Annotated in this window: 221 protein-coding genes, 2 tRNA genes and 14 pseudogenes (2 of these 237 only partly in view); 139 read left to right on the forward strand and 98 right to left on the reverse strand. The window is 39.8% G+C overall.

Annotated features, from left to right (window positions below; translation table 11 throughout):
- From N8A86_RS13040 to tsaB, 3 genes are all read left to right on the forward strand, one after another.
- A protein-coding gene (locus N8A86_RS13040; RefSeq protein WP_273565790.1) for an efflux RND transporter periplasmic adaptor subunit crosses the window boundary here: on the forward strand, window positions 1-784 show its 3' portion. The gene continues 368 nt to the left of window position 1, outside the view; only the last 784 of its 1,152 coding nucleotides appear in the window; its start codon lies beyond the left edge, outside the window; it ends in the stop codon at window positions 782-784.
- A gap of 30 nt (window positions 785-814) precedes the next feature.
- Window positions 815-2,164 (forward strand): TolC family protein, encoded by a 1,350-nt coding sequence (locus N8A86_RS13045; RefSeq protein ID WP_273565791.1) that lies wholly within the window; start codon window positions 815-817, stop codon window positions 2,162-2,164.
- A gap of 96 nt (window positions 2,165-2,260) precedes the next feature.
- Window positions 2,261-2,935 carry a tRNA (adenosine(37)-N6)-threonylcarbamoyltransferase complex dimerization subunit type 1 TsaB gene (gene tsaB, locus N8A86_RS13050; RefSeq protein WP_273565792.1) on the forward strand — a complete coding sequence of 225 codons (675 nt, stop codon included), beginning with the start codon at window positions 2,261-2,263 and terminating at the stop codon, window positions 2,933-2,935.
- Here tsaB and N8A86_RS13055 read toward each other — a convergent pair.
- The 7 genes and pseudogenes from N8A86_RS13055 to N8A86_RS13080 form a co-directional block, all read right to left on the reverse strand.
- Window positions 2,932-3,660 (reverse strand): hypothetical protein, encoded by a 729-nt coding sequence (locus N8A86_RS13055; RefSeq protein WP_273565793.1) that lies wholly within the window; start codon window positions 3,658-3,660, stop codon window positions 2,932-2,934. The two genes, tsaB and N8A86_RS13055, sit on opposite strands and share 4 nt — an antisense overlap.
- Before the next feature lie 298 nt (window positions 3,661-3,958).
- Window positions 3,959-4,657 (reverse strand): hypothetical protein, encoded by a 699-nt coding sequence (locus N8A86_RS13060; protein ID WP_273565794.1) that lies wholly within the window; start codon window positions 4,655-4,657, stop codon window positions 3,959-3,961.
- A 102-nt stretch (window positions 4,658-4,759) separates the two neighbouring features.
- Window positions 4,760-5,589, reverse strand: a pseudogene (locus N8A86_RS13065) (mechanosensitive ion channel family protein).
- Between the two features lie 93 nt (window positions 5,590-5,682).
- Entirely contained in the window at window positions 5,683-6,516 is an 834-nt protein-coding gene (locus N8A86_RS21610) for a thioredoxin domain-containing protein (protein ID WP_337251604.1), read from the reverse strand.
- Window positions 6,480-7,718, reverse strand: coding sequence for a thioredoxin domain-containing protein (locus tag N8A86_RS21615; RefSeq protein ID WP_337251605.1), 1,239 nt, complete (start codon window positions 7,716-7,718; stop codon window positions 6,480-6,482). Before N8A86_RS21615 ends, N8A86_RS21610 begins: the two co-directional genes overlap by 37 nt.
- A 162-nt stretch (window positions 7,719-7,880) precedes the next feature.
- On the reverse strand, window positions 7,881-8,081 hold the full coding sequence (locus N8A86_RS13075; protein WP_273565795.1) for a dodecin family protein: 201 nt from the start codon (window positions 8,079-8,081) through the stop codon (window positions 7,881-7,883).
- A 164-nt stretch (window positions 8,082-8,245) separates the two neighbouring features.
- On the reverse strand, window positions 8,246-9,148 hold the full coding sequence (locus tag N8A86_RS13080) for a NifU family protein (RefSeq protein WP_273565796.1): 903 nt from the start codon (window positions 9,146-9,148) through the stop codon (window positions 8,246-8,248).
- Window positions 9,149-9,266: 118 nt separating this feature from the next.
- Here N8A86_RS13080 and N8A86_RS13085 point away from each other — a divergent pair.
- Window positions 9,267-10,282 (forward strand): annotated as a pseudogene (locus tag N8A86_RS13085) (PorP/SprF family type IX secretion system membrane protein).
- Window positions 10,283-10,367: 85 nt separating this feature from the next.
- Here the strand turns inward: N8A86_RS13085 and N8A86_RS13090 are convergent.
- Both N8A86_RS13090 and N8A86_RS13095 read right to left on the reverse strand, forming a co-directional pair.
- Window positions 10,368-11,552, reverse strand: a complete 1,185-nt coding sequence (locus N8A86_RS13090) for a vWA domain-containing protein (RefSeq protein WP_273565797.1) — start codon at window positions 11,550-11,552, stop codon at window positions 10,368-10,370.
- An 18-nt stretch (window positions 11,553-11,570) separates the two neighbouring features.
- Window positions 11,571-12,419, reverse strand: a complete 849-nt coding sequence (locus N8A86_RS13095) for a DUF4349 domain-containing protein (RefSeq protein WP_273565798.1) — start codon at window positions 12,417-12,419, stop codon at window positions 11,571-11,573.
- Between the two features lie 206 nt (window positions 12,420-12,625).
- On the opposite strand from N8A86_RS13095, the gene N8A86_RS13100 reads away from it, so the two are divergent.
- The 9 genes from N8A86_RS13100 (at window position 12,626) to N8A86_RS13140 (ending at window position 24,091) form a co-directional block, all read left to right on the forward strand.
- The gene (locus N8A86_RS13100; RefSeq protein ID WP_273565799.1) at window positions 12,626-13,105 is read left to right on the forward strand and encodes a hypothetical protein; all 480 of its coding nucleotides are present in this window, start codon (window positions 12,626-12,628) and stop codon (window positions 13,103-13,105) included.
- 8 nt (window positions 13,106-13,113) lie between these two features.
- Window positions 13,114-14,829, forward strand: a complete 1,716-nt coding sequence (locus N8A86_RS13105; RefSeq protein WP_273565800.1) for a tetratricopeptide repeat-containing sensor histidine kinase — start codon at window positions 13,114-13,116, stop codon at window positions 14,827-14,829.
- Between the two features lie 104 nt (window positions 14,830-14,933).
- Window positions 14,934-15,662: a LytR/AlgR family response regulator transcription factor gene (locus N8A86_RS13110; RefSeq protein WP_273565801.1), complete on the forward strand. Its 729-nt coding sequence runs from the start codon at window positions 14,934-14,936 to the stop codon at window positions 15,660-15,662.
- A 67-nt stretch (window positions 15,663-15,729) separates the two neighbouring features.
- Window positions 15,730-16,239, forward strand: coding sequence for a gamma carbonic anhydrase family protein (locus tag N8A86_RS13115; RefSeq protein WP_273565802.1), 510 nt, complete (start codon window positions 15,730-15,732; stop codon window positions 16,237-16,239).
- 141 nt (window positions 16,240-16,380) lie between these two features.
- Window positions 16,381-17,265, forward strand: a complete 885-nt coding sequence (gene fabD / locus N8A86_RS13120) for an ACP S-malonyltransferase (RefSeq protein WP_273565803.1) — start codon at window positions 16,381-16,383, stop codon at window positions 17,263-17,265.
- Between the two features lie 157 nt (window positions 17,266-17,422).
- Window positions 17,423-18,466 (forward strand): Calx-beta domain-containing protein, encoded by a 1,044-nt coding sequence (locus tag N8A86_RS13125; protein WP_273565804.1) that lies wholly within the window; start codon window positions 17,423-17,425, stop codon window positions 18,464-18,466.
- Window positions 18,447-21,146: a T9SS type B sorting domain-containing protein gene (locus N8A86_RS13130; protein WP_273565805.1), complete on the forward strand. Its 2,700-nt coding sequence runs from the start codon at window positions 18,447-18,449 to the stop codon at window positions 21,144-21,146. Before N8A86_RS13125 ends, N8A86_RS13130 begins: the two co-directional genes overlap by 20 nt.
- Before the next feature lie 7 nt (window positions 21,147-21,153).
- Window positions 21,154-22,134, forward strand: coding sequence for a PorP/SprF family type IX secretion system membrane protein (locus tag N8A86_RS13135; protein ID WP_273565806.1), 981 nt, complete (start codon window positions 21,154-21,156; stop codon window positions 22,132-22,134).
- Between the two features lie 10 nt (window positions 22,135-22,144).
- A complete protein-coding gene (locus N8A86_RS13140) occupies window positions 22,145-24,091 on the forward strand; it encodes an OmpA family protein (protein WP_273565807.1) in 1,947 nt (648 codons plus the stop codon).
- Between the two features lie 10 nt (window positions 24,092-24,101).
- On the opposite strand, the gene N8A86_RS13145 is transcribed toward N8A86_RS13140, so the two are convergent.
- From N8A86_RS13145 to N8A86_RS13170, 6 genes are all read right to left on the reverse strand, one after another.
- Window positions 24,102-24,293 (reverse strand): hypothetical protein, encoded by a 192-nt coding sequence (locus tag N8A86_RS13145; RefSeq protein WP_273565808.1) that lies wholly within the window; start codon window positions 24,291-24,293, stop codon window positions 24,102-24,104.
- 193 nt (window positions 24,294-24,486) lie between these two features.
- Entirely contained in the window at window positions 24,487-25,182 is a 696-nt protein-coding gene (locus N8A86_RS13150) for a hypothetical protein (protein ID WP_273565809.1), read from the reverse strand.
- Window positions 25,143-25,553, reverse strand: a complete 411-nt coding sequence (locus N8A86_RS13155) for a hypothetical protein (protein WP_273565810.1) — start codon at window positions 25,551-25,553, stop codon at window positions 25,143-25,145. Before N8A86_RS13155 ends, N8A86_RS13150 begins: the two co-directional genes overlap by 40 nt.
- On the reverse strand, window positions 25,495-25,767 hold the full coding sequence (locus N8A86_RS13160) for a hypothetical protein (RefSeq protein ID WP_273565811.1): 273 nt from the start codon (window positions 25,765-25,767) through the stop codon (window positions 25,495-25,497). Before N8A86_RS13160 ends, N8A86_RS13155 begins: the two co-directional genes overlap by 59 nt.
- Before the next feature lie 193 nt (window positions 25,768-25,960).
- The gene (locus tag N8A86_RS13165; protein WP_273565812.1) at window positions 25,961-27,214 is read right to left on the reverse strand and encodes an NRAMP family divalent metal transporter; all 1,254 of its coding nucleotides are present in this window, start codon (window positions 27,212-27,214) and stop codon (window positions 25,961-25,963) included.
- 102 nt (window positions 27,215-27,316) lie between these two features.
- Window positions 27,317-27,835: a SanA/YdcF family protein gene (locus N8A86_RS13170; RefSeq protein ID WP_337251606.1), complete on the reverse strand. Its 519-nt coding sequence runs from the start codon at window positions 27,833-27,835 to the stop codon at window positions 27,317-27,319.
- 402 nt (window positions 27,836-28,237) lie between these two features.
- On the opposite strand from N8A86_RS13170, the gene N8A86_RS13175 reads away from it, so the two are divergent.
- Window positions 28,238-30,046: a glycoside hydrolase family 2 protein gene (locus tag N8A86_RS13175; RefSeq protein ID WP_273565813.1), complete on the forward strand. Its 1,809-nt coding sequence runs from the start codon at window positions 28,238-28,240 to the stop codon at window positions 30,044-30,046.
- A gap of 436 nt (window positions 30,047-30,482) precedes the next feature.
- Here N8A86_RS13175 and N8A86_RS13180 read toward each other — a convergent pair whose 3' ends face one another.
- From N8A86_RS13180 to N8A86_RS13200, 5 genes are all read right to left on the reverse strand, one after another.
- A complete protein-coding gene (locus N8A86_RS13180) occupies window positions 30,483-30,704 on the reverse strand; it encodes a YgaP family membrane protein (RefSeq protein ID WP_273565814.1) in 222 nt (73 codons plus the stop codon).
- A gap of 167 nt (window positions 30,705-30,871) precedes the next feature.
- A complete protein-coding gene (locus N8A86_RS13185; RefSeq protein WP_273565815.1) occupies window positions 30,872-31,486 on the reverse strand; it encodes a Crp/Fnr family transcriptional regulator in 615 nt (204 codons plus the stop codon).
- Window positions 31,487-31,666: 180 nt separating this feature from the next.
- Window positions 31,667-32,149: a hypothetical protein gene (locus N8A86_RS13190; protein ID WP_273565816.1), complete on the reverse strand. Its 483-nt coding sequence runs from the start codon at window positions 32,147-32,149 to the stop codon at window positions 31,667-31,669.
- Between the two features lie 65 nt (window positions 32,150-32,214).
- Window positions 32,215-33,141: a hypothetical protein gene (locus tag N8A86_RS13195; protein ID WP_273565817.1), complete on the reverse strand. Its 927-nt coding sequence runs from the start codon at window positions 33,139-33,141 to the stop codon at window positions 32,215-32,217.
- A 25-nt stretch (window positions 33,142-33,166) separates the two neighbouring features.
- A complete protein-coding gene (locus N8A86_RS13200; protein WP_273565818.1) occupies window positions 33,167-34,603 on the reverse strand; it encodes a hypothetical protein in 1,437 nt (478 codons plus the stop codon).
- A gap of 116 nt (window positions 34,604-34,719) precedes the next feature.
- Between N8A86_RS13200 and N8A86_RS13205 the strand changes: the two genes are divergently transcribed.
- From N8A86_RS13205 to N8A86_RS13215, 3 genes are read left to right on the forward strand one after another with little or no spacing between them, the layout of a single operon-like run.
- A complete protein-coding gene (locus tag N8A86_RS13205; RefSeq protein WP_273565819.1) occupies window positions 34,720-35,244 on the forward strand; it encodes an RNA polymerase sigma factor in 525 nt (174 codons plus the stop codon).
- A 47-nt stretch (window positions 35,245-35,291) separates the two neighbouring features.
- Entirely contained in the window at window positions 35,292-36,203 is a 912-nt protein-coding gene (locus tag N8A86_RS13210) for a FecR family protein (protein ID WP_273565820.1), read from the forward strand.
- Window positions 36,204-36,236: 33 nt separating this feature from the next.
- Window positions 36,237-38,954, forward strand: coding sequence for a TonB-dependent receptor (locus N8A86_RS13215; protein ID WP_273565821.1), 2,718 nt, complete (start codon window positions 36,237-36,239; stop codon window positions 38,952-38,954).
- Window positions 38,955-39,489: 535 nt separating this feature from the next.
- Here N8A86_RS13215 and N8A86_RS13220 read toward each other — a convergent pair.
- Complete coding sequence (locus N8A86_RS13220; protein WP_273565822.1) at window positions 39,490-40,620, reverse strand: LytTR family transcriptional regulator DNA-binding domain-containing protein; 1,131 nt, start codon at window positions 40,618-40,620, stop codon at window positions 39,490-39,492.
- Between the two features lie 131 nt (window positions 40,621-40,751).
- Here N8A86_RS13220 and N8A86_RS13225 point away from each other — a divergent pair, with 131 nt between their 5' ends.
- The 9 genes from N8A86_RS13225 (at window position 40,752) to N8A86_RS13265 (ending at window position 48,566) form a co-directional block, all read left to right on the forward strand.
- On the forward strand, window positions 40,752-42,362 hold the full coding sequence (locus N8A86_RS13225) for a hypothetical protein (RefSeq protein WP_273565823.1): 1,611 nt from the start codon (window positions 40,752-40,754) through the stop codon (window positions 42,360-42,362).
- A 47-nt stretch (window positions 42,363-42,409) separates the two neighbouring features.
- Window positions 42,410-42,757, forward strand: a complete 348-nt coding sequence (locus N8A86_RS13230; RefSeq protein ID WP_273565824.1) for a c-type cytochrome — start codon at window positions 42,410-42,412, stop codon at window positions 42,755-42,757.
- An 11-nt stretch (window positions 42,758-42,768) separates the two neighbouring features.
- Window positions 42,769-43,191 carry an OB-fold protein gene (locus N8A86_RS13235; protein WP_273565825.1) on the forward strand — a complete coding sequence of 141 codons (423 nt, stop codon included), beginning with the start codon at window positions 42,769-42,771 and terminating at the stop codon, window positions 43,189-43,191.
- A 147-nt stretch (window positions 43,192-43,338) separates the two neighbouring features.
- The gene (locus N8A86_RS13240; RefSeq protein WP_273565826.1) at window positions 43,339-43,704 is read left to right on the forward strand and encodes a YceI family protein; all 366 of its coding nucleotides are present in this window, start codon (window positions 43,339-43,341) and stop codon (window positions 43,702-43,704) included.
- 36 nt (window positions 43,705-43,740) lie between these two features.
- A complete protein-coding gene (locus N8A86_RS13245; RefSeq protein ID WP_273565827.1) occupies window positions 43,741-44,622 on the forward strand; it encodes a DUF5777 family beta-barrel protein in 882 nt (293 codons plus the stop codon).
- Between the two features lie 588 nt (window positions 44,623-45,210).
- A complete protein-coding gene (locus N8A86_RS13250) occupies window positions 45,211-46,446 on the forward strand; it encodes a site-specific integrase (RefSeq protein ID WP_273565828.1) in 1,236 nt (411 codons plus the stop codon).
- A 188-nt stretch (window positions 46,447-46,634) separates the two neighbouring features.
- The gene (locus N8A86_RS13255; RefSeq protein ID WP_273565829.1) at window positions 46,635-47,432 is read left to right on the forward strand and encodes a hypothetical protein; all 798 of its coding nucleotides are present in this window, start codon (window positions 46,635-46,637) and stop codon (window positions 47,430-47,432) included.
- Between the two features lie 303 nt (window positions 47,433-47,735).
- Window positions 47,736-48,113 carry a hypothetical protein gene (locus N8A86_RS13260; RefSeq protein ID WP_273565830.1) on the forward strand — a complete coding sequence of 126 codons (378 nt, stop codon included), beginning with the start codon at window positions 47,736-47,738 and terminating at the stop codon, window positions 48,111-48,113.
- 153 nt (window positions 48,114-48,266) lie between these two features.
- On the forward strand, window positions 48,267-48,566 hold the full coding sequence (locus N8A86_RS13265) for a helix-turn-helix domain-containing protein (RefSeq protein WP_273565831.1): 300 nt from the start codon (window positions 48,267-48,269) through the stop codon (window positions 48,564-48,566).
- Window positions 48,567-49,124: 558 nt separating this feature from the next.
- Here N8A86_RS13265 and N8A86_RS13270 read toward each other — a convergent pair.
- The 12 genes from N8A86_RS13270 to N8A86_RS13325 all read right to left on the reverse strand — a co-directional run bounded on the left by N8A86_RS13270 (window position 49,125) and on the right by N8A86_RS13325 (window position 60,642).
- The gene (locus N8A86_RS13270) at window positions 49,125-49,559 is read right to left on the reverse strand and encodes a hypothetical protein (RefSeq protein ID WP_273565832.1); all 435 of its coding nucleotides are present in this window, start codon (window positions 49,557-49,559) and stop codon (window positions 49,125-49,127) included.
- A gap of 12 nt (window positions 49,560-49,571) precedes the next feature.
- On the reverse strand, window positions 49,572-50,696 hold the full coding sequence (locus N8A86_RS13275) for a hypothetical protein (RefSeq protein ID WP_273565833.1): 1,125 nt from the start codon (window positions 50,694-50,696) through the stop codon (window positions 49,572-49,574).
- A gap of 29 nt (window positions 50,697-50,725) precedes the next feature.
- Entirely contained in the window at window positions 50,726-52,162 is a 1,437-nt protein-coding gene (locus tag N8A86_RS13280; RefSeq protein ID WP_273565834.1) for an ankyrin repeat domain-containing protein, read from the reverse strand.
- Between the two features lie 149 nt (window positions 52,163-52,311).
- The gene (locus N8A86_RS13285) at window positions 52,312-53,385 is read right to left on the reverse strand and encodes a DUF2911 domain-containing protein (protein WP_273565835.1); all 1,074 of its coding nucleotides are present in this window, start codon (window positions 53,383-53,385) and stop codon (window positions 52,312-52,314) included.
- A gap of 2 nt (window positions 53,386-53,387) precedes the next feature.
- A complete protein-coding gene (locus N8A86_RS13290; RefSeq protein ID WP_273565836.1) occupies window positions 53,388-55,616 on the reverse strand; it encodes a carbohydrate binding family 9 domain-containing protein in 2,229 nt (742 codons plus the stop codon).
- Window positions 55,617-55,641: 25 nt separating this feature from the next.
- Complete coding sequence (locus N8A86_RS13295) at window positions 55,642-56,535, reverse strand: alpha/beta fold hydrolase (protein WP_273565837.1); 894 nt, start codon at window positions 56,533-56,535, stop codon at window positions 55,642-55,644.
- A gap of 53 nt (window positions 56,536-56,588) precedes the next feature.
- On the reverse strand, window positions 56,589-57,104 hold the full coding sequence (locus tag N8A86_RS13300; RefSeq protein ID WP_273565838.1) for an ankyrin repeat domain-containing protein: 516 nt from the start codon (window positions 57,102-57,104) through the stop codon (window positions 56,589-56,591).
- Window positions 57,105-57,115: 11 nt separating this feature from the next.
- Window positions 57,116-57,796: a hypothetical protein gene (locus N8A86_RS13305; RefSeq protein WP_273565839.1), complete on the reverse strand. Its 681-nt coding sequence runs from the start codon at window positions 57,794-57,796 to the stop codon at window positions 57,116-57,118.
- Between the two features lie 61 nt (window positions 57,797-57,857).
- The gene (locus N8A86_RS13310) at window positions 57,858-59,150 is read right to left on the reverse strand and encodes a TolB family protein (RefSeq protein ID WP_273565840.1); all 1,293 of its coding nucleotides are present in this window, start codon (window positions 59,148-59,150) and stop codon (window positions 57,858-57,860) included.
- Window positions 59,151-59,220: 70 nt separating this feature from the next.
- Window positions 59,221-59,631: a DoxX family protein gene (locus N8A86_RS13315; protein WP_273565841.1), complete on the reverse strand. Its 411-nt coding sequence runs from the start codon at window positions 59,629-59,631 to the stop codon at window positions 59,221-59,223.
- Window positions 59,624-60,289 (reverse strand): SMP-30/gluconolactonase/LRE family protein, encoded by a 666-nt coding sequence (locus N8A86_RS13320; protein WP_273565842.1) that lies wholly within the window; start codon window positions 60,287-60,289, stop codon window positions 59,624-59,626. The genes N8A86_RS13315 and N8A86_RS13320 overlap by 8 nt, the downstream gene beginning before the upstream one ends.
- Window positions 60,286-60,642 (reverse strand): hypothetical protein, encoded by a 357-nt coding sequence (locus tag N8A86_RS13325; RefSeq protein ID WP_273565843.1) that lies wholly within the window; start codon window positions 60,640-60,642, stop codon window positions 60,286-60,288. The genes N8A86_RS13320 and N8A86_RS13325 overlap by 4 nt, the downstream gene beginning before the upstream one ends.
- 509 nt (window positions 60,643-61,151) lie before the next feature.
- On the opposite strand from N8A86_RS13325, the gene N8A86_RS13330 reads away from it, so the two are divergent.
- Entirely contained in the window at window positions 61,152-61,892 is a 741-nt protein-coding gene (locus N8A86_RS13330) for a sensor histidine kinase (protein ID WP_273565844.1), read from the forward strand.
- On the forward strand, window positions 61,882-62,589 hold the full coding sequence (locus tag N8A86_RS13335) for a LytR/AlgR family response regulator transcription factor (protein ID WP_273565845.1): 708 nt from the start codon (window positions 61,882-61,884) through the stop codon (window positions 62,587-62,589). The genes N8A86_RS13330 and N8A86_RS13335 overlap by 11 nt, the downstream gene beginning before the upstream one ends.
- Before the next feature lie 293 nt (window positions 62,590-62,882).
- Here N8A86_RS13335 and N8A86_RS13340 read toward each other — a convergent pair whose 3' ends face one another.
- Window positions 62,883-63,596, reverse strand: coding sequence for a LytR/AlgR family response regulator transcription factor (locus tag N8A86_RS13340; protein ID WP_273565846.1), 714 nt, complete (start codon window positions 63,594-63,596; stop codon window positions 62,883-62,885).
- Window positions 63,597-63,708: 112 nt separating this feature from the next.
- Window positions 63,709-64,647 (reverse strand): sensor histidine kinase, encoded by a 939-nt coding sequence (locus N8A86_RS13345; protein WP_273565847.1) that lies wholly within the window; start codon window positions 64,645-64,647, stop codon window positions 63,709-63,711.
- A 226-nt stretch (window positions 64,648-64,873) separates the two neighbouring features.
- Between N8A86_RS13345 and N8A86_RS13350 the strand changes: the two genes are divergently transcribed.
- Window positions 64,874-65,554, forward strand: coding sequence for a hypothetical protein (locus N8A86_RS13350; protein WP_273565848.1), 681 nt, complete (start codon window positions 64,874-64,876; stop codon window positions 65,552-65,554).
- Window positions 65,555-66,117: 563 nt separating this feature from the next.
- On the opposite strand, the gene N8A86_RS13355 is transcribed toward N8A86_RS13350, so the two are convergent.
- Together N8A86_RS13355 and N8A86_RS13360 are read right to left on the reverse strand one after the other, a co-directional pair.
- Window positions 66,118-67,275 carry a helix-turn-helix domain-containing protein gene (locus tag N8A86_RS13355; RefSeq protein WP_273565849.1) on the reverse strand — a complete coding sequence of 386 codons (1,158 nt, stop codon included), beginning with the start codon at window positions 67,273-67,275 and terminating at the stop codon, window positions 66,118-66,120.
- A 121-nt stretch (window positions 67,276-67,396) separates the two neighbouring features.
- Window positions 67,397-68,383, reverse strand: coding sequence for an alpha/beta hydrolase (locus tag N8A86_RS13360; RefSeq protein ID WP_273565850.1), 987 nt, complete (start codon window positions 68,381-68,383; stop codon window positions 67,397-67,399).
- A gap of 144 nt (window positions 68,384-68,527) precedes the next feature.
- Here N8A86_RS13360 and N8A86_RS13365 point away from each other — a divergent pair, with 144 nt between their 5' ends.
- The 10 genes and pseudogenes from N8A86_RS13365 to N8A86_RS13410 all read left to right on the forward strand — a co-directional run bounded on the left by N8A86_RS13365 (window position 68,528) and on the right by N8A86_RS13410 (window position 75,165).
- A complete protein-coding gene (locus N8A86_RS13365) occupies window positions 68,528-68,953 on the forward strand; it encodes an amidohydrolase family protein (protein ID WP_273565851.1) in 426 nt (141 codons plus the stop codon).
- Window positions 68,954-69,050: 97 nt separating this feature from the next.
- On the forward strand, window positions 69,051-69,311 hold the full coding sequence (locus tag N8A86_RS13370) for a hypothetical protein (RefSeq protein WP_273565852.1): 261 nt from the start codon (window positions 69,051-69,053) through the stop codon (window positions 69,309-69,311).
- Between the two features lie 191 nt (window positions 69,312-69,502).
- Window positions 69,503-69,844: pseudogene (locus N8A86_RS13375) on the forward strand (SRPBCC family protein); the annotation flags it as partial.
- 913 nt (window positions 69,845-70,757) lie between these two features.
- Entirely contained in the window at window positions 70,758-71,939 is a 1,182-nt protein-coding gene (locus N8A86_RS13380) for a PQQ-binding-like beta-propeller repeat protein (protein ID WP_273565853.1), read from the forward strand.
- A gap of 117 nt (window positions 71,940-72,056) precedes the next feature.
- Window positions 72,057-73,211, forward strand: coding sequence for an alpha/beta hydrolase family protein (locus tag N8A86_RS13385; RefSeq protein ID WP_273565854.1), 1,155 nt, complete (start codon window positions 72,057-72,059; stop codon window positions 73,209-73,211).
- A gap of 99 nt (window positions 73,212-73,310) precedes the next feature.
- Complete coding sequence (locus N8A86_RS13390) at window positions 73,311-73,475, forward strand: alpha/beta fold hydrolase (RefSeq protein WP_273565855.1); 165 nt, start codon at window positions 73,311-73,313, stop codon at window positions 73,473-73,475.
- A 52-nt stretch (window positions 73,476-73,527) separates the two neighbouring features.
- Window positions 73,528-73,755, forward strand: a complete 228-nt coding sequence (locus N8A86_RS13395; protein WP_273565856.1) for a hypothetical protein — start codon at window positions 73,528-73,530, stop codon at window positions 73,753-73,755.
- Window positions 73,716-74,135, forward strand: a complete 420-nt coding sequence (locus tag N8A86_RS13400) for a hypothetical protein (protein ID WP_273565857.1) — start codon at window positions 73,716-73,718, stop codon at window positions 74,133-74,135. Before N8A86_RS13395 ends, N8A86_RS13400 begins: the two co-directional genes overlap by 40 nt.
- A 198-nt stretch (window positions 74,136-74,333) precedes the next feature.
- Window positions 74,334-74,711 carry an IS3 family transposase gene (locus N8A86_RS13405; RefSeq protein WP_273565858.1) on the forward strand — a complete coding sequence of 126 codons (378 nt, stop codon included), beginning with the start codon at window positions 74,334-74,336 and terminating at the stop codon, window positions 74,709-74,711.
- Between the two features lie 58 nt (window positions 74,712-74,769).
- The gene (locus N8A86_RS13410; RefSeq protein WP_273565859.1) at window positions 74,770-75,165 is read left to right on the forward strand and encodes an integrase core domain-containing protein; all 396 of its coding nucleotides are present in this window, start codon (window positions 74,770-74,772) and stop codon (window positions 75,163-75,165) included.
- 1,285 nt (window positions 75,166-76,450) lie between these two features.
- Here the strand turns inward: N8A86_RS13410 and N8A86_RS13415 are convergent.
- Together N8A86_RS13415 and N8A86_RS13420 are read right to left on the reverse strand one after the other, a co-directional pair.
- Window positions 76,451-77,332: a CPBP family intramembrane glutamic endopeptidase gene (locus tag N8A86_RS13415; protein ID WP_273565860.1), complete on the reverse strand. Its 882-nt coding sequence runs from the start codon at window positions 77,330-77,332 to the stop codon at window positions 76,451-76,453.
- A 55-nt stretch (window positions 77,333-77,387) separates the two neighbouring features.
- A complete protein-coding gene (locus N8A86_RS13420) occupies window positions 77,388-77,765 on the reverse strand; it encodes a hypothetical protein (RefSeq protein ID WP_273565861.1) in 378 nt (125 codons plus the stop codon).
- Window positions 77,766-78,384: 619 nt separating this feature from the next.
- Here N8A86_RS13420 and N8A86_RS13425 point away from each other — a divergent pair.
- The 3 genes from N8A86_RS13425 (at window position 78,385) to N8A86_RS13435 (ending at window position 81,785) form a co-directional block, all read left to right on the forward strand.
- Entirely contained in the window at window positions 78,385-79,257 is an 873-nt protein-coding gene (locus N8A86_RS13425) for an alpha/beta fold hydrolase (protein ID WP_273565862.1), read from the forward strand.
- 552 nt (window positions 79,258-79,809) lie between these two features.
- Window positions 79,810-80,148 (forward strand): BfmA/BtgA family mobilization protein, encoded by a 339-nt coding sequence (locus N8A86_RS13430; protein ID WP_273565863.1) that lies wholly within the window; start codon window positions 79,810-79,812, stop codon window positions 80,146-80,148.
- Entirely contained in the window at window positions 80,148-81,785 is a 1,638-nt protein-coding gene (locus tag N8A86_RS13435; RefSeq protein WP_273565864.1) for a DUF5712 family protein, read from the forward strand. The genes N8A86_RS13430 and N8A86_RS13435 overlap by 1 nt, the downstream gene beginning before the upstream one ends.
- 48 nt (window positions 81,786-81,833) lie before the next feature.
- Here the strand turns inward: N8A86_RS13435 and N8A86_RS13440 are convergent, their stop codons facing one another.
- On the reverse strand, window positions 81,834-83,315 hold the full coding sequence (locus N8A86_RS13440; protein WP_273565865.1) for a Fic family protein: 1,482 nt from the start codon (window positions 83,313-83,315) through the stop codon (window positions 81,834-81,836).
- 526 nt (window positions 83,316-83,841) lie between these two features.
- Here N8A86_RS13440 and N8A86_RS13445 point away from each other — a divergent pair.
- Window positions 83,842-84,285: a JAB domain-containing protein gene (locus N8A86_RS13445; protein WP_273565866.1), complete on the forward strand. Its 444-nt coding sequence runs from the start codon at window positions 83,842-83,844 to the stop codon at window positions 84,283-84,285.
- A gap of 562 nt (window positions 84,286-84,847) precedes the next feature.
- Here the strand turns inward: N8A86_RS13445 and N8A86_RS13450 are convergent.
- The 8 genes from N8A86_RS13450 to N8A86_RS13485 all read right to left on the reverse strand — a co-directional run bounded on the left by N8A86_RS13450 (window position 84,848) and on the right by N8A86_RS13485 (window position 90,624).
- The gene (locus tag N8A86_RS13450; RefSeq protein ID WP_273565867.1) at window positions 84,848-85,963 is read right to left on the reverse strand and encodes a hypothetical protein; all 1,116 of its coding nucleotides are present in this window, start codon (window positions 85,961-85,963) and stop codon (window positions 84,848-84,850) included.
- On the reverse strand, window positions 85,951-86,580 hold the full coding sequence (locus tag N8A86_RS13455; protein ID WP_273565868.1) for an AAA family ATPase: 630 nt from the start codon (window positions 86,578-86,580) through the stop codon (window positions 85,951-85,953). The genes N8A86_RS13450 and N8A86_RS13455 overlap by 13 nt, the downstream gene beginning before the upstream one ends.
- Window positions 86,570-87,082 carry an ABC-three component system middle component 5 gene (locus N8A86_RS13460; RefSeq protein ID WP_273565869.1) on the reverse strand — a complete coding sequence of 171 codons (513 nt, stop codon included), beginning with the start codon at window positions 87,080-87,082 and terminating at the stop codon, window positions 86,570-86,572. The genes N8A86_RS13455 and N8A86_RS13460 overlap by 11 nt, the downstream gene beginning before the upstream one ends.
- A complete protein-coding gene (locus tag N8A86_RS13465) occupies window positions 87,079-87,654 on the reverse strand; it encodes an ABC-three component system protein (RefSeq protein WP_273565870.1) in 576 nt (191 codons plus the stop codon). Before N8A86_RS13465 ends, N8A86_RS13460 begins: the two co-directional genes overlap by 4 nt.
- Complete coding sequence (locus N8A86_RS13470; protein WP_273565871.1) at window positions 87,655-87,825, reverse strand: hypothetical protein; 171 nt, start codon at window positions 87,823-87,825, stop codon at window positions 87,655-87,657.
- A 396-nt stretch (window positions 87,826-88,221) separates the two neighbouring features.
- The gene (locus tag N8A86_RS13475) at window positions 88,222-89,337 is read right to left on the reverse strand and encodes a restriction endonuclease (RefSeq protein ID WP_273565872.1); all 1,116 of its coding nucleotides are present in this window, start codon (window positions 89,335-89,337) and stop codon (window positions 88,222-88,224) included.
- Window positions 89,338-89,518: 181 nt separating this feature from the next.
- Window positions 89,519-90,220 (reverse strand): hypothetical protein, encoded by a 702-nt coding sequence (locus tag N8A86_RS13480; protein WP_273565873.1) that lies wholly within the window; start codon window positions 90,218-90,220, stop codon window positions 89,519-89,521.
- Window positions 90,220-90,624 carry a RusA family crossover junction endodeoxyribonuclease gene (locus N8A86_RS13485; protein WP_273565874.1) on the reverse strand — a complete coding sequence of 135 codons (405 nt, stop codon included), beginning with the start codon at window positions 90,622-90,624 and terminating at the stop codon, window positions 90,220-90,222. The genes N8A86_RS13480 and N8A86_RS13485 overlap by 1 nt, the downstream gene beginning before the upstream one ends.
- A gap of 430 nt (window positions 90,625-91,054) precedes the next feature.
- Between N8A86_RS13485 and N8A86_RS13490 the strand changes: the two genes are divergently transcribed.
- Together N8A86_RS13490 and N8A86_RS13495 are read left to right on the forward strand one after the other, a co-directional pair.
- Window positions 91,055-91,330, forward strand: a complete 276-nt coding sequence (locus tag N8A86_RS13490) for a helix-turn-helix domain-containing protein (RefSeq protein WP_273565875.1) — start codon at window positions 91,055-91,057, stop codon at window positions 91,328-91,330.
- Between the two features lie 2 nt (window positions 91,331-91,332).
- On the forward strand, window positions 91,333-92,562 hold the full coding sequence (locus tag N8A86_RS13495; protein ID WP_273565876.1) for a type II toxin-antitoxin system HipA family toxin: 1,230 nt from the start codon (window positions 91,333-91,335) through the stop codon (window positions 92,560-92,562).
- 344 nt (window positions 92,563-92,906) lie between these two features.
- Here the strand turns inward: N8A86_RS13495 and N8A86_RS13500 are convergent.
- The 3 genes from N8A86_RS13500 to mutS all read right to left on the reverse strand — a co-directional run bounded on the left by N8A86_RS13500 (window position 92,907) and on the right by mutS (window position 95,828).
- Window positions 92,907-92,990: transfer RNA gene (locus N8A86_RS13500), tRNA-Leu, on the reverse strand.
- A gap of 75 nt (window positions 92,991-93,065) precedes the next feature.
- Window positions 93,066-93,138, reverse strand: a tRNA-Gly gene (locus N8A86_RS13505).
- A gap of 107 nt (window positions 93,139-93,245) precedes the next feature.
- Window positions 93,246-95,828, reverse strand: a complete 2,583-nt coding sequence (gene mutS / locus N8A86_RS13510) for a DNA mismatch repair protein MutS (RefSeq protein WP_273569068.1) — start codon at window positions 95,826-95,828, stop codon at window positions 93,246-93,248.
- Window positions 95,829-96,021: 193 nt separating this feature from the next.
- On the opposite strand from mutS, the gene N8A86_RS13515 reads away from it, so the two are divergent.
- Window positions 96,022-96,552, forward strand: a complete 531-nt coding sequence (locus N8A86_RS13515; RefSeq protein WP_273565877.1) for an RNA methyltransferase — start codon at window positions 96,022-96,024, stop codon at window positions 96,550-96,552.
- A 301-nt stretch (window positions 96,553-96,853) separates the two neighbouring features.
- Here N8A86_RS13515 and folK read toward each other — a convergent pair whose 3' ends face one another.
- Window positions 96,854-98,002 carry a 2-amino-4-hydroxy-6-hydroxymethyldihydropteridine diphosphokinase gene (folK, locus tag N8A86_RS13520; RefSeq protein WP_273569069.1) on the reverse strand — a complete coding sequence of 383 codons (1,149 nt, stop codon included), beginning with the start codon at window positions 98,000-98,002 and terminating at the stop codon, window positions 96,854-96,856.
- Window positions 98,003-98,293: 291 nt separating this feature from the next.
- On the opposite strand from folK, the gene N8A86_RS21620 reads away from it, so the two are divergent.
- The 4 genes and pseudogenes from N8A86_RS21620 (at window position 98,294) to N8A86_RS13535 (ending at window position 103,733) form a co-directional block, all read left to right on the forward strand.
- A complete protein-coding gene (locus N8A86_RS21620; protein ID WP_337251607.1) occupies window positions 98,294-99,415 on the forward strand; it encodes a S49 family peptidase in 1,122 nt (373 codons plus the stop codon).
- Window positions 99,373-100,053, forward strand: a complete 681-nt coding sequence (locus N8A86_RS21625) for a S49 family peptidase (RefSeq protein WP_337251608.1) — start codon at window positions 99,373-99,375, stop codon at window positions 100,051-100,053. The genes N8A86_RS21620 and N8A86_RS21625 overlap by 43 nt, the downstream gene beginning before the upstream one ends.
- A gap of 3 nt (window positions 100,054-100,056) precedes the next feature.
- Window positions 100,057-100,766, forward strand: a pseudogene (locus N8A86_RS13530) (queuosine precursor transporter).
- A gap of 237 nt (window positions 100,767-101,003) precedes the next feature.
- On the forward strand, window positions 101,004-103,733 hold the full coding sequence (locus N8A86_RS13535) for an AsmA-like C-terminal region-containing protein (RefSeq protein ID WP_273565878.1): 2,730 nt from the start codon (window positions 101,004-101,006) through the stop codon (window positions 103,731-103,733).
- A gap of 427 nt (window positions 103,734-104,160) precedes the next feature.
- Here N8A86_RS13535 and N8A86_RS13540 read toward each other — a convergent pair whose 3' ends face one another.
- The 8 genes and pseudogenes from N8A86_RS13540 to N8A86_RS13575 form a co-directional block, all read right to left on the reverse strand.
- Window positions 104,161-104,589: a hypothetical protein gene (locus tag N8A86_RS13540; RefSeq protein ID WP_273565879.1), complete on the reverse strand. Its 429-nt coding sequence runs from the start codon at window positions 104,587-104,589 to the stop codon at window positions 104,161-104,163.
- Between the two features lie 5 nt (window positions 104,590-104,594).
- Window positions 104,595-105,158 (reverse strand): DinB family protein, encoded by a 564-nt coding sequence (locus N8A86_RS13545; protein WP_273565880.1) that lies wholly within the window; start codon window positions 105,156-105,158, stop codon window positions 104,595-104,597.
- 65 nt (window positions 105,159-105,223) lie between these two features.
- On the reverse strand, window positions 105,224-105,709 hold the full coding sequence (locus tag N8A86_RS13550; RefSeq protein WP_273565881.1) for a hypothetical protein: 486 nt from the start codon (window positions 105,707-105,709) through the stop codon (window positions 105,224-105,226).
- Between the two features lie 89 nt (window positions 105,710-105,798).
- A complete protein-coding gene (locus tag N8A86_RS13555) occupies window positions 105,799-106,410 on the reverse strand; it encodes a MarR family transcriptional regulator (protein WP_273565882.1) in 612 nt (203 codons plus the stop codon).
- Window positions 106,411-106,448: 38 nt separating this feature from the next.
- Window positions 106,449-106,721: a DUF2024 family protein gene (locus tag N8A86_RS13560; RefSeq protein ID WP_273565883.1), complete on the reverse strand. Its 273-nt coding sequence runs from the start codon at window positions 106,719-106,721 to the stop codon at window positions 106,449-106,451.
- The gene (locus tag N8A86_RS13565) at window positions 106,722-107,438 is read right to left on the reverse strand and encodes a hypothetical protein (RefSeq protein ID WP_273565884.1); all 717 of its coding nucleotides are present in this window, start codon (window positions 107,436-107,438) and stop codon (window positions 106,722-106,724) included.
- A 66-nt stretch (window positions 107,439-107,504) separates the two neighbouring features.
- A complete protein-coding gene (locus tag N8A86_RS13570) occupies window positions 107,505-107,738 on the reverse strand; it encodes a thioredoxin family protein (RefSeq protein ID WP_273565885.1) in 234 nt (77 codons plus the stop codon).
- Window positions 107,739-107,907: 169 nt separating this feature from the next.
- A pseudogene (locus N8A86_RS13575) lies at window positions 107,908-108,701 on the reverse strand (DUF2797 domain-containing protein).
- 68 nt (window positions 108,702-108,769) lie between these two features.
- Here N8A86_RS13575 and N8A86_RS13580 point away from each other — a divergent pair.
- From N8A86_RS13580 to N8A86_RS13600, 5 genes are all read left to right on the forward strand, one after another.
- A complete protein-coding gene (locus N8A86_RS13580; protein ID WP_273565886.1) occupies window positions 108,770-110,284 on the forward strand; it encodes a GH3 auxin-responsive promoter family protein in 1,515 nt (504 codons plus the stop codon).
- A 34-nt stretch (window positions 110,285-110,318) separates the two neighbouring features.
- Entirely contained in the window at window positions 110,319-111,437 is a 1,119-nt protein-coding gene (locus N8A86_RS13585) for a helix-turn-helix domain-containing protein (RefSeq protein ID WP_273565887.1), read from the forward strand.
- A gap of 100 nt (window positions 111,438-111,537) precedes the next feature.
- A complete protein-coding gene (locus N8A86_RS13590; protein WP_273565888.1) occupies window positions 111,538-112,095 on the forward strand; it encodes a hypothetical protein in 558 nt (185 codons plus the stop codon).
- 80 nt (window positions 112,096-112,175) lie between these two features.
- The gene (locus N8A86_RS13595; protein WP_273565889.1) at window positions 112,176-112,874 is read left to right on the forward strand and encodes a hypothetical protein; all 699 of its coding nucleotides are present in this window, start codon (window positions 112,176-112,178) and stop codon (window positions 112,872-112,874) included.
- Between the two features lie 156 nt (window positions 112,875-113,030).
- Window positions 113,031-113,585: a hypothetical protein gene (locus N8A86_RS13600; protein WP_273565890.1), complete on the forward strand. Its 555-nt coding sequence runs from the start codon at window positions 113,031-113,033 to the stop codon at window positions 113,583-113,585.
- 35 nt (window positions 113,586-113,620) lie between these two features.
- On the opposite strand, the gene clpX is transcribed toward N8A86_RS13600, so the two are convergent.
- From clpX to N8A86_RS13630, 6 genes and pseudogenes are all read right to left on the reverse strand, one after another.
- Window positions 113,621-114,856, reverse strand: coding sequence for an ATP-dependent Clp protease ATP-binding subunit ClpX (gene clpX, locus N8A86_RS13605; protein WP_273565891.1), 1,236 nt, complete (start codon window positions 114,854-114,856; stop codon window positions 113,621-113,623).
- Window positions 114,857-114,952: 96 nt separating this feature from the next.
- Window positions 114,953-115,632 (reverse strand): annotated as a pseudogene (gene clpP, locus N8A86_RS13610) (ATP-dependent Clp endopeptidase proteolytic subunit ClpP).
- An 85-nt stretch (window positions 115,633-115,717) separates the two neighbouring features.
- Window positions 115,718-117,040, reverse strand: a complete 1,323-nt coding sequence (gene tig / locus N8A86_RS13615) for a trigger factor (RefSeq protein ID WP_273565892.1) — start codon at window positions 117,038-117,040, stop codon at window positions 115,718-115,720.
- Between the two features lie 100 nt (window positions 117,041-117,140).
- Window positions 117,141-117,485 carry a phage holin family protein gene (locus N8A86_RS13620; protein ID WP_273565893.1) on the reverse strand — a complete coding sequence of 115 codons (345 nt, stop codon included), beginning with the start codon at window positions 117,483-117,485 and terminating at the stop codon, window positions 117,141-117,143.
- Window positions 117,486-117,560: 75 nt separating this feature from the next.
- Window positions 117,561-118,334 carry an alpha/beta fold hydrolase gene (locus N8A86_RS13625; RefSeq protein WP_273565894.1) on the reverse strand — a complete coding sequence of 258 codons (774 nt, stop codon included), beginning with the start codon at window positions 118,332-118,334 and terminating at the stop codon, window positions 117,561-117,563.
- Window positions 118,331-119,046, reverse strand: a pseudogene (locus N8A86_RS13630) (pyridoxine 5'-phosphate synthase). Before N8A86_RS13630 ends, N8A86_RS13625 begins: the two are co-directional and overlap by 4 nt.
- A gap of 101 nt (window positions 119,047-119,147) precedes the next feature.
- On the opposite strand from N8A86_RS13630, the gene N8A86_RS13635 reads away from it, so the two are divergent.
- The 7 genes from N8A86_RS13635 (at window position 119,148) to N8A86_RS13665 (ending at window position 126,426) form a co-directional block, all read left to right on the forward strand.
- Window positions 119,148-119,804 (forward strand): CBS domain-containing protein, encoded by a 657-nt coding sequence (locus N8A86_RS13635; protein ID WP_273565895.1) that lies wholly within the window; start codon window positions 119,148-119,150, stop codon window positions 119,802-119,804.
- Window positions 119,805-119,808: 4 nt separating this feature from the next.
- On the forward strand, window positions 119,809-120,690 hold the full coding sequence (locus N8A86_RS13640) for an NAD kinase (RefSeq protein ID WP_273565896.1): 882 nt from the start codon (window positions 119,809-119,811) through the stop codon (window positions 120,688-120,690).
- Window positions 120,691-120,807: 117 nt separating this feature from the next.
- The gene (porG, locus tag N8A86_RS13645) at window positions 120,808-121,503 is read left to right on the forward strand and encodes a type IX secretion system protein PorG (protein ID WP_273565897.1); all 696 of its coding nucleotides are present in this window, start codon (window positions 120,808-120,810) and stop codon (window positions 121,501-121,503) included.
- Between the two features lie 8 nt (window positions 121,504-121,511).
- Window positions 121,512-122,252, forward strand: a complete 741-nt coding sequence (gene uppS / locus N8A86_RS13650; protein ID WP_273565898.1) for an undecaprenyl pyrophosphate synthase — start codon at window positions 121,512-121,514, stop codon at window positions 122,250-122,252.
- A 4-nt stretch (window positions 122,253-122,256) separates the two neighbouring features.
- Window positions 122,257-124,869, forward strand: coding sequence for an outer membrane protein assembly factor BamA (gene bamA / locus N8A86_RS13655; protein WP_273565899.1), 2,613 nt, complete (start codon window positions 122,257-122,259; stop codon window positions 124,867-124,869).
- 89 nt (window positions 124,870-124,958) lie between these two features.
- Complete coding sequence (locus N8A86_RS13660) at window positions 124,959-125,786, forward strand: OmpH/Skp family outer membrane protein (protein ID WP_273565900.1); 828 nt, start codon at window positions 124,959-124,961, stop codon at window positions 125,784-125,786.
- Between the two features lie 130 nt (window positions 125,787-125,916).
- Window positions 125,917-126,426 carry an OmpH/Skp family outer membrane protein gene (locus tag N8A86_RS13665; protein WP_273565901.1) on the forward strand — a complete coding sequence of 170 codons (510 nt, stop codon included), beginning with the start codon at window positions 125,917-125,919 and terminating at the stop codon, window positions 126,424-126,426.
- Between the two features lie 52 nt (window positions 126,427-126,478).
- On the opposite strand, the gene N8A86_RS13670 is transcribed toward N8A86_RS13665, so the two are convergent.
- The 4 genes and pseudogenes from N8A86_RS13670 to gcvP form a co-directional block, all read right to left on the reverse strand.
- Window positions 126,479-127,330, reverse strand: coding sequence for a glycosyltransferase family 2 protein (locus tag N8A86_RS13670; protein WP_273565902.1), 852 nt, complete (start codon window positions 127,328-127,330; stop codon window positions 126,479-126,481).
- Window positions 127,331-127,343: 13 nt separating this feature from the next.
- Window positions 127,344-127,877, reverse strand: a complete 534-nt coding sequence (locus N8A86_RS13675; RefSeq protein ID WP_273565903.1) for a class I SAM-dependent methyltransferase — start codon at window positions 127,875-127,877, stop codon at window positions 127,344-127,346.
- Window positions 127,878-127,977: 100 nt separating this feature from the next.
- Window positions 127,978-129,035 (reverse strand): annotated as a pseudogene (locus N8A86_RS13680) (3-oxoacyl-ACP synthase III family protein).
- 173 nt (window positions 129,036-129,208) lie between these two features.
- Window positions 129,209-132,061, reverse strand: coding sequence for an aminomethyl-transferring glycine dehydrogenase (gene gcvP, locus N8A86_RS13685; protein WP_273565904.1), 2,853 nt, complete (start codon window positions 132,059-132,061; stop codon window positions 129,209-129,211).
- A 138-nt stretch (window positions 132,062-132,199) separates the two neighbouring features.
- Between gcvP and N8A86_RS13690 the strand changes: the two genes are divergently transcribed.
- Window positions 132,200-132,841, forward strand: coding sequence for a UbiA prenyltransferase family protein (locus N8A86_RS13690; protein ID WP_273565905.1), 642 nt, complete (start codon window positions 132,200-132,202; stop codon window positions 132,839-132,841).
- A gap of 172 nt (window positions 132,842-133,013) precedes the next feature.
- Here the strand turns inward: N8A86_RS13690 and N8A86_RS13695 are convergent, their stop codons facing one another.
- Window positions 133,014-133,250: a hypothetical protein gene (locus N8A86_RS13695; protein WP_337251610.1), complete on the reverse strand. Its 237-nt coding sequence runs from the start codon at window positions 133,248-133,250 to the stop codon at window positions 133,014-133,016.
- Complete coding sequence (locus N8A86_RS13700) at window positions 133,247-133,807, reverse strand: sigma-70 family RNA polymerase sigma factor (protein ID WP_273569071.1); 561 nt, start codon at window positions 133,805-133,807, stop codon at window positions 133,247-133,249. Before N8A86_RS13700 ends, N8A86_RS13695 begins: the two co-directional genes overlap by 4 nt.
- Window positions 133,808-133,923: 116 nt before the next feature.
- Here N8A86_RS13700 and N8A86_RS13705 point away from each other — a divergent pair, with 116 nt between their 5' ends.
- Together N8A86_RS13705 and N8A86_RS13710 are read left to right on the forward strand one after the other, a co-directional pair.
- Window positions 133,924-134,286 (forward strand): rhodanese-like domain-containing protein, encoded by a 363-nt coding sequence (locus N8A86_RS13705; RefSeq protein ID WP_273565906.1) that lies wholly within the window; start codon window positions 133,924-133,926, stop codon window positions 134,284-134,286.
- Between the two features lie 37 nt (window positions 134,287-134,323).
- Entirely contained in the window at window positions 134,324-134,734 is a 411-nt protein-coding gene (locus N8A86_RS13710; protein ID WP_273565907.1) for a PH domain-containing protein, read from the forward strand.
- 65 nt (window positions 134,735-134,799) lie between these two features.
- On the opposite strand, the gene N8A86_RS13715 is transcribed toward N8A86_RS13710, so the two are convergent.
- From N8A86_RS13715 to N8A86_RS13745, 7 genes are all read right to left on the reverse strand, one after another.
- The gene (locus tag N8A86_RS13715) at window positions 134,800-135,321 is read right to left on the reverse strand and encodes a 5' nucleotidase, NT5C type (RefSeq protein WP_273565908.1); all 522 of its coding nucleotides are present in this window, start codon (window positions 135,319-135,321) and stop codon (window positions 134,800-134,802) included.
- A gap of 113 nt (window positions 135,322-135,434) precedes the next feature.
- Window positions 135,435-136,325 carry a class I SAM-dependent methyltransferase gene (locus N8A86_RS13720; RefSeq protein ID WP_273565909.1) on the reverse strand — a complete coding sequence of 297 codons (891 nt, stop codon included), beginning with the start codon at window positions 136,323-136,325 and terminating at the stop codon, window positions 135,435-135,437.
- A 10-nt stretch (window positions 136,326-136,335) separates the two neighbouring features.
- On the reverse strand, window positions 136,336-136,776 hold the full coding sequence (locus N8A86_RS13725; protein WP_273565910.1) for a hypothetical protein: 441 nt from the start codon (window positions 136,774-136,776) through the stop codon (window positions 136,336-136,338).
- Between the two features lie 53 nt (window positions 136,777-136,829).
- Window positions 136,830-137,333 carry a GbsR/MarR family transcriptional regulator gene (locus N8A86_RS13730; protein ID WP_273565911.1) on the reverse strand — a complete coding sequence of 168 codons (504 nt, stop codon included), beginning with the start codon at window positions 137,331-137,333 and terminating at the stop codon, window positions 136,830-136,832.
- A gap of 122 nt (window positions 137,334-137,455) precedes the next feature.
- The gene (locus tag N8A86_RS13735; protein WP_273565912.1) at window positions 137,456-139,480 is read right to left on the reverse strand and encodes a M3 family metallopeptidase; all 2,025 of its coding nucleotides are present in this window, start codon (window positions 139,478-139,480) and stop codon (window positions 137,456-137,458) included.
- 92 nt (window positions 139,481-139,572) lie between these two features.
- Entirely contained in the window at window positions 139,573-140,061 is a 489-nt protein-coding gene (gene purE / locus N8A86_RS13740) for a 5-(carboxyamino)imidazole ribonucleotide mutase (protein WP_273565913.1), read from the reverse strand.
- A gap of 1 nt (window position 140,062) precedes the next feature.
- Window positions 140,063-141,217, reverse strand: a complete 1,155-nt coding sequence (locus N8A86_RS13745) for a 5-(carboxyamino)imidazole ribonucleotide synthase (protein WP_273565914.1) — start codon at window positions 141,215-141,217, stop codon at window positions 140,063-140,065.
- 131 nt (window positions 141,218-141,348) lie between these two features.
- Here N8A86_RS13745 and N8A86_RS13750 point away from each other — a divergent pair, with 131 nt between their 5' ends.
- The 3 genes from N8A86_RS13750 to N8A86_RS13760 all read left to right on the forward strand — a co-directional run bounded on the left by N8A86_RS13750 (window position 141,349) and on the right by N8A86_RS13760 (window position 144,489).
- Complete coding sequence (locus N8A86_RS13750) at window positions 141,349-142,455, forward strand: adenylate kinase (protein WP_273565915.1); 1,107 nt, start codon at window positions 141,349-141,351, stop codon at window positions 142,453-142,455.
- Window positions 142,456-142,892: 437 nt separating this feature from the next.
- Window positions 142,893-143,894 (forward strand): GTPase ObgE, encoded by a 1,002-nt coding sequence (gene obgE, locus N8A86_RS13755; protein WP_273565916.1) that lies wholly within the window; start codon window positions 142,893-142,895, stop codon window positions 143,892-143,894.
- Window positions 143,895-143,961: 67 nt separating this feature from the next.
- On the forward strand, window positions 143,962-144,489 hold the full coding sequence (locus N8A86_RS13760) for a DUF4136 domain-containing protein (RefSeq protein ID WP_273565917.1): 528 nt from the start codon (window positions 143,962-143,964) through the stop codon (window positions 144,487-144,489).
- An 11-nt stretch (window positions 144,490-144,500) separates the two neighbouring features.
- On the opposite strand, the gene N8A86_RS21630 is transcribed toward N8A86_RS13760, so the two are convergent.
- From N8A86_RS21630 to N8A86_RS13770, 3 genes are all read right to left on the reverse strand, one after another.
- Window positions 144,501-144,920 carry an alpha-2-macroglobulin family protein gene (locus N8A86_RS21630; protein WP_337251611.1) on the reverse strand — a complete coding sequence of 140 codons (420 nt, stop codon included), beginning with the start codon at window positions 144,918-144,920 and terminating at the stop codon, window positions 144,501-144,503.
- Window positions 144,921-144,922: 2 nt separating this feature from the next.
- A complete protein-coding gene (locus N8A86_RS13765) occupies window positions 144,923-150,628 on the reverse strand; it encodes an alpha-2-macroglobulin family protein (protein ID WP_337251612.1) in 5,706 nt (1,901 codons plus the stop codon).
- Between the two features lie 390 nt (window positions 150,629-151,018).
- A complete protein-coding gene (locus N8A86_RS13770) occupies window positions 151,019-151,804 on the reverse strand; it encodes an SDR family oxidoreductase (protein ID WP_273565918.1) in 786 nt (261 codons plus the stop codon).
- 93 nt (window positions 151,805-151,897) lie between these two features.
- Here N8A86_RS13770 and N8A86_RS13775 point away from each other — a divergent pair, with 93 nt between their 5' ends.
- Both N8A86_RS13775 and N8A86_RS13780 read left to right on the forward strand, forming a co-directional pair.
- Window positions 151,898-153,256 (forward strand): UDP-N-acetylmuramate--L-alanine ligase, encoded by a 1,359-nt coding sequence (locus N8A86_RS13775; RefSeq protein ID WP_273565919.1) that lies wholly within the window; start codon window positions 151,898-151,900, stop codon window positions 153,254-153,256.
- 87 nt (window positions 153,257-153,343) lie between these two features.
- Complete coding sequence (locus N8A86_RS13780; RefSeq protein WP_273565920.1) at window positions 153,344-153,568, forward strand: hypothetical protein; 225 nt, start codon at window positions 153,344-153,346, stop codon at window positions 153,566-153,568.
- Here N8A86_RS13780 and N8A86_RS13785 read toward each other — a convergent pair.
- The gene (locus tag N8A86_RS13785) at window positions 153,550-154,188 is read right to left on the reverse strand and encodes an FMN-binding negative transcriptional regulator (protein ID WP_273565921.1); all 639 of its coding nucleotides are present in this window, start codon (window positions 154,186-154,188) and stop codon (window positions 153,550-153,552) included. The two genes, N8A86_RS13780 and N8A86_RS13785, sit on opposite strands and share 19 nt — an antisense overlap.
- 69 nt (window positions 154,189-154,257) lie before the next feature.
- Between N8A86_RS13785 and radC the strand changes: the two are divergent.
- The 6 genes and pseudogenes from radC to N8A86_RS13815 all read left to right on the forward strand — a co-directional run bounded on the left by radC (window position 154,258) and on the right by N8A86_RS13815 (window position 159,974).
- Window positions 154,258-154,955: pseudogene (radC, locus tag N8A86_RS13790) on the forward strand (RadC family protein).
- A gap of 48 nt (window positions 154,956-155,003) precedes the next feature.
- Window positions 155,004-156,298: pseudogene (locus N8A86_RS13795) on the forward strand (polysaccharide deacetylase family protein).
- Window positions 156,291-156,980: a YjjG family noncanonical pyrimidine nucleotidase gene (locus N8A86_RS13800; protein ID WP_273565922.1), complete on the forward strand. Its 690-nt coding sequence runs from the start codon at window positions 156,291-156,293 to the stop codon at window positions 156,978-156,980. Before N8A86_RS13795 ends, N8A86_RS13800 begins: the two are co-directional and overlap by 8 nt.
- 63 nt (window positions 156,981-157,043) lie before the next feature.
- Window positions 157,044-157,592, forward strand: a complete 549-nt coding sequence (locus N8A86_RS13805; RefSeq protein ID WP_273565923.1) for a hypothetical protein — start codon at window positions 157,044-157,046, stop codon at window positions 157,590-157,592.
- 20 nt (window positions 157,593-157,612) lie between these two features.
- Complete coding sequence (locus N8A86_RS13810) at window positions 157,613-159,019, forward strand: DUF5723 family protein (RefSeq protein WP_273565924.1); 1,407 nt, start codon at window positions 157,613-157,615, stop codon at window positions 159,017-159,019.
- A gap of 94 nt (window positions 159,020-159,113) precedes the next feature.
- Entirely contained in the window at window positions 159,114-159,974 is an 861-nt protein-coding gene (locus tag N8A86_RS13815; RefSeq protein ID WP_273565925.1) for a hypothetical protein, read from the forward strand.
- A 53-nt stretch (window positions 159,975-160,027) separates the two neighbouring features.
- Here N8A86_RS13815 and N8A86_RS13820 read toward each other — a convergent pair.
- A pseudogene (locus tag N8A86_RS13820) lies at window positions 160,028-161,301 on the reverse strand (replication-associated recombination protein A).
- Window positions 161,302-161,430: 129 nt separating this feature from the next.
- Between N8A86_RS13820 and N8A86_RS13825 the strand changes: the two are divergent.
- Window positions 161,431-162,162, forward strand: a complete 732-nt coding sequence (locus tag N8A86_RS13825) for a rhomboid family intramembrane serine protease (protein ID WP_273565926.1) — start codon at window positions 161,431-161,433, stop codon at window positions 162,160-162,162.
- A gap of 57 nt (window positions 162,163-162,219) precedes the next feature.
- Here the strand turns inward: N8A86_RS13825 and rlmB are convergent, their stop codons facing one another.
- The 6 genes from rlmB to N8A86_RS13855 all read right to left on the reverse strand — a co-directional run bounded on the left by rlmB (window position 162,220) and on the right by N8A86_RS13855 (window position 173,283).
- Window positions 162,220-162,963, reverse strand: a complete 744-nt coding sequence (gene rlmB / locus N8A86_RS13830) for a 23S rRNA (guanosine(2251)-2'-O)-methyltransferase RlmB (RefSeq protein ID WP_273565927.1) — start codon at window positions 162,961-162,963, stop codon at window positions 162,220-162,222.
- Window positions 162,964-163,032: 69 nt separating this feature from the next.
- Window positions 163,033-163,773 (reverse strand): hypothetical protein, encoded by a 741-nt coding sequence (locus N8A86_RS13835; RefSeq protein WP_273565928.1) that lies wholly within the window; start codon window positions 163,771-163,773, stop codon window positions 163,033-163,035.
- A gap of 65 nt (window positions 163,774-163,838) precedes the next feature.
- Window positions 163,839-167,213, reverse strand: a complete 3,375-nt coding sequence (locus N8A86_RS13840) for a VCBS repeat-containing protein (RefSeq protein WP_273565929.1) — start codon at window positions 167,211-167,213, stop codon at window positions 163,839-163,841.
- 157 nt (window positions 167,214-167,370) lie between these two features.
- Window positions 167,371-168,318 (reverse strand): hypothetical protein, encoded by a 948-nt coding sequence (locus N8A86_RS13845; protein WP_273565930.1) that lies wholly within the window; start codon window positions 168,316-168,318, stop codon window positions 167,371-167,373.
- 21 nt (window positions 168,319-168,339) lie between these two features.
- Window positions 168,340-170,028 (reverse strand): SusD/RagB family nutrient-binding outer membrane lipoprotein, encoded by a 1,689-nt coding sequence (locus N8A86_RS13850; RefSeq protein ID WP_273565931.1) that lies wholly within the window; start codon window positions 170,026-170,028, stop codon window positions 168,340-168,342.
- Window positions 170,029-170,058: 30 nt separating this feature from the next.
- Window positions 170,059-173,283, reverse strand: a complete 3,225-nt coding sequence (locus N8A86_RS13855) for a SusC/RagA family TonB-linked outer membrane protein (protein WP_273565932.1) — start codon at window positions 173,281-173,283, stop codon at window positions 170,059-170,061.
- 829 nt (window positions 173,284-174,112) lie between these two features.
- On the opposite strand from N8A86_RS13855, the gene N8A86_RS13860 reads away from it, so the two are divergent.
- The 44 genes and pseudogenes from N8A86_RS13860 to N8A86_RS14075 all read left to right on the forward strand — a co-directional run bounded on the left by N8A86_RS13860 (window position 174,113) and on the right by N8A86_RS14075 (window position 204,242).
- Window positions 174,113-174,892 (forward strand): hypothetical protein, encoded by a 780-nt coding sequence (locus N8A86_RS13860; RefSeq protein ID WP_273565933.1) that lies wholly within the window; start codon window positions 174,113-174,115, stop codon window positions 174,890-174,892.
- A gap of 82 nt (window positions 174,893-174,974) precedes the next feature.
- The gene (locus tag N8A86_RS13865; protein WP_273565934.1) at window positions 174,975-175,748 is read left to right on the forward strand and encodes a hypothetical protein; all 774 of its coding nucleotides are present in this window, start codon (window positions 174,975-174,977) and stop codon (window positions 175,746-175,748) included.
- A gap of 95 nt (window positions 175,749-175,843) precedes the next feature.
- Complete coding sequence (locus N8A86_RS13870) at window positions 175,844-176,617, forward strand: hypothetical protein (protein ID WP_273565935.1); 774 nt, start codon at window positions 175,844-175,846, stop codon at window positions 176,615-176,617.
- A gap of 26 nt (window positions 176,618-176,643) precedes the next feature.
- Window positions 176,644-176,901: a hypothetical protein gene (locus tag N8A86_RS13875; protein ID WP_273565936.1), complete on the forward strand. Its 258-nt coding sequence runs from the start codon at window positions 176,644-176,646 to the stop codon at window positions 176,899-176,901.
- 135 nt (window positions 176,902-177,036) lie between these two features.
- Window positions 177,037-177,465: a hypothetical protein gene (locus tag N8A86_RS13880; RefSeq protein ID WP_273565937.1), complete on the forward strand. Its 429-nt coding sequence runs from the start codon at window positions 177,037-177,039 to the stop codon at window positions 177,463-177,465.
- A gap of 315 nt (window positions 177,466-177,780) precedes the next feature.
- Window positions 177,781-178,155 carry a 30S ribosomal protein S12 gene (gene rpsL / locus N8A86_RS13885; RefSeq protein WP_031445118.1) on the forward strand — a complete coding sequence of 125 codons (375 nt, stop codon included), beginning with the start codon at window positions 177,781-177,783 and terminating at the stop codon, window positions 178,153-178,155.
- A 110-nt stretch (window positions 178,156-178,265) separates the two neighbouring features.
- Window positions 178,266-178,742 carry a 30S ribosomal protein S7 gene (gene rpsG / locus N8A86_RS13890; protein WP_273565938.1) on the forward strand — a complete coding sequence of 159 codons (477 nt, stop codon included), beginning with the start codon at window positions 178,266-178,268 and terminating at the stop codon, window positions 178,740-178,742.
- 3 nt (window positions 178,743-178,745) lie between these two features.
- A complete protein-coding gene (fusA, locus tag N8A86_RS13895) occupies window positions 178,746-180,881 on the forward strand; it encodes an elongation factor G (protein WP_273565939.1) in 2,136 nt (711 codons plus the stop codon).
- A gap of 11 nt (window positions 180,882-180,892) precedes the next feature.
- Complete coding sequence (rpsJ, locus tag N8A86_RS13900; protein WP_007094989.1) at window positions 180,893-181,198, forward strand: 30S ribosomal protein S10; 306 nt, start codon at window positions 180,893-180,895, stop codon at window positions 181,196-181,198.
- 221 nt (window positions 181,199-181,419) lie between these two features.
- Window positions 181,420-182,042, forward strand: a pseudogene (gene rplC, locus N8A86_RS13905) (50S ribosomal protein L3).
- Complete coding sequence (gene rplD, locus N8A86_RS13910) at window positions 182,042-182,671, forward strand: 50S ribosomal protein L4 (RefSeq protein WP_273565940.1); 630 nt, start codon at window positions 182,042-182,044, stop codon at window positions 182,669-182,671. Before rplC ends, rplD begins: the two are co-directional and overlap by 1 nt.
- A gap of 7 nt (window positions 182,672-182,678) precedes the next feature.
- Entirely contained in the window at window positions 182,679-182,969 is a 291-nt protein-coding gene (rplW, locus tag N8A86_RS13915; protein WP_273565941.1) for a 50S ribosomal protein L23, read from the forward strand.
- Window positions 182,970-182,978: 9 nt separating this feature from the next.
- Window positions 182,979-183,803: a 50S ribosomal protein L2 gene (gene rplB, locus N8A86_RS13920; RefSeq protein WP_273565942.1), complete on the forward strand. Its 825-nt coding sequence runs from the start codon at window positions 182,979-182,981 to the stop codon at window positions 183,801-183,803.
- Window positions 183,804-183,816: 13 nt separating this feature from the next.
- Window positions 183,817-184,095, forward strand: a complete 279-nt coding sequence (gene rpsS / locus N8A86_RS13925) for a 30S ribosomal protein S19 (RefSeq protein ID WP_138656055.1) — start codon at window positions 183,817-183,819, stop codon at window positions 184,093-184,095.
- 3 nt (window positions 184,096-184,098) lie between these two features.
- On the forward strand, window positions 184,099-184,506 hold the full coding sequence (rplV, locus tag N8A86_RS13930) for a 50S ribosomal protein L22 (RefSeq protein WP_273565943.1): 408 nt from the start codon (window positions 184,099-184,101) through the stop codon (window positions 184,504-184,506).
- A gap of 1 nt (window position 184,507) precedes the next feature.
- Window positions 184,508-185,233, forward strand: a complete 726-nt coding sequence (gene rpsC / locus N8A86_RS13935; RefSeq protein WP_273565944.1) for a 30S ribosomal protein S3 — start codon at window positions 184,508-184,510, stop codon at window positions 185,231-185,233.
- A 20-nt stretch (window positions 185,234-185,253) separates the two neighbouring features.
- The gene (gene rplP, locus N8A86_RS13940; protein ID WP_273565945.1) at window positions 185,254-185,679 is read left to right on the forward strand and encodes a 50S ribosomal protein L16; all 426 of its coding nucleotides are present in this window, start codon (window positions 185,254-185,256) and stop codon (window positions 185,677-185,679) included.
- 12 nt (window positions 185,680-185,691) lie between these two features.
- On the forward strand, window positions 185,692-185,883 hold the full coding sequence (rpmC, locus tag N8A86_RS13945; protein WP_273565946.1) for a 50S ribosomal protein L29: 192 nt from the start codon (window positions 185,692-185,694) through the stop codon (window positions 185,881-185,883).
- 13 nt (window positions 185,884-185,896) lie between these two features.
- Complete coding sequence (gene rpsQ, locus N8A86_RS13950) at window positions 185,897-186,157, forward strand: 30S ribosomal protein S17 (RefSeq protein ID WP_273565947.1); 261 nt, start codon at window positions 185,897-185,899, stop codon at window positions 186,155-186,157.
- A 2-nt stretch (window positions 186,158-186,159) separates the two neighbouring features.
- The gene (rplN, locus tag N8A86_RS13955; protein ID WP_013993867.1) at window positions 186,160-186,528 is read left to right on the forward strand and encodes a 50S ribosomal protein L14; all 369 of its coding nucleotides are present in this window, start codon (window positions 186,160-186,162) and stop codon (window positions 186,526-186,528) included.
- Between the two features lie 13 nt (window positions 186,529-186,541).
- Window positions 186,542-186,856, forward strand: a complete 315-nt coding sequence (rplX, locus tag N8A86_RS13960; protein WP_273565948.1) for a 50S ribosomal protein L24 — start codon at window positions 186,542-186,544, stop codon at window positions 186,854-186,856.
- A gap of 2 nt (window positions 186,857-186,858) precedes the next feature.
- Window positions 186,859-187,410 carry a 50S ribosomal protein L5 gene (rplE, locus tag N8A86_RS13965; protein ID WP_273565949.1) on the forward strand — a complete coding sequence of 184 codons (552 nt, stop codon included), beginning with the start codon at window positions 186,859-186,861 and terminating at the stop codon, window positions 187,408-187,410.
- Between the two features lies 1 nt (window position 187,411).
- Window positions 187,412-187,680, forward strand: a pseudogene (rpsN, locus tag N8A86_RS13970) (30S ribosomal protein S14).
- Window positions 187,681-187,740: 60 nt separating this feature from the next.
- The gene (rpsH, locus tag N8A86_RS13975; RefSeq protein ID WP_273565950.1) at window positions 187,741-188,139 is read left to right on the forward strand and encodes a 30S ribosomal protein S8; all 399 of its coding nucleotides are present in this window, start codon (window positions 187,741-187,743) and stop codon (window positions 188,137-188,139) included.
- 19 nt (window positions 188,140-188,158) lie between these two features.
- Complete coding sequence (gene rplF / locus N8A86_RS13980) at window positions 188,159-188,701, forward strand: 50S ribosomal protein L6 (RefSeq protein WP_273565951.1); 543 nt, start codon at window positions 188,159-188,161, stop codon at window positions 188,699-188,701.
- Between the two features lie 20 nt (window positions 188,702-188,721).
- Window positions 188,722-189,078 carry a 50S ribosomal protein L18 gene (rplR, locus tag N8A86_RS13985; protein WP_273565952.1) on the forward strand — a complete coding sequence of 119 codons (357 nt, stop codon included), beginning with the start codon at window positions 188,722-188,724 and terminating at the stop codon, window positions 189,076-189,078.
- A gap of 9 nt (window positions 189,079-189,087) precedes the next feature.
- Window positions 189,088-189,612, forward strand: a complete 525-nt coding sequence (rpsE, locus tag N8A86_RS13990; RefSeq protein ID WP_273565953.1) for a 30S ribosomal protein S5 — start codon at window positions 189,088-189,090, stop codon at window positions 189,610-189,612.
- A gap of 105 nt (window positions 189,613-189,717) precedes the next feature.
- Window positions 189,718-189,897 (forward strand): 50S ribosomal protein L30, encoded by a 180-nt coding sequence (gene rpmD, locus N8A86_RS13995; protein ID WP_273565954.1) that lies wholly within the window; start codon window positions 189,718-189,720, stop codon window positions 189,895-189,897.
- A gap of 17 nt (window positions 189,898-189,914) precedes the next feature.
- Complete coding sequence (gene rplO, locus N8A86_RS14000) at window positions 189,915-190,367, forward strand: 50S ribosomal protein L15 (RefSeq protein WP_273565955.1); 453 nt, start codon at window positions 189,915-189,917, stop codon at window positions 190,365-190,367.
- A 9-nt stretch (window positions 190,368-190,376) separates the two neighbouring features.
- A complete protein-coding gene (gene secY, locus N8A86_RS14005; protein ID WP_273565956.1) occupies window positions 190,377-191,723 on the forward strand; it encodes a preprotein translocase subunit SecY in 1,347 nt (448 codons plus the stop codon).
- A gap of 3 nt (window positions 191,724-191,726) precedes the next feature.
- Window positions 191,727-191,942, forward strand: coding sequence for a translation initiation factor IF-1 (gene infA / locus N8A86_RS14010; protein WP_013305172.1), 216 nt, complete (start codon window positions 191,727-191,729; stop codon window positions 191,940-191,942).
- A 9-nt stretch (window positions 191,943-191,951) separates the two neighbouring features.
- The gene (gene ykgO, locus N8A86_RS14015) at window positions 191,952-192,068 is read left to right on the forward strand and encodes a type B 50S ribosomal protein L36 (RefSeq protein WP_073370549.1); all 117 of its coding nucleotides are present in this window, start codon (window positions 191,952-191,954) and stop codon (window positions 192,066-192,068) included.
- A gap of 2 nt (window positions 192,069-192,070) precedes the next feature.
- Window positions 192,071-192,445, forward strand: a complete 375-nt coding sequence (gene rpsM, locus N8A86_RS14020) for a 30S ribosomal protein S13 (protein ID WP_273565957.1) — start codon at window positions 192,071-192,073, stop codon at window positions 192,443-192,445.
- Between the two features lie 13 nt (window positions 192,446-192,458).
- A complete protein-coding gene (gene rpsK / locus N8A86_RS14025; RefSeq protein ID WP_273565958.1) occupies window positions 192,459-192,851 on the forward strand; it encodes a 30S ribosomal protein S11 in 393 nt (130 codons plus the stop codon).
- Between the two features lie 89 nt (window positions 192,852-192,940).
- Window positions 192,941-193,547 (forward strand): annotated as a pseudogene (gene rpsD / locus N8A86_RS14030) (30S ribosomal protein S4).
- Window positions 193,548-193,565: 18 nt separating this feature from the next.
- Entirely contained in the window at window positions 193,566-194,558 is a 993-nt protein-coding gene (locus tag N8A86_RS14035) for a DNA-directed RNA polymerase subunit alpha (RefSeq protein WP_273565959.1), read from the forward strand.
- A 62-nt stretch (window positions 194,559-194,620) separates the two neighbouring features.
- A complete protein-coding gene (rplQ, locus tag N8A86_RS14040) occupies window positions 194,621-195,154 on the forward strand; it encodes a 50S ribosomal protein L17 (RefSeq protein WP_273565960.1) in 534 nt (177 codons plus the stop codon).
- 90 nt (window positions 195,155-195,244) lie between these two features.
- Window positions 195,245-196,360: a glutamine-hydrolyzing carbamoyl-phosphate synthase small subunit gene (gene carA / locus N8A86_RS14045; RefSeq protein WP_273565961.1), complete on the forward strand. Its 1,116-nt coding sequence runs from the start codon at window positions 195,245-195,247 to the stop codon at window positions 196,358-196,360.
- Between the two features lie 125 nt (window positions 196,361-196,485).
- The gene (gene eno, locus N8A86_RS14050) at window positions 196,486-197,778 is read left to right on the forward strand and encodes a phosphopyruvate hydratase (RefSeq protein WP_273565962.1); all 1,293 of its coding nucleotides are present in this window, start codon (window positions 196,486-196,488) and stop codon (window positions 197,776-197,778) included.
- A 128-nt stretch (window positions 197,779-197,906) separates the two neighbouring features.
- A complete protein-coding gene (locus N8A86_RS14055; protein ID WP_273565963.1) occupies window positions 197,907-199,472 on the forward strand; it encodes a glycogen synthase in 1,566 nt (521 codons plus the stop codon).
- Window positions 199,473-199,756: 284 nt separating this feature from the next.
- Window positions 199,757-201,043 (forward strand): citrate synthase, encoded by a 1,287-nt coding sequence (locus tag N8A86_RS14060; RefSeq protein ID WP_273565964.1) that lies wholly within the window; start codon window positions 199,757-199,759, stop codon window positions 201,041-201,043.
- An 84-nt stretch (window positions 201,044-201,127) separates the two neighbouring features.
- Entirely contained in the window at window positions 201,128-202,042 is a 915-nt protein-coding gene (locus N8A86_RS14065; RefSeq protein WP_273565965.1) for a dimethylarginine dimethylaminohydrolase family protein, read from the forward strand.
- Window positions 202,043-202,139: 97 nt separating this feature from the next.
- The gene (gene ctlX / locus N8A86_RS14070; protein ID WP_273565966.1) at window positions 202,140-203,072 is read left to right on the forward strand and encodes a citrulline utilization hydrolase CtlX; all 933 of its coding nucleotides are present in this window, start codon (window positions 202,140-202,142) and stop codon (window positions 203,070-203,072) included.
- A gap of 51 nt (window positions 203,073-203,123) precedes the next feature.
- Window positions 203,124-204,242: a hypothetical protein gene (locus tag N8A86_RS14075; protein WP_273565967.1), complete on the forward strand. Its 1,119-nt coding sequence runs from the start codon at window positions 203,124-203,126 to the stop codon at window positions 204,240-204,242.
- A gap of 29 nt (window positions 204,243-204,271) precedes the next feature.
- Here N8A86_RS14075 and N8A86_RS14080 read toward each other — a convergent pair whose 3' ends face one another.
- Together N8A86_RS14080 and N8A86_RS14085 are read right to left on the reverse strand one after the other, a co-directional pair.
- A complete protein-coding gene (locus N8A86_RS14080; protein WP_273565968.1) occupies window positions 204,272-205,696 on the reverse strand; it encodes an SDR family oxidoreductase in 1,425 nt (474 codons plus the stop codon).
- Window positions 205,693-206,118 (reverse strand): hypothetical protein, encoded by a 426-nt coding sequence (locus N8A86_RS14085; RefSeq protein ID WP_273565969.1) that lies wholly within the window; start codon window positions 206,116-206,118, stop codon window positions 205,693-205,695. Before N8A86_RS14085 ends, N8A86_RS14080 begins: the two co-directional genes overlap by 4 nt.
- 115 nt (window positions 206,119-206,233) lie before the next feature.
- Here N8A86_RS14085 and argS point away from each other — a divergent pair, with 115 nt between their 5' ends.
- Genes argS through N8A86_RS14100 form a run of 3 tightly spaced genes read left to right on the forward strand, consistent with a single transcriptional unit; the run spans window position 206,234 to window position 208,920 of the window.
- A complete protein-coding gene (gene argS / locus N8A86_RS14090) occupies window positions 206,234-208,045 on the forward strand; it encodes an arginine--tRNA ligase (RefSeq protein ID WP_273565970.1) in 1,812 nt (603 codons plus the stop codon).
- Between the two features lie 45 nt (window positions 208,046-208,090).
- On the forward strand, window positions 208,091-208,753 hold the full coding sequence (locus tag N8A86_RS14095) for a zinc-dependent peptidase (protein WP_273565971.1): 663 nt from the start codon (window positions 208,091-208,093) through the stop codon (window positions 208,751-208,753).
- Entirely contained in the window at window positions 208,720-208,920 is a 201-nt protein-coding gene (locus N8A86_RS14100; RefSeq protein WP_273565972.1) for a zinc-dependent peptidase, read from the forward strand. The genes N8A86_RS14095 and N8A86_RS14100 overlap by 34 nt, the downstream gene beginning before the upstream one ends.
- Window positions 208,921-209,092: 172 nt before the next feature.
- Here the strand turns inward: N8A86_RS14100 and N8A86_RS14105 are convergent, their stop codons facing one another.
- A complete protein-coding gene (locus N8A86_RS14105) occupies window positions 209,093-209,830 on the reverse strand; it encodes a bacteriorhodopsin-like (protein WP_273565973.1) in 738 nt (245 codons plus the stop codon).
- Between the two features lie 89 nt (window positions 209,831-209,919).
- On the opposite strand from N8A86_RS14105, the gene N8A86_RS14110 reads away from it, so the two are divergent.
- On the forward strand, window positions 209,920-210,837 hold the full coding sequence (locus N8A86_RS14110) for a Brp/Blh family beta-carotene 15,15'-dioxygenase (RefSeq protein WP_273565974.1): 918 nt from the start codon (window positions 209,920-209,922) through the stop codon (window positions 210,835-210,837).
- Window positions 210,838-210,937: 100 nt separating this feature from the next.
- On the opposite strand, the gene N8A86_RS14115 is transcribed toward N8A86_RS14110, so the two are convergent.
- The 4 genes from N8A86_RS14115 to N8A86_RS14130 all read right to left on the reverse strand — a co-directional run bounded on the left by N8A86_RS14115 (window position 210,938) and on the right by N8A86_RS14130 (window position 214,987).
- Complete coding sequence (locus N8A86_RS14115; RefSeq protein ID WP_273565975.1) at window positions 210,938-212,200, reverse strand: TonB-dependent receptor; 1,263 nt, start codon at window positions 212,198-212,200, stop codon at window positions 210,938-210,940.
- Window positions 212,201-212,271: 71 nt separating this feature from the next.
- Window positions 212,272-213,141: a TonB-dependent receptor plug domain-containing protein gene (locus tag N8A86_RS14120; RefSeq protein ID WP_273565976.1), complete on the reverse strand. Its 870-nt coding sequence runs from the start codon at window positions 213,139-213,141 to the stop codon at window positions 212,272-212,274.
- A gap of 300 nt (window positions 213,142-213,441) precedes the next feature.
- The gene (locus tag N8A86_RS14125) at window positions 213,442-214,353 is read right to left on the reverse strand and encodes a FecR family protein (protein WP_273565977.1); all 912 of its coding nucleotides are present in this window, start codon (window positions 214,351-214,353) and stop codon (window positions 213,442-213,444) included.
- Window positions 214,354-214,474: 121 nt separating this feature from the next.
- Window positions 214,475-214,987, reverse strand: coding sequence for an RNA polymerase sigma factor (locus N8A86_RS14130; protein WP_273565978.1), 513 nt, complete (start codon window positions 214,985-214,987; stop codon window positions 214,475-214,477).
- Window positions 214,988-215,094: 107 nt separating this feature from the next.
- Here N8A86_RS14130 and N8A86_RS14135 point away from each other — a divergent pair, with 107 nt between their 5' ends.
- From N8A86_RS14135 to N8A86_RS14155, 5 genes are all read left to right on the forward strand, one after another.
- Window positions 215,095-216,858, forward strand: coding sequence for a hypothetical protein (locus tag N8A86_RS14135; protein ID WP_273565979.1), 1,764 nt, complete (start codon window positions 215,095-215,097; stop codon window positions 216,856-216,858).
- A gap of 52 nt (window positions 216,859-216,910) precedes the next feature.
- Window positions 216,911-217,384, forward strand: a complete 474-nt coding sequence (locus N8A86_RS14140; protein ID WP_273565980.1) for a hypothetical protein — start codon at window positions 216,911-216,913, stop codon at window positions 217,382-217,384.
- A 298-nt stretch (window positions 217,385-217,682) separates the two neighbouring features.
- Window positions 217,683-219,020, forward strand: a complete 1,338-nt coding sequence (ffh, locus tag N8A86_RS14145) for a signal recognition particle protein (RefSeq protein WP_273565981.1) — start codon at window positions 217,683-217,685, stop codon at window positions 219,018-219,020.
- Between the two features lie 25 nt (window positions 219,021-219,045).
- Window positions 219,046-219,930, forward strand: coding sequence for a bifunctional 5,10-methylenetetrahydrofolate dehydrogenase/5,10-methenyltetrahydrofolate cyclohydrolase (locus tag N8A86_RS14150; protein ID WP_273565982.1), 885 nt, complete (start codon window positions 219,046-219,048; stop codon window positions 219,928-219,930).
- A gap of 162 nt (window positions 219,931-220,092) precedes the next feature.
- Complete coding sequence (locus tag N8A86_RS14155) at window positions 220,093-222,141, forward strand: M13 family metallopeptidase (protein ID WP_273565983.1); 2,049 nt, start codon at window positions 220,093-220,095, stop codon at window positions 222,139-222,141.
- Window positions 222,142-222,187: 46 nt separating this feature from the next.
- Here the strand turns inward: N8A86_RS14155 and N8A86_RS14160 are convergent, their stop codons facing one another.
- Window positions 222,188-222,337, reverse strand: a complete 150-nt coding sequence (locus N8A86_RS14160) for a hypothetical protein (protein ID WP_273565984.1) — start codon at window positions 222,335-222,337, stop codon at window positions 222,188-222,190.
- A gap of 270 nt (window positions 222,338-222,607) precedes the next feature.
- Here N8A86_RS14160 and N8A86_RS14165 point away from each other — a divergent pair, with 270 nt between their 5' ends.
- The 9 genes from N8A86_RS14165 to N8A86_RS14205 all read left to right on the forward strand — a co-directional run.
- On the forward strand, window positions 222,608-223,072 hold the full coding sequence (locus N8A86_RS14165) for a hypothetical protein (RefSeq protein ID WP_273565985.1): 465 nt from the start codon (window positions 222,608-222,610) through the stop codon (window positions 223,070-223,072).
- Window positions 222,997-224,340, forward strand: a complete 1,344-nt coding sequence (locus tag N8A86_RS14170; RefSeq protein ID WP_273565986.1) for an alpha/beta hydrolase-fold protein — start codon at window positions 222,997-222,999, stop codon at window positions 224,338-224,340. The genes N8A86_RS14165 and N8A86_RS14170 overlap by 76 nt, the downstream gene beginning before the upstream one ends.
- Window positions 224,341-224,359: 19 nt before the next feature.
- On the forward strand, window positions 224,360-224,731 hold the full coding sequence (locus N8A86_RS14175) for a VOC family protein (protein ID WP_273565987.1): 372 nt from the start codon (window positions 224,360-224,362) through the stop codon (window positions 224,729-224,731).
- 55 nt (window positions 224,732-224,786) lie between these two features.
- A complete protein-coding gene (locus N8A86_RS14180) occupies window positions 224,787-225,407 on the forward strand; it encodes a DUF2306 domain-containing protein (RefSeq protein ID WP_273565988.1) in 621 nt (206 codons plus the stop codon).
- Between the two features lie 22 nt (window positions 225,408-225,429).
- Complete coding sequence (locus N8A86_RS14185) at window positions 225,430-225,888, forward strand: family 43 glycosylhydrolase (protein ID WP_273565989.1); 459 nt, start codon at window positions 225,430-225,432, stop codon at window positions 225,886-225,888.
- Window positions 225,878-226,477, forward strand: a complete 600-nt coding sequence (locus N8A86_RS14190; protein WP_273565990.1) for a family 43 glycosylhydrolase — start codon at window positions 225,878-225,880, stop codon at window positions 226,475-226,477. Before N8A86_RS14185 ends, N8A86_RS14190 begins: the two co-directional genes overlap by 11 nt.
- Window positions 226,478-226,620: 143 nt before the next feature.
- Window positions 226,621-228,210: a DUF885 domain-containing protein gene (locus N8A86_RS14195; protein ID WP_273565991.1), complete on the forward strand. Its 1,590-nt coding sequence runs from the start codon at window positions 226,621-226,623 to the stop codon at window positions 228,208-228,210.
- Between the two features lie 101 nt (window positions 228,211-228,311).
- Window positions 228,312-229,169, forward strand: a complete 858-nt coding sequence (locus N8A86_RS14200; RefSeq protein WP_273565992.1) for an alpha/beta hydrolase — start codon at window positions 228,312-228,314, stop codon at window positions 229,167-229,169.
- Window positions 229,170-229,186: 17 nt separating this feature from the next.
- Window positions 229,187-230,686 carry the 5' portion of a HEAT repeat domain-containing protein gene (locus N8A86_RS14205; RefSeq protein WP_273565993.1) on the forward strand. It continues 1,911 nt past the right edge of the window, so only the first 1,500 of its 3,411 coding nucleotides appear in the window; its start codon is at window positions 229,187-229,189; its stop codon lies off the right edge, out of view.

The raw sequence follows: 230,686 nt of genomic DNA on the forward strand, positions 1-230,686 counted from the left end.
AAACAAGACCCTGTTTGACAAGGGTGTAATTTCGAGCCAAGATTTCAATACGCTGCAATTGACTTTTAACCAAGCGGAACAAGAGTTGAAAAATGCCAGGGCAGATTATCAGATTATCCGAAGGGGCTCTGCTGGCGGGTCGGCAACGGCCAATACGAACATCCGGGCGACGGTTGATGGTACCATCCTTGAAATACCGGTAGAAGAAGGTGATCAAGTTATTGAAACCAATAATTTCAACGAGGGCACCTCAATTGCTACTATTGCCGATATGGGCAAGATGATTTTTGAAGGAAAGGTAGATGAGGGCGAAGTTGCAAAACTTAAAGTAGGAACTCCGCTTAAAATAAGTTTAGGTGCTGTCGAAGGACAGGAGCTGAATGCAAAACTAAGATTTATCGCACCCAAGGGAGTCGAAGAAACAGGGGCCGTTCAGTTTAAGATCGAAGGTGATGTTGAGGTAAACGACAGCATTTTTGTTCGTGCCGGATATAGTGCGAATGCCTCAATCGTTCTAGAAAAAAAGGATAGTATCATGGTCATACCGGAAGCGCTTTTGCAATTTGATAAAGAGACCGATAAGCCCTATGTTGAGGTAGCCGTGGGTTCTGAAGAGGAACAGAAATTCGAAAGAAAGGACATCGAAATAGGAATTTCCGACGGGGTCAATGTTGAAGTAGTTTCTGGACTAACAGAGGAAGATCGGGTAAAGCAATGGAACAGGACCGAGCCAGTAAAGAAAGGTGAAGAAGAGGAAGATTCAGAAGAAAATAGCGAAGAATAGTAACATCAATCAAAATCAAAAAATCAAGACATGAAATTTAACCTAACGGCACTTCTGCTGGTATTTTCAATAGGAATATTGGTCGCCCAACAAAAAAAGTGGACGCTTGAAGAATGTATCGTATATGCCGAAGAAAACAACATAAGCATTGCGCAATTTGAGCTGGATCTAGAGAATGTAATGATCGATCGTTCCGATGCGCTGGGTAATTTTTTACCCAACGCAAATGCGCAACTGAGTACTTCGGGTAATACGGGACTTTCTTTTGACCCTACCAATAATCAACCGGTTACCACTACCATCTTTACCGCTTCTGGGAGCATAACGTCATCGTTAACGCTCTTTGATGGCCTTAGGAATATCAACCAACTGCATCGGGCCAAAATGAATGCTTTGGCAAACCAATACCGTTTGGATGACCTAAGGGATGATATTCGATTGAATGTGGCCATTGCCTATTTGCAGATCGTTTCCAACAAAGAAGCCCTGATAACATTTCAGGCACAATATGCAGTGACCGATCAAGATTTGAAACGCACGGCCGAATTGGTCGAATCGGGTGTTTTGCCACAAGGTGACCTTCTGGAAATCGAAGCGACCGCCGCCAATTTGGAACAACAAATCGTAAATACGGAAAATTTGGTATTGATATCGCGTATCAACTTGGCTCAGCTTTTACAGATTACGGATTATGAGAACTTCGATGTTGCCGATGTAGATGTGGAGATACCACCATCTGAAGTTTTGAATTATACTCCGAAAGAGATTTTTGCCAAAGCACTTACCTTTAGAAATGATATCAAATTTTCAGAAGGCAACTTGGATCTCGCCGAACAAGACCTAAAGATTACCAAAGGGTCATTATATCCTACTTTGGGTGCTTTTTTCAACTATAATACCAGATACTCTGATCAAGAGCGTTTTGACAACATTACAGGTATGCTTTTTAGGGATAGCTTCAAAGATCAACTGTGGCTGAATGATGGTATTTCATATGGAGCGCAGTTGAACATACCTATTTTCAATGGTTTTTCGGTAAAGAACAATATCAAACGTTCGCAAATAAACGTCGAAAAGGCAAGGTTGCAATTAGAACAAGACAAGCTTGCGCTTGAGACCGATGTCAATCAAGCTTACGTCGATGTCAAGAGTTTTGCAAAAGCGTACCAGGCTGCGCAAAAAACTCTGGAAGCAAGACGCCTCGCCTATGAATACTCTAAAGAGCGTTATGACGTAGGTTTAATGAACGCGTTCGATTTTAGTCAAGCCCAGTCTAGAGTAGATAACGCCGAGGCGGATGTTGTCCGCACCAAATATGATTATATTTTTAGATTGAAAGTATTGGAATTCTATTTCGGACTTCCTATTGAACTAAAATAAACCTTTCAAACATATTGAATAGACCTGTCCGGTTTTCAAAACCAGACAGGTCTTTGTATTTGTAGGTTTATAGCTTCGATGTATCTTTGCTCCCTTATGGCACTAATCTTGAACTTAGAAACGGCTACTACCAATTGCTCGGTGAGCTTGGCAAAAGACGGCGAACTTCTTGCCATAAAAGAACATGATACGCCTAACCACTCACATTCCGAGCAATTGCATGTTTTAATTGCTGAAGTTTTACAAATGGCTTCGGTAAACATGAATGAGATAGATGCCATTGCGGTAAGCAAAGGGCCAGGGTCGTATACCGGTCTGCGTATCGGGGTATCGGCCGCCAAAGGATTGTGTTTTGCGTTGGATATTCCTTTGATTTCCATTCCTACTTTAGAAAGTATGGCCAATCAGGGCAATATGTTGAACTATGATTTCATTGTTTCTGTATTGGATGCCCGCAGAATGGAGGTCTATTCCGCGATATTTGATGACGGCATCGAAGTTCGTGAAACACGGGCCGAAATTATCGACGAGAACTCATTTCACGATTATATTGTGAAAGGCTCCGTGTTACTTGCAGGAAGCGGCGCGGAAAAATGTAAACCTTTTTTGAAACATGAGAATATCAGTTTTGATAGCGATATTATGCCCTCTGCCCGAGAAATGTGCAAGCTATCATTTAGGAAATATCTTCAAAAAGACTTTGAGAATACCGCCTATTTTGAGCCCTATTACCTAAAGGATTTTTTGGTACATAAAAAGAAGACATCTTAGGGTTTATCCTCAAAGGAAGGGTCCTCTTGTTCTACGGACTTTAGGGTATCATAATATTTTAGAACCTGTATCACTTCTTCTTGAGAGCGCATATCCAGTTTGTTCTGCTTCGCATATTTACGAAGCTCTGAGTACTTGTCCCAAAGAACGGCAAAAACCTCTTTTCTGCTTAAATTCAGAAGTGCTTTTGCCGGTCTATTTTTTTGTTTGAGATAATATTCCATTCTAGACTCGAACTTTGGGGGCTTGGGAAGATCGTAACCATGTTGCGGTCTACGGGGAGGTATAAGTATCTTGGTGCTTCTTAGATATAAAACCGTGTTGCCTTGATTCAACGGAGTCATATAACCGGATTTGAGATTTCCATGATTCAGATACGCTACAAACTCATAGCGAATACCTCCGATTTCCGCCGTAACATCCGGACTTTTCCGTAAATAGAATGTATCGCCGTTCTGGTTTAGTTGTATGGCATCGTAATAGCCATTATAGCGCATTGACGCTTCTTGACTCGACCGGTTAGCCAATTTCCATCTTCCGGGTTTGAATTCCTTATCTAAGTAAGGACTGCCTTCTACCACAAAATCTCGTTGGTCATCAATTGTCCGAGAAACTTTCAAGGTAAATTCATCTCCATTTTCCAAAACCTCGAATCGTTCAGAAACCTCTTGAGCGGTAATGCGTAGGACCGAGAAAATACCAAAAATGAAAATTAAGATTTTCATTAAACTTTACTTTATTGAATGATTGGCGTTTAATTTCGTCAAAACCTGAGCTACTTCTAATTGTGGTTAAAAAGTCCTAACCCTCTTTTCATACTGCAATAATTTCTGCTTTTAATTCTTTTGCTTGAATATCGCCTTGCGAAATAGGTAGGGCTATGAACCCCGTCAAATCGATATTTCAGCGCTTCACTAAGTTGGGATTTACGATTTAAGGGCACGGCTAACGAATTGAATCGAAAACCCAACAAATGCTTTCTTGTGCTCGGTCAACGATTTACCCTTTATTTTATCGGTATACTTATTTTCCAACTGTAGTACCCATCTCAGAGTTATGAATCGAACCCGAAGTTTTCTTGATGGTATTATAGTACGCAAGAAGTTTTGTAACATCTTCCATACTTTTAAAATCTAAGTCATGTTCCAAAATATATTTTTTTAATACGGGTTTTTGATCCGACAATTTTTTGAGAATACTGCTCTTGCTCAATCTGACCTCAGTAGCTGGAGTATCTCCACTTTTGATATAATACGTTGAAATATCCTTAAATGTTGCGGGTTGATAATCATCATACCCGTTTTCAGGATTTTCGGCTTGAATAAATTGTTTCTTAGGTCTGTAGTACAAAACCGTCTCACCCTCGTTTAACGGACTCAGGTATCCTAATTTGGATTTGCCCTTTTCATTAAACTCGACAACCTCATAGCGTACACCATCTATTATGGCCGTGATGTTTTTTCCCCGTAACAATTTGCGAGGTTTGCCATTTTCCAAGAACTCGACCACTTCATGATAGGCATCATAACGCATTAAAATTTCACCTGTGGTTTTACCGTTCATTATGGCCTCTCCTTTTTGATACATCTCATTGACATATTGTGTGCCACTTATGGGTACTTCCCTATAAACAGTGCCAACTTGCGCAGCAGTGCGCGGACCTTCATATTGTGAAAAACTGAAATGCGATACAAAAAAGAGTAAAAAGGCTAAATTTCTCATAATCAGACGTTGTTTCTTTAAATATAGCAAAAATCGTTCCGAAAATAGACTATTTATGATAGTAATTTATCCTCGCTGGTTATCACCATTATGTTAAAATTATTATTCGTTCTGACCTGGTGAATGAACCACCCTCTGCGGAAATGGGATTTCAATGCCCGCTTCGTCGAATCGATATTTCAATTCCTCTAGAACATAAAAATGGGCTGCCCAGAAATCTTCGTTTTTTGCCCAGAATCTTAAGGTGAGGTTTACCGAGCTATCGGCCAGTTCTCCTACATACACTTCAGGAACAGGCTCGGTAAGTATGGTCTCCCTATCCGCACAGATCTCTATAAGAATATCTTTGGCCTTTTTGATGTTAGAGCCATAGCCGATGCCCACATCGATTTTATCACGTCTGATATTTTCCGCATTGTAATTAATGATATTGTTGTTGCTCAATTGGCCGTTGGGAAGAATGGCGACTTGATTGCCGAAGGTGTTCAACTTCGTTGTGAAAATCGTTATCTCCTTAACGGTACCGTCGACACCTTGTGCCGATATCCAATCACCTACTTTAAAGGGTTTGAACAGTAGAATAAGTACTCCACCTGCAAAGTTGGCCAAAGACCCTTGAAGTGCGAGTCCGATGGCAAGTCCGGCGGCACCTACAATCGCCACAAGGGAAGACGATTTGACCCCAAGTTGTGTTACTACCAATACAAATAGTAGAGCCTTTAGAGCAACCTTAATGAAACTTTGCAAAAAGGTCTCTAAGGTGGGGTCGTAATCTTTCTTTTCAAAAATTTGCGCACCAAGCGGTTTATCAGTCGCATGAGCCAAATGCCGATAATAAGAATGACAAGGGCCATGAGCAAGTTCGGCAAGGCATTCCAGATCCAATCGATGGCATTGTCCACATGTTCTTGGTAATTCGTTAATTCTTTCATTTTTCTGAGTAGTTTTAATTTAGAAATGGGTAACCTAAAAAATCGGAAGTGTGAAATCAAGTAATAACATTTAAACTATTGTTAATTCTAAAATCAAAACGGCAATTGGGTCAATGCTTTATCCGCCTGGGTCAATGGGAGTTTACAAGAACCATGCTCACAAACATAGATTAAGGTTTCATTTTCTTTGTAGCGATTTTCTAGAACGGAAACGGTACTCTCCTTCAAGGTTCCGGCCAAGATGGAATTTGGTAGGTAATGCGATGCCAATATTTGGGCTTTCTCTTTGAAATCTTTCCCCACGATGGCAACTTCGTAAAAGGGACGATCAAAATAGAATGCCAACTGTAGCCAATTTGCATGGCTTTGGGCATTTTCTTTCAAGTTGTCTTGAAGGTTTTTTAGCATTTGAATTGCAACTTCCTCATACTTGTTGTCAGGATAAAGACGTGAGAGTTTAAAAAGGTTTTTCGCCATAATGGAATTCGAACTCGGAACAACATTGTCGGTGGTTTCAATCGTTCTACGGATGACAAAATCGTCTTCTTTTGCAGTAAAAAAGAACATGCCACTTTCGGCGTCATAAAAGTGCGTCAAACAGTGGTCGCTCAAAGCTTTTGAACGTTTTAGCCATTTTTCATCAAAGGTAATCTCATACAGCCCCAAATATGCCTCTATTACGGAGGCGTAATCTTCAAGATAACCGTTTATGGTACTTTTTCCATTTTTATAATTGTGATATAGGCCGCCATCTTCTTTCATTAGGTTCGTATTTATGAACTCACCATTTTTAAGGGCCAGATCCAAATATTCAGGATTTCCGACATAACGATAGGCGTCAGTAAGTCCTTTGAGCATCAACCCGTTCCAAGAGGTCAAGATTTTATCATCTAATCTGGGCCTGTTTCTTTTGTTCCGTTCCTCCAAAAGTATTTCACGACTTTTTTCAGGATTTGCTTCATTTCCGTGAGTCCGATAGTATGTTTTTTCGCAATTTTTTCATCCTCCGAATCCCGGATAAGTACGTAGTTGCCATGTTCCCAATGGCCATAGCTGTTGATATTATAGTAGTCTTTAAAAATCGTGAAGTCATTTCCTAAAAGTGATTTCAGTTCTTCTTCCGTCCAAACATAATAAGCACCTTCTTCTAGTTCCCCGGCTTCATTGAGACTGTCGGCATCCAAAGAGGAGTAGAATCCGAATGACGTATCGGTCAATTCACTTTTGATAAACTCGATCATACGTTCTACTGTTTCTTTGTAAAGTTCATTTTTGGTGGCGGCATAGGCCTTGGCATACAGACTGGTCAGCTGCCCATTGTCATAGAGCATTTTTTCAAAATGGGGCACATGCCATTTGGTGTCTACGGAGTATCTTGAGAAGCCCCCGCCGACGTGGTCGAAGATTCCGCCCCAAGCCATTTTGGTCAACGTGGTATTGACATATTCAAGAATTTTGTCATCCTCTTTTGCGATACCATAGTGCAATAAAAAATTCAAATTAACGGGCATCATGAATTTAGGGGCGCGCTTATATCCTCCTAAAAAAATATCAAAGTAAGATGACCAATGTTCGACAGCTTTGTCAATTTGCCCTGAAGTCATCACCGAGGCATTGGGTTTTATCTCCACCAAATTGATGGCTTTGATGCCCTCGGACAGTTTTTGGGCATACTCCTTTACTTTTTCGGTGTCTTTTTCATAGATTTCAGAAAGTTGTGTTAATATCTTTATCCAGTCGTTCTTTTTGACATAAGTAGCGCCCCAGAAAGGCCTTCCATCTGGCAGTGCTACGATATTCAAGGGCCAACCTCCGCTACCTGTCATCATCTGCAGGGCATCCATATAAATATGATCGATATCGGGGCGTTCTTCCCTGTCAATTTTAATGTTGATGAAGTTTTCGTTCATGACCATAGCGACCTCTTCATCTTCAAAACACTCATGTTCCATAACATGACACCAATGGCATGCGGCATATCCGATACTGATTAGCAAAAATTTATTTTCTTTTTTCGCCCGTGTTAAAACTTCCGGACTCCAGGCTTCCCAGTTTATGGGGTTGTGGGCATGCTGTAGCAGGTACGGGCTAGTTTCGTTAATAAGGGCATTCGTGTGTTCAAAGTTCATCTCATCTGTTTTTTGGGCCTGACCATGGACCATGAAGAGTAAAAGGACGGAAAGTCGGTAAATAGGTCTCATAGTACATGGCTAAGATTAAAGATAGCCATAAAAAAAGCGCCCTCTTTGATTATAAACCTAGATGGACGCTTTTCAAGTATGGTATAAGAACTATTTCACTTCAAAGGTAATTTTCACATTTACCCTGTAATTATCAATTTTTCCATCTTTTACCGTGGCACTTTGCTCATTGATATATACCGAGCGAATGTTCTTGACGGACTTTGATGCTTCAGAGACCGCATTTTTTGCAGCATCTTCCCAACCATTATCTGAATTGGCCAATACTTCTATAACTTTTAAAACTCCCATAATATATTTGTTTTTAGATTCGGGATAATATATGAAATATAGGACAGAAAAATGAATTGAATACTGACTAAAATTTGACTTAAATGGTGTTTGTCTCTATATTCTTGTCTTCTAAGATTTGTCCCTGATATTTTTCCTTTTTTTAGAATTTGGAATTTTTCCTTTTACCCGTTCAATGCCACCACTTCGTTTACCTTATCGCCCATCATATTTTTTAGCATGGTCTCGATGCCGTTTTTTAAGGTAAAGGTCGAAGAAGGGCAACCACTGCACGCACCCTGAAGAATAACGTTCACCGTTTTGCTTTCTTCTTCGTACGACTTAAAGAGAATATTGCCGCCATCACTTGCCACTGCGGGCTTGACATATTCTTCCAGAATGTCGATTATTTGTTTTGAGGTTTCATCTAGATTTTCGTTCTGTAACTGTGTTTTTGGTGCTTCGGCGCTCTTTTGGATAACACTTTCCGAAGAAACGACTTCTTTTCCGTCAGCTAAAAAATCTCGGATCATCTCACGAAGTTCTAAAGTAATGTCGTCCCATTCGGCGACATCGAACTTACTTACCGACACGTAATTCTCATCAATAAAAACTTCTTTTACAAACGGAAAATGAAACAACTGCTTGGCAAGTTCGGAACCTTTGGCTTCGTCGATATTTTTGAACTCGAAGGTCGTCGGCACGATTTTTTTGTTGGCCACAAATTTCATTACCGCAGGGTTCGGGGTAACCTCGGCATACACCGTTACTGGTAATTTTCCTTTAATTTCTTCTTCATTGACGATGGGCTCACCCGCATTTAGATATTCGACCAATTGCTGCGCCACTTCGTCTTTAACATCGTCCCATGCGACAATATCGAAACGTTCAAGCCCAATAAAATTTCCGGAAACGTATACTGTTTTTATAAAAGGAAGATAAAACAATTGCTGCGCCAAGGGCGAATTCTTGGCCTCGTCGATATTCTTGAACTCATAGTTTTTGAACTTTACCAATTGATGATTGGCCTCGAACTTCAAAATGGCTGGATTGTTGGTCGGCACGACCGTAATCGAATACTCCTTCATGATATTCCAATTTTTTACAAAAATACAACCATTTTCTAAGTTAATTAGCATATAATAATGTGGCATTTCAACCGTTATACTTTATATTTAAAGGATTTTAACTAGCTCCCGATCTTTGATGAAACAGCGCGTACTGCTCTTATTTTCTTTTTTGGTTTTTGGCTTTCAGTCATATGCCCAGGAAGGAATTCCCGTATATTTTGATTATTTATCAGACAACTATTATTTGGTATACCCTTCAATGGCCGGAATCGGGCAGGGGGGAAGATAAGGGCCACCGCACGTATGCAGTGGTTCGATGTGCAAGATGCGCCCAATTTGCAGACCTTAAACGCTAATTTTAGAATCGGGGAGACCCCAAGTGGAGTAGGTGCTATTTTCTTTAATGATGCCAATGGGTACCATTCCCAAACAGGACTCAAATTGACCTATGCCCATCATTTGAAATTAGGTGGCGACATAAGAAACCTGAACCAATTATCTTTTGGCCTTAGTCCGACTATTTTGCAAAGCAGTCTTGATGAGACCGAATTTCAATCCGTTCAACCGGATCCTGCAATTAGTAGAACTAAGATTAGTGCTACCTATTTTAATGTGGATTTCGGTATGTCTTACAATCTCATGGAATTCTATGCCCACGTAGCGGTTTTGAATGCTTTGAATAGCAAAAGAACTTTATACTATCAAGATCGACAAGACAATCCTGAACAATTCCTTATCGATAATCTGAGAAGGTATCTCGTTTCTGCGGGATATATCTTCGGAAGACAAGAATGGCAATTCGAACCTTCGGTACTATTTCAAATGACCGATTTTACCCAAGAAAAATCATTGGATATCAATGCCAAGGTCTATAAGGATGTCGATTTCGGAAGAATCTGGGGCGGACTCTCATACCGCCGAAGTTTCGATGGTGCACAGTTTCAAACAACCGATAGTTTTGGGGAGCAGCGACTTCAATTGATTACGCCCATTGTAGGTGCGAACATCAAGAATTTTATGGTCTCCTATAATTACTCTTATCAGATGGGTGATATTCGATTCGACAATGGCGGTTTTCACCAGATAACCCTCGGATACGATTTCGGTCAGGCCGAACGACGATACGATTGTTATTGTCCGGCTGCACAGTAAAAAAGGGCCTGTTCATTTCAGAACAGACCCCTTCACTAAACACCGACCAACCTACTGCGTTCAACAATGTAATCTATATCGGTGTTTACTCCCATGTATAATTTTTTCGAGCCGCCTGTTTTTGAATGGCCTCGAGCATCGCATTTTCCAATTCTCCTTTTGAACCTTCTTTTTGATTTTTGGCGATAAAGACCTCACGTTTCCCATTGAGCTCTTGAATCTCTTTTTGTATTCTAGAGCGTTCTGATTTTTTTTCTTCGATGTAAGATTCGATTTCTTGGGTCGATTTTCCTTTTAGTTCTTGGGGTAGCTCATCCTTTTTCAGTTTTGCGACATCGAACTCGTCTTCCTCAGAAGCATCGACCAAATCCCATGAGGAGTTGCTATACAAATGTGAACTTTTACTTACAGCTCGTTTGACGGCGACACCTTCTGTAAGTTGCATTGCATTGGCATCCTGATCGGCCTGTGCCCTTATTTTCGATTGGCCTAATGCCCCATACGAAATATAGGTTTTGTTCAATTTTGAATTCAACTTTATGATAACGTCGTCATATGGGGTATCGATATGTACGACTTGTCGATTGTGGTTGATGGCCATATATTCGCCTCCTGTCAAAATGGCCCCGTTTTCCCAATCCGTGTTGATGCCTTGCTCATAATCTCCGCAGAAAATGGTGTTGACAATAATATCTTTTTCCTTCGCATCGGTAACGGCATCCTTATAATTTAATTTACCCTGATTAAAAGGTTCGTTGCCTGCTATAAAGATCATCTTGAGGTTATCGGGATTCTTGCCCCAATCCAATTGTTTTAGCGAGGTATGGATGACCTCTCCACAATATTCTTCGCCGCCATTGGTGGTCAGCGAAAAAAGCTTTTCCGAAATATCGTCCAAATCGCTGCTGAAGTTCAATATCTGCTGAACATATCCTTCTTTGGAAGAAAGGTTGTCGTTGCCATATTGGTACAATGCGATTTCCAATTTTGGTCTTTTCTCGTTACCGCATTTGGCATAGGTGAATTTATTGACAACATCCCATAGTTGTGCTTTTGCCTGATTGATCAGACCATCCATGCTGTTGCTAGTATCTAGTAAAAGGGCAATTTTGACTATATTATTATCTGTTTTTTCCCTTTCCTCAGGCATGCTGGCCTGGGCTATTATGGGGTTCGTGCCTTTTGTTGTAATTTTCATTTCGCAACCATAAGCGGTCATTAAGGTTAAGGATGTAAATCCAATAGCTAAAATTTCTTTTAGATCTTTCATAATATCTTAATTTTTATTCTATTTTGTTTTAGGATTAATCTTTTCAATGGTTAGTAATAAAAGGTATGCAAACGCGCACATAAAGGTAAGTGCGGCCATGAGCATCAAATAGGTTTTGACCGTCCATTCCAAGGCGACTTTAATACGTTGTAAGATTCCGATAGTAATTTCACGACCTTCGGTAAGGGAGAATTTTACGGTACAGAATTCGTTTTCGTCATCAAAGTTCCCTAGGCTCACTCCTAATTCTTGTAGTTGTTGTTCGATTTCTAGAATCCGATTTTCCAACTGCATATATTCATCGATTTTACCACCTTTCGATTTAAGTTCGATAAGTGATTCCCGTATTTTTTCCAGGGATGATTTTTTGGCGTTCAGTTCTTTGTATTCGTTGGTCTTATCCTTTTTTGTAATCTGCTTGGCCTGTACCTTTCCGATTTTAATGAGTTCATGATATATCGAATCAAAATTTTCGGGAGGGACACCAATGATAAGATTGAGATTGCGATAACCGGCATTCCCATTTTTATTTTCGAATTGGATTAATGCCTTATAGTTCTCGACTTGTTTTCTGATACGCTGCTCTTCTTGGTCAAAGTCGGTCGATACGGTTTGTATATCGGCTATTTTTTCATATTTCTGATCCATGCGAACCGCCGCTTGTCCGGCACTTGCCTTATACTTTTTTGAGGCGTAGTTCTTCCGGACCTCTAGAGGGGTTTCCGATTGTAGAAAAATTGGAGGCGATGGTATACTCCCGGCCACGGTTTGATAGCCGTACGCCAAGCGAAATAGGAATAATAGTATAAATCCTATGGCTAGCGCCCCTATTAATTTCTTAAATCTTTTTTTGAATAGTGGCTTCATCTTTTTTGGTTTCTTTTCAGGGATAAATCTATTTCGAAAGTTTTTCAGAAAAAATGCATAATGAGTGAAGTAGCCCATTCAATGAGTAAAGCGTATCAACGAATGCGTGAAGCCTAAAAAAGTCCTGTTTATATGCTTAATCCTTCAATTTAAGCATTTTTTAGAACCGCATAAATGCCCTAAGTTTACGTTGTTGAACATAACGTATGAAGTATACGAAGTACATATTCACGTTTTTTTTCTTGGTCGGTCTCAGTGCGTTTTCCCAAGTGCATAAAAATGTCTCAAGGGTACAGATCAAGGGTTCTGTGAAGGGCAAGGAAAACCTGACCCCGATTCCGGGGGTGGAAATTACTACGCCAACGGGTGCCTATGCCATAACCGACGGCCTGGGGGAATTTAAGATCGAAGCGCCGTTGGGAGAAGTGCTGATATTTCAAAGCCCAGAATTTAAAACGGTCCGTCATCGGATCACTAGTGATGAAGATATCGATGTTCTGGTTCAGGGCTATTCGGATAAAAATTCTTCGTCTGACCGGAAAAGTTCTTCGAAAAGAGCGGTTTCGATGCATAAAACCTATTTGGATTCGGCCAATTACTACAAACGCACCGATATTGCCAAGAGTATTGATTTTATTACCCAATCCATCGCACAATTGGGCAAGCAGGCCGATAAAAAAAATTAGCTATTTCATTGACGGCATTGGGCGAAGTATATCAGTACCATAAGCAATATGATCTTGCCGTTGCAAGCTATCAAGATGCGCTTGAAGCCAACAAGACCACCAGAACGAGTTTGCTTCTAGGAAGGGTCTATGTGCTGAACAAAGCATTATCCGAAGCTGAAAAAATATTGCTGCCCTTGGTTGAAATCAAAGATATGATACCCTATCAGCGCACGGAACTGTTCGAAATTTTGGGTGATACCTATGCGGGATTAGGTCAAATCGACAAAGCGGTCTCCTTTTATGAAGAGGGATTGATAGTTTCCAAGAAAAATCAGATTACTCCCAAGATGACCGATTTGAACTCAAAAATTGGGGATGTTTACACAAAGGGAAATCGACTCGTAGAAGCCGAGGCCTACTATGGAAATAGTTTGGAGCTTTCAAAAAGTCTCGCACCCCAACGCGCCGTGCAGGAAAAGGAAAAAGTAGCTGATTTCTACAATCAACGAAACCAGTATGGCGAGGAAATTGAAATGCGGAAAAGAATTCAGAGTGAATTGAAAAATTTGCCCAAAACTGTTCCTGGAAAAACGTATGGCATAGTTGAGTTCGATACCCTCACTTCACAACGCAATAATTATAAGATTGCGAATGCCTATATCGTTCAAGACAAATATGATCAAGCGATACCGTATTTGAAACAAAGTATCGAAGAGGCCGATATTGAAGATGATATTGTTGTTCAAAAAGATGCCACGCGAAAATTATCGGAAGTCTACAAATACAAAGGGGAATATTCAAAAGCGTTGGAAACCTTACAGGAATACGCTGCCCTGGTCGATACTTTATATGTGCGAAAAGAACAGGAAATATCAAGGGCAGCTAGGTTCAATCGAGAAATCGCGTCAAAGCAAAGCCGAATTTCAGGCCTGGAACAAGAGCGGGAACTTTCTCAGAGCAAATATGATCTCGCCCTGACCGAACAAGAATTGGTGCGCCGTAGTAACAAAATGCAGCAATGGGTCATTTATTCCCTGATTCTGGGTATGATTTTGACTGGTCTGGCGGCCTTCTTTTTCTACCGAAGCAACCAGCAACAAAAATTGGCGAACAACCTTTTGGCCTTGAAATCATTGCGTTCACAAATGAACCCTCATTTTATATTCAATGCGCTGAACTCGGTCAATAACTATATTGCCAAAAGTGATGAACGTAGTGCCAACCGATATTTGAGCGAGTTTTCGACCTTGATGCGTGCCGTGCTTGAAAATTCCGAAGAAGATTTTATTCCGCTTTCGAAGGAACTGGAACTGCTTGAACTCTATACGAAATTGGAACATTCACGCTTTCCCGATAAATTCGATTATGAAATAAACCTCGATACAAATATTGATGTGGATGCGTATCAGATTCCCCCGATGTTGCTCCAGCCCTATATCGAAAATGCCATTTGGCACGGCCTGCGGTATAAAGAGGAAAAAGGGTATTTGCATATCGATTTGAAAAAGAAAGACAGCGATTCCATTGAAATAACAATAATGGATAATGGTATAGGAAGGAAAAAATCCGCAGCCTTAAAAACCCAGAACCAAAAGAAACAAAAATCAAAAGGGATGGGCAACATCAAAAAACGTATCGCAATTTTAAATGATATGTATAAGGATAAAATTGACGTTCATATCTCAGATTTGGAAAGTAATGGAAATGGGACAAAGGTCGTTTTTACCTTAAAAAAGGATTGAAAATTAATGGCTCCTCACCTCAGACGACGGGAGGTGTCCCCGCCAAGTTGACGGGGACGGAAGGGTTGAAAGCCTAAGCCCTAATCGGATAAACCAAAGCCAGAATGAAACTAAACGCAATCATAATCGAAGATGAGGCAAACAGCCGAGAGATTTTGCGAAACTACATCGGCAAATATTGTAAGAATGTGGTATTGTTGGGCGAAGCCGCGACCATCCAAGAAGGATTGGAGCTCATCAAAAAGCATAACTTAGATCTCGTTTTTTTGGATGTAGAAATGCCCTTCGGAAATGCTTTCGACCTTTTGGAACAAGTACCTGACCGCACCTTTGAAACCGTTTTTGTCACGGCCTACAACCATTACGCCATGGATGCCCTGAATAATCATGCGGCATACTATCTAATGAAGCCCATCAACATTGACGAGTTGGTAAAGGCAGTCGAATATGTTGGTGAAATCAGATTAAAAGAAGAAGCCTTGGATGACCAATTGATACGACCAAAGATCAAGAATGTCGAGGGCAAGATTACCTTGCCACAACAAGACGGATTTCAGGTGTTGAATGTTGCCGATATCGTTTTTTGCAAGGCCGATGACAATTATACTGAGATCCATCTGGAGAATAAAAAAATACTGGTCAGCAAAACCTTGAAATATTTTGAGGAAGCCTTGGCCGACTTTCCTTTTGCACGAATTCATAAATCCTATTTGGTCAATGTCAATGAAGTGGTGAAATATAAAAAGGGAAAAGGAGGTAGTGTAATTGTTTCCAATGGCAAGGAATTAATGGTATCTGCTTCCAAGAAAAAAGAACTGCTGGCTTATTTTTAAATCCACAAACTCTATTTCACCTAACACCTAACACCTAACACCTAACACCTAACACCTAACACCTAACATGATAATTAAAACGATAAACGGAAAAACGCCCCAAATTGGAAAAGATTGCTTCATAGCCGAGAACGCGACCATTGTGGGCGAAGTGTCGATGGGCGAACAATGTAGTATTTGGTTTAATGCGGTGCTGCGAGGAGATGTCCATTTTATTAAGATGGGTGATAAAGTAAACATACAAGATGGGGCCGTAGTACATTGCACCTACCAAAAGTCACCGACCACAATCGGAAACAATGTGTCGATAGGTCATAATGCCATTGTTCACGGATGCACGATAAAAGATAATGTGCTAATTGGTATGGGCAGCATCGTAATGGATGATTGTATTATTGAAAGCAATAGCATTGTCGCAGCCGGTGCGGTAGTAACAAAAGGCACGCATGTACCCTCGGGAACGATATACGCCGGTATGCCCGCAAAGAAAATAAAAGATATTAGTCCAGAGCTCAGTTCTGGAGAAATAGATAGGATTGCCAATAATTATGTTACGTATTCCAGTTGGTTCAAGTAGGGTATTTCCAGTTTCGGTTGTTTATAATAATAGCAACGATCGGAACTATTTTTTTTAATTAATATAGCATTGTTTCTCGCCCCGAATCTCATCCGTTCTAACAATTAATACCTATTTTTGCGCCTTTAAATTTGAAAAGAAATGAACGCATACATATTTCCGGGTCAGGGAGCGCAATTCGTGGGTATGGGGCTTGATCTTTATGAAAAATATCCGCTTGCCCAAGAACTTTTCGAAATAGCCAACGAAATACTGGGTTTCTCGATAACCGATATTATGTTCGAGGGCACCCCCGAAGCTTTAAAAGAAACTAAGGTTACACAACCCGCGATTTTTTTGCACTCGGTCATTTTGAGTAAGGTCATAGGTGAGACCTTTACACCAGATATGGTTGCCGGTCACTCGCTAGGTGAGTTTTCTGCCTTGGTAGCCAATGGAACCCTGAATTTTGAAGATGGACTTGGTCTTGTGTCGAAAAGGGCTATGGCCATGCAAAAAGCTTGTGAGTTGCAGCCTAGCACGATGGCCGCCGTATTGGGACTCGAAGATGGTATCGTGGAAAGAATATGTGAAGAGACCGAAGGCATCGTTGTTGCGGCAAACTATAACTGCCCAGGTCAATTGGTAATTTCCGGGGAAGTCGAGGCTATAGGCAAGGCCTGTGAAAAGTTAAAGGAAGCCGGGGCACGAAGAGCTTTGGTCTTGCCCGTTGGCGGTGCTTTTCATTCGCCACTTATGGAACCGGCACGTGAAGAATTGGCGTCCGCAATAGAAAATACGGCGTTTGCAAAACCGAATTGTCCGATTTATCAAAATGTGACCACTACGGCGGTTACTCATTCTTATGAGATTAAGAAAAATTTAATGGCACAATTGACGGCACCTGTAAAATGGACACAAAGCATTCAAAATATGGCAAATGATGGTGCAACTATGTTCACCGAAGTAGGTCCCGGCAATGTTTTACAAGGTTTGGTAAGAAAAATAGTTCCCTCGGTGGAAACCACGGCGGTTTTATTACCGTAAGTACCTTAGAACACGATTTACTGTATTTCATCCGAAAAAGCCATATTTGACCTTGAATTTCGGCCAATGGGCGATTTTTTTAGTAATATTGAGTCCCATTTTTAAACCTACTACATGCTGTTGTGAATTGAATTTTAAGAGATTCTAAGAACAGTCTATGAAATTGAAAAAAACGTATGGGCCTTTGTTTGGTACCTGTATTTCCAACAGAGTGATTTGTGCCATTTCGGTCATGTTGTTCAGCTGTTTTTTTGGCTTTGGGCAACTTCCGGTGGCCAACATTGCGGTAACAGATGGTGCTGCTGGGGAAACTTCTGGAACCGCAAACCCAGGGAATTTTCGAATTACTTTTGGCACCGGACTTAGCCTAGCAAAGACTGTAAACGTAGTTGTTGAGCCAGCAAGTACTGCTCAGGCCGGCGCAGACCGAGCTTCTATTCCCGGGGTCTATAATTTACCGGCATCCGCTACTTTTCTTGACATTCCTGTTACAGGCATCGTTGACGATAACTTGGTCGAGGGAGACGAAACAGTAATTCTTACTATACTCGCGGGTACGGGGTATACTTTGCCTCCTGTGGCCCAAAGAACCGAAACTATCACCATTCAAGACAATGACGCAGGCGTTTTTACTGTTGACACAACCGGCGGCACCGACTCAGATGCGATTGAGCAAACCCCAGCTACGACAGCGAGTCAAGGAAGGTTTGTGGTTCGTCTCGATAAAGAAAATGGTACGGGTGCCACGGTAACTTTGCCCTACACTTTGTCGGGTACCGCTACCAACGGGGGCGCTACGTCCGACTACACTACTACCGGCCAAGCGACATTTACATTTTTAGAGGGCTCTCCGGGTACAACGGCAAGAGCACTTAGTATCATACCTATAGACGATGTTATTTCCGAATCCGACGAAACGGTAGTCTTGACCTTGGGAGCCCCGAGTAACGCGTTGTTCAGTGTGGCCAGCCAACCAGTGGCTGATCGTACGGTGACCATTGAAGATAACGATTGTCCCGCTGGGGCACTACCACCAGCATTGAACAATAATGCCACCGCTTTTTGTGACCAGGCTTCGGTAAACTTAAATACGTTTGTCGTTGGCGGTACGGGAAGTGCACCGACAGGTGCTGCGCTGAGGTGGACGATCGGATCCTACCCCAACGGTTGTTGGCGATCTATTGGGCAGTTCCACTGTTAGTGCCAGTGATACCTACTATGCGGTGTACTATTCCTCATCACAAACCTGTTTTAGTCCGGTAAGCGATGCTTTGCCCATAACTTTCAACGAAACTCCCGATACCGGGACACCTGTTGCCAATTTGACCAGCTGTAATGACAATTCCTTTGGTACTACGACCTTCGATCTCGATAATGGACTTACGGGTGAAGATTCGGGAGGTACTTGGACGTATCAATCCGGTCCTGGAAATCCCGGTATAGGTGGTGGTAACGTTGTCAATTTTAACAATGACGGTTCTGGTACGTACGTATTTCGCTATACCCTTACGGGCACCGCGCCCTGTACGAACCAATTTGAAGAAATCAGCATTTCGGTAACCGATTGTGACCCTTGTTTGGCAGGTGATGCTGCACCTGTTCTAAATTCAGGAGTAGATACCACTTTTTGTGACAATATTACGGTAAGTTTGAGCGATTATACGTCCAGTACACCTCCTGACTCGAATTCGGTGTTACGATGGAGTACCGATTCCGATCTCGAAAATACTAGTGCCCATTTGTCATCTACTGAGGTCAATGCTACGTTGACGCTTGCAGGTACATACTATGCCTTTTTCTGGGATGCCGCGAATACTTGCGCCAGTCCGGCTTTGGTGGTCAACGTTATACTTAATGACACCCCGATTGTTAGCAATGTACAGGCAGAAACACGATGTGGCCCTGGCCCGGTCACGTTTACGGCCACGGTTTCCGGTAACCCGACAATTAGTTGGTATACGCAAATGACGGGTGGTACGGTAGCGGGAACCGGTGCCAGCTTCATCGATGATCTTACGCAAACCACAACGTATTATGTGGAGGCCACGGAAAATGGCTGTGCTTCATCGCCTAGAATAGAAGTGACAGGTACGGTAGTTCCGCAACCTTCGGCGGGTATTCCAACAGATACTTCATCATGTAACGATCCTGAATTTGGGGTTACCACATTAAATCTAAATGAACAATTAGCAGGTGAAGATCCAGGTGTATGGGCTTTCACTTCTGGTCCAGCGAATATAGCTCCTGGTACGGGTAGCATCGATTTTATCGGTCAGCCTGATGGTATTTATGTTTTTACCTATACAACGACTGGTGCAGAGGCCCCTTGTGAAGATGAATCGGCATCGGTCACCGTTTCGGTAAGCAGTTGCGATACGGACGATGATGGCGATGGACTTTTTGGAGGTACGGAACAAGCTCTGGGTACCGATCCGCAGAATGCCGATACCGATGGTGACGGCATCGATGATGGCATAGAGGTTGGCGACGATCTTGAAAATCCGTTGGATAGCGATGTCGATAGTGATGGCAATCCGAGTCCTGATGGAGTTATCGACGCCTTGGATTCGAACATTCTGGATGAAGATAATGATGGTATCGTGGACCAATTGGATCCAGGTAATGATAATCCCTGTGTTCCGACCCGAGAAAATAGTGTATGTAATTTTGATGGGGACGATTTTTTCGATTTTGAAGAAATCGCCAATGGTACGAACCCCGACGACCCTTGTGATCCAGACCCTCTGAGCGATGCATGTCAGCCTATCGATTTAGAAGTGACTAAGGTCGTGGATAATGAATTTGCCGTAGTGGGCGATCGCGTAGTCTTTACGGTCACCATAACCAATCTAGAGGATAGAAGGGCAGGCAATATTATTATCGGTGACCTGCTCGAAACAGGTTTTGATTACGTATCGCACAACGCATCGGCCGGTACCTATATGGTTGATACGGGAGAGTGGCAGCTATTCGAGCTTTCGGCCTCAAGTTCTGAAACCTTAGAAATTACGGTCGATATTATCGAAGGAGGCGTTTATACGAATACGGCCGAATTACTGTCATCATTACCCGAAGATAGTACGCCGGATAATAATGTCGCCATTGTACAGATTAATATCGATTTGCCTGAAGGTATTAATCTTATTGTCGAAAAGACCGCTAGATTAGGGCCTGATAAACAAAGAAAAAGTAAGCTAACGGGCCTTATCAACGATGTTGATAACGAGGTAGAAGTTGAGTACTTCATTAAGGTAATCAACAAATCGATAAGTGAAAGCGTATCCAATATTCGGGTACAGGATACATTCACGGGTCCAGAGGGTGCGGTTTTTGAATTTATGGAAGCCGTGGTTCCCTCGGGTACTACTTTTGACTCTGTCGCTAGGGTCTGGACTATTGAGAGTTTGGCGGTGAACGCTGAAATCGAATTATCGTATAAGGTGGTTTTTAGAAGTGTTGGTATTTTCGTTAATTCGGCGGAGGTAATACGGTCGGCTCCTCCTGAAAGCATTGCCGATGATGCCGATAGCAAATCGGGGGTCGAGGTCGAGATTACCACTAGAAATGTTATCGACGTGGGTATTGTTTTTAATCAGTTTTCGCCAAACGATGATGGTATCAACGACGACTTGAAAATTAATAGAATTCGCAAAAATGCCGATGGAATTGACGAGTTGGTCGAAATTGCCTATAACATTAATATTTTTAACCGATACGGAAATTTGGTTTTCGAAGCGAATGATATGACCGAAGAAAAAGTCTGGGATGGCACATGGAAGGGCAAAGAAGTCCCAGAGGGTACGTACTTTTACGTTTTGAACATAGCCATTGAGAACGAAAGTTCTAAAATTGCAAAAGGCTGGATACAGTTGATAAGATAATTGAACAATGGCTCGTATACGATTTAGATTGACATTTCGGAATATTATATTTTTCTTGGGGCTGGTTTTCTTTTTCAATAAAGGGCATGCCCAGAATGAACCGCAGTACACTCAATATATGTACAATATCGGCAGTTTTAACCCTGCCTATTCGAGCTCGGTTCTCAATCCTGAAATAGCCCTGATGTATCGCGCACAATGGCTCGATATAGAAGGTGCCCCACGAACATTGAGGTTAGGTACAAACGTTCCGTTCTTGAACCGAAAACACGGTATTGGATTTAACGTGGTAAGCGATCAACTGGGTCCGGTTTCCCAGACGTTTATCGATGCGTCTTATTCCTATCAGGTCCAGGTGACCGACGAAATAAATTTATCCTTCGGTATGGATGTGGGCGGGGCGTTGCTGAATTTAGATTATTCCAAGGGTACTTTTGAAGGGCCCGAACCACGTGGTGACGGTAGGGTGAACAAGTTCTATCCGACCATAGGTGCCGGTTTGTTCATGTACCAAGACGATTTATGGTATTTCGGGGTATCGGCACCGAATTTTTTAGGAGATGGCGTTTATAAAGATGAGGTCGCCGCTATTGTAGAAGGTAAGATGCAATTTAATTTTATCGGAGGATATGTTTTCGATGTATCTGAAAATCTTAAGTTCAAACCTGCATTCTTAATGAACTATATTCAAGGAGCGCCTTTGAATGCTAACATTTCAGCTAACTTTTTGATAAACAACGCATTTACGGCAGGAGCTTCTTACCGAGTAAGTAACGCGGTCAGCGCGTTGGCGGGATTCCAGATTTCCCCCTCCGTTTTTGTGGGTTATTCCTACGATTATAATACAAACCCATTAGGTCGGTTCAATAGTGGCTCACATGAGATGATCTTGAAATTCTATTTGGGCAAGGGTGGCGAAGGTAGCAAAAGCAGCAAACGGAATAATAAGGGCAAACCAAAACAAATTGATACTCCAAGGTTTTTCTAAAGCAGCAATCATGAGTAAACTAAGGATTTTTATTCTTTTAATAATTGTAGGGTTGGGGCAGTCGTTGGCACAAGAAACGAATTCAAAGGCCGATAACTATTTCTATGCCTATGCTTATAATGATGCTATTCGTGAATATCAAAATGAGATGCAAGAAGGCGTTCTTTCAAACACAAAACGGTTGAACTTGGCTGATGCCTATTTTCAGACCGGTAAATACAGTGAAGCATCAAAAATCTATTTGGATGTCAATAAAAATGACACCATTATAACAAGTCATCGATATAATAAAATGTTGCAAAGTTTGGCAAAAACGAAGCAGAACGATACGTTGTCATCGTTGCTTGCCTCGAACAGCAATATATTATCGAACGAGCTGGTGGAAAATGCCAATTTCAATAGTGAACTATTATCGACCAATGACGAAAATGTATCGAAATTCGATATCTTCAATATAAATGGAAATAGCCCCCAGGCCGATTTTTCACCTGCTTTTTTTAATGATAAACTACTTTTTAGCAGCAGTAGAGGGCATAAGGGCAAAGAGATTTATGGCCCTTCCGGCGAGGCTTACCTGGATATTTACCTGGCAAGGGTCGGTAGTGATGGTGATATTGTGAACCCGAGTTTATTCGATGTGATTCCCTCTTCGAGTTATCATAAGTCTACACCGTACTATGCAAAATCCCTGAACCGAATTTTCTATGTATTGTCGAATGCCGAAAATGATGAACTGCTTTATAATGAAAAAGACAAAAATTCTTTGGCCATAGGTATTGCAAGAAACTCGGTGGGTGCAGATAAATCGTTCCACTATCTACTAAAAGACCTGAACACTTCTTTCTACTATCCATTTTATGAAGAGGAGACCGAAAAACTCTATTTTGCCGCCAATTTTGATGATGGTTACGGCGGTACCGATATTTATTTTGTGTATACCAATAATGCACAGATTATGTCGGAACCTATCAATGCAGGGCCAAAAGTGAATTCTCCTGGCAATGAAATAGCTCCCTTTATATTTGATAATAGCCTCTATTTTTCTTCGGATGTGTTTTATGGTTTGGGAGGAATGGATATCTATAAGACAAGCATTCAACCTGATGATACCTATAGCATACCGATAAACTTGGGAAGAGGAATAAATTCGGAATATGATGAATTCGGGTTTGTCCTTAGAGAACAAGGGCCAGACGGGTACTTAGGTTATTTCGCATCGAACCGACCAGGCGGCAAAGGCAAAGATGATATTTATGGTTTTAGGGTCAATTCGCTACCTGGGTTAAAAACTTTGGTTTTAAAGGGCGTAGTGGCCAAACCTAGAACTGGGGTCGGTGTGTCCGACGTTGCCGTTCGTATTTTAGATGGCCAAGGCACTTTGATTAAAGAGACTTTATCCGATGTTAGTGGAAATTATCAGTTGGAAATTCCATGGCGTGATGAGGTTACGGTAGAGGCGTTCAAAGAAAATCATTCTAGGTACCTAAAAGCCTATACAAAAGAAGAACTGGAACGTGTCAACGGCTCCCCGATACAAATCGACATGTTGATTTTGGCGGATGTCATTACCGAGAAGGAAGGCAAACTGGCGTTGAAATTGAACGATTTTTTGTTCGAGAAAGATAAAAGTGAAGTAACGCCTGAGATTGCAATTGAGTTGGATAAGGTGGTCGATGCGCTGCAAAAATTTCCGGAAATGAAGGTTAGGATCGAATCTCACACCGATAGCCGAGGCAATAGGAATACGAATTTAAAACTTTCCCAGAATCAGGCCCAAGCGATAAAAACGTATATATTGGATAAGGGAGTACCTACTACAAGTATTGTCAAAACAGTAGGTTTCGGGGAAAGTCAGTTGACCAACAATTGTAAGGATGGCGTGTACTGTTTAGAATTTCTACATAATCAAAACTCCAGAACCCTTTTCATAGTCGATAATTTCGAAGAGTTGAATTAGAGAAAGATTTTTATGCTGATATCACACAGTTCTTACAATCTTTGATTTCCCAGTAGTAGGTTGCTCGATATTTGTGAAGCGTGGCAACGGGCATACCCAAAATGCGTTTTTTGATATAGGTTACCCTAGTGTACAAAATACCCATTTTTGGGGTATATCTTTTTTCGTTCTTTGTCTTCCTCTTGATATCGATCAACTTCATTCCTTTTCATTTTATCTTTTGCGATTGCAAAGGTTTGTAACATAACGCCCAATTACAAATTAGCATTGTTAATGAAATGCTAAAATCGAAAAAGGGCCGGAAATATAATGTTTCCGGCCCAAAATATTGGGGAACCTTTTGGGACGACCCCAAGGTTATTTGTTGAATGCCGGTAATTCTACCACATACGATTCTACCGATTTGCCGTCGTCGGCACCACTCCAATCTGAGCCGAACAATACCCTTTACCCGTGGGGCTTATGACTGCATGAGGCTCGCCCCAGTAGTCAAATTCATTTTCGTCGGCCCTGTGATGGCCGATGCGATAGACTTCTACATTGCCCTTCTCGACACGTGCCAAAACAAGTTCTTGGTCTAAGAGTTCTTGGCCATCTTCGTCAAATCCGATCATAGATGCCGCCACCCACCCGGGATTTTTATGTGCCACTGCCGATATATGGGTGCCGGTCTTCGGGTAGTCGTAGCCTTGTTCTTCGCTGATTACCGAAAAGCATTCGCCAGTGCTCAGGTCATGAGCGATGATGTTTCCGATACATCCGCCCTCAGGTCCTTCACCAAAGGCAACGGCGAAATGGGCATCCGTTCCATTGGCCAATCTGCCGAGGCAAGAATGTTCTACCTTCTTTTCATTGAGATTCGTTATTCTTGAACCATCGATACTATAAACACCCTGCCCGTGGTAAAAGCGTTCTCCACTTGGTGAGGGCATTGGTGCGGTATAGTTGATATCGTCGATATCGAATTGCGTAACTTCCCCAGTAGATATGCGATAATAGTATGCATTGGCATTGTCGCATCTAAAGCCAAGTATATCCGAATCCCAAGACATCATTTGCACATCGTTTCCTGAGCCAACGTTTCCCCCCAATCGGTCAGTTCTTTTAGGTTCGCCAAAATATCCTTAGTCTTGTTTCCTACGGAATATTTGATGAGATCTGCAGTAATTCTATCCACATAGAAGAAAACATCGGGATCATTAAAGTCCCAGAAAATCTGCTCGACATCATCAGGAAGCAAGTCGTCCAAATTTCTGACAAAGGCATAGTCCATACCGTTCAAAAGCTGGTGTACGCCGTTCGACTGGTCGTAGAGGATCATTAAGCTTTCATCGGCATTCCATGCTTGTATGGTACTATACATGGGTTTTATAACATTGCCGTCTCCCGCGTTGGTAATCCGTCTAATGGTGGTGCCGAACGATGGATCGGTAATGGCCTGTAGTAGATATGGGCCGGGCAATATCTTGCATGGGGTGGGGCTCAAGATCGTTCGCGACCAGTTCAAGACTTATATCCTCAGTGGGGGTGTCGACACTTGTGGTATCGGTTTGATCCGAACCCAGCTGCTCGTCCTGTTGGCCATTGGTATCGATAACATCGTTAATGTCTTCTCTTTTGCAATTCGTAAAAAAAACGAACATAAAACATAGTGCGGTGATTAGTGTTCTTTTCATTTCCGTAAAATTTAAGGGGTTTAAAGATGTACGCATAAAAGGGTAGCGTACATACGTGTGGTCTTCTTGTTTTAACAAAAAACTCGGTGAACTACCTTTTGGCTTAACAGTTTATTTGGAAAATAACTCTTTTCTCGGGTGCTAATCTGATATTTTCAAAAAGTGAATTTCGGGCGGGCCCGATTACAAAGGTCTAAAAGACGACCATCCAAAAATAAATCAATGAAAAGACAGAGAGAAATACAATGCCCATATAGGTAAGTATCTGTAGCCCTTTTTTAGGGCGGTGAGCTCTGGGCAAATCATCGCTCATTACATTTTTCAAGTTCATATACCCAATAATCGGGGCCACTACAAAAGATACGAAGGTCGCTAGTGCGACCAGTTGGCCCATATTGGCCGCGAAGGCGGCTACCACAACAAAATTGACCAAGGCCAAGACTATTACCCCGGTTGCGAAATAACCTCTCTTACCGGTCATTGTAACCTTCGGGTTTAACAAGTCGATAATATCCAATGCTACCCTTGTCACCGCATCATGTGCGGTCATACAGGTGCTGAACATGGTCGCAAATGCCGACACGGCAATAAAGATATAGGCCCAAGAACCAATATGGGTAGTAAATAGATTGACGACCTGATCTGCGAATGTTACCGCATTTCCGCTCAGTTCGGTGCCGGTGCCATACAGGGTGAACCAGCCAATTATTAAGAAGAAAATAGCTAACAAGGCTGTCATGAAATAACCGATATTGAATTCTTGAAGCGATTCGCGTAAAGATGGCTTTTGCTTTTGGGTCTTCCATTTCTCAATGCTCCAAAGGCTGACCCAGCTTGAGGCTTCAACGGTAGTGGGCATCCACCCCATCAATCCTATTAAAAAAAGGATTCCCATTTCGTTGAAAATAGGAGTAGGGGTGAAGCCTTCGACTTCCGCGACCTGCCCCCGAAACATCACAAGCGCAGTCGTTACGATCAGGGCAATGAATAATATCGCGACCACAAATTTGAGTGAAATCTCCAAAAACCGATACTTTCCTATGATCAATAAAGCACTTATAAAGGCAAAAAGTCCCAATGCCACCAAGCTTATCGAGATATCTGTTATTTTAAACAGGTTGATGAAAAGTCCTGCAGTCACGGTATACAAGGCGGCTAAAATGGTAAAGGTAGTTACCAGTGTGATTGCTGCATAGAACCATAGATAGCCCTTGCCGCGATTAAGGTATCCCTCGATAAGCGTTTTGTTGGTTACGTTAGTATAACGCACCCCGAACTCAAAGAAAGGATACTTAAAAACGTTCGCAAGAATTATCGGAATGACCATGATCCAACCGTATTGCGCCCCGGCTTTGGTAGAAAGTACCAAATGGGAAGTGCCTATGGCCATACTCGCGAAGAGGAGACCTGGCCCTAAATTCTTTAAAAATGTTTTGGTTTTTGACATGGTGTGTCGGTTATCCTTTCGAAAATAGGAAATTTTTCACTTGCTTTTTCTTGATTGGTTTATAGGTATTTTCAAAAAATCGGCGGGTAAATCGTAAAAGGGCTACCTAATTTCGATTTTATCCCCATAAAACTTAGGTTGCGTATTGAACGTGAGGTCGATAAACACTTTAACCCGGGCAAAATATTCTCGAAATTGAACTTTGAACCCCTGTTGTCCTGAAATATCCTTGGCATTAAATCCAATGGCTTTTAGACCTTTTTTTTCGGCGAGATAGATGGCACGTTCATTATGGAATTTTTGTGAAATTACGGTAACCTCTTCCAGTCCGAAGACTTCCTTCGCGCGAACCATAGAGTCCAAAGTCCGAAAACCGGCATAGTCCAAGAATATCTTGTCTTCGGGAATGCCGCCTTGGACCAAGTCTTTTTTGATGGTCGTCGGTTCATTATAATATACCGTGCCGTTATCACCGCTGACCAAAATAAAATTGACCTTATCGGCCTTGAAAAGGGCGACCGCTGCGTCAATGCGATAGGTATAATAGGGATTGGGCAGCCCGCCGATCAATTTTTTTGAGGTGCCTAGAACGAGTCCTACATTTTTTTGGAATCTGTTCAATATCGGAAAAGGTCTTTCCCTCTGCGGAAGAATCAATGGTATAATTGCAAAGAAGTATGATTAAAAGCGGTATCGCAATGAGCAAACCCAATATTTTTAGGTACTTCTTTTTCATTTGGCCTGACACACTTGAACAAAGGTAGTTAAAAGGCGGATAGTATTTCTAGCATCCTTTGAACAAAAGGAAAAGACCATGACCCTATCAAAATTCACTTTTACGCAGTTGGTTTTCAGATGGAATTTGTTCCGATTTTTATTGTAATTTATCCAATCAAAAATTATCCGCACACATAATTATCAGATAAGGGAACAACGTTGTGCAAATCTAAATATTTGTCTATCAAGCAATCGAAATCTCCTGAGGCATTCAATTTACCGTATAATGGAAAAAGTAACAACCAGATGAAAAGAACTAGTATACTATGCCTATTGTTTTTAGCTACCGCTCCGATAATGGCTCAATGGAAACCTGCAGGAAATAAAATTAAGACCGCTTGGGCCGAAAAAATAGATCCTGACAATGTGTTAGGCGAATATCCACGCCCAATTATGGAACGTGCAGAATGGAAAAACCTGAACGGACTTTGGGACTATGCCATACGTTCATATGGTGAAGTGTGGCCCGAAAAATTTGATGGAAAGATTTTGGTGCCGTTTGCAGCGGAATCAAGTCTATCGGGAGTAAAGAAAGAGGTCGGGGCCAAAAATGAGCTGTGGTACCGAACGACTTTTGAAATCCCTTCAGACTGGAACGGAAAAAACGTATTACTCCATTTTGGTGCGGTCGATTGGAAATCTGATATCTGGATCAACGATATCAAGGTAGGTTCGCATTCTGGCGGATATACGCCTTTCTCTTTTGATATCACTCCTTTTCTAACCGAAGGTTCGCAACAGCTAATGGTTCGGGTCTGGGACCCGACGAATGAAGGTCCACAGCCCAGGGGCAAACAAGTCAAAGAACCTAAGGGTATTTGGTACACTCCGGTTACAGGTATTTGGCAAACGGTCTGGTTGGAACCTGTGAATGAACGCCGAATAGAATCGTTGGGCATACTGTCCGATATTGACCATAATACTATTACCATTACCCCTGAGACAATCGGAACATTGTACGGAGATATTGTTGAGGTTGCCGTGATGGATGGAGCATCAATGATTGCAACAGCAAAGTCCGCAATTGGGCAGCCTTTGGAAATCACCTTGAACGCACCTAAGCTCTGGTCGCCCGAATCTCCTTTTTTATATGATATAGAAGTAAAATTAATGTCGAAAGGAAAAGTTTTGGATGAACTACAAAGCTATTTCGCCATGCGCAAGATCAGTATGAAACGTGATCAATTTGGAATTGTAAGGATGCAATTGAACAATAAGGATTATTTTCAATACGGCACCTTGGACCAAGGTTGGTGGCCCGACGGACTGTACACCGCGCCTACAGATGAAGCTTTGGCCTACGACATCGAAAAAACGAAAGAATACGGGTTTAACATGATACGCAAGCATGTAAAGGTCGAGCCGGCACGTTGGTATACCCATTGCGATCGCTTAGGAATTTTGATTTGGCAAGATATGCCCAACGGTGACGGGGGCAATGGTTGGCAAGCGAGAAAGTACCATGACGGTGCTGAATTCAAACGTTCCGGAGAATCGGAGCAAATCTATCGAAAGGAATGGAAGGCAATCATGGATTATCTGTATTCGAACCCGAGTATTGTGGTTTGGGTGCCTTTTAATGAAGCTTGGGGGCAGTTCAAAACAGAGGAAATGACCGAATGGACCAAAACCTATGACCCAAGTCGTTTGGTGAATTCCGCCAGTGGTGGCAACCATTTTCAAACGGGCGATATTTTGGACCTCCATAATTATCCCGAGCCCGAATTATACCTATATGACGCCAACCGAGTGAACGTTCTTGGCGAATACGGGGGTATCGGATTGCCGTTGGAAGGACATCTGTGGCGCGAGGGAGATAATTGGGGATACATCAAATTCAAGAATTCTAAAGAAACCACGACGGAGTATGTAAAATATGCCAGAATGCTGAAAAACATGGTGAAGGCTGGATTCTCAGGAGCAATCTATACCCAAACCACTGATGTCGAAGGTGAGGTAAACGGACTCATGACTTATGATCGTAAAGTTGATAAGTTGAATGTTGCCAAGGTTAGAAAGGCCAATCAAGAGGTGATCGATATGCTTAAAAATTAATATCGTTGATACCAATAATAAATTCCTCCGGAATGGACACTATCGCTGGAACGGATGCGGGGTTTTTGAACTTCTAATATTTATCCGGGATTCGCATTGCTTGAAGAACTAAAAATATATGTCGATGGTGGGCTAAGCCCCTTGGAAGCCTAGCAAGCATCTTTGGTAAACGGACCAAAATTCTTTGGACATCGGATAAATACGGATCTGTTGAGGCTGGTAACAAGGCCGATTTACTTCTTTCAAACTCCAATCCCTTGATAAACATAGAGGCAACCAGCGATATTTTTATATTGGTCAGACAAGGGCAGGCCTTCACAAAACAAGATTTAAATAGTTTTTTATCAGGTTTAGCGGAAATAAATTCGAGTGAGCAATAGAGCCGTTCTTTGCGCACTCGAATTATTGCTACCTGTACTTCGAAGGGTTTAGGTTATCAGTTCTTAGCACCCGTATTTTTCATCGGGCAAGTACTGATTCCGAAAGGTGCGTACAACGGACAAAAACTGATAAAGCTTGTCAAAAGAAATACGCCTGCCAGTACCAATAACACTATTCCCAAAGTTCCTGTAAGTGTTCCTGTAAAATACAATACTCCGACGATTGCGGCGATAATGAATCGAATGATTCGATCTGTATTACCCATGTTTTTTTTCATGTCAATATATTTTAGTTAGACAATTTTTGAAAGACCAGAACAATACCCGAGACCGCTACTATGCAGATCAGGCACACCCATAAAAATTGGAATACTTTCTTGCTCATGTTTTTCTTTTTATCAAAGGTAATTAGGTAATTTTAGCTGTGCTGTGACCGTAGTCACAGCTACAAAATTTCGATACCGTTGGCATGTTGTTTGACCAATCCTTCAATCTCCAGTTTCTTCATTACTCTACTTATGACTTCCCTTACCGTTCCCAATTCATTGGCTAGCTGTTGGTGCGAGATTTTAAGTGGATTCTCATTTCTAACGGAAATTTTTGTCTTCAAATGGTCGTACAATCTCTGGTCCATCTTATTGAAAAGTACATCGTGTATCGTATCTAGAAGTTCGCTGTAACGTTGTTTGTATTGTTGAAAGAAAAGCGTGTTGATGTCCGGAAATTGCTCAATCCATGTTGAAACTTTATCGACCGGTAATAATAAGGCTGTGGTATCTTCTTCGGTTTCGGCAAAAACCTGGCTAGGTTCATTTTTTATGCTGGCCGAAAAGGACATGATGCAACTTTCATCAGGACGTATGTAGTATAACAACAGTTCCCTATCATCATAACGCGTATATACTTTTATCAAGCCTTTTAATACAATGGGAATGACTTTTATAAATTGTCCCTCACGTAATATTTGGGTGTTCTTTGGAATTTCCTTTAAAATCGATTCCTCTTCTATCCGCGATATAAGCTCTGGGTTTAGATAGGAAAGTGATTTTGAAATATTCATAATGACATGAGGTTTTTACATAAGACACAATAAATATAGAAATTAAAACCGCCCCAATTTGCCTTGGGGCAGTTCATCAAAAACCTTTCTTTTTCATATAGGGAACTTTAAAGAAAGGCAAACACCAAAACAAAGAGAACCGGCAATCTTCTTGGGGGCCAACTCTGCCTCTGGCCAAGTCTAGTTCTTTTCAAAGGTCAATGTATCCGTCCCTCCATTTCCACCGCTAACATCAATTAGCATAATTTTGACATCGTTACGAGAAACAATTTCCCAATCATCGCTCAGTTCGTTAAAGCTTGCAGGCTCAGCAAAAAAGATGTTAAAGTCAATATCATCGCTGCTGTCATCATTGCTATCATCATCGCTGCTGTTACTACTATCATCGGTTATAGACCATGTGCCATTTATCGTGGTGGAGCCATTTTCGGCGATCAACTTGCCATCCGCATTAAACGAAAAACCGTAACCGTTAAAATCACTGGTTTCATCGCTTCCCGAGTCGATAAAACTTGTTATGCGCCATGCGCCGGTAGTTACAAGATTGGTAACCTGTTGAATTTCAATTTGGTTATCGACAGAGCCAGTATCGTCACCTTTCTCACAAGATAGAAACACAAATGCTACAAGTGCCATCGTTTTAATTAGACTATTGTTCTTCATGGAAATTATTTTAAAACCTGTTAGCATAAAATTTAAAAGCACTTTATGCTAACAGGTTTATGTGATTATTGCTTTTCAAAGGTCAACAAGTCAGTTCCACCATTTCCCCCACTCACATGTTTGAGTTCGATTTTAGAAGCGGTATGTGAAATGATATCCCAATCTTCAGTAAGTTCCGCAAAGTCTGCTGGGGAAGGGAAGAAGATATTAAAATCGATATCGCCTGAAGTGCTCCCAGAGGAAGAACCGCCTGAGAAATTACCTATGGTGCAATTATTCTTAAATCGTAAACGATCATCACCACCGATGCGCATATCAACTTTCGATTCGCCATTTTCCAATTCGATTTCATGAAGTGTCCAAGTGGCCTCCAAATCACTTATGTCAGTAATCGTCAACACCACCTGAATATTATTGCCGCTTCCTGATGCTGACCACGTTCCCGAATAATCATTATTATTCCATGATACGCTCATGGTGCCGTCTGCTGAGAAGTCAAAACTGTATCCGTTCAAATTATCTTCCAAGTCGTTGTCATTCAGCTCAAGCTTGTCAACATACCAGCCCGAACATGCAGTCAATACATCCGTCAACTGTGAAACGCTGCAATTGTTACAATCGTCATTAGAGTTGTCATCGTTTGAACTACTGCTAGAGCTATCATCGTTTGAACTACTGCTGCTTGAATCATCATTGGAGTTGCTGTCTATGGTAATCGACCAAGTACCTGTTTCTGTAGTACTTCCATAATCCGCCACCAAACTTCCGTCCGAATTGAATGAGAATCCATAGCCCGTGAAATCGCCGGTCTCATTTTTGCCCGAATCGATAAAATTGGTAATGACCCATGATCCATTAGAAACATTATTGGTAATCGTTTCAACATCTGCCTGAAGGTTCGCAAAATTGTTGCTGTCATCAGCATCTTTGGTACATGCGGTAAAGAGTACCACTACCAAAACTAATCCGTAAATTAAAATATTCTTTTTCATAGCAATTGATTTAAAGGTTATTGTATTATTGTTTAATAAGAATTAATGTATCCGTTCCCCCGTTACCACCGCTGACATCACGGACCTCTACTTGTGTGTCGGATACAGAAATTACATCCCAAGTATCATTAAATTCGTCTAATGGCGACGTATTCCCAAAATTCAAAAGGAGTTCACTATCTGAATTTTGTGGGCTCCAAATACCGTTAGTAATGCTACCGTTATCCGCAACTGCGGTACCATCACTATTAAAATTGAATGTGTAACCACTGTAATTACTAGTTTGGTCATCGGCATCTTCAGTATAAGAACCTACAACCCAGAGGCCGTCGGCCAAGATCGATGCTAGGGTTCCTGTGTTTCCAGAACTGTCCCCATCACCTCCATTACCACCGGTAGAACAATTACTCTCGAAGCGTAAACGGTCGTCGCCCAATCTAAGATCAAATTTGTTCTCTCCCCCGTTTTGTTCTATTTCATGAAGGTTCCAAGTGGCATTAAAATCACTTAAATTTGGAATATTTAAGGCAAAGGCAATGCTATTACCCGAACCGTTACTTTCCCATGTCCCTGAAAAGGAATTACTATTGTTCGCTGCCGTCAAGGTTCCATCAGCGGCGAAATTGAATTGATATCCTGCGTAATTATCCTCAAGGTCTTGATCGTTACGCTCGAGTTTATCGACCGTCCAATTTGTACAACTTGTCAGTAAATCGGCAAGTTGGTTCGTGCTGCAATTGTTGCAGTCGTCATCGTTGTAATCGAAGTCATCGTCCTCGTCGCAACTGTCCTTGGCATCGTTTATTATCTGTTCCAATGCTATTAGGTTGCCAACACTAACCTCGGAGCCATCAGCCAGTATGACATTTATCGGAAATGCAATATCCACAATATCATCACTTTTTAAATCATCGATAAAATCAAAAAGTTGCCAATCGTTTGTAATGGACAGGTTATCAAAAACCTCCGTCGTTTGGTTGAAAATAGATGCTGTTATAGGGTATTGAATATCCAAACATTCGATGTCATCATCCGCCACGTTCTCGCCATTACAACTGGCCGAAAGAGTATCGAATTCGGACTGGTCGGCGACATCAACTTCCGTAAAATCGCTTAATATGACGGTAATGGGAAATAAGATTTCCAGAATATCAATATCATCGTCTGATGCATCAAAAATCGCTTCTATATTGGTGTAATCATCTTCGTTATCTACAAGAACATCAGTGCCGTTTACCGTGACGATCACGGGCAATTGAACCGTAAAGCAATTCGATTTGTCAATTATATTATCAATAGAACCGTCGTTAAGGGCCGTTCTTTCAAGTAGATCCGCGACCATAGAATTAGCCAAATTTGGTTGTTCGATTGGTGGAAAATAATCAAATTCCTCTTGTCTACAGCTTAGGTTCAGTAAGACAAGCGATACTATGATAGTTATTAATTTATGGGACTTCTGCATGATAAAATATTATTTCGATTAATGGGATTTGCTACTAAAACAACCAACTTTTGAAAACTCCTGAAAAATTCTGAAAAAAATTATTTCTACATTTGGGCGAAACAAAATTCAGAGCCTTGTCAAAAGAACTACATGAAGATATTTGCCAACAACACATCTTTTCTGGCATTTATAACAAATACTCAAAAAACCTGCATGACTATCTATATTATAAGTACGGCGAACGCCTAAACCCGAATGATAAGGCTCAAGAAGCTTTTATCAAACTTTGGGAGCATTGCAAAGAGGTTACCTTGGGTAAGGCAAAGTCCTATTTGTATACAGTGGCCAATAATATGATGCTGAACGAGGTCAAGCACCAAAAAGTGGTCTTACGGTATCAAAAATTAAAACCGCAGGAACATAGCAACGAGACCCCCGAGTTTCTTATGGAAAAGGAGGAGTACTTTCAAAAATATCAAAAAGCCCTTGAAAAACTTACCGAAGAACAGCGGGTGGCCTTTATGCTGAACAAGGCGGAAGGCAAAAAACATGAGGAAATCGCGGAAATGTTAGGGGTTACGCGAAAGGTGGTCGAGTACCGTATTTATACGGCTTTTGGGATCCTCAAAAAAGAATTGGAAAATTTTAAGTTAAAATAATCAGGAAAAAAGCAACCTTGGTTGTTATAGGATAAGAAACCAAATCGATGGATAAGGAATACTTGATACAAAAATGGTTGACTGATGCCCTTTCTGAACAGGAAATGGAGGCCTTCAAACAACTTGACGATTACCCTGAACTTACAGGTATCATTGAGAATGCCTCGTATTTTAAAGCCTCGGGGTTTTCTACTGTGGATGATTTTGAAACCTTTAGCACACGACTTGAAAAAGATACCGCGCCTGTGAGAAAATTGAATTGGATAAAACCATTCCTAAGAATTGCAAGTGTATTTGTTATTGGTCTGGCGCTTTCCTATTTCTTTCTTTTTAATAGGGATGTAGAAATAAATACCCTAGCAGGCGAAAAAACTACTATAGAATTGCCGGATGCCTCTACCGTTGTGGTCAACGCGCTATCGAAAATAAGTTATTCCAAAAGCAATTGGGATGATAAACGGGAAGTTGAGCTACGAGGCGAGGCTTTTTTTAAGGTCGCCAAAGGTGCTAAATTCGATGTGGTTACCTCCGAAGGAACCGTCAGCGTGGTAGGTACCCAGTTCAATGTCAAACAACGGGGAAGCTATTTTGAAGTCGAGTGTTTTGAGGGTATTGTTAAAGTTACCTCCCCGAACGCCACGGAGCAAATTACCGCAGGAGATCGCTTCCGTTTTTCAAATGGAAAAGCTTCTCTTGAAAAGACCACCTATCAAAATCCCCAATGGACCAGGAACGTCAGTAGCTTTGAACGGGTTCCTTTGTCGGAGGTCATCTCGGAATTGGAGCGCCAGTACAATATAAAAGTCCAAATGGTAAACATAAGTACCGACCAACTTTTCACAGGTGGCTTTGTACACGATAGCTTGGAAAATGCATTGAAATCGATCAGCGAACCTTTGGATTTGGAATATCGAATAGAAAATGGGAATTCGGTTAGCATATACCCCTTAAACAAATGATGTGGCCTCATTAAGTCTTTTAAATAAGATCCAATGACCACCCGTTCAAAGATGAATTTTCCTTTTAAGACCCCTTATTATACTGTTCGCCTTGTTTTTTTTGCCCTAAAAAACATTACGCTTAACTTAACCTGGAAAGAACAAAACACGTTTAAACCATTAAAGCATCAGGCCAAGTCAGGCACTAAGTCAGTGAACCGTATCCTATCATACATAATCCTTCTTTTTCTACTCTGCAATTTTGTTACAGTTTCAGCGCAAGATGCTCCTTCCGCCAAACCTTTGATCGAGGTATTGAACGAGCTGCACATTCGATTTGGGTATCAGTTCAATTATGCCTCCGAAACCGTGGATGGTATTCAAGTGGTTCCGCCTTCGAAGGAGTTGTCCTTTGACGAATCCCTACATTTTATCCATGAACGAACGAGATTGATTTTTACAGTGCTGGATGATAAAATCGTTTCCGTCAAAAAACCAGAACCTCAATTGTGTGGATACCTTAAGGACAAGAATATACAAGAACCGATTGTAAACGCCACGGTCCAAAGCGGTAAAAATTCAACAATTACCGATGAAAACGGGTATTTTGAACTAAAACTAAAGACCCAAAACGTCATTATCAGTATACGGCACATCGGTTATAAAACGCTGGACAGAAGCTATCAATTTTTCAAGGAATATACCTGCGGCACGATCTACCTAGTGCCCGATGAATTGCAGTTGACCGAGGTCGTGCTATCCGATTTTTTGATAAGAGGAATTGACAAGCTAAATGACGGTTCTTTCAAGATAGATTTTGATCGGTTCAGTATATTGCCCGGGTTGATAGAAACCGATGTACTGCAATCCGTTCAGGCCTTTCCGGGCATTCAAAGTATCAACGAAACGGTATCCGACATCAATATCAGAGGCGGTACGAACGACCAGAACCTGATTCTTTGGGATGGGATAAAAATGTATCAATCGGGGCATTTTTTCGGACTCATCTCAATGTACAACCCCCAAATAACCCAAAAGGTCAGCCTACGGAAAAATGGAACGCCCGTTGGCTATACGGATGGTGTTTCAGGCACCATTGCTATGGAGACCGACAAAAAGATCAATTCAAAATTACAGGCGAATGTGGCCTTTAATTTTCTGGATGGCAATGCCTTTGTCGATGTTCCGTTGGGCAAAAAATCCTCGGTTCAAGTGGCTGCAAGAAAGGCCATCAGCAATTTTGTGGAATCCCCTACCTATACAGCCTATTTTGACCGAATTAAACAAGATACCGAGGTAGCATCGAATGCCAATACCGATCTTGAATTTGATTTTTACGACCATTCGTTACGTTGGCTGTACCAGCCTTCAGAGAAAGACGAAATTCAACTGAACTTTATCAATGCCAATAATGAATTGATCTTCAATGAAAATGCGACCGTTGGCGGGGTCGAAGAATCAAGAAGAAGTAGCGTGGCCCAAAATAGCATTGCGGGCGGACTGCAATACCATCGCTCTTGGACCGACCGGCTTAGAACTTCGTTCCATATCTATGAAACTGATTATACCCTAAACGCCTCCAATGCCAATATTCTGGACAACCAGAGGTTTACACAAAAAAATTCCGTTTCGGAAACCGGTGTAAAGTTGGAAAGTCAGTACCAACTTACTGATGAATGGCAGATAATGGTTGGCTATCAATACATTGACAGCAAGGTAACCAACTTGGACAGCATCGATAATCCCCGTTTTAAAAGACTAGAAGGAGAGGTGCTTCGAACACATGCAGGATTTACCCAATTAGGCTATGTTTCGAAAGATAAAATGACCACTTTGAATGCAGGAGTGCGATACAATTATCTTGACAAGTTAAAAAAACATCTGTTGGAACCACGTTTTAGTTTTAACCAACGCTTTCTAAATTCGTTCAATCTCGAAATTCTAGGGGAGTTCAAACATCAGAACACCTCACAGATCATTAATTTTCAAAACGACTTTTTAGGAATTGAAAAGCGCAGATGGCGGTTGTCGAACGATGTCGAGACACAAGTGGACGACGTAGAAAGTATTCCCGTGAATATTGGCAAACAGATATCTGCTGGGCTGAGTTTCAGCGACAAGGGATGGCTTGTAAATCTGGTCGGATATTATAAAGATGTTAACGGAATAACTGCTTCAAGCCAAGGTTTTCAGAACCAATACGAGTTCCGGACGGGCATTGGAGGCTATGACGCAATAGGTGTAGATTTATTGATTAGAAAACAATTCAAAAACCTGAATACCTGGTTAAGCTACTCGTATCTTTCGAGTGATTATACTTTTACCTTTGAGTCAGAGCCCCAAGCAGGTTTTGCAAATAATCCAGAACAAGCAAATTTTGCAAATAATCTGGAAGTTGTACATAGCGCCACCTTTGGAGCCACTTACACTACTCCTCATTTTTTGTTCTCTGCTGGTATGAACTGGCATTCGGGCAAACCCATTACTAGACCTGTTGAGGGCAACGAAATATTGGAAGATAACAGTGTTAATTATGGCCCTGCTAACAACGACAGACTTGATGATTATATGCGAGTAGACCTGTCCGCTATATATCAGTTTAAGATGAAAGGCACTAGCAAGGTAAATATAGGTGTGTCCGTTTGGAATCTATTGGACAAGGAAAATACCATCAATAATTTCTATAAGGTCAATGCACTTGGAACGGCGGAAGAAGTGGAACAAAATTCATTAGGGATTACGCCCAATGCAGTACTTCGTGTTTATTTATAGCGCTTCCCTTACCGTTAACACATTGGTTTTAAACTAAAAAATTCCCCTTTAAATCCCGTTTTTTCTTCTTCATATCTTTTTTATTTGCCGCTGTGTTCTCGGGCGATACATTTGGTCTATGCTATTTAAAAAAAACAAGGTTATAGTAGATAATGAATTAGGCCTACTTGAGGCAAAGATTTCTATATTCAAATCCTCTTTGGTTAAATGGAAAAAATCTATTCGTTTTTTAGGCAACAATGTTCATATTGAGCTTCAGGGAACGACAACCTATTTGAACGAAGATGAACGAATAATAATGATAGAAGCTCTCAAAAAAAGAGTTACTTGAAAAAGAGGTAGTTGAGGTAATCAGAGGATTTTGTTTGAAGTATAATTTGAAAGTAGATGATTGGGGAGATTACTTTGAATGTTCGCGTATCTATTGAAATAACGAAAACCTTTACATTTCGATCAAGAACAAATTGAATCAACTTATCTATGAAATAGAAATAAAAAAATTGGCAGGGTATAAGCTACTAGAAGACCTTCGATTCTAAAAGTCCAACCACTTTTTAAAATCGGCAGCTTTGTTCTTTGAGATGATTATGGCATTACTGGAAGCGGGGTTCAATATGATTTTTAGCTGGTTGTTACCATATCTTAAAATCTCATAAATACCCTTGGCAGAAATGATGTGTTGCCTATTGGCCCGAAAGAAAAATGCAGGATCTAGACTACTATAAAGTTCATCCAAACTAGAATTGCTTGAATGCCGTTGTCCATCAAGACAGGTTATCCTTGTAATTGAATTTTCGGTGCTAATGAATGCGATTTCATCAACGCGCACGGAAATCAACTTGTCCTTGGAATAGGTCAATAATCGATTTTTGATCCTTGTGCCATCTTCGCCTTCCTCCGGGTCATCACTATCGGCGTCCTCCACACTTTTTGAGACTTTATCCTTTAGACTATAAAGATCGGCATTGAGTTTGGAAAGATTGACCACCTCTTCGGCCAGTTTCTCATTTTTAAGCTCAAAAGTTTTTTCATAGTAGCTTCCCAAAAATCGAACAATCAGTAGGCATAACAATACAATTGCCGCACTACTAAGAAGATAAACAAGCAAAAAGTTGAATCGAAGTTGATCGATCTGTTTGTGTATTTTGTCAATATTCGCGTGAGCGGCGATGATCCAATCCGAATTTCTTACCGGATAAAGGTAAATAACTTCTGAATCCCGACTTTCGTTTGAAAAATCCCTAATGCCGCCTTTGGGCTGTTTGTTATTCAGAAGGTCATAAAAATCCTCCGAATTGATTTCGTTATCTATAGACCTCACATAAGATTCATTTGGGTTGGTTTTTTTTCCAATTTTCTGAGGGTCAGGGTGGCAGATTTCGACCCCTGACCAGTCGAACATACAAACGAATCCTGTTTCGATATCGGTGCCCTCAATGCTTTTTTGAATATTATTGATAACGGTTTCCCTATCCGTACCATTTTCCAATTGTGAAGCGACAAGCTCTGCAAATTCCCGGGCCTCACGCTTGCTCGATTCTATTTGTATCTCCAAAAATTGATTGGTGCTGACCTTGACCATATAGGCCATACTAAAGTAGCCGATAATAAAGACGATTATCGAAATCGCCAGTAGCGTAAACAGATATAAGTTGTCTTTTTTCAAAAGCGGTTCAATTCTTCAAGGCTAAAATTTCCCTTTTAAGTCAGATTTTTTCCCTTTCACATGATTTTAATTGATTTGAGAAAGGTAACGAAGTTAATTTACAAACATACATAATCCAAAATGCTAGAAAAATGAAAAATATATTTTTACTTCTGTTCGTATCGATCTTTGTGCTTCAGAGCTGTAGCAAAGATGATAGCCCTGCTCCTAAAACTCCAGAACCAATTGGTACCCCAGATCCAAATCCTACTCCGGATCCAGATCCTAATTCCGTAAAACTCGCCGATAACGCCGCCTTCGGTAAGATTTTGACCGATTCCAATGATATGACCCTTTATTTTTTCTCCTTGGACACCAAGGATACTTCTGAATGTACATCAACAGGATGTTTGGGTGCCTGGCCCATATTTTATGAGGAAACAATTACGGTCGATACCGGTTTGGATTTGGCTGATTTTGCAACCATCGATAGGGCGGATGGCGAAAAACAAACCACCTACAAAGGATGGCCTTTGTATTATTTCGCAAATGATGCAGCGGTTGGAGATGTTAACGGAGATGATGTGAACAATGTGTGGTACGTTGCCAAGCCTGATTATTCTTTAATGTATGTAAGTGCCCAATTGGTAGGGGCCGACGACGTAAACTACTTGGGAGACTATACCGAAGGCGATGGGCCGACTTCTTATATTGTGGATATAGAAGGAAACACGCTGTACGCGTTCGCACCTGATGAAAAAGATACGAATAACTACACAGAGCCCGATTTCTCGAACGATCCGGTCTGGCCCATTGCCGAAATCACTTTGGATAAGATACCAAGTATTCTCAATGCCTCAGACTTTGGAACAATTGATGTCTTCGGCAGAACACAACTGACCTATAAAGGTTGGCCCTTGTATTATTTTGGTGGCGATAGTGCTCGAGGCGACAATAAAGGGGTTAGCGTTCCCGCTCCAGGGGTTTGGCCCATAGTAAATGTGGATACCCCCATGGCACCGGAACCTGAACTCACGGTTAAACTAGCCGATGATGGCACCTTGGGTAAAATTTTGACAGATGCCGATGGAATGTCACTTTATTTCTTTTCTAGAGATACAAAGGACACTTCTGAATGTGTGGATGGATGCTTAAGTGCATGGCCTATCTTTTATCAAGAGAACCTTGTACTAGATGCAGGGTTGGAAGCTTCCGATTTTGCAACCATCGACCGTGCTGATGGTGAAAAACAAACCACTTATAAAGGATGGCCCTTGTATTACTATGCAGCTGATAGTGGTGCTGGAGATACGAGTGGCGATAATGTAGGTAGTGTATGGTTCATTGCCAAACCCGATTACTCGTTGATGTATGTTCGAACACAGCTGGTAGGTAATGATGGGGAGAATTATCTAAGTGATTACACAATTGGCGAAGGCCAAACATTCTATATTACCGATATTGACGGTAGAACGCTTTACGGGTTCCTCAATGATACCAAGGATACCAACAATTATACGCAGTCAGATTTCTCCAATAACGATTTTTGGCCAATTGCCGAAATCGATTTGGATAAAATACCCAGTATTCTTGATGCGGCCGATTTTGGCACAATTGATGTTTTTGGAAGAACCCAGCTAACCTACAAGGGGTGGCCAATGTACTATTTCGGACCTGATGAGGAAAGAGGCGACAACAAAGGCGTAAGTGTTCCTTCGCCGGGAGTCTGGCCCATTCTGAATATTGATACAGTACCCTTGTAAACAGGAGGTTTGAAATAGTTGTATTTTAGAACAACAAAGATAGTTTTATGATGAGACGAAGATCTATATATATGTTGGTTGCTGCTACGGCGCTTTCCTCTTGCGAGTACAATGTGGAAAATGAGGGTATGGTTATCGATGATTCATGTGAACCTACAATCTCGTATACTGCTACGATTCAACCGCTGATAGCGAACAACTGCATGCCCTGCCATAATGGAGATGGTAATATTCCCGATGCACCAGATCTTACGACATACGCGGCGGTTCAGAGCAGAGCTGAATTGGTAAAGGAAGTGACACAATCGCGACGTATGCCCAAAGACGGTACGCTGACCGATACTGAGATTGCCGCCATAAAATGTTGGGTTGATGGCGGTGCGTTGGATAATTAATGATTCGAAAAGTGGGAAACAGAACATTTAAAATATTCATTGGGTTTCTATTATTGGCCACTTTGGGGCTTGTTGTTTCGATATATCTCTACAACAAACCACATGTCGATGTCAAAGAATCTGAAGCTGCCTACGTGTTGACGGCACAAAACCTTATCGATGAATATCAGACGAACGAGATGGATACCAATAAGAAGTATTCAGAAACCGTCATTCAGGTAAAAGGAACCATTTTTGAAATCTCAACGCTAAAAGGCAATAGCGTGATTACGATAAGGGACGAGGGGCTAGAATCAAGTATCATTTGCCACATGCTTCCCGAAGAAAATAAAAGAACGTTACAATTTAAAAAGGGCGACGAAATCAATGTTAAAGGTATCTGTACAGGATATTTAATGGATGTCATAATGGTAAGATGTACCTTAGTTGATTAAGAATATGAAAAAGATTTATTTTTTAGTAATTGCGCTTCTGCTCTGTTCCAGTTCAAGTGCGCAGGATAAATTTCTGACAAAAGAAGGGTATGTTTCCTTTTTTCGCATTCCCTGGTCGAAGACATCAAGGCCGATAACAATCAGGTGTTGAGCGTTATCGATACGGTGACCGGAAAAATTGCGATACAAATGCTGATGCGATCCTTTATGTTCAAGAAAGCATTGATGCAAGAGCATTTCAATGAAAATTACGTAGAGTCGTATAAATACCCCAAAGCGACATTTTCTGGCAAAATATTGAATTTCGTCGAACTGAGCGAGGAGAATAACGTAACGGAAATTATTGGAACATTAACCGTGCATGGGGAAGAAAAGGAGATAAGTACCAAAGTGATCGTTGAAATCGCAGAGGATGGAATACTTTTAAAGGGGGTTTTTATGTGGATGTCGCCGACTTCAAGATCAAGATTCCCTCGATTGTCGCGAACAACATCGCCAAAACCATTAAGGTAACTTTTGAATTGGACCACAAACCATATAAATAAGAACATGAAGAAATACGTCTTACTGTCTACTTTTATCTTGATGATGCCATTATACGGGTTTTCTCAAGATTTGGAAGCTATTTTAGAGGAAGAGTCTTCAGATACCACCTTGGTGGCTGCAAGTACTTTCAACGGCACGAGATTATTAAATGGTCACTCGGTGGAAACCCGTAAAACAGGAATTTTGGAATTCTTGATTTCACACCGATTCGGAAGGGTAAACTCGGGATTTGACCAACTGTTCGGACTGGACGACTCGAACATTCGGTTCGGTTTTGAATATGCCTGGAACGATAGATTGACGTTGGCCGTTGGCAGAAGCTCGTTTGAAAAAACATTCGATGGATATGCAAAGTATCGCTTGCTGAATCAAAAGACCGGGGCCAATCCGTTTCCGTTCAGTCTTACACTTTTCGGAAGTGCTACCGCAAAGACAATCAAAGACTATTTACCCGAAAACAAACCTACTTTTAGCGAAAGACTGACCTATACAGGGCAGGCATTGATTGCAAGTAAGGTAAATCAGAATCTTTCCCTGCAATTAATGCCCACCTTTGTGCATTTTAATACAGTTCCGGAGTCAAATGACCCTCATGATATGGTAGCTTTAGGCTTTGGTACCCGTGTTAAAATAAGCAAGCGCGTTTCACTTAATGCGGAATATTATTACAACTTAAATCCGTTTGAATCGATCGATGTCAAGAATTCCATTGCCTTCGGGTTCGATATTGAAACAGGGGGGCATATTTTCCAAATAATTCTCGGAAACTCGGTTTCCATGATTGAAAAAGGATTTATCGCGGAGACCACAGGAGATTTTTTCAAAGGCGATATTCATTTCGGATTTAATATCTCCAGGGCATTTCAAATAAAAAAATCGAATTAAGATAGGTTTGTTAGTGTTTTAGACAGCCAGCTCTCTGGCTTAAAGAGAGAAATTGCTATGAAAGACGGAGGCTCTTCAATTTTTGGAGAGCTTTCGTTGTTTTGATGTGTTTGATTTTTATTTAAGGGGTTAGCCTTGACTATATACAGATTTATTCAAGCTCAAAATAAAAGGAGATTTTAAAATAAAAAGAATCAATTTTTAGTGGCTCACTTTCATCCGCTTTATTATCTTCAGTTTGATCCGCTCTGGGAGGTTCATTTAAATCCCTCCAAGGTGGTACTTTATCCGTTGTTGCAACTATTAGATAGAGTATTAAGCATGGAGGATATTATATGGCACAAATATTTATCATTATTTCGCCCCTAAAAATTTAAAAACCCCTGAAAATCATATGATTGATAAGGGTTTCCGTACTCGAGGCGGGAGTACCAACACCTTTATTTTGATTTATACCCCTTTAGACGCTTAAATATAGCTATCATTGGTAGTTTGTATTCCAATTAAATTCATTAAATTTAATTTATCAATTTATTTTGACACCAAATTTGACACCAAATTAATCCGCTTATATCAACTTAAACGCAAATGCAAGTTGTCTACTATATCATCGAGAGCAAGACCGATAAACAGGGAAACGCACCTGTTTTCTATAGCATAACTTTTAGCGGGGAAAGAATCCGTCGCAAAATAAAGGGTGTAAAAGTAATGCCAAAGGATTGGAACGAGTCAACTCAGCGTGTGAAGCCACCGCTGAAAAAAGAACCCTATAATTACCATATTGAATACAATAAGATCATAGAGGAACTCGATCAAAAATTGAAGGCTATCTTTCGGTTGATCTTGTTAAACGATTTGAAACCTACAAAAGAATACATACTGGAAAAACTGGATGATACCATACCAATTGATATAGTCCATAATTTTTTGGATTCATTCCAAGAGTTCATAGATAGGTCGAAAATCACAAAAGCGGAGCGGACGATAAAATCCTATGTAACCACCCTGAACTATCTAAAGGATTTTGAGACAGAAACATCTTTTAAGTTGAATTTTGAAACCTTGGACTATAAATTTTTTGAAAAATTTCGGGAGTATTCATTTCACACGAAAGAGATCAAAAACAATTACTTCTCGAAATTAACCACAATTCTAAAGACCTTTATGACTTGGGCGGCCGATAGGGAATATCATCAAAATTTCGCCTTTAAGAAATTTATAGCCAAGGAAGATGAAACAGAGGTAATTTGTCTTACGTTATCGGAATTGATGAAAATGTACAATCACGAATTTAAATCCACAAAATTGACCCATGTACGTGATTTGTATTGTTTTTGTTGCTTTACGGGATTGCGTTACAGCGATGTTAAAAAACTTAGGCCATCGAATATTTATGATGATTATTTGAAACTGAACATACAAAAGACGAAAACAGTAGACCATACAATTCCCCTGAATGCCTACGCAAAAGCAATCTTGGGCAAATATCAAGAAACGATTTACGAACCTCTACCCATAATTTCTTCGCAGAAATTCAACAAATATGTAAAAGAATGTGCTGCGGAAGTGGAAATTGACAAGCCTACGACCATTACCCGATATATCGGCACCAAAAGGATTGATACTACTGTACCCAAATACGAGCTTGTAACAAGCCATACCGCAAGAAAAACATTTGTTACCAATAGCTTGGTTTTGGGAATGAAAGAAATGGTACTTCGTAATATTACAGGTCATAAGAAAGAGGAAAGTTTTCGTCGCTATGTTAAGATTGCTGAAGACTTGAAAAAACAGGAAATGGATACCGCATGGGGCAAAATTTGAACCTACGATTTATCAAATCATCGCGATACTAGGGACTTGACAAGAAACTACTTGAGGTAATATTATAAGATTTCCCACAAATAAACGTTTGAATAAGACAATTCTCAAACGTAAGTCCGACCAATTTCGAAGTCTTTAAGATGACATAGACAAGATGAAAAGGATGCTGTTTGGTAAAACCAGTTTGATTGACCAACTGCCTAAACATAGACGAATCCTTAGATCCTATCAAGCTGTTTTTCTTCAGCGACTTTCAGACCAAAGAGTTTAAGGAATATACCAGAAGAAAAGTACGGACTCTAAGTTCGTATCAATTTTACCATCTTTTGGCCTGGCTTTTGGAAAATGTGAAGGATGATGCTCTGGTATCAAACCTTGATATTCTTTTCGATTTCTCAACATTAAACCCAAAAAAATACCTGCCCACGGAGTGGCAGTCCTATCCGGGTGCCTTCGAACCACTTGAAAAACCGCTTCTTCCCAATCGATTTTATAAAGATTGCCGTAAGTTTTTTCATAAAGACCAAGGAACCTTATATGCGGTTCTACGCGAAACGGACTCATTGCAACGAGTAGACCGATTCTTACTTTATTTCAGGGCGAGAAAAAACATCAAAAACCCAGAAGTTGATTTTGAAAAGCTGCTGAATTTGATGTCATTGGAAGAGCGGCTATGTTTTCCTGTATATAATTTTCCTGACCAAGAAGCTATACCATTTTACGGGCATGCCCTTAATTATTTGAGATTTGAATTAAGCGAAGAAGCCGATTGGCTCAGAAATGAGTTATTGAATGAAATCCAAAAGGAAGGAAAACATATCAAGAGACTTTTTATTTGTAATGGTAAAGAGGCAATTCCTTTTGCTATGATGGACAGGTCGGTTGTGTTGTTGCCCATGTTGGTCGATTTTCAAAAGTGGAAACAGCTCGTCATGGAGGCTCTAAGGAGCAAAGGACTTTTGGCCTCCTTAAGAAGAAACTTTTGATATCAACCCAAGAGCTAATAGAGCTTCTCGGAGACGATTATTTTCAAGACTTTACCTTTCAAAATCGTCAATATATAACCAAAGCAGAAGAGCCAGGAACCTTTTATGTGAGGCTTTTTTCCGCGCCACTTGTTCATTCCCTATTCTACACGGAGTGGCTAAAAAACTTAAAAGCAACAAATTTAAAAACTGCTTCCCCTCCCTCAAAAAGATTTAGAAGAAGTTCAAAAGAATCAAATCATCATCACTAAAAAAGGGTCGCAATTAAAACTGAAAAAGGCATTCATTGAATTTTTAAATCATATGAAGCTAAAGATTGATGATGATCGAAGTAGGGCTATTGAAAGCTTTGTTTATCGCAACTTTAAGTATGAATATGATGAGAACATTGATTTCTCAAAACGTACGGTAAACAATTTTGGATATAAGCCTTTGGACTTTATTCCCGCAAAACAAGCCAAGAACTTTGCCAAGCTACTGTTATACCTTTCGGACAAAAAATACTTGCTGAGCAACAAGACCCAAATCATTCGCACTTTGGACGAAGACATCCATGAAAAAAATGGAAAGGATGGCTTTAGTTATAGTTCCTTAATACGAATTCCGAGTGACGAGCATCATCTTTTCCCGGACAAAGTAATTAGAAGGCGCATCCGATCGATACTTAAAATAGACGATTGATTGCACTACTTACATTCCTCGTGTCCCTCAGGTCTCAATTATAGTGGCTATTTGGTTCGGGCAATGCACTAGTCTATAAAGTGCAACCCGATATTACGAATTTATCCCCAATTTAGTTATCCGGCTTTTTGGTCGAGTTTAAATACGATAAAGATGGGAAATGTACTTTTTTACACGCACACGAAGGAAGATTTGAAAAGAACAGTTAAAATGGTCTTGGAAGAAATGCGCAAAACGGAATTTATAAACGAAACATCAATAAACCCAGAAGATGACAGGTTGAGTCAACAAGAGGCGGCTAAATTCTTGGGTATCTCTGTTACTTCATTGATAAGTTGGAAGAAGAAGAAAATCGTTCCGTATTACCAAATTGGCAGAGCAATTTTCTTCTCTAAAAAAGAGCTACTTGATTTGGCAAGAAAAAATGCATTTGTGCGAAAGTCTAGATATTGATTTTTTATTGATTAGATATTGATATTTTTTGAAGGCAAATGTGTCCCATAAAACGTTAATTAACGAAACTACTAAAAGAGACCACGTTTGGGACACTCTTAGCCAATTGCTCTCACCTTCGTTAGATTGTCTCTAAAAAAGGCCCATAAATGGACCTGATAATTTTTATTTCTAGATCCTTCACACTTATCGAATTTCAAATGCTAGCGCCAACAGGTTATTCTTTGGAGCGAGGCCGAAAATATCCCACTAACTATTCTATCTCAATCGAAAGAACGCATATTGCACTGATGCAAGGGCGGCGAACTGGTTTTAGGAATTCGGATTAAGATTGCAGCGGTAATTAACGTACATGGTGTAACCTTCACCCTTTTAAGGAAAGCTAGATAGTCACGGTATTTTGATTCCTGTTATTATATCAATTATCCCTTACTGCTTTCGTATCTCCACCACTCATGCCTGGTATCCATTTGCCATTTATAAAAACTTCCGTAATCCAATCAATTGAACTTTGAGAGGTAGGAACAAAGGTTTCTCTATACAAGCGCGTCCAACCACTCACCTCTGGGTAAGGGATGGTTTTATCACCTTTCGGGTAATGTACAGTATACTCCTTTGTACTTTACCACTTCCCATAATCCTATACTCGCCTTGAAATAACAAGTTACCATCTATCTGAAATTCCAACCATTCTAATTTACTTGTAGTTGGGTTATAGGTAATAATGCCTTCTGAGAACATAATCGTGTCATTCTTAGCGTAAATTCCTGTTCTTGAATGAATCAATCTTTTATCGGATCCCCATTCAAAATCAATAACCTTTAGGTCTTTTAAATTAGGCCTTTTTTGTATAAATGGATCGTCATTTGGAAGTCCCCATGTGCCTATGTAAAAAGAGAGTTGTTCTAGTGGATTCTCCCTGTTCTGCGCATTGGAAACACAAATATTCGTTATCATTAAAACGATAAAAACTGTGGTCTTTTTTAATTTCATAATACCTAGGTTTTAGTTCAATACTTTAGTCCAAGATTCTATTTTTGAACCAGTTTTTATTGGATGTTCCCATTCACCATTTTTCTTCCAAAAGAATTCTCCCGTAAAGTTATTGTTATCAACTGGGGACCATATTTGTTTAAATTCTATGCTTTTTCCGCCTTTAGGTGCTTTAGCTCCATTACTCCACGGTAGACCAGCACCTTCTTTATAATGACAGGTAAATTCGCGATATATTGTCCTATCCTCATCAAATTTAAACTTACCATTAGCCATAAGTGGATTATTCAAACTGGAATAAGAGGTAATAAACACTAGCGCATCTTCAATGCCGTTATAAGTAATTAAACCTTGATTTTCTTGAACCCACTTATTAGTTGTAGCACGTTTAAATTCATTTTTATAGAGTATGGTTCTCTTATTTTTTCCCCAAGAAAATGTCATTCTAGCTTTATTTTCCCCAACAGGGACCTCCCAAGTACCAATTAAATATGCTATGTCTTTATATTCTTTAGGAATCGGTAATAATTCCTCCTTTTTAAGTTTCCAGTCATACGTTCGCATTTTTGTCCATTCTTCACCTTTTACACTGTAAGATTCAATGGTACTAACACCATTTGACATCCAAGATATATGACCTGATGAATATTCAATGCCATCTGGTGTTGTAAAAGTTTGTAGCTCTTTTATATTGCCATTTTCCATTTTCCATATCTCTCCATGACCTAATGTGCCATCACTTCCAATCTGCATAATTTTAAGCTTGCTATCCAATGGGTCCCAATACTCCGTGAATTCCCATATAGTCCCTGCATCCTCATCATTTTTTATAACATATAATCTGCCTTTGATATGTTTATTGCCAATACCATATTGCCAGTGAAGAGCATAAGCATCATAGGGTTCTTGCTCATTTTTATAGTTTTTGTTATCGGCTACCCATATACCAGTTGCAGCGGTTCTTGTCTCCCAATTTTCTATTACCCATTTTGGAATAGCTTCAGAAGTTGCTTCGTCAACTACATAATCGTTATTGCAGCTGGAAAAATCGTTAGATAGAGAAAAACTATCAAATGAATTAAGGAACGTAAAAAATATACAAACCAAAATTGAATAGTTGAATCGATGTTTTTTCATGATTTAAAAATTTAATTGAGTTATTAATACTATTTAGCCCCTTTACTAATTAGGAATTTCCTTATTTCATCATTTTTAGTAGATTGAAGCGGCGTTTCTCCTTCAGATTCAAATTTTCTCCCAATTCTATTAACATCGGCACCATTCGCTACAAGTAACTCAACCTGATCAAATTGTTCTCTCTGGCTAGCCCAATGCAAGGCTGTTGTGCCTAGAAAGTGCTGCTCTTCAACTTTGGCTCCTCTGTTTATGAGTAATTCTGTCATATCGGTACCACTTCTACCAATGATGGGATACCACAAAAGCGCAAAATCATGTGCTCCTCTTTCATATATTCGGTTGGGATCTTCATCCAAAAGTCTTTTAACAGTAGTAAAATCATTAAGCATAACAGCCGTAGGCAATGAATATGGTGCTCCATTCTCTATTAAAAATTCAACTATTTTTTTGTTTCCAATATGTGCGCAAGCCTCAACACAGATTTCACTGGTTGTTGCTACGCTATGAGCCATACGTGCATCTGCTTGAACCGTTTTCTTAACATAATCAAAATTGCCATGAGACATACCTACTAACCGTCTCCTCAAGTACAATGGAATTTCATTTATGTTTGGTTTTTTGTAAGTATTGCCATCACGATCGTATGCTAAGCGAGAAGTATGAACTGTTCTAGGAATTTCATTATGTGTAGCAATAAGGTCAAAAACGCTCTTATGCCCTTCACGTTCTGCCAATTTTATAGCCAAGTCTCCATTTATATCTTTTCTGTCAACATCTGCACCTAATCGAATAAGCATTTCTACCATTTCATAACTTCCACGTTTGGCTGCAATGTGTAATGGTGGCAAATCTGCATTTTTTGCTGGGTTAGGATTCGTATTATTTGATAATAAAGCTGCTGCAGTTAATTCAGCCACAGCTAAATTTGAATATCGAAGTGCTTTTTGAATTGGTGTGGTTCCATTTTCATTTTTAAAACTTAAATTAGGGTTTCCACATTTTGCATAGATTCGCCACATATCCTTTCCTGCACCTCCGGTTGCAGCTGCCCACATTACGTTTCCCCCCATTGGGTGGTAGGTATTGATCACATCTTTGGTTAATTCTGACTCTTCTCCTAAAAGACTATCATAGCTTTCCCAATCTAAGCTCAAAGCAGATTCATGCAAATCGACTTGATATCCAGATTTCTTTAAAAACTCCCCAAGGTTCTTATGTCCGGCTAATAAGGCTAGTACAAAACCTGTCCTACCAATATTATCTTTTACGGATAATAGGTTTTTATTGTTTTCTAAAAGTTCCTTGACTTTAGATATATTGCCATTAGAACAAGCTTGAAGAAATTTATCCATATTGATATTTGAATGGTTTTCTTCTCCTCCAAAATTACTCAGAATAAGAGGTACGGCTGCTAACGCAGCCCCTCCTATAATAGCTTTTTTTACAAATTTTCTTCTAGATTCCATAATATTTATTTGTTATGCTATAATTTGAAACATAAATTTTCTTCTCGTCCTTGTTTTATTTTAAAAAGGTTTTTGAAAATTTCACCACAATCACCTTATTATTGGTAAAAGGTTATTTAAATGATAGTAAATGTCCATTTTTTTGTCTATTAATAATTTTTCTTATATCTATTTATGTAAGATTTTATATCATTAGTTTCTTTTTCATTTTTTGCTAATACTAAAGCATCATTAAATGCTATATCAGCCTTTTCTTTTTTTCCCATCCATCCATATGCATTGCCAATTAGCATCTTTGCTTTGTAAGACTTAGGAAAATACTTTAAAGCATTTTCAAATAGTTCTATTGCCTTTTCAGGTGAATTATGATGACCTAATGCTTCTCGCCCAACATATAAAAACATAGATTCACTGCCTAGCTTCAAAGCTTCATTTATCAATACATTAGATGCTTCTATTTCACCAAGTGATTCTAGAATGAGTCCTTTTTGATACACATTTTCAAATCTACGTTCATAACTTATAGAACGGTCAATCCATTTTAATGCTTTGTCTAAATTTGTATTATGCAACCAACAATATAAAGCTGCTTCTCGGTTGCCTCGCCATGAAAAACGGGGCAGTGTTCTCAGTTCGTCTTCTATAACAGCTATTGTAGTTTTAATTTCATCTACCTCTATTGTAAATGGTATTTTTAGTCCTGCCCATTTAAGTACAATATTGACTTTATTTGCCTCAATATTTTCAAAATTGTATGTTAAGTATTCTTGATGATCTGAAACTTGGGGTGTAACTTCTACTCTCAATGCATCTTCACTTTGGTCATAATAAAAGCTTCCCCATTGCACATGATTTTTAGAAAAGATAACAGTCCATTTGTCTTTATCAGGAATCATGTGGATACCATAATTACCAGATTTCAGTGTTTGCCCATTAATTATGACATCATCTTGAAATCTAATTGTAGTAGATTCGTTAGCTCCTGCTCTCCAAACTTCCCCATATGGAACAAGTGTGCCAAATATATTTCTGTTTCTAACTGCTGGTCTGTGGTATTTGATGGTGATTTCTGTGATACCAATAGTATGTGATATCATAGCCATTTTGCTAGTCTCAGGATAGCTTATATTATCATTTGTAATAATATCTCGTGATTCCCACTGCGAATACGCAAATTGTGATATCACTAATATAAAAGTCAAATAAGTAATTTTTGCATTCATAATTAATTGAGAAATGTTTTAGAAAATTTTACCACAATTACCTGATTATCTGTAAAGGGCTGTCTGGGTGATAGCGCATTGCGATTTGTATTTGCATTATGGTTATATACTAAATATAAATCAGTACCTTCGATAGGGTTGTATCTGAAACGAAGATTTAACCCTGCTTTATCTGATCTAGTGTCGTACTGAATGTAAGTATTGATGGAAGCTTTGGATGAAAAATTCAATTTTAATCGTGTATAATAACGACTCAAATTAAGTTTGCTTGAGGTGTTTACTGCATAGGCTTCAGGGAAACTTAAATTGTTATATGTAATACCTAATTCGGCTTTAAATGTCTTACTAAAATCATAAGAAGCATTCATAAACGATGTAAACTGCTTACCACCATAGAAATCGCCAAATTCTACATCTAAAAATAGCTGATAAGCTTTGGCGTTTCCCGTGCTTATAAAAGGATTGAATTTCCACATTCTATACTCGCCAGTTGGAATCGTGACACCATCAGCTATTTGCCAATCAAAAGTTAAATTATCCTCCAAATAAAGAGGTAAGAACGCAGAGATTTCATAACCCTTTTTGTGAATAGCTGTGACATAAAAATTAGTCTGAAAGGTTTCATGGGCTCCAGTTGAGGATACCCAATATTTAGTAATGTAATGCCCAAATCTAAAAAAACGTAAAAAATCAGAATTCGAATAGGTTCTGCGCCAACCATTATTTAGAGTAGCTCGTTTTGTATTGGGTCTAAAAACAAAACCTAACTCAGGATTAAAATTTTCTGTATAATTTCTAAAAACATAATCAATCCCAAAGCCATTGGCTCTAAATGTATTTAGTGCAGCTCCATACATTGGTTTCCAGTTTCCTGTTTGTGTATCAAAAGTAGAGGCCAAGGTAATGCGGGTTCTAATAATGTCAGTAAATCTTATGTTGGCATCAATGGCTACCAAGTGATTGCTTTCTTCTTTGTTGATTTTATTTGTATTTAACAGACCAATATTTGAGCCTCTCGTTCCTATGGTCCTGCGCAACCTTAAGACACTCATATTGTTTGATAAGGCTACATCTTCAACCTTATGAGTCTGCATATTTAAAACACCATATTGCCATTTTGAACTGTTTCCAGTAAATCTCAATCCGCCAATTATTGGAATAGCGGCTCCATTTTCAATGCCTATTCGCCTAGAATTGAACAAGCGATGATCAAATTGATTAGAATTAAATAAATCTGCATTTTCAAGAAAGAACAATCGCTTCTCTGGCAGGAAAATTGGGAATCTGGAAATATTAACGATTCTATCATCAACTTCAACTTCTGCAAAGTCTGTATTAAGCGTAAAATCCAAAGTGCTATTGGCACTGGGTTTATATTTTATATCCAAGCCGATATTGCTTAATACTTTATCTAAAGTTTCATTATTTGCATAAGCTTTGCGTTCAAATGCGGTAGTCTGATTTTCGTATGCAGTTCCTTCGGTATTTAAAGGATTTTGGCTTATAATATTCCCTTTTATATAAGGTGTAATATATAATGGCTTTGCCGAAGGTAAATCCTGAAATTGTATCTCTTCTGAATTACTAAAATGATAATGTGCAAAATCAATTTCTGTATTGTTCTGTGGTGAAATAACACGTTCATTCTTCAGTTTGTATTTAACAATAGCTTTAATTCGCATTATATTTATATCAGATTTCTCATAACGCAATGAAGAAAATGGAATTCGCATTTCGGTACTCCAACCATCTTCATTTATTTTTGATGTTGCTGTCCAAAAGGTATTCCATGAGTTATTAAAATCCTCCCCATTTCTGCTTATTTCAAGATCTTGCCTAGCTCCTAAAGGGTTTGTTCTAAACACTAAAGTATTAAGTTTGTCATTGTAAGAATCAATATAAATTTCAAAGTAGTCATCATCAGATTGTGCCTTATCTCGCTCTAGTGTAGTAGCGAAAATTTGCGAAGGGTCATTGAAAGAAATATTGGCAGATATATAAAGAAATTGTGCATCATATAACACCTTTACAACAACATTTTCAGTAGCGTTAGCACCCAGATTAGGTTCTATCTGCTTAAAATTATTTAACTCAAAAGCATTCTGCCATTCAGAAGAATTAATAACCCCATCCAATTCAATTGATACAGTTCTTTTAGGAATATCTGTTATTTGTGCAAATACAGTTGGTTGAATAAATAATATTAGAATAGAAAGGGTTTTTAGTCGCATTGTTTTGAGTTCTTAAATAGATAAGTTAAATATGTTCTTGATTAATAAATGATAAGATAATTTCAACAACTTCATCTGGCCTGTCTTCCTGCATATAATGCCCAGAAGATTCAATATATTCAAATGAAAAATTTGGCATAATATCCACTAAAAGCTGAACTTTTGCCATATTGACTTCACCCATTCCAGGTTTAGCAATAAGCATTTTAAACGGAATATTGATTTTGTTGATATGATTCTCTAAATATTCAAAGAAATCATAACTGGATTTAGGCTTCCCATTTACTGGAATCATTTTAGGAAATTCTCTAATTGCCTTTCTAGATTTAACAGTGGGAAATGGCAACTTATAGTTATCCATTAACTCTGCAGTGATTTTTTCTTTATGATAAATGTTTTGAGGGATAAAACTTTTAACAAATCCATTCATTACCTGAATCATAAAATACCCAAAAGCTGAACGCATCAGTTTGAAGGGTAACTTCACTTTTTTAGGAAAATCGTCCCAAGTAAGATTCCATAAAAAAGTATCCATAACCAATAGCTTATTCATGTTATCCAGATGATCAATACTATATTTAACTGCTAATGGACCTCCCCAGTCATGAGCTATAATGGTTAAGTTCTTTAAATTGAGAATTGAAATGAATTCTTTTAGAATTGAATAATGAAGATCAACGGTATAAGGGATGTTAGGCTTATCGGAAAAACCAAATCCCAAAAGATCAATTGCTATGACCCTTGTGTTTGGTCTATTAACAACACTTGGGATTATATTTCTCCAGAGATAGCTATAAGTCGGATTGCCATGAACAAACAATACAGGATTTCCAGCACCTTCATCTAAGTAATGGATCTTAAAACTATGGACTTTAGTAAAATTAGATTTAAAGGGAAGGAAAGGGAAGGATTGACTCATATCATTTATCCATTTTTTAAATTAATCACTTTTGCTTGAATCGCATAAATGGATTAGTATAATGCAATTTTTGTCTCCTTTGCACCTAAAGACTTAAGATATTCGACAACTATTTCAGCCTCTTCGCCGCCTCGTTGTGCATGATGTAATAAAGTATAACCGTGAGGTCCTTTAGCATGTAAACTATTAGGAAAATAGTTTAAAACTGGCTTGATAATATCCATTCTACCAAACATTGCCGCAGTAAACAAATTTGTTTGAGCTCCCTTATCTATGAGGAATTGTGCCAATTTTTTATAGCCTACATGAGAAGCTGCACCAAGTGCCGTTTCAAAATCGCCACCTCTCCAATCGTGTGCAGCGTTTAATAAGGTGGGGTGTTCTTCTAAAAGTTGTTTAACTACATCAATTTTACTATGTCCAGCTCCTACAAATTTTGCAACAAGTTCTTTATCTAATTGCGGTGGGTCTCGATCCTGTATAGCATTTTTGCCAAATACTAGTGTTGGGGTTACTATTATTGTTCCGGCTGTTAACAGGCTTGCTTTTAAAAATATTTGTCTATTCATAATTTTCTACGTTAATTACTAGGAGGTCTTAAATTGCCGAGCCAGGAATCTATCCAGTGCTCATTCCAGTAGGAGATATCTATTGTGTTTCGGTCTTTAATTTTCCCAAACTCCGATTTGGCTTTTTCTAAAAGTGCAATTGCTGCTATTATGTCCCCGAAATTTTTGTCTTTTGCAGTTGCCATTTCGGTCGCAGCCAAGACCATTAAAATTGGGTTGTTCGGACTATTTCTAATACCGTTGTTTAGTTGCTCAATTGAATTTTTTGAATAATCATTCGCTTCTAACACATTATTAATTGACTTAAAGTAGAATCCTTTTAACCTTAAGATTAAACAGTGTAGCGCATTAAAATTTGAGAGTAAATATTTGTCGTCATTTTTGGCCATATATGAATAGCGACTATTGGCCTGATCAAAAAAGGATTGTGCTTTATCTAAATACTCAATCTTATTTTTATCTGATGAATTTGCAATCTGAGTCGAGATATAAGCTGCCCAATATGGCGCAACCCAATTATCGTGGTTTTTAGAAGTTATCTCTTCAAGTAAAGTAATTGCTTTAATTGGATCTTGATCTGAATTCCAATCCCAATAGTATTGCACAGCAATTTTCATGTCTTTAATTTCAGTAGATGATAGTGTAGATTCAACAGAGTTTTGAGCACTAATAACGTTAGGAAGTAAGGCCAATGAGATAATTATATGTTTTAAAAAATTTTCATCATTAATAAATTTAGTTTAGTTGATATGGTTAGAGGTTTCCCCAATTAGCCTCAATTAACCCAATTTTCTTTGTTTTTAAATCCATAGAATAAATTCTACTTGGCCCAGACCGATCTGAAATAAATAGAATTGAATTTGGTTTAAAGCCAGTTTTTGGAGATGAATCATGAAATTCACCAGATGTGAGTTGCTCTATTTTCTTTGTTTTAATGTGAGCAACATATATGTGATAGTTACCTGTTCTATTTGAAGAGAAAAGTAATTTATCATCACCACTACCTAACCAATGGGTTCCAAACTCGTTAAACTTTCCTTCCGCAGCGGCAAACGTTTTTCCTGTGGCTACCTCATAAACATACGAATCAGGATTTCTTCCATTATCATTACCTTGAGTATATGAGATATACTTTCCGGATTTAGACCAATTTGGAAAGCTTTCAACTAAACCTTCACTTTTTGTGACTTTAGTTCTTCCTGTGCCATCTGGGTTCATAATGAACAAACATGGAGGCGTATGTTGTTTCGGCTGTGATAAAAACGCTACTTTTTTTCCATCAGGTGACCAATCTGCCTCGTTATTTAATCGGTCATTATTTGTTAAGCGTACTTGATTTGAACCATCAATATTCATTTTATATAACTCCTCTTTACGGTCTCTTTGAGATGTAAAAATGATTTCTCTGCCATCAGGAGATACTCCTGGTAGAAAATCTTTATCTTCATTATTTGTTAACTGTATAACATTGTTTCCATCTATATCCATACTATATATTTCGTCATCACCATCTTTATCCGAAACAAATAGGATTCTTTTTGAATTTGGAATAACAACTGCATATTTATAGTCATATGCTTTATCATATTTACGTTCCCACACCAATGTTGACAAAAGCTCTAGTTCATTGTTTGCATCATATTTATAACTTGTTGAACGCATTTTATCCTCACCAAAAAGCAAGTGAGAATCTTTATGTTTTTCCGACGTACCGTTTGGGTAGAAAAACTCCATTTCACCAATACGCTCATCTTTAGTTATAATGGTTGATTCTCCAATTGCATAACTACTGCCATCGGATGAACGTTGTATAATGATAGATTTTTTCTTATTGGGAGAGTAAAACTCTGTAAAAGACCAAAAATGAATGGTGTCTTTTTTAGCGTTTACTCCATAAATATTTCCTTCAATACTTAAAGGGTCTTTTCTAGTGAACTTTAAAATAAAATCGTTAAAACCTATGGTATCCCCAACTTTGAATTGGGGATTAAATGCCTTCCAGTTGCCACCTTCTTTGGTTATATAGTCATAGAAAGCGGTATGCATGTCAGCGTCACTGTTTTGTGAAAACCCGAGATTTACCAAAACAAGGAATAGTATTAAGGGATATTTGACATTAAACTTCGTCATTGTTTTTATTGTTTTTTCTGTTGAAAATTTTAAATGGAATTTCCGGATTAAAAAATAGAATGATTGCCATTAACAAGTAGCAAAAAGCCAACTCACCTTCGCTCCAAAATAGGCCTTTGTGCATATAGAAAACTGCTACGCCAAGCACTGAAACAATCAAGATAGAAACGAGTCTAGTCCAAAGGCCCAATACCAATAACAAACCACCAAAGAATTCAACCGATTTAGCGATAAATCCTAATATGTTTGGTAGAGGAAAGTGGTTGTTTTCCAGGTATGCTGTAAAATCTTGCGAACCATTGGTTTCAAAGAAAAACCAGTAACTATGGTACATTAGCATGATTCCAAGCCAATAACGAATAATCCAAACTAGATTAAGCTTAGGTATTTTAATCATTGATTTTTACTTTTAGAATAGTGGGTTCATATAGTCTTTCTATAGAAAACAAGCTGCCATCTTCATTGAAGCTACCAAACTGGGCATTTGCTATATAGTAAAAGGTATCATCAACCAATTCTCCAGTAGTTGGATTGTTCATCATGGGATGATTTACTTCGAGCAATGTGGATTTTAAAATCGATGTTCCGGTTGAATCCAAGTGAAATTGTTGAACTGTCCTAATGTCCGGTTGGATTCCAATTAAAGAATTATTGAAGTAATAGAGGCCATCTATACTTTCGCGATGCGATATTTTAAGACCTTCAGGTATTTGAATCGGACTAATTTTTCCGTTTGAAATGTCAACCACTGCTATTCCTTCAGAATGGGCCACATACAGTTTTGATTCATCATCAGACAGAGTAATACCGTTAGGATATTTAATAATATCCGAAGAATATAATATTGCTAGTTGGTCATTATCATTGGAGATTTTGTAAATAGAAGATTCTGAGAACATATGGCTAATAAATACGTCCCCGGCACTATTTACGACAAGGTCATTGAAAAAGTGAACTTCCCCTGGGGCATCCAACAAAAACTTTTTAATGAGCTTTCCATTATCTAAATTGAATTTAAAAATCCCGGCGGGCCTACCTTGCTCTTCATCCTTCAAATTGTATCCTTCAAGATTGTCTCCTCCCGAACTACATGCCCATAGGATTCTTCTTTTAGAATCGATTTTAACCCCACGACCATCCAAAGGCCATCTTGTTTTGGGTGGATAAAATCTGAGATTGCCCCATTCTTTGAGACCTTGATAATTTTACCCTTTCTAGTGCTTCCCATATAAAAATCCCCATTGGCCGAATCATAAGCGATACTTTCTGGCAGTAGATCTTTCTCTGGAATTGAGAATGAGGTATAACTGTTATTAATCCTGGTTTTTTCACTTTGGGCATTCATGTCTACTTGAATGAATGTCAAGACGTAAAGAAAGAGAACCGAAAATCCGATGTTTCTGCGCACGAGTTATAATTTTGAACATTAAATTTAGGAATGATTACTACCGGCTTTGATTTTATTACATTAACACTGTATATGGTTATGTGAAATAAGTTTTTCCCTATGTGTATCGCGAATTGTTTATTTTACATACCGCAAGAGCGGGTTCACATAAAAAATCGATTTACATTAATTGTAAGCCGTACGTTTGTGGATTGTGAGCAAAATTGATTTTGAACTTAAAACAGATAACATATCATATCCTTTTTTGGGTAATCATAATGACCTCATTTGCGGTATCGGAATGGGGTTACAGGCAAAGCTTCGCGGAAGCAGTTATATTCGAAGTGTTGTTTCTGCCTTCAAGGTTAGTTGCTGTTTATGTAAATTGGTTTTTGTTGATACCCAAGTACCTTTATAGAAGTAAGTTTGTAGCATACTTCCTTTCATTAATCCTTCTCTTGGTCATTGTTGGTATAGCTCATCGTTACTTTGTTTTATATTGGGGCTATCCGAAATATTTTCCTCAATGGATGACGGATGCAAGTATTGAGCCCTTGAACTTTTCCCGATTGGTACAGGCGATACTGATCATTGTTTCTCCAGTGGCATTCACAACGGGTTTCAAATTGTTTTTGGATTGGTTCCGGAATCGCAAAGAAACTGAAGCCTTACGGCAAGAAAAAACCGATGCGGAATTGAAATTTTTAAAGTCGCAGACCAATCCTCATTTTCTGTTTAATACCCTTAATAGTATTTATGGACTTGCATTGGAAAAATCAGAAAAAACCCCAAGCCTTATCCTAAAGCTTTCCGATATACTTAATTATACTCTATATGAGTCCAATATTGATAAAATTCCCTTGAACAAGGAATTGACTTTAATAGAGAATATCATTTCCTTGGAAAAGGAAAGGTATGACAAACGGGTGTCCTTGACCTTCAAAGTAGAGGGCAAGACCGAAAATATTGAAATACCTCCATTAATCTTGGTCCCTTTTGTTGAAAATGCTTTTAAACATGGATTGAAAAATGAGGTGAAAAAGGGGTTTATAAACATCAATGTTAAGGCAGAAGATAATTTGTTATCTTTTATCATCGAGAATAGTGCGACAGACGCTGAGAAAAAAAGTGATACCGGGGGACTGGGTCTCAAAAACGTTTCTCGGCGTTTAGACCTGATCTATGGGAAGGACAAAGAACTTTACATTCATAAAGCAAACAATACTTTTCTAGTCCGGTTAACTATAAAATCAGATGGGGATGAAACTTAAATGCCTTATAGTTGATGATGAACCAATCGCTCAGAACATTGTAAAGGGCTTTATTTCGGACACGCCCAATCTAGAAGTATTCGGGGTATGTGATAATGCTATGGAAGCATTGCGGATACTTAATGAAAATGCCATAGACATTCTTTTTTTGGATATAGAGATGCCCAAGATAACAGGACTGGGCTTTTTAAAAACCCTAACAAATCCCCCACCAACAATTCTCACCACCGCCTATAGGGAATTTGCACTTGAGGGTTATGAGTTAAATGTGGTCGATTATTTACTTAAACCTTTTTCTTTTGAGCGGTTTTTAAGGGCAGTGAATAAAGTTGGTTCCAATTTCAATAAGAAGCCCTCGATAAACAATAATCTACTGTCAGATAGACCTTTTGTTTACTTTGCTGTTGACAGGAAAAATGTTAAGGTGTATTATGACGAAATCAAGTATATAGAAGGATTGAACAATTACGTCAAAATCTACTTCAACGATGAATTCTTGGTAGTCTACCATACATTGATCGAACTTGAAAAAAAACTCCCTGAAAAGCAGTTTGTCCGTATTCATAAATCCCATATAATTTCCCTTTCCAAAATAAAGGCATATGGTAGCGACTATGTGGAGATAGCTGATAAGCAATTGTCCATCGGAAATACCTACAAGGATGCTTTTTTTGACATCCTTAAAAGGAAAGGATAGTTTCTGGTAACAGGGTTTGGTACAATAGTCAAAATTAGTTGAAAATATAGAGTTGATTGCTTTCCAATAAAGGGAACCTATTTTAAGATTTTTCTAAACTGGTTTCGTAATATGGCCGATTTATTAGGCTATAAGAAGTATGAAATTATATTTACAAATAACCATAAGTGATAGCCATTTATTAAATATTCATATATTATTTAAAAAATTCTATTCCCGATTCAACTAAAAGGAATCTCTAATAGCAGGTTCAATATTTTCAGCTAGATAGAAAGACTAAAGTACATGGGCGGCTAGAATTTCCTTTGTTCAATGGCTTTAAAAAAAGCAGATTTGTAGGTTTCGCCAATCGGGAGGTCAGTATTGTTTACGAATACGGCCAAGGAATCTGTTTTCTCTATATGCTGCAATGCCACAAGGTAAGAACGATGAATTTGAATAAAGTCTTTCGTTGGCAGGTATTCATAAAGGTGTTTTAAGGTACTATACGTGATAATCTGCTTATGCCTTAAATGAATTGCCAGATAGTTCTTTAGACTTTCAATATAAATTATCTCTTTGAGAAACACTTTCTCAAAATTATTCTTGCCATTAGTCTTGACAAACAAATATCCTTCTGCCAGTGCTGGTATAATATCCTCTGTTTTTCCTTTCATATCCTTAACTTTTAATACTGCCTCGTAAAAGCGTTCAAATTCAAATGGTTTTAAAAGATAATCGACAGCATTCAATCCATAACTTTCCAAAGCAAATTGAGGGTAGGCAGTAGTAAAAATGATTTTCACTCGTCCCTTTAAGAGTTTGGAGAGCTGAATACCCGTTATATCAGGCATTTGAATGTCTAAAAATATCAGGTCTATGGCTGTAGTTTCTGCTATACTCAATGCTTCTAAGGCACTGGATGTAGTACCGACCAACTCTAAGAAAGTTACTTTGGCCAAGTATTTTTCTAGCAAACGAATTGCAGGTGGTTCGTCATCCACGATGATACATTTTAATTTTTCCATAGCGATTAATGGGGTAACGGGATTAAAAGTCGCCCTTCAAAAATAATTTCATTATGCGAGAAGTCAAGTTCGAAAGCATTACCATAAATAGCTTTTAACCTGTTTTTAAGATTTACTTCTCCGATACCTTTTTTGAATACTTCTCGGTTGTGGATATCTTGTTTCTGGTAAGCACGGTAATCTCTTGATCTGTTATTCGTATGGTAAGTTTTGCCGGATGTCTCTTATCGTTCAAAATACCATGTTTAAATATATTTTCCACAAAATGAATCAATACGAATGTTGGGAAGGGCTGGTCTTGAATGGCACCATGTATCTCGTAATCTAAAAACATGTTGTCTTCAAAACGTTTTTTTTGAAAATGGATATAGTCGGCAACGAACTGTAGCTCGCGACTTAGCGGCATAAAATCTTGATGGGTTTCATAAGTGACATAACGCAATAGTTGGGACAATCTATGGATATCTTTTGCCGTTTCAGGCCGCGTATCGACTAATTCGGTATAGAAGGTATTCAGGGTATTGAATAAAAAATGCGGTTCCAATTGGGTTTTCAAGAGACTTAATTCAGCTTTTTTGTGTTCTAATTGCAGCCTGTTTATTTTAATATTGTTTTCAATAAATTCAAACAGCAGATATAAAGAGGTACTGAAAAGCAGGGCTTTGGTCGCATAATATGAATTATCCATTACATAGTAACCCAACGCTCTCGAGCTTTCGAAATAGTTATGAATGCCCGTAATATTGAACAGTAGTATTTCATCCAAAACGTAACGGATACTCGAGTACACTAAAAAGAGAAGTAATATGGCTACTATGAAGTGTAGAATCTTCTTTTTTGCAATAGTTCGGGGACATATTAAGTAGTAATTGAGAAAATAAACCAAAAAAAAGACGACATAAAAACTTATCAGGTATAAAAAATAAGGATATCGAAGCTTACGAAAGAAATCATCTGATGTATTCAATACATAGAAGCTGAACATATCCATGATTACGATGACCGTCAATAGAACGATATGATATTTCCATTGCTGTTTTCGAATTTTCATAAATCAAAACTATTCAATTTAAGCCAATGTCTTGGTGTTTTCTGACAAAGCCATCTTTTCCTTGTACCAAATGGACAATACACACAATAAATCGATAGGTCATATGTTTTATCCGGTTAGTACGATAGAATTCCGTTTTCGTGTAATTCGGATTTTTTTTGGGTTCCTTGATATAGTTTTGGTTTCGGGACAAAATAAATTTTAACAAGCCCTAAAACCGACGAGCATGAACATAAAATTCAATTTCAAATTTGTAATTTCCTTTTTGGCCTTGATGTTTATGATGCACGAGGCCCATGAAATAGCACATACCGCCCTGGGGCGAATCATTTGTGGTGGTTGGGGGGAGCGAGACTTCAACGTATGGGGGCTAGCGGAAGGTTGTAATCAAGGTGATCTTGTTTCGATGCTGCCCACATATATTGGTCCCATTTTTACTTTTATTATGATTTGGGTCGGGGCATTTTTGCTAAAACCTGATAACAGCGTTCAGAAAAAATCCTTCGGCTTCGCACTTATTTTTGCCAATATGCCTGTTGCGAGAATTGTTACCGCAGCCTTTGGAGGTGGAGACGAAGTTTATGCCACCAATGTTTTGCTTGATAATTATTCTTTAGCTTGGGCAATCGGTCTAATGGCTATCCTGATGATTCTGGCTTATCCTTTGTACAGGGCATTCGTATCAATTCAGAAAAAAAGGGTTTCTTGGTTTTTATTGTTCTTCTTCGCGCCTATGATTATCGATTTGGTCGTCGTGCTGGGACTGATGAACACCTTATTGGAAAAAGGGATACTGGCAGATTATTGGATATTAGGCTCCCCCATATTGGTAAGTCTTTGGACAATTTTCGTGATTCTGGTTTTTATTTTAATGCGAAAACATATTTTTACTTTGTTTGTAAAATAGAACTATAAAACATAGTTGTAGATAAGCCAAATTTGTTTTTTATCTACTATTTTCGGGTATATATAAGGACATGTGTTCTACGTCAGCGCCATCAGACGAAACGTTATAAATAATTAACTATGATAAAAAAAATACTCCCTTTCGTTGTTCTTATTGGAATGATTGGTTGTAAGTCGAATACCGCTACAGTTGATTACTTTGGACAATCTGAACCTGAAACAACCCCTGTGTTAAGAATAATTATAAAGATTAGCATCAGTTTTTTCATACCGTTTAATCATTTTATAAGGAACAATTACTCAATTACAATGGGAGGTAATTTTATATCGAATTAAGAGTATGTAACAAAATGTAAATATTATACTCCAAATCAGACTCAATACTAAAGTTATTTGCGAAAATGAAAGGCTTTAGTTCCAAAATCTTTAAGATGCTGATTGCAGAAATGAACACACTTACTTTTGGTTTTGTGCCCAAGAGACTTTTGAGTAAGCTCATTATCTGAACTGAAGTTTATCACAAAGGATTACAAATAGTCTGAATTAGATGTTAAAAATTACACCTTATTTAATTACATGAAAATGTTTAATCTTGTAGTTATTCATAAATTCTTTTGGAGTTACTATCATTATTTTTTTGAAATATTTATTGAAAGAAGTTTTATTATTAAATCCACACTCATAGGCAATCGCTTCAATAGTTAGGTTATCAAATTGAGGGTTCAATAACATTTTTTTTGCTTCTTCAACTCTATAAAAATTAATAAATTCGATAAAGGTTTTGTTACTAGACTCATTTAAAGCCTGCGACAAGTGATTTGTTGAAATTGATAAGGTATCGGCTACCTCATTAATCTTTAAATTTTTCTTTAAGTATAATTTTTCTTTTTCCATTAACTCTTCAAAACAAGTTAAATATTCTATTGATTCCTTATTAGAAAGGTTCGATTTTTCATATTTAGTTTTTGACTTAATTTTGTATAAAAATGGATCAAAAATTTTAGGTTCAGATAAAGCGAAATATCCAATTTGAAAAATGAAAATCGAAACAATTAAAGTAATTAGATAGTCAAAATGAACGTTTAGGTTCATTAAAATATTTATTACAAAATATAATGCAATCAATGCACAGAACAGGGCAAATGAGAGCATTATTTTTTTAAGATTATTTTTTGATTCTATTTTATGCGTTGATATTTCTCGTATTGATAAAAATAAGTACATCAATAAAGAAAAAATTGCAAGATACTGCCAGAAGAATGTCCAAAAGTTAACAGAATATGGCATTTGTTTAGTTAATATGTTTAGCTTAATTTCTGAACTCAATTCATAAAAATCTAACATTCGATAATTAAATACAAAAAATGGAATTAAGTGAAAGAGATCTTTCCAATTAAATTTTCTGTCATTCTTTATTCTATAAATAATGAAAAAATAAAAAAGCGGACCATATAAATAAGTAAAGCTTAAAGTGACATTTGTAAAGTGAGGTGAATGCATCAAATATTGCGTCCAAAGTGCAACATTTTCAAGTAAATTCAACGAAAAAAACGCTAATAAAGTGGCAAGAAAAAAATTACTTTTTTTAAAATAACTTTTCTTAGTATATAAAAAACTTGAAATAAATAATCCTTGTCCAGCAACCATCAAAAAGATAATAGTCCAGATATTCGCATTAGCACTAAATGTGGATATTGTTAAAAAATTCATTTCAGCTAACAAGTACAGATATCCTTTTTTATTAAAAAAGAAACATATATTACATTAGACTTATTAATTGCGGAAATGTTACAAAAAAGCGAATAAATATTGCATATTAAATCCTGTTAAGAAATATTAAAATCTAATTAAAAAGAGCGCTAATTATTCCTTCTAACTTATTTGGGTTATCACAAAATATACAATTGGCACTATTTTCTACTTTAATAACTTTTATATGTGGATTTTTTAAAGCTAGCCAAGGGTCTATATAATTTGAATTAATAAAGGATGTCATTGAACTTCCTTCATTCAATGTTTTTTTATCGTATCCAGGAACGATAACCAATAATTCTTTTTCAATTTGATTTATATCTAGTAAAACATCTTGAGAATTGAACTCACACAAATATTGAATCATAATTGGCATTGGAACAGAAGCCACTTGATCCCACATTTTTTTACCAGTTATAGAATCGAACGAATAGAAATTAGGTGGGAAATTACTATTATTCCAAACCTCTTTAGTAACTGTTTTAAACCATTTTGGCGCATAATAATTATCGTTAACTTCGATTCTTTCTTTTAATGTAGGGGGAGTTTTCATACTTGCATCAATTATTGTTGGAGCACCGCTTATAACGATGGTTTTATTTATGTATTCTGAATAATCTATATTCAATCTAATAGCAATTTGTGCGGCTACATTAAAATATGATAAAACCGTTACCTCCTTTAAATTATTTTCTTTAATATAGTTTACAATACCTTTAATACATCCATTCGTCCAAATTTGTTTACCATAACTAATATTAGGAGATGGTAATTCTTGAGGTTTTGTATTTCCAAAACCTGGTAAAGTAATGAGATGCATTTTGAATTTTTTCTTATTGTTTTTAACAAAATCATCAAAAACACTTGGGTCAAATCCCCACCCTGCTATAAGTAACAAATCTTGTTTACCTTCTCCAACTGTCTTTATGTCTCCTAAAGTACCAAGAGGAGATGTTTCCATGTTTTTAGGAAGAACTAAATTGTTAAGTGAGTCGCCCTGAACTTCAAAAGTATTTTGAGCAATTAAAAAATTGAAGCTGGCAAATATAATTGCAGCAAAACTAAAATATCGTTTCATAGCTTAAAATTTAATTATCAAATTTATCAAGAGAGAAACATAAAGCATTTAATATTTAACCCAAAATTGTATACCCCTTTAAGAGTTTACAACCTTAAGTGGCCTATGCATTTAAAATACATTTTGTTAATTAAATTTATGCTTATGAAAAATTTACATCTATTTCTATTTCTAACATCTCTATTCATTAGTTGCAAAGAAGATAAAATAGTAGCTGACTTTGTAATTGCAAATGTCAATATAATTGATGTTGAAAATGGAACTATTGAATCCAATAAATGGATTGCAATCGAAGGAAGTAAAATTGAGGCAATATATGATCATGAAATTCCTCTAGCTTCTTCGGTTGAAATTATTGATGGAACTGGAAAATATTTAATGCCTGGTTTATGGGATATCCATGCACACTACAGTTATAGCCATAATTATGCTAATCAATTACTATTTGCAAATGGCGTGAATGGTGTACGTGATATGTGGGGTACAATGGATACTATTTCTAGTATAGGACAAAAAAGCATTAAAAGAAATTTTAGCCCCAGACGTCTATACATCGGGAGCTATTATTGACAGAGTTCCGCCTGTATGGCCTGGATCGGTAGGAGTAGCTAATTTAAAACAGGCTCGAACTGAAATTGATAGACAGATAAAAGAAGGTGTAGATTTCTTGAAAATTTATAGTCGTTTATCTAAAGATGTTTATTTAAACATTACCAAAAAAAGTCAAGAGCAACAAGTTCCTTTTACGGGTCATATACCAGAATCAAATAGTATTTGGGAAAGTATAAAAGCCAATCAGCAAAGTTTGGAGTATTTATATGGCCTACTTGAAGGTTGTAGTTCTCAACAAGAAGAATTATTAGAACTTAATAAGACAGATCCATATGGTCAAAAGAAAGCAGCTCTTTATGGATTGAAGAAATGTTAGAACTACTTAATGATTACCAAGAAAATAGAACTCAATATAAGACCTTTAAAACATATGCTAAAACAATAAGTAAATCTATAGAAGGTTGGAATTAAAGAAAAATCATTAGCTAAATATTTATTACTAATGAATAATGAACAAATTAAAATACAAAAAAATACACAAGCAATCATCATTTCTCTAAACTTTTTGAGGCATGGATTTCTCCAGCAATGGTAATACCACCAATAACGAAAATAGAAATTGATCCAAGTGTTAACGGTTTCATAATTCTTTACTCCGAAAATGATAGTCAAATATCAATTATGAGAGGTAGGTTTCTTAAGGTAGTGAAGAATAAAGAGCTAATTTATACATGGAATTGGGAGAGTTCAAAAGAAAAAACAATCATTACAGTCCAGTTTGATGACAATGGTGATCAAACAACCTCGATTCATCTAACCCATGAGGGTTTTTTAACTAAAGAAAGTGCTGAAATGCATAAAAAGGGTTGGGATTATTATATTGATGAACTCGAAAAAAATAACAAATAACTAGAACTTTATCATTACCCATCAGCAATATTATGATGTTTTAAATGATATGATTATTCAGCCTTTCAATTTGACATCTATAGAATCATCTGGGATAAAGAAAATTCAAAACTTGAATGTTGGCTATGTACGTAAAGATAATATGTTTGGCTTTGTAAATAGATGTATAGATGATAATGGATTTACAAATAACACGCAATTTGAATGGACTGGAGGTGGATTAGCGTTTAGAACAGAAGATTATGTAAAATGGTTAAGATTATTACATGAAGGATCCTTTTTAATCTTAACAAATTAGGAGAAGATTTTTATAGTGCAAGACCTGCAACAGGTGTTGGAGGTAGTTATGGTTTGGGCGTACAAATATTTGAATTTCCAGATATTGGTAAGACTTATGGCCATTTAGGATTTTTCCCAGATTATTTTACCATAGGTTTTTATGACCCTAACACTAAAATAGCTTGTGCTTTACATTTAAACACATTAGAGCAGTCTTAAGCTAGAGATTTTATAGAGCTTATGAGGTTAGTTGTAATTAAACCAATATAAATAATAATAGAATTCTATGATACCTACATTAAAGAATTATTAAAATCAAATAACTAATATGATATGAATCAAGCTTTTGAGAGACGATGGTTTTCAAAAATAAATTTAAAATTATGGGAAATCAAAGAATTAAGTTTATAAAAGAACAAAGTAGCTTTACGAGAAGTTTAACATTAAGTATCCTAGTTCAAACACCCCACAAAATTTGGTATCTAACACCTGAAATTTTGAAATTAAATATTGCATGGCAAGTAGGTCATCTAATTTTAAGTCAATTTTATCATACTATTGTAGTAATTGGTGATTCCGATCCTTCTATTTATAAAAAAAGTTAAATTTTGTATTGATATTAAATAATTGAAATATGACAAAGATTCTAATTCCCTTGTTTCTAGTTACATTAAACCTAAATGTTTCTTATGCCCAAGATGATGTTCTGTGGAAATTTCAAACCAACGATAAAATTTATTCATCACCAATTATTGATGGTGACATCTTATTTATTGGAAGTGGCGATAACAGCCTTTATGCAATAGACAAAAATACTGGGAAAAAAGTTTGGACATTCGAAACTGGTGGTGCAATTCATTCCACACCATTAATGTTGGACAATCTTATATATTTTGGTAGTGCAGACGGTAGTTTATATGCACTAGATAAGAACAACGGTAACTTAGTTTGGAAGTTTGATTCAGAGGGAGAAAAAATGTATGATATATGGGATTATTATCTCTCATCACCCTCTGGAGAAGAGGAAACAATTTATTGGGGATCGGGCGATGGTTATTTATATGCCATTAACAGTAAAATAGGCCAATTAAATTGGAAATTTCAAACGAATGGTATAGTCCATGCAACTCCAATAATATATAACAATAATATTTATGTTGGTAGTTTTGACGGTGTTTTTTACTGCGTAAACAAAGAAAATGGCACGTTAGTTTGGAAGTTTAAAACTGTTGGCTCAACTTATTTCCCGAAAGGGGAAATTCAGAAAGCTGCTCTAGTTAAAGACGAAGTGGTTTATTTTGGTAGTAGAGATTATAATATTTATGCTTTAGATGCAAAAACGGGAACTGGAAGGTGGAATATGAAACAACCTCGCGGCTGGATTATTGCTACACCAATTGAATATAAAGACAATTTATATTTTGGAACATCGGATGCTCATATATTTTATTCAATGAAAAAAGTTGATGGCATTGTTAATTGGACAATTCCAGTTAATATGAGAGTTTACGGTACAGCGCTTGCTTATAACGACAACATATACTTTGGAACTTTTGACGGCAAAGTAAAAGGCATAGACTATTTAACAGGACATAAAAACTGGGAATTTCAAACAGAGCAAAGTAAATTGAATTATTATAATGTCTTTAATAAAGAAGGTGAATTCAAAGAAGGATTTGAACTTTATGGGCGTGATTTTAGGAAATCTGAAGAGCTAATACTTTCATTAGGATCTATACTTTCAAGCCCTGTCATTGATAATGGCATAATCTATTTTGGAAGTTCAGACGGAATCGTGTATGCTATAACACTTTAATAATATTAATTAATGCACCAACAAAAAAAGTTTTTTAAAACAAATACAAAGAACATATGATAAAACATGTATTTGCTCAAAAAATCTTTTTTGCAAAAATCAAAAAACTAAAATTATATGAAGAACATATTAATACTAATAGCCTTGGTTATAATAAGTTGCAAAAATCAACCTCATGAGGCATTAGAAAAAAATCAAAAAATAACTTATCAAATTGGTGCAAAATATTTTATTTGGTCGGATTCAGATAGGATAGATTCTTATTATGGAGGAAATAGATTAATAAATGTTCAAGTATGGTATCCTATAGATTCCACTCAAATAAATGAGAAATTTAAACCTTCAGAGTATTATTATGAAATTGATAAGGTTCGGAAAGATATAGGAGGATGGACTGAAAATGACTTTAATGCCGTTTCTAATCTTAAAACATATTCTTTAAAAGATGCACCAATTAGTCATAGTAAGACTAATTTTCCTTTGATAATTTTTTCACCAAGTCTAGGAGGTAATATAAGCCTTTACACTTATTACGCTGAAGAATTAGCAAAGAAAGGATACATAGTTGCCGGAGTAAATCATTTGTATGAAAGCGAATACGTAATCAATGAAAAGAGAGCAGTTTACCCTGTTAATGTCCGTTTTCATGATAGCCTAAAAACTTTAAATATCCCAGATCAAATATCCGCGGACAAATATCGTGAGGTAAAAGGTTTGAGACAAAAGGTATTAGCTGAAGATTTAATTTTTTGTTTGAATAAACTACAGGAAGTAAATAGCAATTACTTTAATAATAAAATTGACTTTTCAAACGTTGGAAGCTTTGGGCATTCTATTGGTGGAGCGGCGGCTGTCTATGCTAGTTATTTGGATGATAGATTTAAAGCGGTAATTGATTTAGATGGTACTCCTCCTTCAATTGCGTTAGATAATGGTATTGATGTACCATTTATGTTTATTGAAGATCTAACTGATTATGAAAATCACGAAGGCTATAAAAAACTTCACAAAAGGAGAAACGATTTTTGCGAAAAAATAAGAGCAGATTCTTTTAGAATATTAATTGGCGGAATCAATCATAATAGTTTTCTGGATATTAATTATCACATGGAAAATAATAATCATGATAAGATGCGATTTCTAAATACGCTTCAAATAACAGAAGGATATATGGCTAATTTTTATAATCATTATCTAAATGGTAAAGATCTGAATTTAAAGGAAATGAAAATTGATAGTCTTGAAATTATAATATTTAATAATAAGACATAGTACATTAATTCTCAAGATAAGGAGAGATAATTATAAAAGTAAATAAACATCCACGTAGAAAGATACATATTATTAAAAGATGGTCGAAAGCTTGGCTTTATGAATTATGGAGATTTATGTGGATTTCCAATAATAGCTTTACACGGAACTCCAGGTTCTCGCTTATGGTTTATAAAAGATGACCCAATTGCAAAATCTTTGTGTATTAAATTAATAACGGTGGATAGACCAGGATTTGGCTTATCCGATCCAAAAAAAGAATAGGACAATAATTAGTTTTACTGAAGATGTTTTAGAATTGATTGACCATTTCAAATTGAAAAAAGTTTCAATTCTAGGCATTTCAGGAGGAGGAGTGTATGCTGCTGCTTGTGCGTTTCAGTTTTCAGAAAAGATTTTAAAAGTAGGACTGATTTCTACCATTAATGAATTTAATAATGGCAGGACTCCAAAAAATATGAGCAAGCCCAACAGAATTAGTTTTTATTTAGCTCAAAAACTCCCTTGGCTACTACGGTTTATGTTTGCTCAACAGAAAAAATGATTGATCATAAACCTGATTCTTTTTTGCAAGGGATTAGTACAAATATCAACCATTTATGCGAAAGCGATCAAGAAATATCAGTCAAAAAAGAAACTGGTGAATGGACACTTATACACATGAAAGAAGCCTTTAGACAAGGTGTTTTTGAATCTGCATATGAAATGAAGTTACTAACTAAAAAATGGGGGTTTGATTGCACAAAAATAATTTGTCCTGTTGAAGTTTGGCATGGAACTGAAGACACGTTAGCCCACATTGGTGAAATTAAGAAGCTGGTAAATATATTACCAAATTGCAAGCCTAATTATGTCACGGGAAAAGGTCATTTTCTAGATGATGATCCAGAAATTTGGAAGCAGATTTTAAAATCTTTGATTTAATCTAAATCCTACAAAATTAAAATATTATTATAATTCTGGTTTCTAATATTGACACCATCATCAATTAAACATATTATTTCTATTTCCATCAATTCTGAAACTTACAATCGGACTTTTCTTCAACGAAAAGATTATAAGAGTGTAGCTTTGATTTTTAAAGAACGCCTAGCTCTGAAACCCCTAAAGGAAAGACGACTAATGATAAGCAAGGATCATTCCAACCTAAGTATCGTGAAGCAGAGCAGGCTTTTGCAGCTGCACCGTTCAGGTCTTTATTATAGACCCAAAGATGAAAGTGAACTTAATCTGGAGCTCATGCGCTTGATGGACGAACATTACGCCGATCATTATTTTAAAGGTGCTAAGCGTATGCACACTTGGCTCACAATGGACAAGTGTTATAAAGTGAATCAAAAGGGCATAGGCCGATTGTATTATCGCGTGATGGGTCTTAACGCCATTATGCCGGGAAAGCATACCTCTAGGCGTAACAAGGCCCAAAAAATATATCCGTACCTGCTCAGAAACTTAAAGGTCGATAGGCCTGATCAAGTATGGGCAACGGACATCACCTAAATCCCGATGCGCAAAGGGTTCATGTATTTGGTGGCCATCATAGACCTGCATAGCCGCTATGTGCTTTACTGGTCGGTATCCAATAACCATGGACGCCCAATGGTGCAAAGAGACTTTAGAAGAAGCTATGGCGCTACATGGATACCCGGAAATCGTCAATACCGATCAAGGTAGTCAGTTTACCTCCGAGGTATTTACCCATCTTGTTCTGTCAAATGATATCAAATTGAGTATGGACGGCAAAGGAAGGGCCATCGATAATGTATTTATAGAGCTTCTTTGGAGAAGCGTCAAATTTGAAAGTATCTATTTGAATCCACCAGATTCAGGAATCGATATCTATCAACAATTGAACCGATACTTTTACTATTATAACAACGAGAGAAGACATCAAGGAATCGACAATCAAATACCTTTTAAAAGGTATTTGATAAAACAACAAAAAGTAGCATAATGAATAATAACCAGAACTTAATTTAATACGAAACCTGTCCTAAAGATTGGGGTATGCTCAATTCTTTGTGCCGGGATAAATGACTGGAATTTCTTGAGCTGAAAGTTCAATAAAACCTCCAAATGAAACTAGCAGAACAAATGAATTTAAAAATGTGTTTTCTCATTATTTTTTGTTTTAAGCTTGTAAAAAAATTTCATTTGTACACCATTATGGAGTTGCGCACAATTTAAAACTACAGCCTAACCTTTTTTTGATTTAATTTCCAAATAGTATAAAAAGTGCTTATAGCTAAAAGACTGATATAATTAATTTTATAATACAATGGCTCCAAGCTAACAGCTAATATAATATTGGCTATGGTTGCAATTAATACCAAAGCAAAAATTATATAAGCAATGATGTTTTGATTTTGTTTAATAATTTGAAAAATTGTTTTTATTATGAAATAGGTAGTAATTGGAATAACCAATACTAAAACAGAAATAACTACCAAAGCTGAACTGTGATTCCCATTAAAAAACAATAGAACCAGACCCATATTAATAAAAGAAAAAGAACATAACCAATAATAACAATGAAAATGTTTTTAAGAATTGTTACAAGCATTTTTTAAATTTTTATGTTATTAAAATTACAAATCAATGAAGGCATAAACGAGTAGACAAATGTGGAGAAGGCTATACTACTTTAGTCTATTTATTCAGATTTAACGTTTATATCGCTTGAGTACGTCTTTTGACTCTTAATTTTTCAAATAATTTGATGGAATGGTTTTACCGTACTATCCGATATGAAAAGGGGCTTCACCAATTTCTGAATTTGATAATTCATCTGCCATTAGGTTTAATTTTTCCATTTTACGTTGACTTATTTTTTCAAATTAGCATTCATCACTTTTAACCATCCCATTTTTATTCTAATCCACTTCCAGCTAAATAAAATAAATGATATAATCGCAATATATACGGAAGAAATGGCTATTCATTCGATTATTAAACGATTAGAAAGACTAGAAAGCCTGCCAACTTGTACAAAAAGGATGGCCAAAACTAATGCTATTGAAAAAAACAATAAAACAAGTTTCTTTTTAACTCTCCTCATTCTATTTATCATAATAATATTGATTAATCCAGATTAATTTTTGTGTATATTTATTCATGGTGATATCCTTTAAGCAATTAACCTCAAAGGGTCCGGAGAGAATTTTATTAAATCTAGTTGCAATAATTGCTTTTTGAATTATTCTTAACAATATTAAAGTAAAGCTTTAAGCTTAATCTAATCAAATATTAATCACTTTACCGATGCTATTTAATTCGCGGCGTTTAGTCCAGTAATAAGCTGCAAAACCTATGACGACAATTGGTAGCACAATTCCAAATTCGTCAATATAATAAGCTGTGTTTCCTGTATCCTCCGTTAAAGGAGTGAAAATTCTTTGAATAAATAAATTATGACTAGCGTGAAGTATTACTGCTGTCCATAAGCTTCCTGACTTGACACGAAACCAAGTGTATATGAAACTCATACTTATAGTTAATACCACGAAGCATGACATTGCATACCAATATGGAGTGGCACTTTTATAATCAGCAAATAGTAATATAGGAAGATGCCAAATTCCCCATATAAAACCTGAAATTAAGGAAGTCTTCGTAAACCCATAAATCTTATATAATTCAGGAACCAAAAACCCTCGCCATCCTATTTCTTCTCCTAAAGCACTTGCCATACCAAGGATAGTACCAAAAATCCCAAATAGAATAAAATAGAAAGTTATAATGAAACCACTGTCAATTTCACCAAAACCAAAAGAATTCGTAAGCCTAACAACAATTTCCTTGTTATAGAATCCTCCCCATCCTAATAACCATATTACGAGGTAAGCAATTAGTGCATAAATAAGAGGAGTTAAATAGCTCCATATCTGATATCTTGTTTTACCCCATTTCCACCCAAGATCAGAAATATTCCTATTTAATATTTTCATAGTAATCAAGGCAGAAATCCCAGGGCACCACATAAGTCCAATTGTAAATTGACCCCATCCGCTACTAAGAGTTCCAGAATAAATTATTAGAAAATAATAAATTGAACTCAAGGCCAAAGAAATTGAAAGAAATATTATAATAGGCTTAAATCTTTTCTTTGTCAAGTTCTCCATAATTATTTGTTTTGGGTTATTTTAAATTGTTCCCATGGTATTTATATAAAACTATTTACATGAATGTTTTAGTCTTCTGAATTACTTTTTTAGCTAAATTTAATGGGATTATGTATTCAGCTTGACTATAAGTGCCTTCTATAACGTTTTCGGTATTTAAGGTTCCTTTATAATGTATTCCAACTTCCGGAATTTCAAGCACTAACGCGTTATCTTGAAATGTAGTAGTGGCAACTTTATACCCCATTATATTCTGGTCAGGGTTGTCAAGAGTTGAATCATATCCTTTCTCAATTTTTACGATATTGAAAGACACTCTTAGTTTAGTTCCATTAGCCTCTAATATTCCATGCCAAACACCTGAAATATCTTGGCTGTAAGAAAAAAAGGAAATAATACTACATGTCAAAAACAATGAAATGGATTTTTTCATAACTTAAAATATTTAAAATTAATACTAAATCGAATTTTAAATGGCCTTAATTGGTCTGGTAAAAACCAGCTAAAAAATAACACTGGCAAATAAAATTCTTCATAAAATATATCATTCTTGATGGCCCAAAAATCGGAGTGCAAATGTTTAGATTTCGAAAACTATAAAAAACAGCTATCTTGTATAATAAATAGAGTAATTATGATGTAAACACCTTTAGGTCTTTACAAAAATTTCACTCATAATAACAAAGTATTAATTGTTTATGAAATGATTTAAATTCCGCTAGATCATTTATGAGCTACTGACAACCTCTTGCAATGTCACTGACATCAAACCATCCTTGGAGATGCCTATACCTGTTATTTATTTTTTTTGAAGGCAAATGTGTCCCGTAAAACGTTAATTAACGAAACTACTAAAAAGGACCACGTTTGGGACGCTACTAGCCAACGGTTTTCACTTTCGCTGGAATGGCTCGTAAAATGGCCGTTTTATGGGACCCCAAAAAATGGCAACTTATGGCTCGTATAATCTGGATATGATCATTAACTATATATCCCTATCTTAGATAATAACTATATTCGTTCGTGAATGAGTATTATAAAATACAAACAGCATGAAATTAATAATTATTACTATCCTATGCTTCTTCTTTCAAATAGTGAACGGACAAACCCTGAAACAGCTATATGTACCAAATGGGTCCATTAGCTATCTTTCATCAGGTGAGGGAGAAACAATTGTTTTTATTCACGGTGGTCAGGAAGACTACAGGGTATTCCTTCCTCAGGTTGAACTTCTTAGTGATAAATTTCAAGTGGTTACCTATAGCAGGCGTTACAATTTTCCAAATGACAATGAAATTCAACCGGAATACAATGTAAAAACAGAAGCTCAGGATTTAAAGATTTTGATTGCAATGCTTGGCAAGCCAGTGCACCTGGTAGGACATAGCTATGGTGGTTTAATAGCCCTGGAATTCGCTGTAGGCAATCCCAAAATGATCAAGAGTTTAACGCTTTCTGAACCTGCGTTGGTTTCCTGGCTCAATGATATCGAAGGTTGTGAGTCTTGGTATAATTCAGTACAAGAGACATTGATTGGCGAAACAAGAGAGGCTTTTTCAACCCAAGACACTACCTTGATTATGAAAGAGTTATTTGAATTTTTTGCTGGAGCTGATATACAAGATCAAGTCCCTGCTGAAGTACTGGAAATGCTAAAAGCAAATCTAAGGGAAATGGAAGCTCTAGTAAATTCGCCATCGGGGTTTAAATCGTCCTCTCCAGGGGAGGTAAAATCGTTGGATATGCCAGTAATGATACTTACTTCGGAACGAACAATGCCAATGTTAATTTGTACAAACGCTAAACTAATAGAAGTCAGACCGCAAGCTACCCATCATCACTTATTGGATGCAGGGCATGAAATGTGGATGACAAACCCAAAAGAATTATCAGAATTCTTGTCTGATTTCATAATTAAATAAACAACTCGCTAACAGTGGGTATAGGTATAGAGTCAAAGAGACATTACTACTGCCAAGCTACCCCCCCCCCCAAAAAAAAACCGTAACTCAATAGTCCTTAAAAAGGATCCTTTTTTGGCTCTTCATTTTTCCTTTACTTGGAATCTAGATATCCAAACTAGACCTACTTTTTCATTATTAATTAAAACTCTTTGTTACTTCTCTCTAATCATAGAAATCCGTATTGGTCGAAGCGTATCTTTTTTTAAAAGATAGCGAGCGGGAATCATGCTGTGCAGTGATTCCCGCTCGCGCCTGCGGCGAGCAACCGCAGGCTGCGCCTGCTCCGACTAGGATTTAGAGATTATACTACTTTATAATATTATAATAATGCGCTACTTAAGTATTTGATTTTCAATAGTAATAGCTATAAAACGACCTGCATTTGCTTAAAATTCCTTGATTTCTTTGAAGTTCTGAAAACTAAGCTTTTACGGTTTTCAACATGCACCTTTTCTGCTAGTGCACAGGTTTGAAGTCCTTTATAAATGACATTTGAGCAAAGAAGTTAGTATGAGGAAAAAGAGCATTATCATAAATGAAAGGAGCCATAAGGAACTCAAAAAACTGGCCCGGGAATACAACCGAAATATCGGAAAATTTACTGAGGAAATGATTCTTTATTTCCAAAAAACAGGAACCGACCCCCAGGCTATCAAAGGCAAGAATGCGACCGAAATGATAAAGGTAATCGATCGACGTATTGTTTCATTTTTCAAGACCCAAGAATCCGAGATCCTTTATCCCATTCATAATCAATTGCTCAAAAACGGAAAACGTACCGAGACCCTTTTCAACAAACTTATCGATCAATTGAACACCGTTTTTGAACGGATGAAGTATCGGAATTGATGCCGGTCAGTATCGTTCATCAAACCTCGGCGGACAACAAGGGAAGCTGTTCAAAATACGGACACTATCTAAACAAGGAGAACAAAGAATTAAAGAAGGAGGGCAACGGAAATCGACAACAATTTTTCTTTAATCATGATCAAAATATGATTACCACGGTACAAGCCATTACAATGGTGGATGATAATAATAAGAACAAAGGTTTGGCAAAAAAGCAGGACAAGTATTTTACATTGACCTTGAATTTTAGCCAAAGCGAACAAGAACATTTGGCTTCGACCTTGGCAAAAAGACCGATTGAAAATGTAGATGAATTGAATTCCAAGGAATATGAAAACTACAATGAGGTAATAAAACTCTTTGCTCGGCAGGCCATGCGAAATTATGCTGCAAACTTCAAAAAGGATATTGACGAAAAACAGATAGTTTGGTTCGCCAAAATTGAACATAAAAGACGGTACAAAGGAACCGATAAAGAAGTGCTTGCCGGAAGGTCTAAAAGTGGCGAACTGAAAAAAGGATTACAGACCCATGTGCATATTACCGTATCACGAATGCACAAGGACTATCGTATCAATCTAAGTCCATTGGCCAACGCAAGAAGCAGCGAAAATCTTGTCCTTAATGGAAGAAAAGTAAGGGGCGGTTTTGACCGCTCCAGTTGGAAACAACTCAACGAAGATTCCTTTGACAAGATGTTCCAGTATAAGCGCGGTCTAGAAGAAAAATTTGAAACCCTTAGAAAACTTAAGCATGGCACCTTGGAAGAAAAGCGAGTCTTAAAGGCTGAAATACGACTTGAGCAAAATATGCAACCGGTACCGGAAAAGAAACCAAAGTTGATCAGTCAACAGTTTTACTTTATTCCAGACCAAAATAGAATTACGAAGGCACAGACCATTTCAACTATTGAAAGCCATAGCGGGAACAAAGAAATTTCAAAAGGCCAAGTAAGGCCCTTTGAATTGACTTTAAATCTTAGCCAAAGGGAACAGGAGCATCTAACATCCGCCATTGCCGAAAGACCGGTTGAGAACATTGAAGAGCTGACGGCGCTAGAGCTAAAACATTACAATGAAGCATTGCAGGTTTTTGCCCGAGAAGCCATGCGCAACTTTGCTGCAAGCCGCAAAAGAAGAATTCATGAAAAGCAGTTGGAATGGTTTTCGAAAATAGAACACGACAGCGAATCAAATGGTACAGATGAAAAGAGTTCGATCGGAAAATCTAAAACCGAAGAGCCAAAAAAGAGAATACAGACCAAAATAAATATTACCGTTTCAGGAATGCAAAAGGGCCATAGCATTGAAAATAGACCTATTCTGAATGTTGATCTTGGTTTAAAAGCCATGCTAAATGAAAAGCCAGCACTAGAAGATTTTGATTATTCCAAATGGAAGCAACTCAATCAAAATTCCTTTGATACGCTGTTCGGGTTTGAGCGTAGTCTTGGAGAAAAACAAGAAGTACATCAAAAACTAGAGCACGGAACATTGGAAGAAAAATCGCCTATAAAGGAAGAGCTAAAATCAAACAAGCTAAGGAATCGTTTGCATCAAAAAACCCGTCAGTCGAAGAAAGGAGCTAAAAAAGGTAAAAACCGAAATAAGGGCAAGAACAATCAAATATCACTTTAGCCTTCCGGTTGCCAATCGTTTACTATTTGATGCTTAGAAATTCTAGTACTAGGTTTCGACAATCTTCAAAACCCCTTCATTACTTTCTTTAAAAGCATTGCTTTTCTGTAATACCACCTCCATACCTTCCATCTCGCTTCCGATAAGTGTATCGCTAAAGGCATGGGCGCGTTCCAGCATTCTAATATAAACTTTTGGGTCATTGTTTCTTGTCAATTTCCGTAGGCCACCCAGATAATCCTCTCGGTAGACCGTTGGGATGATAATCTTGGTCTGATCGGATGTCGATAGTTCGGCGTTCATCATGATACGTGCCAGACGGCCATTACCATCCAAGAATGGATGTACTTCGCTCACGATGAACATCATATAGGCCGCTTTTGCAAAAGGATGTTCAAGAGCCTTGTAAAAGTCAAAACTGCGCATCAATGTCCCCCGGACCAGTTCCATATCCACAAAGGCGGTATCGCCAGCTTTATTGTTTTTGTCCTTGAACTTGCCCGGTTTCTTGTCTGTACGTGCGCTGAGCAAAATGGCATGGCGGTATTGAAGGATCTCTAAAAGATTGTCCGGCGAATAGGGAACGATTTTCATTTCACGTCTATTGGATACCAATTGATAGGTGCCTAGGACATCGTGGGAATCCTCATTTCTTGCGAGTAAAGGTTGCTGGGTAGCTATTACTTGTTTCGCTTCATCGACTTCAAAAACAGTACCCTCGATATAGTTGGAAAAATAGCTTTCATAAAACGCAAAATTGCGGTACGCCTCTGTGGTGGTATTTTTTTCTTTACGGTATTTTAATTCCCGTTGTTTCAATTCGCGAAAAAGGATTTCGAACAATTGTATTCGGCCAGGGTCATAAGGATTTCCCGTTGCTCGTGCTGCTGCCAGAGGGGATTTTAGATTTTTTGCGGGTTGGGTCGTCAACAAGGCACTGATGATTTTGTTGAGTTTTTTGAACTCCTTTTCCATTCCTAATGCTGCGGAAATATCACGTGCGCGGTCTCGCACTTGGTTGAGTTCCTCATCGCCGTTGACTCGTATAATTTTTTCCAGTTTTTCCTCTATCTGCGGAAATGCCAATGTCTTGGAGTCCGCTCCTGTTTGTCTTGAAACTTGAAGATTTTCAAGTAAGGCACGTTCTCGTTGTGACACCATTAATTCCCCCGAAAAGGAAGTATCGCCCTCAATGGCTTTTGGCCCTTCCATAAACCGAATGGTAATACCGGGCAGCCCTATTTTTTTTGTGTACTTGTAGGTTACGAAGATATGGCTGCTAGCGGTAGGGCTAAACTCAAAGGCGGAACGATGGCTCAACACGGCCCCGGGATATAGATTCCCCAAAATAGGAAATAGGTTACGACGTATGATATCCTCTGGAGTGTCTTCGAGGTTTGACGTATAGATGCGTGGAGCTATTTTGCGAATTATCCCTTCACCCTCCCATTTTGATACACGACGGGATGTTACGGCATCGGAAGAACCATAGATGATTTCCTGCAAATGTATTGGGGTGTTTTTTTCCACGAAACTGGTTTAGAATACAAAAATGCAAAATAATTTCCATTATAAGTAAATTTTTGCAAAATATTTTCTATTAATAAAAAATTTGTTGGATTTTCCAGTAAAGTGATATTCGATATTTTTTAGCAAAATATTTTCTGTTATAATACTTTTAATGCAAAAAATTTTCCATGGTAAAATTAAATAGTTGTATGGCAATAGCCTTTTTCTCCATGTAGCATCGTTCCTGCGGACGTTGGAAAACCTTCAACTCCAAGCCTGACCGAGCGGACGACCTTCGCCCTTCCGCATCCGGTCGTCTTTCCGGTTCCGGTTTTTCAACATCCTCGAAACCGCACATAAACGCAAACGAACGCCAAAAAGCGTCCGCTTGCATTTATCTTCCAGCCGCATCCTATAACAATCGTCTTAGGCCATCGCCCCAAGATTTTGCTTTGCAAGCTCCGAATTCCAAATGAAACGCCAAATGAAAAAATTTGGCTTTTTCATTTGAAATCCGGTTAACGCTCGCCATCAAAATCTTGGAGCAATGGAAAAAGCAAACGAAATTAAAATCAGTTACAAAAACAATGGTAGTAGAAATCAATTGAAAATCAATGACTCAAGGGATGCGAATAAAATCATTATGGATTCTTGGGACAGGGACAGTATTGAACTTTATGAATCCTTTAAAGTCGTGTTTTTAAACAATGGTAACATAGTGAAAGGCATTTGCACCTTCTCGATTGGTGGACTAACGGGTACTATGGTCGACATAAGATTGATTTTTGCAACCGCATTGAAATCCTTGTCAACGGCAATTATACTCACACACAACCATCCTAGTGGGGTTATTATCCCTAGTAAGGCAGATATACAACTTACCAAGAGAATAGTAAAGGCAGGAAATTTGTTGGACATTAGAGTACTTGACCACATTATCGTTACACCACATGGGTCTTTTTATAGCTTTGCTAATGAAGGGAGAATATAGTACAAGCTCTCTGTTCCCATAAGGTGCAAATATTTAAAGTTTTAGAATGTTTCTAAAATGATTTGAACTCTTTACAGAAAGCGGATTTTGTAAAGAGTTTTGGTTTTTGATGCAAATTTCAGGGAGTTCAACTGTGATTCTGTGACCAGGGTTATTGGGCGTAATGTAAAGAGTTTAGAATCTTGACATGATCGCAAGTCGTATTTACTACCTATTAAAGTTAACAGATGAGTTGGAAAAATTTATTTGATGAAACAAAAAACTCAACAAAAACGAAATTTTACTTGGCCTATCTGACTCTTCACCTGGTCTCGAACGATGGAACTTAACACGTTATAATCCAAATATTTGTCAAATTGCCAACGTATTGGATAACCGAAATAAATACCCAATTAAAATTTTAAAGACTTATTACTACCTTCTTCTGAATAGTAATCCCCGACGCAATATGCACTCCCCTCAAATTCCTCTGGTATGAATGAGGTGGTATATATTATTTGATAATCCTCTTTAGAATAGTTTTGCGAAGTTTTAACAATTAACTTTTGAAAGTTTTTTGCTCTTATTTCTTCAATACCATTGTCCTCCATATTATCACATAGAATAAATCTAGGAATCTCATCTGGTTAGACTCTAAGCTTGCGAAAAATAGAGCAAATCTAACGGTATTTTTGAGGTAAAAATTAGAGCTCGCAGAAAAACGTTTTAACCTATCATCTACATAAATAGAATTACTTCCGTAGTCTATTTTAAGTGCGGTAGCCTCCCGGAAACCCTCTTCTCTATTTAAATCTTCATGTAATAATTTCAATGCAAAATTTTCTATTTTCTTTGATGTCTCTTTTGCTTGTTCAGTTTGTGCTAATTCTTGAAAATGTATGATTGAACTTAAGTTCTTAAGGTCGACTTTCAGCTGTAGAGCTTTCTCCTGAAACTGTTGAAATTTCACTGCTGTTTCTAACATTGTTGTGAACTGCAGAATTTGACCATCTATTTCTCCCTTTTCAACCAACAATTTATCAATTCTTTCATCTCTGAGACTCTTTACATCTCTTAGCGCCCGATTTACAGCTTTTTGCGAAGTTTGTAAGTCTTGTTTGAATTTCTCCTCCCTTGCTTTTAAGTTTAAAACCTCCTGAATTTGTCTTGTTCTTATTTTTTTAGATTCAATAATTTGAAAAGAAATCTCTTGTTGCATTTTACTTAATGCAGAGCTTTCTTTTTTATCATCTAAAGGTTGCTTACAAAGACTGCAATTCTGATCATCGGTTTTCTGCAAAGACGATAAACATTCAGGGCAAAATGTTAGAGGTATGGTGGTTAACTTTTCCTTTGTTCGCAATGAATTCTTAATAGCTAGAATTTTACTTTGTAGCATTTCGATAAAAAAATCGGTGTCGCTAATCTCATATTCTAAACTAAATATTTTATCTGTAATTTCTTCAGTTTGTTTCCTTAATAGTATTGATTCTTCCTTTAATTGTTGAAATTCCAGCTTAGTTTTAGAAGTAAAGACAACTTTTTTCTGATTGGTTTTAAAAGCCTCAATTTGTTCGCCAATACGTTCTTTGTTTATTCTTAGGTTGTCGATCATCGTTTTGATATGAGAAGGCTGAAGTAACAACGGATTATCACTTAACTGTCTCATACCCTTAATTTCACCTTCTAATTTTTCCAACTCCTAGACTTAATCTTTTTATCCAATCGATTGCTATAGAGGTCTTCGCTATAAATACCTAATAATAACTCTGCAATAGTATTTCTAGTTAGTGCTGAGTCGAATTGCTCATATAAAAAAAGAGAGTTTGTAGGTGAATCTTGGTCAACATACAACAACCTTAAAATTTGGTGCATTGTTATATTAGCCTCACCATAAACAATTGGAATGTTAAGGTTTTCAAACAAAACATTTGAAAAGCTCTTTTTATTGGCTGATGCGCTATAGGGATATTTTGTCCATTGCCCTGGCTCAGTAGTTTTAGCAGCATCATCCATTCCCCCCCAATAGATATACATAGGCTGGCTAGGAGATTCAGATATCTCCCTCCTCAAAGTTGCTACAACACCACTAAGAGAGACCTCACCGTAAACCATATGACATTCAAGTGCCTCATCTACCCACGAGGTAAATGAACCTCCCAATACATAAAATATAAAATGCGAAATAGTTGACTTTCCACTACTATTGTCACCTCTTATTATATTTACTCCAGAATGAAAATTTTCATAATAGGCAACTTTACCATTATTCGCATATATTTTTAATGACTTAAGAGTCAATTGATTACTCATCATAATGATATTCAGATAATTTAGTTCTAGCTTTTAAACCACTTTCCCCATAAAACTCCATATGATAGAAATATGTAGTCAAAATTTTCAGCACATTGCTTTCTCTATCTTCTAATTCTGAATATCTTGTTTCTAAAATTTCGCTTAGCTTCGCTCTGTCAATAACTCTTATTCTTCCAACTGAATCAAAGTCGTTAGCGATAATACCATAAGCAGCTAATTTGCTGACCGCAGTAAGCTGGTAAGAATGCATTCGGCTGAATAACTTTCTAGGGTTGGTTATTTTTCTGTACGGATTGTCTCTTTTAGGAAAGAGCTTTTTTATATCTCGATCTTCTGGTTTTACGCCAAACCGTATATTTTCTATTTCATAAGGGAAAGCCATGAAAAAATCCCATATTCTAAGTCTTTCATATTCTACAGAATCAAATTTTAAATTATTAAGTAGAAGTAAAATTCTATAAATCGTATGATTGATATCAAATGCTTCGTTATAAGTTATCATGCTACCCACTTTATGTGACACCTTCCAGTAAGGTAATATAACATTCCTCTTATTTCCTGAGAGCTGATGTATAAAACATTGTCTTCTGAAGCCTCTTTATTTAGTAGTTCATTCAAGGGCTTTATAATTTCATTGTAAATATCATTATCAAGGTCTGTTACATTCCTACCATCATTTAATTTAGGTAATATTTTGGCTCTAAATAGCTCAGATACTTGAGCTAACATTATGACAAAAATCCGTTGAGCAGATTGGTATTCGTTGTAGTGATATAGTTTTTTAGAGAATCTTTGCTTCAATACTTCTGCATCCTCAATATAATTTTGGGTACTCCCCGCTTCAATTAATTTAGCATCAAGTCCAATTACATCTCGCTCGATATCGTAATCATTGAGTTCAACGCAAATTTCTTTTATTTTTTCTTCATTGTCATACTCCCGAGATAAATCTCTAAACAATCTTCTTATTTGACTAATTTTAACCGTACCTTTTTTCTCAGATATAGTCTTATTTCCTGCAACCACATCTCCACTATCAGTAGAAATATTGCTTTGTTCAACTTTTTTACTCATTTATTTATTAGTGGTTTTATTTCCACCTACAACATCACCAGATTTAGTTGTAATGTTTTTCTGAGTAATTTTTTTAGATTTTGATTTTTTGTACGAAAAGAAAGCGCCCACTCCCAGTATAGCAATTACTAAAGGGACAATATACTCTAGGTTTTGATTTATGAAATCCATATTATTGGTTTGGTTTAGTCCTTAAATATAGTACTTTTAAAAATATACGCAGTGTTGAACAAATTATATTACTCTAAAGAAATAAAACCTAGCACAATGGTGAGATTCTACTAGATTTTTAAAAATCTCCTACAAATAGTAATTATAACTCTTAATAAACCCTCCACTTTGATTTCTCTATCCTAATTACAGGTTTTAGAAATTGCCGTTTGTCTTGATGCTTCCTATGCTGTATTAAAAATTGATTTTCTTATAAATCCAATTGGACTAATTTCTTAAGTCACGTTCAATAACAAATGTTTCATTAAGGTATAAAACTTGACATGGGCTCAAGCCAAAAATGACCGAACCTTTGTTTTTATCAATGACTCGCACTATGTTTCATAGAATACATTGTTAGGTACTGTTCTTTATCCACTCTTTCAATCTTACGAAGTCTATTAATTCCATCTGATGTTTTATTTTTTCTGATAGTTGAATAGCATCTGGCGAAAAATAAGAGGATGTAATCATTAATCCTGCGGTAACTCTATCCGTGTGGATTGTCCCAGCTAATTCTCTCACAAGATTTACTCCAACTGGTCGATTAGGTGCGAATTTTTTACACTCAACATAATAAATAAAATTACCTATATCAGTATGATTTGCAATTATCAAGTCTTTTCCTCCATCTCTCGTTGCTTTAGTCAAATCAACATTATATCCACGTTTGGTCATTAATTCGGCAACCATTTCTTCGAACTGTCTTGGACTTAAATCATAAACATTATTTGGGTTGCGTCTTATACTGTCCAAAATACTTTGATTAACGATTTTAATGTCGTTAGTAATTAGTTTAAATTCAGGACTAGTAGCAACTATATCTTGGTTGTTTAGAATTAAACCTTTTAGATTAATATTATCACTTATTAGTCCTAATATTTGATTTAAATTATATTTATTATTGTTCAAGTATTCAGAAACTAATCTTATTAGGAAAGGATTTCCTTTTGTTAGATTGGTAATCCTATTAATGTCCTTTTCTGGAATTTCCCTATTTACTAAACTAAATAATAGACTTGTTGAATCATTTAATCTTAATGGGCTTAAATGTATATGAGAAGAAGGTTTAAATTTTTCTAATTTATCCTTGTAGGCACCAACTAGAATAAATTGTTTAGAAGGATATTTTGATATATAATTTTGTATTTTCTGTTCAAGAGCATTATTGAATTCAAAACTTAAATCTTCAACTATAACCAGTTGAATTCGGTTAGAAATATCTGGAAATTCGCTGCTAAAATGATTTCCGTATACAACCTCTACCTTATCATTTAGTAACTGTTTATTCTGTTCTAAAAAGACTCTCCAAAGTGATGTTTTCCCTGTTGCGTTATTTCCAGATATTGCAGTTAACTTCTCTTGATTCTTAATTATTCCTTTTGTTAACAAATCAAGTTCTGAATTTCGGCCAACAAAAAATTTAATATCTGATTCAGGTGCAAAAGAGAAAGGTGACTTCGTAAATTTCATTGATTCGGATTAACGGTCTTGTGTATTAAACATAGCGTGTAAAAAGACGCTAACTTTTTCGGATTAAACACGAGCCGAATTTTTAAATTCTTCTTTTCATTTTAATATTCTCAAAAAGCCAAATTTAGAAATTTGGCGGTCTTAATAAATAAGCCAAAACCTCTTGTAAAGCCTATATTATTTATGTTTTATGCACGATGTCGGCAAACGTTTTTATTTCCTTGATAAAGTCTTCTGTCATTCGGATTAATTTATCTAAGTCTTTTTCCTTTACCTCACTCATTTGAACAGGATGACCATGTACAATATGATTTCTAATTTGCGAAATTTTATTCAGCCACTCGTAGTCAATTCTTCCAATTATTCCATAACTATATAATTGTTTGATATTCGCTGTTGGATTCAGCTTTCTTTCAGACGTTGGTTGGTCAGCTTTCAAAATCGCTCTTGATGAAGCCTCAAATAAAGACCAAGCGTATAAAAAATGAGGTTCTAAAAAGTTTTTATCGATTGAGCTTGTAACTTTATTTAATCTATTCTCAATTTCTAAAAGACTGAACTCTTGATATTTATTATTACTTAAATTGTCTTTTACCCTTGGGTTAGTAATGACTAACTCAAATTTCCAATTCTCAAGAGAATTAATTCTTGCAGATAATTCCTTTAGGTATTCAGAATTTTTAATAGTCTCACTTGTTTTAACCTCAACCACCACATTCATATCTCCTTTTTTAAGGATAAGGTCGGGATGATAATCTTTTAAAAATTCAGGCAGTGAATCTCCTTCTGGTTCTATAAATACTTGAAATCCTTTTTCTTCATATTCGCGAGCAAGTTCCTTGATTCTTCTCTGTTCTCTTTGTATGTTATTTGTTCTCTCCATTAGTCAAGTTCTTGATTGTGTTGAAATTCCTCTACTTTGATATGTAAAAAATCAACTCCATTTAAGAAGCCCTCAATAATTACTGGTGAAGCACCTTTAATTTTATATGCTCCATTTATATTTCTTTTTCTCGCAGAAGTTTCTACTACTTGGTCATCATCTAAATAAACAACACCTACTAAAGCATCTTGCATAGGTTTAATTATGTTGTCCGCGTCTGGACTATCTCCTTCGTAATAGTAGGTTACTTTAAAAGTGACTTCATCAGTTATTGCAACAGCCCCATTTGTCAAAGCATTTGTTGCAGCACTATTTACTTTTGCTTTCCAAGCTTGTAATCGTGCTCTGTTTTTCGTTTGAAGAGAAACCGGTGGTCCTTCAACTATAAATTCAAATGGTAGCATTGATGTTCATTTTTTTCTCGTTTCTCAAATGTTTGCCAAACTGTTATATCATAACTAAAATAGTGATTTAACATTTGGCTGGAATGGAAAAAGACACTTTTTCATTCGCTTTATTAGATTCTTGAAGAGCTAAAAAACTGTCTCGGAAGAAGATTATAGTGTTAATTTTATTACATCAAATTATACATTTTGGATATTACTCTTTACAGAACGCACCTTTCGTAAAGAGTTTATATTACCATGGGATTTATAGTAACCTCCTAAAAAGTTTAAGTAAAGGACTTTAGAGCTTCCCGTATGCGACTGGTGCTGATTAATTATTGAAATGCTACCATAACAGCAATATATATTACATATAGCACAAAATAGCTATTATAGTAGCATTTATTATATATGTTTCGTATCTTCGTATTCTAAAATAAAGGTAGTAATGGGAAAGTATGGAGACCAAAAATCACCTAAAGAAATAATGATTCTTTTATCAAAAAATATCATAGTCTTAAGGAAACAGGAGAAGATGTCCCAAAAGGAATTGTCGGAGAGATCTGGAGTAGCTTATGCTACTATTCGGAAATTCGAGTCAACAGGAATTATTTCTCTTGAATCACTTCTAAAGATATGTGAAGCTCTCAAGCGTCTTACAGACTTTGAATCAATATTGCTCCCAAGCGATATAAAACGGAAAAAGGATTTATTTAATTATTGATTATGGCGGTAACAAAACTCGACGTATATATACAATTTTCTAAACAAGAAAAACTCATAGGACAGCTCATTTTAGATGGTCGGAGTATATTGTTTAAATATAGTGATGCTTATTTAGAAACAGGAAAAAACCTCTCTCCAAATCAATTAAAGTTTGACGACAATCCTCAAACTACTAAAGAAAAAGCATTCAATGGTCTCTTTGGCGTGTTTGCAGACTCTTTGCCTGATGCTTGGGGATACTTGCTAATCAAGAAACGCCTCAGTGCTGATCGGATAGCCATTGAATCTCTCAATGCATTGGATCATTTGACATTTTCTGGGAAGAATAGTATGGGAGCACTACAGTACAGGCCAAGTGTCGAGTTGGAGCAGGAGGCTATGGAAATTAATTTAGATATACTAAACGACAATATTTCTGAAGTACTCAGCGGCGAAAGCAGTGTCGTAATTGATGATATGTTCAGAAGAGGAGGTAGTCCTGGTGGAGCACGACCAAAAATTTATGCAGGATATAATCCGAAGACAGATTCACTCATCAGTGGTATTGCTAATCTTCCTGCAGCATATGAACACTGGATTATCAAATTTGCAGCAGATGTAGATTCGAAAGATATCGCCAATATAGAGTTGGCCTATTATAAAATGGCATTGGATTCAGGGATCGAAATGTCCGAGTGTAGAGTGTTTAATAGTGACACCGGGAACAGTTATTTTGGAACCAAACGATTTGACCGTATTGGAAACAATAAGCTTCATATGCTCTCAGCTGCAGGACTTCTCCATGATGACTATGAACATAGTACCCTTGATTATGGAAATTTAATCTTCCAAGCAAAGAAGTTAACAAATAACGCACAAGCTGCTGAACAAATGTTCCGTAGAACTGTTTTCAATGTGCTGTCACATAATCGTGATGACCATTCTAAAAACTTTGCATTCCTAATGGATGCTGAAGGGGTATGGTCACTTGCACCAGCATATGACTTGACATTCTCCTCATCTTCTCAGGGATATCATAGTACAGCTTGCGCGGGAAACTATGTAGATCCAGGAAGGAAAGAATTACTGGAATTGGCGAATGAATTATCGATCAACAAAGCAAAGGTAACCATAGATGAGATAAAGGGCATCGTCGATCGTTGGAGAATATATGCTGAATTGTCTGGAGTTTCCGAATCCTCAATAAAAACCATAGAAACGAGTCTGAAGACCATTCGTTCAAGATTTTAGATTATATCCGGGTTTCGTAAATGACTTTTCAAAAGAAGAAATCAAAATAAATTAGGTTTCTGGGGAGTTTCTAAAAAGGTGTATTATCAGTCCAGTTCTCTAAAGTTCAATTAAACGATTGTTTTTTCAAGTGATGAGGCTGAACATTAAGGCCGGGTTTTAAATAATTCCCCCTATTTTGCCCCCTAAAAATTTAAAAAACCCTGAAAATCAATTTGACCAAAACAATGAGCAGGCAAAAAAATAATTAAATCAAGTAAGTGCCGTAAATAGATTTTGACACCAAATATGACACCATAAAAAATATAAATCCCTAATAATCAAATGATTAAAAGGGATTTAAGTACTCGAGGCGGGACTTGAACCCGCACGACCAGATGGTCACAGGATTTTAAGTCCGGCGTGTCTACCAATTCCACCACTCGAGCGTGTCCTCCGTAACCTTGGCGACGGAGGGCTGGACTTCAAACAAAAAAACGCTGGCAAGCAGCGTTGGTTTATTGAGCGAAAAACGGGATTCGAACCCGCGACCTCCACCTTGGCAAGGTGGCGCTCTACCAACTGAGCTATTTTCGCATTTGTAAGAACATACTATCTTATCTCGATAGCGGGAGCAAATTTAATACAATTCTATAAAAAGCAATAATATAAAAATGATTTTTTGAACGGAAAATAATGTGTTCTTACGATGTTGCTTTTTTATTCTTGGTCAGCAGGCGCTTAATCTCGTTTAGTTTCATCAGGGCCTCAACGGGAGTTAGGGTATTGATGTCGAGATGTGTAATTTCTTCTTTGATCTGTTCCAATAACGGGTCGTCCAAATTAAAGAAGCTAAGCTGCATTTCATTTTGTACAGAATTTAACTTGTCGGTCAACTCTTCACTGGAATGGGATTTCTCAAGCTTTTTAAGAATTTTGTTTGCTTTATGAATAACCTGTTGGGGCATGCCGGCCATTTTGGCCACATGTATACCGAAACTGTGCTCGCTTCCACCCGGGGTCAGTTTTCTTAGAAACAAGACATTGTCTTTGAGTTCTTTGACCGAAACATTGTAATTTTTTATCCTTTCGAAAGTGGCGGCCATTTCATTAAGCTCATGATAATGTGTGGCAAATAAAGTTTTAGCCCTCGCAGGATGTTCATGCAAATACTCTGAAATGGCCCAAGCGATTGAAATTCCGTCGTACGTACTTGTGCCTCGACCGATTTCGTCTAAAAGCACCAAACTTCGTTCTGAGAGATTGTTCAATATCGAGGCCGTCTCGTTCATTTCGACCATAAAGGTCGATTCGCCCATAGAAATATTATCGCTCGCCCCGACACGGGTAAATATCTTGTCTACATAGCCAATATTCGCCGATTCTGCCGGAACAAAACTTCCCATTTGTGCCAACAGAACGATTAATGCGGTCTGTCGTAATATCGCCGATTTACCGCTCATATTGGGCCCAGTGATCATGATAATCTGCTGGTCGATGCGGTTTAGGCGCACATCATTGGCTATATAGGCTTCTCCCAACGGTAGTTGTTTTTCAATGACGGGATGACGTCCGTTCTTTATTTCAAGTTCGGTCGATTCAGTAAGCTGGGGTTCTACATAGTTATTTTCTTTGGCAAGTTGCGTAAACCCACAGAGGCAATCAAGTCGGGCGATTTGATATGCATTGGTTTGAACCGGGGCAATGTATTCCTGCATCCAAACGACCAATTGCGCGAATAGCTGTTGTTCGAGACTTAAGATACGTTCTTCGGCACCCAAAATCTTACTTTCGTATTCCTTTAATTCTTCGGTAATATAACGTTCGGCGTTGACCAAGGTCTGCTTGCGGATCCAAGTTTCAGGTACTTTGTCTTTATGGGTGTTTCGTACTTCGATATAATATCCAAAGACATTGTTTGAAGCAATTTTTAGGGAAGTAATTCCCGTCGCCTCGGTCTCGCGCTGCAGCATTTTGTCAAGATAATCCTTACCGGAAAAGGCCAGATTGCGCAATTCGTCCATCTCTTCGGAATAGCCATGGGCGATGGTCTTCCCTTTGAGCATATTGACGGGGGCGTCTTCATGAATCATCTCCTTGATTTTTGCCCGCAACATATCGCACGAATGCAATTGATCACCAAGGATCTTGAGCGCTTCATTGGTACTTTGGCCTGACAATTGTTTTATAGGGACAAGGGCTTCCAATGAATTTTTGAGTTGGATTACCTCCTTGGGATTGATTTTCCCGGTTGCTACTTTGGAAATCAGCCGCTCTAGGTCTCCGATTTGCTTTATGTTATGTTGAAATTTTTGTAAAAGGGTTTCCTCGGTCGAGAGATGGGCAATGACCTGATGCCGCATGCTGATTTTCTCGATATTCTTGAGCGGAAGTGCCAGCCAACGTTTCAACATTCGCCCGCCCATTGGCGAAATGGTCTTATCGATAACATCAAGTAGGGTAACGGCATTTTGATTCGTCGAATGATAAAGTTCGAGGTTTTTGATGGTAAACCGATCCATCCAAATATGATCTTCTTCCGCTATTCGTTTTAAGGTAGCGATATGCTGAAGTCTTCGATGTTGTGTCTCTGATAAATAATGTAGTACCACGCCTGAGGCAATAATGCCATGGCTCAGGTGGTCGACACCGAAGCCGCGCAATGAATTTGTCTTGAAATGGTTGGTCAGGGTCTCTAGTGCGTAATCGTCTTGAAAGACCCAATCTTCCATATAAAAAGTATGGAACTGGTTGCCGAAAATTTCTGAGAATTCTTTTTTATGTTCTTTGGAGACAAGTACTTCATTTGGAGAAAAGTTTTGTAACAACTTGTCGATTTGCTCTTCATTGCCTTCAGCGGTCAGGAACTCGCCGGTCGATATATCGACGAAGGAAATTCCAAGTAATTTTCTTCCAAAATGAACCGCGCAGAGAAAATTATTGCTTTTGGCATTTAAAATGTCATCGTTCATAGCTACCCCAGGGGTCACCAGTTCGGTGACACCACGCTTGACGATGGTCTTGGTCATTTTTGGGTCTTCCAACTGGTCGCAGATAGCGACCCGTTGCCCCGCCTTTACCAATTTTGGGAGATACGTGTTGAGTGAATGATGTGGGAAACCGGCCAGTTCGGTACGGTCTCCACCATTGTTGCGATGGGTTAGAATGATGCCCAGAATTTTTGATGCCTTTACCGCGTCTTCCCCGAAAGTCTCGTAAAAATCGCCCACACGAAACAACAACAACGCATCAGGATATTTGGTCTTGATGGTATTATATTGCTTCATCAAAGGGGTTACCTTCTTTGTTTTTGCCGTTTTTCCCAAAGCGATTGGAATGGTTTATTTTTGCAATTGACTTCTAAAAACGAATGTACCCATTCTGCCATGGAAATTACAGTATTGTTGATATTTTGGGGATAAGTTTTTATGTGTCCCAAGGCAATCAAGCACTCAATAAACCTTAACCCATAATCTGAAAATGCGTAAACTAAAAAACGAGGAACTTGATCGGCTCGATGTCGATGCGTTTAAAAAAGCGGACAAAGTTCCCATAACGGTTGTGCTGGATAATATTCGCAGTCTAAATAATATCGGATCGGTATTTCGAACGGCGGATGCTTTTTTGATAAAGAAAATCTTTCTCTGCGGAATTACGGCCAAACCGCCACACAAGGATATTCACAAAACGGCCCTCGGTGCCACGGAAAGCATGGATTGGGAGTATCGTCAAAGTACGGTCGAACTTATTGAAGAACTAAACGCAAAGGGTTATGCTACTTGGGCCGTGGAGCAGGTCGAGAAAGCGACCATGCTCAATTCCTTTACAGTGTCAAAAGATAAGGAGTATGTATTTGTTTTCGGAAACGAGGTAAAAGGGGTTTCTCAAGAAGTAGTCGATATATGTGATGGGGTGCTCGAAATTCCACAATACGGCACAAAACATTCGTTGAACATTGCCGTAAGTGCCGGTATCGTTATTTGGGACATTTGGTCTAAATTAAATGCTTAGGTAAATCTATTTCTCAATAATTCTACGGGCCTGTACCAGTAGGAAATGCATAAATTTTTTCTGTTAGGGAGATAAAGTTGCTGTTTTTACCTCCCCTTGGGGGAGGTCGGAATTGCCTTTTAGCAATTTCGGGTGGGGTATAAAAAAACCCTGACGATTTTGTCAGGGTGACTATATAGTTTGAGTTAGTTAGTTGAAAATTATTTTATTGTCATTTCCGCGAAGGCGGAAATCTCATCGATTTGCGACCCCTAAGAACGGAAATCCATTTTTTCTATGCAAGAAATTTGCTAAAATTATGTTAATTCAATTGTGCCAAGGCATAGTTTTGAATGGCGATTAAAATGTATTCATAGTCGTCTTGCGAGCTTAAGAAATCTCTATTGCTGATGTCGATGACCAAGCTATTCAGCTCAGGAAATCCTTTTATATAATCAAAATAGCCCCGGTTGATTTTTTCTAGATAATCCGGTTTTATATCCTGTTCATAATCTCTTCCCCGCTTTTTGATATTTTCTAATAATCGCTCCGTAGTTTGGTACAAAAAAACATAGATACGCGGTTTCTTGACCTCTTTGTACATGAAATCGAATATTTTTCGATAGAGGATAAATTCATCTTTTTGCAAGGTGACCTTAGCAAAGATCAATGATTTGAAAATATCATAGTCGCTTACCATAAAATTTTTGAAAAGGTCGTATTGCGAAGTATCATCCGAAAATTGCTGGTAGCGATCCGCTAAAAAAGACATTTCCAATGGGAAGGCATAACGGGCCTGATCTTGGTAGAAATTGGGGAGGAAAGGATTGTCCGCGAATCGTTCTAGCACTAATTTTGCGTTAAAATCGATTGCTATTTTCTGTGCCAACGATGTTTTTCCTGCGCCAATATTTCCTTCGATGGCAATGAATTCCATTTTTGAGAACAAGGCTTCCCGGCTTTTAAAAAGTCGTAGTTCGGTTTTGTCTATGGCACTGGTATCCTTACATTCCTGCAAAAGATTACGGATGTCTTTTTTTAAAATGGGATGGTAAAATTGTGGTGCGATATCTGCCAAAGGGCGCAGTACGAAACGCCTTTCTTGAATCTTTTTATGGGGAACGGTCAGTGTATCCGAATCGGTAACGTCTCGATTAAAAAAAATAACATCGATATCGACGTTGCGCGATACGTAACTGGAAGCCGAACCGGTTCGGTCTCGGCCCATTTTTTTTTCAATGTCCAGAATTCGATCTAAGACCTCAGAGGCATCCATCTGGGTTTCTAGACATACGCACATATTCAGAAAATCATCCCCTTTAAAACCCCAGGAAGCGGTTTGATAGATTTTCGATAGCTCCTTAACTTTGCCAATGTGCTTCCCCAATAAGAAAATAGACTGTTGTAAATGCTCCAGTCGATTTCCTAGATTACTTCCAAGGGAAAAATAAACGGTATTGATTGGGCTCATAGTAGTGGAACAAAGTACGTAAAACTTGACGAGATGATGGCCCAAGTTATGCATTTTCCCTATTGAAATAATATGAAAGGATAAATTGAACATTGAACCCATCTTGATTATTCTTCTACCTACGATTTTCACATTTTGTGATCTAATGATGGCTTTTTCTCACAACGTAGCTATGGCTATGCTGCTCAAAAAAGCCATCATTAGATCACAAAATCCGAAAATCTCGGTTCCAAACAATAATCAAGATGGGTTCAATGGTTATCTTTGTGCTTCGTTTTATAAAACCGATCTATGAATTTTTTGAGAAATCTTCTTGCCGCAATTCTTGGCTGTCTAATCGCTTTCGGTATCATGTTTGTCATGTTCCTCATTTTTGCAAGCCTTTTCGGAAGTGCCGAGGATGGAGTTGTCGTCAAGAGCAATTCCATTTTAGAACTACAGTTGCAACAACCCATTAGCGATTATGTCGGTAATGACGATACGGATCCCTTTGTAGGTATCTTTCAACAAAATCAGGGTCTGGACGAAATTTTGCATGCTATCGAAGTGGCCAAGGACGATGAAGATATCAAGGGCATTAGCATCAATAATAATTTCATTATGGCGGGTCTCGCTCAGACGCAGGCCATTCGCAGGGCACTTTCAGAGTTCAAGGAAAATGGCAAGTTCATCTATGCCTACGGGGATTTCTACATGCAAAAAGATTATTACTTGGCCAGTGTGGCCGATTCGATTTTTTTGAATTCGGTCGGCATCCTTGATTTTAAGGGCTTGTCTTCCGAAGTATTATTTTACAAGGATCTTCAAGAGAAAACAGGTATAAAAATGGAGGTCATCCGCCACGGAAAATATAAAAGTGCCGTTGAGCCCTACCTCGAAAACCAGATGAGCGATGCCAATCGTACACAGATAAAAGAATTGATCGGGTCGTTATGGAATTCAATGGTTTCCGAGATTGCGAGTACACGGAGTATAAGTGAAGAAGATTTGAATACCATCGCCGACACCTTGGGAGGAAGGACCCCTCAATTGGCAAAACAAAATGGATTGATAGACGACGTGCTGTTCTACGATCAATACGAAGCAATATTACGTAAAGCGGTCAACCTTGATCCAGAGGAAGATATAAATTACATTGCCCTCGAGGATTATGTGAGACGTTCCAATAAAAAGATTACCAAGAAGGGTGCTGATAAGGTAGCCATAATATTCGCCCAAGGGGAGATATTTTATGGTGAGGGAGGCCCGAACATAGTAGGTCAGGGAATTATCAACAAGGCATTGATCAAAGCGTCAGAGGACGAATCGGTCAAGGCCATTGTCTTGCGTGTCAATTCGCCTGGCGGAAGTGCCCTTACCTCAGACATTATATGGCGCGAGGTCGAGTTGGCCAAAAAAAGAAGCCGGTCGTAGTATCGATGGGTAATGTGGCCGCTTCAGGAGGCTATTATATTGCCGTTGGAGCGGACAAAATCTTTGCAGAGCCCACGACCATAACAGGTTCGATTGGGGTTTTCGGTACCATACCGAATATTCACGAGTTGGCGGGTGATATAGGAATCAATGCCGAACAAGTGGGTACGAACAAGAATTCGGTGGACTATTCCCTTTTTGAACCGATGAGTGATGAATTCCGTAATGTGGTTCAAGAAGGTGTGGAACAGACCTATGAAACCTTTTTGCAACGGGTATCCCAAGGTAGGGGCATTTCGATGGCCGAGGCCGATAGCATGGCACAAGGTCGCGTCTGGAGTGGGGTCGATGCCAAGCGATTGGGACTAGTAGATGAACTGGGCAATTTGGAGGACGCCATTGCCGAAGCGGCCAAACTGGCCAATCTAAAGGAGTACGGTATCAAGAAATTCCCAAAATATAAATCGGGATTTGAAAGATTACTTGAAAATATGGCCGGGGCAGGAGCAAAGACCAAATCGAAAATCATAGAAGAAGAAATCGGCACAGAAGCCTATTCGATTCTAAAGGAGGTGAAATCCGCCATGGAACAAAAGGGAATTCAGGCCAGAATGCCTTTTGTATTAGATATAAAATAATCGATGACAAAAAAGGATAAGAAACTGGCCTATCAAATCTATTTGTATTTGGGGGCACTGTTCATTACCTCGCTGGTGGTATCGAACCTGATATTCCAAAAATTCTTTTATTGGAATCCGTTTGGCGATGTGCAAGTATATGGGGTTTCGCTCTTTGAGATTTCCGTCGGTGTACTTCCTTATCCCATTACCTTTTTGATTACCGATCTCATTTCGGAAATTTTTGGAAAGAAAAAAGCGAATCAAATTGTTACCGCGGGTATTTTTGCTTCTTTTTTTCCATGGGGATTATTTTAGTGGCCGATATCGCTCCAGCAATTCCTTCTTCGCCCTTAAGCGATGAAACTTTTAGTCAAGTATTTTCACTTTCGCCACTCGCGGTTCTGGCCTCGATGTTGGCGTATTTGGCGGCCCAATATGTTGATATCGCCATCTATCATTTTTGGAAAAAAGTGACCAAAGGCAAATACCTTTGGTTACGGAACAATTTTTCTACTTTTTTATCGCAATTCATTGATACGTTTACCGTCGTTGGGCTGTTATGCATTTTCAAGGTACTGCCGTGGGACTTGTTTTTCGGCCTTGTGGTAAGCGGCTTTCTTTTTAAGATTTTTATAGCATTTCTTGACACCCCTTTCCTCTATTTCTTCGTATATCTTCTTAGAAAACGATTCGGCCTCGAAATCGGGGAGGAAATAAAGTTGGAAGTTTAGAGACTGTTTTGGAATATGTGATTAGAATTGTTAAAGGTCATTTTTGATGCCATTTTAGGCAAAATTTTATAGCATAGCCGTAGCTACGGTCTAAAATTTTAACGAAGAATGGCGCAAAAAGGGGCATCACAAAATAATCGACATATTCCAAAACAGTCTCTTAGAAAATTCTTAACCCTCCCGTTGTAATATTCCGTCTCTTTTTCTGTTATAAAAGTGCCTCAAATAAGCTCCACCATGAAAAAGAAGATTTTCAAGATTATCGGTATCGTTTTGCTTTTGATAATCGGTTTGCTCATAGCCGCGCCGTTCATTCTTGAAGCGAAGATCGGCGAGCTCATCAAAAACAATGTCAATAACAACGTAAATGCAACCCTCGACTTTAGCAATGCTGATTTAAGCTTGATCAAAAGTTTTCCGAATGCCGATTTGCGACTTCAAGATGTTACGTTGATAAATAATGCTCCTTTCGAGGGCGATACGCTTTTTGCCGCGAAAGATGTTGGTTTGACCTTGGGCATCAGCGAACTGTTCAAAAGTGCCGGCGAACCCATCGGAATAAAGAATCTAAGCTTAGATGGTGCCAATATACATGTAAAAGTGAATGAGGAAGAAATTGCGAACTATGAAATCGCAAAGGAAGATAGTACCGCTGAGACTAAAACGGGAGCTTCCGAAGGTTTTTCATTGGACCTACAATCCTATGAGATTTTGAATTCAAAGGTCATTTACGATGATAAAGCTGGGGAGATTTATCTGGTCGTTTCAGATATTCAGCATACGGGCAATGGCGATTTTTCGGCCACGACCTCTGAACTGGATACTTATACTGAGGCCTTTGTGACTTTTGAATTGGACAGCACCAATTACCTCAACAAGAATAAAATCAAATTAGATGCCATTATCGGTATTGATCTAAAGGAAGATAAGTACACCTTTTTGAAAAATGAAGCTTTGGTCAATCAATTGCCTTTGGTTTTCGAGGGATTCGTAAAAGTGAACGAGAACAGTCAAGACATCGATATCAGTTTTAAAACGCCTTCTTCCGATTTCAAGAATTTTTTGGCGGTTATTCCTGAAACCTATTCACAGAACATTTCAAATGTACAGACCACCGGAGATTTTACAGTTGCGGGCGAGTTCAAAGGTGTTTCCGATGAAGAACATATACCCAAGTTCAATATCAAGATCAATTCAGAGAACGCTTCCTTTAAATATCCTGATTTACCGAAGTCGGTCAGTAACGTTTTTATCGATACGAAGATTATCAATACGACAGGCATTGCCGAAGACACCTATGTAGATATCGATAGGCTCTCTTTCAATATCGATAGCGACCGGTTCAATATGGTTGCCAAAATCAAAGAATTGATGGGCAATACCAAAGTAAATGCTCATATAGATGGTAAAATGAACTTGGCCAATATTAAAAAAGCATACCCTGTTCCGGCGGATTTGAATTTAAAGGGACTTCTTAACGCCGATATCACTACGGCCTTTGATATGGCCTCCATTGAGAACAAACAATACGAAAACACCCAAACGACGGGACAACTTGATTTGAGTGATTTTGAGTACGCTTCTGAAGAGACGCCGAACCCGATTAAGATTCAATCAACTTCCCTAACTTTTAACCCAAAGACGGTTACGCTGAACAAATTGAACGGCTCAACGGGACAAACGGATTTCAATGCTACAGGTACCATAAATAACCTTTTAGGTTTTATGTTCAACGACGAAAAAGTGGAAGGAAACTTTGACCTGAAATCGAACACCTTTGCGCTGAACGATTTTATGGTGGCAGAGGAAACTGCTACGGAAGGTTCCAATACGGAAGGAGAGAAAAAACCAACATCCCCAGAAGAAAAAATTAAGATTCCGTCTTTCTTGGATGCGAATATCAATGCCTCTGCAAATACCGTTTTATATGATAATATTACGTTGAATGATGTAAAAGGAAATCTACGGATAAAAGACGAAAAAGCTGTTTTGAGCAATATGACCTCCTCGACTTTAGGAGGGAAACTTGCATTTGACGGAGAGGTTTCCACGAAAAATGAAACCCCGACCTTCGCCATGAAATTGAACCTTGATCAACTCGGAATAACAGAGACCTTCAAGACCATCGAGCTTTTGCAGACCGTGGCACCTATCGCAAGTATTTTAAAAGGAAAGTTGGACTCACAAGTGGAACTATCCGGGGCATTGAACGATGATCTGACCCCCGATTTGTTGACCTTGAGCGGAGACGTGTTGGCCAATATTTTTACTAGGGATTTTGAGACCGTTTCTTCCCCACTTCTTAATGCATTGACATCGAAACTCGATTTTATCGATTTGAAGCAATTGAACCTTGACGCTTTGAAGACCAGTCTTTCTTTTAAAAATGGTCTGGTCAGCGTAAAGCCATTTACGATAAAATATAAAGATATCGCCATCAATGTGGATGGTGGCCATACGTTCGACCAAAAATTGAACTACAAGGCTTCCATGGAGGTGCCCGCGAAATACCTGGGTTCCGAAATCAATCGATTGATTGCGAAAATCGACGACTCTGCTTTGGAAAACCTTACGATTCCTGTAATCGCTAATATTGGCGGTAATTATTCGAGCCCCAATGTGACTACCGACTTGGCGGGCGGGGTAAAAAGCTTGACCACAAAACTGATCGAGATCGAAAAACAAAAACTCATCAACAAAGGTAAAGACAAGGCCAAAGATTTAATTGGCGGCATACTTTCCGATAATCAACAAAAACGCGATTCTACGAAGAAGGAGAATCCAGCCAAAGAAGATGCAAAAGAAATATTGACCGGAATTTTGGGAGGCAATAAAGCCAAAGATTCCATAAATACAAAAACGGACTCCGTTCCCGTTAAAAAAGAGGAAGAGGTAGTCAAAGAAAAAGCTAAAGATATTTTAGGTGGACTGCTGGGGCGAATGAAAAAGAAGGATAGCGTCGATTAACGGTCTCACGATTGCCAACTTAGCCTAGTGTTAGGGAGCCTTTTCTAGTTGCAAGTAAGTATAAAATAGTTTGTGGTCCTGATTTTATTCTGTCGATTTCCCACTCATACTTTTCCGTTCCCTTCAAGTTTTTCACGAGTTCATTCATCTCTTTTATAGAATAAGTTCGCAACGACGAAACTGTTCCGTCCCAGAGAACGAACAAGGGAACAATTGGAATTAAATATGTAAAAACAATTCGCCCAAGTTTAAAGGGTTTGATAAAAGGTGTGCTGAGAAAAACTACGAAAGGTGATAACAACATCGCCAAAATACTGGGGAGACTTCGTTCTTGTGCTTCAAAAACAGCAATCGGATTATCGGTATCAATGGCATTTTGTAAAATCTTCTTTGCGTCATTTGGCCTAAAATGATGCAGTGACAGAAATTACGTTCTTAACCCCACTAGCTCTATTGGAACTTTCCTAGCATCGATGGGTTCTTCTATGAACTCAAAATTATCTGCTTCCTTCTTAGTAAATTCAAATGCGGGTATGTTTGGATAATAGTCCGTCAGGATTATCTTAAGGTCTGGTATTCGTTTCTTCAATTCAGTGTTCAACCATAACAGTCCGCCACCACCACCAGAACCTAGGTCAATGATTTGATTGGTTTTGCTTGCTTTGAGACCTTTTTCAATCACGGGTACGACGGGTTTGTACATTTTGGTCTTGTTTGACATAAATTGCAAGAAGTCGGTTCCATAATTTCTTAAAAAGGTCGGGAACCACTTTTGGTCTTCCAATTCGAATAAATGTATTCTTCCCATTTTGATTTCAATATGTGCTACAACTGTTTTCCAGCTTTTGCTGGACAAGATTGTCATATGCTTTTTTGACGGTCCGCTTCCCTTTTCAATAGTTGATATGCTTCTTTAGCTTGTTCATAATGTCTTTGCTCATGGGCAACTATTATTTCAAAAGCCATTTCTAATTTGTAAACGATGTTCTTATTGGCTGGGGATGAAATTATCACTCCTTTGTTGACCAAATCTTTGGATTGGTTAATCATCTCCTTTAGTTCTAATTGATGATTTTTGAGTCTTTCCAAAATCCCTTTGGGAATTTCACTTTTGGCAGGTTCCCAAATCGGAAAAGTTTTAATTTTCTTTTTCCTATCCGGCTGTACAGCTTTCAAGACTGTTTTTCCACAAAATGAAACTACAAATCCAATTTTTGATAAAAAAGGAGCTTTGTACTTACCTTTTCTTAGGGCTTCCACTATTGGGAAATATGTACTATTTATTACAATTAAATGGTCAATATTCTGGGCTATACTCCAAGTTTCGGATTTAGGTTTCCAATTCAGTTCTTCGGAATTCAATGCGCCAAATGATTCATGAAAATTATGAGTTGTTTTGTCTATTTGTTCAATCCATTTTTTCATTACTATTTCTTTTTACTAACAACCTTTGATAGGCGACCCAACCCGGTATTATGCACTAATCAATTTTACCGTGTGGTCGTCTTATTTTGGTTTACTTTTCCTTTTTTATTTGCCGGAATCAAATCACTAGTATCTAGGCCTTCTTTTCTGATCGCTAAACGGCAGTAGTTTTTTCCTGAATTTGATTGGGATTCCAAAACTATCAAAGTGCCTCCAGCGGCATTCATTAGTTTTCTGTCGTAATTCATCAATTTATTGCAGGCTTCTACATTTCCTGTTCCCCTGAGTGGGCATTGCAAATGAATTTCCGTGTAGGCAGTGTTTTTTTTTATTTCTCCTATTTTAAAATATTCTCGACCATCTTCGGGCATCAATTCTTGCCAAATAGTTGCTAGTTCTTCCACGTTATTGGCAATGTTGGGCTTATTTAAAAAAATAGTAAGACGAGCCAATTGATTAGTGGCCCATTGTGTTAAGCCATTAAATAAATTTCTCTTTGAGAAAAAAGCTAAAATGCTTAAAGAGATATTAAATGCGGTCTGGCTTTCCAACAGTCTCTTCATTTCGATCTGGCTAATAGGTTGTCGTTGGCTTTTTTAAAACGACCAGAGTTTCTTTGTCCGCCATTTTTATTATAATGTTAGTTACTGACTTTTTCTTCATACTCCGGACAATCAAGACGAATCTCATGATTCAACAACTTCTTTTGAAGTAGGTTACAATAGTCCGTCTTCTTATTTTTCTGATAAAATTTACACCCGTAACATGTCCGTTGAATACTTAAAATTCCGTTGCGATTTAATTTGTAAATCAATTCGCTCAATGTCTTGAATAAACTTTCCAATTCTGCTTCGTTAAAGGTATCAATTTGTTTTTTTAACGGATTTGAAAAATCATACGTTTGCGAAATTATATAATTTCCTAAATCGGATAACGCTATTGAATAACTACGACTATCGGATGATGAAAAATCTTTTTCAATCATTCCTTTTTTGTCCAAAACTCGAACGGCGTCACTAACCGTTGGTTTGGTCACATTAAATTCCCTTGCAAGATGACTTACATTACACAAGCTCTTCTTGTGGAAAGCTATGAAAATCAATATCTGAATTTGAATGGGACTTAAACCCACCAATTTCGCCTTATCCCATAACAAGATTTTAAATACTTCAGAAACGCGTTCCAATCCTGCAACGATTTTACTTGAAATATCCTTTTGTTGTTGTTCTGGATTAAATGTACTTTTCTTCATAAAATGTCCCGCTGTTTAGCGGGACAAAGTTAGTAATCCTAATTAAATGAACCACAATTTTCTATTTCGATTATCGCGTAGCCTTTTTCGTTTATGGAAGCTATAATCTCTGGATTAGCCTGTTCAATATGACAAAAGCGACATTCATTTGCACTTAATTCGTTTGAAGGTACAGACTTGCTTTTTAGGTAGTCCAGTCCAAAATTAAATATGCTTTGTACATCTTTTAAGTCACTAGGTACGAGGATGTCGAAGTGCATCATTTTTCCATCTTCTCTTTTAACGTAAGTGTCCCAAACTGAAATTTTCATCTACTTAACTTTATAAGGTAATGACAGGTCGCCACTTGCTATACTGAACACTTCATAGACCCCTAACATGGGTAGTTTGTCATCGCTTGTATTTACTTTCATAAAAGCGGTAACACCGTCGTAGTTAAAATCCGTTTGGTTATTGATTCTATAGTCGGGAACAATTACCTTGATTTTATTTGCCTTGGCCGTAACGGGATATCCAGGGGAGTCCATATACATTGGCATACCTGGATTTGTTGGAGGTAAGACCACCGTTTTATCAGCTTTCTTGAATTGCTTTACGGAAAGACCACCAGCAACTCTCTTGTCTTCGTGAAGCACTACCCAGTGCGGGTGCCAAACTATTCCGTCATTATCGAATATCTTGTCGCTGTTCTCGTCCCACAATGGAGTATCATCAAAATCGGGATGTGAGGTCAAGGCTAGTGCGATAATGCCATCCGTGTGGCCGAAACCAACATCCGTAGGGTTTAAGTTGGTTGGAAAAACATATGCCAAAACTGGTGCACCATCAAGTTGACCAACTTTTTGCGGTGTGGTTTTTCCCGCTGTTCTGTTTACGTCTAGCTCCCAAATGGTTATTCCTAAATCTTCTTTATGGACTACCCTAACTTCCTTAATGGCAAAGTCATCATTTTTATAAGGACTTTCCTGTGCACAGGATCTTGTATTGGCCAAAAGCATTAATGCTGAAAATATTAACATTGATTTCATTTGTATTGTTTTTAAGAAGCTAGGATTCCAAAAAATTAGGAATCCTAACTATAATGATTAATAAAATTACCCTTTTACATCGGCCATTGAAGCACCGAAGTTTATATGCAGTGTACTTCCATTAGGTGTAACTAAAGCCGGTACAGATTTAACGCCTGCTTTTTCAGCTTCGAAGATTCTATTTCTATTCTCGCCAATATTGACTACTTCAACATTGTTGGATCCGACTAAATTTATGATGTCGTGCTCTGCACTTACGCAAACAGGACAACCTGCATGATAAAAAATTGATTTACTCATTTTAAAAAGGATTTAGTATTCTTTGCACTATTGCGATACAAATATCGTAAGGAATCCTAACTATACAAATTTATTTTTTTAAATAATTTAATTAGAACCCTCTTATCGTCGAAAAATTAAGTCAAATTACCTTGCTTGAGAAATTCTAGTTGGCTAAGTGGAGGTTAGGTTATTTTATGTCCATTCCCACAAAATACCCCTCACTCCCCCGAACATTAAAAACAGTATCATCTTCAAAAATAAGATACTGCCCTTTGATGCCTTTTAAAACCCCTTCAAAGTTCGGTGTTTTAGACAAATTCAAGCTTTTCACTTTTTCAGGGTAACGAAGTACGGGGAATTCCAAATTGGTCTCCGAATTACTTTCAATAAAATACTCGGCTGCTTCTTCAGGAATGTATTGCCGTAGCTTATTTCGCCATTCTACAAGGTTCTCATCAACAACCTCGTTTTTAAGCATGGTGCGCCAATTCGTTTTGTCACCGATATGGTCTTTTAGGGCGACCTCCGTGATTCCCGCTAAATATCGATTGGGCACTTCGACTATTTCAATCGCTTCATGGGCGCCTTGGTCGATCCAACGGGTGGGCACTTGAGACTTTCGGGTAACGCCGACTTTGATATTACTTGAATTGGCGAGATAAACGATATGCGGCTGTAGCTGTACTTTTTTTCGTATTCCAGATCACGGTCCTCTTTATCTAAATGCGCGGTACTCAGTTCGGGGCGCATAATCCAATCGCCGGCCGAAGGAATATCGAAAAAGCAACTTTTACAAAACCCTTGTCGGTAAATGGCCCGGTCTTGGCCACAATTCAGACATTGGGACTTTATAAAATTGATTTCCAAGGTTTTGTCCAACACTTGGTTGACGTTCAGAAAATCGTTCTCGAAAACCATATAGTATTGAATCGGACTCCCGATTTCGGTCTGCATTTTTCGTAATACGCCTTCGTACTGCATAAGTGAAATTCTTTTTTGAAAATGATAACTATAAGGGCTAAATTTAACGAAATCAAAGATACCCAAAAATGCCTATTCCGTTGTTCAATTCGATTGCCTCGTGGCTGTTGAAAAAGCGCTATCATCAGATAGAACTTTTTCTAAAGTATCCCGAAGAAGTGCAGGAAGAGGTATTACATCAGTTGTTGGAAATCGCCGAGGACACCGAAATAGGAAAACAATATGATTTTGAGTCTATCAACAATTATGAAACCTTTCGCGATCGGGTGCCCATCCGTTCGTATGAAGAAATAGAACCGATTATCGAGCGCACCCGGCGTGGTGAGCAGAATATTTTTTGGCCGACTTCGATAAAATGGTTTGCCAAAAGCAGTGGTACGACTAACGCCAAGAGTAAGTTTATTCCCGTAAGTGAAGAGGCCTTGGAAGATTGCCATTATAAGTCGGGTAAAGATTTGCTCTGTCTTTATCTAAACAATAATGAAAACTCACAACTCTTTACAGGCAAAAGCCTTCGGTTGGGCGGCAGCAAAGAATTGTATGAAGACAACGGTTCTTTTTTTGGAGACCTTTCTGCTATCTTGATCGATAATATGCCGTTATGGGCCGAATTCAGCAGTACACCGAGCAGCAGGGTTTCCTTGATGAGCGAATGGGAAAGTAAACTACAGGCCATCATCAAAGAAAGTACACAAGAAAATGTAACGAGTCTTGTCGGTGTACCATCTTGGATGTTGGTGCTTTTGAACAATGTCATCGAACAAACGGGCAAAGACCATCTGTTTCAAATCTGGGAAAATCTGGAAGTCTATTTTCACGGCGGGGTCAGTTTTAATCCGTATAAAGAGCAGTATAAAAAATTGCTTCCTAGAAAAAGTTTTAAGTACTATGAGATTTATAACGCGTCAGAGGGTTTTTTCGCCATTCAAGATCGAAACAACGCCGACGACCTTTTGTTGATGTTGGACTACGGAATTTTTTATGAGTTCATCCCCATGGATTCCTATGGCACTGAATTACAACAAGCGATTCCCCTTTGGGAAGTCAAAATCAATACCAACTACGCCATTATCATCACGACCAACTCCGGACTTTGGCGCTACAAAATAGGGGATACGATACGGTTTACCTCCAAAAATCCCTATCGAATAAAAGTTACAGGGCGTACCAAACACCATATCAATGTTTTCGGGGAAGAGCTGATCATCGAGAATGCAGAAGAAGCTTTAAAAAACATCTGCAAAAAGACCGGTGCCGAAATAAAGGACTATACCGCAGGTCCCATTTTCATGTCCGGTAAAGAAAAAGGTGCGCATGAATGGATTATAGAATTCAGGAAACCGCCCGAAGAACTCGATTACTTCACGGAATTTCTGGACAATGCCCTAAAATCACTGAACTCCGACTACGAGGCAAAAAGATATAAGAATACGACCTTGAACATGCCCAAAGTACATGTTGCCCGTGAAAACCTTTTCTATGATTGGCTAAAATCAAAAGATAAACTCGGAGGGCAACATAAGATACCCAGACTTTCTAATAAAAGAGACTATATCGAAGAGTTGTTGAAGATGAACGGTTGAAATAGTTTTATCTTAGGGAATATATTTCCGGAATATGACGGCCGTTTTCAATTTTTTGATGATAGCAGGGGCGATACAAGGTTTTGTATTCAACATCGCGACCTTTCTTTCCAGAAAGCAAATAGAAAAGCCCGTTCTTTTCTTGAACCTCTTCGTGCTTTTTCTCTCCTTGAACAACTTGCAGTCATGGCTGATCGACAAGGGTTTTATTTCGTATGCCTATTATACCGTACCTTTTTATGTGCTGCTGGCCCCGATGTTCCATGCTTTTCTTATCTATTATCTAGGGATTGAAGAGAAGCGAAGACCTTATTTTAAACTTACGGCGGTCATCTTTCTTTTGGAACTGGTTTCAAGGGCGGTACTTCTATTTATGATTAGAAATGGGAGTTTGGGCGAGTACCATATTGAATTATACAATGCTATAGAGGACACCGTTACCCTCTGTTTCTCACTATTCATCTTTTATAAGGTTTTGCAGGTGTTGTTCCGGTACCAAAAATTGTACGCTTCCATTTTGACCTTCGATGATTTGAAATGGATCAAACGCTTGATTCAAATCGGCGGGGTAGTGCTCTTTTTTTGGGGAATTGCCGTGTTATTGAATTTTGTGTCAGAAACGATCAAGGCACCATTGAGTTATTATCCGCTGCGATTAAGCACTTCCATTCTTATTTATTGGATAGGATATCAAGGGTTCTTTAGATATGTCATATTGCAAGATCGAATCGGGTTACGACGGGAAATTAGAAAGACAACAAACCTTCTGGAACGACCGAAGCCAGAAGTTCACAATCCACAAAAAAATGAACGGGAAGCCAACACCTTCAATGACCTGAATGCCCAAATCATAGCAGATAAGAAGTATTTGGATCCTTATTTAAGCTTGGAAAAATTGGCGGAAGAATGCGGTATCGGCACAAGCAGTCTTTCTAAATTGATCAACACCTATTCGGAAAATAATTTTGCGGATTATATCAACTTCCTCCGCATAGAGGAATCTAAAAACCTGCTTTCAGACCCAAGTTTTTCTGCATACACCATTGTTGCTATCGGTCTTGAATGCGGTTTCAACTCAAAATCTACCTTTTATACCGCTTTCAAGAAATTTACAGGTCAAACCCCGACTCAGTTTAGAAAACAGCATTCCTAATACGTTTCTAATTTGTCCGAATTCTTCCAAATCGCATGATTTTGGACAGTCACTCCTCTTTTCAAATCTAGTTTTGTTTGAAACTTTAAAATTAGAAATTATGGAAAAGCTGTTTTTTATTATTTCGGTCACTATGTATTGCTGTGCTTTTGGTCAAGAAAACCTGGTCTTTTTGGAATTGGGCGGCAATGGGGGATTCTTTTCAGTGAACTATGAACGACAACTTACAAAAGAACCAGGTCTAAGTCTTCGGGCCGGAGTCGGAATGACCGCTTTTGATTTTGAAAAAGTGGAACCTGTTGAGCCGGTTCCTGGTTGTGTGGGTTGTGGTATTTTCACTAATATGCCGGATTTTGTCGTATCCATTCCGATTTCCGTGCAATATCTATTTGACCTAGAGCATAATAATTATCTGGAAACAGGTTTGGGGTATACGTGGCAGGCTCCTAAAGATACGTATGATGAAAAATCGGTTCATGTGTTCCATGGTGCTATCGGTTTTAGAAGATATTTCGGGAAGAGTCAAAAATGGATGTGGAGAATAAACCTCTCTCCGATTATAGGTGTGGCAGGCGAAAATGTATATCGAGAGGAAGGGCCTGACATTTGGGGAGGAATTTCCATTGGTAGAAGGTTCTGTTTCTTTAATCGCCATTGAAGTGCCACAGCCCAGATTTCAGTTATAAAAAGTGACATGTGTCTATTAATGGCCTACTATCAATTTCTAAATCTATAGTTATGAAGAAAAACATCGTTTATACAACGGCACTATTAATGGGACTGTTCGTCTTTCTGAACATATCTTGTTCTAAGGATGATGATGGCATTTCTAGCACCAAAACGATTCTTAAGGGAAGAGTTTTTGATAAGCAACGAAATCTGAATATTGAAGACTACAAAATTGTCCTGGTTAGATTTTATTATGTTTCAGGAGGGTTTATGCAGCCTGGTGGTTATACTAAGGAAACAATCGATTCTGTGTATTCCGATCTAAACGGGTCATATGAAATGGAGTTTGACTTTGTTGATGGGGAAGAATATGGTCTGTTTGATGAAAATCCATATATCTCAGAGTATATCGAATGGGCCCCGATACAGGCGGGCGAAGTGAATGTTAGGGATATTAATGCTTGGTATCCGTCGATTCTTAAACTTGAGGTCGAAGTTGTCAATAATATAAATCCTCCATTGAATATATCAAATGAAGTTATCACTGATGACGATTCATATTTGAATTTCGGCCATGAGAGTATTTATGAAGAAAACACTACAGAGACAATTTATCTAAAGACAAAGCCGAATTCAGATATCGAGCTTCAATTTTATTATAATACCGGATACACAACGGAAGATTACCATTTAATAACTGACCCCGTTCAAACAGGTTTGAACGATACCCTGTCATTACAATATAAGGTTGATTGTTCCGGTTTTTAGAATAGTCCATAAAGATAAAACTGACCATACTGACTTGGATAAAAGCGAACTACAACGAAGATTTTCCTCAGATAAACAAATAAATGCGGTAATCCTTCGTTAAATGACCAAATTGGCCTTGAATTTAACCTCAACTACCAATTTAAACTTATTAGTATGGCAGAAAGATTAGTAATTGTATCAGATATGTGGGGGGCTAAAAAGGGCCTTTGGATAACTTCTTATTTAGGTTATTTACAGCAGTACTACGATATTACTTTTTATGACAGCCAGCAATTGGCCAATATCGACCTGAAGATAAATACAGAAGAAAATATACATAACGAGTTTGTAAATGGAGGTATCGATACTGCTGCTTCACATTTGTCCAAAAGAGAATCTGAACCTTGCCATTACTTGGCCTTTAGTACAGGTGGTACTATAGTATGGAAAGCAGCCCAACTAGGCTTACCAGTAAAGTCGTTGTATCTAGTTTCTTCAACACGAATTAGAAAAGAAAACGAAAGACCCGATGCTCCGGTAACTCTTGTGTATGGTTCCAATGATGTGAACAGACCTTCGGAGAATTGGGCCAAAAAAGTCGGAGTTGATTTTGATATCGTTCCAAACTTTGGCCATACCTTATATTCCGATGAAAAGATAATCCAAAAAGTGTGTTTAGAACTTCTGGCCAATGTGACCCACAAAGTAGATAAGAAAAAGGTAGTCTAAAAAAATCTAAATAGTAATAGCTAAAAAGCCGTCACTTAGGAGACGGCTTTTAGTTTTTTGATAGTTTCGTGCGACAGCTTATCTTCTGCATAAGGCTTTGTTACCTTAAATTCTTTCTCCCCACTACTGGGCATCTCGAACATGGCGTCTGTAAATATGGCCTCGCAAAGGGAGCGTAGACCTCTGGCCCCCAATTTATATTCAATGGCTTTCTTAACGATATAGTCCAAAGCCTGTTCCGTAATGGTAAAGCTGATGCCATCCATATCGAACAATTTCTCATATTGTTTGATAATAGCGTTTTTAGGTTCCGTTAGAATGGCTCGTAACGTTTTTTCGTCCAAGGGATTCATATAGGTCAGTACGGGTAGTCTTCCGATAATTTCCGGAATCAGTCCGAATACCTTTAAATCTTTAGGAATAATATATTGTAGGATGTTGGTCTCGTCCAAGTTTTCATCTGATTTTGAGGCACTATACCCAACGGCCTGCATATTGAGGCGTTTTGCGATGGCACGTTCGATACCGTCAAAGGCACCTCCTGCAATAAAAAGAATGTTCTCGGTATTGACCTCGATAAATTTCTGATCAGGATGTTTTCTTCCTCCCTTTGGTGGTACGTTGACTACGGTACCTTCCAAAAGTTTTAGAAGTCCTTGTTGTACGCCTTCCCCTGAAACATCGCGTGTAATAGAAGGATTATCGCTTTTACGGGCAATCTTGTCTATCTCATCAATAAAGACGATACCACGTTCGGTTTTTTCGAGATTATAATCCGCAGCCTGGAGCAAGCGAGTCAGAATACTTTCAACATCCTCGCCCACATATCCTGCCTCCGTAAGTACCGTAGCATCTACAATTGCCAAGGGTACATTCAACATTCGGGCAATTGTTTTGGCCATGAGGGTCTTTCCTGTACCGGTCTGGCCGACCATAATGATATTGCTTTTTTGGATCTCAATATCACTATCTTTAGAGGTAGGCTGCAACAACCGCTTATAATGATTGTAGACTGCAACGGACATTACTTTTTTGGTGCGTTCTTGCCCAATGATGAACGTGTCTAAAAATTCCTTGATTTCCAAAGGCTTTTTCAGGACCAGTTCTGAAGAAAGGTCATTGGTTTTGGTCTGCTTCGATTCTTCGGCAACAATGCCGTGGGCCTGCTCAATACATCTATCGCAAATATGTGCGTCAAGACCGGCGATCAATAAATTGGTCTCCGGTTTTTTTCTACCGCAAAATGAGCATTCCAGATTTTCTTTTGCCATAATTGTTTCTCTCTTTCACAAAACTAACGAAAGAATTAGGGTTTTGGTTTATTTGATCGACGTGTGACCGAATTATACATGGGTAATTTGTCGGAATTAATTCTTGTCCCTTACCAAAATCTCATCGATCATACCATATTTTTTGGCTTCATCGGCTTTCATCCAATAATCACGGTCGCTATCATCATGAACTTTGTCAAGTGTTTGACCTGAGTGCTTTGCGATTATTTCATAAAGTTCTTCTTTTAACTTCAATATTTCCCGTGCGGTTATTTCAATATCGCTGGCCTGGCCTTGCGCACCGCCCATAGGTTGATGGATCATAACACGTGAGTGGGTCAGGCCACTACGTTTCCCATCCTGTCCGGCACATAATAGAACAGCGCCCATAGAGGCGGCCATTCCTGTACATATCGTGGCAACATCGGGCTTAATAAACTGCATCGTATCGTAGATGCCCAGGCCGGCATAGACACTTCCTCCCGGAGAGTTGATGTAGATCTGAATATCTTTGGATGCGTCGACACTTTCCAAAAAAGCAATTGGGCCTGTACAATGTTGGCTACCTGATCGTTGATGCCCGTACCAAGAAAAATAATACGATCCATCATCAATCGCGAATAGACATCCATGGCGATCACGTTCATCTGTCTTTCTTCTATGATATTCGGTGTCATATTCACCGGGTACATACTGCTCATGATCTTTTCATAATACATGCTGCTGATCCCTTGGTGATTTATAGCGTAATTTTTGAATTCTTTTCCGTAATCCATTCGTTTCTTCTCGATTTTAGTGATAAAAAAAGGTGCCGAAAGTAAATTTCCGGCACCGTAAAGATACTTATTATTTTTTTGAAAATTATCCGTATACCTCTTTCACAAAGTTTTCATAGGTTACCTCTTTGGTCTTCAAATTGACCTTTTCTTTGTATAGATTTAGTAATTTTTGGCTCATCAATTGTTCCGATAATCTTTTTACCTCTTCTTGGTTGCCCAATATCCTCGCGGTGATGTTTTCCAACTCTTCTTCCTGAGGATTCATTTGGCCAAATTGCGCCATTTGTGATTTGATAAATCCTTTGGCAAATTCTTTAAGTTCGTCGAATTGAATTTGAACATCATTGTCTTTGATAATCTTTCCTTCAATGAGCTGATAGCGAAGTCCTTTTTCAGATTTTTGGAACTCTTCGTTCGCCTGCTCCTCGGTAAGCGGTTGTTCACCGGTCATCTGAATCCATTTGGTTAAAAACCCTGTCGGGAGTTCAAACTTCGTATTCTCTATAAAATACTCGGTAACATCATTTAAAAGCTTTTGATCGGCTTGTTGCTCGAACTGCTTTTCGGAGTCTTCTTTGATGCGTTGCTTTAATTCCTTCTCAGAGGTAATGGTACCCTCACCGAACAACTTATCGAATAATTCTTGGTTCATTTCGGCAGGTTCGCGCTCGTTGATCTCAGCAATTGTAAAATCGACATCGATATTTAGCTTTTCGGCTTTTTCTTGAGAAATTCCCAAGGCACTTGAGACCAAATAGTCTTCTTTAAATAGTCCTTTGGTATTTAGCTTGACGGTATCGTTCACTTTACTGTCAACAAGTGCCTCCAAAGCCTTCTTGTTTTTTATCTTATCAAGTTCAATAGTGGTCTTGTGCTCGATTTCTTCAGCTTCGTTCAATAACGTGCCCGTGATTTCGTCTTTCTTGCCAACACTGGCTTTACTGACCAGTTTGCCGTATTGTTTCAAAATACGTTCCACCTGTTCGTCGACCATCTTCTTGTCGGCAACGATCTTATAATGCGTGATTGCTTTCTTGGTTTTTAACGGAACTTCAAATTCTGGGGCAAGACCCAGTTCGAACTCAAAATCAAGTTGCTCCTTGTTCCAATCAAAATTATCTTGTTGCTTGGGCAATGGGTTACCAAGAACGTCGAGTTTTTCTTCGGTAAGATATTTGTTCAGGTTGTCTTGAAGCAGTTTATTGACCTCGTCGACCAAAACGGCTTTTCCGTATTGCTTCTTAATGAGGCCCAAAGGTACTTGGCCTTTTCTGAAACCGGGAATATTTGCCTGTTTGCGATAGTCTTTTAAGATTTTATCGACTTTATCCTGATAATCGTCTTTGCTAATGGCGACCTTTACGACCGCGTTCAGGTCATCGATCTGCTCTTTTGTAATATTCATCTAAGTATCTATTTTGCTCCTATAAAATGGGATGCAAAAATAGCATATTTTCCAAAGCCCGCCAACTTTTTGGGAACAAGCTTCGGGTCATTTCAAAAACCTATTTATCCTCCTTTAAAAGAGAAAATAAAATGGATTGTAGAAAAGACAACAACAAGCTGAAAAGCAATGCCCACCCTAGGCCTTCAACGTTAAAACCGTCGATGAAATGATCGGCGAGCAGAATTATTAGCGCATTGATCACCAGAAGGAACAGACCAAAAGTCAGTATGGTGACCGGAAGCGTAAGAATAACGAGTATGGGCTTCACAATAAAATTAAGTAGACTAAGCACGACAGCCACGATTATTGCCGTAATATAAGAATCAACGGATACGTTGGGAAGTATTTTCGAAAGCACCACCACGGCCAGAGCACTAAGAAGAATTCGTAAAATGAGTTTCATAAAACTTGTATTTAAAGGATATTCTCAAATGTAAGAATTAATTGAGACCCATTTTGGGGTTCTTTACTTTGTTTGTCAAATGTTGAGAAAATTCATCGTTTTTTCGAAAAATTGTTCAGGGTTTTCGGCATGTAGCCAATGCCCGGCTTTGTCAATGGTTTCAATTTCTGCTTTGGGGAAATGCCTTTTAATTTCAGGAAAATCTGCGTTTACCACATACTCCGAACGGTCTCCACGAAGGAATAGGGTAGGGCCATTATAGCTGTCCGTAGTCCCGATATTTTCGCCAATTTCATTCATTTTCTGGCTCAAGACTTCCAAATTAAAGCGAAAACCAAGTTTACCCTTTTCCACCCAATACAGGTTTTTTAGGAGGAATTGTCGCGTGCCCATGTCCTTAATATTTTTCCCTAAGGCCTCGTCCGCATCACTTCTAGAACGTATCGTGCTGAAATCCAGTTGGTTTAGGGCATTGACGATGTCTTGGTGGTGTGGCGGGTAATATTTGGGTGCGATATCGGCGACAATCAACTTTTCAACTTTTTCAGGATAATCACAGGCGAATTGCATCGCGGTCTTACCACCCATAGAATGCCCGAGAACGATGGCCTTATCTAATGTATGATGCTCGTAATACTGTTTTAAATCTTCAGAAAGTAGGTCGTAGTTGAATTCCTCTGACCAAAAACTATGTCCGTGGTTTCGTTGATCGATTAAATGGACTTCATAACTGGTATCGGCATATCGGCCTCCCAAGGTTTTCCAATTGTCCGACATCCCTAAAAATCCGTGAAGAATTACCAAGGGTTTGCCTTCGCCCAATATTTTCGAATGCAGCACCTCTTTCATTTTAACTTGTTTAGATACATATTGACCACATTGTCAAGACCAAAATATAATGATTCACAGATTAGGGCATGGCCAATGGAAACCTCCAGCAAATGAGGAACGTTTTCCTTGAAATATTTAATATTGTCCAAACTCAGGTCGTGTCCTGCATTAAGACCAAGCCCTAGCGAGTGGGCGACCTCTGCCGCTTTGGAAAACGCCGTAACCGCTTTTTTGTGTTTTCCCGCGGCATAGGTTTTGGCATAACTTTCGGTATAGAGTTCAATTCGGTCGGTACCGGTCTCAGCGGCACCTTCGACCATAGACACTTCGGGATCTACAAAGATGGACGTGCGTATTCCGTTCTCCTTAAAAGTAGCGATTACCTCTTTCAGAAAGGCTTTATGTTGAATCGTATCCCAACCAGCGTTGGAGGTTATGGCATCAACGGAATCAGGTACTAAGGTCACTTGTGTGGGTCGAACCTCCAAGACCAAATCAATGAAATTTTTTATGGGATTGCCCTCAATGTTGAAATCCGTTCGGACCGTTTTTTTAGATCGCGGGCGTCCTGATAGCGAATATGACGTTCATCGGGTCTTGGGTGAATGGTGATGCCCTGGGCACCGAATCGCTCGATATCGGAGGCGACTTTGATGAGGTCGGGAACATTTCCGCCACGTGCATTGCGTAGCGTAGCTATTTTATTAATATTTACACTTAGTTTGGTCATCCGTTAAAAATCATTTTATACCGTTCAATAACAGGGCAAAAATACAAATTAGGCATGCCTTTTGATATTTTATATTTGTATTTTGCGTTATATTTAGAATTATGCACATTCAGAACCTCATCGTAGAAAATATTACCGTTTTTAAAACGGATGATTCCTTGAAAAAGGTAATCCGATTTTTTAATGGAAGTGCATTTTCGCACGTTGCCGTCACGGAAAACGATATTTTCTTGGGCGTTCTAAGTGGCAATGACCTGGAGAATTTTGTGGAAGATAAAAACGTCGGTGACCATCGTTACAATCTTGATTCCTTCTTTGTGAGGAAAGACACCAATTGGTTGGATGTTCTAGAGGCCTTTGCGCGAAATGAGGCCAATTTGCTTCCGGTTTTAGGCGATAAGGAAGAGGTTATTGGCTATTACGACCTTACCGATGTGGTCAGTGTTTTCATAGACACTCCTTTTTTTACCGAACCGGGTGGAATCATCGTAGTTGCAAAAGGAATCAAGGATTATTCTTTCAGCGAAATTGCCCAAATTGTAGAGAGCAATAATGCGAGACTTATCGGAGGGTTTATTACCGATGTCCGCAATGATGTGATCCAGATTACCATAAAGATAAGCTCTACACATTTGAACGATATACTTCAGACCTTTAGGCGTTATAATTATAATGTCCTTTTTGGTAATAATGACGATCAGTTTCTGGAAGATCTAAAGCAACGATCTGATTATCTCGATAAATACCTAAACGTTTAGTTCGATGAAGGTCGCCATCTATGGTCAAACGTATCAAGAAACTGCCCTTGATTATGTATCCGAATTTTTGGACGAACTTCATAAAATTTCTGCCGAGGCATCCATAGAACAAGAATTTTATAGGATGTTGTCCTCGAATCGGGCGATTAAAACATATGATATTTTTACCGAAAACGAAGGTCTCGACGCCTCTTTCGATATGTTCGTCAGTTTTGGCGGTGACGGTACCATTCTAAGGGCAACGACCTACGTTCGCGATCTTGGAATCCCCATTGTTGGTGTAAATACTGGAAGACTGGGTTTTTTATCCACCTTTAAAAAAGAAGATGTCCGCAAGGTGCTGCAAGAGTTCATAAAGGGAGATTATACGATTGTCGAACGAAGTTTGGTGACTGTCAGTGCAGTTGAGCCCATTCCCGAGTTTGACAAAATGAATTTTGCTTTGAATGAGGTCACTGTAAGCAGAAAAGATACGACTTCAATGATAACCGTCGAGACCTATCTCAATGGCGAATATCTAACTTCATATTGGGCCGACGGACTCATAATTTCCACACCGACGGGTTCTACGGGGTATTCATTAAGTTGCGGAGGGCCGGTCATGGTACCGACGGTAAAATCATTGATCCTTACACCTATCGCTCCGCACAATTTGAACGCAAGGCCTTTGGTTATCTCCGATGAGACTGAAATACGCCTAAAAGTTTCAGGTAGGGAAGAGCATCATTTGGTCTCTCTCGATTCACGCATTGCTTCGGTCGAAAATGGGAAGGAGATAACCATTAAAAAAGCCGATTTTACTATTAAAATGATCGAGTACACTTCAGAGAGTTTTCTAAAGACCCTTCGCAACAAATTACTGTGGGGTGAAGACAAGCGCAATTGAACCTTCCTAAAAACAATAAATACCACTAAAACCTGTTTTATCAAATGAGAACAGGAATATAATTTCGATACGTCGGCGATGCTGACGTGAAATTGTGTTTGCAAACCATTAGAATTTATGAAGAAATGTATTGCCGCCATTCTTATCTTGATAAGCATGCAAGCAAGTGCCCAGATGTACGAAATCGGTGCATTTGCAGGTGGTGCGAATACAATAGGTGACGTAGGTAGAACGAATTATATCTTACCATCGAATCTCGCCGTTGGCGGAATGTTCAAATGGAATGCAAGCAAAAGATACGCTTGGCGTGCCAGCATTATCTATGCTAAAATTACTGCAGACGACGCACAATCAAATATTTCTTCTAGAAAACAACGCGGTTTTGTTGTGGACAATACAGTTTTGGAAACATCGGCCGGACTTGAATTTAACTTCGTCGAATACAACCTTCATAAATTAGGCCCTGCCTTCACCCCCTATCTGTATACCGGAGTCACCTACTTTAGATATGATTATAACTATTTCAGTGCAGGGCAATTGGTAGATGCGAATCAACGTGACGGTGCTTTTGCCATACCGATGACTGTTGGTATGAAATTAAGGGTAAGCCAACAATTTATAATTGGGGCCGAGGTCGGGGCACGTTATACATTTACCGATAATTTGGATGCCAGTAACCCTTCAAAATCGAATATCGGACAGCAACTTGACGTAGATTTTGGCAACACCAATAGTAAAGATTGGTATGTTTTTTCAGGAATTACTTTTACATATACCTTCGGTAGAGTACCTTGCGGTGATTGTTTTGAGTAATTCAAGTTATGAACACCTTAGATGACATTAAAGGGAGCAACCTTCCCAGGCACATCGCCATTATAATGGACGGAAATGGCAGATGGGCCAAGCAAAAGGGAAAATTACGCATCTTTGGACATGAGAACGGTGTTGGCACGGCCAAAAGAACCGTCGAGAGTTGTGTAAAACTAAATATCGAATACCTTACCCTATATACTTTTTCTACAGAAAACTGGAAACGTCCGAAACTCGAGGTCGATACTTTGATGAATATACTAGTTTCTTCCCTTCGAAAAGAATTGAAAACCTTTGTTAAAAACAATGTCCGCCTGAATACGATCGGTGATATTTCGTTATTGCCAAAAAAAGCAAAACGCGAACTGGCCGAGGTTATGGAAAAAACAAAGGAAAATAAAGGTTTGACCTTGACTTTAGCCTTGAATTATGGTGCCCGTGAAGAGCTTAAAAAAGCCGTTCAAACCATTGCTGGCAAAGTTAAAAATAATATAATTTCTCCTGAAAATATTGATGAAACCATTATTAATAACCATCTTTACACGCACAATTTGCCAGATGTAGATTTGTTGATTCGAACCAGTGGGGAACATCGGATCAGCAATTTTTTGCTTTGGCAGATAGCATATGCCGAATTATATTTTATTGCCGTATTTTGGCCCGATTTTAGAGAACATCATTTGGTAGAGGCCATCAAAAATTACCAGAACAGAGAACGAAGATTTGGAAAAACTAGCGAACAACTCAACTAGCGACATGAAACGGTTCATTTCGCTTGAACCCTTATTTACACTCCTACTACTTTTCATCACCATTTTTACTACGGCCCAAGATACTTCATATGAAGATGGCAAGAAGTATATTTTGGGAGGTTTGGAAGTAACGGGGTTGCAAAGTTATAACGAACAGACCGTAAAAACGTATACAGGCCTAAGGGTAGGTCAACCTATAACTATTCCTGGTGATCAAATCAGTGAGGTCATTAAGAAATTATGGGGCCTTGAACTTTTCAGCGATATCAACATCTTGATTACAGATATTCAAGGCGATAATATCTTTCTCGAACTTAATATCTTGGAACGCCCCACGCTTTCAACGGTTACCGTCTACGGTGTAAAACCCAGAAAAGTAGAAGATATCTTAAAAGATACCGACCTCAAAAAAGGGAAAAAGATAACGCAAAGTCTGATTGCCAATACGAAGAACTATCTTCAGAATAAGTACAAGAAACAAGGGTATCTCAATTCCCAGGTCAATATTGCGACAGCAAAAGATACCGTTGGAGACAATAGCCAAACCATGGTGATCAACATCAAGAAAGGCGATAAGGTGAAAATCCGAGATATTGTCTTTGAAGGGAATGAACAAATAAAGGCGAAGAAGTTGCGCAAGGCGATGAAAAAGACCAAACAAAAAAAGTTAGGCCGTTTTTGGAAAAAATCAAAATATATTCTTGATGATTATGAAAATGATTTAGATCTGCTAATCGATAAATATGCGGAGAACGGTTTTCGTGATGCACGTGTACTTTCCGATTCCATTATTAAGGTAGATGAGAACAATATCGATATTAAGATTAAGGTCGAGGAAGGTAACAAGTACTATTTTGGGGATATCGATTTTGTTGGGAATAGTGTTTATACGGATCGTGAATTGTCCGCCGTCATGGGTATTAAAAAGGGCGATACCTACAATGGGGTGTTGTTGCGAGAGCGAATAGCCGATGATTCAAAACCGGACGCCTTCGATATCACCAATCTCTATCAGAACAACGGCTATCTTTTTTCAAGTATCAATCCGGTTGAGGTTTCTGCGGAAAATGACACCATCAATTTTGAGATTCGGATCATAGAAGGAAAGGAAACCTTTTTAGACCATATCACCGTAAGTGGAAATGACAGGACCAACGATCATGTGATTTTCAGGGAATTACGTACCCGACCCGGTCAGAAATACAATAAGGGTGATATCATTCGAAGTATCAGGGAGCTGGGGCAATTAGGCTTCTTCGATGCTGAACAGATCAAACCTGAAGTAGGCAATGCAAACCCCAACGAAGGTACGGTCGATATCAATTATAGTTTGGTCGAGGCGGGTTCAAGCCAAATTCAACTGCAAGGTGGTTATGGCGGTGGTGGTTTTATCGGCACGTTGGGTCTTTCGTTCAGTAACTTTTCCATTAAAAACTTATTCAAGGGCGAGGCCTACAAACCTGTTCCGATGGGAGATGGACAGACTTTTTCCATTAATTTGCAGGCTAGCCGAACCTTTAGGGTATACAGCCTGAATTTTTCGGAGCCATGGTTGGGCGGAGTAAAGCCGGTACGTTTTAATCTTTCGATGTCAAGAACACAACAATTTTCGTTCGATTTTCGAACCCGTGACATCGATAAATCCCGTCAATTTTCTATTACAGGGGTATCTTTAGGTTTGGCAAAGCGTGTTCTATGGCCTGACGATTATTTCACGGTTTCCCATTCCTTGGGGTACCAATTGTACGATTTCAAGAATTACAACATAGGGTTGTTTAGTTTTGGCAATGGAAAGTCGAACTCCTTTACCTATACCTTTGGCCTTACCAGAAATGCTTTGGGAGGAGGCCGTATTTTTCCTAGGTCTGGCTCTAATTTTACTATCACGGCCAAAATGACCCCTCCGTACTCTTTGTTCAGCAATAAAGACTTCAAAGCCATACGAAACGAGAGCAGTGCCCTGCTAGAAGAAATCAGGGATCTAGGCCAAGATGACCCAAGGGTAACCATATTGAATAGTCAACGTGAAAAATTGGAAGAAGAACGTTTCAAGTGGCTGGAGTATTACAAGATAAACTTCAAAGGTGATTGGTATACAACTTTGGCCGGTCGAGAAGATCATGCCTTGGTATTGCGCACCAATGCCGAGTTCGGTTTTTTAGGTAGTTACAATACCGATGTTGGTAATGTGCCGTTCGAGCGTTTTTTTGTAGGTGGCACGGGACTTAACAATTTTACTTTGGATGGTAGGGATATTGTTCAACTTCGTGGTTATGATGAGCAGACACTAACCCCTATTGACCCGTTGACAGGTAGGCAAGAAGGAGCTCTGGTCTACAATAAATTTTCATTAGAACTTCGATATCCATTGACTTTAAAGCCCTCTGCCTCGATTTATGGACTTGCTTTTTTAGAAGGAGGTAATGCTTTCAACAATTTTCAGGACTTTAATCCGTTTCAAATAAAACGATCGGCTGGAGTGGGGCTACGAATATTTATGCCGGCATTTGGTCTTTTGGGTATTGATTTGGGTTACGGGTTTGATCCTGACAACACAGGTCAAGATACAGGGGCACATGGTTGGGAAACACACTTCATTATCGGCCAACAGTTTTAACATAAAAATTGTGTCAGGCTAATCACTTCATTATAAAGGTTTTAGTAATTTTGGCACGATATTTTCTATTGGATAAAACGATTATAGCAATGAAAGCAAAATCAAACGTTCTTTTAATCATCGCCATAGTGCTTTTTTCATCGTATGCCTTTTCTCAGGCGAGAGGGGTTCGAATAGCCTATATCGATATGGAGTATATTTTGGAAAATGTCGAGGAGTACCGAGATGCCAATGAACAATTGGCCGATAAGGTGCAAAAATGGAAAGTTGATATCGAGCAAAAGCAAAGTGTCGTGGAGCAGATGAAGAAAGACCTTATGGCAGAAAAGGTGCTACTGACCGACGAACTGATTAGCGAACGGGAAGAAGAGATACAGATACTCGAGAAGGAAATGATCGAATATCAACAAGATCGCTTCGGACCGCAGGGAGACCTCGTATTACAGAAACGTCGTTTGGTACAGCCCATTCAGGATCAAGTATTCAACGAAGTGCAAAAAATCGGGGCCAATAAAAAGTATGATTTTATTTTTGATAAATCTGCGGATGTCGTAATGTTGTATTCCGAAAAAAGACACGATATAAGTGACCTGATTTTAAGGGGAATAGCAAGGACGAGAAAAGTAAGTGCACCGAACAAAAAAGCGAATAATAGAAGCCGACTAGACGATTTTGACGAGGGCGAAGTAGAAGAGGCACCGACCGATGCGCTGCTCGAGCGACAAGAGAAGGCCAAACAAGCCGAAGCGGCTAGAGAGAAGACCGCCGATGAAAAACGGGCGGAACAATTGAAAATTCGTGAAGAACGTAAAAAGGCGTACGAAGCTAGAAGAAAAAAATTATTGGAAGAGAGAGAGGCAAAGAAGAATGCCAAAAAAGAGGAAAAACAAGAAGTAGAAAAAGATAGTATTAATTAAAATGTCTTTACCAACGTAGTGAAGTGATCTGTTAATTTGGAACACAAAATGAAGAGATTGCCGCGCTTCGCTCGCAATGACATAAAAAAGTAATCAAGTAACACTCAAATAAGCAAATAAATTTTAACTCATGAAACAAGTAAAGAAAATAGCTGTAGCCTTAGTATTGTTCGTAGCCACTACAGGTTTTGTCAATGCGCAGAGTAAAGTTGCACATATCGATGTAACCAAACTGCTTGCCACAATGCCGGAAATGAAGACGGCCGAAGCGGAATTGAAAAAACTCCAAGAGACTTATAGTGCCGATATTGAAAGCTCTATGACCGAGCTTAAGAACAAATATACTTTATACGAAAATGAGGCTCCTTCGAAAACCGCCGAGGAAAATGAAAAAAGGGCCCAAGAACTTCAAGGCTATCAAAAGAGTATAGGTGAGTTTCAGCAAACTGCGCAACAAGAAATGCAGAAAAAGCAGCAAGAACTTACCACTCCTATTTTCGAGAAGGCCAAAGCTGCCATTGAAAGAGTGGCCGCTGCCCAAGGGTTCGATTATGTAATCGATGCGCAACCCGGTACGGGATTGATTGTGGCTAAAGGCAAAGACCTTTTGGCCGATGTAAAGAAAGAATTGGGGCTCTAAAGAGAATTCCAAAGCCGAAAATGAACATCCCGCCCAGGCGGGATGTTTTTGTTTAGAGCAATTTTCTTTTAATATTTTTCCAACGTAAACTACGAATGAATTTACCTTCTTGCTTGGATACCAAAAAGGGACTTTGTTCTTTTTTGGCTTCAAAATAACCGTACATATTATCAACAAAGGCATTGAATTTACTTTGCTTAAATGCCATTTTAATCGAGGCGATCAAAGTAATCCAAAAACCGTAGCGCATGCCGTACATTGCCCTGCCCTGTAGTAATTTGGCTTTTGCATTATAGGCATTGCCCGTGGGTCGTGAATGTTTGGTCTTTAAATGCTCATCGGTGTAGATTTCAAAACCATGGTATTGGGCCAAAAGTTCATCTACGGTATCCCAGCCCATGGCCGATTTGAGTCCGCCAATGGCCTTGAAACAGCTTTTTGAATAGGCTTTGAAGGCACCTCGCACATGATCTTTGTTCATCGGGTGGTTCAGTTTCCATTCACCACCCTCATCTTGTTCATAGACAAACCCTCCCGCAATACCCACCTGCGGATTTCCCTTAAAAACAAAAGCAATTTTTTCGAAGTAGTTATCAGGCAAAACAATGTCCGCATCCAGTTTCACTAGAAACTCATAGTTGTCATCCAGTCGTTCAAGGCCTTTTTTGAATGCATTGATTACTTTGCTGCCAGGCATATGCGCCGTTGAGGAGGTCGTATTGAGTTTTTCAAAAATCGGACTTAATTCCAAAAATTCATCGATAATAGTTTCGGTACCATCCGTCGAGTTATCATTTACGATGATCACTTTTTTTGGTTGTAGGCTTTGTCGCAAGATGGAATTAAGGGTATCGGCCAGATGGGCTTCTTCGTTATGGGCCGGAATTACGATGTAGTAGTTCATTTTAAGTGTCAATTCAGGATTCAGAATTTTTCCTGACGGCATAAATAATATAATACCTTGGCGTAAACCGACGTAGTAAAGGTCTTATCCCAATTTTTTTAACAGGATTGGTCCACTTCGCACTATCCTTGATTTCCCAACCCGATTTTTCTAGGAGCCAATCAAATTGCCAATCTTCAAATTCATGGTAATGTCGGTCCCATGGATCCGTTTTGCTTCGATACGCCGGTGAGAACCATAACTGTAATGGAATACTAGCAACCAATTTAGTTGCTTTGATTTCTTTTAGGACATTGTAAGGAGCCAAAAGGTGTTCGAAAATCTCAAAGGCGGTAACGACCGATGCATCGGAATTCTTAACTGAAGAAAAGTCAATATCGAGATCTTCTCCGTTGGTATTTTCAACATGGTATCCTTCTTCCTTCATAATTTTAGAAAAAGGGTTTTCTACACCTAAATCGAGTATAGATTGGTCTTTAGATATATGTTTCTGAAGAAAAGATAAAGTGTGTTGAAAACGTTTGTTCGGAAAGGTCTTTTCGTACATTCACAAGGTTTCTAATTTGAAGAATTTCAAATTTCAGGTTGTTACAGTTAAGCACTCAAATTTAAGGTAAAATAATTTTAAATATGAAACCTGAAACTTTCTAAACCCGATAAACTATCGCATTGATATTCATACCCGCGCCAACACTGGCAAAGATAATAACATCTCTTTTTGTGATACTTTGATTTTCGATTTTTCCGTCTCGGATCATATCAAGTAAAGTCGGTATCGTCGCTACCGAGCTATTGCCCAATTGCGCAATGTTCATGGGCATGATGCCATCTGGCATTTCAAGATCATATAATTCATAGAATCGCTTGACGATGGCTTCGTCCATTTTTTCATTGGCCTGATGGATGAGTATTTTTTTGACGTTGTCGATGGTAACACCACTGTCATCCAAACATTCTTTCATGGCAAGGGGCACGTGGGTCAGGGCGAATTCATAAATTTTTCGTCCGTACATCTTGATATAATTGACATCGCTATCTTGACTTGTATCATAGGATGGGCCAAAAAACAAAAAATTAGCTTCTTCATACGAATGGGTTGCCGAAATATGTGATAAAATCGCACCCGCCTGGTTCGATTTCTCAATTATCGCCGCACCGGCCCCATCAGAATAGATCATCGAGTCGCGGTCATTCTTGTCGACGACCCTAGAGAGCGTTTCTGCCCCGATTACAAGGCATTTTTTTGCCATTCCACTTTTGATAAAGGCGTTGGCCTGGATGACTCCTTCTATCCAGCCAGGGCATCCGAATAAAACATCATAAGCGACGCATCTTGGATTTTGATCTCGAGATAATGCTTCACACGAGTGGCAAGACTAGGTACAGTATCCGCCTGGGTCTTCCCGAAGGAAACATCCCCAAAATTATGGGCGAAAATGATATAGTCTAATTCTTCCTTATTGATTCCAGCACTCGTAATTGCTTTTTCTGCGGCAAAAAAGGCAAGGTCGGAGGTGTTCAAATGGTCTTTGGCGTAGCGTCTGGCTCCTATCCCGGTAATAGATTTGAACTTTTCGATAATAACCGAGTTGGTATATTTAAAGGAAGTTCCGTCGGCATTAAGAAATTCGTGTGCCGTAAAATCGCTATTTTCTACTATTTTTGAGGGAAGGTAGCTTCCAGTGCCCGTAATGCCGATATTCATGGTTAACGTACTGATTTTTACAAAGATAGCCTAAAACCTATCAGATAATTAAATCACAAGGAAACAATACGATGTTCATGAACGTTTGATTTCAAAGTTTTGAACTTCAAGAAGGACTTCAATCGCGTTTATATTTGCAAGAAATCCCTATTTTACTATTGTTCCATCGATTTCTATACTTCCTCCACATAGGCTTCTATAGGTGTACAGGTACAAATCAAATTACGGTCGCCATAGGCATCGTCGACGCGTCGGACCGATGGCCAGAACTTATTTTCGGATACATAGGGCAAGGGAAAAGCAGCTTTTTGCCTACTGTACGGAAAATTCCATGTATCGTGGGTCAGCATATCAAGTGTATGGGGAGAATTTTTCAATACATTGTTCGGGTATTCGGAAGATGCTTCATCGATTTCCTTTCGAATGGATAGCATCGCATTACAGAAGCGATCCAGCTCGGCAAGACTCTCACTCTCTGTAGGTTCGATCATGATGGTGCCTGCTACCGGAAAAGAAACGGTAGGAGCGTGAAAACCATAGTCCATCAGGCGTTTTGCAATATCGGTCACCTCGATACCGTTTTGTTTGAAGGGTCGGCAATCGATGATCATTTCATGTGCGGCCCTACCTTTTTCACCTGTATAAAGTACTTCAAAATTACCGCTCAATCGATTTTTGATATAATTCGCGTTCAGAATGGCGATTTCGGTCGATTCGGTCAACCCTCGTTCCCCGAGCATTTTTATATATCCATAGGAAATCAAACAGGCCAAAGAACTGCCCCAAGGGGCTGCTGAAATTGCCGTAATCGCTTCTTTGCCACCTGTCTTGATCAACGGATTTCCAGGAAGGAAAGGAACCAATTGTTCGGCGACACAAATGGGGCCGACCCCTGGGCCTCCCCCACCATGCGGAATCGCAAATGTTTTATGAAGGTTCAAATGGCAGACATCGGCTCCAATTGTAGCCGGATTCGTCAAACCGACCTGCGCGTTCATATTTGCACCGTCCATATAAACTTGTCCACCGTGGTCATGTATCAACTTTGTAATCTGCTTAATGGAAGATTCGAAAACCCCATGGGTAGAGGGGTAAGTGACCATCAATGCGGCGAGATTCGCTGAATGTGCGATGACCTTTTCTTCAAGGTCGGTTACGTCGATATTTCCCCTATCATCCGTTTTGGTAACTACTACCTGCATACCGGCCATTACCGCTGAGGCAGGGTTTGTACCATGTGCCGATGCCGGAATGATACAGATATTGCGGTGCCCTTCGTTTCGCGATTCGTGGTAGGCCCGTATGACCATTAAACCGGCATATTCGCCTTGTGCCCCTGAATTAGGTTGCAACGAAGTATCTGCAAATCCGGTAATGGTACTTAGGTTTTTAGCCAATTCTTTCAAGACGATTTGATACCCTTCGGCCTGTTCAACAGGAACAAAAGGATGAATATTGGCCCAGCGCGCCATGCTCAAAGGAAGCATTTCAGAGGCTGCATTCAATTTCATGGTGCAACTTCCCAAAGAAATCATGGAGTGGTTCAACGAAAGGTCCTTACGTTCCAACTTCTTGATGTAGCGCATCAATTCGGTCTCTGAATGATACGAGTTAAAGACGTTATCTTGAAGAAATGGGGTTTGCCTCCTCAAATTTTCAGGGATTACCGATTCGGCATTAGAAACTTTCAATTCAAGGGTATCTTTTTCCAAAACCTCGGAAAAAATGGAGAGTATCAATTGAACGTCAAGGGCCGAAGTCGCTTCGTTCAGAGAAATCGCTATGGTAACGTCATCAACATAGAGAAAGTTCACCTCTTCTCTTTCCGCTATTGCTTTTACCTTTTCGGCATCGACCTTTACCAGAACTGTGTCGAAAAAGCTCGTATTGACGGTAATTAATCCTAAGTCATTCAGGCCATTGGCCAATGCTACTGTTTTCAGATGTAAAAGCTCGGCTATGTATTTGAGTCCGTTTGGTCCGTGATAAACGGCGTACATTCCTGCCATTACCGCCAAAAGTACTTGGGCCGTACAGATGTTCGAGGTTGCCTTGTCACGTTTTATATGTTGCTCCCTTGTCTGAAGTGCCATACGAAGTGCCAGTTTTCCATCGGTATCCTTTGTGACCCCGATGATACGACCGGGAATACTTCTTTTGTATTCCTCTTTTGTGGCAAAAAAAGCAGCATGCGGACCTCCATACCCTAGCGGAATACCAAAACGCTGAGTGGTGCCAACGACAACGTCTAAACCGAACTCTCCAGGCGCTTTTAAAAGCACTAAACTCAAAATATCGGCTGCAACGGCCACTTTGATATCATTCTCCTTTGCCCGAGATACAAAATCGCTGTAGTAATAAACCTGTCCATGCTTTCCAGGATACTGGAGCAAGGCTCCGTAGAAATCGCTTCCGAACGAAAATTCTTCATGGTTTCCTACGACCAATTCAATACCCAATGGGGTAGACCGTGTTCGCAAAAGCGATAGTGTCTGTGGTAATACTTCCTCCGAAACGAAAAACTTGACAACTTCGCTTTTCTTTTGGTCTCGGCTGCGGACATCGAACAACATGGTCATAGCTTCCGCGGCCGCGGTACTTTCATCAAGAAGGGAAGCATTGGCCAGTTCCATTCCGGTCAAATCACATATAACGGTCTGAAAGTTCAGCAACGCTTCCAAACGTCCTTGTGCTATTTCGGCCTGATACGGCGTATAGGCCGTATACCAACCCGGATTTTCCAAAATGTTACGCTTGATGACGGAAGGGGTAATGCATTCATGATAGCCCAAACCGATATACGATTTAAATACCTTGTTTTTTTCGGCCAAATTTTGAATATGGGACAAAAATTCATGCTCGCTCATCGCCTCTGGAAGATCCAATCGATCCTTAAGCCGAATATCTTCGGGAATGGTCTCTGAAATTAACTGATCTAGGTTATTGGCCCCAACGGTTTCGAGCATTTTCTGAAGATCGTTTTCTCGAATTCCGATATGGCGTTTTGCAAATACATCTGTCCTCATACGTTCAATGGTTTAATGCTTAAATAAGGTGTACAAAATTAGCGATTTATTACCGTAAAATAGGATAATTTAAAACGGTCGTACCTAAAGTTTTTAACTAAAAATAAAGGTTATGAACAGTTTGGTTACATTTGATAGATGAAGTGGCCGACTCGACTTTTTGATTTTTACCTTGATGCCAGTATACATGTTGCCCTAGGGGTTTTCGCCCTGCTAAAAGTGACCGTTATTTTACTTCATATCTCTGTTGACCCACATGTATCATCCTACTTGTTTTTTGGTACGATCGCCTGCTATAATTTTATCAAATATGGTGTAGAGGCCGAGAAATATCTTTTGGTCGCCAATCGATATCATAAGAACATTCAATTTTTCAGTTTTGCGGCCTTGACGATGGCATTATATCATCTCTATTTTTTGACATGGCAAACCTGGCTGGCCATCGCCATCATATCGTTTTTGACAGGTATCTATGCCTTGCCCGTTTTACCGAAAGCCAAGAATCTAAGAAGTCTAGGGCTACTCAAAATTTTGCTAGTTGGACTTGTTTGGGCCGGTTCTACGGTAATTTTACCTGTTTTAGAAGCTTCGCAAGCCATGAAATGGGATACTTGGATTGAAACCTGCCAACGGTTTTTATTGGTTCTTGTGTTGCTTATTCCATTTGAAATACGTGATTTGAAATACGATGCCCCTGATTTACGAACCTTGCCGCAACGAGTAGGTTTTGCCAGAACGAAGGGCTGGGCCGCTCTTTGGGTCGTATTACTTTTTCTTTGACTTTTTTGAAGGACCAGATCTCAATACAAGACACTATAGGAAAGGGAGTACTGTGTCTAGGTCTTGGATGGATGCTGTTATTGACTAAACGGGATCAGGGTAAGTATTTTGCCTCCTTTTGGGTTGAGGCGATTCCTATACTATGGTGGCTCGTGCTACTATTTTTACAATCTTATCTTTGATTGTTTTTCAGCAGTTCTTGCTTCATTTTGAGTTTTTCCTTTTCAGAAAGACCTTTCAAATGGGCCTTTTCGCATAAGGTTGTCAATTGCGCATTCTTACTACTGAACCCAGCACAGGCTTTGCACATGAAAAGGTGGAGCCTAAGCTTCATTTTTTCCATAAAAGTGGCCTCCCTATATTGGGTCTTGTTACAGATTAAGGCCGCCTTTTCACAAGAAATCATCATATTTTAAACCAATTTTGATTCAGGCATCCCATCAGTGCCGTTCTGGCCCTGTGGATCATTACCCACAAATTTGACGGATTTATGTCAAGCTCCTTACAAATATCTTCTGTACTCATACCACGTATGGTTTTCATTGTAAATACCATTGACTGTTTCTTGGGTAATTTCGAGATACAGTCATAGATGGCCATACCCAATTCTTCGTTTTCAATGGCATCGTTTTCAAAAGAACTGAAGGGGTCTGCAACTTGTTCTTCCAACCAATCTCCCTCGCCATCACTATTGGCACTATAATTCATTCGCACTTCGGCCTTGCCTTTTTTTGAATTTATCTTACGGTAATGGTCTATGACCTTTCTCTTTAGAATGGCAATCAGCCAAGTACGTTCGGCGGCATCTCCCTTATAGTTCTTTGCCGATTTCAGACCGGCAAAAAAAGTTTCCTGTACCAAGTCTTTGGCAATTTCGGTGTCGCTTACCCTTGAAATCGCATAGTTAAAAAGATAGTCCGCATACGAATCTACCCAAGTATCAGGATGTAGTTTATTTAAGGTCATACCTTTTTCATCGCAATCAAAAGTAATTGAATTTGACTTAATTACCTGCATATTTTCATTTCGTTCGTTATATTTTCTTGCTGTCATATTTTTTATCTTTGATAAACTTTATAATTATGAAACCTATTTATTCACTCTTCTTTTCCCTGTTTTTTATCTCAGGATGCACTCAAAGTAAGTCAAAAGCTATCACAGAATTCTCACAAAACGATATCGATAGCGGGATATTGGTCGACGTTCGTACTCCGGAAGAGTACCATGCGGGTCATTTAGATAATGCATTGAACATCAATTGGTTCGATGAAGATTTTATCGATCAATTTAAGGACGTTGAAAAAGAAAAGACCATTTATGTTTACTGTAAAGTGGGCGGCAGAAGTGCCAAGGCACAAGAAAAGTTACAAGCACTTGGCTATAAAAAGGTAATCAATCTCGAAGGAGGGTACGATGCATGGAGTGCAAAAAATGTTCCTAAGTAGATTGTTTCAGGTCATTAGAAATCGTTTGTAAGGTCTTATGACAAGGTACAGGTCAAAAATCGGAATTGGGATCTTTATATTTCTGGTACTTGTTCTTGGGGGTACAACCCTTCAATTGATAACAAAGGAAGTCTGGTTGGGAGTAGTTATAAACGTATTGGTAATTGCTTTTGTGGCGCATTTATTTTTGAATACCTCCTATATTGTTGACGGGAATGTACTCGTAGTCAAAAGTAGTTTTATTGTTCATAAAAGCATTGACATTAGGAGCATTACCACCATTAGCGAGACCAATAACCCGATCAGTGCCCCTGCTGCTTCTCTTGATCGATTGGAAATTTCCTATGGATCGCTTGATAATTTAAATAGCATATTTATTTCCCCGAAGGATAAAGTGGGGTTTATAAATCACTTGCAAAAAATTAATCCGAATATCAAGATAATTTAACTTAAGTTCTTACTGTCATTTCATCAATTTTAAGACGGTTGTTCGGTAAGAAAGGATTGTCAATGTCAAAGCAATTTTTTGGCAACTTCCTTCCATGTATTGACCCGTTCGAAACCATTTGTGTTCACATTATGGGGCGAGGTAAAAAGAAGTGTACGGCCTTCAAAATTTTCGAGATTGTAACTGCGGTTATCAATTAGTACATCGCCTTTCAAAATATGTTTATGACCGCAAAGAATGCGATTTTGCCACGGAATAAAGGAAAAATACTCATCTAGCCATTCCGATTTTTCCTCCAGTGAATTAGGAAACTGTGTTGCGGCCGAAGCAATATATAGATCATACTTACGGTTTAGTGCTGCCAATACCTTTACACTATCGTCTATGGGCTTGAGATTACGAAAAAAACCTCGTGTACGGGCATGGTTTCGAATACTATCTTGATGTGCCTCAATGACGCATTGCCATACTTCCCGGCCATGACAGTCCTCTACTTTTAGGCTGCCGTCATATTCCCTATTGTACACTTCAATATGTGCGTTGTAAGTATCGGCGATTACCTCATCCATGTCAATAAAAAGGGTCATACACTAAAATTTGTGCGAAGTACGGAAAAATACAGTTTAACATGAAATGGTCGTCTGATATTTATCGATAACTTAATCTATACAAAGCCAATACTATCTGTGTACAAACCATGTCATTTTGTTGCAGTAATCAAATAATAGCCAAAACTTTTTAAATGAAGGCCTGAGAGCAGGGCATAGAATGATCCTTTTAGATTATGTAGGCTTTCCCGTTTCAACCTTCCTGGTTCGATTAGTTTTCTAATCGTAAAACCTATTATGGCAAAAGGTACATGCAGCACCGAAGGAGCCACCCGGAACGAGATATCCTCGATTTCAACTTTGGAAAAGCCCTGTTCCTTAAGCTGTTCGATGACGGTTTTTATAGTTCCCAATTTTTCCAAGCTCCAATGGTTACATAGTTTTTGGTAGGACAGCGCACTACCGTAACAAAGCTCTTCGGGCTCTTTTTTTAGAAAGGCATCGGCAATGACCAATTTGCCGGCTGGCTTTAAAATACGGTAGGCCTCTTTAAAAGATTTTGGATTATGGCCCGAATGGCAAAAACTTTCTATGGCCAAGGCCCCATCGAAGGAATTGGAAGCTAAGGAAGTCCGATTATAGTTCTCCTTAAGTATGGTGCCTTTAAGGTGTTGCAAAAGGCGATTCCCTTCAATAGCCTGAAACTTTGACAAGGTAACTCCGATTGCCAAAAGTTCGGGATTCTTTTCTAGCACATAGCGCATGGTACCGCCCATACCGCAGCCCAGATCGGCAAGTAGTCCTTTCTTTTTGGTCAGTCCGAGCCGTTTTAATACCTGAACGTTCATTTCGTTGAGCATTGTATCCCGTTTTAAAGGATTGGTTTTTAATCCATTTAAATAGCCAAAATGCATATTATAGTCCTTGCTCCAAAATTCATAATCTTCTGTGGCTTCGTTGTAGAAATCAACAATGTCGAGCTCATTTTCAGATATTTTAGCCTGTTGCCGCGTTACTTCTTTTTCCAGTAAAATAGTTTTCATGTTTGCGGTTTTAAAGTTTGAAATAGATCGTTAGGTTCACTATAAAAAGCCAAGCATAGACTATCGAAAAAAGAACGAACAAGGTGTTCATAAAATAGCTACCAATCTTAAAAATAGGCTTTTGGGGAATCTGGTACATGGGGTAGTATGCAATTTGAGTGGCCACTTTACCGATCCAATAAGCGGCGATCAAGCCACTAAGGGCCAAGGCCAATCGGGTGCCGTTTTGCAGATCGTTCATTAACAGGATGGCGATTAGGCCAAATGAAAAATTAAGCCCTTGTATATATCTACCGTACGTTTTGGCGATTTCTTGGTTCAAAGGTTTTAGTTGCTTGACATCATTGTACCAGTCAAAAACCCTGTGTCGAATAAACGGATAGATAAGAGCGGTAAAAATCTGGCCTATACCTCCTATAATTATAATCCAGTTGGGTACGTCATATCTCATGTTTTGTTTATTTTAAACTTTCAGAAAATATTGAAACAATAGATTAAATTTTTTTATTTTATCATTTTCACTATAGACTTGGTCAACCAGTTCTGCTTTTGGTTTACGAGTTTGTTCAACATGCTATCTGCTGTCTCGGCCAAGTCGTGCAAGGCCTTGGTCTGTTTGATCAATTCTTTTGTTTTCTCGGTGCCGTCATCTTTGATAGTCGAAATTTCTTGTAGGGTCTTGACAACGGGCTGAATTTCCCTTCGGCTACGTTCTTTCGCGATAATGCGGGCCAATTCTTGTACATCTTTTTCTGTTGAAAAATATTCTTTACGTTCTCCTGCTTTCAATTCTTTGGTCACGATGCCCCAATCGATGAGCTGGCGTACGTTCATGCTGGTATTGCCACGGGAAATTTTCAGTTCTTCCATGATTTCCTCTGTTGTCAAGGGTCTTGTGGAGATAAAAAGTAATGCCTGGATCTGTGCCATGGCCTTGTTGATGCCCCATAGGGTACCTAGACTTCCCCATGTGCTTATGAATTTTTCCTTTGCTTCTTGGTATTCCATAAAACAAAGATATAATAAATTTTAAACTTTCAATAATTATTGAAAGTTTACTACAGTGTTTTTCGCTATCCCACTCAATTCCTCCGATAAATGGTATTTGCAGAAAACTTTCCTGTTTGTTTTTAGCTGATTTTTAGTAACCCCGCCCGCTCCAATAAGGCCTCGATTTTAGGTTCACTTCCCCGAAAGCGTTTATAAAGCACCATGGGTTTTTCGGTGCCACCTTTTGAGAGCACATGCGCTTTGAATTTATTGGCGACCTCTTTGTTGAATATTCCATTTTCCTTAAAATAAGCGAAGGCATCGGCATCTAAAACTTCGGCCCATTTGTAGCTGTAATAACCCGAGGAATAACCACCTTGAAAAATATGCGAGAAAGCCGTACTCATACAAGTTTCTTTTCTCTCGGGATAAAGGTCTGTTCCTTCAAAAGCCCTGGTCTCATGCGCCTTGACATCGGTAATGTTGGAAGGGTCTGCACCATGCCATGACATATCCAACAGTCCGAAACTCAATTGGCGCAGGGTTGCCATGCCTTCTTGAAACGTGGCGGATTCCTTAATTTTTTGGATTAGATCCATGGGAATAACTTCTCCGGTTTCATAATGTTTGGCAAAAAGTTCCAACGCCTCTTTTTCGTAACACCAGTTTTCCATGACCTGAGAGGGGAGTTCCACAAAATCCCAATACACTGATGTTCCCGAAAGACTGGGATACGTCGTATTGGCAAGCATACCATGCAACCCGTGCCCGAATTCATGGAACAAAGTGGTTACCTCATTAAAGGTCAAGAGCGATGGTTTAGTTTCCGTTGAAGGGGTGAAATTGCAAACGTTGGAAATATGTGGACGCACATTTTCACCTTCTCTCTTCCATTGTGATTTATAGGAAGTCATCCACGCACCGCCCCGTTTTCCTTTTCTGGGATGAAAATCGGCATAGAAAATCGAAATAAAATTCTTTTCGTTGTCGTAAACCCGAAAGGTCTTTACTTCTTCGTGATATTTATCGATATCGAAGACTTCCTCAAATTGAAGGTCAAATAATTTTTCGGCAACTTTGAAAACTCCCTCGATTACATTTTCGAGCTTAAAATAGGGTTTTAGCTTTTCGTCATCTAAGTCCAACAGTTGTTGTTTTAGCTTCTCGGAATAATAGCTGCCATCCCATTTTTCTAATCGATCGATTCCGTCCAAATCCTTGGCGAAATCTTCTACTTGTTCAAACTCTCGTTCGGCTGCAGGTTTTGCTTTTTCCAAGAGCTCGTTCAAAAACTCATGGACTTTCTCCGGAGTTTCTGCCATTCGCTCCTCTAACACAAAATGGGCATGGGTTTTATAACCTAAAAGATTGGCACGTTCATGACGGAGTTTGGCAATTTTCAGCACATTTTCTTGATTGTCCAGTTCATCACCCTTAAAAGACTTGCTTCCGAATGCCATGGAAAGTTCTTTGCGAAGCTCCCGGTTCTTGGCATATTTCATAGAAGGAATATAGCTGGGGTAGTCCAATGTGATCAGCCAGCCATTTTTATCTTTTGATTTGGCCAATTGCGCAGCCATTTCTTTTGCCCCGACGGGAAGCCCATCCAGTTCAGATTCATCCGTCAGGTGCATTTCGTATTTGTTCGTCTCGGCCAAAACGTTTTCCCCGAATTTCAATTTGAGTTTGGAAAGTTCGGCATCGATTTCCCGTAACCGTTTTTTCTTTTCTTCCTGTAGGTTGGCCCCGTTACGGCTAAAGCTTTTGTATTTTTTGTCAAGTAGCGTCAGTTGCTCGACGGTCAAATCTAAATTATCCTTTTGCTCAAAAACCGTTTTGACACGAGCGAACAATTCTGCATTCAGGGTAATATCATTGCTAAATTCAGAGAGTAGGGGAGAGATCTCTTGCGCTATCTTTTGAATTTCTTCATTCGTTTCAGCAGAATTCAAATTAAAGAATACACTCGAAATACGATCTAATTGTTGCCCTGAAAATTCTAGCCCCTCAATGGTATTTTTAAAAGTCGGGGTTTCAGAATTCGAAGTGATGGTATCGATTTCGGCCCGTGCTTCGTCCATGGCCTGCAAAAAAGCAGGTTTGAAATGTTCGTTTTTGATTTTTGAAAAAGGTGCGGTGTCGAATTTTTCTAAAAGGGGATTCATAAATTTGTTGATAGTTGATAGTATGTTATTGCTAGTGTTGCGATTGAAGAGTTACAAGATAAATCTGGCAACCATCAACGAACAACGAACAACTATTTTTTGTTTACTTTTTTCGCTCCATCAATCACCTTCTGCTTCAATCCTTCTTTGTATAAAATGATTTTATCGAGAACGCATTTGTCTGACGAACCGATAATCTGTGCTGCGAGGATACCTGCATTTTTGGCGCCGTTCAAAGCGACTGTGGCGACGGGTACTCCCCCTGGCATTTGAAGTATGGAAAGTATAGAATCCCAACCATCGATAGAATTGCTGCTTTTTACGGGAACACCGATTACGGGCAGCGGCGACATTGAAGCCACCATGCCGGGTAGATGCGCTGCACCTCCAGCACCCGCAATGATGACGGAGTAGCCATTCGTATGCGCATTTTTACTGAATTCAAAAAGTTTTTCAGGCGTTCGGTGGGCGGACACAATATCGACGTCGACTTCAATATCGAAGCCTTTTAAGATATCTATCGCTTCCTGCATTACGGGTAGGTCGCTGGTGCTTCCCATGACTACGGCTACTTTGCTCATACTATTTGCTAATTACTATAATTCTTTCTTTCACTTGCTGCGCAATTCTTCTTGCTTCTGAAATATCCTCATTTACGATCGTCACATGCCCCATCTTCCGAAAAGGCCGGGTCTGTTTTTTTCCATAAATATGTGGGGTTACGCCTTCCATCCGTAAAATTTCATCGATGTTCTCATAGACCACATCTCCGGTATGCCCCTCGGCTCCGACCAAGTTGACCATAATGCCGGCGACTTTACTGTCGGTACTTCCTAATGGCAAATCCAAAATGGCTCGGATATGCTGTTCGAACTGGTTCGTATAGCTAGCCTCAATGCTGTAATGCCCGCTGTTATGTGGTCGTGGAGCTACTTCGTTCACCAAAATTTGATCATCTTGGGTTTGGAACATTTCCACAGCCAAAAGTCCGACTTGTTGTATTTTTTCGGAAACCTTCAAGGCAATTTCCTGTGCTTTTTGGGCCACTTTTGAATCGATTCGAGCAGGACAGATAACATATTCTACCTGATTCGCTTCGGGATGAAATTCCATTTCGACCACGGGATAGGTCTTTACCTCACCGCTAACGCTTCGCGCAACGATCACCGCCAATTCGTTTTTAAAATCGACCATTTCCTCAGCGATACAATCCCCGGCGGGGAGACCTTCTAAATCTTCCAACTTACGAACTACTTTCACGCCCTGCCCATCATAGCCGAATTGTGCGGCCTTCCAGATAAAGGGAAAACTCATACCACCATTCGCGATACTGTCTTCGATTTCACTTTTATAAGCAAAACGATGAAATTCGGCCGTGGGAATTCCATGGTCTACATAAAACAATTTCTGTTTGGCCTTGTTCTGTATGATACGCAAGGCTTTTGTCGGAGGGTAGACCTTTTTACCTTCATCTTCCAGCTTTTCCAAAGCCCCGAGATTTACATTTTCGATTTCGATGGTCAACACATCCACATCTTTTCCGAAATTATAAACGGCATCGAAATCCATCAAACTTCCCTTTACGAATTCATTACAGGCTATTTTGCAGGGAGCTTCCTCCGAGGCATCCATGACCTTAGTACGAATATCCCATTTTCGGGTCTCGTAGAGCATCATTTTACCGAGTTGCCCCCCGCCTAAAATTCCTAAGGTAAAATCCGAAGAAAAATATTCCATGGGTATTTGTTTTGCCTTTATTTATGGTATGGTCACAAAAATACGTCGAATTCTTAAAACCCTTGGCATCGGTCTAAAAAAGAGAAATCAAATTGGTATATTTGCCATCCTGTGCATAAAATATACGTCCCTTGATAAAGCTCCACGACAAATATTTCAAACCCTTTTTGAGCGAGGCGGAAATTCAAACAGCGGTCAAGTCCGTTGCTGAAAAGGTTGCCGCTGACTATAAGGATGAGACCCCAATATTTGTTGGAGTACTTAATGGATCTTTTATGTTCGTTTCCGATTTTTTAAAACAGTATCCGCATCCGTGCGAGGTCTCTTTTGTAAAGTTGAGTTCATACCAAGGGCTTACTTCTACGGGTATTGTGGAAACCTTGTTGGACCCACCAGAGAACATCGATGACCGCTGTGTGATCATTTTAGAGGATATTATCGATACAGGCCGCACGTTGCAAGAACTGGTACATTTGTTTAGCAACACCAACGTAAAGGAGTTTAAAATAGCCAGTCTATTTTACAAGTCTGAAATCTATAACGGTGAGTACAAAATCGACTACGTCGGTATCGAGATCCCAAATAAATTTATCGTGGGGTACGGTCTCGATTACCGCGAACTGGGTCGAAATCTCAAAGAAGTTTACCAACTAAACCAAAAACATATGATCAATCTTGTACTATTCGGAAAACCGGGCGCCGGCAAGGGCACTCAGGCCGAATTTTTGAAAGAGCAATACAACTTGAAGCATATTTCTACGGGAGACCTGTTCCGGTATAATATGAAGAACGATACCGATTTGGGAAAATTAGCTAAATCATATATCGATAAGGGCGACTTGGTGCCCGACGAGGTGACCATAAAAATGTTGGAGGATGCCGTAGACAAAAACCCGGATGCAAGCGGATTCATCTTTGACGGATTCCCAAGAACTACTGCACAAGCTGAAGCTTTGGACAAATTTCTCGCCACAAAAGACATGAAAATCGATGCGACCATTGCCTTGGAGGCCAACGATGAAGTCTTGATACAACGTCTTTTGGAGCGCGGAAAGGTCAGCGGTCGTATAGATGATCAAGACGAGAACAAGATTCGTAACCGCTTTGACGAATACAACCAGAAGACAGCACCTTTAAAAGACTATTACGAGGCTCAGGGCAAATTTCATAGTGTTAACGGAATAGGTGCCATTGACGAGATTACCCATAGGTTGGGCAAGGTTATCGAGGAACTTTAAAGGGTTTACGATGTACGATTTTTGATTTGGGATTGACGACTGCTGATTTTTGATTTGGGAAACGGATATTAGTTTTTCTATATACTAACCATCTCAACTGTCGACTGCGCCCTTCCAAAGTAAAAGGGCGTTACCTTTGTCATCGAAAGCAAGCTCAAATGAAAGAAGAAGTCATAAGAACCAAGGATATTTTCAAAAGCTGTTTTTTTACAGGTTGCCTGGCTACGTTATTTCTTATATTGGCCTTGATAGGCTATTTGATCTATATCTTTTTTATTGATGATTCGCTGCCAACATAACTGATTAAACCTCGCGAGTACTGCATCGCCGGATTTACTTACTTTTACGAACAACGAACCTTAAACCAAAACTAACTTTACAGTACTATTGAACAGATTCCTGCCTTTGTGGGAATGACAATGAAAGCTTAACTATTTATGACCGAAGGCAATTTTGTAGACTACGTAAAAGTACATGTTGAATCAGGTAACGGAGGAAAGGGATCTGCGCATCTTCATCGCGAAAAATATATTACAAAGGGTGGACCTGATGGTGGTGACGGTGGTCGTGGCGGACATATCATTCTCAGGGGCAACAAGAACCTTTGGACATTGGTCAACTTTAAGTTCAAAAAACATTTTAAGGCGGGCCATGGAGAGCATGGCAGTAAAAATCGGAGTTCTGGTGCCGATGGTGCGGACAGTTACATCGATGTTCCGTTGGGCACGGTGGTGAAAGACCCAGAGACTGAAAAAGTGCTTTTTGAAATCACGGAAGATGGCGAAGAAAAAATGTTATTGGAAGGAGGCATGGGAGGTCGTGGCAATTGGCATTTTAAAACCCCGACCAATCAAACCCCAAGGTATGCCCAACCCGGAATACCAGGCCAGGAAATCGATGTTGTTCTCGAGTTAAAGGTTCTCGCCGATGTTGGTCTCGTCGGTTTTCCCAATGCAGGTAAGTCTACTTTATTATCTGTCTTGACTTCGGCCAAACCCAAAATCGCCGATTATGAGTTTACAACTTTAAAACCGAATCTGGGAATCGTTCAACATCGTGATTTTCAAAGTTTTGTAATGGCCGATATTCCGGGAATAATCGAAGGAGCTGCAGAAGGGAAAGGCCTAGGTCATTACTTTTTGCGCCACATAGAACGCAATGCGACCTTGTTGTTTTTAATTCCTGCCGATAGCAATGATATTAGCAAGGAATATGAAATTTTGTTGGATGAACTCCGAAGATACAATCCAGAATTGTTGGATAAGGAACGATTGATATGTATCTCTAAAAGTGATATGCTCGACGAAGAACTCATGGATGAAATGCGAATCGAATTGGATAAAGATTTTAAGGATCTACCTTATATGTTCATCTCTTCGGTCGCCCAAATTGGGCTTCAAGAACTGAAAGATCGGCTTTGGGCTATGCTGAACGCTTAATCGAATAGTATTGAATTTCAAAGGTTTGGGTTACTTTTTTCTGTAATTTTAAAGAAATACAATAACTATGAGATGCCTACCTATCATATTTTTTGTTTCCCTTTTTATTTCGTGCAGTGCCGTTCGCGTCAACTATGACTACGATAAAGAGACGGATTTCTCCAATTATAATACCTACAATTTTTATCCCGATATGCAGACCGGATTGACGGAGTTGGACAATAAGCGTCTTTTCAAAGCCTTGGATATTGCCCTCCAGTCCAAAGGACTTGTTTTTTCCGAAGAGCCTGATTTTCTGATCGATATCGAAGGTAGATCGTATCAAGCACCGCAAAATACTTCGGTCGGGGTGGGTGTTGGTGGAACGGGTCGAAATGTTGGAGGAGGCGTTTCCGTCGGAATTCCAGTAGGTCGCCCTAATTTAGAACGCATCTTACAATTCGATTTTGTCGACGCCAAAAAAGATATGCTCTTTTGGCAAGCTATCAGTACTAGTTCGCTGAAGGAAGACTTGCCTCCCGTAGTTCGCGAACAAAAATTTCAAGAATTAGTGGTAAAGGTGTTAAAGAAGTATCCGCCCAAATCAAAAAAGTGAAATATCCATTACTACTCTCCACTTCCAACTTCAACCCTAACTCCCTCAGAATGACTACTGAATTCCGGCGCATACATACTCTGGATGGTCGTAGTGCCATTGCTAAATTCCCCGGCATTATTTACACGTAGATTATATTCAAATACGTAAACTCCCTTGGGCAAATAGTCAAAAAAGAAATTCGTACTGGCATCTTTTGTGCTTTCGTAATAGCCGAGTCCGTCTTGCCATTTGTATTGAGAGAATACATTGATGGGTTCGAAACCTGCCGCGCGCATATCTTTCATATGTACGAATTCCATATCACGGTCGGAGCGGAGTTCGATGCGAACACGCACCAAATCTCCAACCTTTAAATTGGTTTTTTCAGTTATTTCAGAAATCTCTTCGCCCGTATCGGTATTCTTTTTCAGGAAAATTTTTTTCTTCAATTTTAGGGGGTCTCTGCGGTGGTAATCTTATCCAGATCTTCAAAATATTGCCAGTAAAGGGCTCCCCAGGCAATGCCCGCTCCTTTTTTGCTGATTTGTACTTCGGCCATTTTTGGTTTCACTTCCGAGCCGTCCCATGAACTTTTAAAATAGCCGGTACCGGCCTCTACTTTTACGTTTTCCAGTTTTGCGGGATCTATATTTTTTCCTCCGACCAATACTTCGACCGCCTCGGTAACTGAAAGCCAATCGCTACCTTGGAGCAATAGCGCATAGACGGCTTCCGTTGTGGCCTTTGTGGTACTCCACTGGTTCGTCTGTTTGTTTTTCAGCAACCAGACTTTGAGGTTATCAATAGTTTTTACATCGTTTTCTATTTCCCCGAAAGCCTCGATCATCAAAGCCTGGGTCTCGATCGGTGCTCGGTACCAGTACCAAGAGGCCGTATTTTCTTTCCAGTACATACCGAGTTCTTCGGAGCTAATGCTGTTTTCCCTTAAAGACCTTAAAATCTTTCCAGAGGTATTTGAATCATCCATGCGATGGAGCACCAGTGCCAACATTCCTTTGGAATATAGGCCGCGATGCATCCAATACTTTTGGGCCTGACCTTGATAGTAGGAAGTAATCTCCTTTACTTTTTGGTTGGAAGGAATGTCCTTGAAAAAGCTGCGCATATACAGATAATGGATCTGTGTTTGGCTCAAATGATCGTCATTGATATTCGAGGCATGTCGCTTCATGCGTTCGTATTCGTTGACGAATTCGGCATCTAAATATTGGATAGCCTTTTGAATCATCCCTTTTTGGTCGCTGAGCGTAGCCGAAGCGACATTTAGTTTTTTAAGATGTCCCAATCCTGTAATGATATGCTGTGTAATAAACCTATTGTCAGGCCCGCCCGCAAACCAAGGCCATGCACCCGAGGACTTTTGATTGTTCTTCAATTTGTTCAGGGCATTCGCTTGTTCATGCTTCATCTTGTCCAAATTGAACAATAGGGCGATACGCTTCTTTTGCTCGGTCTCGGATTGTGCGTCCCGCAACCATGGGGTTTCTTGAATCAACAACGATTTTAATTCTTGGTTCTTCTCCAAATTGCTCAACAAGGCATCCGAATTTCGCCATTGGTCGAATACTTTCTGAATACGCGGATTCGAATTGGCAATGTGGCTCGCCAAGGTATTCGCATAATATCGGGCGAACATCTGCTCGTTACACTCGTATGGGTACTCCATCAAATAGGGGAGGGACTGCACCGCATACCAGGCTGGATTGGAAGTCATTTCCAAAGTCAGCTTGTGGTGTCTGAGCGTAGCCGAAGACGTGTTCTTCAACTTATCTAAAGTAAATGTCTTCGTTTGATTGCTGCGCACCCACATCGGTAAAGTCTCCGTGACCAACATGCGATTGGTAAGTACGGGAAGCACATTTTGTTCGCCATCACTGAAATCTCCGGCTTGCGCAATCACTTTGTATTGAACGGCCTGTACGTATTGTGGAATTTTCAATCGCCAAGAGACTTGGGTATTGCTCAGGGAATCTACTTTAAATTCCTCTATGGCCATTGAAATCTCCTCACTTGCCTTCATTGGGTTCGTTACTAGTTCTCTAGTAATGACCTTACCTGTTGTTGCGTCCGTGAGTTCGAGTTTGGCGAACCCTGTCAATGGCTTATAAGAAAGATTTGCGATTTTGGTACTGATAACGATTTCGTCCCCTTCCCGCAAAAATCGAGGTGCATTGGGTATGACCATTAGTTCTTTTTTGGTAACCGTTTGCAATGTTCGATAGGTACTTTGCAAATCTTTTGTATGTACCAATAATTGTAGATTCCATTTGGTAAGGGCTTCGGGCGTGGTAAAACTGAACGTAACGTTTCCTTCTTTGTCCGTTTGTAATTGCGGGAAGAAAAAAGCGGTTTCCTGCAAGTTTTTACGAATTTGGACATCTTCCGAAGCGCTTTCCGCGCCATTGTTTTCATCACGTTCTTTACCAGGTTGATCTCGCTGGCCTAATGGCTTGTTCGATTTTTCCTCGTTTTTATCTTTTGGTGCGGATTGCTCGTTAGCAATAACTGATTCTTCCAAAGCATACATTTCTCCTTCCGCATCATCCATCATCATAGCGGGTGCGGGTGCGCCATCACTTTTTTTCATTCTACGCATGGTGCTTCCTGCGTAACCTCTACCAATTTGATATCCAAAATACAGTCCGAACCAGTCGAACGAATCAAAATATTGTGGGGTATAGCTGTACAGATTATTGGTATCATAGTACACGTTAAACGAACTGGTGCCAAAACTTCGATGCGCATTGGTGTAGATGTTCGAATAGTAGGACGGATTATACATAGGGCTGAAGCTCCAATAATGTCCGCGAAACGCATCCAACGAGGCATCGTACATGCTGGCCAACAATTCGGCAGCCACTTTCTCGCCTTTCTCGCCCTTGACCTTAAAAGACCAAGTCTCGTCGGTACCCGGTTTCAGTTTGTCACGAAAGGTCAGGGTCTCGATTTCCAGTTGTTTCTGCGGATAAGGTAAATAGATACTTAGGTTTCCCGATTGGTACGCGTTGAACGCGGAGAAACTGTAGCTGATAGCAAAACCGCCCAAATCGTCTTTTGTGACCGGTAGTGAAAACGACTTTGAATTGTCGCTTAGACGGATCAAGCGGGTATCGACGATTTTTTTATCCTTCTCTACAAATACCGTAACCTGTACATCCTTTGCGCTGCTCAAAAGGGTAATGGTCGCCTTGTCGCCAATGGAATAAGTATTCTTATCGGTCTTGATCTCAAAAAGTTGGTTGTCGGCCAACTGCTTGTCGTTGTGACTGAAAAGGGTGGTGTGGGCGATATCCTTTACTTCTTGTCCGAACTTATCCTTGGTTTCGAGTTCGATGACATATTTGCCCGAGGCCCATTTTTTAAGATTCCCCAAATCGATTTCGGTGGATTCGCCCGTGTCGAAATTCGATTGCCAGACCATTTTTCCCTTTTCCCATTGGGTATAATCGTGTTCGTTGTCGTATGCGTCATGAGGAAATAGATTTTTAAATTCTTCCTTGGAAAAACCTTTGTAATCGGGAGCTGCCCAAGGCCTGCTGCGCAATACGTTTTTCGGTGGAATCAATTTGTACATTTTCAAGGTTCCCTTTGCGGGAACAAATTGACCGTTCAGGTTGTTCGTGGAAATCGAAAGTTGAATGCTATCCTGATCTTTGTCCAAAGGATCGGCGATATAAACATTCGCCGTCAAGGCATGATAGCCCACGCGAACGGTGGTCGTGGCACTGTGCGTCTCGCCATTGATATCAGTTACATCGGCCGTGACCTCGTAAGTGAAAGTCGGTAAATCCTTTTTATCCGTTTTGTTATCGGGTATGGCCTTAAAGTCGATCTTGTACTTTCCGGAAGCGTCCGTTTTGGTCTCGCCGTGCGCGATTTCTTGGGGCGTGGTATCGAAATAGGGGCGGTACCAATAGTACCATCTGGGGAAATAGACGACCCGCTTTACACGATAGACCACTTTTGCATCGGTTATGTTGCTTCCGGCATACGCGGTTGCGATTCCATTTACGGTAATGCTGTCGTTGACTTTGTAGGTTTCGGTAATCGGCTCGAAGGAAGTTTCGAATTTGGGGCGTTTGTATTCCTCTACGGAGAAGTTGGCGCTTCCGTTCAGGCCGTTCTTACCCGTTACTTCCATGGTAAAGTTTCCTGTAAGGCCGTTGGAGGGCAGTATAAATTCCCCCGAAAAAGACCCGAATTCGTTGGTTGTGAACTGCTGTTTGGAGACCTCTTGGTAATTGACATCCTTGAGAACGACGTTGACCAGAGTATTTTCAAGAACTGTGGATTTGCCCAATTCGCGTTTCAGGGCGATTCCCTTGAAATAAAGCGGTTGCCCGGGTCGGTAAATACTTCGGTCGGTAAATAGGAAGGCAATTTCATCACCCGCGAATTTTCCCTGGGCATATTTTTGGTTGAGGTAGTAGTCCTTGTAAAAGGCAGTCCCGCTCGAATGATTGATACGAATATTTACGTTGTTCCATGTTTCATCGGTCAAGGGAATGGAAACCATGCCCATTTCGTCGCTGGTAAAGCTTTTGTTTCTTCGTGGCCCGTCATATCTAACTTGATAATAGAACTTCAGGTCGGCCCTGGAAATCGGTGCACCGTTGCTTCTATCGATAACCTGAAATTGCTGGTGGGTCGGGGTGCGGGTCTCGACCAAGGCAAAATCGGTTACCTGAACGGGACTATACGCAAAGGTGCCATTTGAGTTTTCGACCGGTTCGGCCAAAATCATATATTGATCGTTCGGAAGGGCCGGCAGGAGTATTTCCGTGGCATGATCTTGATAATCGTTCTCATTTTTTAGGTCGGCATTCCATTCCTTCACAACGGAAAGTTTTTTCAGGAACGCCAATTTCTTCGGATGCTCATAGATTTTGTTCAATTGCACCAATTGTTCCTGCGAAATTTTTCTGGCGGAAAGTCGTAATCCGTCATGGTTTTTATAATTGACCAACAAACGGGAAGGATTGTTAACGGGAATATATTCTTCCGTGGTCAATTGAAGACTTTGACTTAGAATTTGTGATTTCAAGGCCTTGCATTTTTCAGCACCACGGCTGTCGGGAGCAGCCTTGATGACCTCGTCGCAAAGTTCCACGGCGTCCTTAAGTTTCCAGCGGTGCTCAGTGTTGCCTTTCGGACTATAGATTTGTCCCATCTGTTGATACAATGCGGCGATTTCGTATGTATATAAGGTAGATGCTAACCCTCCTTTTCCTGCATCCATAGAGTTTTGCAGTACCTCTAGAAAATAACCTTCCTTGTTCGCGAAGGTCGCGTTTTGATATATGAACAACAGCCGCTCGATATCGACTTCGGCAAAGCGGTAAGGACGTGCCGAGGGCAAATGCATCCATAACAATTTTTGATAGATTTTTAAGGCTTTGGCCTGTAAGGAAGTCTTATCCTCTGTAGTTATTTGTAGGCCTAAAAAATTGCCAGCCTCACAAAGAATTTCGGGGTCATCTATTTCAAATTTATCTGCAGGGCGGGTAATGTTGTTTTCGCTGGTCTTGTAAAATTCCAGGGCGGCATGCGCCAAGAGGTCAAAAAGGGTAGGGCGGTAGTCTTTAGAATTCGGCTGTTCGTTTAAGATTGCATCGAACTCGGATGCTAAAACTGTCTTCAGCTTGTCTTCATTTTCTAGAGATTTTTCAAAATGCACATCGATTTCATGGAAAATCGTGGTCAGGTCCCATGTCCTGAAATCGACACTATCGACTTTTGTTTCCGTCTTTGTTCGATTGTAGAACTGATAGCGATTGTTCTGGAAATACTGCCAGTACAGGTTTGCCAAATAACTCTTCAACACGTTTTTAGTTGGGAATTCCGCTTTTTCGATTTCCGACCTGAAATCGTTGATAATTTTGAGCTGGGGATCTTCTTCCAACGTCAACGCGTATTTAGAGGAATACAATAGCGCCTTGACGATCTGCGGGGAATTCTTTTCCTTTTTTGCCTTTTCGGAAATGCTTTCCACGACCTTGAGCGCAGATTTTGTCAATGCCTCGTTTTCAAGCTTCTGGACTTGTTTCCAGAGTTGCTCGTACGAATCATTGTTTTTTTGCGCTTCGGTCATCTGTGAAAATAGGACTATGGTCAATAACAATATGATGTTTCTCATCCTGCATTTTTTTGGAATACCCTAAAAATTAGAACGATTTAAGCTCCTTTAACGTATTCGATTACAAAGTTAAGGGCAAAGATGGTTCCATAACTCCCTGAAAACAATGAAAAATGAGGGAAGGGGTGGTTTTGGTTAGGGAATAAGGTTTCAAAGTTCTAGGTTAAACATTTTGTGGTTCCTCCCCTCAGACGAGGGGAGGTGGTTTTTCCCCGCCAGTTGGCGGAGAAAAAGCGGAGGGGTTGAAAGCCCGAACTTTGGCTAGTTTGCCCTAGCTATGATACAGTCCCCAAGGCTTGTGCTTTCAATCCCTTCCGTCTTCTCCGCAGAAAAAGCGGAGAATCCACCTTCCCTTATCCAAGAGAAGGAGCCTTAAAAGAACAATCATTATCAAAGCGATTTCAACAAACCCCCGTCAATCGGAATCTGTGTTCCTGTGATATAAGCAGCCTTGTCCGAAGCTAAAAAAGCAACGAGATACCCATATTCTTCGGGGCGCCCGATGCGTTGTAGCGGGACTTTCGATTCCATGTCCGCTCTGACTTCCGCTTGCGGAATACCCAATTGCTCCGCTTTTTTGGCATTGAGCTGGGTAATGCGGTCGGTGTCAAAAAAGCCTGTAAGAATATTGTTTACAGTAATCTGGTCGGGACCCACGTTTGTTGCCAAAGATTTTGCCCAAGTCACTACCGCCGCTCGTATGGTGTTCGATAGCGCCAAATAGTTCAAGGGCTCTTTTACGGAAACCGAGGCCACATTGATGATTCTGCCCCATTGGTTTTTTTGCATTTGTGTTAAGGCCAGTTCGGTGGTTAGAACTACTGTTTTAAAAAGTAGGTCGAAGGCTTCCTGAAAATCGGCTACTTTTTTTTCCAAGGCGTTTCCTGCCGATGGGCCTTGGGTATTGTTGACCAAAATATCTACGGAATTATTTTCGAAAAAGCTAGAAACAATCTTTTTGTAACTTTTAAAATCGGTAAAATCGACTACAAGATATTGATGCTGTTGGCCTTGGTCAGTCGACAATTCGGAAACTATTTTTTTCAGTTTATCCTCGCTTCGCGACATCAGGGTAACGCTCGCTCCGCTTTTGGCCAATTGTTCGGCAATCGCTTTTCCAATGCCGCCGCTACTTCCGCCGATCAGGGCTTTTTTGTTTCTTAGGGATATGTTCATGGGTGCTAAATTGTTAAAGCAACTAAGATAATTATAAAGTAGCGGTTTTTGATGGCCAATGCAATTCCTATCTTTGAACCCATAACTTGTTTTATGAAAATCCATTTTATTGCCATTGGCGGTAGTGCCATGCACAACTTGGCCTTGGCACTTGAGCATAAAGGCTACGCGATTACGGGCAGCGATGATGTCATCTATGAACCTTCAAGGTCGCGATTGGACGATAAAGGATTGTTACCCGAGGAATTCGGCTGGTTTCCTAATAAAATATCTGAGGATTTGGATGCCGTCATTTTGGGCATGCACGCCAAACCCGACAATCCCGAATTGTTGAAAGCACAAGAATTGGGATTGACGATTTATTCCTATCCTGAATTCCTTTATGAACAATCAAAGAACAAGACTCGAGTGGTAATTGGTGGAAGTCATGGCAAGACCACGATTACTTCGATGATTCTGCATGTTTTGAATTATCATGACCGTAAAGTCGATTTTATGGTCGGAGCGCAATTAGAGGGGTTTGATAGGATGGTACACCTGACCGAAGAAAATGATTTTATTGTTTTGGAAGGGGATGAGTATTTATCTTCTCCCATTGACCGAAGACCTAAATTCCACTTGTACAAACCGAACATTGCTTTGTTAAGCGGCATCGCATGGGACCATATCAATGTTTTTCCGACGTTTGAGAACTATGTGGAGCAATTCCGGATTTTTGTGGACAGTATCGTAAAGGGTGGGAGTATAACCTATAACGAAGAGGATCCAGAAGTTAAAAAAGTGGTCGAGGCTTCAGAGAATTCCATTCGAAAATTACCTTATCATACTCCTGAATACAATGTTGAAAACGGACAGACACTTTTAGAGACTCGCGAAGGCCATATGCCTATTGAAGTTTTCGGGAAGCACAATCTGAGCAATCTTGCCGGTGCGAAATGGATCTGTCAGAATATGGGGGTAGATGAGGATTATTTTTATGAAGCTATCGGCACTTTTACAGGAGCTTCGAAACGTTTGGAAAAAATCGCTGAAAGCCATTCGTGTGTGGCCTATAAAGATTTTGCACATTCGCCTAGCAAGGTGGCCGCTACTACTCGAGCGGTTAAAGAGCAATACCCCGATAGAAAACTGATTGCCTTTCTTGAATTGCATACGTATAGTAGCTTTAATCCTGAATTTTTGAAAGAATACAAGGGCGCTTTGGATGCCGCAGACGAGGCCATTGTTTTTTATCTGCCAGAGTCTGTCGCAATAAAAAAATTAGATGCCGTGAGTCCAGAACAGATTTCGGAAGCTTTTAAAAGGGATGATTTGCAAATTTTTACCGAATCCGCCGCTTTTCATGAATTTGTTTTTGGGGTGGATTATAAGGACTCCGTATTACTATTAATGAGTTCGGGCAATTACGGCGGATTGGATTTAAAGGTTTTGAAAGAGAAGATAGAAAACTGATTTTTAGTATTTTACCAGTAAAAATGTCAGGTTTCTTAATTCTGGAATGTTCATTGACTTCTATTTCGTGAAGATTCCAAAGAATTTATGAAAGAAGATTCCAAAGAATTTATGAAAATCAAGGTCAAAGATATATTGGTATTTCTAAGACGCAGGGTTTCGTTGATGTTGATTGCCTTTATGCTCGGCATGTCGAACGTTATTCTTGAAGAATCGAGGTCGGTGAACGATACCCGTGAACATATTGAGCAACCGGAAGTGTTTCCTGATGAAGATTTGAACAATACGGTGGATTATTTGCCCGATTTTTGAGCATTTTCATGATTTTTGAAAATGCTGTCCACAAAATTGGAAACATCCTTTTTTTGACTTCTGATCAGCTCGTGCTTTGCCAGTTCTTGGTCTTTTTTGAGCTTGTCCTGTGAGAATTTGAACTTTCCTTCCCAATGGGTGATCTCGATTTCAAATCCGACAATATAGTCAACTAGAGCATCCATTCTTGGGTCATCAAGGGCCAGTTCATATTTCGGATTTTCTCCTTCTAGAAATGAAGTCATGCGCACCATGGTATGCTTCACGGATTCTTTGTCGGTCAGTAAAGTCACTTTTCCTTTTAGGTGTGCAAAAATGTAGTTCCAGGTAGGTAATTGTTTCGTGCTGTAGGTCGAAGGAGAAATATAGCAATCCGGTCCATAAAAGACGGAAGTGACGATTGCGCCATGGGTCAAAGTCTCCACCTGTGGGTTGTATTTGTCTATATGGGCAACTAGCTTGCCATGCGTGCTTCCGTCATCCTCATAAACTATGGGAATGTGTGTAATAAAAGGCGTATCGTTCTTTGCCGTGACCAGCGTGGCGAAAGGATAGTTCTTGACTACTTCCAGAACATTTTTAAAGCTTGCCTCTTGATGGTGTTGCGGCGGATATTTCATTTATTGGTCAATGATTGTTGTTCCGAAATTTACGATAAAATATAAACGAGTCTTTGTTATCTTTAGCGAATGCAGGAAAAAGTAACCTCCTTTTCCATAAAACATTGGTCCGACGATGACAAACCAAGGGAAAAATTGGTGCAAAAGGGCAAGTCCGTACTATCGGATGCTGAACTTATCGCCATTCTTATAGGTTCTGGTAGTCGTAACGAAAGTGCGGTAGAACTAGCTAAACGTATCTTGGCCTCGGTCAACAATAACCTGAACGAACTCGGCAAACTCTCCATCAAACAACTAATGCAGTTCAAGGGTATTGGTGAAGCAAAAGCGGTTACCATTGCCGCCGCCTTAGAAATGGGCAGACGCAGAAGGGGGAGGGTGCCCTAAAGATTACAAAAATATCAAGTAGTCAAGATGCTTTTGAACTTTTGCAGCCCATTATCGGTGAACTGCCACACGAAGAATTCTGGATCCTCTATCTAAACAATGCCAACAAAGTGTTGTTGACCGCTCAACTTAGCAAGGGAGGGCTTACGGGCACCTTGGTCGACGTACGCGTCGTAATGAAGCAAGCTTTGGAATTGGGCGCAGTAGGTTTGATCTTGGCCCATAATCACCCATCAGGAACTTTGAAACCAAGTACGGAAGACAAAAGGGTCACTGAAAAATTAAAGTCGGCCGCTGCTGCCTTAGATATAAAAGTTTTGGATCATTTGATCATTACCCAAAAGGATTATTTTAGTTTTGCCGACACAAATTTGCTCTAGAAACTAGAAACAATTTTTTTATTTGAGACCTGAAATTTAAAAGAATCGATGCTACTCGTATATACCCATAAAATAACCCCGCGCTTCAGCTATATCATGAAGCACATTTTTACTCGGATGTTGGGTATCGAGATTATCTTTTCTACCAAGGTCGAGGATTTTATAAAGCACACGGGTCCAAAGATTACCTACACCAAACAGCCTTTACAGAATGAGTTTTTTATTCGTAGCAACGACCTTTTGTTTGAACAGGGCATCAACGATATTTCGATTGTTATGGGAGACTGGAACGGCGTCCCCTGCTTTTTTGCTTCAGGGGAGCGTAGTAATATTCCCTTTGATATTTTTTCGGCAAGCTTCTATTTATTGAGTAGGTACGAAGAGTATTTGCCACATGTAAAGGATATGCATGGGAGGTTTTCCCCAAAAGATAGCATAGCGTTTCAGAATAATTTCTTGCGCTTGCCCGTTGTAGACCTATGGGCCTTGGAACTTGGCAAGGCCTTGAAGGCACGTTTTACAGATCTTGAGATAAAAAATGGGAGGTATTCGTATACTTCTTTAATTGATGTTACAACTTCTCATTGTTATGCCCACCGTGGTTTTGCGCGTAGTCTCGGCGGCTTTTTTATGGATCTGGGTAATTTTCGGCTAAGACGTGTGATACAGCGAATAGCGGTTTGGATCGATTCAGGTAAAGACCCCTATGATAATTTCGAATGGTTGGTAGAACAACATAAGAAATTAAAGGTAAAAAGTATTTTCTTTTTTCAATTTGCCACCTACTCGACATATGACAAGAATGTCTCACCTGACAAGAACAAATTCAGGTTTCTGATTAAATATATTGCCGATTATAGTAAAGTGGCATTGTCGGCTTCCTATAGCTCTTTTGACGAAGTCTCATTATTGAGAAAAGAAAAAAAGACCTGTCGGAGGTTATCAATCGTGCCGTGAATTATTCCCGTATGCGTTATAATCGGGTCGATGTACCTGAAACCTATCGCAGATTGGTCGAGGCTGAGTTTACGGATGACTATACCATGGGCTATACCAGTGAAATCGGATTTCGGGCAGGTACCAGTCTTCCGTTCTATTTTTATGACATCAATGTTGAGATACAGCAACCCATACGCATACATCCTTTTGCTGCACATGATTATGCTTTTGTCAATGCAAAGGACGAGGGTCAAATTTTACAGGAGATGGATCTTTTATACCATAAGGTCAAGCAAATAAATGGGAACTTCTTGACCATTTTTTCGAACGAACTACTAGGAAGCAAAAACAAGATTTCATGGAAAGACTTGTATTCCAATGTTTTAAAAAGATATCATGTATAACAATGTTGTAACTGATGTGTTCTTCGATTTGGACCACACATTGTGGGATTTCGAAAAAAACTCGGCACTTACTTTTGAAAAAGTCTTGTCCCAAAACCGTATAGAAATCGATTTGCATGATTTTTTAGAGGTATACATCCCGGCCAATCTTGCATTTTGGAAATTATATCGGGAAGAAAAGATTAGCAAATCTGAGCTACGGTATCAACGTCTAAAAACAGTTTTCGATAGGCTACGTCATCCTATTTCTGATGACTTGATCAATCTTTTGGCGGTCGAATATATTGCCCATTTGTCATCTTTTGGCCATCTACTTCCCAATACCATTGAAATACTTGAATATTTACGTCCGAAGTACAGGTTACATATTATCACAAATGGTTTTGAGGAAATACAGGAAAAGAAAATGCGCAACTCCAATATTCGTGATTATTTCGATCAGATCATCAATTCGGAAATGGCGGGAGTAAAGAAGCCGAACCCATTGATTTTTGAATTGGCCTTGAACCGTGCGAAAGTGGCTCCTGAAAAGTCCTTGATGATCGGTGATAGCCTTGAGGCCGATATTCTAGGGGCGCAGGCGGTCGGTATTCGGGCGATTCATTTCAATGCCCATAACGAATTGCCTCACGATCATTGCGAGATGATTCAAGATTTAAGTGAAATAAAAAGCTTTTTGTAGAGTTATATATGCAGTGACCCAGGTCTATTTACAACGTTGATAGCCCCATGAAAGGTTAATCTAATGAAACTGCTTAAAGCGCTCGTTCCAATTTCATATGTAATATCCATTTTGTTTATCGGCTGCTCCGATAAACAAGACTTTGACCAATACGAAGATTTAAGTATTACTCCCACCTACGAGGCTGCTATTCTCTATATCGAAACCCCTGAAAGTTTCATCAATGCCATCACGGGTGTCGATATCGTGACCCAAAATTTTAATTTCGATGCGTTTGCGACCGATATCTTTGCCAATCGTGTCATCGATGGTGTCATTACCTATGAAGTGGAGAATACCACAAGCAAAGAATTGGAAATTACGGTCGAATTCACCGATGACGGAGACAATGTGCTGGATACCGAAGTATTTACAATACAGGCGGCTCCAACGGCCATTGATCGTCGTGAGATCCAATACGGTGATGGGGGCCGACCTATCGATATCATTACCAACACTTCTAATTTCAGGGTCACGGCCCGCAATAATGGCGACAATTCAAGTACTTCGAACATAGATGACGCTAAGATTACCTTAAAATCTTCAGCTAAATTCAGGCTACGGTTGAAATGAGAATACGGAATCTCATATACATGGCCTTTTTAGGGGCAGGGTTTCTTATGCAGGGTCAGAACAAGCAACTGCTGTACGATTTTACCGAAATTCCGCAATCGTTACTGCTCAATCCTGGTGCCCAGACTGATTTTAAATGGTACACGGGCTTTCCGGCTTTATCAGGAATATCTTTTCAAGCAGGTTCCAGTGGAGTTTCCGTGAATGATATTTTTGCCGATGACGGGTTGGATATCAATGATAAGTTTAGGGATAGGCTTATCCGAGGTATGGATACCCGCGACGAACTGAGCGGCACCTATCAATTGGAATTACTCAATGTCGGTTTTAGGGGGAAAGACCCCGATACATTTTATTCCTTCGGTATTTACAATGAAGGTGATGGAATTGGCTACTGGTTTCAAGATTATGCCATTCTTGCTTTTGAAGGCAATGCGAACAGTCTCAATAGAAAATTTGATTTGGGGGATTTAAAGACGCGAGGGGAAATCGTAAACGTATTTCATTTCGGAATCAATAAGCGTATCAATGACAAGATTACAGGAGGGGTCAGGGGGAAGATTTATTCCGGAATCCTTGATTTCAATTCCACAAGGAATAAAGGATATTTTGTGACCACCGAAGGCCAGAACAATTTATTGGCCAATACGCTGGTCGCCGATATGGAAATGCGAACATCGGGTATGAACGCCGTTTGGGATGCACAAGACGAAGGAACGTTGGGAAGCACCATATTAAAAAGAGGTTTTTTCGGTGGTGATCTCGGCCTTGGTCTAGATTTGGGTCTTTCTTACGACCTCAATGAACAGACAGTGTTTACCGCAAGCCTATTGGACCTAGGGTTTATTTACCATGCCAATGATATCAGAACATACACTTTGAAAGGCAGTGCCACGATTGAAGGTGTCGAGATTTTACCAGCCGATCTTGTCAATGTCAATGATGATTTTTATCAAGATCTGATCGATGAAGTCGAGGCCTTTATTCCTTTTGAAATCAACGATAAGAGTTATTTAACCTTCAGGCCAACGAAGTTGTACGCCTCATTGCGATACAACTTTGGGGAACCGGTAGATTCAAAGGCTGACTGCGATTGTGGAATAACGCCAGCGAGTCGAAACCGAAATAGGGCAAAGTACGTAAACGGTTTGGGTGGCCAACTCTATATGATAAACCGTCCAAGAGGTCCACAGGCAGCGTTGAGTGCTTTTTACCAAAGACGGTTTGGCAATTTTATGGCCATTAAGACAACCTATACTGTGGATAAGTTTACGGCGACCAATATCGGTTTAGGACTTAATCTTCAGGCAGGTCCTGTAAATCTCTATTTTATGGCTGACAATCTTCTGGCATATCGTAACGTGGCCGCTAGCCGCTATGCATCTTTCCAATTGGGAATAAATATCATATCTTGGGGCACTAAATAGTTCATACGCTCCTGTTTCAAAACCTTTTTAGGGATGGCGTACCAAAAAGGCACGCTTTTTGGACTATTCGAGATATATTTTAATGATATCCCTTATGAAAAACGTAGTTATTGCCCTTTTTCTCTTCGGAAGTTATTTTGCCAATGCGCAAGTTTCCTTAAATGATTACAAATATATCATCGTTCCAAAGCGATTTGATGGGTTCAAAGATGAAAACAAGCATCAGACCAGTACGCTCATAAAACATCTTTTTACCAAAAAAGGTTTTAAAACGGTCTATGACGATGCCTTGCCCACTGATTTGAACGAAAATAGATGCCTAGGTTTAACGGTAGACTTAGAAGACGCATCATCCATGTTCACGACGAAGACAACCTTACATTTAAAAGACTGCAACGGAGCGGTGATCATGACCACAAAGGAGGGTAAGAGCAAAGAAAAGGATTTCAAAGCCGCCTATAGAGAGTCAATTACCGAGGCGTTCGGTTCTTTTGATACCATCTACCACTCATATACCCCCAAAAGTGAGGAACCGGCACCCGTTACGATCAGCTTTAAAAACGATGTCAAGTCTTTGGACGAGAATAAAAAAGAGGCTAAGAACAAACCGAATACGGCGGTTGTAAAACAAAAAGCGACCACCGAGGAACAGAGTTACAAAAGCGTAGAACCTGTTGAGTCAAATATAACGAAAGCGAAATCTCAAGAGGGTGATGCCCAAGCCATAAAAGTTTCAGAAGGCGTTTTATATGCACAAGAAGTCGAAAATGGTTACCAATTGGTGGACAGCACACCTAAAATTCGATTGAAGCTTTTGGGCACCTCAATGCCCGATTACTACTTGGTAGAATCGGATACTCGGAAAGGTGTGGTGTATAAGAAGAATGATACATGGTTCTTTGAATATTATCAAGACGGGCAACTGACCGTCGAGGAACTGAACATTAAATTTTAATACTTCGCGCTAGTTGTATATGACCTTTACTCTTTAATCTATAGTGCAACTGGCTACTCGTACTTATCTTTCCAACGGTTTTTTAAAAAATTTTTGATGGCATTTTCACGTTGGTTTGTTCCCGGTACATAGAAAGATGTCCCTGTAAGTTCTTCCGGAAGAAATTCTTCGGAGACAAAGTTGTTTTCATAGTCATGGGCATATTTGTATTCTTTCCCATATCCCAAATCCTTCATTAATTTGGTGGGTGCGTTTCTCAATGGTAGAGGTACGGATAGGTCTCCCGTTTGTTTGACGGTTTGCTGGGCCTTACCTATGGCCATATAGCTTGCGTTGCTTTTCGCAGAAGTCGCAAGGTAAATGGCACATTGGCTCAAAATGATACGTGCTTCAGGGTATCCTATGGTAGTCACCGCCTGAAAGGCGGCATTCGCGATGACCAACGCCGTCGGATTGGCCAGACCGATATCTTCCGACGCCGAAATAAGCATCCTACGTGCAATGAATTTCACGTCTTCACCGCCTTCGATCATCCTTGCCAACCAATATACCGCTGCGTTAGGGTCACTGCCGCGGATCGATTTTATAAAGGCCGAAATGATATCATAATGCTGTTCTCCGGTCTTATCATAGAGCACTGTGTTTTTCTGGATCTTATCCAAAACAAGTTTGTCGGTAATAACGATAGTATGGGTCTCTTCGGAATTTACAATGAGTTCGAAGATATTGAGCAATTTTCTTCCATCGCCACCAGAAAGTCGAAGTAGTGCCTCTGTTTCCTTGAGTTTTATTTTTTTGATCTCAAGAAGGAATCTTGTTCCATGGCCCTTTTTAACAAGGCTTCCAAATCTTCCTTCCCGAAAGGGTTTAGAATATAAACTTGACATCGTGATAATAATGCTGGAATGACCTCAAAACTCGGGTTCTCAGTTGTAGCCCCTATCAATGTTACCCATCCCTTTTCGACCGCTCCCAATAGCGAATCTTGTTGCGATTTACTGAAACGGTGGATTTCATCAATAAACAGAATAGGGTTTTTGGAAGTAAAAAGACCGCCGCTCTGTTTCGCTTTGTCTATGACGTCACGAATGTCTTTTACACCACTATTTATGGCACTCAATGCATAGAACGGTCGACCGCTCTCGTATGAAATAATGTTTGCCAAAGTGGTTTTTCCGGTTCCGGGAGGCCCCCAAAAAATCAATGAGGGTATGATTCCTTTTTTAATTTGATGGGTCAACGCACCTTTGTCGCCTACCAGATGGTGCTGGCTGATATAATCTTCGAGCGTTTTTGGCCTAACACGTTCGGCGAGCGGTTCGTTCATGGTATAAAAATAAGATAAAATAAGGGATGACTATTTGTCGTTATTTACTTTTACGGATAGGTTTTTGGTAACTATCCGACTAGATTAATCATGATTTCATAGGTAGGAGCCTTGTTTTGAAGATAAAAAATGTCTGAAAACCATTATTTTAAATTTACGAATTCCGTTCTAGTAGCACCACTATTGGGGGTGCTGCTAATATGGACCGTTTTTTGGTTCGAACTACGTTTTCAGACCAACTTCAATCAATTAGGTATCGTACCAAGAACATTTTCGGGCCTGAAAGGTATTGTATTAAGTCCGTTCATTCACGGTTCGGTCGAGCACCTTTACAACAATACCATTCCACTGGCCATTTTGATGGCCTCCTTGTTTTATTTCTATCGGAACATTGCATTGAAAGTACTGTTTTGGGGAATTCTTCTCTCCGGACTTTTTACTTGGGCTATCGGAAGGCCTTCATATCACATCGGTGCTAGTGGTGTCATCTATCTTTTGGCCAGTTTTGTTTTATTTAAAGGAATTTTCACCAAATATTATAGGTTGGTGGCCTTATCCCTTGTGGTGGTTTTTATCTATGGAAGTCTGTTGTGGTATATCTTCCCCATAAAAGATGGAATTTCTTGGGAAGGCCATTTGGGAGGTTTTTTAGTAGGCTTATTTATGGCAATTTTTATAAAGGCGAAAATTCCGGTTGTAAAAAAGTTCGACTGGGAAAAAGAGGATTATGATGAAGAAAACGACGAATTTTTAAAACAGTTCGATGAGGAGGGCAATTTTATAGAAACCCCTCCGGAAACTTCCGATGGTATTAAGATTACCTATCATTTTAAAAAGGACGCTGAAAATAGTGGGCAGTAAACAGTTGATAGCATAAATATTGCAGGTTATCTTTCCTTAACCCTTAACCCTTAACCCTTAACCCTTAACCCTTCGTTGTCTTACCGCTTCATATAAAAACACGCCACAGGCCACTGATACGTTCAAAGAGGCGATTTCACCTAGTAAAGGGAGTTTTGCTAGGGCATCGGCCGCTTTCAGAATGGATGGCGATATGCCACGGTCTTCGGAGCCCATAATTATGGCGCAGGGTCTTTTAAAATCAACCTCGTAGATAGTTTTTTCGGTCTTCTCCGTGGCTGCGACAACGGCAATGCCAGAGGCTTGTAAATAGAATACAGCATCCTTAATATGGTCCACTTTGGCGATGGGAACCTTAAATGCAGCACCTGCCGAGGTTTTGATAGTGTCCGAAGTTACGGGAGCCGCCCCTTTTTTCTGAATAATGATGCCATCAACGCCACAACATTCGGCCGTTCTTATAATGGCCCCGAAATTTCGTACATCCGACAGTTGGTCTAGAAGCAAGAATAAAGGTGTTCTTTCACTTTCCATGACCTTTTCTACAAGGGCATCGAGTTCGTGGAAGGTAATAGGCGAGATGGTCGCAACCACACCTTGGTGGTTGTTCGAAGTCAAACGGTTCAGCTTTTCGATAGGAACGTAAGAGGCGTTAATACCTTTTTTTCGGATTATGCCTTCCAGCTCTTTGGAAAGATCGCCTTTTAGACCTTTTTGAATAAATACCTTATCAAGGGTCTCATCACTGTGTATAGCTTCTAGAACGGCTCGAATTCCATAAATTTGGCTAGTTTTCTCCATTGGATAAAGGTAAAATAAAAAACCATCCCGCCGTACGGCAGGATGGTTTCATCAAATGTCAACAAATTTTTATTGGTTCAAAAACTCAAAGGCTCTTATTAGATCGGCCTCGTCCTTGATATTCAGGTCATTTTCCTTCAAATAAGACTTTAATTCATCTTTTTTAGAATCATCAACAAGCTTGACCAACTTACTGTTTTTCAAGGAAATCTCATCCATACGATTGACACCTTCTTTTTGGTAGTAATACTCTGTAAATTGGCTAAATCTACTAGGTACGGCTTTTACAAATGAATTTGCGGCCGGCTTGCCCTCCGTGAACTTTACATGGGTTCTTTTGAACAGTTTATAATTTTTACCATCCATCAAGGTGGTTAGGTATCCGTTAAGTGTTTTGTTCTTCGAGGTGACGAAAGTCTTAAAGCTCAATTTCTTACCGTTGGAAAGAATACTGACCTCTTTATCCCTTGATAGGCTTTTGGCGGTTTCTTCTTCAGAATTCGTTTTCTTGATTTCTATTTCTTCGTTCAGTGCGTTGTAACGATAAAAAATAGTGCCTAGATTTTCATCGCCATAGTACATGGTCGTCGGCAAGTACGTATTGGATATATAGGGTGACCCTTGAAATTCGGCATAGCGATCCTCATTTTTTGCGTTTCGTTCGCTTATGGGCCCCATCAGGTCATAGATTTGCCCTTGAGCACCTTGTCCACCACCGGCCGACATGTTTGATGAAGCTTGCCCGGCGAATTGCGCGATACCTGTGGTACAGGCTCCAAAAAATAATATTAAATAAACTAACTTTTTCATAATTCAATTTTTAATACGTGTTCACAAATTTAACAAATAAATTGGCGCATTTGTCCAAACAAAAGTTAATTTGATATCAATTTATGTGCACTTAAACGATCATTGTTTCGTGTATTGATCAACAAGGGCTTTTTCATGAAATTAATCACGGTAAGGTCTTTCACATTGCCCTCAAGATATAATCCAGAATCAGATCGGTCCATTACGGAATAACCGTTCTTGCCATTGGAAAGTAGTACTACCCCCGATATGGCATCGAGCCTGGGGGTTTCAACCTCGGTTTCGTATATATTGCCCGCTACAATGCAGTCTTCGTAGCCATCGCCATCGATGTCTTGAAAAACACTGTTCATTATCGGAAACTGTTGTGCTTCGATTGGCAGCGGTCGACTTTCGAAATTGCCGTCGCCCATGTTTATTAAAATCAACGAGTTGAACTCATCGACTGCGTTTTCATACGCATCGGATAATTTTTCACCATAAATATCGACAAGTGTGGCATTGGCAAACTCCGAATAGGTACCGAATTTATCTTTGATAAAGGGCATTTGTTGCGAGGAACATTCCCGACCTCGAACCGGCACGTATTCCCCTTTGTATTCTTTGCTCAAGACGACGTCATTGGTGCCGTTATTGTCAAAATCATTCGAATATATTTTGAAGGGCTTTTTCTTACTTGCCTTAAATTTTAGGTTCAGGCCAACATTGCCTACAATGTAATCCTTCAGTCCGTCTTTGTTGATGTCGGTCTCATTAACCGAAAACCACCACCCTTTATGGCTCATAGCTTCGGAATCTTTCACTAATGTAAAATGACCCTTGTTATTCTGAAAGAACCCCATGGTTGTCCATTCCCCGACCGCGATAAAATCTTCCCATCCGTCATTGTTAAAATCTGTGGTCAAAATACTATTGACAATACCGAAATTATCCAATTCTGGGGCTTTTTCTAAAGTCACGTCTTTCAACGTGCCGTTTTCGTTTTCATACAGTACAGATGGACTATGTTTCGGATAGTTTTTCGGAATCGTTCGATTTCCTACCAAGATATCGCTATCACCATCTTGGTCAAAATCGATGATATCAACTGATTTACCGCTTTTTGGAAACGATTCCAAAAGCGGATCTTGATATTTTGAGAAAGTACCCGACCCATCATTCAAATAAATTCTGTCGCGATAGAACGATGAGTTCTCGGCGAACTCGTTTCCGCCACTGACCACGTAGAGATCAAGGTCATTGTCGCCATCAAAATCGAAAAAGACCGATTCCATGTCTTCAAAGCCCTTATCTTCTTCGAAAATGGCGGATTCCATTTTTTTGAAAGTGCCTTGCTTTTGTAAGTATAGCTCGGCCGCTTGACCCGAGGCGCCACCTACGAATAGATCGGTAAGCCCATCACCATTAACATCGGCTTTTGACAAAAATGGACCGAAGTTCGATTGTTTATAAGGCAGTAGTATTTCAGTCTCAAAGTCATCGAAGAAATTTTCACGATGCACGAAATCAAGGCCTAAAGTAGTCGGTCGTACTTCATCAAAAATTGATTTTTTTATATTGGTTTTTAGGGGTTGCTCGACCTTTGCATTTTTTATATCGAACGAAATAGTGGTGTTGACATCAATATTTAGACGATACTCCGTTTTGCCATTTAGCCAGGTCACCAATACAGTATCGACTTTAGTGATGTTGCCTAGACCGAAATGTGCTGTATTTTCTTGGGAAGACATATAGCCTCGAACTCTTTTCTGTTCAACGAACTGTGACTTTCCGTCATATGATATCCTGATTTTGGCAAAAGGGTCCGAGGTTTCGCCCAAGACCTTGACTTTCAGAAAGTTGCCTGTGTTGTTTTCTGAGCTTAGGTTTTTGTATAAAAAGGTATTTTCATCCATATTGTTGACAACAAGGTCGAGATCTCCGTCATCGTCAAGATCTCCCTGCGCTACGCCATTGCTAAAGGAAAAGTCGCCCAAGCCCCAGTTTTGGGCATTTTCGGTAAAATTCAATCCCCCTTTATTTTCATAAAGTATATTGGCTAATTTTTCCGAAGGCATTGATTCATAAAGCTGTTTTTTTATGTCAAGGGGCACTTGATTTCTATATCTTTTTTGTGTTTCAAAAACCCTGTTCTGAAGGTCATTGTCAAGTGCGTATCTTCGGTATCCGTTGGTAATAAAAACATCGGCGTCGGTATCGTTGTCATAATCGGACATCAAAACGGACCAACTCCAGTCGGTATTGGCCATCTCGGTGAGCTGTGCTATATCGTTGAACGAATCATTGCCCAAGTTCAGCTGCAATGTATTGAACATGTACTGATAGTGAAATTCCGCCTTATTGATCAAATAGTCGAACCGACCCGTATTCATTGAGGCCATCAAGGTCTTTGACCGTACGTGGTCGCTAGACGACATATCGAGTACGAAAATATCCTCCAAATCATCATTGTTCATATCGGCAATGTCCATACCCATACCAAAAAAGGATAGGTGTTGGGTATATTCCTTTATTTGATCTTCAAAAGTTCCATCACCCTGATTGATATACAATGCATCGGGAATATAATAGTCACTGGCAATATAGAAATCCAGCCACCCATCTTTGTTGATATCGCTAATGCAAAGACCGAGGCCAAAAATAGGACGTTCCAAGCCAGAGGCCTTGGTGACATCAATAAATTTGCCATTATCGTTACGATATAAATGAGAGCTGTTAAAATGTTGCGCTTCCCTATCTTTGGCCACCATGTTGTAGAAGTTTATAGGGTCGACCCCATAAATTTCATTTTCGTTCATAACAATACAGTCGAGATCACCGTCGTTGTCATAGTCGAAAAATGCCGATTGGGTGGTTATACCCATGTCCGCAAGTCCATATTCTTCAGCCGATTCGGTAAAGGTTACTTGCCCTGCGGCCGTTGAAGTGCCATTGTTAATATATAGAAGGTTTTTTCTGTTCAGTCTAGGGTTAGGCCCTCCTTGTGAAACATAGATGTCTTTAAAACCATCATTATTGATATCGACGAAGGTTATACCGTTCGACCATTTTTTGCCCACATTGATGCCCGCTTCGGCCGAAATGTCTTTAAACGTTAAATTGCCCTCGTTGAGATACAATTTGTTATCGACTTGGTTGCCACAGAAAAAAATATCCAATAGGCCGTCGTTGTTCAGGTCTTCGACTCCGACACCTGCACCGTTGTAGAAATAATCAAAGCTGAAGAGGTTTTCGAGTGTGGCGACATTTTCTGTTATGGAATTAGAAAAATAAAGGTTACTGGTTTTAGCATCTACTTTCTGGAAAACCTGTTTTGAGGTACTCGTTTGGGTGCTATCCACTTCAGAAGTTCCAGTATTGGATTTATCATCTTTTCTACAAGAATGATTCAGGCCAAGACCTAAGATTATGATTAAACTTATAACAGATATTCTTCTCATTTCTTTCAAGACTTTGAACAATGGCTCAATTTAGAGAATTTATTAGGAACAGTTAAAATACGATGTATGCAAATTTACAGTGTTCATTGGTAAATACCCATAAAAAAACCGACCGCTACATGTGCAACGGTCGGTCATCATTTTGTTAAACGATATCTTATTGCTTCGTAAACCTATACGTCGTTTGTACGGGACTACTACAATTCGATTGTGCATCATCGGTAAAAGTAACCTCAAATACACTATCATCATTAATGTCATAGGTAGATCTAACGGTAGCGTCAGTAAACCAATCCCCGCCATCTCCACATGCACAGTTACTGTTCTGATTAGGTACTACAACTTCACCACAAACCAATTCAAACTTGAATGGGTTGTTTGTTCCACAATAGGTTGGATAGTTGAACGTATCAAATACTCGTTCAACAGAAGTATCTCCAACTGTTAATGTTGTTATCGTACCTGACGATAATGTGAATCCATCTACCTCTGCCGTAATTTGCTCCATAAGATAGTTCCCAACAAATTGGGTGTCTTCCACTGGACATGTAACTCCCGGAGTATAAAGAAACGGAGAAGCAAAATAAGTACCAGTCAATGTACCTGAATTCTGTGCAAAAGAGAATCTTCTCCCATCTGTAAGCACCAATTCAAATCGTACACTGAATTGATCACCGCCATCCAAATCACTTTCTGCAACACCCAAGGTGCTTAACATTTCTGCAAGTGTTATGGAATAAGATGTTACTGGCAAACCTCTCTCCCCTTGGGTGAAACTTGAACTCGGTATGGTAGCAACAAGTTGCTCGGGCTTATCCAAATCAGTACCGCCGGTTTCGACCGTATTATCACGGAAACCTAAATAGACTTCGATATTGTCGACTAAAGCCCCATTTTGTACATCTTGTACCTCTAGTTCGACCGAAAAGTTGGCATCGGCCTTACCGATCGGCAATTCATTTGAGATTAGATTAAGGGTTCGTAGTATGGCACCTCGTTCGGTATTGGCTACAATGTCATCGACGACGGCGTCTCCCTCATCACAAGCCGTGAACAGCAGCGAAGTTAGGGCAAGAGCGGTAAAAATTTTATAGTTAATTTTCATTGTCTTTACTTTTTTAGATTATTAATTCGCTGGCGGGAAAGCCGGACTTGCTGGATTCGAATCCCAAAAAACTTGCTCGGTAAGCGTAGTTTTCTGTGTCAAGTTCGGGTTAGTTACAACCTCGTTCTGAGGTATTAAGAACGATCTTGGGAACGGCCCAGGATTCAATTCCCAGTTCGGAGTTAACGTAGTGGGATACCCAGTTTTTCTATAATAGTTAATGGCCTCGGCACCGCCACCCCACATATCAATCCAATATTGTTCTGCAAATATGTCTTCTTTGTCATCACCGGTTGCCGCGTTAAAATCTGCCACAATACCATCAATATAGGCTGTGACTTCGGCCGCAGTGGGCTCAAAAGACTTGTCGGCATTGCCGTCCAAGGCTCCAAAACTTTGTACTTTGGCAATGGATTTTACCATAGCTGCTCTCATAAACGTGGCTCTGTCAGTATCACTGGCTGCCATATCGGCTCTCCAAAAATCGACCCACGAGGCTAAAATAATAGGTTCGATACCGACACCGCCACCACCAAGGCCCAAACCAACAACATCAAAACTGTTGTCGTCAAAGCGCCCTGCAGCTGGGTAGACACCCACACCTGTTTTTACAAAACCATCTGGTGGCGTACCTTCATCATTTCCGTGTGAACGACCCCAATACCCATTATCGGCACTACAGAACGTATATCCACCATCTAAATAGTGCTGTGGAGGCACCACCAATGAACAGGCCAATGTTTCCTCACTTGGTGGAACGGGATTACCATCGATATCCAAAGCACCGGGGGTGCCTGGCTCTTGGCGGTAGAAATAATATCGAATACGGGGATCATTTTTATCATCCATGGTTTCCATCAACCAGTTGGATTTGTAGGGGCCGACACCACTGGGTGTGTAATCCCCTGCATAATCCTGATGACGTGTATCGGGCTGCAGTTCGCGCGACCCAAATTGAAATTGAAAATCATCCTCAGTAGCACTGATAAAATTATTTCCTGCAATGACGGCATTAAAACCAGCCGTGTCATTTGTAGTCACGTACGCTTTAAGACGAATCGAGTTGATCGCCTTAATCCATTTCGCAGCATCACCTCCGTAGAAAAAATCCGTAGCCCCCAAGGTAGGCGCATCACCACTCAACAAGCCCTCGGCTTCATCCAACAATCCTAAGGCAGCAGCATATACCGCTGGGCCATCGTCCAACGTTGGAGCAGGGAACTCTTCCGGATTACCTGCTTGACTAAAAGCAGCCTTTCCTAAATAATCGACCAATAATAACAATTGATGGGCATACATCACTTTACCGATACCCACGTGAAAATTGTAGTTGACTTCGGAGTCATTATTAATGGACTCCAAAGTGTTCAGGTTTGTCAATATCCCTACACTCACACCTGAGCCAACGCCCGTACCCCCACTACTATAGGTTCTTGACCAAATGCCATTAAATGTGGCTCCCGGGTAGTTGTTGAAATAGTCACGACCTCCCATATAGTCTATTCGGGTCGTTTCAGAACCTCGGTCGTTAAACTCGACCATGTTCTGTACATAGGAGAATTGGATGGAGTTCAACAATAAATTAGGATCTGCCTGATCCGCGGCCAAGTCGTTCGGACTTGTTCTTAAGTCTAGCTCGGTCGTATCACAGGAGTTCAAAAGACCACCTGCTACGAAGACCACGAGCATGTATTTCATTATTTTTTTCATAATATCTATATAATTAGATTAACAATTTTTTTAAAAGGTCATCTTTACGCTCATACCATATCTTCTGGTACTCGGTCCGTTCAAGAAATCGAAACCTCGTCCGTTACCGACACCGACACCCGCAACATTGGGATCGAAGTTGGCACCGTCTGGCGTATTATATGCGTCGTACCAAAGGTTAAAACCTTGCAACGTAAATGTTAAAGATCCAAAAGGTGTCTTCTCCAAGAACTTCTTAGGCAATGAATAGCCCAAAGAAACCTCTTGTAATCGGAGTACCGAAGCGTCATAAATTTTGCCTTCTGCCGGACCGAATAACAAGTTGCTAAAGTAATAGGTCGAGTTGTTCAACTGAATATCGTTAGGCTGACCGCTATTCTGGTTTACCCCTGGAAGAATATAGGTATTCAAACGATCTTCCGTTTCGACGATCAAGCCCCTACCCAATAAGGTAGCAATGGTACTAGACATGATGTCACCCCCTTTGATATGGTTGACCTGAAACCCTAGGCTCCAGCTCTTATACGAGAGACTGTTGATAAAGTTCATCGTATAATCCGGTATGGCATCACCAATGATCGGCACATTGCCATCAAGGTCAGATTCCGAAATAATATAGTTACCGGCATCATTGGTCAACAAGTTACCCGCCTCATCACGTAGAAAAGCTGTACCGACTATAGTACCCAACGATTCTCCTTTGATGGCAGCATTCGCCCCGATGAACAATGCAGTACTTCCGGTATAGAAGATAATATCCTGCTCTTGCTCCTCAACAACTTCTTTATTTGCAAAGAAGTTTACTTTACTATTCCAATTGAAACCATCATCACTTCGGAACAAATCGATGCCTAAATCGGCTTCGTAACCTTTGTTACTGATTTGACCGATATTACTCTGCGTCAAAGTAAATCCGGTAGAAGGTGATAAGGGTTCGAAAACGATCAAATCATCCGTTCTTCTGTCATAATAGGTAAAATCCAAGGAAATTCTATTTTTCCAGAACTTGCTTTCAAAACCGACCTCGAATTCTTTTAGCAATTCAGGTTTTAGTGCTGGATTGGCACGGAAGTTATCCACTTGATTCGTGGTAATCTCACCGCCTTCGCCGAAGGCTTGCGTATTTTGCTCCACAACACTTACCGTCGGATACCCAGTCGGGAAATTCGCCGAAGTACCGTAACTAGCACGTAACTTCAAATAGTTTAAACCATTTTCTGATTTTAAACCACTGAACGCTGCGGTCGGTAAAAAGGACAAACTAACACCCGGATAGGTCAAACTGCGATTTTCTTTGATCAAGTTCGATACCCAGTCCGTTCTACTACTCACGTTCAAGAATAAGAAGTTGTCGTAGTCAAAACTTAGATCCCCGAATACACCGACAATATTTCGTTTTTGCGAAAATTGGATGGGTGCTTGGTTCTCATAGTTAAAGTGTCGTCTGATTCCGAATACGATCTGACCTGTACTGGCTACCCCTTGAAGATCAAAATCATCAGATCGGGCATTGGCACCGACGTTAAAGGTCATTCCGATTTTTTCGGAAAGGTCGTAATTACCGTTCAAAGAGGCCGTATGATCCCAAATAGTATTATTGGTATCATAAGTGTTCAGGAATCCGAAGATGTCGAAATTAAACTCAACCCCACCTCTATCAGAAAATTGTGTGTTTCGTTCGTTATAGAAATCCAATCCTGTTCTCCAGGTCACCCCAAGGTTTTCACTCAATTCATAGTTTAAAGAAGTATTGAAGTAAAAACGGTTAGTCAACTGATTGAACTTGATATGGTCACCTACCCATCGTGGGTTAATGATATCGTTCGTGTTTCGATAATAGACACTACCACCAGTCTGAGGGTTTTCATAAGGTAGCCCCATCAAATCTACACTGATAGGCGTAAAAAGTACAGCGCCATAAATGGAGTTTGAGCTGATACCTCCGTTACCGCGACTCGCCGAAACCGGTGGCGTATCGTAATCGGTACGTGAATAGTTCATAGCTCCCGTAATGGTAAACTTATTGCTTAGCTTAGAACGTCCACCAACGGAGAAGTTGATTCGATTCAATTTGTTACCTGGGGTAAACCCAACATCGTTCAAATGCCCTAGGTTGGCATTATAGGTAGTATTACCATCTTGAGAGCCGCCCGCAAAATTCACGGAAGTGTTCGTCACATACCCTGGAGCAAAGAAATCTTCTACCGAAGAGTACGGCCTCCAAGCGTAGCGAGCCCCCTGCAACTCTGGAAAAGCATCCCGAGTCGCGGCTATCGCCGTTGTAGAGTATGGATGTTCCAACGTACCGTTGGCATCTATGGCCGCTTGAGCGCCCCAACCTGCTGTACCATCACGATCAAAACTTGGTCCCCAGTTACTGAAGAACCATCCAAACGCTTGGTCAAAACCACCACCGTATGAGTTTTGATAATCCGGTAAAGAGGCATATTCGTTGGTAAAGTATGACGTACTTACCGTAATTTCATTTTTCTTGACACCGCCTGTAGAGGCTCCAGCCTTGGTCGTGACCAAGATAACCCCGTTCTTACCCAACGTACCATATAAGGTCGTTGCGGCAAGACCTTTCAGCACCTCGATGTTCGCGATGTTGTTCGGATCAAGATCCAAGAAACGCGAGGATCCCGTATTTCCTGTAAGGAAGGTACCTCCGTTATTGTTGGTGTCATTGCTAAATGGTACACCATCTACAATGAACAAGGCCTGGTTACTACCACTAAAGGAACTCAAACCACGAATGGTAACACTCGTAGCGGAACCGGACATACCACCGGCGGCAGTAATCTGCACCCCTGAGGCCTTACCGGCAAGCACACGTGCAACATCACCTTCAGCGCGTTGCTCCAAGGCTTCTTCGCCAACCGAACTGGTGGCATACCCTAGCGCTTTTTTCTCCCTTTTAATACCCTGGGCAGTTACAACGACCTCTTCCAAGGCCTGTGCATCCTCCTGCATCTGAACATTAATGGTGTCGTTTGCGCCAATCGGCATTTTTACTTCTTTTTGACCTATATAGGTGAAAGAAAGTACTTGACCGACCTCTCCGTTGATAGAGTAGTTTCCGTCAAAATCGGTCTGGGTACCTGTAGTGGTACCCTCTACGACGATGTTTACACCGGGCAGAGGTAGACCGTCTTGGTCAGTTACAGTACCGGAAATCGTCTTTTCCTGTGCAAATGATATCTGCACAACCAACGCCAATAACAGCGTCAAGATTCCATTGAATTTTGTTCTCATTTTTTAATTATTTGAATTAGCTATCGGCAAAAATCACAAATTCATGTTAATAATCCAAAGGATTTTTAATAAAACTTTAAGAACGCATTTTATTAATACAACTTTCTCGATCCTTTTTGTGATAGCATAATAATAATGTCAATAATTAAGAGAAAAACTGAGAATATCATAAAATAAATTATGATTTACCTAATTTCTTTTTGCGAACTGGCCGAATTAGACATTTTTTTGATAATCCTTCAAAAAACATCTCGTGTTTCGAATTTGCAGTTCATTTTGGCTCTCAACGATTATAAGATGCGTAATTGGACCTTGGGTTGCGCACGAAAAGATTTGCGTTTAGGAAACATAGCCTTTAGAAAGCCCCGATAAACGTTTACTCTTTTTCCGGAATTTTAACTAAAATAAGGGTTTTTAGGGGCTAAAAGCATTTTTTCGGTTCGCATGTTTTTGTAACTTTCTGTAGAAAAAATGTTCTACCCTCATTTTATGTGAATATCAAAAAATTGCCCTAAAAATAATATTGATCAAATGGTCAATCTGTTCGAAATAAGCTTTCATGGTCTATGGTTTGTTTATGATAGATTGTTCCCTTTAAAACGTGAAGAGGTATAAGTCCCTCCTTGGGAGGGATTTAGGGAGGTCGCGTCGGAGTAAGAAACCCTGATAAACGATTTTTGTATGTCAAAGCAGTATGCGGACCTCCCCAACCCAACCCCCCAACCCCCCCCCCAATGAGGGGGATGGCTCACAGTCGGGATTGGACTTTCAAAAGACTATGGACGTTACCAATTATCAATTAAACTAGTGGTAGAAAAAAAAATAGAAGATGAGAATCTTGAATTTAATGTCTCTTTTTGCGGTTATAGTAACATGTGCCCAAGGAAATATACATGCTCAGGGCGAGGGCGGCATTTTTACGGCCAGTCGCTTGGCGGCCTTGAAGACCGGCGAAGGTGGATTGGGTAACAACCCCAGTACCATGAACCTATATAGTGACATGCGGATGAAATTCGCCAAAATGGGCGAAGAGGTTACCTTGACTTTAGATGATATAGAAGGTACCATATATCTTAATGATAAGTTCAATCTTGGAACGTTGGCTTATGACGGGCAGGCTTTTAAAAAACTGCATATGCGCTACGATGCGTATAACGATGAAGTAGAGATTAAGGAATCCGCCGCCACCGAAGAAGTTCTGGCATTGGTAAAAGATCCGGAACTCTCTTGTTCGTTAAACGGGTCAACTTTTATATTCACCAGAATGATCGATGCTAATAGCAACGAGCGAAGTGGTTACTTGATTCCCTTATATGAAGGTAAAAAATATAGCCTCTATGAACGTAGACTCAAAGAATTTAAGGAAGGCAAACCGGCCAAGACCTCTCACAGTACTTCTTTTCCGCATCGATTTGTTGATGCCGCCGAATACTATGTGAAAATCAGGGAAGGCATACCTGGATTCGTAAAGGCGAAAAAGAACGACCTTATGGTCGTCTTCGGAAAAGAACGCGAAAAGCATATCAAGGAATATATAAAGGATAAAAGAATAAACCTGAATAATCAGGTCGATTTGATAGATCTTTTTGCTTTTGCAAACACCTTGTAGTAAGAATACCGTATAAAATAGTCGTATTAGCGGCCGAACTAGGTCTAGTGCCAAAGATTATGAATTATTAAATGTTAGGGTTTTGAAAAACTATTTCCTCTTTTTGGTTCTTACTTGTTTTATTAGTGTCGCGGTCAATGGGCAACGAAAGACCATACAGCCTTGGGGCGTATCCGGGGATGTTTGGGACCATAGTAAGGCCTTGGGGAACAACCCCTCCTCTGAGAATTTTTATAGCGATATGCGGATGAAGTTCGCCAAAATGGGCGAAGAGGTAAAGCTTACCTTAGATGATATAGAAGGAACCATATATATTGATGGGCAATTCTCGCTTGGCACGCTTTTCATAGAGGGAAAAGCGTTCAAAAAACTACAACTTCGCTTTGATGCCTACAATGATGAAATGGAACTTAAGGAATCCGCTGCGTCCGAAGAGGTCAAGGCTTTAGTGAAAGATCCCGGACTTTCATGTTCCCTAAACGGTAGAACTTTTATATATACCACTATGATCGGAAAGAATGATACCCGGCGAAGCGGTTATCTGATTCCCTTATATGAAGGAAAATCATATCGGTTCTATGAACGTAAAATAAAGGATTTCAAAGAGGGTAAGCAGGCAAGGACCTCGCACGGCACATCGTTTCCGCATCGCTTTGTTGACGAAAATGAATTTTATATTACTAGGAAAGATGACGACATCCCCGAAATTCTTCCCGCCAAGAAATCTGAAATCATTTCCATCTTCGGGATGGAGAAAGAAAAAACCATTAAAAAATTTATAAGGGCTAAGAAAATCGATGTGTCGAAGGTTGGCGATTTGGTCAATCTGTTCGCATATGTTAATACGTTGTATTAGGCTACCATTATATAGATACAGCAGAGGTCTAATTAGAGGACCTAAAAGAGATTTAGAAGGTTATGAGAAATATATTGACAATACTATACTCTTGCATGGCATTTATGGTTGTGGATGCTATGATGGCCCAAGGCAATATTCATTCGCCTGGGGAGGGAGGAGTCTTCACTCCTGAACGATATGCCTTGCTCAAAAGCGACCGTGGTGAATTGGGAGGATTGGGCAACAACCCAAACATGATGAACCTCTATAGCGATATGCGCATAAAGTTCGCCAAAATGGGCGAAGAAGTAAGGCTTACGCTTGACGACATATATGGATCTATTTATTTGGACGATCAATTTCGGTTAGGTACCCTGTACGATAATGGGGTTGCCTATAAAAAATTACATATGCGTTATGACGCTTATAACGATGAGTTCGAGATTAAGGAAACAGGAACCTCGGAAAGCGTACACGCTTTGATCAAGCACTCCGCTATTTCTTGTTCTTTAGAAGGTGATACTTTTATCTATTATGAATACGGGGATAATAAGAATATGACAAAGGAAGGATACCTTATTGTCCTTTATTCAGGCATGGCATACAAACTCTACCAGCGTAACATGAAAGTCTTTAAAGAGGGGAAACAAGCCAAGACCTCACATGGAACGTCGTTTCCGCATCGATTTATTGAAGAAACTGAATTCTTTGTTAGTAAGAATGGTGAAATGCCAAAATTTTTATATCCCAAGAAATCCGAAGTTTTATCCTTCTTGGGTAAGGACAAAGAAAAAACCTTAAAAAAATTTATAAAGGATAAGAAAATCAATCTGATGCGCCGAAAAGATCTTATTGACCTTTTTTCTTTTAGCGATCAGTTGGAGTAAATAACACATATAAATATAAAAGTAATATGAAAAAGCTGGTCATTTTTTTAGGTCTTATAGTATTGGGTTTTCAGGCCTATGCCCAAAGGGGCATGATGAACGAATCATTTAGAGTTGGCGGGGACGTGGCCGGGCGCGACGCACTTGGGCTTTGTTGTACGATTCAGGCATCTTTGGGCAATAACCCCACAGTGATGAACGCCTTTTCTGATTTTAAGGATTCGTTTGGGGATCCCACTTTTACCAAACAATCCGGTTATGCCAGAATCAAGGGCACGGCCTAATATGATAAAGACTTTGTCGAAGCGACCATTTTTGCCTATGGCGATGAAGCGGCGCGATTTTATGTCCGATATGATGCATTTAACGATGATATAGAAATAAAAAGGAATAAGCATAATATCAATACGGAATCGCTGGTGAGGGATGAAAACATTTCTTGTAAAATAGATGGCGAGACCATGGTCTACAAAACATTTACGGATGCGAAAGAGAATGTTGCAACGGGGTATCTTAGTCCTATCTATGAAGGTGACCGATATGTTATCTATGTTCGTAAAATGAAAATTTATAAGGAAGGAAAAGCGGCAAAAACCTCACATGGTACTGCATTCCCACCGAGATTCTTGGATAAGACCGAGTATTATGTAACCGCTGGAAAGCAGAATCCGCAACATGTAAACCTTAGAAAGAAAGAGGTTCTTGCCTTTTTTGATAGTGCAGAAAAGAAAAAAATAGAATCTTTTATAAGAGACAAGGGCTTAAAGTTTGAGACTCCCTATGATTTGGCAAAAGTGTTTGAACATGCTGAGCAAATTACAAGTACCGGAATGGCGTCGGGACAGTAAGAGAATAATCGAAATATTTCAAAACAGTCTCTTGATATGTGACAAAAAGGCTACACTGCAAAGTGGAGTTTTTTGTTGAAATACAAATCCTTGTTCGTAAGTATCCCTGAAGTTAAATTTAGAAGTCCAGGCTTCCTCGATATGGGTCTAAATTGTATGGCGAAATGGGCGATGTGTGTTGCTCATTGCTTGAGAGATGGTCTTTCAGAAAAAAATCCTAAAAATTTAATGTCCTATGATTTGAATTATTATGAAATAGTCTTACATTTGCCAGCCCTTAAACAGGGGTAAGTTTTTATACATATATATTATAGTATGCCAACAATTTCACAATTAGTACGAAAAGGAAGAGTCACTATTACCAAGAAGAGTAAATCGGCTGCTTTGGATTCGTGCCCTCAAAGGAGAGGTGTTTGCACAAGAGTGTACACCACAACTCCTAAAAAACCGAACTCCGCAATGCGTAAAGTTGCTAGGGTGAGGTTGACCAATGGAAAAGAGGTCAATGCCTATATTCCAGGAGAGGGTCACAATTTACAAGAGCACTCGATAGTATTGGTAAGAGGAGGAAGGGTGAAAGATTTGCCAGGAGTTAGATACCACATCGTAAGGGGTGCTTTGGACACAGCAGGTGTTGCAGGTAGAACCCAACGTAGGTCTAAATATGGTGCAAAACGCCCGAAGAAGTAATGAATAAAAAAGGTTAAGAGGTACGAGGTTAGAGGTACGAAGTAAAAAAGTTCAAAAAACTAAAAACTTAAGCCCGAAACTCGAAACTCGAAACCTGAAACTTTAAAGTAATGAGAAAAAAACAGGCGAAAAAAAGGCCACTTTTACCAGACCCTCGATTTAACGATCAATTGGTGACGCGTTTTGTCAATATGATGATGTGGGATGGAAAGAAATCTGTTGCCTTCAGTGTATTTTACGATGCCATAGATATCGTAGAAGAAAAAAAGACCGATGAAGAAAAGACGGCGTTAGAACTTTGGAAAGATGCACTTTCCAATGTTATGCCGCATGTTGAGGTGCGAAGTAGAAGAGTAGGTGGTGCCACCTTTCAAATTCCGATGCAGATTCGACCCGATCGTAAAATTTCTACAGCCATGAAATGGTTAATCAGTTATGCAAGAAAGCGTAACGAAAAAGGGATGTCTCAAAAATTGGCGGCCGAGATTCTGGCAGCATCCAAAGAAGAAGGCGCGGCCGTTAAGAAAAGAGTTGATACACATAAAATGGCAGAAGCGAACAAGGCATTCTCCCACTTTAGATTTTAAGAAATGGCAAGAGATTTAAAATTCACAAGAAATATAGGTATTGCAGCGCATATTGATGCCGGTAAGACGACGACTACCGAGCGTATCCTTTACTATACTGGTGTTAGCCATAAAATAGGAGAGGTACATGATGGAGCGGCAACCATGGATTGGATGGAACAAGAGCAGGAGCGCGGGATTACCATTACCTCTGCGGCCACCACCTGTACTTGGAATTTTCCAATGAAAAACGGAGAGGTTACCGATGAGTCCAAACCATACCACTTCAATATTATAGATACTCCCGGTCACGTAGATTTTACCGTTGAGGTAAACCGTTCGTTACGTGTGTTGGATGGACTTGTTTTCTTGTTCAGTGCAGTTGATGGTGTTGAGCCTCAATCTGAGACGAACTGGAGATTGGCGGATAACTACAAAGTTCCAAGAATGGGCTTTGTAAATAAAATGGACCGACAAGGGTCAAATTTTCTTGCTGTCTGTCAGCAAGTTAAGGATATGTTGAAATCAAATGCGGTGCCAATTGTGCTTCCTATCGGTGATGAAGCCGACTTTAAAGGTGTGGTCGATTTGGTCAAGAACCAGGCGATAATTTGGCATGAGGATAATATGGGCTCAACATTCGATGTGGTCGATATTCCTGAGGATATGAAAGCCGAAGTGAAAGAATATCGCGCGATGCTAATTGAAGCCGTTGCAGAATATGATGAGACCTTGATGGAGAAATTCTTCGAAGACGAAGATTCCATTACCGAAGATGAGGTGCATGCTGCTTTACGAGCAGCTGTTATGGATATGAGTATAATACCCATGATCTGTGGTTCTGCATTTAAGAACAAAGGTGTTCAATTTTTATTGGACGCTGTATGTCGTTATTTGCCTTCACCATTGGATAAAGAAGGTATCGTGGGCATCAATCCTGATACGGAAAAAGAAGTATTGCGAAAGCCTGACCCAAAAGAACCATTTGCGGCATTGGCCTTTAAGATTGCTACGGATCCTTTCGTAGGTCGTTTGGCCTTTTTTAGGGCCTATTCAGGTAGGTTGGATGCCGGTTCCTATGTATTGAATAATCGGTCAGGAAACAAGGAGCGTATTTCTAGAATATATCAAATGCACGCCAATAAGCAGAATGCCATCGATTTTATCGAGGCCGGTGATATTGGTGCAGCAGTTGGGTTTAAAGATATCAAGACTGGGGATACACTTTCTTCAGAAAAGCACCCTGTAGTCTTGGAAAGTATGAATTTTCCCGATCCCGTAATCGGTATCGCTGTGGAGCCTAAGACGAAGGCAGATGTCGATAAATTAGGTATGGCCTTGTCTAAATTGGCAGAAGAAGATCCGACATTTCAGGTAAAGACTGATGAAGCTTCGGGTCAGACTATAATTTCCGGGATGGGCGAATTGCATTTGGATATTATCGTTGACCGACTACGTCGCGAATTCAAGGTAGAAGTGAATCAAGGTCAGCCTCAGGTTGAATATAAAGAAGCGATTACAAGAGCGGCAGACCATAGGGAAGTTTACAAGAAACAATCCGGTGGTCGTGGAAAATTTGCCGATATCGTATTCACAATGGAGCCTATCGAGCAAAATGAGGATTCTAAACCAGGACTGGAGTTTGTCAATGTTATTAAAGGAGGTAATATTCCACGTGAATTTATTCCATCGGTAGAAAAAGGATTCAAGGAAGCCATGAAAAACGGTCCTTTGGCCGGTTTTGAAATGGATAGTATGAAAGTGACTTTGAAAGATGGATCGTTCCATGCAGTGGATTCTGATTCTTTATCCTTTGAACTAGCGGCCAAAATGGGATATAAAGAGGCGGCCAAGAAAGCGAAAGCTGTATTGATGGAGCCTATAATGAAAATTGAAGTGCTTACTCCTGAAGAAAATATGGGTGATATTGTAGGAGATTTGAACCGTCGACGCGGTACAATTTCAAATATGAGCGATAGGGCCGGTGCCAAGGTTATCAAAGGTGAGGTGCCATTGTCCGAAATGTTCGGTTATGTAACGTCGTTGAGAACATTGTCGTCCGGTAGGGCAACTTCGACCATGGAATTCTCGCACTATGCCGAGACCCCATCGAATATCGCAGAGGAAGTAATCAAGGCAGCTAAAGGCGTAACCGCTTAATTTTAAGAAAGATGAGTCAGAAAATCAGGATAAAGTTAAAATCTTACGATCACAATTTGGTAGACAAATCTGCCGAGAAAATCGTAAAAACGGTAAAGACTACCGGAGCAGTGGTTACAGGTCCGATTCCGTTGCCAACGCACAAGAAAATATTTACGGTATTGCGTTCACCGCACGTAAATAAAAAATCGAGAGAGCAGTTTCAATTGAGTTCATATAAGAGACTTTTGGATATTTATAGCTCATCGTCAAAAACCATTGACGCATTGATGAAGCTTGAGCTTCCTAGTGGCGTTGAGGTCGAGATAAAAGTATAGGTATTGAGCCACCAAAAAATTTGGTGGTAAGACATGTCCGGAGCTGCGCGCAAAGGAAAAACGGCAACAAAAATAAATTCAGGGTTGAATTATTTTTGACCCTGTTTTTTTGTCATGAATTGTAAGAGTAAGTAGAATTTTTAAGTAATATAAATAAACAGATGATGGGTTTTGGTTTCAAGTTCGAAATCTAAAATCTAAAATCTAAAATCTAAAATCAAATGTCTGGGTTAATAGGAAAAAAAGTAGGCATGACCAGCATCTTTGATGAGAACGGAAAGAATGTTCCGTGTACCGTGATCGAGGCAGGCCCATGCGTAATTACCCAAGTCAGAACCGAAGAGGTGGACGGGTATAGTGCCCTTCAACTTGGTTTCGATGACAAGGCAGAGAAGCGTGCTAACAAGGCTGAATCAGGCCATTTTAAAAAGGCAGGTGCATCTCCTAAAAAGAAGGTCGTCGAGTTCCAAGGTTTTGAAGGAGAGTACAAATTGGGAGATACCGTTGGTGTCGATATGTTTGTAGAAGGTGAATTTGTCGATGTCGTTGGAACATCGAAGGGAAAAGGTTTTCAGGGTGTTGTAAAAAGACACGGTTTTCGAGGTGTGGGCCAGTCAACACACGGGCAGCATAACCGACTACGTGCACCTGGGTCGATTGGTGCAGGTTCAGATCCGTCAAGAGTATTCAAAGGAATGCGAATGGCAGGTCGTATGGGCGGTGAAAGAGTGACCGTTCAAAACCTTAGGTTTTAAAGGTAGTGCCGGAAAAAAATCTTTTAGTAGTAAAAGGTGCAGTACCCGGTCATAAGAATGGGTATGTAACGATTCAAAGGTGGCAATAATGAAGGTAGCAGTTTTAGATATTAAAGGAAAAGAAACAGGTAGAAAGGCAGACCTTTCTGATGCTGTTTTCGCTATAGAGCCGAACGATCATGCCGTTTATTTAGATGTGAAGCAGTACCTGGCCCATCAACGCCAGGGTACCCACAAATCAAAGGAACGAGCTGAAATAGCAGGTAGTACGCGCAAAATTAAGAAACAAAAAGGTACCGGTACAGCACGTGCAGGTAGTATCAAGTCTCCAATTTTCAAGGGGGTGGACGTATTTTTGGACCAAGACCAAAAGATTACACTCAAAAAATTAAACAAGAACTTGAAGCGTTTGGCGCGAAAATCAGCCTTAAGTATCAAGTCGAAAGAGAAGGCGATTTTGGTTGTTGAAGACTTTAATTTCGATACTCCTAAAACGAAAGATTTTGTAGCTGTTTTGAAGTCTTTGGGACTAGAAAACAAAAAATCTTTGTTTGTGTTGGGCGATTCAAATAATGGTGTATATTTGTCTTCGCGTAATTTGGAGCGTTCTGAGGTCATAACTAGCTCAGAAATAAGCACTTACAAAATATTGAATGCAAACAATATTGTATTGCTTGAAGGAGCTCTAGAAGGATTGCAATCGAACTTAACAAAATAGGAAAACCATGAATGTGTTGATAAAGCCGATAATAACCGAAAAGATGACCGCCGATGGCGAGTTGTACAATCGTTATGGTTTCGTGGTCGACCCGCGTGCGAACAAAATTGAGATCAAAGATGCCGTTGAGGCGACTTATGGAGTTTCCGTTAAAAAAGTGCGCACGATGAATTATGGTCCGAGCAGAAAATCGCGGTATACCAAAACCGGTGTGCAACATGGGAAGACCAATGCCATAAAAAAAGCGATCGTTGATGTGGCGGAAGGAGATATTATTGATTTTTACAGTAATCTATAAAGACAACAAATGTCAGTTAGAAAATTAAAACCAGTAACTCCTGGACAGCGTTTTAGAGTCGTAAATGGGTTTGACGCCATTACGACTGATAAGCCGGAGAAGAGCTTGCTCGCTCCGTTAAAAAAGTCCGGAGGTAGAAACAGTCATGGAAAAATGACCATTCGCCAGAAAGGTGGAGGTCATAAAAGAAGGTATCGTGTCATCGATTTCAAGCGTGATAAGCAAGATGTTGCCGCTACCGTTGAATCGATTCAATACGATCCCAACAGAACGGGTTTTATCGCTTTGTTGAAGTATGATGATGGTGAGAAAAGATATATAGTTGCTCAAAACGGTCTTCAAGTAGGCCAAAAAGTATCTTCAGGAACTAGCGCTGCACCCGAGATTGGAAATGCACTTCCTTTAAGTGAAATTCCTTTGGGAACCATTATTTCATGTATTGAATTACGTCCTGGTCAGGGAGCGGTAATGGCAAGAAGTGCAGGTACTTTTGCTCAATTGATGGCGAAAGAAGGTAAGTTCGCAACCGTGAAAATGCCTTCGGGTGAGACAAGATTGATTCTTTCTGGCTGTATGGCTACCATAGGTGCCATATCCAATTCGGATCACCAATTATTGGTCTCCGGTAAGGCCGGTAGAAGCAGGTGGTTAGGTAGAAGGCCAAGAACAAGACCTGTTGCGATGAACCCTGTCGATCACCCAATGGGTGGTGGTGAAGGAAGGGCTTCCGGAGGTCACCCAAGGTCAAGAAACGGTATTCCCGCGAAAGGATATAGAACCCGTTCAAAGACAAAGAGCACGAACAGATATATATTAGAACGTAGAAAGAAATAAAAAGTAGAAAGAAATGGCACGTTCACTAAAAAAAGGACCTTACGTTCACTATAGTCTGGAAAAGAAAATCCAGCAAAATGCATCTTCTGGAAAGAAAAGTGTCATTAAGACATGGTCCAGGGCATCAATGATAACTCCTGATTTTGTGGGGCTTACGATCGCAGTTCATAACGGGAGACAATTTGTGCCTGTTTTCGTAACTGAGAACATGGTCGGGCATAAATTAGGGGAATTTTCTCCAACACGATCTTTCAGAGGTCATGCGGGAGCAAAGAATAAAGGTAAAAAGTAAGCTATGGGAGTTCGAAAAAGACAGATGGCCGAAAGAATCAAGGCTGAAAAACAAAAAATAGCGTTTGCTAAACTTAATAACTGCCCTACTTCTCCGCGAAAAATGCGCTTGGTTGCGGATTTGATTAGAGGCGTACAAGTGGAAAAGGCCTTGGCGATATTGAAATTCGATTCTAAGGAAGCGTCGAGACGATTGGAGAAATTGTTGCTTTCCGCTATTGCCAACTGGCAGGCGAAAAACGAAGACGCGAGTGTTGAGGATGCCGATCTTTTCGTACAAGAAATTCGGGTAGATGGCGGTACCATGCTAAAGAGATTAAGACCTGCACCACAGGGTAGGGCGCACAGAATTAGAAAACGTTCCAATCACGTTACGTTGGTTTTGGGATCTAACAATAATATAGAAAGCTAGAATGGGACAGAAAACAAATCCGATAGGAAATCGTCTAGGAATTATCAGAGGATGGGAATCCAACTGGTACGGTGGAAATGATTACGGCGACAAACTAGCTGAAGATGATAAGATACGCAAGTACATTCATGCCCGATTGGCTAAGGCCAGTGTTTCACGGGTTATTATAGAGCGTACGTTAAAATTGATAACGGTGACCGTAACCACAGCTAGGCCCGGTATCATAATCGGTAAAGGTGGACAGGAAGTCGATAAATTAAAAGAAGAGCTTAAAAAGATTACGGGCAAAGAGGTTCAGATCAACATTTATGAAATCAAAAGGCCTGAGGTAGATGCCAACTTGGTCGCGGCAAGTGTTGCGCGCCAGATCGAGAGTAGAATTTCTTTCAGAAGGGCTATTAAAATGGCGATTGCTGCGGCAATGCGAATGAATGCCGAGGGAATAAAGATTCAGATTTCAGGCCGTTTGAACGGAGCTGAGATGGCGCGTTCAGAGTCGTATAAAGATGGTAGAATACCATTATCGACTTTTCGCGCCGATATTGACTATGCCTTGCATGAAGCTCAGACGACCTATGGTAAACTGGGGATCAAGGTCTGGATTATGAAAGGCGAGGTTTATGGTAAGAGAGAGCTTTCTCCATTGGTGGGTATGACCAAAGGGCAAGGAGGCAAAGGAGACAATAAGCGAGGAGACGGTGGCAGAAAACCACGTCGTAGAAAATAATATAGTAAAGAACTTTAGCAATGTTACAGCCGAAAAGAACCAAGTTTCGTAAAATGCAGAAGGGCCGGATGAAGGGTAACTCCGGAAGAGGTCATTTGCTTTCAAACGGTATGTTTGGTATAAAATCATTGGATTCAGCTTTTTTGACTTCGCGTCAGATCGAAGCTGCCCGTATTGCAGCTACGCGATATATGAAGAGGGAAGGCCAGTTATGGATCAAAGTATTTCCGGACAAGCCCATTACCAAGAAACCCCTTGAAGTACGTATGGGTAAGGGTAAGGGTGCACCGGAATATTTTGTCGCTGTGGTGAAACCGGGTCGGGTTGTATTCGAAATAGCCGGTGTCAATATGGACATTGCAAAAGAAGCATTGCGGCTGGCGGCACAAAAATTGCCGGTCAAAACAAAATTTATAGTTGCCAGGGATTATACTGGTCAAGACTAATCATCGGGAATCATGAAAAATAAGGAAATCAAAGAACTGTCGGTCGAAGAACTTTCTCAAAAGCTTGCTGAATATAAAAAACAGCATGCCGATTTGAAAATGGCACACTTCGTTACCCCTTTGGAGAATCCACTTCAAATCAGAACGGTGAGAAGAACGGTAGCTAGATTGGCAACAGAATTAACAAATAGGGAAAACCAATAACTGGTTCTGCTTTATGGAAGAAAAGAGAAACTTAAGAAAAGAAAGAATTGGGGTCGTTACCAGCGATAAAATGGAAAAATCCATTGTTGTTGCGGAAGTAAAACGTGTGAAGCACCCTATGTACGGTAAGTTCGTTTTGAAAACGAAAAAATACGTCGCGCACGACGAAAAGAACGATTGTAAAGAAGGCGATACGGTCAAGATCATGGAGACCCGTCCGCTTAGCAAAACCAAATGTTGGAGGTTAGTAGAAATCCTAGAAAGAGCTAAATAATTATGTTACAGCAAGAATCAAGGTTAAAGGTAGCGGATAATACGGGGGCAAAAGAAGTTTTGACCATTCGTGTATTGGGTGGAACCAAGAGAAGATATGCCTCTATCGGTGACAAGATAGTAGTAACTGTTAAAGAAGCTACTCCTAACGGTGGAATAAAGAAAGGTGCTGTTTCAACAGCGGTTGTCGTTCGCACGAAGAAAGAAGTGCGAAGGCCTGACGGTTCCTATATTCGATTTGATGATAATGCATGCGTTTTGTTGAACCCGACCGGTGAAATGAGAGGTACCCGTGTATTCGGACCTGTAGCTCGTGAGCTGCGCGATAAGCAGTTCATGAAAATTGTTTCATTGGCCCCAGAGGTACTATAATATATTGAGCAAGATGAAAAAGTTGAAAATCAGAACAGGGGATACGGTACGAATCATTTCCGGAGACCACAAAGGTACCGAAGGTAAGGTAATGCGTGTCGATATTGCAAAGAATAAAGCGATCGTCGAGGGAGCCAATATGGTTTCCAAGCACGAAAAACCCAGTGCCAAAAATCCTCAGGGCGGAATCGTGAAAAAAGAAGCACTTATCCATATTTCGAATCTGTCATTGATCGATTCGAAATCAGGTGACGCCACCCGTGTAGGATTCGAAGTAAGGGACGGCAAAAAAGTTAGAGTTTCGAGAAAATCTAATGAAGTAATATAATTATGGCTTACGTTGCAAGATTGAAGAAAGAATATAAAGAGCGCGTGGTCAATGCGCTGAAGGAAGAATTCGGTTACAAAAACGTAATGGAAGTTCCTAAGTTGGAAAAAATCGTCGTGAGCCGAGGTGTAGGAGCCGCTGTCGCGGATAAAAAGCTTATCGATCACGCAGTCGATGAATTGACTATGATTACCGGACAGAAAGCAATTTCTACCATGTCTAAAAAAGATGTAGCGGCCTTTAAATTGCGTAAGGGAATGCCCATCGGTGCAAAAGTTACCCTTCGTGGCGAAAGAATGTATGAGTTTTTGGATCGATTGGTAACCAGTGCCCTACCAAGGGTTCGTGATTTTCAAGGTATTCGGGCAACAGGATTCGACGGAAGGGGAAATTATAGTCTTGGTGTTACGGAACAGATTATTTTTCCGGAAGTCAACATAGATAAAATCAACCGTATCAATGGTATGGATATCACTTTCGTGACTTCTGCAAGTACCGATAAGGAAGCAAAATCATTATTAACAGAATTAGGGTTACCGTTTAAAAAGAAATAATATGGCTAAAGAATCAATGAAGGCCCGTGAACGAAAAAGGGCGAGAACTGTAGCTAAATATGCCGAGAAGAGAAAGGCTTTGAAAGAGGCCGGTGATTATGAAGCGTTGCAGAAATTGCCAAAGAATGCATCTCCTGTGCGAATGCACAACAGATGTAAGCTTACCGGAAGACCGAAGGGTTACATGAGAACCTTTGGTATTTCAAGGGTAATGTTCAGGAAATGGCCAATAAAGGATTGATTCCAGGAGTAAAAAAAGCCAGCTGGTAGAATAATAACTGGTCTCAGGTTCGGCAATACAGCCGAAAACCGTTACCGAATAAAATAAAAATGGTTACAGATACTATAGCAGATTATTTAACAAGGGTTCGTAATGCAAGTCGTGCAGGCCATAGGGTAGTTGAGATTCCTGCCTCAAGTGTTAAAAAGGAAATAACTAAAATATTGTTCGACCAAGGTTATATTTTAAGTTACAAGTTTGAAGAAGATAAGGTGCAAGATCGAATTAAGATAGCTCTTAAGTACGACAAGGTAACCAAGGAGCCCGTTATAAAGAAATTACAGCGTGTCAGTAAACCAGGATTGCGTAAGTATGCCGGATCTGGCGATTTACCAAGGGTATTGAATGGTCTCGGTATTGCGATTGTCTCAACCTCTCACGGGGTGATGACCAGTAAGCAGGCCAAGAATGAGAATGTTGGTGGCGAGGTTTTGTGCTACGTCTATTAATACAATAAAGCGATAGAAAATGTCTAGAATAGGTAATAATCCGATAGCGATTCCTGATGGTGTGACCATTGATATTAAGGATAACCTGATTACCGTAAAAGGAAATCTTGGTGAGCTTACCCAAGAGTTTTCAGGGGTTTCCATTAAAATCGAAGACGGACAGGCATGGGTGACCAGACCTTCCGATTCAAAGGAACACAAAGCGAAACATGGTCTTTATAGATCTCTGGTTTTGAATATGGTGGAAGGTGTATCCAAAGGATGGACGAAAGAGTTGGAATTGGTAGGTGTAGGATATCGTGCTAGCAATCAAGGTCAGAAATTGGATCTTGCCCTTGGGTTTTCACACAATATCGTATTCGAAATCGCACCCGAGGTCAAAGTGGAAACGACTTCTGAAAAAGGAAAAAACCCTACTATAAAACTGACATCACACGATAAACAGTTAGTGGGTCATATTGCGGCAAAGATCAGGTCTTTCCGTAAACCGGAACCTTACAAAGGAAAAGGTGTCAAATTCGTTGGTGAACAATTAAGAAGAAAAGCTGGTAAGTCGGCTTAACAATAATAGAGTATAGTATTATGAAACTATCCAAGATACAGCGTAAACATAGGATCAGAAGAAGAATCCGTAAAGTTTCTTCCGGAACCGCCGAGCGTCCCAGACTATCTGTTTTCAGGAGCAATAGTGAAATTTACGTTCAAGTAATAGATGATACCGAGGGTAAAACTTTGGCCGCTGTTTCATCTCGAGATAAAGATTTGGCAAAAGTAAAGGGAACCAAGACCGAAGTTGCCGCTGAGGTAGGCAAGGCCATAGCTGAGAAAGCCAAGAAAGCCGGTGTCGATAAGGTAGCTTTTGACAGAGGAGGAAATTTGTATCATGGTAGAGTGAAAGCTTTGGCAGAAGGTGCAAGGGAAGCAGGTTTAAAATTCTAAAATAACAGTATGTACCAGAAATACAAGAACGTAGAAACGGTTAAGCCGGGAGGTTTAGAATTAAAAGATAGATTGGTAGGCGTACAAAGGGTGACAAAGGTTACCAAAGGTGGGCGTGCTTTCGGATTCTCCGCTATTGTAGTAGTGGGTGACGAGAATGGTGTGGTAGGTCATGGTCTTGGTAAATCCAAAGAAGTTGCTACGGCAATCGCCAAGGCGATCGAAGATGCCAAGAAAAACTTGATTCGCATTCCTTTGAACAAGGCGACGCTTCCTCATGAACAAAAAGGGAAGTTCGGTGGAGCACGAGTTTACATTCAACCGGCATCACATGGTACAGGTGTTATTGCAGGTGGAGCGGTAAGAGCCGTATTGGAAGCGGTCGGGGTACAAGATGTACTTTCGAAATCGCAAGGTTCATCGAACCCGCACAACGTTGTAAAAGCTACTTTTGATGCGCTTTTACAGCTTAGGGGGGCTCAGACCATAGCACAGCAAAGAGGAATTTCCTTAGAAAAAGTTTTTAAAGGATAGAACAAAGGTAAATACGAGGTACGAAATACGAAGTACGAAATAAAAAAGTGAAGGCTATAGCTTAAGTACTAACGTCTAAAGACTATCGACAAACGACTGAAAAAAATGGCGAAGATAAAAGTAAAACAGGTAAAAAGTGCTATCAAAAGGCCGCAGAACCAAAAGAGAACCTTGACGGCACTCGGTTTGCGTAAAATTGGCCAAGTAGTCGAGCATGATGATACTCCGAACATTATCGGAATGATTAATAAAGTTAAACATTTGGTTTCTACCGAAGAAGCTTAATATACAAGAAGATTGAGATGAATTTAAATAGTCTAAAACCGGCCGAAGGTTCTGTAAACAGAGATGGCAAAAGAATAGGTCGGGGCCAAGGTTCAGGTAAAGGTGGAACGGCAACCCGAGGACATAAAGGTGCCAAGTCAAGATCCGGTTATTCCAAGAAAATCGGTTTTGAAGGTGGACAGATGCCCTTGCAAAGACGTGTTCCTAAGTTTGGTTTTACGAACATCAACCGAAAGGAATATCAAGGTGTCAATCTTGAAAAATTGCAGGCATTGGTAGATAGCAAAATCGTAAAGGATACCATTACTTTAGATACGCTTGTCGAGAACGGCTTGACTAAAAGAAAAGATTTGGTTAAAATATTGGGAGGTGGAGAATTGAAGGCATCCCTAAAAGTATCCGCACATAAATTTACTGCCACGGCCCAAAAGGCTATTGAAGCTGCTGGTGGCGAGGCGATAAGTTTGTAAGCATACACTATGAAGAAATTTTTCGAGACCATATCGAATATTTGGAAGATTGAAGAACTGAGGAATCGTATAATCATCACCTTGGGTCTTCTTCTCGTCTACCGTTTTGGGTGTCAGATTGTGCTTCCGGGTATTGATTCTACCCAATTATCGCAGTTGGCCTCTAGTACGGACAGTGGAATATTCGGTCTGTTGAACGCTTTTACCGGTGGTGCATTCTCGAATGCATCCATATTTGCGCTTGGCATCATGCCTTATATTTCGGCCTCGATTGTAGTGCAGTTGATGAGCATTGCAATTCCCTATTTGCAAAAACTGGATAAAGAAGGGGAGAGTGGTAGAAAGACCAAAAACCAAATAACACGGTGGTTGACCATTGGTATCTGTATCGTACAGGCACCGGCATATCTTTACAGTTTAGGAACCATGTTCGGTGTACCCGACAGTGCTTTTATTTTAGGAAAAGGTCTAGACTTTATGGTTCCCGCAGTAATTATATTGGTCACAGGCTGTGTGTTCGCGATGTGGTTAGGTGAAAAGATTACGGATAAAGGAATTGGAAACGGTATCTCATTGTTGATAATGATCGGTATCATCGCTACAATGCCCCAATCTTTTGTTCAAGAATTTGTTTCAAGAACAGCAAATAATAATGGCGGCCTGATGTTTGTTTTGATAGAGGTTATCATTTGGTTCTTGGTCATCCTGGCCTGTGTATTGTTAGTCATGGCGACACGTCAAATACCAGTTCAATATGCAAGAAGAACCGCTTCTGGTGGTTACGAAAAAAATATAATGGGGTCAAGGCAATATATTCCTTTGAAGTTGAACGCTTCCGGAGTAATGCCTATTATTTTTGCGCAAGCGATTATGTTCGTTCCCGGTTTGATAGGAGGGGCGTTTGATGATACGGCTGCTGGGCAATGGATACAGGTAAATTTTGCCGATATGTTCGGATGGGCCTATAATATTTTGTTCGCGTTCTTGATTATCGTATTTACCTTTTTCTATACGGCAATTACTGTACCCACCAACAAGATGGCTGATGATTTGAAAAGAAGTGGTGGTTTTATTCCTGGAATACGTCCCGGTAAGGAAACAGGTGATTTCTTGGACAAGATAATGTCTTTGATAACACTTCCGGGGTCTATTTTCTTGGCGTTGTTGGCGGTATTTCCTGCCTTTGTAGTAAAGCTGATGGATGTACAGGCTGGATGGGCTTTATTTTATGGAGGCACCTCGCTTCTGATTATGGTAGGTGTTGCCATAGACACGGTACAACAGGTAAATTCATATTTGTTGAACAGGCATTATGACGGCTTGATGAAAACAGGTAAAAATAGAAAAGTAGCATAGATTATGGCTAAACAGGCGGCAATAGAGCAGGACGGATCCATAATCGAAGCATTGTCCAACGCGATGTTTCGAGTTGAGTTGGAGAACGGTCATGTAGTAACGGCACACATCTCGGGAAAAATGCGCATGCATTATATAAAATTACTTCCGGGTGATAAAGTAAAATTGGAAATGAGTCCGTACGACTTGACCAAAGCAAGAATTACGTATAGATATTAAGATAGCAAGATGAAAGTAAGAGCATCAGTTAAGAAGAGAAGTGCCGAGTGCAAGATTGTACGTCGAAAGGGCAGGTTGTATGTAATCAACAAAAAGAATCCTAGATTTAAACAAAGACAAGGGTAATTATGGCAAGAATTGCAGGTATAGACATACCAAAACAAAAACGAGGGGTAATTGCACTTACCTATATTTTTGGAATCGGTAAAAGCAGGGCCAAAGAGATTTTGGAAAAGGCGCAAGTGAGCGAAGACACTAAAGTTTCCGATTGGAACGACGATGAGATTGGACGTATTAGGGAGGCTGCCTCTTCATATACTATCGAAGGTGAGTTGCGTTCTGAGACCCAATTGAACATCAAACGTTTGATGGATATCGGATGTTATCGAGGAATTCGGCACAGATCCGGTTTGCCATTGCGCGGTCAGCGTACCAAGAACAACTCTAGGACACGAAAAGGAAAAAGAAAAACTGTTGCCAATAAGAAAAAGGCGACTAAATAATAAGTAGGGTATTATGGCAAAGGCAAGTACTAAGACCGCTAAGAAAAGAAAAGTTATCGTCGACTCCGTTGGCGAGGCACATGTTACCGCATCTTTCAATAATATAATTATATCGCTTACGAACAAGAAAGGAGATGTAATCTCATGGTCGTCTGCTGGAAAAATGGGCTTTCGAGGTTCAAAAAAGAATACACCCTACGCTGCCCAAGTTGCTGCCGAAGATTGTTGTAAGGTAGCTCATGAAGCAGGTTTGCGCAAGGTAAAGGTCTACGTCAAAGGTCCTGGTAACGGTAGAGAATCAGCCATTAGGTCGATTCACAATGCCGGTATCGAGGTAACCGAGATTATCGATGTAACACCAATGCCGCACAATGGTTGCCGACCTCCTAAAAGAAGAAGAGTTTAATCAATTTCACTAAATATTTCATCGAAGTGTAGAGAACGATTATCGAAGGATAAGCCTTAATTCATAATCACACTTCAAACTAAAAGAAAATGGCAAGATATACAGGACCCAAAAGTAAGATCGCCCGTAAATTCGGTGAAGCGATTTTCGGAGACGATAAGTCGTTCGAAAAGAAAAATTACCCTCCGGGGATGCACGGACAGAATAGGCGCCGTGGGAAAAAATCAGAATATTCCGTTCAATTGATGGAGAAACAAAAGGCAAAATATACCTATGGTATATTGGAACGCCAGTTTCGTAACATTTTTGCCAATGCCAAAAGAAAAAGAAGGCGTTACTGGTGAAATTTTACTTCAATTATGCGAATCGCGTTTGGACAACGTGGTGTACCGAATGGGAATCTCAAGTTCTAGAAGAGGTGCAAGACAATTGGTTTCGCACAGACACATTACAGTAAACGGTGAGTTGGTAAACATACCATCGTATTCCTTAAAACCTGGTGATGTAGTCGGGGTACGCGAAAAGTCAAAGTCGTTGCAAACCATTAATGATGCACTTTCTGCGAACAGCAGCGTTTACGAATGGATGACATGGAACTCTGAAAAAATGGAAGGTACCTTCGTTGCGGTGCCCGAAAGAATGCAGATTCCAGAAAATATCAAAGAACAATTAATAGTCGAGCTTTACTCTAAATAACCAAGAACACTAATTCATATGGCATTATTTAATTTTCAGAAACCCGATAAAGTAATAATGATCGATTCCTCAGATTTCGAAGGGAAGTTTGAATTCCGCCCTTTGGAGCCTGGTTATGGATTAACTGTTGGGAACGCATTAAGAAGGGTATTGCTTTCTTCCTTGGAAGGTCATGCCATTACATCGGTACGAATAGATGGTGTGGAGCACGAGTTTTCAGTGATTCCAGGTGTTGTTGAGGATGTTACCGAAATTATACTGAATTTAAAGCAAGTACGCTTTAAAAAACAGATTGACGATTCAGAGGTCGAGGTCGTTTCTATTTCCGTTAGCGGAAAGAATCAATTGACTGCTGGCGATTTTCAAAAGTTTATCTCGGGATATCAGGTTTTGAACCCTGATTTGGTAATCTGTAATATGGATTCCAAAGTGAGCATCAATATGGAAATCGTTATAGACAAAGGTAGGGGCTATGTTCCTGCTGAGGAGAATAAGAAATCGGGTACCGCTTTGGGAACTATTGCCATCGATTCTATTTTTACGCCCATTAAAAATGTAAAATACAGTATCGAAAACTTTCGTGTAGAGCAAAAGACCGATTATGAGAAATTGGTTTTCGAAATCGTAACTGATGGTTCTATCCATCCAAAGGATGCACTTACAGAAGGTGCCAAGGTCTTGATACATCACTTCATGTTGTTCTCCGATGAGCGTATCACTTTGGAGGCCGACGAAATCGCACAGACCGAGACCTATGATGAGGAGTCATTGCACATGCGACAATTGTTGAAAACGAAATTGGTCGATATGGATTTATCGGTACGTGCCTTGAATTGTTTGAAGGCTGCGGAGGTAGATACATTGGGTGATTTGGTTTCCTTCAACAAAAACGATTTGATGAAGTTCAGGAATTTCGGAAAGAAATCATTGACCGAATTGGAAGAATTGGTCATCAACAAAGGCTTGAGCTTTGGAATGGATCTTTCAAAGTACAAATTAGATAAAGACTAAGTAATCATATTTTGCTCTCCGCAAATTGACGGATTTGGTAGCAAGATGATAAATAAATAAAAATGAGACACGGTAAAAAAATCAATCACTTAGGCAGAAAAACGGCGCATAGAAAAGCGATGTTGGCCAATATGGCCTGTTCCCTAATTGAACATAAGCGTATAAATACTACGGTGGCAAAGGCGAAGGCCTTGAAACAATTTGTAGAGCCCTTGATTACAAAATCAAAGGCGGAGAACAACTTGACCGTTGAAAAAGGTACGCACAATAGAAGAATCGTTTTCAAAAACCTTCGTGACAAGTACGCCGTAACCGAGTTGTTCAGTACCGTCGCAGAGAAGGTAGCCGACCGACCTGGAGGGTACACACGTATCATTAAGTTGGGTAGCCGTCTGGGTGACAACGCAGATATGGCCATGATCGAGCTTGTTGACTTCAACGAACTCTACAACGCAGGTAGGCCCAAGAAAAAGTCTACCAGAAGAAGTAGAAGAGGTGGCGGATCAAAAACTGAGATACCACCGGTGCCAGTAGAAGCCCAAAAGGCGGATACTCAAGGCGAGGCAGAAACTAAGGCTGACGATTCAGAAGAGTAGTATGATATTATTTTTCAATAATTTAAAAGGATAAACTCAACAGTTTATCCTTTTTTTATGTTTTTTTGTGTAACTAAATTTTAAGATAGTATGAAGTATCAGACAAGAAAAAAGGCATTAATACTATTAGCGGATGGAACCATCTTTCATGGTAAGGCCGTAAGGGACAAAGATGGAACAGCTTTTGGCGAGGTTTGTTTCAATACCGGTATGACAGGGTATCAAGAGATTTTTACCGACCCGTCTTATTTTGGTCAGCTCATGGTTACGACCAATGCCCACATCGGAAATTATGGCACTAATGAAGATGAGGTCGAATCGGAATCGGTAAAAATTGCAGGACTCATTTGTAGAAATTTCAGTTATACCTATTCGCGACCTGATGCCGATGCAAGTCTTGAGGAATTTTTGGATAAGAATAATCTCTTTGCCATTTCCGATGTCGATACTAGGGCTCTTGTCAGCTATATTCGTGACAATGGCGCAATGAATGCAGTTATCTCCACCGACGTTGATAATGTTATAGGATTAAAAGAAGAACTGGCCAAAGTACCAAGTATGAAAGGTTTGGAACTCGCCTCGAAAGTGAGTACCCAAGAACCGTATTTTTATGGGGAGGAAAACGCAACATTCAAGATTGCCGCCTTGGATATCGGTATCAAAAAGAACATTCTTAGAAATTTGGAAAAAAGGGATGCCTATATAAAAGTGTTCCCCTACAATGCCTCTTTTGAAGAAATGGCCGGGTGGAATCCGGATGCGTACTTCATATCGAACGGCCCCGGGGATCCCGAGCCGCTGAACGATGCTATCGAAACTGCAAAACAGATTATCGCAAGTGACAAACCGCTCTTCGGTATTTGTCTAGGACATCAGGTTATTGCCTTGGCCAATGGGGTATCTACCTATAAAATGCACAATGGGCATAGAGGAATCAACCACCCTATAATGAACCTTTTGACCGGTAAAGGAGAAATTACCTCGCAAAATCATGGTTTCGCTATCAATAGGGAAGAAACAGAGACCAATCCAAACTTAGAAATAACCCACGTTCACCTGAATGATAAAACGGTTGCAGGCATACGAATGAAAGACAAAAATGTATTTTCGGTGCAGTATCATCCTGAGGCCAGTCCTGGGCCACATGATGCCGATTATCTTTTTGATCAGTTTTTTGAGATGATAAAATCGGTTCCTCAAACCTAATGTCCGTTGTTTAAGAATATGTTATTTCCTCGGTAATATGAGACGACCTTTGCCCAATTGCAAAGGTCGTTTTGTATATTTGTTTTTGATAAATAATCAAATCCTAATCAACAAAAAAATAGCAAATGAGTATCATACTAAGTGTTCACGCAAGACAAATTTTAGATTCTAGGGGAAACCCGACCGTTGAAGTTGACGTTATAACAGAAAATGGGGTCATGGGTAGGGCCGCGGTTCCTTCCGGCGCATCTACAGGTGAGCACGAAGCCGTTGAGTTACGAGATGGCGGTAACACTTTTATGGGCAAAGGAGTAAGCAAAGCAGTATCGAATGTGAACAATGAAATTGCAGAGGAGATTTTAGGAATGTCCGTTTTCGAACAGAACCTTATCGACCAAACGATGATTGATTTGGACGGTACGGCCAACAAATCGAAATTGGGCGCCAATGCCATTTTAGGTGTTTCCTTAGCGGTCGCCAAAGCTGCTGCCAATGAGTTGGGAATGTCTTTGTACAGATATGTGGGTGGCGTAAGTGCCAACACCCTTCCAGTGCCTATGATGAACATTATCAATGGAGGTTCGCATTCAGATGCCCCCATAGCATTCCAAGAGTTTATGGTTATGCCTGTCAAGGCAAAAAGTTTTTCACATGCCATGCAAATGGGTACCGAGATATTCCATAATCTCAAAAAAGTCTTACATGATAGAGGGTTGAGCACGGCGGTCGGCGATGAAGGTGGATTTGCCCCCAATCTAGCAGGCGGTACCGAAGATGCGCTCGACACGATTGCAAAAGCTGTTGAGAAAGCAGGTTACACATTGGGCGATGATGTTATGATTGCTTTGGATTGCGCTTCTGCGGAGTTTTATGTGGATGGAAAATACGACTATACAAAATTTGAAGGGGATAGCGGTGTGGTTAGAACATCTGAAGAGCAAGCACAATATTTGGCCGATCTCAGTGCAAAATACCCAATTATATCTATTGAGGATGGTATGGACGAGAACGACTGGAAAGGCTGGAAAGCATTGACGGAAAAAGTAGGTGATAAAGTCCAGTTGGTCGGTGACGATCTTTTTGTCACGAATGTAGAACGTCTTTCAAGGGGTATAAAGGAAGGTATTGCCAATTCAATTCTTATCAAGGTAAACCAAATTGGTACGCTTACCGAGACCATCGCAGCGGTGAACATGGCGAAGAATGCAGGATACACCTCCGTGATGTCTCACAGGTCCGGGGAAACAGAAGACAATACGATTGCTGATTTGGCTGTTGCCTTGAATACAGGTCAGATTAAGACCGGTTCGGCTTCACGCTCGGATCGCATGGCAAAATACAACCAATTACTGCGTATTGAGGAAGAGTTGGGCAGCATGGCCTATTACCCACAGCAGAATGCCTTTAAGGTAAAATAGTATTTATTGAATTTCATCAGAATCCTTTCCTCCAAAGAATATTTGGTCGAGAGGATTTTTTATGACGGGTGTCATACGTTGTTTTGCCCTAATTGTATATCTTGTACGTTTAGCTTAAGTTCCATCGAATGAATAAATTTCTTTTTGTTGCAGCTGAAAACGATGCCATACCGAAATGTAAGGCAGGGGGAATGGGCGACGTAGTACGCGATGTTCCTAGACAGATTTCCGAACGTGGTGATAAGGCGCATGTCGTCGTACCATCCTATTCACGATTGCACCAAAATGGTACGTTAAAGACAAAGCTGAATTTTCAACTAAGAGACACAGTTTATGTTGCAGAACTTTATGAGGTAGCACCTAAAAAAGAGTTTAAGAATGTTCATCACTATATAATCCATCACCCTGAGATAACTGCTGGCCAAATCGGTCACATCTATCATGATGATCCCGAAGAACCATTCTACACCGATAATATAAAATTTACCATTTTTTGTACTGCCGTGGCCGAGGCAATTAAACAAGAGGCTTTTGGCGAATTGGATATTGTTCATATGCACGACTGGCATTCAAGTATGCTTCTGTTCCTCAAGACTTTTCATCCTGAGTATAAATCACTTAAAAAAATGCGCTACGTGTATACCATTCATAATTTGGCGATTCAGGGTATACGGCCTTTTTATAATAATTATTCTTCGATTTCGAATTGGTTTCCAAACGTGCCTTTTGATGTAACGAAATTAATGGATTATCGATACCAAGATTGTATAAATCTTATGGCAGTTGGTATACGCTTGGCTGATGCGGTACATACGGTTTCCCCATCTTACAAAGAAGATGTACTAAAACCCAGTGCCCCACCTGAGTTTATCGGTGGAGAAAGCTTAGAGAAAGATTTGCAAGCTGCCGATAATGAAGGCCGCCTGTTCGGTATTTTAAATGGATCGAATTATAAGAACATCCGTGTAGCTGAAAAAGGTAAGATTTATAGAAATATTGTTAGTGCCTTATTTGGCTGGTTACAGGAAGAATCGAAGAAGTATAAGGCAGATTTTCTTGCCCATACGGGTGAAAAAGTTATGGAATATGTCAACCACCCTCCAGAATTTATTATGTCGAGTGTGGCCCGACTCACCGAGCAGAAGTTTTATTTCTTTAAAAGGTCGCCCGAAGCGTTGGTTTCGATTCTTGAAAAATTGGAAAAAGTAAATGGAGTTTTCATGTTGTTGGGCACCGGTGATCCTGATTATGAAGAACTTTTTCGCGATATGAGTTATAAGTATAAGAATTTTATTTTCACCAACGGACAGTCGGAAGACTTGGTCGACTCCCTCTATTTGGAAACGAATCTTTACTTCATGCCTAGTTTGTTCGAACCGTGTGGTATCAGTCAAATGTTGGCCATGCGCAATGGTAATCCGTGTTTGGTTCACAAAACAGGCGGTCTAAAGGATACCGTTGAACATTTGAAAACCGGCTTTTGTTTTGATGGAGCGACGTATGACGAAAAAATAAAGAACATGGTAAAAGTTTTTGATCAGGCACTGAAGATGTATCGTACCCAACCTGAAAAATGGAGGAAGATTCAGGAAAATGCAGGAAAAATGCGTTTTACCTGGGAAAAATCGGTGGATGAATACTATAGGGACCTATATTCGATACGTGTTGAAAGCCGATTAATTTCAAGCAAATAATTCTTACCAAATTTCAAAAAACTGTTCTGTTAATAATACCATAAATGAAATTCGTAAATTGAACTCTTCTTGAGTTAATGTTTGGAACCGAGAATGCAGGCTTTTGTGGTCTGATGAAGTCATTTTTTGGTTGCATAGCAATAGATACGGAAGCGGAAAATGGCAAAATCAGGGCGCAAAATGCGAAATTCGTAGGTAAAAGATTAACTCAAGACGAGTTCATTGTTAACATAATGCCTTTTTCGTAAATTTACCGGAGAATAAATAATTAGAAAATCAAGAGAATGTCAGACACAGCTATACTAGAGTACAATGGGGAAAAGTATGAGTTTCCAGTTATAAAAGGAACAGAAGATGAACTGGCAATTGATATAAAGACCTTACGCTCGGCTACGAACGGAATTATCACATTAGACCCCGGTTATAAAAATACGGGAAGTTGTGAAAGTGCTATCACTTTTTTGGATGGTGAAAAGGGAATTTTAAGGTATCGTGGATACGCTATCGAAGAGTTGGCCGAGAAAGCCGATTTTTTGGAAGTGGCTTATTTGTTGATTTTTGGTGAATTGCCAAATAAAGAACAATTGGATGCTTTTCACATTGATATCAAGAACGAGTCGCACGTAGACGAAGAAATGAAGAAGATTTTGGATGCGTTCCCGAAATCGGCGCATCCTATGGGTGTGCTTTCTTCGTTGACCAGCGCACTGATCGCTTTTAATCCCGTATCGGTTAATGTTACCTCCAAAGACGAAATGTATGGGGCTATTGTTCGCATATTGGCAAAATTCCCGGTTTTGGTAGCTTGGACCTTGCGTAAGAAAAAAGGACTTCCTTTGGACTATGGCGATGATACTTTGGGGTATGTAGAGAACATTCATAAAATGATGTTCAAGAAACCTAGCAAAGAATATGTGAAGAACAAAATAGTAATTGAAGCATTGGACAAGTTATTGATTTTACATGGTGATCATGAACAAAACTGTTCCACTTCCACCGTTCGCATCGTTGGTTCTTCACATGCCGGTTTGTTCGCTTCCCTTTCCGCAGGCATTTCTGCTTTATGGGGTCCATTGCATGGTGGTGCGAATCAAGCAGTTCTTGAAATGCTCGAGGCCATTGAAGCCGATGGCGGCGACACCAAAAAGTACATGGCAAAGGCAAAAGATAAAGCAGACCCATTTAGATTGATGGGCTTTGGGCATAGGGTATATAAAAATTTCGACCCAAGGGCGAAGATTATTAAAAAAGCTGCCGATGAAGTATTGGCTGATCTTGGTATCGAAGATCCCATTTTGGAAGTTGCCAAAGGACTCGCAAAAGAGGCCTTGGAAGATCAATATTTTATTGATCGCAAATTATATCCGAACGTGGATTTCTATTCTGGTATCATTTATAGAGCTTTGGGTATACCCACAGAAATGTTCACTGTTATGTTCGCTTTAGGCCGATTACCAGGTTGGATCGCACAATGGAGGGAAATGCGGTTACGAAACGAACCCATAGGTCGACCTAGACAAATTTATATTGGCGAAAATAGTAGGCCCTTTGTCGATGTTGAATTAAGGTAGATTGCTACCTCATAAAAAAACAATAAAGCTCTTTTAATTCTTTAAAGGGGCTTTTTTAATGCGATTTGAAATAAATTCTGAACCATGTTGAAATTGAATATTAAAGATGAGGTTTCTCAGTTGAAAGCGGTAGTATTGGGCACTGCAAAAAGCTGTGGGCCTGTTCCTTCTCCCAAAGAGGCTTATGACCCTAAATCTTTGGAGCATATCTTGGCAGGCACATATCCGAAGGAAGCCGATATGGTAAAGGAAATGGATGCTTTTGCCCAGGTTTTTAAAAAATACGGTGTAAAAGTATTTCGACCCGAAGTTTTGGAAGATTGCAACCAGATTTTCTCTAGGGACATTGCCTTTGTCATCGATGACAAACTCGTTAAGGCGAACATACTTCCTGACCGTGAAGAAGAGTTTGAGGCTATTTTACATGTGTTGGAGTATATCGCTCCTGAAAATATCCTCTACCCTCCCGAAGAGGTCCATATAGAGGGGGGCGATGTCATGCCGTGGGATGAACATATTTTTATAGGTACCTATACCGGTCATGATTATCCTGATTATATAACCGCCCGAACGAACAAAGAAGGAGTGGATTATATACGGAAAATGTTTCCTGATAAAACGGTGAAATCATTTGAGCTGAGAAAGTCTATAATCAACCCTAAGGAGAATGCCCTTCATTTAGATTGCTGTTTTCAGCCCATCGGAAAAGGTAAGGCCATACTTCATAAAAATGGGTTTTTGATTGAAGAGGAATATCAGTGGTTGGTCGATTTCTTTGGAAGGGAAAATATTTTTGAGATCACTGCGGATGAAATGTACCAAATGTTCAGCAATGTCTTTTCAATTTCTCCAGAAGTCGTGGTGACCGAACAAAATTTCATAAGACTCAATGAATGGTTAAGAAGCCAAGGATTTACCGTTGAGGAAATTCCGTATGCCGAAGTTTCTAAACAAGGCGGTCTGCTGCGTTGCAGTACCTTGCCGTTGGTTCGAGAGTAGTTTGAGAATAAATTTGATCGAAGAAAGTTTCTCCCAGAAAAACAGGAATATTTATTTAGCTTAGCATATTGCGCGATAAATTCTAATAGAGAATATAATGTCCCAGATTACAAACACAATTTTGATGATCCGCCCGGTCAACTTTCGCATGAACGAACAGACCGCTGTGAACAACTATTTCATGGAAGATCTAGATGTTCAGAACCAAATCATTAACGCAAAGGCCCAAGAAGAGTTCGATGCTTTTGTCGCCGTTCTGAGAAATAAAGGGGTCAATATAATCGTAGTAGAAGATACCAAACAACCCGATACGCCCGATTCTATTTTCCCCAATAACTGGATTTCGTTCCACGACAACGGCACGGTAGTGCTATACCCCATGTTCGCAGAAAACAGGCGCAATGAAAGAAGAGAAGATATTCTCGATTTGTTGGAAGAGCAAGACTTTCATATTGAGACCATAATGGATTATACTTCTGCCGAAGAAGCGAACCTTTTTTTAGAAGGTACTGGCAGTATTATAATGGATCGCCCGAATCAAAAGGCCTATTGTGCGCTTTCTCCGAGGGCCGATGAAGAACTTTTTATCGAGTTTTGTGAAGACCTTGATGTTTTTCCTGTGGTTTTCACGGCATATCAATCCGTTGAAGGCAAGCGTTTGCCTATCTATCACACCAATGTAATGATGTGTCTTGCCGAAAGTTTTGCGGTTATCTGTCTCGATACGATCGATGATAAAAAAGAACGCAAAAATATTATGGATCACGTCAAAAAGGATGGTAAGGAGATTATTGCCATTACCGAAGAACAAATGCACCATTTTGCTGGTAATATGCTACAAGTTTTGGGCAAAGATGATAAACGATATTTGGTTATGAGTTCTGCCGCTTACCATAGTTTGAGACCCGAACAGATAAAAAGTATCGAATCACATTGCGAAATTTTGCATAGCTCGTTAGAAACCATCGAGACCTGTGGAGGTGGAAGTGCAAGGTGCATGATGGCCGAGATGTTTTTACCCAAGGCTTAAGTTGAATACTAACAGGGTGCTTTTCTTCGTTTACGAATAAAGGCCCTTGATATGAGATTTTACTACTTGTTCGCCCTAGTATTGGTTTGCTGCTCTTGTTCAAATGACGAGGGACCGCCTGAAAATCCTGAGCTTACTAGGTCATTTCATATGGGCTTTACAGCTTTCCCCTATGGCAATACTATCGATGCACAATTAGACACGTTTCAGGAAGTAACCAAGAATAGCGATATTTTTCTAAATCATTTAGACCACGGAGTACCGTGGGATGAAGCCCTGAATGATTTGCCGTTTCCTTCCGAGGTCCAAAGTACACTTGTGGCTACAAAGTCAGGACTGGCCCCAAACACTAAAATTTTGCTTACGGCCACTCCGGCCAATCAGACCCGTGAAAATCTCGCCGATTATTGGAACAATGATGGAAGTCATCAACCGCTACCTCAATTTTGGCAGGGCAAGACCTTCGATGATCCAGATGTAATTAATGCGTATACAAAGTACTGTAGGCGGATTATTGATGAGGTAAAGCCGGATTATTTCGCATATGGAATAGAAGTGACCGCAGCTTTTAGAAAAACCGATGCCGCCTTTCTGCAATTTTTGACCATGTCGGAGGCTGTATATACGAATCTAAAAATAGACTATCCGAATTTGCCGATATTTTTGACTTTTCAAGATAGGTCGTTCAACAATACCCGTCAAGAGTTATTGGAAATCACTAAAATGTTTCTTCCGTTTTCGGATTACATTTCCATTAGTACGTATCCATTTTTAGATTATCAGAACTTAAAAAGGGATGCTGACCCCGAACTTTTCTCCGATACGTGGCTATATGATTTTAGAAATCTGGATGTTACAAAACCCTTTGCGATTTCTGAGACAGGTTTTTGTGCCGAAGATTTGGTTATAGACAACTTAGGTATTCATGTTAAGGCTACACCAGAATGGCAGGCCATTTATGTGACCAAACTCTTTAAGCAGGCAAATGAACTCGATGCCGAGTTCGTGGCTTGGTTTGTATATCGTGACTATGACAACTTATACAATGCTACTCCCAACCCTCCTGACATTTTTAAGGTATGGAGAGATAATGGCCTGTTGGATGGTGAGGGAAGCAAAAGACCGGCACATGCTACTTGGCAAGAGTGGTTGGGGCGTACAAAAAGATAGTCTGTTTTGACTATTTTGTGCCATTAGGGCTATCTCTTGGCAATATTCCGGATCATCCCACCAAAAATAAAATAATGAAAGGGTACGATACTGTACCAATAGAGCCTCCCCTTTAAACCTCTAGGGCGAAATGTGGCGGTTTGATGTAGTACATTGTTTTCATCGATTTTAAATTCTAGCCATGCTTCGCCCGGTAATCGCATTTCGGCAAAAAGAAGTAGGCGTTTTGCTTTTTTGTCGGCGAGAAGTACGCGCCAGAAATCCAAAGAGTCCCCGGGATAAATTTTATCAGGGTGTGTACGCCCTCTTCGTAACCCGACCCCACCGCTTAGTTTATCTAGAAACCCTCTAATTTTCCAAAGCCAGTTGCCATAATACCAACCGTTGTCACCGCCAATTTTCCAAATATTGTTCAAGACCCTTTTTGGGTCTGAGATTTTTAGTTTTTGTTCATCCTTGAGTACGCCAAACTTTGGAACTTGAATATACTTTTCAAGTTTTTTTTTGAAACGGCCACTTATCATACTATCCTTCCAACTGCTAACGACCAGGTTTTGTTCTATTTTCTTGAACGCCATGTCAATGGCTTCGCTGTAGGTGTGTGGTTTGATATTCAAGATTTCTTGAAGTCGGGTATCTCTGGCAATGACCTCGATTTTCATGCTGTCGACAAGATTGAGGGCAAGTTTGTACGAGGTCGAGGTAACGAAATACAACCAATAGCTCGAAAGTTTTGGGGTCATCACGGGTACGGTAAGTATCCAATTCTTAAAGCCCCGCGCTTTGGCATATTGGTACAACATTTCTTTATAGGTCAGCACATCAGGACCTGCAATATCAAAAGAATCATTGAATGTTTTTTCATTGCCCAAAACCCCGGTCAGAAAGAAAATAATATCACGAATGGCGATGGGCTGTGTTTTGGTCAGCACCCATTTCGGGGTGATCATGACCGGAAGCTTTTCACATAAATCACGTATTATTTCGAAAGAAGAGCTTCCAGATCCAACGATAATTCCGGCACGTAATACGGTCAATTTAAAAGGTCCTTCATATAAAATTCGCTCCACATTTTTTCGAGACCACAGATGTTTTGAAAGGTTTTCTTCATTGACGATACCACTCAGATAAATCACTTGTTTTACCTGCGTACTCTCAAGGTAAAGATTGAAATTCCGGGCGGTGTTTGCCTCCATTTCATCAAAATCATCAATCGAGGCACTCATGGAATGGATTAAAAAATATGCAGCCTCAATGTCGTTCGGAATTTTTCCTTTTTCAACCTCCTTTAAGAAATCGATTTCGACGACCTCGATCTGATCACGTACTTCTTTTTCAATGGAAAAACGCGATTCGTCCCGAACCGTACAGACGACTTCGTGGCCCAGCTCCAATAATTGGGGCAGCAATCGCATGCCGATATAACCGTTGGCACCTGTCAATAATATCTTCATAAATCTTCAATTGATGTCGGTGCGTTGTCGGCCTTGTAGTCCAGTATTTTTTTGAAGAACTTCTGAACGGCTTTGGTATCCGATTTTACCTTAATAAAATAATGGTCGCGATAAATCGAGTAAATGGCAAGATCACCTTTATAAACTGTCAATTTATAAAATGGAATCACAAGAGCAAAAGTCTCCAACAACGATCGAAATCGAACTACGATACCCTTTGGCCGAATTTCGATATTGCATTGATCACGATTATTGTCCAGAATCAGAAGATTGCGGATTTCAATACTTGTTTCGGTAATGAATAATCTCGGTGAGCCAATACCGCCCATGGCCCAACGTTCTTTCAGCGTAAAGGGCTTACCGACCTCGATATCGATTTTTCTTGTGACCTCCTTATTGTTGTAGGAAACATTGAGAAGCATAAAATTTCTTTTTCGTTAGCACCAATAAAGTTAACTAAACCCTTTTCATTCTAGAAATACTTCGGCACAAAAGCGTAAAAAATACGTAGTTTTGCAGCTTTAAATGCCGTGATTGATGAATGTGCAAGAAGTATTGAATGAAAAGGTCAAAGAAGGGGTACAATCCATTTTTGGTGTGGAATTAGCTTCCGTTGAATTTCAACCGACCCGAAAGGACTTCGAAGGTGACATTACGGTGGTCATTTTTCCGATGCTCCGATTTGTAAAAGGAAATCCGGTTAAGATTGGCGAACAAATAGGTGAATTTTTACATAAAGAAGTCGATGCTGTATCGGGTTTCAATGTCGTCAAGGGCTTTCTGAATATCGTTATCGACGATTCGTTTTATCTTGAGTTTTTTGATAAAATCATGGCCATTACCCATTATGGGTACGTAAAGCAAGAGAATATCAATGCAGTTATGGTTGAATATTCTTCCCCCAACACCAATAAACCTTTGCACTTAGGCCATATTCGAAATAATCTGTTGGGCTATTCTGTGGCGGAAATTCTAAAAGCCTCAGGAAAGAAAGTGTATAAAACCCAGATTATCAATGATCGTGGCATACATATCTGTAAAAGTATGTTGGCTTGGCAGAAATTCGGAGAAGGGCAGACTCCTGAAAGTACCAGTTTGAAAGGCGATAAGTTTGTCGGAAATTACTATGTAAAGTTTAACGAACTCTATCAAAGTGAAATAGAAGATCTCGTGTCAAATGGTGTCGAAAGGAAATTAGCTGAAAAAGAAGCACCCTCGCTTTTGGAATCCCAAGAAATGCTTAAAAAATGGGAAGCTGGTGATACAGAAACTGTTTCCCTTTGGAAAAAGATGAACGGCTGGGTGTATGCGGGTTTTGAAGAAACCTACAAAAATCTTGGTGTCGATTTTGATAAGCTCTATTACGAAAGTGATACCTATTTATTGGGAAAAGATGTTGTTGCCGATGGACTCAAAAAGGGTGTCTTCTATAAAAAAGATGATGGCAGTGTATGGATCGACCTGACCGATGAGGGGCTGGACGAAAAAATCGTACTTCGCTCTGATGGCACCGCAGTATACATGACGCAGGATATCGGAACAGCTATCCAACGTGTAAATGATTATCCCGATATTGGTGGAATGGTCTATACAGTTGGTAATGAACAGGATTATCATTTCAAAGTGCTCTTCCTCATCCTGAAAAAACTGGGATTTGCTTGGGCCGAAAATCTATATCATTTGAGTTATGGTATGGTAGATTTGCCGAGCGGGAAGATGAAGAGCCGCGAGGGTACCGTTGTTGATGCCGATGACCTAATGGAAGACATGACGCGAACGGCAGCCGAAATCTCCGAAGAATTGGGGAAATTGGAAGACTATTCCGAAGAAGAAAAGCAGGAGCTATATAAAATGATAGGGCTAGGGGCTTTAAAATATTACATTCTTAAAGTTGACCCTAAAAAGCGGATTCTGTTCAACCCTGAAGAGTCAGTTGATTTTCAGGGGAATACAGGACCGTTCATTCAGTATACTTATGCGCGAATCCAATCCATCCTTCGTAAGGCCCAAGAATTAGAAATTGGCCGGTCGAGCCACTCGACTTCGCTCGAGACGAGCACCATCGGGACCTCTTTGATGCTTCATGAAAAGGAAAAAGAACTCATCAAACAACTTCAACACTTCCCTGAAACCATACAATTGGCTGCTGAGAATTATAGTCCGGCACTCGTCGCCAACTACACTTATGACCTGGTAAAAGAATTCAACTCGTTCTATCAGCAAGTTTCAATTTTGGGAGAAACCGATGAACAAAAAAGACTACTTCGAATTCAGCTTTCGCGGAAAGTGAGTGAAGTAATTCAATCCGCTTTTAGACTTCTGGGCATTGAAGTCCCGGAGCGTATGTAGGTACTACCCGGACAATTATTTGCGCTTTTAATAGTTTTAATCTACATGCTTATCCCTGAAAATATTGGAATTGCAGCCCTCATTTTCATAGTCGGCTATATCGGGTATATGGTTTACTATGCGATTGGACTCTATCAATGGAATCCTTTTGTGAGACCAAAACCGCTGACCGCAATAGAGAAGAACCTTTTAGTCGCGAATTTTCCTATGTACAATCGACTTCCGAAACAGTATGTAAAGAAATGCGATGAACGCATCGTTTGGTTCAGAAGTAAGAAAAAGTTTGTGTTCTATGGTGATGTGGCCAAGAAACAAGAATTACAACTGGTACTTTGTGCAACTTTAGTTTTTATGACCCTCGGACTTCGGAAATATAAAATGGTCGGGGCTTTGCTTCGAATTATTATCTACCCTACCGAATACTATTCAAGAATTAGGCGCAGACATCATTTGGGTGAATACAACCCTAGATTTAAAACGGCTATTTTTTCCGCCGATAAAATATGGGAAGGATTTGCTGTACCCGATGACAATGTCAACCTTGCCGTTCATGAATTCGCACATGCGTTAAGTTTCGAAATGCTTAGAAAACGTTCATGGGAAGCACGAAGGTTCAGAGTGGGATTAAAAAAATCAAAGAACTTTTTGAAATTGAGGATTTTAGAAGAAATTTGGTGTCATCACAATACTTTAGGGATTACGGAATGACCAATCTACAAGAATTCTTTTCGGTGGCCGTGGAGAACTATTTTGAGACCCCGAGTAGTTTTCACAAAGATTTTCCAAAGCTTTTTTACATCATTCAGCGCATGCTTAATTTTGATTATGAAATTGCCTGCGTTTTTGATCCTTCTAGAAAGACACCCGGAAGCTGAAGTTGGGAGTCAGACCAATGGATTTCGTTCACTGAAATCATATACCTATAAATTTATGTATCGTGTATATTTATATACTCTCAGATTAAACTAAAAAGACCGTTCCTAAGAACGGTCTTTTTGCCTACAACCAACTAAAGGATGCACTTAGCATCCTTATCTTAAAAATTGTTTAGACTTTTAGGTTCTTAGAACTTTGAGAAACAGCAAGGCCATATATGACCAAACCGAAACCTATTTTGTTAATTGCATCCCCAATATTGTAGATTACATTTAGGTCAAGACCGCCAAAAATGCCCTCGTACCATCCAGGGGTACCTGCCATATAACCGATGGGATAAATAGACCAGCCTACCAGTACGAACCAGCACAAGGTTTTGTGAGCTTTCAAAACAGAACCTCCTGCTTCCACAGCAAGCTTTTTTGCCTTACCCAACCAAATGTCGTATACAATAACGAAATAGGCTACACCTGAAATGAGACCCCACAACCATGCTTGATCTCTGTTGACCGCCTCACCAATATAACCGGTCACCAACATAATAACGGACAGTGCGATAAGTCTCCACATCAATGAGGTTTTGGCTCCGGCGACCCGTAAAATTAAAAAGAATTCAACACACATTAATGGAACGGTCAAAATCCAATCAACGTATCTAAAAAATGTTGGAGACTCAGCAAAACCTGCCCAGTAATCCCGCATGTACCAATAATGTACAGCCGCAATAAAAGTTATTAATCCTGAAACCAAAATTGAAGTTCTCCATTTGAGATCAAAACTATTCATTGATAAAAAAAAGAAAGCTGATGCGGCCATCATGGCCATACAGCCTACGAAAAACGTAAAACCCACGTAATCGTCGGTTGCAATTCGTGTAACCAACTGAATTGAATTTAGAAAATTAGTCATAGCAATTATATTTAATTATTTTTGTTTAAGTAAAATTACTAAAGACTAAACATTTTATGTCTAAGTAATTTGTTAATATTTTAAACAAAATGAAAAATACTAGTGCCATAATTACTGAAATGAACAATATGATTATTGTGGCTACCTTCTTCTTTCTTTGGCTTGCCATATTTTTTGAAGATGCCGTAGAAAATATCTTTGCCTATATACTCATTCTTTCTTTTGGTATTTTACATGGGGCAAATGATTTGAAGCTCTTACAAAAATCAGAAAGTATCAGAGAATCGGGTAGAGAATATATTACTTGGTTTATATACTATGTTTTGTTTGTACTTATAAGTCTGAGCGTATTCTATTTCATTCCCGCAATTGCCCTGGTGCTTTTCGTTATTTTTAGTGCTTATCACTTTGGGGAGCAACATTGGGCAATAAAAGTTCAAAAACCCACATTTGTCATTCAAACATTCTTTATCTGCTATGGATTTTTTATTCTCTTCTTACTTTTTCATGCGCACGAAAATGCCGTAACTGATATTATTTACAATATAACGGGATATACTGTTTGGAGAAAAGCCTATTTTTTTGGTTGCCTTATTAGTGGTTCAACCGCTGCTTTATTACTTGGTACCGCCTTTATCAATAAAACTATCAAATCTTCAATTGTGCTTGAAGTTTTTCTTCTACTTGTCTTCTTTGTAGTTTTCAATGTAGCCTCTTTGTTGTGGGCTTTTGCCATTTATTTTATTTTATGGCATTCCTTACCATCATTGGCCGAACAAATTGTTTTTCTACATGGCAATCTCTCGGGAAAGAGTATTAAAAAATATATCGTTTCGTCCTTTCCTTACTGGATTATTTCGGTTATAGGTATAAGTCTTTTGCTTTATATGTTTCGTGATGATTTTGAAACATCACTCGCGTTTTTCTTTTCTTTTCTAGCAGCAATTACTTTTCCACATATTTTAGTAATCAGCAGATTGAAGAACAATGAGAAAGGCCTTCCTTAAAATTCTTTGTTTGAAAGCCAAAAATCAGGTTTACCAAAGTATTCTAGTCTAATCATCTTCTTTAGAAAAAGATGTGAACCATGTAGTTGAAATAAGAAGGTTAAAAGCTAAGCCTAAAACTAAAATTAGGAGTCAGACCAAGGGAAACATTTTCAACCTTTTCAATTTCATCATTTTCGTTTAGACGGTAGTAGGTATCCAAAATATTGGTGCGATCGGTAAAATTCAATACTGATACCCCAATGGAGGCACCAACTTCTGGACTCAGGTCGAAATCATAAATAGCGGAGGCGTCAGCACGCAGATATTCGGGCAATCGGCTACTATTGGCTTCCGAATAGTTGATACGACTAGGAAAAAATGTGGTATTAATCGGGTTTTCTTCGAAAGGTTCGGTAAAGGGCTTTCCTGTGCGGTAGTTGAGTCCAACACCGAACCTGAAATTGTTATAGGTATAGGTGCCGGCGAGGGTAAACGTATGTCTAATATCCAAATTATTCGGAAAGGTATTCGGTACAACATCCTCAAAATAATAATCGTTCAAATTAAAGGCATAACTGAACCAGAGGCTATAGTCGTTGGTTTTATTATTGACGAGAAATTCGACTCCTTTTACTTCATACTTTCCAATTTCTCCACCAAATTGAAATGGGTTCTGAAAACCTTGGGTCTCCGTACTGATTCCGTTGACTTCTTTGTAAAAGCTTTCTAAGCTCACATATAAATCTCTATAATTATAGTTGAAACCCAGTGAGGCTTGTTTACTCTTTGTGATGGGTAGTTGATTACCATCCGATAATATCCAACGTCGTTTTTCTATTCCTAAGAAATTCTGTTCAAGGTCTACAATCTGATTGGTGGCCTGACTTTTAAATTCTCCCAAAAATTCCACTTTGAGATTATCGGTCAAGGCATAATGCATGTTCAATCGAGGTTCTACCACGATTTCATCGAAAGTATCCAAATTGTTGAAATAATTCAGGCGTCCACCGACCCTTGCCAAAAACTTTTGGTTCGAAGATTCATATCCTATTTCAGAGAATACGGAATGGGTATGCATAACTTCAAGAATATCACTTTTAAATGGGGGTTGGTCGACATCGGTAAAATTCAATATTCCGGTTTCACTAAATTGATAGCCATTGAGCCAATGTAGTTTGGAATCCATTTTATAATGCGTATTCAATTTGGCACCTCTTTCCAATACCCTATTGGTCTGCGTTAGGCTTTGTTGTCCATTTACCGTAGTGTTTTCGGAATCTAATTCATACTGTGAAGAATATGCGTTGAGGTGCGTAGAAAAAGTATCGCTCCAATGACTCTCAATGCTTCCACCCAACGAGAGATTGGTCTGGTCCAACATACTTTGCGAACTTCTTGAAGCATCTTCGTTCGTTTCGCTATAATCAAGATTGTTGTTGATATTGATAAAACTTAACCTAATCTTGTGTTTTTCATTGATATCATATAATAGTTTTCCAGTGAAATCATAAAAGAAAAACTGCCGTTTTGGGTCACTTCCGAATCTTGAAAGGCCCGTACAGAAAACTGATTATAGGCGGGTGTATTTAAAAAATCGGTCAATGATCGACGGGCTGAAAATTGAAAGGCCAATTTTTCCCCTAAAGGAATTTGTCCAAATACATCGGCACTGATAAAGTTCGCCCCTGCACCGCCAAAATAGGTATCGGTCAACTCGTTCTTTGTTTCCATATTGATGACACCGCTAACCCCGTCACCGTATTCGGAACTGGTTCCGTTTTTGATGATGGTCACCTTATCGGTGAGATAAGGGTTAAACGCCGAGATCAAACCAAAAAAGTGTCCGGATTGATACATTTTGATACCGTCCCAGAGAATAAGGTTTTGGTCGTTCGTTCCTCCTCTGATATTAATGTCGGAAACCGTTTCATCGATACTCTTGATACCTGGGAGGGCCTGTATGGTCTGTAGTACATCGGGTTCTATAGATCCGGGTAGAATTCCGAAGGCGCCGGTATTCAATTCAATACTCGCATCGGTCTGTTTAACGAGCCCCGAGGTCAATAGCTCGATGACCACGACTTCATCCAATTGTTGTACGTTCTGTGCCAATACCAACTCGGCACAGGATTCAAGATTTACCAACTCCTCGGCTATAACAAATAAAGGCTTGAACCCCAAGTGCTGAATTTGTAGCACGGCTTTTCTCGGAATATTTTCAAGGATGAACTTTCCATCAAAATCGGTAATTAGGGCTATTTCGGTGTCCAAAACCTGAACCGTCGCACCGGGAATGGTATTTTGTTCGAAATTATCAAGCACCACACCACAGATAGTTACGGTAGTACTTTTTGAAAGGGTATAATACCGTTCGTTGAGTTTTCTAATCTTTATCTGGGTCTGTTTTTCTATGTCGTTCAGAATGGCTTCGAGCGTATCATTTTTTGGTACGCGAATCTCTACAGGTCGAATATCCTCATCGACATAGGAAAACTTTACATCGAATTGTTGTTCAAGTTCTTGAATATAGGTGATGAGTAGTTTGGGTACAGCTGTCTCTTGTGCGTTGCCAGTCTTTACGAAAAGCAGCAGAGAAAGAAAAAAAGAAGGTATGCAAAGCGTTTAAGGCGCGTTTTCGGCATAGAACAGCACTTTATTCCCCTCTAATTTAAACTTTATTCGGGAAGGAACACTAATACTTTGCAACGCCAATTCGGTCTCGGTATTGCTGAAAGTACCTGTGAAAAGCTGATCTGTATCTACATTTTGGGTTTCCACCTTGATATTATGTTGTCTTTCAAACTCATTTAAAACATATTTTAGGGGAATACTCTTAAACGAACTTTCATCGTTCATCCATGCCGGTACATTCGTATTTGGGGCCTCGGCATCAACTATTTTTCCGTGAATTACCATGAAGGAAGTACCTGCAGGTAATTTAGTTTCTTTTTCGTTGAAGGTAACACTGACCAGACCTTCATAACAAGTAACCTCGAAAAAATCCCCACGATTCTCGACATTGAATTGTGTGCCCAGAACGGTCACGGTACCGTTTTCGGTGGCGACGGTAAAACGTTTCCCTTTTGCTACTTTGAAAAAGGCTTCGCCTTCAAGGGCAATGTTTCGTTTTTCGTCCCATTTCTTTTCGTTGTAGGAGATTTGGGAATCAGCATTTAATATTATGGTAGAAGCATCCGGAAGTACCACTTCTTTATTTTCCGCATATTGGGTCGAAATGTTCTCATCCAAAGAATTAAGATAGAAATATGAACCGGTTAAAAGAACGGCGATAGCCGCAGCAACCCGCAAGAACTTCTTAAAAGGATGCAATTGCACAACCTTTGTACTGTTCAAAGTCTGCTTGTTCTTCAAGGCCGTAAAAGCCTGATTTGCATCGAATTCAGGAGCTTCCAAACTATTCGAAGCTTCAAGAATACGTTGGTACGAAGCATACTCGTCGGACAATTTAAATTCCGCGAGCTTCGCTTCAGTGAGTTCGTTGTTCAGCCATTTTGCCAAGTAATTTTCTTGCATGATTTCTAGCTTTGTACCTTAATAACAATCGTTTAAGAAAAAACCCTACTTTTTTGGGTTATACTTTTCCAGTTGTGATTCTTTTTCAACCTGAAACATGTAACTCCAAACCTGGAACCCTTTAAATACCGTCAATCTGTTCCCTCAACGTTTTTAGCGCCAAATGCATTCTTTTTTCAATGGCTTTTACACTTACCCCTTCCATCTCCGCGATCTCGGCATATTTCTTTCCATCTATCCGATTCAATAGAAAAGTAGTGCGTTGGTTTTCGGGTAGATCATTCAGGGCTTTATCCAACTTTTCCCTGAACTCGTTTTCTTCCATAACGAACTCAGGGGATTCATGAGTAGATTTCAATGTCTTGTCGGCATATTTCAAACGTACTTTTTCAGCTTTGATTACGTTGAGGTAGAGATTATTGGCAACGGTATAAACGTATGATTTGGCCTTCGCGGGGGCCACCTTCGCGCAATTCTCCCATAGTTTCATAAAAGCTTCTTGTACAGCATCATAGGCCTTTTCTTCGTTGCCAAACTTATAATAAATGTAATTAAAAACCGTTTTAGAATTAGCCTTGAAGATTTGGCTAAATAACTGTTCCTCACATATATTATCGGTATTTTCGTTGTTCAAAATGGGTTGGTTTTACCTCAAAGATATTTGAAAAAAATGAATTATAAGTAGGGTATTTACAAACCTCGTTGTTTTAGGAATGTATTAACAAAAAAATCCAAATCGTTATGAAAAAGTTATTTAAATCTTCGCTGTACGTCGGCCTACTCGCTACAGCTATGGTCTTTACAGGGTGTCAAAAAGAAGAATATGATGTGCCTGACCCACAAGAGGAAGGGGAGTCCCTGACCGCAAGTTCCGCTACCGCAAAGCTAATGGAGCGTACGGTTTCGAATGATGGTTCGTATGATAATATTGTCGATGGCGCCAGTTGTTTCAATATACGTTTTCCGTATACCGTGAAGGTAAACGGGCTGGAGATTACCATTGATTCCAAAGAGGATCTACACTTGATCGAAGAAATTTTTGATGCGGTCGAGGATGATGAGAACTTGTTGGATATTATATTTCCTATAACTATCACGATGGCCGATTATACCGAGATTACCATAAATGGTGAGGCAGATCTTCGTGAACTTGCCAAACAATGTAAAGAAGGTGGCGATGATGAAGATATCGAGTGTATCGATGTGGTGTACCCTGTTACATTTTTTACGTTGGATACCAACTCGACCCAAACGGGTAGCGTGGTCGTTGAGAGTGATAAAGAGATGCGCAGGTTTTTTGCCGGGCTTGGTGAAAATGATTTGATAAGTATACAATACCCTGTTGTTTTGGTCATGTTCGATGGAACTGAGGTACGCGTAAGCAGTAATGCCGAATTGGCCGAAGCCATTGAAATGGCAAAGGATGCTTGTGATGAAGACGACGACGATGATTATAATGATGATGACTTTACTAAGGAAAGATTGGATGCTCTTTTGGTAGAATGTCCATGGTTGATTCGCGATATTATGCGCGACAATCAACTTCAGACCGAGCAGTATTTTGAATCCATTATGAACTTTACCGAAGATGGTGCCGTAAACGTAATCGATAGGGCCGGTAATAATATTACAGGTACTTGGAGTACCAGGGTAACGGACTATAGGGTCTTGTTAAGACTTGAATTTGATGTATTGGTCGATTTTAATCTCGATTGGTTCGTGTACGAAATTTCCAAGGATAAAATCAAATTACATGAAAAGGATGGAAACTGGATCATCATGCAAAAGGCCTGTGATATTCTGAACAATGACCCCAGTACCTTGCGTGAAGTGTTACGGGAATGTGACTGGATCATTAAAAAGGTCAAAGTCGATGGAGAGGAAATCAAACGACTCTTAGGATATGAATTCAGTTTTCAGGCTGAAGGTATCGTCACTTTAAGTAATGGAGAAACTATAGGTGAAGGCACTTGGGAAATCACGACTAACGAACAAGGTCGATTGGTTATGGCCATTGTCATGGGTGACGAGCCAGGAGTAAGTTTTGAATGGCCGTTAACCGATTTACGTGATGATAGGTTGAAGTTCGAGATTCCCGGTACGGACTATGAATTGATATTGGAGCGCGATTGTGATAATGATGAAGGTGACGACGACGTTGCCTGGATCCGCGGCTTGTTTATCGATTCATTATGGAACGTGGCACTTTTCTCAATGAACAATGATTCTATGGCACAGGCCTATGTGTATGATGATTTTGAATTTAGGCAAGATGGGTCGATTGTTGTGATGAACTCTAATGGTGTGATGGCCGAAACGGGTAGATGGTTAGTCTATCGAAACAGCGAAGATAAATTGGAAATGATCATCGCGTTCGGTTCAGAAAGCAATTACTATCCTTTGGCGAACGATTACACCATAGTCGAAGTAGAAGAAAACAGGGTGGAATTGCGCCATACCAATGATGAAGGTGGAATGGATATTCTAGTGTTGGAAAAGAAATAAATAAGACCGCCCCAACATGCAAGTGTTGGGGCGTTTTCAAAATTTCTAAAAAATGAAAAATATAGCAATCAATCTTACGGTTTTGATTTTGGCCATATTGGTTTTCAAATCGTGTTCCAAAGATGACGGAAAAGAGAACAATGTTGTGGATAGTTCGGACATTCCAAGCATAAAAAGTGCCATCACAAATGGAGATTGGCATATTAGCTATTATTTCGATTCAGATAAAGAAGAAACCTCCGATTATGTGGACTACATCTTTACTTTTCAAGAAAACGGAACCTTAGGAGCTACAGACGGAAATACATCACTTTCAGGCGCATGGTCTATTACAACTTCTGATAATAGTAATGACGATACTAGTACAAGTGATGTTGATTTTAACATTTTGTTCAGCTCGCCGGAAATTTTTGAAGAACTGTCTGATGACTGGGATATCAAATCGTACTCGAACAACCAAATCGAGTTAATGGATATCAGCGGTGGAAATGGAGGAACCGACCTCCTAACCTTCAGCAAGAATTAACACCCTTTTTGCCCCACAACCCCAAAGGAGCATCCATTGAAAAATGGGTGCTTTTTTTGTTGCTTCCCTAGTCCTCCCAAAAGGGGAGGGAATACCACCCAAGGCTGCAAAACACTTTTAAGAAATAGAGAAACTTATTCACTTCGAAACGATTTGGCGAATTCCTTTATGACCATATTCATTGACGAAGCTGTTCCCTCCCCTTTGGGGAGGGTTTGGGAGGGACTTTTCCATCTTATTTCCCCATCTTTACCATTCTTATTCTTAAATTTGCTTTTCTTCAAAAATGATGTGAACGATGTTCGATAATTTAAGTGAAAAGCTCGATAAGGCCTTACATACGTTAAGAGGTCATGGGCAGATTACAGAAATCAATGTTGCCGAAACGACCAAGGAAGTCCGCAGGGCCTTGTTGGATGCCGATGTCAATTTCAAGATAGCCAAAGAGTTTACCAATAGGGTCAAGGAAAAGGCCTTAGGTCAAAATGTATTGACTACGCTACAGCCTGGGCAGTTGATGGTCAAGATCGTAAAAGATGAACTGACCGAACTCATGGGTGGTGAGACCGAGGGAATCAATCTTTCGGGAACTCCTTCGATTATCTTAATGTCAGGACTACAAGGTTCGGGTAAAACTACTTTTTCAGGAAAATTGGCCAATTACCTTAAGACCAAAAAATCAAAAAAACCTTTATTGGTTGCCTGTGATGTCTATCGCCCTGCAGCAATTGATCAATTGCATGTAGTCGGAGATCAGATTGGAGTTGAGGTGTATTCGGATCGTGAAAATAATGACCCTGTATCTATCGCACAAGCAGGTATCGCTAAGGCAAATTCAGAAGGTTTTAATGTAGTCATCATCGATACCGCGGGCCGTTTGGCGGTGGACGAAAAGATGATGAACGAAATATCGAACATTCACGCCGCGATAAAACCTCAAGAGACCCTGTTCGTGGTCGATTCGATGACCGGCCAAGATGCGGTGAATACTGCAAAGGCCTTCAATGATGTATTGAATTTCGATGGGGTAATATTGACCAAGTTGGATGGGGATACCCGTGGTGGTGCCGCCATTTCAATTAAATCAGTCGTTAATAAGCCAATCAAGTTTATCGGTACTGGTGAAAAAATGGAGGCCATCGATGTGTTCCATCCATCCAGAATGGCGGACCGAATTTTAGGTATGGGCGATGTCATCTCTTTGGTGGAGCGGGCCCAAGAACAATTTGATGAGGAAGAGGCCCGAAAAATACAGAAGAAAATTGCCAAGAATAAATTCGGTTTTGATGATTTTTTGAGCCAAATTCAGCAAATCAAGAAGATGGGAAACATCAAAGATTTGATGGGCATGATTCCCGGTGCCGGAAAAGCGCTAAAAGGATTGGATATCGACGACGATGCTTTCAAACATATCGAGGCGATAATCCATTCAATGACTCCCGATGAACGTTCAAATCCTTCAAAATTAAATGCAAGCCGTAAAAAGCGAATTGCAAAAGGAAGTGGTCGTGATGTGCAAGAAGTCAATCAGTTGATGAAGCAATTCGACCAAATGAGCAAGATGATGAAGATGATGCAAGGCGGCGGAGGCAAAAAGATGATGCAGATGATGGGCGGAATGAAGGGCATGAAATAATTAACCAATTGAAGACTAAAAAAAAATGAAAATATTAGACGGCCGAAAAATTTCCAACGACATCAAAGCCGAAATTAAGGCCGAGGTGGATAAAATGAAAGAAAGGGGTGAAAAGGTACCTCATCTGGCCGCGATTATTGTGGGTAATGATGGTGCTAGTCTAACTTACGTAGGTAGTAAAGTTAGGTCTTGTGAGCGTGTCGGTTTCGAATCGACCTTGATACAGATGCCCAGTACAACTTCTGAGTTGGAACTTTTAAAAAAAATAGAAGAGCTCAATCAGAACGATGATATCGATGGATTTATCGTTCAGCTTCCCTTACCCGACCAAATTGACACGCAAGAGGTTATTATGGCCGTTCATCCCGATAAGGATGTTGACGGTTTTCATCCTACGAACTTTGGAAAAATGGCTTTGGACATGAGTACCTTCATTCCAGCTACACCGTTCGGAATTTTAGAGCTTTTAGAGCGATATCAAGTAGAGACACAAGGGAAACATACCGTCGTCATAGGCCGAAGTCATATTGTAGGGCGACCCATGAGTATCTTAATGGGCCGTAAAGGTTTCCCCGGAAATTCTACCGTCACCTTGACCCATAGCCGAACCAAGAATATTAGTCAGATTACGACACAGGCCGATATCATTATTTCTGCCCTGGGCGTCCCCGGATTCCTGAAAGCGGAAATGGTCAAGGACGATGTTGTAATCATTGATGTCGGTATTACTCGAGTGGCGGATGATTCCAAAGAAAAAGGATATTACATTACCGGCGATGTCGATTTTGAGAATGTCAGTAAAAAAGCGTCGTATATAACACCGGTTCCCGGCGGGGTGGGTCCAATGACCATTGCCATGCTGCTTAAAAATACGCTTTTGGCAAGGGAAAGACACCGAAGTAGAAAATAGGCTTCCCTTTTTGTGTTCGACTTGGGTTATGTACTAATATGCAAGGACTTTTCCTTACCTATATAATAAATCCGTACATTGAACTTCTTCCAAATTTTAACACTGATCTTGTAACAAATCGACTTAAGTAAGGTCAAACCGAATAGACATTTAATTCAGAAAATGAAAAAACTAGTAAAACTTCAGGTGCTTGCCTTATCAATTTTGGTCACGAGCTTCAGCACATTTGCACAAGAAGATGCTCCTGTGGCCTTCGAAAAAGAATTACAGTCAGGTATCATACTTGAAAATATGGATCTCTCGGTAAAACCGGGGGATAATTTCACCAAATACGTCAACGGTAAGTGGATGGATAACACCGAAATACCGGCCGATAAATCGTCATACGGTATCGGAACGATACTTCATGAAGAATCGGAAGATAAGGTCAAGGAAATTATCGAAGCCTCGGCCTCAGGTAAATTTGAAGCAGGTTCTGATGAACAAAAAGTCGGAGATCTATATGCTTCCTACATGAATATGGACAAGCGAAATGAGATAGGTGTAGTGCCATTGAAATCTGAATTTGAAAAAATAGACGCTATTTCAAATTATGACGAATTGGCCACGTATTTTGGTTACGCCAATCGATATAATATCAATGTTCCTATGGGGCTTTTTGTGTATCAAGATTTTAAGAATCCTGAGATATACACCGTCTATATGTGGCAGAGTGGTTTGGGTCTTCCAGATAGGGAATACTACCTTAAGACGGATGAGCGCTCCGAAGAAATCAAATCGAAGTATGTAGAACATATTGCTAAAATGTTCGATTTGGCTGGACTTCCCGATGGTACTTCAGCCGCAACCACGGTTATGGTTTTGGAGACCAAATTGGCCGAGCAACACCTCGAAAAAGAAAAGACACGTGATTTGGTAAGCCTTTATAATATGCTCGATGTCAGTACACTTCCCGAAGTTATGCCAGATTTTAATTGGGATGGTTATTTGAAGGAAGTCGGTCTTGATACCCAAGAAAAGTTAGGCGTTTTAATGATGGACTACACCAAGGCGCTTAATGGTATTATTCAGGAAACCGATTTGGCCACCTGGAAGACATATCTCACATGGAGTGTTATCGATGGTAACGCATCCCGGTTGAATGCCGCTTTGGATCGGCAGAATTTCGAGTTTTATAGCAAAGAATTAAGAGGTACCCAAGAACAGAGACCTTTATGGAGAAGAGGTGTTTCAACGGTCAGTGGTAGTTTGGGTGAGGTAATCGGCAAGGTATACGTAAAAAAACACTTTCCGCCAGAGGCCAAAGAGCGAATGGAAGTATTGGTAGATAATTTATTGAAGGCCTATGAAGTCAGTATTAAAGAATTGGATTGGATGAGCGAAGCGACCAAAGTTGAGGCTTTGGATAAATTGAGCAAGTTTACTCCTAAAATAGGATATCCTGACAAGTGGAAGGAATATTACGTAGAAATAACCGTCGATGATCTTTATGCCAATATGAGGCGTATCGCTGAGATGGAGTACAACCGTGAACTGGGTAAATTGGGTCAGCCGATCGATAAAGATGAGTGGGCCATGAATCCGCAGACCGTAAATGCCTACTACAATCCTACCATGAACGAGATTGTTTTCCCAGCAGCCATTTTGCAACCACCTTTCTTCGATATGAATGCAGAAGACGCCGTGAACTATGGTACGATCGGAGCGGTCATCGGGCATGAAATTGGTCATGGTTTTGATGATACCGGTAGCACTTTCGATGGTAATGGTGCCATGCGTAATTGGTGGACCGATCAAGATAAGGAAGAATTCAAAAAAAGAACCAATTCTCTTATTGCCCAATATAACGAGTTTCAGGTATTGCCTGATGTGAAGGTCAATGGTGAGTTTACCCTAGGTGAAAATATTGGTGATCTTGGTGGTTTGAGCATAGCCCTAAAGGCCTACAGAATGTCACTGAATGGTAAGGAAGCCCCTATGATGGATGGCTTCACTGCCACCCAACGCGTTTTTATTGGTTGGGCGCAAGGCTGGAACGGAAAATCACGTAAGGAGGCGCTTCGGGTTCAGGTGAGTTCGGATCCACATTCCCCAAGAGATTTTAGGGTAAACGGCGTAGTCCGAAATATTCCTGAGTTTTATGAGGCTTTCAATATCAAGGAAGGTGATGCACTCTATCTTGCCCCCGAAAAGCGGGTTAAGATTTGGTAATTGAACTAGTATAGAAGTTAAAAAACCCGTGAAACTACGGGTTTTTTTATGTTTTGATTTCGTTCGTATCGATAAGATGTCCCTGTGTACTATCCCCGGGAATAATAATATCGATATCATTACTGTCATCATAACTGCAACTGCCCATTCCGATAATGGCGAAGAACAGAACTCCAAGACAAACCAATTTTTTCATAACGGGTAATTTTAGTAGGTGTCGTTACCTAAAACGTTACAATTCCATAACGTTTGAATTCGCTATTTGTTATATAGGTAAGTGGCTCCTTGGGGATATTACCATGAGGTGCCATAATAGACTGTCAAACTGAGCTGTCACACTGAGCCTGTCGAAGTGCTGTCGAAGTAGCAAAGAATGGTTTGGGGCATTTTTACAAAATCTTTAAAAGATGATCGTCTTTTGATTCTCACCGGAAATTGCCTAACTTTTCATCAAATATCCAACCCTATGAAAAGTCTGTTTCCGCTTTCCGTACTTATCCTTTTTTATTTCGTAGGATGTCAAAAAGAAAATAAGAAAAACGACTTCTCAATACATGTTTCTTTTTCTGATTCTGCAAGTTCTGAAGCCAAAGATGGCCGCTTACTGTTGATGCTTTCCAATAATGATGCGGCCGAACCCCGATTTCAAATCAATGATGGACTCAACACACAACTTATTTTCGGAATGAATGTCGATGGCATGGCTGCCGGAGAAACCAAAACCTTTAACGATGAAATTTTCGGATTTCCTTATCCAAACCTTGCGGAAGTACCCCCGGAGAATACAATGTTCAAGCGCTACTACATGTGTACGAGACATTCAATCTTTCAACAGGGCAGACAGTCAAACTTCCCATGGATAATGGTGAGGGTCAACAGTGGAATCGTTCTCCTGGAAATCTGTACAGTAAACCTTTTAAAATCAAGATAACAGAAGATGGGATCCAGAGTGTGGATGTAGTTATGGATCAGGTCATTCCTCCTATCGAAGAGCCAGAGGATACGGAATGGATCAAGCATATTAAAATTAAATCAGAAAAACTGTCCGAATTCTGGGGCCGTGATATGTACCTTGGTGCCCATGTGTTGCTGCCGAAGGGTTTTAAAGAACATCCCGAAGCGAAATACCCGTTGATGGTTTTTCATGGTCATTTTCCATCGGATTTTGGAGGATTTCGAACTACCCCTCCAGATCCTAATATGGAGCCCGAATATTCCGAACGTTTTAGCCTTGATGGATATAACATTATTCAACAACAAGAGGCCTATGATTTTTACAAACGTTGGAATGAACCTGATTTTCCGAGAATGTTGATTATTGAAATTCAACACCCGACACCTTATTATGATGATTCTTACGCAGTAAACTCGGCTAGTCAAGGACCGTATGGTGATGCGATAACCTATGAACTTATCCCCGAGATTGAAAAACAATTTCGTGGTATGGGTGAAGGGTGGTCCCGTTTTTTATATGGCGGCTCCACCGGCGGTTGGGAAGCTTTGGCGGTTCAGGTCAAATATCCTGAAGAGTACAACGGATGTTTTGCCGCCTGCCCGGATCCCATCGATTTCAGGGCCTATTGCCTTACCAATATTTATGAGGATGTAAATGCGTACTATTATGATAGTGCACATAAAACCTTGGAAGTACCTAGCCATCGCGACTATCTAGGGCAGATTCAATCGACCGTTCGTGAGAGTAACCATCTTGAATTGGTTTTAGGAGACAAATCAAGATCGGGCCAACAATGGGATATTTGGGAAGCTACCTATTCTCCCCAAGGGGAAGATGGCTACCCGGTTCGAATTTGGGATAAAATGTCCGGTGATATTGACCACAAAGTAGCAGAATATTGGAAAGAGAATTACGATCTAAAACATATTCTAGAACGCGATTGGAACAAACTTGGCGAAAATCTAAAAGGTAAAATCCATATCTATTGTGGCGACATGGACAATTATTATCTCAACAATGCCGTCTATTTGATGGAAGACTTTTTGGAGAGTACTACAGATCCTTATTATGGGGGAGAAGTTCTTTATGGCGACCGTGCCGAACATTGCTGGAACGGAGACCCCGACCAACCCAATGCTATCAGCCGTTTGCGATATAATAGTATGTATGTGCCAAAGATTATGAAACGTATTGCAGAAAGTGCGCCCAAGGGGGCGGATTTGACGAGTTGGAGGTATCGATAAATAACATAAAATATAAAACATGAAACTTGGAGCATTTTCAATCAGCCTCGCAGTAAAAGACCTGCAGGTATCAAAAGACTTTTATGAAAAGTTGGGCTTCGCGGTATTTGCGGGAAACAAAGAACAGAATTACTTGATTATGAAAAATGAAGATTCTTTGGTCGGACTTTTTCAGGGCATGTTCGAGAACAATATTTTGACCTTTAACCCGGGTTGGGATCAAAGTGCCAAAACGCTAAATGAATTTGACGATGTACGTGAGATTCAAAAAAGCTTGAAAGACCATAGTATCGATTTGATTCGCGAGGCTGACCAAAGTACCACGGGCCCTGCTAGCGTAGTAATTACAGATCCCGATGGAAATATGATATTAATCGATCAGCATGTTTGAGGCTAGCAAGGAGAATTATGGGTTCCCTATCCTCTCATTACCAATATTATAGATTATGAATACTACTAACAGAGTAGCTTGGGTGGTTTTTGTGGTTCTCGCCATTTCGGTTGGGTTATACCCATTGCTATACCTTTTTATCGATCGTGAATTCGGGCTATTGGCTTCGAAAAATGAATCGCTATTATCGAATATAGTTTGGAATATTGGGTTCTACGGCCATATACTTTTTGGTGGCCTTGCCCTATTGATTGGCTGGATCCAATTCAGCAAGAAGTTGCGAAATGCAAACCTTGAGCGTCATCGAAATATCGGGAAAGTTTATGTGGTTTCGGCCGTTATAAGTGGCCTTTGCGGTGTCTATATCGGATTTTATGCTACCGGAGGACTAATTTCCTCTTTTGGGTTTATAAGTCTTGGCCTCATTTGGTTATATACAACTACAAAGGCATATTTCGCCGTCCGCAAAGGAGACTTACAATTGCACCAAGGTCTCATGATCTATAGCTATGCTGCTTGTTTTGCTGCCGTAACCTTGCGAATATGGCTCCCGCTTTTGAGTTTTGCCTTTGGCGATTTCATCATCGCGTACCGATTGGTAGCTTGGCTCTGTTGGGTGCCAAATATCATTTTTGCCTATGTATGGGTGCATAGAAAAGGATTAACTTTAGGGTAGAAACAAAATCAATTTTTAGTATATGAAATATCATTTGAACATTGTCCTTATAATTCTGGTTTTTATTTCAAGCTGTAAAGAGCAAAAGAAAAAAGAAGAGCCGACCATCACTTCCACCACAGAGATACAAAAATCTGGAAATCCCATTTCCGAAGGTTGGTACGCCGACCCTGAAGGTGCTGTTTTTGGTGATGAATATTGGATATACCCCACGTACTCCGATGATTACGATAAACAGTTACATTTTGATGCGTTTTCATCAAAAGACTTAGTCAACTGGCAGAAGCATGAACGTATCTTGGACACGACCAAGATAAAATGGTTGCGGCAGGCGCTATGGGCACCTTCAATTATCGAGAAAGTAGGTAAGTATTATTTGTTTTTTGGTGCGAACGATATTCAAAGGCCCGGTCGCGATTCGTATAATCCGAACAACGATATCAACCACTTCGGGGGGTATCGGGGTAGCAGTGGCAGATAATCCCGGTGGGCCTTTTGAAGATTATTTGGACAAACCCTTGATTTCAGATTTTTATAACAATGCCCAACCCATCGATCAATTTGTATTCAAGGATGTTGATGGCACCCACTATTTCTTCTACGGAGGATGGAGCCATTGTAATCTTGGAAAATTAAAAGATGATTTTACCGGATTTATTCCGTGGGAAGATGGCAACCTATTCAAAGAAATAACTCCCGAAAACTATGTAGAAGGTCCTTTTATGTTCCTGCGAAAAGGCATCTATTATTTTATGTGGTCCGAGGGCAGTTGGGGCGATGGCACCTACAAAGTGGCCTATGCCATGGCGGATAAGGCCACCGGACCGTTTGAACGGATCGGCACTGTTTTAGAATCAAAAGAAGGTGACATCGCTAATGGAGCTGGGCACCATTCGGTAATCAATGTGCCTAACACTGATACATGGATTATGGTCTATCATAGACGCCCAATCCCCAACGAAGATCGCGATCATCGTGTTACGTGCCTAGACTATATGGAATTCAACGAAGATGGAACTATCAAACCGGTGAAGATGACTTTTGAAGGGGTAGGGATAATACAGCAATAGAAGATTTCATAGCTTAAACCGTTTCGATAAAGTGAATATATTCTTATATTTTTATGGATAAACCAAACCGCTATACCATGAAAAAATTGATGATTGTTTGCATAATTTTTCTTACGATAACTTGCAAACAAAAACCGCAAATATTGGAGACTACTGGAAGTTTTCAAAATTTTATGGAAAATTTCGATACTTCGAGCGATGCTGCTGCCATTGATGATTTGAGCGAAGCATCTTTTTCAAAGGAGTTGGCCTATACCACAGATATGTTGGCCCAGCTTTTGGCCATCGATACCAACGGATTGGATTTTGAGGATAAAATTGATTGGCGGTTCGCACACAGCATTCTTAGGGGAAACGAGATACGACAATCGCGGCACCAATCGTGGAAACGAGACCCCAGGGTATATATGCAGTTCAGAACCTTGGGCAATATAGTCGAGGGCCCAGATAATCTAGAAGAGAAAATGGAAAAGCTGAAAGAGCGCTTGACCTTGGTGCCAAAACAATTGAAGAACGGACAGGAACAAATCACTCAATATGTTCCAAGATTTCAAGAATTGGCCCTTTTCATGGCCGAAAATTCCCAAAAACTTTTTAACCATGACCTTCCTGATTTTGTCGCACGCACAGATTATGAGAATGCGTTAATGCCACTTATCCGTGAAGCGCAAAAATCCCTGGACAGTTATATAGAATTCCTAGGTGAAAAATTGGCCGAAGGACCGAAATCAAATTTTGCCATGGGTACCGAAACATACAACCAAATGCTCAAGGAGGAATTTCTATTGGATTATACCCATGAAACCCTTTGGGAATATGGGAAAATGAAATTCGATGAAACGGTAGCCGAACTCGAAATCTTGGCGAAAGAAATCGACCCGACCAAAACGTGGCAACAATTGGCCATCGAAATCAAGAACGATTATCCTGAGCCGCATAAAATGGTCGATGCACATCAACTTTGGGTCGATAGTTCCAAAGCACATATTCTGAACAAAAAGTTGATTCCTATTCCTTGGAACGAAAGGGTAGCGGTGGTGCCAAGGGCCGAGTATTTGAGAAAGACATCGTATTACGGTAATTTTTCAAGGGCTCAAGGTAAAGACCAAGATAGTATTTTCATGGCGCAATGGATGATCAATCCATTTGAGGATCAGTGGGACGAAAAAACCAAACAAGAATATTTGGTAGAACATGACTGGGGAGTCATCATAGTAACCGCACCTCATGAAGCCTACGGCGGTCATCATGTGCAAGGGCTATACCAGATGCACAACCCAAGAAAAATTCGTCGTGAGAATGGACTTTCTTTATTTAGCGAAGGTTGGGGGCTCTATAATGAGCAACTCATGTCGGAGACGGGATTTTTTCCGAATAAACGGATTCACTTACGGCAGTTGCAATTGCGTTTATGGCGCAATGCCCGTGTGGTTTACGATGTCGGAATGCATACGGGCAAGATGTCGTACGAAGAGGCCATTTCGATGATGACCGATAAGGTGGGTTTTCTTCGGTGGGCGGCCCAATTGGAAATCGATTCGGCAGCTAGAAGCCCAGGTTATTTTATCGGGTATTTTATGGGCATGAGTGAAATACTTAGAATCCGTGAATTGTACCGTCAAAAAATGGGCGATGGGTTCACACTATCAGATTTTCATGAGAAACTATTGAAGTTAGGTAATATGCCACCCAAATTAATGGAAGAATCTCTACTGTTCGAACTTGGGAGTTAGGGTAACGCACATAAGGGAAAAGAATGGATTTCGTTAATGGCCATATAATTTCAATCGGCTTTTCCTATCTTGTAGGCACTTTTAATCAACCGCTGATTCCGATGAAAAAAAATGTCTTACTAGTATGGTTCGCTCTGGTCACTATCTGTACCGCTTTTGCACAATCCGGCAAGGTTTTCGACAATCTATCGATGACGAGCAAAATTCTCGATAGCGAACGCAAATATGCGGTCTACCTTCCCCCCGACTACGAAACTTCGGAGCGCAGTTATCCGGTGTTATATCTTCTGCACGGTGCTACAGATGATCATACCGGTTGGGTGCAATTTGGCGAGGTATTACGCATTGCCGATAATGGTATTAAAGATGGTACGGCCACACCAATGATCATTGTCATGCCCGATGCCGACACCCGTCGTATGGGATATTTTAACGTGGGCGATTGGAAGTATGAAGATTTCTTCTTCGAAGAACTGATGCCCCATGTTGAGCAGAAATATCGTATTAAAGGAGAAAAAAGATACCGTGCCGTTGCAGGACTCTCCATGGGTGGCGGGGGTTCTTTTATGTACGCCTTGCGGCATCCTGAACTATTTTCGTCGGCTTGCCCATTAAGTGCCTATGTAGGGCCATTGACCATCGAGGCGATGAAAGCGCAAGGTAAGAGAAGGGGTGAAAAATATTCCGATGCCGAGATTAAAACCTATATGGAAAATTACAATGCACTGAATTTGATTGAAAGCGTTCCCGTTGAAAAAACAAAGTCCGTTCGCTGGTACATTGACTGTGGCGATGATGATTTTCTATATGAAGGGAATAGTCTTGTGCATATCGCCATGAAGAAAAAAGAAATTCCCCATGAATATCGCGTACGAGATGGAGGCCATAGTTGGGCCTACTGGCGCGATGCCCTTCCTACGGTATTAGGTTTTGTTTCCGACGCTTTCCATCAAAATTAAAATCATAATTCAATATAATGAGATTAAAAAGTAGATTATTGCCAATTTCGGTTCTGGTATTTTTCACGATGATTTTTTCATGTGACAGTACCCCTAAACTCCCCAAAGAAACACCTTTGGTTATTTATGAAGATTCCTTAACGGGTCTTGAAAGGGCCAAAGAAATACGTGAAAATACTCCTGCCGTCTTGACCAAGGGGTTGACCATGTCACTCTGGGCATCCGATTCGTTGGCACCCGATCCCATTGCGATGTCGATCGATAATGAAGGAAGTATATATCTAACCCGTACTAACCGCCAAAAGAATTCGGAATTTGATATTCGAGGGTATCGCGATTGGATGACGCCCTCCATTTCCTTTCAATCCGTAAAAGACCGTCGTGCCTTTTTGCACGAGACCTTTGCGCCTGAAAAAAGTGAGGAAAATTCTTGGTTACCCGATTTGAACAACGATTCCATTCACGATTGGAAAGATTTACGGGTCGAAAAGGAAGAAGTTTGGCGATTGGACGATAAAAACAAAGATGGTCTTGCTGAAACATCCACAAGAATATTGAACGACTTTAATGAAGAGATTACCGATTGTGCCGGGGCACTCTTGGTTCGTGACAATGATGTATTCGTTGGTGTGGGTCCCGATATGTGGCGCCTAACCGATACGAACGATGATGAGGTATTGGATACAAAAACATCATTGGCCCATGGCTTTGCCGTGCACATCGGGTTCGGGGCGCATGGTATGTCAGGAGCAATCGAAGGTCCAGACGGAAAGATTTACTGGGGTATCGGAGATATCGGTGCGAACATCACAAAAGATGGTACGAATTACAAATATCCGAATCAGGGCATCATCGTAAGAGCCAATCCCGATGGGAGTGATTTTGAGATTTTTGCGGCAGGATTAAGAAATACGCACGAATTTGTATTCGATGCCTATGGAAATATTATTTCTTCCGATAATGATGGGGATCACCGTGGCGAAAGCGAACGTTTGGTACATATTGTCGAGGGGCACGATGCGGGCTGGCGAGCAAACTGGCAATATGGAAAATATACGGATCCCATGAATAACGGCTATAATGTTTGGATGGATGAAAAGCTGTATGTTCCAAGATGGGAAGGTCAGGCGGCGTATATTATTCCTCCGATTCAGAATTTTCATAATGGTCCCACGGGTATGGTTTATAACCCAGGCACTGCTTTGGGTAAGGATTGGGTAGACAAGTTCTTCTTGGTCGAATTTGTTGGAAATCCTACCAACTCGCACATCTGGTCTTTCAGTCTCAAACCAAAAGGCGCTTCATTTGAACTAGAAGCGGAGACAGATGTAGTCAGCGGTATTTTACCGACCGGAATGCGTTTTGGCCCCGATGGGGCATTGTACGCCGCCGATTGGATCAATGGTTGGGGAACAAAAAACTACGGTAGGGTCTGGAAGTTCGATGTGACCGACGATAAAAACGATTTAGCTTCCGAACGAAAGCAAACCGAACATTTGATAACCTTGGATTATTCC

The sequence above is a fragment of the Maribacter halichondriae genome (assembly GCF_027474825.1).
Taxonomy (GTDB): domain Bacteria; phylum Bacteroidota; class Bacteroidia; order Flavobacteriales; family Flavobacteriaceae; genus Meishania; species Meishania halichondriae.

Excerpts from the sequence above, each read along its gene's own strand:
- N8A86_RS13635 (WP_273565895.1), top strand. The coding sequence starts at position 119,148 with ATGCACATTCAGAACCTCATCGTAGAAAATATTACCGTTTTTAAAACG.
- N8A86_RS13475 (WP_273565872.1), bottom strand. The coding sequence starts at position 89,337 with ATGAAATTTACGAAGTCACCTTTCTCTTTTGCACCTGAATCAGATATT.
- N8A86_RS13140 (WP_273565807.1), top strand. The coding sequence starts at position 22,145 with ATGAGTAAACTAAGGATTTTTATTCTTTTAATAATTGTAGGGTTGGGG.
- secY (WP_273565956.1), top strand. The coding sequence starts at position 190,377 with ATGAAGAAATTTTTCGAGACCATATCGAATATTTGGAAGATTGAAGAA.
- rplE (WP_273565949.1), top strand. The coding sequence starts at position 186,859 with ATGGCTTACGTTGCAAGATTGAAGAAAGAATATAAAGAGCGCGTGGTC.
- N8A86_RS13760 (WP_273565917.1), top strand. The coding sequence starts at position 143,962 with ATGAGATGCCTACCTATCATATTTTTTGTTTCCCTTTTTATTTCGTGC.
- bamA (WP_273565899.1), top strand. The coding sequence starts at position 122,257 with ATGAAACGGTTCATTTCGCTTGAACCCTTATTTACACTCCTACTACTT.
- N8A86_RS13200 (WP_273565818.1), bottom strand. The coding sequence starts at position 34,603 with ATGCAGAAGTCCCATAAATTAATAACTATCATAGTATCGCTTGTCTTA.
- uppS (WP_273565898.1), top strand. The coding sequence starts at position 121,512 with ATGAACACCTTAGATGACATTAAAGGGAGCAACCTTCCCAGGCACATC.
- N8A86_RS13390 (WP_273565855.1), top strand. The coding sequence starts at position 73,311 with ATGAATTATGGAGATTTATGTGGATTTCCAATAATAGCTTTACACGGA.
- N8A86_RS13815 (WP_273565925.1), top strand. The coding sequence starts at position 159,114 with ATGAAAAACGTAGTTATTGCCCTTTTTCTCTTCGGAAGTTATTTTGCC.
- N8A86_RS13055 (WP_273565793.1), bottom strand. The coding sequence starts at position 3,660 with ATGAAAATCTTAATTTTCATTTTTGGTATTTTCTCGGTCCTACGCATT.
- N8A86_RS13385 (WP_273565854.1), top strand. The coding sequence starts at position 72,057 with ATGAAGAACATATTAATACTAATAGCCTTGGTTATAATAAGTTGCAAA.
- N8A86_RS13115 (WP_273565802.1), top strand. The coding sequence starts at position 15,730 with ATGATAATTAAAACGATAAACGGAAAAACGCCCCAAATTGGAAAAGAT.
- N8A86_RS13335 (WP_273565845.1), top strand. The coding sequence starts at position 61,882 with ATGAAACTTAAATGCCTTATAGTTGATGATGAACCAATCGCTCAGAAC.
- N8A86_RS14065 (WP_273565965.1), top strand. The coding sequence starts at position 201,128 with ATGTTGAAATTGAATATTAAAGATGAGGTTTCTCAGTTGAAAGCGGTA.
- N8A86_RS13190 (WP_273565816.1), bottom strand. The coding sequence starts at position 32,149 with ATGAAGAACAATAGTCTAATTAAAACGATGGCACTTGTAGCATTTGTG.
- N8A86_RS13715 (WP_273565908.1), bottom strand. The coding sequence starts at position 135,321 with ATGACCCTTTTTATTGACATGGATGAGGTAATCGCCGATACTTACAAC.
- N8A86_RS13745 (WP_273565914.1), bottom strand. The coding sequence starts at position 141,217 with ATGGAATATTTTTCTTCGGATTTTACCTTAGGAATTTTAGGCGGGGGG.
- N8A86_RS13860 (WP_273565933.1), top strand. The coding sequence starts at position 174,113 with ATGAGAATCTTGAATTTAATGTCTCTTTTTGCGGTTATAGTAACATGT.
- N8A86_RS13360 (WP_273565850.1), bottom strand. The coding sequence starts at position 68,383 with ATGAAACGATATTTTAGTTTTGCTGCAATTATATTTGCCAGCTTCAAT.
- eno (WP_273565962.1), top strand. The coding sequence starts at position 196,486 with ATGAGTATCATACTAAGTGTTCACGCAAGACAAATTTTAGATTCTAGG.
- N8A86_RS13845 (WP_273565930.1), bottom strand. The coding sequence starts at position 168,318 with ATGAAAATTAACTATAAAATTTTTACCGCTCTTGCCCTAACTTCGCTG.
- N8A86_RS13485 (WP_273565874.1), bottom strand. The coding sequence starts at position 90,624 with ATGCTACCATTTGAATTTATAGTTGAAGGACCACCGGTTTCTCTTCAA.
- N8A86_RS13495 (WP_273565876.1), top strand. The coding sequence starts at position 91,333 with ATGGCGGTAACAAAACTCGACGTATATATACAATTTTCTAAACAAGAA.
- N8A86_RS13835 (WP_273565928.1), bottom strand. The coding sequence starts at position 163,773 with ATGAAAAAGTTAGTTTATTTAATATTATTTTTTGGAGCCTGTACCACA.
- N8A86_RS13690 (WP_273565905.1), top strand. The coding sequence starts at position 132,200 with ATGAAGTGGCCGACTCGACTTTTTGATTTTTACCTTGATGCCAGTATA.
- rplR (WP_273565952.1), top strand. The coding sequence starts at position 188,722 with ATGAAACTATCCAAGATACAGCGTAAACATAGGATCAGAAGAAGAATC.
- N8A86_RS13045 (WP_273565791.1), top strand. The coding sequence starts at position 815 with ATGAAATTTAACCTAACGGCACTTCTGCTGGTATTTTCAATAGGAATA.
- N8A86_RS14035 (WP_273565959.1), top strand. The coding sequence starts at position 193,566 with ATGGCATTATTTAATTTTCAGAAACCCGATAAAGTAATAATGATCGAT.
- rplV (WP_273565943.1), top strand. The coding sequence starts at position 184,099 with ATGGGAGTTCGAAAAAGACAGATGGCCGAAAGAATCAAGGCTGAAAAA.
- N8A86_RS14055 (WP_273565963.1), top strand. The coding sequence starts at position 197,907 with ATGAATAAATTTCTTTTTGTTGCAGCTGAAAACGATGCCATACCGAAA.
- N8A86_RS14080 (WP_273565968.1), bottom strand. The coding sequence starts at position 205,696 with ATGAAGATATTATTGACAGGTGCCAACGGTTATATCGGCATGCGATTG.
- rpsC (WP_273565944.1), top strand. The coding sequence starts at position 184,508 with ATGGGACAGAAAACAAATCCGATAGGAAATCGTCTAGGAATTATCAGA.
- N8A86_RS21620 (WP_337251607.1), top strand. The coding sequence starts at position 98,294 with ATGAATTTTTTGAGAAATCTTCTTGCCGCAATTCTTGGCTGTCTAATC.
- N8A86_RS13270 (WP_273565832.1), bottom strand. The coding sequence starts at position 49,559 with ATGAAATTAAAAAAGACCACAGTTTTTATCGTTTTAATGATAACGAAT.
- N8A86_RS13430 (WP_273565863.1), top strand. The coding sequence starts at position 79,810 with ATGAGGAAAAAGAGCATTATCATAAATGAAAGGAGCCATAAGGAACTC.
- rpsG (WP_273565938.1), top strand. The coding sequence starts at position 178,266 with ATGAGAAAAAAACAGGCGAAAAAAAGGCCACTTTTACCAGACCCTCGA.
- N8A86_RS13435 (WP_273565864.1), top strand. The coding sequence starts at position 80,148 with ATGCCGGTCAGTATCGTTCATCAAACCTCGGCGGACAACAAGGGAAGC.
- rpsM (WP_273565957.1), top strand. The coding sequence starts at position 192,071 with ATGGCAAGAATTGCAGGTATAGACATACCAAAACAAAAACGAGGGGTA.
- N8A86_RS13870 (WP_273565935.1), top strand. The coding sequence starts at position 175,844 with ATGGCATTTATGGTTGTGGATGCTATGATGGCCCAAGGCAATATTCAT.
- N8A86_RS13145 (WP_273565808.1), bottom strand. The coding sequence starts at position 24,293 with ATGAAGTTGATCGATATCAAGAGGAAGACAAAGAACGAAAAAAGATAT.
- N8A86_RS13555 (WP_273565882.1), bottom strand. The coding sequence starts at position 106,410 with ATGAAGAAAAGTACATTTAATCCAGAACAACAACAAAAGGATATTTCA.
- rplD (WP_273565940.1), top strand. The coding sequence starts at position 182,042 with ATGAAGGTAGCAGTTTTAGATATTAAAGGAAAAGAAACAGGTAGAAAG.
- N8A86_RS13135 (WP_273565806.1), top strand. The coding sequence starts at position 21,154 with ATGGCTCGTATACGATTTAGATTGACATTTCGGAATATTATATTTTTC.
- N8A86_RS13710 (WP_273565907.1), top strand. The coding sequence starts at position 134,324 with ATGACAAGGTACAGGTCAAAAATCGGAATTGGGATCTTTATATTTCTG.
- fusA (WP_273565939.1), top strand. The coding sequence starts at position 178,746 with ATGGCAAGAGATTTAAAATTCACAAGAAATATAGGTATTGCAGCGCAT.
- N8A86_RS13460 (WP_273565869.1), bottom strand. The coding sequence starts at position 87,082 with ATGATAACTTATAACGAAGCATTTGATATCAATCATACGATTTATAGA.
- N8A86_RS13060 (WP_273565794.1), bottom strand. The coding sequence starts at position 4,657 with ATGAGAAATTTAGCCTTTTTACTCTTTTTTGTATCGCATTTCAGTTTT.
- rplP (WP_273565945.1), top strand. The coding sequence starts at position 185,254 with ATGTTACAGCCGAAAAGAACCAAGTTTCGTAAAATGCAGAAGGGCCGG.
- N8A86_RS13285 (WP_273565835.1), bottom strand. The coding sequence starts at position 53,385 with ATGAATGCAAAAATTACTTATTTGACTTTTATATTAGTGATATCACAA.
- rplB (WP_273565942.1), top strand. The coding sequence starts at position 182,979 with ATGTCAGTTAGAAAATTAAAACCAGTAACTCCTGGACAGCGTTTTAGA.
- rplQ (WP_273565960.1), top strand. The coding sequence starts at position 194,621 with ATGAGACACGGTAAAAAAATCAATCACTTAGGCAGAAAAACGGCGCAT.
- N8A86_RS13620 (WP_273565893.1), bottom strand. The coding sequence starts at position 117,485 with ATGAAACTCATTTTACGAATTCTTCTTAGTGCTCTGGCCGTGGTGGTG.
- N8A86_RS13625 (WP_273565894.1), bottom strand. The coding sequence starts at position 118,334 with ATGAAAGAGGTGCTGCATTCGAAAATATTGGGCGAAGGCAAACCCTTG.
- N8A86_RS13455 (WP_273565868.1), bottom strand. The coding sequence starts at position 86,580 with ATGATGAGTAATCAATTGACTCTTAAGTCATTAAAAATATATGCGAAT.
- N8A86_RS13225 (WP_273565823.1), top strand. The coding sequence starts at position 40,752 with ATGAAAAATATATTTTTACTTCTGTTCGTATCGATCTTTGTGCTTCAG.
- N8A86_RS14150 (WP_273565982.1), top strand. The coding sequence starts at position 219,046 with ATGAAAATATTAGACGGCCGAAAAATTTCCAACGACATCAAAGCCGAA.
- N8A86_RS13110 (WP_273565801.1), top strand. The coding sequence starts at position 14,934 with ATGAAACTAAACGCAATCATAATCGAAGATGAGGCAAACAGCCGAGAG.
- rpmC (WP_273565946.1), top strand. The coding sequence starts at position 185,692 with ATGAAAAATAAGGAAATCAAAGAACTGTCGGTCGAAGAACTTTCTCAA.
- N8A86_RS13810 (WP_273565924.1), top strand. The coding sequence starts at position 157,613 with ATGGCCTTTTTAGGGGCAGGGTTTCTTATGCAGGGTCAGAACAAGCAA.
- N8A86_RS13720 (WP_273565909.1), bottom strand. The coding sequence starts at position 136,325 with ATGAAAACTATTTTACTGGAAAAAGAAGTAACGCGGCAACAGGCTAAA.
- N8A86_RS13350 (WP_273565848.1), top strand. The coding sequence starts at position 64,874 with ATGAACATAAAATTCAATTTCAAATTTGTAATTTCCTTTTTGGCCTTG.
- mutS (WP_273569068.1), bottom strand. The coding sequence starts at position 95,828 with ATGAAGCAATATAATACCATCAAGACCAAATATCCTGATGCGTTGTTG.
- N8A86_RS14185 (WP_273565989.1), top strand. The coding sequence starts at position 225,430 with ATGAAATATCATTTGAACATTGTCCTTATAATTCTGGTTTTTATTTCA.
- N8A86_RS13725 (WP_273565910.1), bottom strand. The coding sequence starts at position 136,776 with ATGAGATATGACGTACCCAACTGGATTATAATTATAGGAGGTATAGGC.
- tig (WP_273565892.1), bottom strand. The coding sequence starts at position 117,040 with ATGAATATTACAAAAGAGCAGATCGATGACCTGAACGCGGTCGTAAAG.
- N8A86_RS13080 (WP_273565796.1), bottom strand. The coding sequence starts at position 9,148 with ATGAAGGAGTATTCGATTACGGTCGTGCCGACCAACAATCCAGCCATT.
- N8A86_RS13675 (WP_273565903.1), bottom strand. The coding sequence starts at position 127,877 with ATGTACGAAAAGACCTTTCCGAACAAACGTTTTCAACACACTTTATCT.
- N8A86_RS13075 (WP_273565795.1), bottom strand. The coding sequence starts at position 8,081 with ATGGGAGTTTTAAAAGTTATAGAAGTATTGGCCAATTCAGATAATGGT.
- N8A86_RS13405 (WP_273565858.1), top strand. The coding sequence starts at position 74,334 with ATGATAAGCAAGGATCATTCCAACCTAAGTATCGTGAAGCAGAGCAGG.
- N8A86_RS13315 (WP_273565841.1), bottom strand. The coding sequence starts at position 59,631 with ATGATTAAAATACCTAAGCTTAATCTAGTTTGGATTATTCGTTATTGG.
- N8A86_RS13840 (WP_273565929.1), bottom strand. The coding sequence starts at position 167,213 with ATGAGAAGAATATCTGTTATAAGTTTAATCATAATCTTAGGTCTTGGC.
- N8A86_RS21625 (WP_337251608.1), top strand. The coding sequence starts at position 99,373 with ATGGCGCGAGGTCGAGTTGGCCAAAAAAAGAAGCCGGTCGTAGTATCG.
- N8A86_RS13090 (WP_273565797.1), bottom strand. The coding sequence starts at position 11,552 with ATGAAAGATCTAAAAGAAATTTTAGCTATTGGATTTACATCCTTAACC.
- N8A86_RS14140 (WP_273565980.1), top strand. The coding sequence starts at position 216,911 with ATGAAAAATATAGCAATCAATCTTACGGTTTTGATTTTGGCCATATTG.
- N8A86_RS13300 (WP_273565838.1), bottom strand. The coding sequence starts at position 57,104 with ATGAATAGACAAATATTTTTAAAAGCAAGCCTGTTAACAGCCGGAACA.
- N8A86_RS13665 (WP_273565901.1), top strand. The coding sequence starts at position 125,917 with ATGAAACAAGTAAAGAAAATAGCTGTAGCCTTAGTATTGTTCGTAGCC.
- N8A86_RS13470 (WP_273565871.1), bottom strand. The coding sequence starts at position 87,825 with ATGGATTTCATAAATCAAAACCTAGAGTATATTGTCCCTTTAGTAATT.
- N8A86_RS13345 (WP_273565847.1), bottom strand. The coding sequence starts at position 64,647 with ATGAAAATTCGAAAACAGCAATGGAAATATCATATCGTTCTATTGACG.
- N8A86_RS13480 (WP_273565873.1), bottom strand. The coding sequence starts at position 90,220 with ATGGAGAGAACAAATAACATACAAAGAGAACAGAGAAGAATCAAGGAA.
- gcvP (WP_273565904.1), bottom strand. The coding sequence starts at position 132,061 with ATGAGGACAGATGTATTTGCAAAACGCCATATCGGAATTCGAGAAAAC.
- clpX (WP_273565891.1), bottom strand. The coding sequence starts at position 114,856 with ATGGCAAAAGAAAATCTGGAATGCTCATTTTGCGGTAGAAAAAAACCG.
- N8A86_RS13465 (WP_273565870.1), bottom strand. The coding sequence starts at position 87,654 with ATGAGTAAAAAAGTTGAACAAAGCAATATTTCTACTGATAGTGGAGAT.
- N8A86_RS13785 (WP_273565921.1), bottom strand. The coding sequence starts at position 154,188 with ATGAAATATCCGCCGCAACACCATCAAGAGGCAAGCTTTAAAAATGTT.
- N8A86_RS14170 (WP_273565986.1), top strand. The coding sequence starts at position 222,997 with ATGGATAATGGTGAGGGTCAACAGTGGAATCGTTCTCCTGGAAATCTG.
- rplX (WP_273565948.1), top strand. The coding sequence starts at position 186,542 with ATGAAAAAGTTGAAAATCAGAACAGGGGATACGGTACGAATCATTTCC.
- N8A86_RS14200 (WP_273565992.1), top strand. The coding sequence starts at position 228,312 with ATGAAAAAAAATGTCTTACTAGTATGGTTCGCTCTGGTCACTATCTGT.
- N8A86_RS13585 (WP_273565887.1), top strand. The coding sequence starts at position 110,319 with ATGACGGCCGTTTTCAATTTTTTGATGATAGCAGGGGCGATACAAGGT.
- N8A86_RS21615 (WP_337251605.1), bottom strand. The coding sequence starts at position 7,718 with ATGAACTTTGAACACACGAATGCCCTTATTAACGAAACTAGCCCGTAC.
- purE (WP_273565913.1), bottom strand. The coding sequence starts at position 140,061 with ATGAGCAAAGTAGCCGTAGTCATGGGAAGCACCAGCGACCTACCCGTA.
- N8A86_RS13420 (WP_273565861.1), bottom strand. The coding sequence starts at position 77,765 with ATGAAAAAATCCATTTCATTGTTTTTGACATGTAGTATTATTTCCTTT.
- N8A86_RS13770 (WP_273565918.1), bottom strand. The coding sequence starts at position 151,804 with ATGAACATATCCCTAAGAAACAAAAAAGCCCTGATCGGCGGAAGTAGC.
- tsaB (WP_273565792.1), top strand. The coding sequence starts at position 2,261 with ATGGCACTAATCTTGAACTTAGAAACGGCTACTACCAATTGCTCGGTG.
- N8A86_RS13380 (WP_273565853.1), top strand. The coding sequence starts at position 70,758 with ATGACAAAGATTCTAATTCCCTTGTTTCTAGTTACATTAAACCTAAAT.
- N8A86_RS13445 (WP_273565866.1), top strand. The coding sequence starts at position 83,842 with ATGGAAAAAGCAAACGAAATTAAAATCAGTTACAAAAACAATGGTAGT.
- N8A86_RS14095 (WP_273565971.1), top strand. The coding sequence starts at position 208,091 with ATGCTTATCCCTGAAAATATTGGAATTGCAGCCCTCATTTTCATAGTC.
- N8A86_RS13825 (WP_273565926.1), top strand. The coding sequence starts at position 161,431 with ATGTCTGAAAACCATTATTTTAAATTTACGAATTCCGTTCTAGTAGCA.
- rpsS (WP_138656055.1), top strand. The coding sequence starts at position 183,817 with ATGGCACGTTCACTAAAAAAAGGACCTTACGTTCACTATAGTCTGGAA.
- N8A86_RS13290 (WP_273565836.1), bottom strand. The coding sequence starts at position 55,616 with ATGCGACTAAAAACCCTTTCTATTCTAATATTATTTATTCAACCAACT.
- N8A86_RS13590 (WP_273565888.1), top strand. The coding sequence starts at position 111,538 with ATGGAAAAGCTGTTTTTTATTATTTCGGTCACTATGTATTGCTGTGCT.
- N8A86_RS13695 (WP_337251610.1), bottom strand. The coding sequence starts at position 133,250 with ATGATGATTTCTTGTGAAAAGGCGGCCTTAATCTGTAACAAGACCCAA.
- N8A86_RS13180 (WP_273565814.1), bottom strand. The coding sequence starts at position 30,704 with ATGAAAAAAAACATGGGTAATACAGATCGAATCATTCGATTCATTATC.
- folK (WP_273569069.1), bottom strand. The coding sequence starts at position 98,002 with ATGAGCCCAATCAATACCGTTTATTTTTCCCTTGGAAGTAATCTAGGA.
- N8A86_RS13850 (WP_273565931.1), bottom strand. The coding sequence starts at position 170,028 with ATGAAAAAAATAATGAAATACATGCTCGTGGTCTTCGTAGCAGGTGGT.
- ctlX (WP_273565966.1), top strand. The coding sequence starts at position 202,140 with ATGTCCCAGATTACAAACACAATTTTGATGATCCGCCCGGTCAACTTT.
- rpsK (WP_273565958.1), top strand. The coding sequence starts at position 192,459 with ATGGCAAAGGCAAGTACTAAGACCGCTAAGAAAAGAAAAGTTATCGTC.
- N8A86_RS13415 (WP_273565860.1), bottom strand. The coding sequence starts at position 77,332 with ATGGAGAACTTGACAAAGAAAAGATTTAAGCCTATTATAATATTTCTT.
- N8A86_RS13230 (WP_273565824.1), top strand. The coding sequence starts at position 42,410 with ATGATGAGACGAAGATCTATATATATGTTGGTTGCTGCTACGGCGCTT.
- N8A86_RS13165 (WP_273565812.1), bottom strand. The coding sequence starts at position 27,214 with ATGTCAAAAACCAAAACATTTTTAAAGAATTTAGGGCCAGGTCTCCTC.
- N8A86_RS13365 (WP_273565851.1), top strand. The coding sequence starts at position 68,528 with ATGAAAAATTTACATCTATTTCTATTTCTAACATCTCTATTCATTAGT.
- N8A86_RS13310 (WP_273565840.1), bottom strand. The coding sequence starts at position 59,150 with ATGCATACCGCTTTCTATGACTATATAACCAAAGAAGGTGGCAACTGG.
- N8A86_RS14110 (WP_273565974.1), top strand. The coding sequence starts at position 209,920 with ATGAAAAATACTAGTGCCATAATTACTGAAATGAACAATATGATTATT.
- rpmD (WP_273565954.1), top strand. The coding sequence starts at position 189,718 with ATGGCGAAGATAAAAGTAAAACAGGTAAAAAGTGCTATCAAAAGGCCG.
- N8A86_RS13705 (WP_273565906.1), top strand. The coding sequence starts at position 133,924 with ATGAAACCTATTTATTCACTCTTCTTTTCCCTGTTTTTTATCTCAGGA.
- N8A86_RS13560 (WP_273565883.1), bottom strand. The coding sequence starts at position 106,721 with ATGAAAATTTCAGTTTGGGACACTTACGTTAAAAGAGAAGATGGAAAA.
- N8A86_RS13295 (WP_273565837.1), bottom strand. The coding sequence starts at position 56,535 with ATGAGTCAATCCTTCCCTTTCCTTCCCTTTAAATCTAATTTTACTAAA.
- rplO (WP_273565955.1), top strand. The coding sequence starts at position 189,915 with ATGAATTTAAATAGTCTAAAACCGGCCGAAGGTTCTGTAAACAGAGAT.
- rlmB (WP_273565927.1), bottom strand. The coding sequence starts at position 162,963 with ATGGAGAAAACTAGCCAAATTTATGGAATTCGAGCCGTTCTAGAAGCT.
- rpsL (WP_031445118.1), top strand. The coding sequence starts at position 177,781 with ATGCCAACAATTTCACAATTAGTACGAAAAGGAAGAGTCACTATTACC.
- N8A86_RS13280 (WP_273565834.1), bottom strand. The coding sequence starts at position 52,162 with ATGGAATCTAGAAGAAAATTTGTAAAAAAAGCTATTATAGGAGGGGCT.
- N8A86_RS13210 (WP_273565820.1), top strand. The coding sequence starts at position 35,292 with ATGGATAAGGAATACTTGATACAAAAATGGTTGACTGATGCCCTTTCT.
- N8A86_RS13125 (WP_273565804.1), top strand. The coding sequence starts at position 17,423 with ATGAAATTGAAAAAAACGTATGGGCCTTTGTTTGGTACCTGTATTTCC.
- N8A86_RS14175 (WP_273565987.1), top strand. The coding sequence starts at position 224,360 with ATGAAACTTGGAGCATTTTCAATCAGCCTCGCAGTAAAAGACCTGCAG.
- N8A86_RS13160 (WP_273565811.1), bottom strand. The coding sequence starts at position 25,767 with ATGAAAAGAACACTAATCACCGCACTATGTTTTATGTTCGTTTTTTTT.
- N8A86_RS13545 (WP_273565880.1), bottom strand. The coding sequence starts at position 105,158 with ATGAAAAAATGGATTGAACAAATAGACAAAACAACTCATAATTTTCAT.
- ffh (WP_273565981.1), top strand. The coding sequence starts at position 217,683 with ATGTTCGATAATTTAAGTGAAAAGCTCGATAAGGCCTTACATACGTTA.
- rplN (WP_013993867.1), top strand. The coding sequence starts at position 186,160 with ATGTTACAGCAAGAATCAAGGTTAAAGGTAGCGGATAATACGGGGGCA.
- N8A86_RS13245 (WP_273565827.1), top strand. The coding sequence starts at position 43,741 with ATGAAGAAATACGTCTTACTGTCTACTTTTATCTTGATGATGCCATTA.
- N8A86_RS14060 (WP_273565964.1), top strand. The coding sequence starts at position 199,757 with ATGTCAGACACAGCTATACTAGAGTACAATGGGGAAAAGTATGAGTTT.
- fabD (WP_273565803.1), top strand. The coding sequence starts at position 16,381 with ATGAACGCATACATATTTCCGGGTCAGGGAGCGCAATTCGTGGGTATG.
- argS (WP_273565970.1), top strand. The coding sequence starts at position 206,234 with ATGAATGTGCAAGAAGTATTGAATGAAAAGGTCAAAGAAGGGGTACAA.
- N8A86_RS13735 (WP_273565912.1), bottom strand. The coding sequence starts at position 139,480 with ATGAATCCCCTTTTAGAAAAATTCGACACCGCACCTTTTTCAAAAATC.
- N8A86_RS13570 (WP_273565885.1), bottom strand. The coding sequence starts at position 107,738 with ATGAGTAAATCAATTTTTTATCATGCAGGTTGTCCTGTTTGCGTAAGT.
- N8A86_RS13670 (WP_273565902.1), bottom strand. The coding sequence starts at position 127,330 with ATGAACTACTACATCGTAATTCCGGCCCATAACGAAGAAGCCCATCTG.
- N8A86_RS14135 (WP_273565979.1), top strand. The coding sequence starts at position 215,095 with ATGAAAAAGTTATTTAAATCTTCGCTGTACGTCGGCCTACTCGCTACA.
- N8A86_RS14125 (WP_273565977.1), bottom strand. The coding sequence starts at position 214,353 with ATGCAAGAAAATTACTTGGCAAAATGGCTGAACAACGAACTCACTGAA.
- infA (WP_013305172.1), top strand. The coding sequence starts at position 191,727 with ATGGCTAAACAGGCGGCAATAGAGCAGGACGGATCCATAATCGAAGCA.
- N8A86_RS14165 (WP_273565985.1), top strand. The coding sequence starts at position 222,608 with ATGAAAAGTCTGTTTCCGCTTTCCGTACTTATCCTTTTTTATTTCGTA.
- N8A86_RS13100 (WP_273565799.1), top strand. The coding sequence starts at position 12,626 with ATGAAGTATACGAAGTACATATTCACGTTTTTTTTCTTGGTCGGTCTC.
- N8A86_RS13490 (WP_273565875.1), top strand. The coding sequence starts at position 91,055 with ATGGGAAAGTATGGAGACCAAAAATCACCTAAAGAAATAATGATTCTT.
- N8A86_RS14115 (WP_273565975.1), bottom strand. The coding sequence starts at position 212,200 with ATGTTGGACCAGACCAATCTCTCGTTGGGTGGAAGCATTGAGAGTCAT.
- N8A86_RS13595 (WP_273565889.1), top strand. The coding sequence starts at position 112,176 with ATGAAGAAAAACATCGTTTATACAACGGCACTATTAATGGGACTGTTC.
- N8A86_RS13765 (WP_337251612.1), bottom strand. The coding sequence starts at position 150,628 with ATGAGAAACATCATATTGTTATTGACCATAGTCCTATTTTCACAGATG.
- rpsJ (WP_007094989.1), top strand. The coding sequence starts at position 180,893 with ATGAGTCAGAAAATCAGGATAAAGTTAAAATCTTACGATCACAATTTG.
- rpsE (WP_273565953.1), top strand. The coding sequence starts at position 189,088 with ATGTACCAGAAATACAAGAACGTAGAAACGGTTAAGCCGGGAGGTTTA.
- N8A86_RS13775 (WP_273565919.1), top strand. The coding sequence starts at position 151,898 with ATGAAAATCCATTTTATTGCCATTGGCGGTAGTGCCATGCACAACTTG.
- N8A86_RS13330 (WP_273565844.1), top strand. The coding sequence starts at position 61,152 with ATGACGGATGCAAGTATTGAGCCCTTGAACTTTTCCCGATTGGTACAG.
- N8A86_RS13730 (WP_273565911.1), bottom strand. The coding sequence starts at position 137,333 with ATGGAATACCAAGAAGCAAAGGAAAAATTCATAAGCACATGGGGAAGT.
- N8A86_RS13340 (WP_273565846.1), bottom strand. The coding sequence starts at position 63,596 with ATGGAAAAATTAAAATGTATCATCGTGGATGACGAACCACCTGCAATT.
- obgE (WP_273565916.1), top strand. The coding sequence starts at position 142,893 with ATGACCGAAGGCAATTTTGTAGACTACGTAAAAGTACATGTTGAATCA.
- N8A86_RS13265 (WP_273565831.1), top strand. The coding sequence starts at position 48,267 with ATGGGAAATGTACTTTTTTACACGCACACGAAGGAAGATTTGAAAAGA.
- N8A86_RS14160 (WP_273565984.1), bottom strand. The coding sequence starts at position 222,337 with ATGAAAAAATTGGTTTGTCTTGGAGTTCTGTTCTTCGCCATTATCGGA.
- N8A86_RS14085 (WP_273565969.1), bottom strand. The coding sequence starts at position 206,118 with ATGCTTCTCAATGTTTCCTACAACAATAAGGAGGTCACAAGAAAAATC.
- N8A86_RS13275 (WP_273565833.1), bottom strand. The coding sequence starts at position 50,696 with ATGAAAAAACATCGATTCAACTATTCAATTTTGGTTTGTATATTTTTT.
- N8A86_RS13410 (WP_273565859.1), top strand. The coding sequence starts at position 74,770 with ATGTGCTTTACTGGTCGGTATCCAATAACCATGGACGCCCAATGGTGC.
- N8A86_RS13800 (WP_273565922.1), top strand. The coding sequence starts at position 156,291 with ATGTATAACAATGTTGTAACTGATGTGTTCTTCGATTTGGACCACACA.
- N8A86_RS13805 (WP_273565923.1), top strand. The coding sequence starts at position 157,044 with ATGAAACTGCTTAAAGCGCTCGTTCCAATTTCATATGTAATATCCATT.
- N8A86_RS14075 (WP_273565967.1), top strand. The coding sequence starts at position 203,124 with ATGAGATTTTACTACTTGTTCGCCCTAGTATTGGTTTGCTGCTCTTGT.
- N8A86_RS13215 (WP_273565821.1), top strand. The coding sequence starts at position 36,237 with ATGACCACCCGTTCAAAGATGAATTTTCCTTTTAAGACCCCTTATTAT.
- N8A86_RS13565 (WP_273565884.1), bottom strand. The coding sequence starts at position 107,438 with ATGAAATCAATGTTAATATTTTCAGCATTAATGCTTTTGGCCAATACA.
- N8A86_RS13185 (WP_273565815.1), bottom strand. The coding sequence starts at position 31,486 with ATGAATATTTCAAAATCACTTTCCTATCTAAACCCAGAGCTTATATCG.
- N8A86_RS13250 (WP_273565828.1), top strand. The coding sequence starts at position 45,211 with ATGCAAGTTGTCTACTATATCATCGAGAGCAAGACCGATAAACAGGGA.
- N8A86_RS13260 (WP_273565830.1), top strand. The coding sequence starts at position 47,736 with ATGAAGCTAAAGATTGATGATGATCGAAGTAGGGCTATTGAAAGCTTT.
- N8A86_RS13875 (WP_273565936.1), top strand. The coding sequence starts at position 176,644 with ATGAAAAAGCTGGTCATTTTTTTAGGTCTTATAGTATTGGGTTTTCAG.
- rpsQ (WP_273565947.1), top strand. The coding sequence starts at position 185,897 with ATGGAAGAAAAGAGAAACTTAAGAAAAGAAAGAATTGGGGTCGTTACC.
- N8A86_RS13425 (WP_273565862.1), top strand. The coding sequence starts at position 78,385 with ATGAAATTAATAATTATTACTATCCTATGCTTCTTCTTTCAAATAGTG.
- N8A86_RS14105 (WP_273565973.1), bottom strand. The coding sequence starts at position 209,830 with ATGACTAATTTTCTAAATTCAATTCAGTTGGTTACACGAATTGCAACC.
- ykgO (WP_073370549.1), top strand. The coding sequence starts at position 191,952 with ATGAAAGTAAGAGCATCAGTTAAGAAGAGAAGTGCCGAGTGCAAGATT.
- N8A86_RS13780 (WP_273565920.1), top strand. The coding sequence starts at position 153,344 with ATGAAAGAAGATTCCAAAGAATTTATGAAAATCAAGGTCAAAGATATA.
- carA (WP_273565961.1), top strand. The coding sequence starts at position 195,245 with ATGAAGTATCAGACAAGAAAAAAGGCATTAATACTATTAGCGGATGGA.
- N8A86_RS13580 (WP_273565886.1), top strand. The coding sequence starts at position 108,770 with ATGCCTATTCCGTTGTTCAATTCGATTGCCTCGTGGCTGTTGAAAAAG.
- N8A86_RS13095 (WP_273565798.1), bottom strand. The coding sequence starts at position 12,419 with ATGAAGCCACTATTCAAAAAAAGATTTAAGAAATTAATAGGGGCGCTA.
- N8A86_RS13515 (WP_273565877.1), top strand. The coding sequence starts at position 96,022 with ATGCGTAAACTAAAAAACGAGGAACTTGATCGGCTCGATGTCGATGCG.
- N8A86_RS13660 (WP_273565900.1), top strand. The coding sequence starts at position 124,959 with ATGAAAGCAAAATCAAACGTTCTTTTAATCATCGCCATAGTGCTTTTT.
- N8A86_RS14180 (WP_273565988.1), top strand. The coding sequence starts at position 224,787 with ATGAATACTACTAACAGAGTAGCTTGGGTGGTTTTTGTGGTTCTCGCC.
- N8A86_RS13535 (WP_273565878.1), top strand. The coding sequence starts at position 101,004 with ATGAAAAAGAAGATTTTCAAGATTATCGGTATCGTTTTGCTTTTGATA.
- N8A86_RS13700 (WP_273569071.1), bottom strand. The coding sequence starts at position 133,807 with ATGACCTTAAATAAACTACATCCTGATACTTGGGTAGATTCGTATGCG.
- N8A86_RS14155 (WP_273565983.1), top strand. The coding sequence starts at position 220,093 with ATGAAAAAACTAGTAAAACTTCAGGTGCTTGCCTTATCAATTTTGGTC.
- rpsH (WP_273565950.1), top strand. The coding sequence starts at position 187,741 with ATGGTTACAGATACTATAGCAGATTATTTAACAAGGGTTCGTAATGCA.
- rplF (WP_273565951.1), top strand. The coding sequence starts at position 188,159 with ATGTCTAGAATAGGTAATAATCCGATAGCGATTCCTGATGGTGTGACC.
- N8A86_RS13640 (WP_273565896.1), top strand. The coding sequence starts at position 119,809 with ATGAAGGTCGCCATCTATGGTCAAACGTATCAAGAAACTGCCCTTGAT.
- rplW (WP_273565941.1), top strand. The coding sequence starts at position 182,679 with ATGAATGTGTTGATAAAGCCGATAATAACCGAAAAGATGACCGCCGAT.
- N8A86_RS13195 (WP_273565817.1), bottom strand. The coding sequence starts at position 33,141 with ATGAAAAAGAATATTTTAATTTACGGATTAGTTTTGGTAGTGGTACTC.
- porG (WP_273565897.1), top strand. The coding sequence starts at position 120,808 with ATGAAGAAATGTATTGCCGCCATTCTTATCTTGATAAGCATGCAAGCA.
- N8A86_RS13855 (WP_273565932.1), bottom strand. The coding sequence starts at position 173,283 with ATGAGAACAAAATTCAATGGAATCTTGACGCTGTTATTGGCGTTGGTT.
- N8A86_RS13175 (WP_273565813.1), top strand. The coding sequence starts at position 28,238 with ATGAAAAGAACTAGTATACTATGCCTATTGTTTTTAGCTACCGCTCCG.
- N8A86_RS13600 (WP_273565890.1), top strand. The coding sequence starts at position 113,031 with ATGGCAGAAAGATTAGTAATTGTATCAGATATGTGGGGGGCTAAAAAG.